The sequence below is a fragment of the Methylobacterium sp. 285MFTsu5.1 genome (assembly GCF_000383455.1).
GTDB lineage: Bacteria > Pseudomonadota > Alphaproteobacteria > Rhizobiales > Beijerinckiaceae > Methylobacterium.
In genome coordinates this window covers 1-192442 of record NZ_KB911280.1, presented here as the reverse complement: position 1 = coordinate 192442, position 192442 = coordinate 1, and the positions used below count along the sequence as shown (strand labels likewise).

Genomic DNA, 192442 nt, shown 5'->3' with positions numbered 1-192442 from the left:
GTGTCGAGGGCGGTCCTGACGATGGTCGTGGCGTCGAGGCCCGCCTCGGCGTACATCTTCTCCGGGCTGTCGTGGTCCTGGTAGGCGTCCGGCAGCGTCATCGTCCGCACCCGCACCCCGCCCGCGTCCAGAGCGCCCCGCTCCGCCAGCAGGTGCAGCACCATCGCGCCGAACCCGCCCCGCGAGCCCTCCTCGATCGTGATCAGAACCTCGTGGTCGCGCGCGAGCTCCAGGATCAGCGCCTCGTCCAGCGGCTTGGCGAACCGCGCGTCCGCCACCGTCACCGCCACGCCCTGCTCGGCCAGCGTGTCGGCCGCCTTCAAGGCCTCCGACAGGCGCGTGCCGAGCGACAGCAGCGCCACCCGCGCCTCCGCGTCGCGCCGCACCACCCGGCCCTTGCCGATCGCCAGCGCCTCGCCCCGCTCCGGAAGCTCGACGCCCACACCCTCGCCGCGCGGGTAGCGCAGCGCGATCGGGCCCGTGTCGTGCGCGTGGGCGGTCGCCACCATGTGCACCAGCTCGGCCTCGTCGGAGGCCGCCATCACGGTCATGTTCGGCAGGCAGCACAGGTAGGCCAGGTCGAACGCGCCCGCGTGCGTCGCCCCGTCGGCGCCGACCAGCCCCGCCCGGTCCAGGCAGAACCGCACGGGCAGGTTCTGCAGCGCCACGTCGTGCACCACCTGGTCGTAGGCCCGCTGCAGGAACGTCGAGTAGATCGCCACGAACGGCCGGTAGCCCTCGGTCGCCAGACCGCCCGCGAACGTCACCGCGTGCTGCTCGGCGATGCCGACGTCGAAGGTCTTGTCCGGGTGCGCCTTGCCGAACAGGTCGATGCCGGTGCCCCCCGGCATCGCGGCGGTGATCGCCACGACCTTGTCGTCGGCGTCGGCCGCCTTGATCAGGCTCTCGCCGAACACCCGCGTGTAGGCCGGCGCGTTCGGCTTGGCCTTGGCCTGCACGCCTGAGACCACGTCGAACTTGACCACGCCGTGGTAGCGGTCGGCCGAGGCCTCGGCCGGGGCGTAGCCCTTGCCCTTCTGGGTGACGACGTGGAGCAGGATCGGGCCGTGCTCGGCGTCGCGGACGTTCTTGAGCACCGGCAGCAGGTGGTCGAGGTTGTGCCCGTCGACCGGGCCGACGTAGTGGAAGCCCATCTCCTCGAACATGGTGCCGCCGCCGACCACGAGCGAGCGGGCGTATTCCTCGGCCGCGGCGGCGCGCTGGTAGAGCGCCTTGGGCAGGAGCTTGCCGAGCTGCTTGGCGGTCTCGCGCAGGGACTGGTAGGCGCCGCCCGAGGCGAGGCGGGCGAGGTAGGCCGACATGGCGCCGACGGGGGGCGCGATCGACATGTCGTTGTCGTTGAGGATGACGATCAGGCGCGAGTGCAGGGCGCCGGCGTTGTTGAGGGCCTCGTAGGCCATGCCGGCCGACATCGAGCCGTCGCCGATGACCGCGATGGCGTTGCGGCGCTTGAGCGGGCGGTTCTTCGACTTGGCGGCGGCGTTGTCGAGGTCGCGGGCGACCGCCATGCCCAGCGCGGCCGAGATCGAGGTCGAGGAGTGGGCGGCGCCGAAGGGGTCGTAGACGCTCTCGCTCCGCTTGGTGAAGCCCGACAGGCCGCCGCCCTGGCGCAGCGTCCGGATGCGGTCGCGGCGCTCGGTGAGGATCTTGTGGGGGTAGCACTGGTGTCCGACGTCCCAGACGATGCGGTCGTCGGGGGTGTCGAACACGTGGTGCAGCGCCACGGTCAGCTCGACCACGCCGAGCCCCGAGCCAAGATGGCCGCCGGTGATCGAGACCGCGTCGATCATCTCGGCGCGCACCGCGTCGGCCACCGCCTGCAGCTCCGACTCCGGAAGACGCCGCAGCGCCGAAGGAGACGGAACGCGGTCGAGAAGTGCACTCTGCTCGGGGGTAATCGCCACGGCATCAACCTCTAACGGATGGGATCGGTTCGACCGCCGAGCCTCAGGACATGTCGAGCGGGGCGACGCCCTCGGGCCGCCCGTCGGAGCCCAGCGTGATCCGCTGGATCCGCGCCTCGGCCCGCTTCAGCAGCGCCTCGCAATGCTTCTTCAGCACCTCGCCGCGCTCGTAGATCGCCACCGACTCGTCGAGCGGCACGTCGCCGCGCTCGAGCCGGCGGACGATTTCCTCGAGCTGTTCCAGCGCCTTCTCGAAGGGCAGGTCGCCGGCGGCGGGGGCCACCTCGGGTCTGCTCGCACTCATCCCAGATACTTCCTTTGGGGGTGTTTGTACGGCGCGATCCCCGGTCGCCACAACCCTGGGGGCCAGTCCGCCGGCCGGGTCCGCACCGTTTTGGACGGCCGCGGCGGCGTTTGCGCCACACTTCGCACCGGCGTTCGGTTCACGCCAGCGCGAGGGTGAACGGCGTGCCCTCGAAGGCGTCGGCGCCGCGCCCGATGCGGGCGATCGCCGCGACCATGCGGCCGTCGCGGTCGAGCATCCGGTCGGCGATCGCCACGAACAGGGCGTTGGGCGTCGCCGAGGGCGAGGCGGACCGCAGGGCGTCGGCGATCGCCGCCTCGTCGCGCTCGGGCGCCAGCGCGCAGGCCGCGATGTAGGCGGCGGCCGTCGAGCGGCTGATCCCGGCGTAGCAGTGGATCACCAGCGGCTTCTCCCGCGGCCAGGTCCGGACGAAGTCGAGAAGCCGGGCCACGTGTTCTTCAGCCGGCAAAACGTGCCCGTCCCGGGCCGCCGCGATGTCGCTGACCCAGATGATGGCGTGGTTCGCGGCGTCGATCACGGCGGGCCGCTCCAGCGGCGTGCCGACATTGATCAGCGTGAGCACGTGGCTCGCGCCCGTGGCGGCGACGGTCTCGGGCAGGCGTGAGAGCGGACAGACGTGGAGGGTCGGCATGGTGGGGCGCCAGTGACCTGCGATCGTGACGGATCGAGGGCGAAGATCCGTCAGGGCCGGGACAGGGCGGTGAAGCGCGCGAGGAATCGCGCCTCGGCCTCGGCGGTCGGCCACGGCCCGGCCAGGGCCGACACCGACTCGGGCAGGTCGACCGAGGGGCCGAAATAGCGCTCGGCCTCCTCCGGCGCGAAGCCGGCCAGGCGCACCGCCTCGGCGTGGGCGGCGATCCGGTCGGCCCGCTTCACGAGCTGGGCGAGGGCGGGCGAGGGGGCGGCCAGCTCGAAGCGGCGGCGCACCGCCGCGAGCAGGCGCAGCTCGACGCCGCGATAGGCGTCGCCGATGGCGGCCTTGAGCGGCGAGATGATGTCCCCGACCACGTATTCCGGCGCGTCGTGCAGGAGCAGCTCGAGCCCGTCCCGGTCAGTGCAGCCGGGGGCGAGGTGGCGGCCCACCGCCTCGACCAGCAGGCTGTGCTGGGCCACCGAGAAGACGTGCGGCCCGCGGGTCTGGCCGTTCCAGCGCGCGACCCGGGCGAGGCCGTGGGCGATGTCGGCGATCTCGATGTCCCCGGGCGCCGGGTCGAGGAGGTCGAGGCGGCGGCCAGAGAGCATGCGCTGCCACGCGCGCGGCGGCGTGCTCACCGGGACCCGCCGAGCGCAGCGCAGGGCCCGTGCCGGTGGCAGCCGACGAGGTGATCGTTGACCATGCCCACCGCCTGCATGAACGCGTGCACGATGGTCGGCCCGCAGAAGGAGAAGCCCTCGGCCTTCAGGGCCTTCCCGATCGCCCGGGAGACCGGCGTCTCGGTGGCGATCTCCGCGCGGGTCCGCGCCGTGCCCTGGACCGGCCGGCCGTCGACGAAGTCCCACAGGAAGTGCGCGAAGCCGGGGCCGCGCTCCTCGATCCGCAGCCACGCCCGGGCGCCCGCGACGGTGCCCTGGATCTTGGCGCGGTTGCGGATGATGCGGGTGTCGGCCATCAGCCGCGCGACGTCCGCCTCGGTGAAGCGGGCGATCCGCTCGGGATCGAAATCCGCGAAGGCGTCGCGGAACCCGTCCCGGCGGCGCAGGATGGTGATCCACGACAGCCCGGCCTGGAAGCCGTCGAGGATCAGCTTCTCGTAGAGAGCGCGGCCGTCATGCTCGGGCACGCCCCACTCGGTGTCGTGATAGGCGACGTAGAGCGGGTCGAGCCCAGCCCACCAGCAGCGTGGGCAGCCGTCGGGATGGTCGATGAGGCCGGTCTCGGACATACGGCGATGGTAACGAGAACAGGAGCGGAACGCCACCGCCGCGGCGGGGACCGCACGGCCACCTCGACGGCCGCCCCGACGGTCCCTTCCGCCGGTGCAAGACGAGCCGCGGTCACGCGGCCCGATCCCGCGCGTCGCGATCCTACCCGGCCGCGCTCGCCGCCGCGTCCGGCATGGCGAAGGTCGCGCAGGCGGGGCGCGCCAGCGTCACGGGCTGGTCGCCCGCGCGCGGGGTCTCGCCGGAGGCGAGCGCGTCGCCCAGTCGGTCGAGGCGGACCGTGGCGAGGCCGCGATTCCCCGCGGCGCTGCCCGTGGTGCCGAGCACCTTGCCGCCCGCGGTGATCTCGGTGCCGGGCGGGGGCGCGGCGTCCGCGTAGGCGGCCGCCAGGATGCGGGTCCGGGCCGTGCCGCGGTGCTGCATCCGCGAGACCACCTCCTGGCCGACGTAGCAGCCCTTGCGGAAGTCGACGCCGCCGAGCTGATCCATCAGCGCCTCGTGCGGGAATGCGTCGCCGAAGGCGAAGTCGCGTCCGCCCTCGGGCACGCCGAGGGCGATCCGGTGCGCGTGGTACTCGGCCTCGGCGGCGTCCGCCGAGAAGGCGCCCGCTTCGGCGTAGAGACGGGCGCCGAGATCGGCCGCGCGGGAATCGGCCAGCGCCTCCGCGGCGGGCGGGGCCGCGCCGGCCCAGGCCGCCGCGACCGCGACGGTCGGGTCGGCCGCGATGGTCGCCTGCGCGCGCAGGCGATAGAGCGTCAGGCGCTTGGCGAGGTCCGCGGCCCTTTCGACCAGCACGTCGAACCGGAAGCCGTCGGGGATCCGCGAGACCAGGAAATCGAAGAGGATCTTGCCCTGCGGCGTGAGCAGGGCGCCGAGGCGCGCCTCGCCGGGCTGGAGCGTCTCGACGTTGCAGGTCAGGACGCCCTGGAGCAGCGTCGTGGCGTCCGGTCCGGTGACGGTGACCAGGGCGCGGTCCGGCAGCAGGGCGACGGGCATGGGCGGCGATTCCTCGGGGCGCGAACGGTCCGGCTGGCCGGACCGCGGACCCGGGACGTAGTCGCTGACCGCCCGCGCCTCAACCGTCCGCGCTCACCTGCTCAATGCTGGAGCGTCGTGGTGAACGCGCCCCCGCGGATGCGCTCCGGGAATCCCTCCGCGTAACGGGCCGTGGCTTCTTCGCCGTACGTCGTCACGAGTTCCTGAAAAGCCGCGAACAGGGCGGCCTGGGCCATGCAGTCACCGTCGAGACCATCGAGGCAGCCTTCCGCGAACGCTTCCGAGACGTAACTCAGCGCGACGCGTTTCTCCTCGACATCGACCTCGATGGGGGCGGTGTGAGAGCTGTGCTGCATGGCCGGATACTTCCATTGCGCCGGACACGGGGCCCGGCGGACGCAATGGATGATAAGCAGGTCCCGGCGGCTCGGCCAGCCGAGAATTTCGGATCGGTTAACGCGAGCGCTCAAATCCGATGTTTCGCCGGCATCGCCGGTATGTGTGCTGTACCTGCATCACCCCCCGAAACGCCCGGCCAGTGCGTGCGACAGCCGGTCGCCCTCCGCGACGTACCGGGCGGCCGCCTCGTGGGCCGCGGGCGTGCAGACCCGGTAGGTCAGCGCGTAGCCGCGATAGCCGCGGTTGTAGGCGCCGGCCAGCCGGTCGCGGCGGGCCGGGGTCACGCCCTCGGAGTCGATCAGCGCCTTCATGCGGGCCGGCCAGTCGGCCGCGTCCGGGGCCGCGCAGAGGTTCCGCAGGAACGCCAGGGCCCCGATGATCTCGGACATGCGCAGCAGGTCGCGGTCGTAGGGCGCGGGCACGTCCGCGGGGGCGGGCGCCTCCTTGGACGGCTCCTTCGCGGCTTCCTTGGCGGGCGCGCCGCTCCGGCCGGAGCGCTGCTGCGCCAGCGCCGGCGCGGAGACCGGGCCTGCCAGGAGCGCTAGCAGGCACAGGAGGGTCGCGGGGCGCCTCACGCCGTCGGCTCCCCGCCCGGCATTCCCGCGCGGTTCGCGTGCCGATCCGCGCTCCCGTCCGTGGTTCCATCCATGCCCTGGGCCGCCACCCGCGCGAAGGCCTCGCGCAGGGTGTCGACCAGGCCGGGGGTGGTCGGAAGGGTCGCGACCTCCGCGAGCGTCGCCCAGCGGGTGCCCAGGGCTTCGGGCCCGGCCACGGGCTCGCCGCCGCACCACAGGGCGGCGTGCGGGTGGACGACGTAGTGGTGGCGGGCCCGGCCGGCCTCGTCCCGGACGATGATCTCCGTGGGCGAGAGCACGCCGACCACCTCGGCGGGCAGGCCGACCTCCTCGGACAGTTCGCGCAGGGCCGCCTCGGCCAGGGACTCGCCCGCCTCCACGAGGCCGCCCGGCAGGGTCCAGACGCCGCGCATCGGCTCGTTGGCCCGCGCCGCCAGCAGGACCCGCTCGCCGCGGATCACCGCGATCGACGCGCCCACGAAGGGCCGGGCCGGGAACAGTCGGCTGTCGGAATCCGGTGCGCCCGCGGTCACGGCTTGCCCTCGTCCGGTGCCACGACGGCCACCCGGCCGTCGGCGAGGCCGACGAGCAGCCGCGCCGCCGCGCCCTCGCCGAGGACGACGATGCCGGTCTCCGCGGGGGCCGGCAGCGGCATGCGCGCCCGCTCGCGCAGGCCGCCCTTGGCCGCCACGAAGGCGATCTCCGGCCGGCCCGCCACCGGCAGGACGAGCTCGGGGCTGCCGCCGGCCGGAACGGTCACGGCGAGATCCGAATCGCCGTCGCCGGCCGCGTAGCCCGCGGCCTCGCCGGCGGGCTCGATCGCGTCGGGACGCAGCGTCCAGAGCTGGAGCCGGCCCTTGGCGCTGACCGTCGCGGCCTGGGTGGCGCCCGATCCGGAGAAATCCGCGATGCCGGCGATCTTGAGGGGTGGGCCCGGCTGGGCGGGCGTGCGGGCGGCGACGGCCCAGGCCGCGCCCGGATCGCCGGCGGGCCGGTCGATCAGCACGAGGCCACCGGCATCCGCGCCGGACAGCGTCGCCGCCAGCAGCGCCGGGCGGTCCCCGAGGCGCAGCAGGCGCGGCCGCAGCGGCGCGAACACGGCCTCGCCCCCCGCCGGCACTGTCACGGTGGCCACGGGGACGGGCTTCGGATCGGTGCTCACCGCCATCGGCTGGCGCTCGCGGATCGTCAGCACCGCGGCGGCCGCGCCGCCGTCGGGGGCGCGGGTGCGCCCGGTGAGATAGGCGCTCAGGGGGCCCGAGAGGGCCCGGCGCGAGCCCGGCAGAGCCCCGCGCGGCGTCTCGGCGGCGGTCAGCCCCTCGACCGCGTCCCGACCGATCGGCCGCACGGTGACGCCGCCCTCCGCGAGGGCGAGCACGGCGCCGCCGTCGTCGCCCCAGACCACGGCGATCGGCGCGCTCTCCTCGTCGCCGGTCTGCTGGCCACCGCCCTGCGCGCCGGCTTTTGCCCCTGCCATGCCGCCGGTGATCGGCAGGAGCCCGGAGGTCGCCACCGAGACCGCGGCCTCGCTGCGCGAGCCGCGCAGCGCCCGCACCTTGAAGGGCAGGTCGAGGATCCGGATTCCGGGCTCGGCCCGCGCCCCCGCGACGGGCGCGAAGCACGCGAGGAGGCCCAGGACGAGCGAGACCCGCCCGCGGCGCGCCGCCGGGTGCCGGCGCGGTAACGCCGCGCGCGCGGAAGCGCCCCAGGAAGCGACCGATCTGGTCAAACGTGCTGGCCGCCGTTGATGTGGAGCTCGGCGCCGTTCACGTAGGAGGAGGCCTCGGTGCACAGGAAGTAGATCGCCTTGGCGACCTCGTCCGGCGTGCCGAGCCGGCGCTGCGGGATCTGCTCGACGAGCTTCTCGGTGCCGGGCGACAGGATCGACGTGTCGATCTCGCCCGGCGAGATCGCGTTCACCCGCACGCCGAGCGGCCCGAAATCGGCGGCCATCTCGCGGGTCAGGCCCGCCAGCGCCGCCTTGGAGGTGCCGTACGCCGCCCCCGCGAAGGGGTGGACGCGCGAGCCGGCGATCGACGTCACGTTGACGACCGAGCCCTTGGCCCGGGCCAGTTCCTCGCGCAGGCCCCGGGCCAGCAGGATCGTGGCGAAGAGGTTGACCTGGAAGACCCGCTGCCACGTGTCGAACTCGGTGGCCAGCGCGCCGAGGCGCTCGCCCTCCGGCCCCTTCGGCGAGATCCCGGCATTGTTGACCAGCGCGTGCAGCACCCCGCCCTCTGCGGCGAGCCGGCCCCGCACCTCCTCGACGGCGCGGACCGTGTCCTGCGCGTCGGCGAGGTCGACCTGCAGGTGGTCCTCGGGGCCCATCTCCCAGGGGCAGTTCTCCGGGAAGGCGTGGCGCGAGCAGGTGATCACGCGCCAGCCCGCGGCCGAGAAGCGCTTGACGGTGGCGTGGCCGATGCCCCGGCTCGCGCCCGTGAGCAGCATGATGCGCCGGCGTTCGTTGACGGGGAGGGCCAAAGCCGTAAGCCTCGCTGGCGTTCAGGGATCGCCGCCCGGTCGGGCGCGGTGCGTGCCGGTGAGCCCCAATGGTCTAGGCGCACGGGCACCGGAAATCCAGAGCGGGCCGCGCGTCGGCGCCGGAGCACGGAGGGGAAACGCATGGCCAGCGGGCAGACCAGCGCGGAGCGCATGCCGGAGATCCCGGCCGGCGGCCTGTCCCCGGCGCAGGAAGAGGCGGCGGCCGCGTTCCGGGCCGAGCGCGGCGTCCCGGTCTTCGGGCCGTTCGTGCCGCTCCTGCGCAGCCCCGAGCTGATGCTGTGCGCGAGCCGGATGGGCCAGTACCTGCGCTACGGCAGCGTCCTGCCGCTGCGGATCAGCGAGTTCGCGATCCTGGTGGTCGCGCGGGAATGGAGCCAGCCGGTCGAGTGGGCGATCCACCACCCGATCGCCCTCGAGGCCGGGGTCGCCCCCGAGACCGCGCGGGCGCTGGCCGCGGGGCGCCGCCCCGACACGATGAGCGCCGACGAGGCCCTCGCCTACGCGTTCTCGACCGAGCTGATGCGCAACCGCGCGGTGAGCGACGCGACCTACGCGGCCCTGGTCGCGCGCTTCGGCGAGCAGGGGGCGATCGATCTGACCGGCATCAACGGCTACTACGCGCTGCTCGCCATGACGATGAACGTCGCCCGCACGGCCCTGCCGGAGGGCGGCCCCGCGGCCCCGCCGCTGCCGCCGCTGGTCGGGTAGGGCGCGCCGCCGCGGCCGCGGCGCGGGCCGGGGTCGATCCCGCGCGGCTTGTGGCGCCGGCCGCTTCGGTCTAACCGTCCTCCCCCGTGCGGGTGCCCGACGTGCCGCCCGCCCGTTCCCGAAAACCCGGCCGGACGAGAGCCATGGTCGCCCATACCCGCGCCGATTCGGCGCCCAAGCCCACCGACCCGGCGCTCGCCGGCGCCCGGATCCTCGTGGTCGAGGCGCGCTACTACGACGCGATCGCCGACGAACTCCTGGCCGGCGCCCTGGCGGCGATCGCGGCCGCCGACGCGCAGGCCACCGTGGTCACCGTGCCGGGGGCCCTGGAGATCCCCGCCGCCGTGGCGATCCTGCTCGACACGGGCGCCTACGACGCCGTGGTGGCGCTCGGCTGCGTGATCCGCGGCGAGACCGGCCACTACGACATCGTCGCCGGCGAGAGCGCCCGGGCGCTCATGGACCTGTCGGTGCAGCGCCGCGTGCCGCTGGGCAACGGCATCCTCACGGTCGAGACCGAGGCGCAGGCGCTCGCCCGCGCCCGGGTCGCCGAGATGAACAAGGGCGGCGGCGCCGCCGAGGCGGCGCTCGGCGTGCTCGCCCTGAAGCGTGCGGCCGAAGGCGCGCGCCCGCGATGACGGATACACCCATGACCGGGACCCCCGAGACCCAGCCGGAGACCGGCGCGGAGAATGGCACCGTCACCGCCGGCGCCCCCGCCAAGATCAGCCTGCGCAGCGGCGCCCGCCTCGCGGTGGTGCAGGCGCTCTACGAGATGGACGTCTCCGGCAAGGGCGTGCTCGACGCCCTCGCCGAGTTCGAGGCCTTCTGGATCGGCCAGGAGGTCGACGGGATCGCCCATCCCCCGGCCGAGACCGCGTTCTTCCGCGACCTGCTGCGCGGCACGGTCGAGGAGCAGCGCGCCATCGACCCCAAGCTCGACCAGGCCCTCGCGCAGGGCTGGCCGCTGCGGCGCATCGAGATCGTGCTCCGGGCGATCCTGCGGGCGGGCGCCTACGAGCTGATGTTCCGCCGCGACGTGCCGGCGGCCGCGGCGATCTCGGAATACGTCGACGTCGCCCACAGCTTCTACACGGCCGACGAGCCGGGCCTCGTCAACGCCGTCCTCGACCGGGTCGCCCGGGAGGTCCGGCCGGGCGAGGTCGGGGCCCCGAAGGCCTCCGGCAAGCCGGGCTCGTCCAAGCCGCTCCCCGGCAAAGCTGCGGCTGGGAAACCGTCGGCCGGGAAGGCCTGAGTCTTGGTCGGGCCGGCCCGCGCCTCCGAGGAGGGGCTGATCGCCCGCTACTTCGCCCCGCTCGCGGGGCCGGGCGCCGACGGGCTCCGGGACGACGCCGCCGCGCTGACACCGGCGCCGGGCCACGACCTCGTCCTCACCGCCGACGCCGTGGTGGCGGGCGTCCACTACTTCGCGGAGGATCCGCCGGCCTCGATCGCCCGCAAGGCGCTCGGCGTGAACCTCTCCGACATCGCCGCCAAGGGCGCGGTCCCGCGCGGCTTCCTGCTGACCCTGGCGCTGCCCGACGATTGGACGGAGACCTGGCTCGCCGGATTCGCGCAGGGGCTCGGCGCGGCGGCCGAGGCGGCCGGCTGCCCGCTGCTGGGCGGCGACACGGTGCGCTCCGGCGGCCCCGCGCTGATCTCGGTGAGCGTGTTCGGCGAGCTGCCGACCGGCGCCATCGTGCGGCGCGCCACCGCGCGGGTCGGCGACCGGATCTGCGTCACCGGCACGATCGGCGACGCCGCCCTCGGCCTGCGGATGCGCCTGGAGGGCGACGCCCCCTGGGCGGCCGGCCTCGATCCGGCGCTGCGGGCCGAACTCGCCGACCGCTACCTGCACCCGCGCCCGCGGCTCGCCGCCGCGCCGGCCATCCGCCGCCACGCCTCGGCGGCCATGGACGTGTCCGACGGCCTCGCGGGCGATCTCGCCAAGATGCTGGGCGCGGGCCGCACCGCCCGGGTGGCGACGGCGGACGTGCCGCTCTCGGAGGCGGCCCGGTGCGCCTGCGCGGCGGACCCCGCCCTGATCGAGGCGGTCCTGACCGGCGGCGACGATTACGAGATCCTCTGCACCGTCGCGCCGGAGCGCCTGGCGGATTTCCGGGCTGAGGCCGCGGCGGCCGGGATCGCCGTCGCCGCCATCGGCACCGTCACCTCAGGCGACGGCCCGCCGCGCTTCGAAATGCGCGATGGCGCCGAGCGCGTGTTCGCGGCCGGAGCCTTCAGCCACTTCTGACGCCCAGATCGCGTCCGGTCCCGAGATCATCGGGCCGGCGGAATCCCCGGCCGGGTGGCCGATCTGGCGCCGGACCTCGCCGATCATCGCGGCGGCGACCACCGGGATCCAGCGGCCGGCCGGGTCCCCGCCCGCGCCCGGCGCCCGGGACAGGGCGCGCTGCAGCACGCAGAGCAGGTCGTCCTGGATCGTGACCGGCTGCGCCGCGACCCGCTCTGCGATCAGGAAGCCGACCGCGCCGCTCAACACCTCGATGGTCGCCGCCAACCTGGCGGCCTGGTCGCTGCTCATGGCGAGTCCCTCGTCCGAATACAACCAAAAATAGAATATCGGTTGGTTAAGGCGACGTTAACGGCCGCTCGAGCCGCTCGCGTTCGTGATGTTCCGGTTCGGGGGACGGGCATCTCCGCTCGCGGGAGCCGCGCTCGGCCCCCTATCCCGCACGGAAGAGGGGGCTCGCGCCCATGGAACCGTGTGCAGCGGCCGGCGGGAAACCAGATCTGCAACATAATGCAGCATTGCGGGTTCGAGGGCTTTTTAGCCCCCGGGTCGTGAGGCCCGATTACCGGCGTCGCCCGCCGACGCGGCGTTTGCGCTCCCCGGCGAAGTTTGGCAATCAAGGCATTGTTCTGGGAAGGAAAGCCCCGAATCCGAGCGCCGCGTCCCATGGCCGTCGTCCGGCGGCCAAGCTCGACAATCACAAGCCAACGCCAGGCACGATAATAACAAGGACGGTCGAATGATTCCCTTGATCCTGATCATCGCGGGCGGGCTCTGCGCCGTCGCCTACGGCATCGTCACGATCCTCGACGTGATGCGGCGCGACGCCGGCACGCAGCGCATGCAGGAGATCGCCGCCGCCATCGCCGAGGGCGCGCAGGCCTATCTCCGGCGGCAATACACGACGATCGGCCTCGTCGGCGTCGTCCTGTTCGTCCTTCTCGCCGTCTTCCTCGGGATCAAGGTCGCGGTCGGCTTCCTGATCGGCGCCGTTCTGTCGGGCGCGGCCGGCTTCATCGGCATGAACGTCTCGGTCCGGGCCAACGTCCGCACGGCCCAGGCCGCCTCGACCTCGCTGGGCGGCGGCCTCGACGTCGCCTTCAAGTCGGGGGCGGTGACCGGCATGCTGGTGGCGGGCCTCGCGCTGCTGGGCGTGGCCCTCTACTACCTGTTCCTCACCCGCGCCGCCCATCTCGAGCCGTCGAGCCGCGAGGTGATCGACGCCCTCGTGGCGCTCGGCTTCGGCGCCTCGCTGATCTCGATCTTCGCCCGCCTCGGCGGCGGCATCTTCACCAAGGGCGCCGATGTCGGCGGCGACCTCGTCGGCAAGGTCGAGGCCGGCATCCCGGAGGACGATCCGCGCAACCCCGCCACCATCGCCGACAATGTCGGCGACAATGTCGGCGACTGCGCCGGCATGGCGGCCGACCTGTTCGAGACCTACGCGGTCACGGTCGTCGCCACGATGGTGCTGGCCGCGATCTTCTTCTCCGGCGCGGGCGGGAGCAACCGCGACGTCCTCGAGCCGATGATGCTGTACCCGCTCGCCATCGGGTCGGCCTGCATCCTCACCTCCATCGCCGGCACCTACGCGGTGCGGCTCGGCGCGAACCAGTCGATCATGGGGGCGCTCTACAAGGGGCTGATCGCCGCCGGCGTGCTCTCCATCGCGGCGATCGCGGCGGTCAACATGACCCTGCTAGGCGGCTTCTCGACGAGCTTCACCACCTCGACCGGCCTGACCTTCACGTCGGCCGCGCTGTTCGGCTGCGCGGTGATCGGGCTCGCCATCACGGCGCTGATCGTCGTGATCACCGAGTACTACACGGGCACCAACTTCCGCCCGGTGAAGTCGATCGCCGACGCGTCGGTGACCGGCCACGGCACCAACGTGATCCAGGGGCTGGCGATCTCGCTCGAATCGACCGCGCTGCCGGCCATCGTGATCGTGGCAGGCATCATCAGCACCTACGCGCTCGCCGGCCTGTTCGGCATCGCCATCGCGGTCACCGCCATGCTGGCGCTCGCGGGCTTCATCGTGGCGCTGGACGCCTTCGGGCCGGTCACCGACAATGCCGGCGGCATCGCCGAGATGGCGGGCCTGCCCTCGGAGGTGCGCAAGTCGACCGACGCCCTCGACGCGGTCGGCAACACCACCAAGGCGGTGACGAAGGGCTACGCGATCGGCTCGGCGGGTCTCGGCGCGCTGGTGCTGTTTGCCGCCTACACGTCGGACCTGAACTACTTCATCGCCCATGCGAGCCCGACGCAGTACCGCTTCTTCCAGGGCGTCAGCGTCGATTTCTCGCTCTCCAACCCCTACGTCGTGGTCGGGCTGCTGCTCGGCGGCCTGATCCCGTTCCTGTTCGCCGGCATCGCCATGACGGCGGTCGGGCGCGCGGCGGGCGCGGTGGTCGAGGAGGTCCGGCGCCAGTTCCGGGCCAAGCCCGGCATCATGCAGGGCACGGACCGGCCGGATTACGGGCGGGCGGTGGACATGCTCACCCGCGCGGCGATCAAGGAGATGATCATCCCGTCGCTGCTGCCGGTCCTGTCGCCGATAGTGCTGTTCTTCGTGATCCAGTTCATCGCCGGGAAGAGCCAGGCCTTCGCCACCGTGGGCGCGAGCCTGCTCGGCGTGATCCTCACCGGCCTCTACGTGGCGATCTCGATGACCTCGGGCGGCGGTGCCTGGGACAACGCCAAGAAGTACATCGAGGACGGCCACCACGGCGGCAAGGGCTCCGACGCCCACAAGGCGGCGGTGACCGGTGACACGGTCGGCGACCCCTACAAGGACACCGCCGGTCCGGCGGTGAACCCGGCGATCAAGATCACCAACATCATCGCCCTGCTGCTGCTCGCCGTGCTGGCGCACAGCTGAGTGATAGCGGAACCTGTGTTGCGATTTCCAACACCAAAGTTCCGCATCGTGGCAACCTAGAGTAAAGGAGGGCTGCCAGCGTTTTGGCGGCCCTTTTCTTTTACTGGGTACGGTGAGGCTGCCTCACTCCGCTGGGTTGGGGTCATCAGTCGCCCTTGCGTGCGTAACGGCCCTCCTTTTGGACCTCGAAATACCGGTTCCAAAAGACGCGGACGTCCATCTTCTTCTTCAGCGTGGCGGGGGTGAGGGGCTCCTTGTGCAGGGCTGCGCCGCGGATCGTCACGTCCCTCAATTCGGGTAGGATCTCGGACGGTGTCAGAGGTCCCCGCTCCGCAAGGATGTCGGCGATCTCCCGCATCACGCGGTCCCAAAACTCCTCGGCGCGGAACCGGTCGAGCTGGTTTTCCACCTTGGCGAGGCGGGCCTGGACGCGCGCGGCCTCGACCTCGGCGGCCTCGGCACGGGCGATGAGCGCGGCGTTCTCGGTCTGGAGCGTCTCCACCATCCCGACCAGATGCTCGTTGTCCTGCTTGTCGTCCGCTGCGAGGTTCGCGGCGGCCTCGCGCTCGTGGACGAATGCTTGGGCCGCCTCGCGCTTGGCCTGTTTCCAGAGGTTCATGGCCATGACCTGGCCGGCCTCCTTCATGGCCTTGGACATGTCGGTGGGTTCGAGCTTGGGATTGTAGCCGCGTTTCTTCCGCCAGGCGCGGAGGTGCTTGCAGATCTCGCGGGGAGAGCCGCCGGTGGGTATGGCCTCGCGTACCTTGCGCAGGCTCGGCCGCTCGCCCTTCGCGAGCATGGCATCGGCGACGAAGAAGACGGTGATCTCGGATGGCATGGGCAATTCCCCAGGATGCCCGAGCATGCCTGCACGAGGTTAAGCGGACGCTCAGCCACAGTGCCCTGGACGCGAATTTGCCGGTCCACCGGAGGGTATCGGGTATCGCTACCCGGTACCCACTCCGCGAGAAATCGTGAACTTGACCCCTGGTCGGCGGTACCCGGCCCCTTCAACGGACACCGCTTCTTAGTTTGGGAACAACTCGATCACCGGCTCGCCGTCAGGCTGGATGTATCCGGCGGGGGGCGGAGCCGCACAGGTGCCTTGGGCACGCTTGTCAGGCTCATTTCTAAGCGCCGAGGTCCACCGGGCCACTCCCGAAATGGACGTTTGTGTTTGCTATCGCAGACAGCTTATTCGTTGGCCCAGAACTCGAACCCAATCCGATAGGTCGACATGAGGTAGCCGCTCACCGCTCCCAGGATCGGAAGGTGGCTCGGATCGGCTTTCGACCTCCGGTATCCGGGCTGGACGACCACGACCTTGAAGCGGGTGGCGAAGTCGCGCCGGTTCGTGAGCCAGTCATCGACCAGCGTCCGGTTGCCCACCTCGAAGCGGCTGTCTCCGCCGCTTGCGCGGCGGTTTTCCTCTTGGCGCCGCATCTGATGCAGGAACCTGCTGCGAGGGTCGGCCCAGCGGACCGACTTCATTGCCTGGCCGCAGACCGGGTAGAGGTCGTCGACCCGGGCGCCTGCCGCTGGCTTCATGGAATACTTGCAGTGGTACAGCTCGACGTCGAGCGTCCGGCCCTGACGCCTTATCGCGACAACGTCGGCGACCTCGCCCGACCCGTCCCCGTCGAAGATCAGGTCGTATTCCACTGGGCTCGCCTTGAGGCGCTCAATCACGGCGTACTGGATGCTCTCGGGGTCTCGTTCCGGGCCCTGAGACTCCTTCTTGAGGTTCACTGTCCCCCAATCGTGTCCCTTCATCAGTTCCAGGTCGAAGTACGGGACGTCGTCCCCAGGGGACTCGGTCAGGTCCGCTCCCATGAGCGCAGCCCCGTCCGTGAACCTGATGGTCAGCGGATCCTCGCGGAACAGGTCGGTGACCGACCTCTCCTTCTCGCCGCGGCGGACCCGGACCGGCTTGCCGACCTGTCCGAAGACAGCCGTCCCCTCGCGTATGTCCGCGGTGAACCGGGCCTCGTGCCCCTCCGTCGCAATCCGGAAGGCAATCGGTCCGGTCGGCTCATGGGCGGTCAGCTCGATGTCGCAGTCCGCAAGCGGGACGGCATGGCCGTCGAACAATAGCTCGACCCGCTCCTCGTCACCCTGAAGGACGCTTTCCGGCCACTCCACCGAGATCGGTATCTTGCCCTCCGGGCGAACCTGTTGCCGCTTCGGCCTCAGGACGTTCCGAAGCACCATCTCGGTGGTGATGTTCTCGTCGACGATCTTGGGCCCGACCTGCCGGCACCAGTCCACCCATTCGCCGGGATGGACGGTGGCGTCCTGCGACCAGACCTTCCCCTTCGTCGAGCAGCCGACACTTCGCTTGGCGGGTTCGAGGAGGTCGTCATCCTCGTCGGGAAACATGGGCTCGTCCACGAAGCCGGTGCCGAAGAGGTTGGTCTTCACCCTCGTCCGGTTGTCCGTCATCCTCTCAAGCTGTTCCGTGATGTCGATGCCGGCGGAGAGCTGGAAACGAACGGGCTTCGCGTCCGTCTCCTTCACCCCGAGGTTCGTGAGCATGATCCGCCGGAAACCATGCAGGACCCGGAAGATGTCCTCGCCGCCGAGGGGGATCACGTCGTCACCCGCCAGGATCTTGGCAATCTGAAGCTGGATGCCATCGACGGTCGAGCTGTGGACGTAAAGAAGGCCCCTGTCGTCGTCCCAGTGGGCCATGACGAGGTTGTAGACGACGTTCGCGGGGTTGATGACCCGCGCCCATCGCAGCTTGTCCTCGTGCCGCGTCACCATCATCACGAGCGACAGCTCGGGCTGGACCACGGGATCCTCGACGACGAGGACCCTCCCGCGCTCCAGCTTGGTCAGGGCGTGGGGCTGCCACCTGTCGCACTTCGTCCTGAAGACGTACGTGCTCAGCCTCGGCGCAATCGCCTCCTCGGGAATGTGGTCGAACCTGTTGTCCAGGCCGACGTAGAACGCCTCCCGTCGCCTCTGGCGCTCCGTCTTGATGGCACTGCGGAGCTGCAGAAGGTGGTTCCAGTCGGCATCCTCGCGGTAGAGGGAGTTGAGCCACTCCCTGGGATCCTTCAGGGAGACGGCGGCTATCACGGTCGCCTCGCCAAGGCCCTTCTGGCTTCGCGTGAACCTACCGATGAACTGGAGGGTGATCGTCTCGCTCGCCTGCCGGTCGTGGAGGCCGGCGATCTTCAGGAGGGGCAGGTCGAAGCCCTCGCCGAGCATGTCGACGCAGACGATGATCCTGATCTTCTTGTCCCGCAGCTCGTCGATGATCGACGCGCGCTCCTTCGGGCGCATCTTGCTGTGCACGAGGGCCGCCGGATAGTCGGGAAGGTGCTTCCTGTAGAGGTCTAGGAGGGCCTCGGCCCGCGCGATGGTGTCCGTGCGGGCCATGGCGAGATGCAGGAAGCCGTTCTCCTCGTCCCGTTCCAACGCCTTGCCGAGTTGCTTGACGATGGCGAGGTCGGCTCGATCCTGCCGGGTCTCGAACACCGGCTCGTAGTTCACCTTCGTGAACAGCCTGTCCTCCTGTGCGCGCCGGAGGGGGTAGGCGAAGATGAATTTGCCGTCGACCCGGCGATTGTCGTTCCGGTACGGGGTGGCCGTGAACTGGAGGATGCTGCGCTTCTTCTGGGTGAAGCGTCCCTTCAGGGCCTTCCAGGTGTCCGCCCCGATGTGGTGAGCCTCGTCGACGAACAGGTGGGTGACGAGCTCGGCGACCCTGGCCTGTATCTCGGCGCCCATCCGCGTCATGGACGCCATGGTCGTGACGACCACCTGGGCCCGGAGGAACAGGTCCTCGGCCTCGGCGATGCTCGCCGGGGCCTTCTTCATCACGGCGACCATCGGGTAGGCGGCGTCTTCGCTCAGACAGCCGGTCAGCTTGAGCACGCCGAAGCTCGCGAACTTCCCCGCGACCTGCGTTCGCAGGGCATCGGTCGGGACCACCACGAGCAGCCGCTCGATGGGCTCCGAGACGAGCACCGCCAGCATGGTCTCCGTCTTCCCGCTGCCGGTCGGCATGACCAGCGTCGCAGGCTCGTTCGAGACGATCCAGTGCGCCTTCACTGCGTGGATTGCGCCGATCTGGGGCGGCCTGAAGCCGGGCGAGACCAGCTCGTCCTCTTCGTACTTCTCCGGCACGAGCCGCAACGCGTCGCTCCACGTCGCCCGGATGCCACGGTGGATGTCTGCGCATGCCGCCGCGGTGACTTTTGCGGGAGCTTGCGGCCGGGAGCCGTGCCACCTCGCCCCGTCGCGCTTCAGAGCGCCCTCGATATCACCGTAGGCGGCGATCCCGCCGACGACGATTGCTCTGGCGCAGTCCTTGGGTTTCTGCAGCGACCGTGGGAGCAGGGCGATCTTCTCGCCATTCCCGGGGTCGCCGACGTAGATGCGTCGCTCTCGTACCCGCCGCTCGATGAAGCGTATCGAACGGTCCGTGGTGGGGACGGCCAGCTGTGAGACCAGGTTGCCGGCGACCCGGCCGCGCCAGTTGTACTCCGCGGGAAGGCGCGCCGTGACTTCGTGCGCGAACAGGTCGAGCATCCGATACCGCCTCCTAGGCGGCTAGGGATCCAAGGTACTTCGAGCGGCCGAATCCCGCACGACGATCCCGGGGGTCAGCATGGAGGCTGAGGCCAGCTCGCTCAAGGGGTTAGTACGTTCCGTACACGATCCGTTCGGCCCTCTGCCGTTCTGACAGCTTGATTGCAGGCAGCTCCCTCCACGGATGTCATTAGGCGGTGGACGGGAGGGTACCGGTCTTCATCACAGATTGCCTTGAGCCTTCGCCCAGGCGATCACAATTCGATCTCAAGGAAGTCTTCAACAATGAAACGCATGGCGCCGCACCCGTCCGATTAATCCCGGAGTGCCCCGCCGTGTGCCGAGCCTCCGCGCATGGAGGCTCCCATGTCACCCCCTCGCACCCTGTTTGTCGCGGACACGCATTGGTCCCATAGGGCGACCTTGGTAGGAGGTGGTCTAGGCCTGAACCGGCCGTTCGCCACCATCGAGGAGCACGACGAGGCTCTGATCGCCCGCTGGAACGCGGCCGTGCGTCCGCAGGATACGGTCTGGCACCTCGGGGACGTCTTCTACCGCTGCCCTGAGGCCCGTGCCCGGGAGATCTTCTCGCGCCTGAACGGCAGACGCTTCCTCGTCAGGGGCAACCACGACCGTATTGGGCAACGGATGCCGTGGGACGGTCCCGTCGTCGACGTCGCCCGGGTGCACGTCACTTGCGATGACGGCACCACGGCCATCGTTTTCGCCAGCCACTACGCGCATCGCGTGTGGCCGGGCATGCACCGCGGCGTCATCCATCTCTACGGGCACTCCCACGGCACGCTGCCCGGCACCGCGATGAGCACCGACGTGGGTGTGGACTGCTTCGACTTCCGGCCCGTCACCCTCGACGAGATCCGCGTGCGCCTGGCCGAGAACGCCTTGGCCGAGGGAGGCGAGCCGTGACCGCCAGTCAGCGCCTCTGGGTTTTTTCGGACCTCCATCAGGAATGGGGAGAGAACGCGTGGGATCCTGCCGCCAACGCTCCGGCCGACGGTTTCGACTTGGCCGTGGTCGCCGGCGACGTACACATGCCCCTGACCAGGGCCCTGGAATGGCTGGGCGAACGCCTGCCTGGTGTCTCGGTCGTCTACGTCCCGGGTAACCACGATGTCTGGTGGGACCGGGGCGAGGACCGCTACACGATCTACGACCAGATCGAGCGTGGACGGGAGCGCGCGGCCGCGCTCGGCATCCGCCTGCTGCTCGACGATGCGGTCGTGATGGGCGGCACGAGATTCCTCGGCGGCACCTTATGGACGGACTTCCGGCTCGGCTCCTACGGGCTCACGCACGCCTTCCGGACCGCCCAGGGGCGCAACGGCATGTTGGACTACCGGCGCATCAGGACGGGGCCCCGTTCCCGGAACAGGATCGAGCCGGGCCAGGTGCTGGCGATGCACCGGGCGACGCAAGCCTTCATCGAGGCCGAGCTAGCCCTACCCCATGATGGCCCGACGGTCGTCGTGACCCATCACGCACCGCATCCGGCCAGCCTGTCGGATCCGCATGCCGATCTGTCTTGGTGCTACGCCTCGGATCTAACGGACCTGATCCAGGAGCGCGGGCCGGACTTGTGGATCCACGGGCACGTGCATCACGCGGTGGATTATCGGGTGGGGCGTACGCGGGTCGTCTGCAACCCGCGGGGTCATGCCGACGAGCGGACGGGTTTCGATCCCGGGATGGTCTGCACGCTGGGATGAGCCATCGTGTTCGAATAGAGCCACGGGTGTCGGAAGCTACATCCGCTCCTTGATGCCGGCCCTCACGAGCCACCAGTTCACCGGGTAGCTGGTGAGGAAGCCCGCCACCATGGCGGTCTGCATGGCGAACCAGAACTCGACTGAGTTGACCGGTGCCTGCCGCCCCGCCACGTGCGGGAACAAGTAGAACTGGGCGAGCGCCATGAAGCCGTACATGCCGACCTGCCACGAGATCAGCGACAGGGTGTCGGCCTTGATGGCCGCGACCAGTCCCTTGCCGGGCGAGAGACCGCGCATCGGCACGATGGCGTAATACTGGAACACGATCCCGAGGGCGTAGGCGAAGACGAAGTCCAGCACCCAGACCGCGTACATCTTCTCGTCGAACAGGGAGTGCCAGCCGAACCAGACCGCCACGGCCGGCACCAGGAAGGCCAGCCACTCGGCCGCGACGTCGCCCAGCATGCAGCCGCTGCCGCAATGGAGCGCCCCCGTCCCGACCATCACGGGGAACGGTGTCCGCGTCATGTTCGGGGGCTTTTCGCCCCGCTCCATGGCGTGGTGGTGCGCCTCCATCGTGGCGAGCCGCCCGTAGCGGAAGTAGGCCCAGACCACGGCGAGCGTGCCGAACAGGGCGCAGACCGGCCAGACGACGTTCATCACCGCCATGTGCTGCGGGTGCCGGATCACCTGCACCGACAGCAGGAGCGAGCAGGCGGCCCCCAGCAGGAGGGACGCGACGGAGAGGGCATGGAGCCAGCCCGGGGCGGCGAAGGCGGCGCTCAATGGTGCATCCCCAGCATCCAGAGGGCCATGGCGACCATCATCACGTTCTCGGTCAGCGAGACGAAGCCGAGCGGCACCTTGCTCGACCCGCCGACGCAGGCGCACTTGATGTCCCGCTTGTCGACGTAGACCGCCTTGAACACCGACACCGCCCCGACCGTGCCGATGAACAGCGCCACCGGGATCGAGATCCAGTTCAGGGCGCCGGCCACCATCAGGACGCCGGCGATGCCCTCCAGGAACGGGTAGGCGTAGGCGTAGCGGACCCAGCGACGGCCGAGCAGGTCGTAGCCCAGGAACATCGAGGAGAAGCTCTCGACGTCCTGCAGCTTCAGGAGGGCCAGCACGCACATGCTGAAGGCGATGAACCACTCGGCGGCGCGCATCGTGAACGGCGTGCCGGAGACGGCGTAGCTCGCCGCCAGCGCCATCAGCGCCGTCATCGAGAACACCGCGATGACGGGCACGTAGGTCGTGGCGTTCGGATCGTTGGCGGCCTTGCCGAAGTGGCGCTGGAGGTCGTCGAAGCCGCCGACGCGCTCGCCGTTGATGAAGGTCTGCGGCGTCGACTTGACCTGGTGCTCGGCCTTGAACCGGTCGGTCTCCGCCCGGTCGGTCAGGAGGTGGTCCTCGACCTCGAAGCCCTTGCGTTCGAGGAGGTCCTTGGCCTTCAGGCCGTAGGGGCAGGTGTGCTCGGGGGTGACCATCCGATAGAGGACGGCCTTGCGAGCCGGTGACGACATGGATTGCTCCTTCGATGCAAGTTTGGGGGGCGGCGTCGCTACTCGGCGGCGACCCGGTGATGTGTCGGCTCCTCGACGGCCGTCGCCTGGGATTGGTTGCCCGGCGGTAGCGTCCAGCCCTTCACGAGCGCGTAGACGGCGGGGATCACGATGAGGGTGAGCACCGTCGAGGAGACCATTCCGCCGATCATCGGCACGGCGATGCGCTGCATCACTTCCGAGCCCGATCCAGTGCTCCACAGGATCGGGACGAGTCCGGCCATGATGGCGACGACCGTCATCATCTTGGGCCGTACCCGCTCGACCGCACCGACCATGATGGCGCCGCGCATGTCCGCCCGCGTCGGGGGGCGCTCCTCGCGTCTGCACCTGGCCAGCACCTCGTCCCAGGCGTGGTCGAGGTAGACCAGCATGATCACCCCCGTCTCCGCGGCGACGCCGGCGAGCGCGATGAAGCCCACCGCGACGGCCACCGACATGTTGAAGCCCATCCACCACAGCAGCCACACCCCGCCGACCAGGGCGAAGGGCAGCGACAGCATCACGATGAGCGTCTCGGTCAGCCGCCGGAAGTTCAGGAAGAGGAGCAGGAAGACGACGAGCAGCGTGAGCGGCACCACGATCCGAAGCCGCGCCTCGGCCCGCTCCAGGTACTCGTACTGCCCGCTCCACTGGAGCGTCGTGCCCTGGGGCAGCGTCACCTCGTCGGCCACGGCTTGGCGCGCCTCGGCCACGTAGCCGCCGAGGTCGCGTCCGGCGATGTCGACGAAGATGTAGACCGCGAGCTGCCCGTTCTCGGTGCGGATCGAGGTCGGCCCCCGCGTCATCTCCACCTTGGCCACCTCGCGCAGGGGCACCGTGCCGCCGACCGGCAGGGGCACCTGCACCTCGTCGGCGATGGCGCGCGGGTCCGAGCGGAAGGCGCGGGGGTAGCGCACGTTCACGGTATAGCGCTCGCGACCCTCGACCGTGTTCGTCACGGCCTGCCCGCCGAGCGCCGTCGCGATGACGTCCTGCACGTCACCGACCATCAGCCCGTAACGGCCCAGCGCCTCGCGGTCCGGCGTGATGTCGAGGAAGTAGCCGCCGATGACCCGCTCGGCGTAGGCGCTCGACGTGCCGGGCACGTTCCGGACCACCGCCTCGACCTGCCGGGCGACGCCCTCCATCTGCTTCAGGTCGGTGCCCAGCACCTTGATGCCGACCGGCGTCCGGATGCCGGTCGAGAGCATGTCGATGCGCGCGCGGATCGGCTGCGTCCAGGCGTTCGACACGCCCGGGAACTGCAGGGCCGTGTCCATCTCCGCCTTGAGGCTCGCCAGCGTCACGCCCGGCCGCCACTCCGCCTTCGGCTTCAGCGTAATGACCGTCTCGAACATCTCCATCGGCGCCGGGTCGGTCGCCGTGTTGGCGCGCCCGGCCTTGCCGTAGACCGAGGCCACCTCGGGGAAGGACTTGATGATGCGGTCCTGGGTGGCCAGGAGCTCGGCCGCCTTGGTCACCGAGATCCCCGGCAGGGTCGTCGGCATGTACAGCAGGCTGCCCTCGTCGAGGTCGGGCATGAACTCGGAGCCGAGTTGCCGGGCCGGCCATGCGGTCGCCGCCAGCACGCCCGCGGCGAGCAGGATGGTGAGCACCCGCGCCCGCAGAACGCCGGCGATGAGCGGCCGGTACAGCCAGATGAGCAGGCGGTTGAGCGGGTTGCGGTGCTCGGGGACGATCCGCCCGCGTACGAACAGCACCATCAGCGCCGGGACCAGGGTCACCGACAGCAGCGCCGCGGCCGCCATGGCGAAGGTCTTCGTGTAGGCGAGCGGCCCGAACAGCCTGCCTTCCTGGCTCTCCAGGGTGAAGATCGGCAGGAAGCTCACGGTGATCACGAGGAGCGAGAAGAACAGCGACGGCCCGACCTCGCTCGCTGCCTCGACCAGGATCTCGACCCGGGGCTTGCCCGGCGGCGCCCGCTCCAGGTGCTTGTGGGCGTTCTCGATCATCACGATGGCGGCGTCGATCATGGCGCCGACCGCGATGGCGATGCCGCCGAGGCTCATGATGTTGGCGCCGATTCCGAGCGCCTTCATGCCGGCAAGCGCCATCAGGATACCGACCGGCAGCATCAGGATGGCCACCAGCGCGCTGCGGACGTGCAGGAGGAACACCATGCAGACCAGGGAGACGACGATGCTCTCCTCGACCAACGTGTGTCGCAGGGTGTCGATGGCCGCGTCGATGAGTTGGGAGCGGTCGTAGACCGGCAGGATCTCGGTGCCGGCCGGCAGGCTCTTGGCCACCTCGGCGAGCTTCGCCTTGACCCCCTCGATGACGCTGAGGGCGTTCGCGCCGAAGCGCTGCAGGACGATGCCGCCCGCGACTTCGCCCTCGCCGTTCATCTCGGTGATGCCGCGCCGCTCGTCCGGCCCGAGCTCGACGCGGGCCACGTCCCGAACCCGCAGCGGCGTGCCGCCGGAGGTCTTGAGCACGATGTTCTCGATGTCGGAGACGCCCTTCAGGTAGCCCCGGCCGCGCACCATGAACTCGAACTCGGACAGCTCGACCGTGCGGCCGCCGACGTCGGCATTGCTCGACCGGATCGCGTCCCGGAGCTTGGTGAGGCTGATGCCCTGGGCGCGCAGGCGGTTCGGGTCGACCACCACGTTGTACTGCTTCACGAAGCCGCCGACGCCCGCGACCTCGGCCACGCCCTCGGCGCGCGAGGCGCCGAAGCGGATGACCCAGTCCTGGATCGAGCGCAGCTCGGCGAGCGTCCGCTCCTTGGCCACGACAACGTATTGGTAGACCCAGCCTACGCCGGTGGCGTCGGGTCCGAGCGTCGGCGTCACGCCCGCCGGAAGCTTGCTGCCGGCCGCGTTGAGGTACTCCAGCACCCGCGAGCGGCCCCAGTACGGGTCGGTGCCGTCCTCGAAGATGACGTAGACGAAGGACACGCCGAAGAACGAGAAGCCGCGGACCACCTTCGCCCGCGGCACCGTCAGCATGGCGGTGGTCAGCGGATAGGTGACCTGGTCCTCGACCACCTGGGGCGCCTGCCCCGGGTACTCGGTGTAGACGATGGCCTGCACGTCCGAGAGGTCGGGGATGGCGTCGAGCGGTAGCGTCCGCAGCGCCAGCACGCCGGCGGCGACGGCGAACACGGTCCCGACCAGCACGAGGACGAGGTTGCGGGCGGACCAGCCGATGAGGCGCGCGATCACGGCGTGCCTCCCGCGCTCAAAGCCTGCCGGTCGTCCTTCGGGGCCGCCAGGGCCTGCAGCGCCGCCTTCAGGTTGCTCTCGGCGTCGATCAGGAAGTTCGCCGCCGTCACCACCCGGTCGCCGACCGCGACGCCGTCGCGGATCTCGGTGTAGCCCTCGCCGCGGACGCCGACCTTCACCGCCCTCGGCTCGAAACGGCCCTCGCCGCGGTCGAGGAGCACGACCTGGCGCTCCCCGGTGTCGATGACGGCGTCGTCCGGCACGGCCACCACAGGCTTGGCGTCGCCGGTGGCGATCTCGACGTCGGCGTACATGTCGGGCAGCAGCGAGCCGTCCGGGTTCGGCAGCTCGATGCGCACCCGCGTTGCCCGGGTGTCGGCGTTCACCTGCGGGTAGATCACCGCGACCTTGCCGGAAAAGGACTTCCCCGGGGCCGAGCGAAGGCGGACGGTCACGGGCTGGCCCACGCGCACCGCGGCAAGGTCGCGCTCGGGCACGTCGGCCAGCACCCACATCGTCGAGATGTCGCCGATCCGAAACAGGGTGTCGCCGGCGGCGGCCTTCATGCCCTCGATGGCGGTCCGCTGCAGGACGAGGCCGTCCCGGGGCGAGGACCACGTGACGGCCATCGGCACCGTCCGGGTGCGCACCATCTCGTCGATGACGGCTTCGGAGACGTTCAGGTTCTGGAGCCTTCTACGCGCCCCGTCGAAGCCGGGGTTCGCGATCAACTGGGCCGCGGCCGCGTTGATCTCGGGCGAGTAGACGTGGACCAGGGCCTGGCCCTTCCGGACGCGGTCGCCGGTGGTGACGTTCTCGACGTGGTCGACGTAGGCGTCGGACCGGGTCGCTATGACGGTCACGCGCCGCTCGTCGAGGGCGACCGTGCCGGGCACGCGCACCGGCTGCGCCACGACCCGCCGGTCCACGACCTCGGTCCGCACGCCGGTCCGCTGGACCTTGCCGGGCGAGACGGTCACGACGTTTCCGCCCTCGTCCTCGCCCGCGTAGACGGGGATGTAGTCCATCCCCATCGAGTCCTTCTTCGGCACCGGCGAGGTGTCGGGCAGGCCCATGGGGTTGCGGTAGTACAGGACGCGCCGGTTGCCCGGGCCGGGTCCGGCCGACCCTGCCGCCATGCCGCCTTCGCCGCCCTTGCCCATGCCGCCCTTGCCCATGTCGTGGCCGGCCATACCGTGGCCGCCCATGTCTTGAGCCGCCATGCCGGCGGGCCTGGCCGTGTCCTCGGCGTCCTCCACGTCGAAGCGCACGTCCTCGCTGGTGTGGACTGCCCGGAACTCCCGACCGTCCCCCGTCACCATCGGCGCGAGCGAGTAGACCGGCTTCCCGTCCGGGTCCCGGTAGTAGACGACCGGGCCGGACGGGGCGGCGGGCCGGGCCGCCGCCGGCACCGGCGCCGACGGCACCAGGCGAGCGAGGCCGTCCCTCGCCCTGTCCACGAGCGCGATCGGCAGGCTCTCCGCCATTCGACCCGCGAGGTCGGACACGGCGGGACCGTCGTGCCCGGTCCAATACCCGGCGGACCCCGCCGCGAGCGCGGCGAGGACCCCGGCGAGCCATGCGGACCGGTTCATTTCCCGGCCTGGATGATCAGCTTGTCCTCGACCGTGCCGGTCTCGCCCTGGACCTTCGCGGCCAGCGACAGGCGCCAGCGGCCCTGCATTCCGAGATGGGCCTTGAAGCGGTAGATGCCGGGCTCGGTCGAGGGCACCTGCTCGACCTTGGTGGCCATCTCCTCCATGGCGTCGGGGGCCATGTCGAGCCGCTTGGCGAAGACCACGGCGTCGGTCACCGGCTTGCCGCTGCGCTTGTCCACCAGCCGGACGGCGAGGACGGCGTCGCCGACCTTGGCCTCCGGCTGGACAAGTTGGAACTGGTAGTCCTTGGTGTCCGCGAATGCGGACGCGGTGAGGGCCGGCACCGACAGCACGGCACCGAGCAGCGCCGCCGTGAGCGGGCGCGCGAGGGTGTTCTTGATCACGGGTGTCATCTCCTGAACGCGATGGGTGCCGGCGCGCAGGCGCGCGGCATCGTGCCGGCGCTCACGCCGGCGGCATCGGGTTCAGGCTCGGGGAGGCTCGGGTAGCGGCGTCCCGTGCACGCTCGCGAACGGGGATGGCGCGGGCCAGGCCACGTCCGCCCGCCTCCCGACGGGCGCCGGGAGGACGACCGCCGTGGGCAGGAGCGAGGTGACGGAGGCGAGGCACAGCGCCATCAGCGGGCAGCCCTTGGCGCAATCCGGCCTGGCGGCCTTCTCGTGCGGACAGCAGGGCATGTCGTCCATGGCCATATCCGCCATGTCGACGTGACCGGAGCCGTCGTCGGCCATGCCCATATCGGGCATGGCGTGGCCGTGATGGTCGTGGACGGCGGCCGGCATCGCGGCGTGCATGCCCGCGGTGGCCGCAGGAGCGGTCACCGGCGTCAGGGCGAGACTGAGGACCGCCAGGAGCGGCAACAGTCGCCGGAGGGCGAGCCAGAACGTCACGAATGAAGGATGCCAAATTCCGGGCCGGCGCGATAGTCCAGCCGATGGTCTCGGTAACGGCGAACGCGCCGGTTGGTTGCGCTTGGCTCAGGCTGGCTCGGCCGGATAGCCGGCCTCTGCGATGGCCCGGGCGATCCGGTCGGCAGGTCCCGTGGTTCCCGACACGGTGACCAGCTTCGCCCCGAGGTCGACCTCGACGCCTGCGTTCGGCTCGACGGCCTGCACGGCGCCAGTCACGGACTTGGCGCAGCCGCCGCATCCCATCTTCTCGACCTTCAAACGGATCATGACGCACTCCTTCGGATGACGTCCGGATGAGATGGGGCTTCCCACCGTGGGAAGGTCAAGGGCGTCGTCTGGCTCGGTTCGAGCGCCCCGATGCGGAAACCGGCCCGGGTGGGCGCCGGACATCCCGACTTGGTCGCGCATCCGCGGCCCATCCATGCCTAGGCCAGCCTCAGCCGCAGCAGCCGCAGCGCGTTCCCGGTCACCAGCACGGTGGCGCCCGTGTCGGCCAGGATGGCCGGCCAAAGGCCGGTGACGCCGGCGATGGTGGTGACGAGGAACACCACCTTGAGGCCGAGCGCGATGGCGATGTTCGCCCGGATGTTGGCCAGCGTCCGGTGCGAGAGCTCGACCATGCGCGCCACGTCGGCGACACGCCCGTGCAGGACCGCCGCGTCGGCCGTCTCCAGCGCCACGTCGGTGCCGCCGCCCATCGCGATGCCGACATCGGCGGCCGCGAGCGCGGGCGCATCGTTGATGCCGTCGCCGACCTTCGCCACGACCGCACCGCCGGCCTGGAGCCCGCGCACGATCCCCTGCTTGTCCTCCGGCAGGAGTTCCGCCCGCGTCTCGATGCCGAGGGCGTCGGCCACGGCCCGGGCCGTGCGCGCGTTGTCGCCGGTCAGCATGAGGCTCCCGATGCCCTCCGCTGCGAGGCGGTTGATGCCCGCCTTCGCATCGGCCCGAGGTTCGTCCCGCATCGCGATCAGCCCGGCCACCGACCCGTTCGCGAGGAGCACGGACACCGTCTTGCCTTCGCCTTGGAGGGCGGAGACCTGCGCCGCCTCCCCGGGCGCGAACGGCGCGCGGGCGGCCACCTCGCGCGGGGAGCCGAGGAACAGGTCGATGCCCCCGACCTTGCCGGCGACGCCCTTTCCGCCGAGGGCCTGCGCCCCGAAGGCCGGGGGGACCGGCGCCCCGACCTCGGCGGCCTTGGCCAGGACGGCCTTGGCCAGCGGATGGGAGGAGCCGCCCTCCAGCGCCGCGGCGAGCGACAGCACGTCCCGCTCGGACCGTCCGAAGGCCACGACGTCGGTCACGGCCGGCTTGCCCTCGGTCAGGGTGCCGGTCTTGTCGAACGCGACCGTCGTCACGGCGGCGAGGCGCTCCAGGACGGCGCCGCCCTTGATGAGGAGACCGCGCCGCGCACCGGCCGAGAGCCCGGCGGCGATGGCGGCCGGCGTCGAGATCACCAGCGCGCAGGGGCAGCCGATCAGCAGGATGGCCAAGCCCTTGTAGACCCACTCGCCCCAGGGCGCCCCGGCCAGGAGCGGGGGCGCCACGGCCACGAGGGCCGCCACCGCGACGACGGCCGGCGTGTAGACCTTGGCGAACCGGTCGATCAGCCGCTCGGTCGGTGCCTTCGCCTCCTGCGCCTCCTCGACGAGCCGGACGACCCGGGCGATGGTGTTGTCGCGCGCGGCCGCTGTCACCCGCACCCGGACGACGCCGTCCCCGTTCATCGTGCCTGCGAAGACCGCGTCGCCCGCCACCTTGGGCCTGGGCACGCTCTCACCGGTCACGGGCGCCTCGTCGACCGCGGTCTCGCCATCGAGGACCGTCCCGTCCGCCGGGACCCGGTCGCCGGGGCGAACCAGCACGGTCGCCCCGACGCGGAGGCTCGCCGCCGGAACCCGCTCGGTCGCGCCATCCCGCTCCAGTAGGGCGGTGTCCGGCACGAGGCCGGTGAGCCCGCGGATGCCGGCCCGGGCACGGCCTGCGGCCACGCCCTCCAGGACCTCGCCGACCAGGAACAGGAAGACGACGGTGGCCGCTTCCTCGGTCGCCCCGATGGCGGTGGCGCCGACTGCGGCTATCGTCATCAGCGTCTCGATGGAGAACGGCGTGCCGTAACGGGCCGCCGACAGGGCCCTCCGCGCGACCGGCACCAGCCCGACCGCCATGGCGGCGAGGAAGGGCCAGCGCCCGGTCGCGGGCGCGACCTGGCCGACGACGTAGGCCAGCACCAGGGCCGCGCCGCAGGCGAATGCCAGCAGCGCCTTCGGCGCCCGCCACCAGGGGAGATCCGCGGCCTGTTCCCAAGGTGTGGCCGCGTCCGGGTCCTCCGCGCCGTAGCCGAGACCGCGCACCGTCGCGGCGATGGCCCCGGCGCTCGTCCCCGGTCCGTGCCGGACCGTGAGGGTCTCCGTCGCCACCGACACGTCCACCGACTCGATGCCGGGGAGCCGCCGGACCGCCGTCTCGACCTTGGCCGCGCAGGAGGCGCAGTCCATGCCCGTGACCCGCAGGCGCGTCGGGGTCGCGTCGATCCGGTCCAGGGTCGCGGCGTCGCTCATGAGGGGTGCCTTCCGTATCGCCTGGGGGACCCTACTTCCTCTAGCGACTGGAGGAGCAAGCGGCATGAGGCCCATCGCCATCGGGGAGCTGTCGCGCCGCACGGCGGTGAAGGTCCCGACCATCCGGTTCTACGAGGGGCGGGGGCTGCTCCCGAGGCCGGAGCGCACGGACGGCAACCGACGCAGCTACGGCGAGGCCGACGTGCGCCGCCTGCGGTTCATCCGGCACGCCCGGGAGCTCGGCTTCGAGATCGAGGACATCCAGGCCCTGCTGGACCTCGCAGGGCAGCCCGACCGCCCCTGCGGCGAGGCCGACGCCATCGCCCGCAAGCACCTCGCCGACATCGACGACCGGATCGCCCGGCTCACCGGGCTCCGGCAGGAGGTCCAGGCCATGGTCGAGCAGTGTTCCGGCGGGCACGTGCGGGAATGCCGGATCATCGAGGTCCTGGCCGACCACGGCGAGTGCCTCAGCGAGCGGCACTGAATGGCGGGGTGCGGCATTTCAACCTTCAACGCCGCCTTGCTCCTCCAGCGACTAGAGGAGTTACGGCCCCCGCATGCATCGAGGCCCGGCAGGGTCGGGGGCGAGAGGGTCGACGATGACGGGACACCACGACCACGACGGTCATGACCATGATCAAGGCGGGCACGAGCACCACGACCACGGTCACGGCGGCCTCGGCCATGTCCATGCGCCCGCGAACTTCGGCAAGGCCTTCGCCATCGGCATCGGCCTCAACCTCGCCTTCGTCGCGGTCGAGGCGATCTACGGCGTCCTCGGAAACTCCGTGGCCCTCCTCGCGGACGCCGGCCACAACCTCTCCGACGTGCTCGGCCTGGTCGTGGCCTGGGTCGCCTCGGTCCTGGCGAAGCGGTCCCCGAGCGCGCGCTACACCTACGGGATGAAGGGGTCCTCGATCCTGGCATCCCTGTTCAATGCCGTGTTCCTCCTCGTCGCGGTCGGCGCCATCGGATGGGAGGCCATCCAGCGGTTCGGCGAGCCCGCCCCGGTCGCCGGCAAGACCGTGATGGTCGTCGCCGCCGTCGGCATCCTCGTCAACGGGATCACCGCCTGGCTGTTCGCCTCCGGCGCCAAGGGCGACATCAACATCCGCGGCGCCTTCCTGCACATGGCGGCGGACGCGGCCGTTTCCGCGGGCGTGGTCCTCGCCGGCCTCGTGATCCTCTACACCGGGTGGACCTGGCTCGATCCGGTCGTGAGCCTCGGTATCGTCGCCGTCATCGTCTGGAGCACGTGGGGCCTGCTTCGCGACAGCCTCGCGATGTCGCTGGCGGCGGTTCCTCCGGGCATCGACCCGGCCGCGGTCCGCGGTCACCTGCAGAGCCTGCCTGGCGTCGCCGCCATCCACGACCTGCACATCTGGTCGATGAGCACCACGGACGTCGCCCTGACGGCCCACCTCGTCATGCCGGGCGGGGCGCCGGGGGACGCGTTCCTCATGGAAGCGGCCCACGCGATGGATGGGCGATTCGGGATCGGCCACACCACCCTGCAAGTCGAGACGAGCGCGGACAACGCCTGCTCGCTCGTGCCCGATCACGTGGTCTGAGGTCGGGATGCAAGCCTGGGCCTACACCCTGATCCCCGTGGCGGCGGCCATCCTCGGCGCCGCCGTCGCCGTCAACCTGCGGCCGGGACCCGTCCTGGTCAGCGCCGTCCAGCACTTCGCCGCCGGCGTGGTCTTCGCCGCCGCGGCCGGCGAGATCCTGCCCGACCTCAAGCACACGGGCTCGGTCTGGGCCATCGTCCTCGGGGGCGGGGTCGGGATCGCGGCGATGCTCGGCGTCCGGACGCTGGAACGGCGCCTGGAAGGCCCCGTCGGGCTGATGGCCGTCACCGGCATCGACATCCTCGTGGACGGCCTCGTCCTCGGCATCGCCTTCGCGGCCGGCGCCAAGGCCGGCATCCTCCTGACGGTGGCCCTCACCATCGAGGTGCTGTTCCTCGGCCTGACCGTCGCCAACGAGCTCGGCGAAGGCGGCGGATCGCGCTGGAAGGTCGTCGGCGCGACCGCCGGGCTGGTCCTGTTGCTCCCCGTCGGAGCCTTGCTCGGCGGCCCCGTCGCCGCGATGCCGGTCGCGGTCCAGGGCGGCTTCCTGGCTTTCGGCCTGATCGCGCTTCTCTACCTCGTCACCGAGGAGCTACTCGTCGAGGCGCACGAGACCGAGGATCGACCATGGGTCACCGCGATGTTCTTCACGGGCTTCCTCTTGCTGCTGCTGCTTGAGGAGATGGTCGGATAGGCGGGGGGCCGCACGCCCCGATCCACGGTCACCCCATCGACGTCCGCATAGACGGACCGTTCGGACCCGCGACGTCAATCGTCGAAGTCGTGGTGATGATGATGACGCCGCTCGCCGTAAAACGACCTGTCCTCGTAGCGGCGCGGATGATGATGCTCGACGACGACGTCGTCATGGTCCCCGTGCCGGTAGACCTCGACGTGGTCGTGCGGGCGCCGATAGCCGTAGCCCCCGTCGTAGTATTGGGCGGAGGCCGCGGCCGGGGCGAGGATGGCTGCGGCCGCCGCCAGGGCGATCATGCGTCGTCTCATTGCCGGTCTCCCAGTCCTTGGATCGGGACAAGCTGCCGAGGCGGCGTTGAACAGGGACTGAAGACGATGTTCAGCACCCCGGTGGCTTGTGGCCGACCGCTTGAATCGCGCATAAGGACTTCGATGAAGCCGGCGGGACGCCAGAAGGCCTTCGGGGCATGGACGGGGTGGTGGGCGACCGCCGCCCACGCGCTCGCGTTCGTCCTCGCGCTGGCGGTGGCCCTCCCGACGGCGGGCCTCGCCGAGGACCTGGCGTATCACCAGGGCCACCTCGACCATGGCCGGACGGAACTGGTCATGGCGTCCGACCTGATGCCCGCTTCTGCCCGGAAGGCCGACCCCGGCACTGCCTGCCACGTCCATTGCGGTTGCCATGTGGCCATGCCGCTCGACGGAACGGGCGCGGCGGCGCCCGCCACGCTGTCTCGGCCGTGCTACGCGCCGGTCGACGCGACCCTGTCCTCGATCTTCCCCGACCGCCTGCCGAGGCCCCCCCGCGCCTGAGGTGACGCCGCGAAGGCGCGCGTCCTGAAACCCGGGCCGAAAACGCCCCGGGACCGCTTCCTCACGTCATCGCAACGGGACCGACCTGGATGCCGATACGGCACCGGCGTCCCGATGGGCAGGCACCATGCGCATCCTCCTCACCGCGGCCCTGGTGGCCGTTGGCGTCCTCGTGGGCGCCGCCGTTCCCGCCGTGTCCGGCTTCGTTCGCGGCCTTCTCGCCTCGGCCGGGGTTCCACCATCGACGTTCACCTTCGCCGCCGGGCCGGGCGCCGACACCCAAGCGACGGCGCCCGACCGCCAGGGTGGCCATGCCGAGGGTGATGGCCACGACCACGGCCAGGCGGCCGCCCCGAAGGCCGAAGGCCACGCCGACGGCGAGCACGGGCATTCCGAGGCCGAGGGCGAGGACGGCCACGTCAAGATGACGGCCGAGCAGGTCGAAAGCCAGGACATCGGGGTCGCCAAGGCGGCGGGCGGCACGCTCTCCCGGCACATCCTGGTGCCCGGCACGGTCACGCCCGACACCGACCGCATCGCCCGCGTCCCGGCCCGCGTGGTCGGAACGGTGTCCGAGATGCGCAAGCGTCTCGGCGACGACGTCAGGAAGGGCGAGGTCGTCGCCGTGCTCGACAGCCGGGAGGTTGCCGACGCCAAGAGCGATTACCTCACCGCCATGGTCCAGTCCGAGCTGCAGAAGATCAACTTCGACCGCCAGCAGAGGCTGCTGGCGTCCGCGGCGGCGTCCCAGGCCGCGTTCGACAACGCCAAGGCCGTGTTCCAGGAGAACCAGCTCCGGGTCGACCTCGCCCGCCAGAAGCTCTCGGCGCTTGGCCTGAACGCCTCCGAGGTGGCGGCCGCGCAGAAGCGCGACGAAGCGACGCCCAACACCTCGACCCTGCGCCAGTATGAACTGCGCGCGCCCATCGCCGGCCGCATAGTCGAGCGCAAGGTCGACGTCGGCACCGCGGTCGGCAAGGAGGGCGACCCCGCCGATGTCTACACCGTCGCGGACCTGTCCACGGTGTGGATCGAGCTCGCGGTGCCGACCACGGAACTCGCCGAGGTCCGGGAAGGCGCGCGGGTCGCCGTCAAGGGCGGCGGCCGCAGCGCGGAGGGCAAGGTGGTGTTCGTCAGCCCGTTCCTGAATGCCGAGACCCGCTCCGCTCGGGTGGTGGTCTCCCTGCCCAACAAGGACCTGGCCTGGCGCCCCGGCACCTATGTCACCGCCGAGGTCGAGACCGCCACGGACGCAGTGCCGGTGCGGGTGGGCAAGACGGCGCTCCAGACCATCGAGGGCAAGCGCGTCGTCTTCGTGCGCACGGACGAGGGCTTCGAGAAGCGCGAGGTCGAGCTCGGGCGCTCCGACGACGACGGCTTCGAGGTCGTCTCCGGGCTGAAGCCCGGCGAGGAGATCGCCGTCGCCAACACCTTCCTCCTCAAGGCCGAGCTCGGAAAGAGCGAAGCCGACCACGACCATTGAGGGGGCCGGACATGATCTCGAAGATCCTCGACTTCTCCGTCCACCAGCGCTGGCTGGTGCTGCTGCTGTCGCTGTTCGCCGCCGGCTTCGGCGGCTACGCGGTGACCAGGCTGCCCATCGACGCGGTCCCGGACATCACCAACAACCAGGTGCAGATCAACACGACCGCGCCCTCCCTGTCGCCGGTCGACATCGAGAAGCAGGTCACCTACCCGGTCGAGACCGCGCTCGCCGGTATCAAGGGGCTCGAATACACCCGCTCGCTCTCGCGCAACGGCTTCTCGCAGGTCACCGCGGTCTTCGCGGAGAAGCTCGACATCTACTTCGCCCGCCAGCAGGTCGCCGAGCGCCTGTCCCAGGTGAAGCGGGACCTGCCGCCCGGCGCCGAGCCCGCCATGGGCCCGATCTCGACGGGCCTGGGCGAGATCTACATGTGGTCGATCCACTACGCGAAGCCCGGCGAGCGGAGGACCGTGAAGGCGGGCACGCCGGGCTGGCAGCCGGACGGCAGCTACCTGACGCCCGAAGGCCAGCGACTGGCGACGGACCTAGAGCAGACCGCGTACCTACGCACGGTCCAGGACTGGATCATCCGGCCCCAGGTCAAGACCGTGCCCGGAGTGGCCGGCGTCGACGGCATCGGCGGCTTCGAGAAGCAGTACCACGTCCAGCCGGACCCCAATAAGCTCGCCTCCCTCGACCTGTCCTTCACGGACGTCGCGCGCGCCCTGGAGAGCAACAACGCCAACCAGGGCGCCCGCTACCTGGAGGACAACGGCGAGGGCTACGTCGTGCGCGCCGCCGGCCGCCTGGAGGACATGGACGACATCGGCAACGTGGTCGTCGCGACCCGGGGCGGCGTGCCGGTGCGGGTCAAGGACATCGCCGAGGTCCGCATCGGGCGCGACCTGCGCACCGGCTCCGGGAGCGAGGACGGCCAGGAGGTCGTGATCGGCACCGCCCTGATGCTGATCGGCGAGAACAGCCGCACGGTGGCCGCCGCCGTCGATGCCCGCATGGAGCAGATCCGCAGGAGCCTGCCGCCGGGCGTCGAGGTCCAGACCGTCCTCGACCGCACCCGCCTCGTCGAGGCGACCGTGAGGACGGTGGCCAAGAACCTGTCCGAGGGGGCGGCGCTGGTCATCGTCATCCTGTTCCTGCTGCTCGGCAACATCCGGGCGGCGGTCATCACGGCGCTCGTCATCCCGGTGGCGATGCTGATAACCATGAGCGGAATGGTCGAGGCGAGGATCTCGGCGAACCTGATGAGCCTTGGGGCGCTCGATTTCGGGCTCATCGTCGACGGGGCGGTGATCATCACCGAGAACGCGCTCCGCCACCTCGCCGAGCGGCAGCACGCCGTCGGGCGCGCCCTCGACACCGATGAGCGCCTGGAGACCGTGCGGGCGTCGGCCGAGGAGATGATCAAGCCGTCCCTCTACGGGCAGGCGATCATCATCCTGGTCTACGTCCCGCTCCTGACCTTCACGGGCGTCGAGGGCAAGATGTTCGAGCCGATGGCGCTCACGGTGATCATCGCCCTGGTCTCGGCCTTTGTCCTGTCGCTGACCTTCGTGCCGGCGCTCATCGCCATCGTCATCACCGGCAAGGTCACCGAGACGGACAACCTCATCATCCGGGCGCTGAAGGCCGCCTACCGGCCGGTGCTCGGGGCGGCGGTGCGCGGCCCCTTCGCCTTCATCGGCGCGGCGCTGCTGCTGCTCGTCGGGGCGGGTCTTCTGTTCACCCGGCTCGGGACCGAGTTCATCCCGCAACTCGACGAGAAGAGCATCGCGCTGAACGCGACACGCATCCCGTCGACCTCGCTGACACAGTCGCAGGCGATGCAGTTGAACGTCGAGAAGGCGGTCTCTAAGTTCCCGGAGGTCGCCTACGTGTTCTCGAAGACCGGCACGGCCGAGGTCGCCTCCGACCCGATGCCTCCGAATTCCTCCGACACATTCGTGATGCTCAAGCCGCAGGAGGAATGGCCCGACCCGAGCCTGTCCAAGGCCGAACTGCAGGAGCGGATCGAGAAGGCGGTCGGGGCGCTCGCGGGCAACGTCTACGAGTTCTCGCAGCCCATCCAGCTGCGCTTCAACGAGCTCCTGGCCGGCACCCGGGGTGACCTCGCCGTGAAGGTGTTCGGAGAGGAGTTCGAGCCGATGCTTAAGGCGGCCAACCAGGTCGCGGCGGTCCTCAAGGGCATCGACGGCGCCGAGGACGTGAAGGTCGAGCAGACGGCGGGCCTGCCGTTCCTGGAGATCAGGATCAACAAGGCCGAGGCCGGCCGCTACGGCCTGAGCACCGGGGCGATCCAGGAGGTCATTGGCGCAGCCATCGGCGGCAAGGAGGCCGGCGTCGTGTTCGAGGGCGACCGGCGCTTCCCCATCGTCGTGCGCCTGAACGACAAGGTGCGCGAGGACCGCGAGGCCCTGGAGAACATCCCGGTGCCGCTGCCGCCAGGCCCGAACGGCAAGGCGAGCTCGGTCCTGCTCAAGCAGGTGGCGGGCTTCTCGGTCACGGAGGGCCCGAACCAGATCTCCCGCGAGAACGGCAAGCGCCGGGTCGTCGTCACCGCCAACGTCCGCGGGCGGGACATCGGCTCGCTCGTGGCGGAGGCTCAGGCGAAGGTCGGGAGCCAGGTGCGGTTGCCGCCGGGCTACTTCGTGACCTGGGGTGGCCAGTTCGAGAACCTCGCCTCGGCCAAGCGACGGCTGATGGTCGTGGTGCCGGTCTGCTTCTTCCTGATCTTCCTGCTGCTGTACTCGGCGTTGGGCTCGCCGCGGGACGCGGCTCTGGTGTTCAGCGCCGTGCCGCTGGCCCTGACCGGCGGCATCGCGGCGCTGTGGCTTCGCGGGATGCCGGTGTCGGTGCCGGCCGCGGTAGGGTTCATCGCGCTATCCGGCGTGGCGGTCCTCAACGGGCTGGTGATGCTGACCTTCATCAAGCAGCTCGTGGCGGAAGGCCGGCCGAAGCGGGAGGCGATCCTGGAGGGGGCCATGACCCGGCTCCGGCCAGTGGCGATGACGGCCCTGGTCGCCTCGCTCGGCTTCGTGCCGATGGCCATCGCCACCGAGACCGGGGCCGAGATCCAGCGCCCGCTCGCCACCGTAGTCATCGGCGGCCTGATCAGCGCGACGCTCCTGACGCTGGTCGTGCTGCCGGCGCTCTACGCCCGCTTTGGCAGGATCGCTCCCGCGAAGGCCGCGCCGCTAGCGCGGGAATCGGAGCGTCGCCACCTCAAGGCGGCGGAGTAACCCGATGCGGACCGCCCCATGGTGCGCGGCGGTGACGGCCGTCATGGCATCGGCCTGCGCGGCCATCGCCGGAGAGGCGCCGTTCGGTCTCGCCTGGGGTCCGGTCGCGACGGTGCCGCGGCCGCTCAAGGTGGACCGTGAGGCGAACCTGACCGCGTTGTACTACCCGCGGGGCTGGCGACCGGCCGTAGGCTCGGAGACCGCCGAGGTCGTGCTGGTGGTCTGTCGGGAGGAGGGCCTGCAGCAGGTCGTCTGGGTCGGCCTGCCCCTGGCCGGCGAGGCGTTCGCGCGGGCGCGCCAAGCCATCCACGACGAGGGCGTCCGCCGCTACGGCGAGCCCGACCCGGGGCCGTCGCCCGATTCCGAGGTCTGGCCGGGAGGCGGGGCGTTCCTCGCCATCCGTGAGGTCGGCGACGGTCGGCGCGAGCTCGTCATGACAACGTCCGGCCCCGGTTACGCCACCTGTTCGACGGCCCACCGTGCCGCGACCGGACACCCGGCCGGCGCGCACGTCGCCGACCTCATCGGACACGACGACCCCTGAGCCTGTGTCGGGCGGCAACGAGGAACGGGAGCGACATGGGACACGGACATTCGCACGGGGGTGGCATTCCCCCGGGCTTCGCGGCGGGCCGGAACAAGGGGCGCCAGGCAAGGGCGCTCGCCCTGACCTTGGCCTGCATGGCGGCCGGGGTGGTGGGCGGCCTGTTCACCGGCAGCCTCGCGCCGCGGCCCGACGCCGCGCGCATGGTCACGGACGACAGTGGCCTGGTCCTGTCGCTCCCCGCCATCCGGCACGTCACCGCCCGGGTCGAGGACGAAGCGCTCGCGTCCGGGGCTCCCCGGCTCGCGATCTAGGAGGCGTCGATGGCCGGCAAAAAGGTCGCGCGGGAGCAACTCGACTGGGGCCCGTGCTCGCGACGGCGGCGGCGCGTCCGTCCGGAGATCCGCAAGGCTGCGGCCCGGTCGCTCGCCGGGGCGATGGCGCTGGTGCTGGTCGCGCTGGTGTTGATCATAGCGGCGGCGCGTTACGCGTAGGCCGTCGGACCCATCGCGAATGCGCATTCAGGCACGCCCGCAGCCGGACCCCTTTCTTCCTTTCCCCGCGGGCGGGCGAAATCCTGTGGGCAAGTCCGGGGCCGTTACGCTGATCGACCTGCACCGCCAGAGCCCGGCGATGAGGCCGAGGTTGGCCAGCGCCAGGACCGTAAGCGACCACCACAGCACGTCCGGGCCGGCGTGGGTGATCACGAACGCGCCGGCTGGCGGCGCAAGCGCCTGCGCGACCAACCCCGGCCTCGCCAGTCGGCCGACGACCAGCGGGTAGCGCACGGGACCGAACAGGGCCAGGGGCACCGTGCCCCGTGCAATCGAATAGATGCCGTTGCCGCCGCCGTAGAGCACCAGCCAGACCCCGACGCCGGGCAGGCCCAGGGCGAGTAGCACCAGGCCGAGGGCGACCAGCGCCAGGGCCGCGGTTAGGGTCCAGAGCGGGTGGTGGCGGCCCTTGAACGACATCTCCACGATGCGGGCGCCGACCTGCGCCGGGCCGATCAGCGCCCCGTAGGACACCGCCGACGCCAGCGCGACGCCCCGCGCCTGCAGGAGCGTCAGCAGGTGGACCGACACCAACGACATGATCGCGCCGCCGAGGATCAGCACCCCCGCGAACAGGAGGAACGCGCGCCGCTCCGCGCCGGATAGCGGTCCAGTGTCGGCCTGGCGATGCCCCGTGCCAGCCGGCAGCGCCTGGGCCTTCGGGATGAGCAGGAGCACAAGCGGCAGGGTGACCGTGAGGTGCAGGCCTGCGTAGGCTAGGCAGGCCCCCCGCCAGCCGACCTGCGCGACCAGGAACGCGGAGAGTGGCCAGCACACGGTGCTGGCGAACCCGCCCCACAGGGTCAGCGTCGTGATCGCCGGCCGCGCCTCCGCGCCGTAGAGCCGGCCGAGTGTCGCGAAGGCCGGGTCATACAGCCCGCAGCCCATGCCAAGGCCGAGGAGCAGCCAGCCGGCGAGGTAGACCGGCAGAACGGGCGCGAGGGCCAGCGTGGTGAGCCCGACCGTCAGCAGAAGCGCGGCCAGCGCCAGGACGGGGCGACCGCCGTGGCGATGGATCGCCGCCCCGACGTGCGGCGAGGCGAACGCGGCGACCAGCAGGCCGAGCGATAGCCCACCGACCACCCAGGCCAGGGACCAGCCGGTGCCGTCCGCCACCGGCCCGGCGAGCACCGCCGGCAGGTAGAACGAGGACCCCCAGGCGAGGATCTCGATCACCCCCAGGGCGGAGATCACCGGCCAGCGTCGACCCTCGCTCACGCCGCCTGCCCGCAGCAGGACGCCGTCCGAGGATCGGGGGCCGGCTCGCCGCAACAGCCATCTTCCCTGCGCGACGTCGAGCACACGCCCGTTTCCGGGAGGGTCAACTGCACGGCATCGGCGGCGGCCAAATCGCCGTCCAGCGCGGCCACGATCGAACGCACCTGCTCGTAGCCCGTCATCATCAGAAACGTCGGCGCACGGCCGTAGCTCTTGATGCCGGCCGTGTAGAACCCCGGCTCGGGGTGCGCGAGCTCGCGATGGCCGTGCGGATAGACCGTGCCGCATGAATGCAGGTTCGGATCGATCAGCGGCGCGAGCGCGCGGGCGCCCTCAAGCCAAGGATCAAAGTCGAGGCGGAGGTCCCGGGTGAGCGCCAGATCGGGCCGTTGGCCGGTCGCGGCCACAAGGTTGTCGACCGGGCCGAGCACGCGTGGCCCGCAGCACGTCTCGCCTTCGACCAAAAGCCTCCCCCCTTCGGGCTTGACCCCCGTCACCGCGAACCCCTTGGTCAGTCGGACGCGGCCGCCCTCGACGAGGGCGCGCAGGTTGCTGCCGAGCGCGCCACGCGCGGCGAGCTTGTCGTTCGCGCCGCCGCCGTAGAGCCGCGTCAGATCCGAGCCGCGTGTCGCCCACAGGATTACGGTGCCCTCGGCATCCTCGGCCAGCCGGGCGAGGTCCAGCAGCACGTTGGCCGCCGAATGCCCCCCTCCGACGACGAGCGTCGTCTTGCCGGCATAGACGCCCCGTTCCCGTTCCAGGACATCCGGGACGCGGTAGGTGATCCGATCCGCCAAGTCGGCTTCGCCCGCGGCGGGAAGGCCGTTGGCCCCGGCAGGGTTCGGGCTCGCCCAAGTCCCGGAGGCGTCGATCACCGCGCGGGCGAGGTCGCGCCTCGCTCGGCCTTGCCCATCCGTAGCCGCGAGCACGAAGGGCCGCGTCTCGCGGCCCCGGGAGATCACCTTATCGATGCCGTGGCGGCCGATGGCGTGGACGCGGACGCCGGTCTCGACGATGGCGGCCATCTCCGGTGCGGCGGCGAGGGGTGCGAGATAGGCCTCCACCAACTCATGCCCGGTCGGATAGCCATCCGCGGGCGGCTCCGACCACCCTGTCGCCAGCAGGATCCGCCGCGCCGCCGGGTCGATGTTGAACTCCCACGGCGAGAACAGCCGGACGTGGCCCCAGTCGCGTACGTTCGCGGCGACGGCCGCCCCCGCCTCGTAGACCTTCACGGGCAGACCGCGTTCCAGGCAGTGCGCCGCGGCCGTCAGGCCCACGGGGCCAGCGCCGATCACCGCGACCGGCAGACGGGACAAGCTCTCGATCATCGCTTCCTCCATTATTTCCAGAATTATCGAATTAACGGACCGAAAAAATTCAGGCGGCCGTGCTCGTGCCGACACAGCCCGCGTCCGCGCAGCACTCGTTCACGAGGAAGCCGACGAGATCGTTCATCGCGGGATAGACCGCCCGGCAGATGAGGGAGGTGGCGTGACGCTCCTGCGTTACCAAGCCGGTGAGGATCAGGCGGTGAAGGTGGTGGGACAGCGTCGAGGCCGCGATGCCCAGCCGGTCCTGAACCTGGCCCACCGGCAGGCCCGCATGACCCGCCCGGACCAGGGTCCGGTAGATGGCGAGGCGGGTCGGGTTGCCGAGGGCCTCAAGCTGCTTGGCTGCTTGTTCGAGGTTCATGGAAATAAGCTGGCCGATGACCTACGACCGGTCAAGACATTATTTCGACGATTGCCGAATTAGCGACGTATCGGGAGCCCATTACCGCGTGCCGAGCAGTGGCAGCCACGCCGCCAGCGCCAGCAGCGTGACCAGCAGCACGGGCGTGGTGATGACCAGGCCGACCTTCATGTACTGGCCCCAGGTAATCCTCTGGCCCTTGCTGTCGAGGACGTGCAGCCAGAGCAGGGTGGCGAGGCTGCCGATGGGCGTGAACTTCGGGCCGAGGTCGCAGCCGATGACGTTGGCGTAGACCATCAACTCGCGGGTCAGCGGAGAGAGGTCAGGGGCTTGCTGGATCGAGAGCGCCCCGATCAGCACGCTCGGCATGTTGTTCATCACCGACGACAGGATGGCCGCCGCAAAGCCGGTGCCGACCGTGGCGACCCATGGGCCATGACCGGCGAGCCAGACCAGGCCCTTGGCCAGCTCGTCGGTCAGGCCGGCGTTCCGCAGGCCGTAGACCACGAGGTACATGCCGAGGCTGAACAGGACGATCTGCCAGGGCGCTCCGGTCAGCACCTTGCGGATCGGGATGGTCCCGCCCCGGTTCGCGAGGAGCAGCAGCACCGCGGCGCCCGCACAGGTCACGGCCGACACCGGCACCCCGAACGGCGCGGTGACGAAGTACGCCAGCAGCAGGATGCCGAGCAGCGGGAACGCCGCACGGAACACGAGCGGGTCGCGGATCGCCTCGGCCGGGCGCTCCAGGGCGTCCACGGGATAGGTCGCCGGCACGTCGCGCCGGAAGTAGGCCCACAGCACCAGCAGCGTCGCCGCCAGGGAGACGAGGTTCACCGGCACCATCACGGCGGCGTACCGGCCGAAGGTCACGTCGAAGAAGTTGGCCGAGACGATGTTGACGAGGTTCGAGATCACCAGCGGCAAGGAGGTCGAATCCGCCACGAACCCGCAGGCGACGATGAACGCGAGCGCCGCCGCCGGCTTGAAGTCGAGCCTGAGCAGGATCGCGAGGACGATGGGCGTGAGCAGCAGCGCGGCGCCGTCGTTGGCGAACACCGCCGCGATGGCCGCGCCGAGGAGCACGACCAGGGGAAACAGGCGACGACCCTTGCCCCCGCCCCATCGGGCGATGTGGAGCGCGGCCCAGTGGAAGAAGCCGGCCTCGTCGAGCAGAAGCGAGATGATGATGAGCGCCACGAAGGTGAAGGTGGCGTCCCAGACGATGTGCCAGACCACCGGGATGTCGCCGGGATGGATCACCCCGGTGGCCAGAGCGACGCCCGCGCCGGCGAGCGCGCTCCACCCGATCCCGAGGCCCTTGGGCTGCCAGATGACGAAGACGAGGGTGACGAGGAATATGGCGAGCGCGAGCATCCGGGCGTTTTCTTCTTATCGTTCCATGGGATGCTTCAGGCGGTGGCGACGCGGCGGCCCTGCTCGTCCACGACCCGCTCGCCGTCTTCCTTGACGAACTCGCCCTGCTGCTCGGGCAACAGGTCCAGGACCGCCTCGGATGGCCGGCACAGGCGCACGCCCTTCGGGCTGACCACGAGCGGACGGTTGAGCAGCACAGGATGCGCCTCGACCGCGTCGAGGAGTTGCCCGTCGGTCAGCGCCGGGTCCCCGAGGCCGAGCTCGGCGAAGGGCGTGCCCTTCTCGCGTAGGGCGTCACGCACCGACAGGCCGGCGCGGTCGAGCATGCGTCTGATGAGCGCCCGGTTCGGAGGCGTCTTGAGGTACTCCACCACGTGCGGCTCGATGCCGGCGTTGCGGATCATCGCCAGGGCGTTGCGGGACGTGCCGCAATCCGGGTTGTGGTAGATCACGACGTCGAACGGCTCAGGCATGGGCGGTCTCTCCGATGGTGCAGTCGCAGGCGGCAAGAGCGGCCACGGCGGGGGCGCAGACCTCCGGATGGCCCTGGCAGCAGTCGCGCATCAGGAACTGGACGAGGTCCGACAGCGCCGGGTAGGCGGCGCTGTAGATGATCGAGCGGCCCTCGCGGCGGGACGTGACCAGCCCGGCATGGCTCAGTTCCTTGAGGTGATGGGACACGGTGGCCGCGGACACGCCGACCGCGTCGGCCAGGACGCCGGAGGCCAGCCCCCCGGGCCCGGCGGTCACCAGCGCCCGCACCAGACGGAGGCGGTGCTCCTGCCCGAGGGCGAGGAAGGCGGCGAGGGCTTGCGTCTCGTCCATCATCTCTACAATTATCAAATCACCTTTTGAACGTACAGGAATGCAGATCCTTGGACAAGCCCGCACAGCCCTTCACCGACGGCCTGCCGAACCTGAGCGAGGGGCACTTCGAGATCCCGACCGGTGCCAGCCTGCAGGTGGTTGCGCCGTTCACCCACGCCCCACGCTTCCTGATCCTGTACGGATCGCTCCGGGAGCGCTCGTTCAGCCGCTTCCTCGCTTACGAGGCCGCGCGCTTGCTTGAGGCGATGGGCGGCGAGGTGCGGATCTACGACGCGCACGGCCTGCCGCTGCCCGACGACAGCACCGCCGATCACCCGAAGGTCCAGGAACTCCGGGACCTCTCGATCTGGTCGGAGGGGCACGTCTGGGTCAGCCCCGAGCGCCACGGCGCCATGACCGGGGTGATGAAGAGCCAGATCGACTGGCTGCCCCTGTCGGAGGGGTCGGTGCGCCCGACGCAAGGCAGGACCCTGGCCGTGATGCAGGTTTCGGGCGGCTCGCAGTCGTTCAACGCCGTGAACGGCCTGCGCATCCTCGGGCGCTGGATGCGGATGATCACCATCCCGAACCAGTCCTCGGTGCCGATGGCCTACAAGGAGTTCGACGAGGCCGGCCGGATGAAGCCCGGCCCACTCTACGACCGGGTCGTCGACGTCTGCGAGGAGCTGATGAAGTTCACGCTCCTGACCCGGGAGCGATCCGACTACCTCGTGGACCGCTACTCGGAGCGCAAGGAGCGCGACCCGGACCGGCTCAAGGCCGTGGCCGCCGATATCGGGTTCGTGAAACGATAGCCACGCTCGCCCTCCCCATACGGAGGAACCCGCCGAGCACGGCGTCGCCCATCGCGGTGAGTTACGCCCCCTCCCGGCCTTGCCGCTCCCGCTGGTCTCGCCCAGGGGGCTCACGGCCCGTCCGCCGTAATCGGGGTCTGCCCTCGGGCGGATGCAGGTTACGCGACCGACGGCCTGGCCGGCGGCGGAACAAAAGGAGGCCAGGGGGCTTGAGTCTCGAACTTGGCCGCCGCGTTCGAGGGGGCTGCCGTGACCGTGAAGTCAGGGACCAACAAGCCGAAGCCGCCAGCGAGGAGGGCGGCGCCGGGCACGCGTGCCTTGGTTCCCGCGAAAGCCACGGCGCCGAAGCCCAAGAAGGCGAAGGTGCGGATCTTCGTGTCGTACTGCCACGCGAACGAGATCCAGCAGGCGAAGCTTCAGATCCACCTCGCCCAGTTGAAGCGCGACGAGGTCGAGACCTGGTTCGACGGCGACATGGAAGCCGGGGACAGGCTGAACACCGAGATCTCGCGCAAGCTGCGCGAGGCGGACATCTTCGTCGCGCTAATGAGCCCGGAGTACATCGCCAGCCACTGGTGCCAGTTGGAGTACAGGCGGGCCATGGGCCGTCGGGCCAGGGGCTCCATGCGGATCGTGGTGGTCGTGGTCCGGCCCTGCGCCTGGAAGGATACCGGGGCATCCGACCTGAAGGTTCTTCCGCGCGACGGGAGGACCGTGAGCGACTGGCGGTCGATGGACCATGCCTTCGCGAACGTGGCCGAGGGCATCAAGGGCGCCGTCAAGGCCGTGCGGGTCGCGCTTCCCCCGGCGGTCCCGGCCCGGCCCGCCAAGGCGATGCGGTCCGCCGCGGCGCCCGTAGCCAAGAAGCGGCCTGTTTCCGCCAAGGGCGGCCGGAGCGCCTCGACGAAGGTAAGCCCCGGCGCGGGGGCGGCCAAGGGCAAGCGCCCGGCGCGGAGCCGCGCGACCGGTTAGAAACGGATCGAGGAGCCGGCCTGAACGGCCGGATGGGGCATGCCGAAGAACATCGTCGTCTTCTCGGACGGCACCGGCCAGGACGGCGGGGTGAGGCCCGAGCAACGGGTCAGCAACGTCTACAAGATGTACCGGGTCTGCCGCACCGGGCCGGACAGCTCCATCGACCCGGCGGAGCAGGTCGCGTTCTACGACCCCGGCCTCGGAACCGACATCGGCGCGACCGCGCTCACCGCCCCCGTGCGCTTCGTCCAGAAGCTGCTGGCCTCGGTCACCGGCCGCGGCATCACGACGAACATCGTCGACTGCTACGAGTTCATCATCAACCACTACCGGCAGGGCGACCGCATCTTCCTCATCGGGTTCAGCCGCGGTGCCTACACCGCACGTTGCGTGGCGAACCTCCTCATGCTGTGCGGCATCCCTACGCGCGGGGCGGGTGGGCCTCTGCCCCGCTTCCGCAAGGCCGCCCGCGACATCGCCCAGGAAGCGGTCGACACCGTCCTGGAGCACGGGGCGGGCCACCCGCGCGAGAAGTACGAGGCGGAGCGCGACGAGCAGGCCCGCCGGTTCCGGGAGTGTTACGACTCCGCCCACGAGACCGGCGAACCCGGTCGGTCGAACGCCGCGCCGTACTTCATCGGCGTGTTCGACACCGTGGCGGCCCTCGGGGCCACGGGGGCCCGGCGTTTGCTGATACAGGCGGGCCTTGGCGTCGGTGCGGCCCTCGGCCTGGCGCTGGTCGGGATGCTGCCTGCCGCCGCCCTCGCCGGTCTCCTGCACGCCTATCCTGGACTGCAATTCTGGGCCGCCTTCAGGTGGATCCTTCTCCTCGCGGTCATCGCGGGAGGCGCCTGGCTATGGTTGCGGGAGCGTGGCTCGCGCAGGAAGGTGATACGCGACTTCCCCAACCCGGGGGACGTCAGCAAGCACATGGCGGATTGGAAGGGGGAGAACTTCGACCGCCTGCTCAGCCGCTTCGTCCGCTATGCCCGCTCGGCCAATGCCATCGACGAGACCCGCAAGGACTTCGACCGCGTCGCCTGGGGCGGCATTCAGGACGGGGCGCATGACCATGCCGAGGGTCCCACACGACTCGTCCAGCTCTGGTTTGCGGGCAACCATTCCGACATCGGGGGCAGCTACCCCGAGGCAGAGTCTCGGCTGTCCGACATCTCGCTGAAGTGGATGGTCGAGGAGGCCACCCGCATCCCGGACGGCCTCAGGGTCGACGGGCTGAAGGCGCCGGGCGACGCGACGGGGAACCCGAAGCTTCACCTTTTTCCGGCCGCGGACGGCGTGCAGCACTGCGAGATCGCCGGCATGCACGACACCATCGAGCGCTCCGTCCCGAGGTTCCTGCACCGGTTCTCCGCGTCATGGAACTGGGCCGTGCAGGTGCGGAAGGTCGCCCATGACGCGCCGGTCCACCCAACCGTTGCGGAGAGGTTCGAACTGACGTCGGTCCCGCAATGCGCCGGGTCCGGCCCCTACCTTCCGGCGGCGCTGGCGAACCACGACCGGTTCAAGGGCCGCTACCTGGCAGCGGGGGGGTCGCAGGCTCCCGGGGCGGCCGCATCGGCATGATGGCAGGGTACCTTGCCGCCCCGGGCGCCCTCATGGACGAAAGGCGTCGGCTGCCTCGGGCTCCGTCTCGCGCCTGAGCGCGCGGAACTGGTCCCTGTACGCCGGTCGATCGTCTGTCTCATTCCTTTCGCGGGCCTATCGTGACCCGCCGCACCTCGCCCTTCTCGTCGCCTCGCAGGAACAAGCGGAAGCGCTCGTTGACCAGCCTCGCGCAGGTCCCGACATTCTCCTCGATGCGCCTGTTCGACATCCCCCGCCGTTTCTTAGTGCGCGCGCCGGACTTATCCCGCGGCTCCTCCTTGAACATCAGGTGGTAGAAAGCGGTCCAGAACACCGCGGCGTCGTCGAACCCGATCTTGTTCATGGGTGCGAGCACCGACAGGCATCCGCTTTGCTCCATCAGGGTCTCCGCGAAGTCGCCGCGGGCGGCGAGGCAGGACGACAGGAACAGACGACGGCCATCCAGGTGAGGTTTGAGGAGCGCCACGAGCTTGGCGTTCAGGATCCTGCCAGTGGTGAGGGCCAAGCCCTCCATCCGGTCCTTGTCGTCGATGCTTCCGTGGCAGGACAGGTGCAGGTAGCGATGTGACGAGTCGCCGAACTCGCTTGCCACGGCCATGAGCTCGGGGACGCTCTTGATGTAGACGTACGCGCTCCGCTTGCCGGACAGTTGCAGCGTCTTGCTGATGATCTCGCCCTCCCGCAGGGTTTGTTCCTCCAGGAATCCGAGACTTTCGACGATGCAGACTGTCGGGTTCTTCGACACGGAGGCTACCTTTCGGGCGAAGGCGTTGCCGGACGACGCGCGGTCATCCGACGGTTCATGAGGAAGCCATTCGCCAGCAAGTATTTGGACGCCACGGATCCAGATACCAGTGTACGAGCATCCAGGCCTGACCGGCCCAACAGGAGCCCTCTGGAGCGTGATGGTGGGCAGCCTCATCTGATCCCCGCATGCTCCGTCATATCGCGTTAACCCTGAGGGCGGGTTGTCCCCCGCTCCCGTTCCAAGACCGCTTGCGATCAGGGATCTACACCCGCAATTAGGAAGGCATGTTCGCGACGTTCAAACGCTTGGCGAACCGGACGGCGATCCCCGTGCCGGCCTGCGCCGATTCCTCCCGCGGATAGCCGCGCGCCTGATTTCGCGCGTCCCGGGAGCCCGTTTAACGGAAGCCTCCCGATGACCAGACACCTCCGAAAACACGCTGCCGCGCCTGCGGCGGGGCTTTCTCCGTCCGCCTGTCGTCACTGGCGCCAAGTGCGCCGACCCGACCCCGACACCCGTGAGGGCTGACCCGGCGCCGAAGGACGCGCCCGGCTGCCCCGCGTGCGGAGGCAGCGATGATCCAAGACCTGAAGAGACGCTCCGCCAAGGCGGCGGAGCAGTACCACGCCATCCTCGACGAGGAGGAAGCCCGGCAGGCCGCCTCATCGGCCCGGCAGGCAGATCCTGCGGCCAGGCCCTACTCCCTCGTGATTTTGGGCCAGCTCCTCTTGGACGCGTCCCTGACACCAGTCGAGCGGAAGCGGCTGGCCAAGGCGCCCGGCCTCTCCGTCCTGATCGAGTCCCCGACCGCCGAATGGGTAAGGCCCCTCCATCGGGCCATCGGGCACGTCGGTCCTTGGGTGCATCACGAGATGCGCGACGGCACGCCCCGCAACCGTCGCAAGCCCGATGACGGGGCGGACGAGATCGCGGAGACCATGGCTCGTGGCGGCCGGCTCTGCATCGTCTGCCACGCGCCGTCCACGCACCTACATCGGTCGTTTCTCGGCGCCGTCGACATGCATGTCCGTGTCAGGCCACCTACTGTCGAGCTGGTGACGGAGGCCATCAGGCAGGTGACCGGCAAGCGGCCCAGGACAGGCCCAGGTACGGTCGCCGGCCTCGATTTCACCGACCTCGTGGCGGCGATCAGGGGCAACTCCGCGGCCCGTTGCGTCGCGCGGATAGAGGCGGCCGTGCGGTTGCGGTTCGGTGGTCCCCAACGGCTCAGGGACGTGCCGACCGTGCAGAACGCCATTGGCTACGGGCAGGCAGGTGAATGGGCTGCCCAACTCGTTGCGGACCTGAAGGACGGGTCGGATGCCGCTTGGCGGGACGCTGAGAAGTCCGCCGTTCTTTACGGTCCGCCGGGCACGGGCAAGACGAGCCTAGCCTACATAGTAGCCAAGTCGGCCAACCTGCACTTGGTCGAGACGTCGGTCGCAGCTTGGTTCGAGGGATCCTCCTATCTCGAACGGGTCCTCGGCAGGCTGCAGGAAGCGTTCAGGGAGGCGCGGGCGAAGGCGCCGTGCGTGCTCTTCCTTGACGAGTGCGAGGCCTTCCCGTCCCGCGACCTCACCGACGACAGGAACGCGTCGTACTACGGACCCCTGCAGGCGGCGTACCTGAAGGAGCTGGAGGAGACGGCGGCCGAAGGATCCCGCGTCGTTCTCATCGCCGCCACGAACCACGTCTCGAAGGTGGATCCGGCCGTTCTCCGGCCCGGTCGCCTCGGTCGCTCGATCTACGTGGGTCCGCCCGACAGGGCGGCGCTTGCCGACATCATCCGGCAGCACCTGGGCGACGACCTGCCCGACGCCGACCTGGGCGGCGTGGCGGCGCTCGGCATCGGCGGCACGGGCGCCGAGGTCGTGGCGTGGGTGCGGGGCGCCCGGCGACGCGCCCGCGTCAACGCCCGCGCCATGGAACTCGACGACCTCGTGCGCGAGGTCGCCCCGCCAGACGGGCGTTCCGACGCCGCGCGATGGCGATGCGCGTGCCACGAAGCCGGTCACGCTACGGTGGCGCACCAAGGCGGCGAGATCGTGCAGCGCGTCAGCATCGTCCCGCGGGGACGTGCCGGTGGTCATACGCTCTCAATCGCCGGCGACGAGGGCCCGACAATGACACCGTCAATCCTTGAGACGGTGGTCGCCGCGACCCTAGGCGGTCGCGCCGCGGAGGAGGCGATGGGCCTGGGCCTGTCGACGGGGGCGCATGACGACCTGCGGGTCGCGACGGGCCTCGCGGCCGCGGCCAGGGTCTCGTTCGGGATGTCGGGCAGCCTCGTGCACCGCGCGCCGTCCGACAAGGCGGCAGCACTCTGTGAGACCGACCCCGTCCTCCGGGACGAGGTCGGTGCCGACCTTGCCAGGGCCTACTCGGTCGCCCTGGCCACGGTGACGAGACACAGGCGCTTCGTCGAGTCACTCGCGAAGCTCCTGCTGGAGGTCAGGGTCGTCGAACGCGGTGATTTCCTCGCCCTGGCGGAGTCGCACGACCGGGCCCTCGCCGACGGAGGGCAGAACAATGGATGAGCGCGTGCTCTGTCTGCTCCAGACCTTCGCCGAGATCGAGCGCGAGCTCGGCGCGGATGTGTTCGACGGCGTGATCGAGCGGGCCAGGCTGGCCGTGGCGGCGGAGGTAATGGTCGAGGCGGAAAGAAGGGCCATCCGCTCCAGGCGCGGGTTGCCGCCCGGCGGATGCGAGGTCATCGCGTTCCCGGACCGGGGATGCCCGGTGGACGGGGACGGCTGACGGATGCGTCCGGCGATCCGTGACCAAATCCCTGGCCTCGCTGCATTGCCTGTGGACAATGCCGGCGGCCAGGAATTTGTAAACCCGGCTTCAGGTGGTGCCGGGGCACTGTGTGTTCACACCACCACGGCAGGCCACAGGCCAGCATCGAGCCGCCAACCAGGGAGGCGAGCCATGTCCGACACGACCGTTCGCCTATTTGCGGCCTGCCACTCGGCGATGGTGGGATCCTCCGAACGCAAATGACCAGCCGCGCCCTCCGGCGCCCCGAAGCCTCGCGCTTGCCCGAAGGCCCGTTCCGCACGGGCCGCGGCGTCCTGCACTTGCCCGGGAGGTCCCTCGTGTTCAGCAGACAAGACATACTCGCCGACCTGTGTGCCGGCCGTCCCACCCTGTTCTCGGCCCCGTTCGTCCTGCCGCCCAAAGGCTGACAGGCTAGTCCTCGCCAAAGGGGGACACGGGGGAACTCGCGCAAGCGGCCCCCGATCTGGTCGGCGTCGATTTCGCCAGGACCGGCGCCGCGAGGATCCCGAGATCCCGCAAGGTCGGGCCTTCCGCCGGGGACGTCATCGATCACGTGCGGCGTCGTCGCCACGGGTTCGAGAGCGAGAGCGAGCGCACCGTCATCACGGTGCTCTCCTCATTCTCGACGGTCCGCGCGATCTACGAGCAGGTGAAGATGACATACGTGCGCGACGGTGCGCGGTGCGTCTACTTCATGGACCTCGTGGTCGAGCACCGCTGCGGCCATCGCAAGGCCTACGCGGTCAAGGCGAATGCGCGGGGTGCCCTCAGGGACGACACCGCCGCCATCCTGAAGCTGATTAGCGACCAGGACACGGCCGGTTTCGCCCAGGACTACCGACTGGTGACCTTCGAGGGGCTCGACCCCGAGACGGTGACCAACGCCAGCCTGATCGCCCGCTGCGGTGCCGAGGAGGACCGCGAGGCGTGGGAAGCGGTCCGTACAGTTCTCCCAAGCCTCCCCCCGAGCGTGACCGCCAGGGAGATCGGGCTGGCCTCGGGATACGATGTCAGGGGGATGAGGGCCGCTTTCGCCCTCATCCCGGCGGGCCTCCTCAGGAACCCGCCAGGCAAGCGTCTTCAACTGGACACGCCCTTAACTAACTTCGCGTGCCCTAGAAACGCTAACCACGCCTTTTAACACGTCCTGCAACTGAAGCCGGAAGTATGTCGTCGATAGACATGCTTCCGGCACATTAAGAAGGGCTGCCCAAGCCATGGCGAACAAGCGTTTGTACTTGACGATCAACGACCGTGTCCGCCGCAAGGGCGAGTGCTTCCGCCCGAGCGAACGCTTGGGCAATGCCTGGGTGTTGTTTCCCGTCCTCGACGGCGTGGCGATGGATGGCGACAACTGGCACCTCACCGACAAGCGCCAGCAGGAGTTGCGCGACGCGGGGCTCATCACCGTGGACGAGGACTGGTTCTCGAAGGCGGGACGGCTCCTTTCGGTACGCGACGACGATTCCGACCTCACCGGCCTGACGGACAAGGAGCTCCGGGACATCGCCTGGAAGGTTGAGTGGTGCACGCGCTTCAACCGTGCCCGTGCCGGCTTGGACGGGCACGACGTAAGGCCCCCTCGCACGCCGAAGGGCTTCGACGACTTCATCGAGCGCGAGCGGGAGAGCATCCACGGGTGGTATCGGCGTACCTTCAAGGAAAGCCGCCCCCTGGGAAGGCTCATCAACAACACGCAGAAGGATTACGACTACCCGGGTGCAACCACCCTTCGCGAATGGCTCGACGATTACGAGGCGGCCGAGCACAAGCAACGCGCCTTCGTCCCGAACTACGGCAATTGCGGAAGGCGGAACCAGCTCGACGAGCGGGTCCTGGCCATCATTGAGCGGCATGTAGCCGAGTACGGTAGCCGCGGCTTGCCGGCAAAGGTCGACATCTTCGATGACATCGACGGGGAGATCGAGACCCTGAACCGACGACTGCCGAAGGAAGGGAAGCTGTCGGTCAGCGAACGGTCGGTCCGCAGGCGCATCAACCTGCTGCCCCCGATGATGGTCGATGCCGGTCGCCTGGGTCCGGAGGAGGCAGGCCGGAAGTACACCCCGGTTGGCGAGGGACTGAAGACCTACGAGGGCCTTGAGACGATCGAGCGGATGGGCCGCGTCGAGATGGACGACTGGGAGATGGACCTGTTCGCCATCCTCGACGAGCCGGACGTCCGCAAGACGCTCGATGCGAATGCCCGGAAGGCCGCGAAGAAGCTCAGGGTGACGACGCGGTGCACCATCACAGCCGGCATCGACGTCGTGACGCGATGCATCGTCGCCCTGAACGTGTCGGCCAATCCGCCGTCGACCATGGGCTCAAGGCGCGCCCTCGACACCATGTTCGTCGACAAGACTGCATGGGCCAAGCGCTCCATGGCGACATCCTCCTGGGACATGTGCGCCAAGCCGCGCGAGGTCGCCACGGATGGCGGACCCGCGTTCACGGGAGATTTCCGCGAGAGCGTCGGGCGCCTCGGCATCACCCATCGCTTCCCCGGAGGCCAGCCCGGCAGGCGCGGTCACATCGAATCGTTCTTCCGGACCTTTAAGCGGTTCTGCCGCATGTTCACGGGCCAATCGTTCGCCAACGTCGTGAAGCGGGGCGACTACGACGCGGAAAACTTGGCCAGCGTCTGGGCACATGAGATCGAGTTGCTCATCGTCCGCTTCATCGCCGACGACTACCATCGCTCGCCCCACAGCGGGCTCGGGGGAATGACGCCGTACGATGCCTGGTTCAGGTCACGGAACGGGCTCCTGAAGTCTCCCGACGATGTCCAGAGGGCCATCGCCTTCGGCGTGAGGCGGAGGAACCTTCGCATCCGCGCGCCTGGCATCAGGTTCATGCACGTGGACTACAAGCACCCGAAGATGGGGATCCTGCATGGGCTCGTCGGGCGCCGCGAACTGACCGGCGTGATCAACCCGAACGACCTCGGCACGATCCTGGTCCTGGTGCCGGAGGAGGCGAAGCGGGTCCTCAGCGGCGAGGGCGACTACATGGTGTTCAAGGCCCCGAAGTTCAGCGGCGTGCCGCTGGACAGGGTCGAGCATTACAACGCGGAGATCCTCGCCTTCGCGGCCGAGCAAAAGGCCCAGAACCGATCCGTCAAGCTTGAGGCGCGCCGCTACCTCAAGGGCAAGGCCAAGCAGGCCCGCGAGGACGCAGGCGTGCCGTCCGACGTCATGACCAACGAGCAGTACCTGGAGTTCATCGACAGGCTGGAACGCGCCGGTGATCGCGGGACGATGCCAAGGCCGAAGCCGGAAGGGGCGCCGATGACCGACGAAGGCGAGCCGGACACCCTGGGCACGTCCATCGCCAGGCCACCGGGTGCCGGCCGCCTTTCCCAGCCTGGGCAGGCTCCCCTGCGTCGGTCCATCAACCGGCATCGTGGCGAGGAACGCGAATGAGCGCTGATCACGCTGGCCACGCCGACGATGGCCTGGACGACGAGGCGTATTTCCGGGATTTCCGGGCTGCGATGCCTGGCGACAGCCAACGCGTCATCGGCGGCTTGGAACGCGTCAAGTCGGTCTACGTCGACTGTCCGCGGGACGAGGCATTGTTGACGGCCTTCAACCGGTTCCTCGAACAGTTCCTGGCGACGCGGTCCGGCCGACGTGACGAGGCGGACATCTTCTTCCTGCCTGGGGCGAGCGGTGCGGGGAAGTCCCTCGCGGTGGAGCGTTTGCTCCGGGAGCATCCCGCGCTGCAGCCGAAGCTGACGTCCTACGGCCTCGAACGTCGCTGCGTCTCGATCAAGCTCAGGGGCTACACCCACCCGCGCCTTGTCGGCCTCCAGATCATACGGGCGGCGGGCTACGGGATGGGCACGCAAACCGCTCGCGGCGAGGTCTGGGACGGGATGGCAGACCATCTCCGCGCGCAGCGCGTGTCATTGGTGCACGTCGACGAGGCGCAGCACCTCCTGAAGGCGAATGCGTCCCTCCAGGCGCGGGAAGAGTTGGCGGAAGCCATCAAGGGCGTTTCCATCGACCGACGTTGGCCGGTGGCGTTCCTGTTCTCAGGTCTGCCACGGATCACGAACCTGGCGGGCGGCGACGAACAGGTCGAGCGGCGGGGGAACTTCGTTCGCTTTGACGACGTCCGGATGCCCGATGAACGCGACCTCGTGGTGAAGATCATCGAAAGGTTGGCGGAGCCCGTCGGCCTCGACGTGGAGCACCTGGTCGAGGAAGCCTCCGACTTGCCCTGGCGGTTGGCACATGCGGCCAACCGCCGATACGCGCGGATCTGCCAGGGAGTCGTAGCCGCCATCCAGGAGGCGCTTCACTGGAAGAACGCCAGGCTCACCGTCGGTCACTTCGCGGACGCATACGAGCGCAGGTCGCTCGCCTATGGGCGCGATGAGAAGAACCCCTTTGTCGAGCAGCATTGGAAGGAGCTTCGACCTGGTGCCTTCCTGGAATTCGACGAACCAAAGGCTGATCCCCAATGACGATGCATGTCATGCCCTTGCCGGGGCGGGACCGGTTCCTGGAGCGTGGTCACCCCTTGCAGCCCCGCGAGCCCGCGACGGGCTACGCTTCCCGCCTTGCAGCGTTGAACGGCGTCCCCCTGATGTCCTTGCTGACCGACATGCGTATCAGCCATTGGGACCTTTGGAAGGGTAATGAGGCCGAACTAACCAGTCTGGCCGCACTTCGAGGCCTGCGGGAAGACGCAGTGCGCGACCTCGTCCGTTACACGCCGCGCGCAGGCCTTCCGAAGAAGCTCTATGCGGTGGCGGGCCACCGGCTTCTGCCACGGTCGGTCATCACGACGTCAAGCCGCGTTTGCCCCCATTGCATCGCGGAGGATCTCGACGAGTTCACTGGTCCGACGTTTGCGAGGCCGTGGCAGCGGCTGGAATGGATGCTGGACCACGTTCGGTCCTGTGGTCGCCACGGAACACTGTTGATCGGTCTGATTGGAAGCAAGCAGAGCCATCGCCGTTTCGATTTCTCGCAGGCGGTCGCACAGCAGGTTCTGCCTAAGCTTGACAGCCTGCGAGCTTCGGCCGTGCAGGCCCTGGGTGCCGGATACGGTGCTTGGATCGTTGGACGGATCGACGGGGCGCACCCGCTGGGGAACTGGCTCGACGAGGCCCCCCTGCACGCAGCCGTGGCCTTCTGCGAGGCGTTGGGCTTCTCGGCCATGCACGATCCAAGAGCCCGCCCCATGAAGACGCGGTTCGAAGACTTGGCTAGGGCTGCCGAGGAAGGCTTCCGTGTCGCTTCACAGGGGCCTGAGGCCGTGGAGGCGCTCCTCGACCGTATCGTCGGCACGCACTTCCGCCATACCCGTGGCTCCGCCGGGCACGGAAGGGTCTACGGGCAGGTGCACGTTGCACTGCGCCGGGTCATGGACGACCCTGGTTTCGATACGTTCCGCCATGTGCTGCGAGAACATGCGTTCAGGAGCTTGCCTATATCCCCCGGGACATCCTTCCTCGGAGTGCCCCTTGAGGAGCGGCGCGTGCACAGCCAAAGAAGCGCCGCCACGTCCATGTCTATGACGGACGTTCGGCTCCGGCGTCTCGTTGGGGCCAGCGAGAGCGCGGCCGTTGCGGCCCGTGACGAGGCACCCCTTAGGATCCCGGTCACGGAGTTCGACAGGCTCGTCGCGGGCATGCGGGAGTACATCAACGCAAAGGAAATCTCGGCGCAGACCGGACTGGACATTCGTCAGATCAGACGTTTGGCGGAGCGCGGATTGCTGAAGGAGTTGCCAGACACCTCGCGGCGCGCGGGCGCGAGATACCGGTTTCGTCGCGTCGATGTCGACAGCTTCCTGAAGCGCATGTTCAGGCATGCGGTTCCAGTGGACGGCCCTTCCGGGCGTAGGATGAAGGTCGAGACCGTTGCCAGCCATTACCGGGTGGCTGCGGTGGACATTATTCAGCTCATCCACGATGGCCAGTGCAAGTGGGTCGGGAGCACTGGCAAGGAAAACCTTTGGAGGAATCTCCTCGTGGATGCGGATGAGGTCTACGCGGGCCTTGATCGGACATCGAACGAAAACCTCGCCGACGCGGATGTCCTGGCCATGCTTCCGTTTTTGCGCAGGCCGGATCTAGCCGCACTCGCGAGGGCGGGCCTGCTCGAATGGATCGATGGCTATAGTCCACCTGGCCCGCGCCCGCGAAGGGGTATCAAGAGGACGAGCGTCGAGGCTTTCGCAGCAGCTTATGTCACCCTTGGTGAGATCGCGGCCGCGATGGGGTTCAGCGTCTATTACGTCACCTGCCTCCTGCGGAAGGCGGGTGTGAAGCAGGTTCCTTTATGTGATCCGGTCAAGCTTTATAGGCGCGCGGACGTCACCTCCTATCTGAAGCCTGTCACGGCTGGGCAGACAGATTGCTAGGCCAAGCCACCGCGCCTAGCTTTTAATGCATTCCGGGCGCAGGGCGGTGCATGTCTCGCCCGCTCGTGGCGGACGGGTCGAACGTGACTTGCTGGACGCCCAGCGCTATCGCGATGTGACAGAACTTCACCGCGTCGTAGCGGGTGTCGAAATCCGCCGCGTCCCATGTATGGGAGGTGACTGGCCCGTCCCCCGCTATCTCGGTCCGGAGCACCTCCAACTCGTGGATGATGTCGGCGGGATCGACCTTCAGGGTCCTCTGCTGCTCGGCGTAGTCCGCCACCAGTTTCTGGTGGATGGGAACCTCGTGCTCGTCGAACCGGAACCAGCGCAAGGCGGTCTCCGGCGCTGGGGGCTGGACGTTGTCGCGCTGGGCGCAGATCGACATCAGGCCGACGACGCTCTCGATGGCGCCCGCCCGAGAGGAAGATGGAACAGGCGTTCCGATCACCGTCGGGATGCCTTCGGGGAGGTCCTTGAATACCAAGTCGGCGTGCCAGCCGCCGTCCTGCTGGTAGACGTGGACGCCGGAAGCCTTCTTGAGCTGCCAGTAGGCCTCGGACGAGGCGGCGGTGTTGCTGACCACCTCGACCGTCGAGCCGGTCACGTCGACGAGCTGTCCCTTCAACTGGCGTAGCAACGCGGCAGCCCGTAGCCGGTTCTGGGGATTTCCGTGCTTGTACGCCATGGCAGGGCCTCGACCTTTGGCCGCCGGGTGCTGGCCGTCGGGGAGAGTGTCCGACCGATCCTGGAAAGCATCAACCGCGACGGGCAGGACACGTGAGGTTGCCTCCGCCCTTGAACATGATGCGGATCATTGGTGTCTGAGCGAGGTAACTTTGGTGTCGGGAAGCCTTAGACCGCAGGGTGAGCAATGCGGATCTCAGCGTCCGCTATCACTGAGTTCCGCGAAGACCGGATCGGCCGACGGGGCCGGGCTCTCCGCGAGCCCGGCCCTTCCCGTTTCGCCGTGTGCGCCCCCGCACGCGACGGCCAGTCCCGCGGCGCAGCACCTTGGCATCGCGGCGCCGCAGCGCCACCTCGGCGCCGGATTAAAACCCGGACGCGGCCCCCGCCGCACCAGCACGAGGTAACCCATGCCGTCCCTGCTCGACCCGATCCGCATCGGCGCCATCGAGGCGAAGAACCGGATCTTCATGGCGCCGCTGACCCGCGGCCGCGGCACCCGCGAGCACGTTCCGACCCCGATCATGGCCGAGTACTACGCCCAGCGCGCCGGCGCCGGCCTGATCCTCACCGAAGCCACCGGTATCAGCCAGGAGGGGCTCGGCTGGCCCTACGCGCCCGGCATCTGGTCCGACGCCCAGGTCGACGCGTGGCGGCCGATCGTGAAGGCCGTGCACGACAAGGGCGGCAAGATCGTCTGTCAGATCTGGCACATGGGCCGGATGGTCCATTCGGACTTCCTCGGCGGCGCCAAGCCGGTCTCGTCCTCGGCCACGACGGCGCCCGACCAGGCCCACACCTATTCCGGCAAGAAGCCCTACAGCGAGGCCCGCGCCCTGGAGGTGTCCGAGATCCCGCGCCTGCTCGGCGATTACGAGCGGGCCACCGCCAACGCCCTGGCTGCCGGGTTCGACGGGGTGCAGATCCACGCCGCGAACGGCTACCTGATCGACGAGTTCCTCCGCGACGGCACCAACCACCGCACCGACCAGTACGGCGGGTCCGTCGAGAACCGCGTGCGGCTCCTGCGCGAGGTGACCGAGGCGGTGGCGAAGGTCGCCGGGCCGGAGCGCACCGGCGTGCGCCTCTCGCCGAACGGCGCGATCCAGGGCTGCAACGACTCGAACCCGGAGCCGCTGTTCGTCGCCGCCGCCCAGGCGCTCGCCGATGCCGGGATCGCCTTCCTGGAGATGCGCGAGCCGGGGCCGAACGGCACCTTCGGCAAAGCCGACCACCCGCCGATCGCCCCGGCGATGCGGCGCGTGTTCCGCAACCCGATGATCCTGAACGCCGACTACGACGGGGTCAGCGGCCAGAAGGCGCTGGATGCCGGCGAGGCCGACGCCATCGCGTTCGGCCGGACCTTCATCGCCAACCCGGACCTCGCCGAGCGGATCGCCAGGAAGGCGCCGCTCGCCAAGGACGACGCCGCGACGTGGTACAGCCAGGGCCCCGAGGGCTACGTCGACTACCCGACCCTGACCGAGTCCCGCGCCGCCTGACGCGCCGCCGTCGCGCGCCCTGCCGCGACCCGGAGGGCTGCGGCAGGAAACCGCGGCAATTCCTTGGCAGCGGGCCGTCGCGCGCCTATGTGAGGGCAGGACCATGGATGTGCCTGCACCTCACGCGCTCGCGGAAGCCGGACCGACCGACGGGCGCTGGCGCGCCGCCGACCGGATCGCCGAACTGCGCGACCTCGCGATCCTCGATTCCGAGCCCGAGCCGCTCTACGACGACCTCGTGCGGGTCGCCGCTTACGTCTGCCGGGCGCCGGTCGCGCTCGTCAGCCTCGTCGATGCCGAGCGGCAGTGGTTCAAGTCGGAGGTGGGCCTCGGCAAGCGCGAGCTGCCGATCAATTGCTCGGTCTGTGCCCACACGATTGAGGCCGGCGACCTTCTCGTCATCCCGGACCTGACCACGGACCCCCGGACCACCGAGAATCCCCTCGTGACCGGCGCACCGGCCTTCCGGTTCTACGCGGGTGCGGTGATCCGCGGCAGCCATGGCATCCCGCTCGGCGCGCTGTGCGTGCTGGACCGCGTCCCGCGGCCGGAGGGGCTCGATTCGGAGCAGACCGCGACCCTGCTGGCGCTGGCGCGCCAGATCTCCAGCCTGCTGGAGCACCGCAGGACGCTGGCGCAGGTCGCCGCCCGCGAGGCGGAGATCGCCGCGAGCGAGCGCCGCTTCCGCGTGATGACCTCGGCGATGCCCCAGATGGTCTGGACCACGCGGCCGGACGGGTTCCACGACTACTACAACGACCGCTGGTACGAGTTCACCGGCGTCCCCTACGGCTCCACCGACGGCGAGGGCTGGAACGGTGTGTTCCATGCCGAGGACCAGGACAGGGCCTGGGCGCGGTGGCGCCACTGCCTCGCGACCGGCGAGCCCTACGAGATCGAGTATCGCCTGCGCCACCACAGCGGCGACTACCGCTGGACCCTGGGGCGGGCCATGCCGATCCGGGACGCCGAGGGGCGGATCGAGCGGTGGTTCGGGACCTGCACCGACATCGACGACCTGAAGCGCGCCGAGGCCGAGGCCCGCAAGCTCGCGGCGATTGTCGAGACGTCCAAGGACTTCATCGGACTCAGCACCCTTGAGGGCGCGATCACCCATCTCAACGAGGCGGCGCTGGCCCTGGTCGGCCTGCCCGACCTCGCGGCCGCCCGCGCCAAGAAAGTGCCCGATTTCTTCACCGACGAGAGTCGCCGGATCCTGGCCCAGACGGTGATGCCGGCGGTGCGCCGCGACGGGTTCTGGGAGGGTGAACTCGCCTTCCGGCACTTCGTCACCGGCGAGCCCCTGGCGGTGCTCTACAACATCTTCCCCGTGCGCGACCCGACCGGGGCCGAGATCGGCTACGCCACGGTCACCCGCGACCTGCGCGAGGCGAAGCGCGCCGAGGAGGCCCGCGATCTGCTGATCCGCGAGCTGTCGCACCGGATCAAGAACATCTTCGCGGTGGTGGGCGGCCTCGCCGCCCTGACCGCGCGGACCGACCCCGCGGCCAAGCCCTTCGTGGCCGCGTTCCGCGAGCGGCTCGGCGCCCTGGCCCGGGCCCATGAATACGTCCGCCCGCACTCCCCCGACAGCGCCCCGCCGGTCGCTGGCCAGACGGTGCTCGGGCTGATGCGCCTGATCATGGCCGCCTACGAGGAGAACGGACGCGCCCGCGTGGTGATCTCGGGGGACGATGCCGAGATCGGCGAGCGCACCGCCACGGCCCTCGCGCTGATCATGCACGAGCAGGCGACGAACGCGGTCAAGTACGGCGGCCTGTCGACGCGGGAGGGCGGCGTCTCGCTGAGCGGGACCCGCGAGGCGGGCCGCTACACCCTGACCTGGCGCGAGGAGGGCGGCCCGCAGATCGCCGGCGCGCCGTCCCGGAAGGGATTCGGCACGGTGCTGGCCGAGCGCAGCGTCGCCGGCCAGCTCGACGGCGCGCTGGAGCACGACTGGGCGCCGGGCGGTCTCCTGATGCGGCTCAGCGTCCCGCTCGAGAACCTGCGGACCTGACGTGGCTCGGATGCCGGCCCGGATGCCGGCCGCGCCCGGGCCGGGTCTCGTCGTCCTCGACTTCGACGGCACGCTGGCCGACAGTTTCGGGTGGTTCTGCTCGGTGCTGAACGGCGTCGCCGACCGCTACCGCTTCCGCCGGGTCGAGGCCCACGAGGTGGAGGAGCTCCGGCTCCAGGGCGCCCGGGCGATCGTCGCCCATCTCGGCATCCCGCGCTGGAAGCTGCCGCTCATCGCCCGCCACATGCACGCGCTGGCCGCCCGCGACGCCGCGCAGATTGCCCTGTTTCCCGGCGTCCCGGCGATGCTGGCCGCGATTGCGGCGGCGGGCGTGCCGCTGGCGATCCTGTCGTCGAATCGCGCCGACACGGTGCGGCGGGTGCTCGGACCGGACAATGCCGCCCGCATCGGCAGATACGCCTGCGGGGCGTCGATCTTCGGGAAGGCGCGCCGGCTGCGGGCGTTGCTCGCGCGGACCGGGGTGCCGCCGCACCGGGCCCTCTGTGTCGGCGACGAGATCCGGGACCTCGAGGCGGCGCGGGCGCTGGGCTGCCCGTTCGGCGCCGTGGCCTGGGGCTACACCGACCCGCGGGCCCTCGCGTCCCATGGCCCCGAGCACCTCTTCCCGGAGCCCGGGGCGATCGCCCGCCTCGTGGCGGGCGAGGCCGGTCACATGCCGCGATTCGCGCCCGGCACGACGCTGGTGCCGCTGCCGCTGCCGAACGGCTCGTAGCGGGTCAGGCCGCGGAACAGCTGGCTGAGGAAGGCGCGGTCGGCGCCGCTCGTCGGCGTGGTGCGCTCGATGAAGTCGAAGATCCGGCCGTCCTGCAGGCCGTAGAGCGCCACGCGCTCGACCTTGAAGGCGGGGGTGAAGTACACGGCCGTGACCTTCTGGTCCTCGACCTGCTCGCCCAGGAACATGATTGTCCGGCGGGTGTTCTGCGAGATGTAGTACCAGGACTTGTTGCCGACCGTGGACACGGTCGAGGGCGTGCCCAGGATCTGCAGCACCTGCTCGGGGCCCATGCCGGGCTTGATCGTGGCGAGCGCCGCCTGATCGACCTGGTAGCCGTGGCGCAGCTCCTCGCCGATGCAGCCCGACAGACCGGTTGCCGCGAGGCCGAGCAGGGCGAGGCGCGCGAAGGACTGGACGAAACGGCGCCGCATCGGGCCCCCAGAGAGCGTGTTGACGGACGGGGCGCGACCGTCGCCGCCGGCACGGGGCTCCGACGGCGCTTGCGCCCTGGGCGTGGGTTGCCGTACCGCGGGGTTATGGCTTTGACAAGGCAAGCTTGGCCACAGAGGGCCGGGGTTCGACACCGATGATCGCCGGGCTGTTCCGCCGCGCGGGCGCGCGCCGCCGCGCCGTCGAGGGGCTGCACGTCGCCCTGAGCGAGGCCGCGCGCCGGCCAGGCCTCTACACGGATCTCGGCGTGCCCGACACCGTGGAGGGCCGGTTCGAATCCCTGTGCCTGCACGCGATCCTGGTCCTGCGCCGGCTGAACCGGCTGCCGCCGCCGGCCGCCGAGGTGGCGCAGGATCTGGTGAATTCCGTCTTCACCCAGCTCGACGCCTCCCTGCGCGAACTCGGCGTCGGCGACATGGGCGTGTCCAAGCGGATGAAGAAGCTCGGCGCCGCCTTCTACGGCCGGGCCGAGGGCTACGACGCGGCCCTGGAGGCCGGCGACGCCGCGGCCCTGGCGGCCGCCCTCGTCCGCAACGTGCTTGGCGGCGAGGGGGACGGGCGCGGTCTCGCCGCCTACGTGCGGGCGGCCGACGCCGCCCTCGCCGGGGCCGATCTCGACGGGCTGCTCGCGGCCGGGCCGCCCTTCCCGGAGCCCGACGGCTTCGCGCCGGTACCGGCCGGCCCTGACCACGGAGGACGCGCATGAGCCGCGATGCCAGCAGCCGCGATGCCGGCCAGGACGCTTTCCCGCTCGCGCGCTGGGTCAATGTCGAACGCCTGCCCCAGGGGCGCGGCGCCGTCACCGTGGAGGCGAGCCCGGCCGAGTGCGCGGCGCTGGCCGCCGATTTCGGCATCCCGGGGATCCGCGACCTCGTCGGGCGCTTCGCCATCGAGGGGGCGACCAGCCGCCTCACCGTGACCGGCACCGTGGAGGCCCTGGTGACCCAGGTCTGCACCGTCAGCCTCGAACCCTTCGAGGCGCCGGTCCGGGAGCCGGTCGAGGTGGTGTTCACCGACACCGACCGGCTCGCCGGCACCGATGCCGAGGACGCCGACATCCCCGACCCCCTGGTCGGCGGCCGCATCGATTTCGGCGCGCTCACCGCCGAGTTCCTGGCGCTGGGCCTCGACCCGTACCCGCGCAAGCCCGGCATCGCCTTCGAGCCGGTCGTGGCGGGCGACGAGGCCGGACCCCTCGACGGTCTGCGCAAGCTCCGCGACCGCGACGGCTGAGGCCGCCGCGTCCGGCCGGAACCGCCGGCCGCCCGATTTCATTTGCCCGCCGGGCCGGTATCGCTATGGTCCGCCGCGCCCGGCGGGCCCCGTCCCGCCGCCGTCCGACCCCTTTCCCGCCGAGACCCGCGACCCGCTACCGACATGTCCCAACGCGTGTGCATCTCGCTCGACGCCATGGGTGGCGACCACGGGCCCACCACGGTCGTGCCCGGCGCGGCGCTGGCCCGGGAGCGCCATCCCGGCACCACCTTCCTGATGTTCGGCGACGAGGCGGTGATCGCGCCGCTGGTCGCCAAGGAGCCCCGGCTCAAGGACTGCGTGGAGATCCGCCACACCAGCGTGGCCGTGGCCATGGACGACAAGCCGAGCCAGGCGGTGCGCCAGGGCCGGGGCAAGTCGTCCATGTGGCAGGCGATCCAGGCGGTCCGCGACGGGCAGGCCGATGCCTGCGTGTCGGCCGGCAACACCGGCGCGCTGATGGCGATGTCGAAGATCTGCCTGAAGACCATGTCGGGCATCGAGCGCCCGGCCATCGCCTGCCTGTGGCCGACCGTGCGCGGCGAGAGCGTCGTGCTCGACGTCGGCGCCACGATCGGCACGGATGCCGAGCACCTCGTCGAGATGGCCGTGATGGGCTCGGCCATGGCGCGCATCGTGTTCGACCTCGAGCGCCCCACCGTCGGCCTGCTCAACGTCGGCACCGAGGAGATGAAGGGCAACGAGGCGGTCAAGGAGGCTGCCCGGATCCTGCGCGAGATGGAGAGCCCCGGCCTGACCTATCACGGCTTCGTCGAGGGCACGGATCTCGGGCGCGGCACGGTCGACGTGGTGGTGACCGAGGGGTTCACCGGCAACATCGCCCTCAAGACCGCCGAGGGCACCGCCAAGCAGATCGGCACCTATCTCCGCTCCGCCATGACCCGGACGCTGGCCGCCAAGATCGGCGCCCTGTTCGCGCGGCAGGCCTTCAAGGCCCTCAAGGACAAGATGAACCCGAGCCGGGCCAACGGCGGGGTGTTCCTCGGCCTCGAGGGCATCGTCATCAAGAGCCACGGCTCGGAGAACGCGCAGGGCTTCGCCGCGGCGATCGATCTGGCGCACGACATGGCGCGCCACGACATGATCCGCACGATCCGCGAGATGCTCGACCAGACGGCGGCGCTGGCGCCGGCCTGACGCCGGCACCGGGCCTCCGTCGACGGACGGGATGGAAATCGGACGCCCGCGGCTTCACAACCGGCGATTGTGAAGCTGGATCGTCCGGGAAGGACAATGATGGCAACCCTCCGCACTGACCCCGAGCAGCACCGGCGCGTCCCCCCTCTGCGCTCGGTGGTGGTCGGGACCGGCTCGAGCCTGCCCGCGCGGGTGGTGACGAACGCCGACCTCGCCGAGCGGGTGGACACGTCCGACGAGTGGATCGTCCAGCGGACCGGGATCCGCCAGCGCCACCTCGCGGGACCCGACGAGACCACCTCGGTCCTCGGTACGCGCGCCGCCAGGGCGGCCCTCGACGATGCCGGGCTGAGCGCGGACGACATCGACCTCGTCATCTGCGCCACCTCGACGCCGGATCACACCTTCCCGGCGACCGCGACCCAGATCCAGGCGGCACTGGGCATCCATCAGGGCGCGGCCTTCGACCTGCAGGCGGTGTGCGCCGGCTTCGTCTTCGCGGTCTCGACCGCCGACAAGTTCCTGACCACGGGGGCCGCCCGCCGGGCCCTCGTGATCGGCGCCGAGACCTTCTCGCGGATCGTCGACTGGGAGGACCGCACCACCTGCGTGCTGTTCGGCGACGGGGCCGGCGCCGTCGTGCTGGAGGCGCAGGAGGGGGCCGGGGACCGCGGCGTCCTCAGCGCGAGCCTGCGGTCGGACGGACGCCACCGGGAGAAGCTCTACGTCGACGGCGGCCCCGGCTCCACCGGCACAACCGGCCACCTGCGCATGGAGGGCCGCGACGTGTTCCGATTCGCCGTCGGGCAGGTCACCGACGTGATCGTGGAAGCCTTCGCGCAGGCGGGCATCACCGCGGAGGAACTCGATTGGTTCGTGCCGCATCAGGCCAACCGCCGGATCATCGAGGCCTCGGCCGACAAGCTCGGTGTCGCTCGGGACAAGATCGTCCTGACGGTGGACCGCCACGGCAACACCTCGGCGGCCTCGATACCCCTGGCCCTCGACGTGGCGCGGCGGGACGGCCGCATCCGGGCGGGCGACCTCGTGATGATCGAGGCGATCGGCGGCGGGTTCAGCTGGGGCGCCGCGCTGATCCGCTGGTAGCGTTTCGGGCGGCGCGCCCGAAACGATTCGCTGTCCCGGCGCGGTTGACCGGGGGCGGAGCGCCGATTAGCGTGCCGGATCATAGGGATACGCCTTCAGCGTTCGGCGCGGCCAAGGGTGCCGCGCCGTGCGTCATGGGGCGAGCGACGCGGGCGAGGGGACACGGCATGGCAGGCAAGACGGTGACGCGCGCCGACTTGAGCGAGGCCGTCTACCACCAGGTGGGCCTGTCGCGGACCGAGTCGGCCGCCCTCGTCGAGACCGTGCTGTCCGAGATCTGCAGCTGCCTCGCGAGCGGCGAGACGGTGAAGCTGTCCTCGTTCGGCTCCTTCGTGGTCCGCAGCAAGGGCAAGCGCGTCGGCCGCAATCCCAAGACCGGGGTCGAGGTCGCGATCGAGCCGCGGCAGGTGATGGTGTTCAAGCCCTCCAACGTGCTCAAGGCCAAGATCAACGGCCTGAACGGCGCGGGCGACCACGACGACGAGTGAGCGCGCCGCGAATGCGGCCGCGTCGGCGAGCGCTTCGGGCAGGGTCTTCAGGCTTGAGTGCGGCCCCGCGAGCCGGCAAGATCGGGCCGCTTCGCCCACTCCGTAAGACGCCCATGCCGCCAGCCCTCGCCGCCTCGACCGACGAACCGCCGACCGGGATCGGCGAGAAGAGCGCCCACGCTTTCCGGACGATCAGCGAGGTGGCCGAGGAACTCGACGTGCCCCAGCACGTCCTGCGATTCTGGGAAACCCGCTTCGGCCAGATCCGCCCCGTGAAGCGGGCGGGGGGGCGCCGCTACTACCGGCCCCAGGACGTCGAGCTCGTCGCCGGCATCCGCCACCTCCTGCACGTGCAGCGCTACACCATCGCGGGGGCGCAGCGGGTCCTCAAGGAGAACGGCGTCCGCTTCGTGCAGGCCGTCGGCCGCGGCGAGGCCGTGGCGGCCGAGCCGCTGCTTCAGGAGGTCGAGACCGAGGCGGGAGCCCGGAGCGGGACCGGGGGCGCGACATTCGGCGCGTCGGACCGGGCGGCCCTGGCCGGGGCCCTGGACGAGCTGCGCGCCTGCCGCGCCCTGCTCGACGGGCTGCGCGACCTGCCCGACATGGAGGCCTGAGCGGGCCTGCCGGGCTCGACGACCCCGGCACCGCGCGCGGCGGGCGAACTTTCCGGCAACACGTCGCGTTGTCGCCCGCATGGCCGCGCCCAAACCCAAGTTGACGCCCAGCCAGGAACTGATGGCCCGCATCATGCGGATCGTCCGCTCCTGCCCGGAGGCGGCGTCCGAAGTCCTGGAGCTGATGTTCCTCGTCAGCCAGATCGAGGCGGCCACCGGGGTCGACCGGGACTATCGCGACGCCAAGCGGGTGATCAGCCGCCTGCGCAACCCGCTCTGGGAGATGGGTCCCACCGACCGGGAGAAACTCCTGGCGGCCGCTGAGACGATTCGCCGGGTCTGCCGGCTGGCCGAGGACGAGATTCCCCCCGTGCCGGTGGCCGATGCCGGGGAGCGGGCGCGGGTCGAGGGGCGGCTCGCCGCCGCCCTGGCCGGCGAGTTCGACGCGGCGCAGATCGCCCGCATCACCGGGATCGTCGCGGCGGCCCTCCAGAATTAACCCGCCGCCCGAGCCCTCGACGCCCGTGCGCGGCGTCCCCACATGGTCTCCACCGATGAACGGGACATCCGGACGCGTGTCCGGGGAGAGGTCCCGGGTCGGCACTGGAGAGACGCTGCCATGATTGCCCTACGTCCGCTCGCCGCGCTGCTCGCAGGGAGCATGGCACTGGCCGGGCCCGCCCTGGCCCAGACGCCGTCCAGCCGAACCAAGACGGTGGCGCCCGGCAAGACGGTCCGCATCGAGATCGCGCCGAACCTCAAGAAGGACTGTTCTCCTGGGCCGATGCCCGAGTTCAAGGTCTCGGGCCCGCCGAAGAACGGGTCGGTGATCACCAAGGTCGGCAAGCTGAAGACGCCGGCGAGCTACCGCTGCCCCAACAAGGAAGCGGCCGTCCAGGCGCTGTTCTATCAGCCCAACAACGGATTCACCGGTACCGACGAAGTGACGTTCGAGGTCAAGAGCTCCGACGGCCAAGTCCAGACGCAGACCGTCAAGATCACTGTCGGGGGGGCGGGGACCAAATCAGGAGACGACGGCAAGAAAGAGGGCACGGATTTGTGAGCAGGCTCCGGCCGAAACGGTATCTGGCTAGTCCTGCCGCTCGGTCAGCCGTCCGGGGGCGTCACGGAGTCTCGTCCGTGACGCCTTCAGCGCTCCGGAGTGTTGCATGCAATCGACATGCCGGGCGCCATGCTCGCCGCACTGCGACAAAAGCGGGCCTGTCGGTTGCATCCGAGCCGAGACAGGATGAAGCTGTCACGGTCTGAGAGGGTTATCGAATGCCGATGCATGCGACGAACGACCTTTTCCAGAGCTTCGCCCGAGGGTACGAGGCCCGCCGCGACACGGAGATGACGCTCTCCGAGTACCTGGAGGCCTGTCGCGACGAGCCCCTGATGTACGCCTCGGCCGCCGAGCGCATCCTCGCGGCGATCGGCGAGCCAGAATTCGTGGACACCGCCAGGGATTCGCGCCTCGGCCGGATCTTCATGAACCGGACGATCCGGACCTACCCGGCCTTCCGCGAATTCTACGGCATGGAGGAGACGATCGAGCGGATCGTCTCGTTCTTCCGCCACGCCGCGCAGGGGCTGGAGGAGCGCAAGCAGATCCTCTACCTGCTCGGGCCGGTGGGCGGCGGTAAGTCGTCGCTGGCCGAGCGGCTGAAGCTCCTGATGGAGGTTCACCCCGTCTACGTACTCAAGGCTGGGGACGAAGTGTCGCCGGTCTTCGAGAGCCCGCTGGGCCTGTTCGACCCCGAGACCATGGGCGAGGAGATCCAGCGCCGCTACGGCATCCCGCGCCGGCGGCTGACCGGCCTGATGAGCCCCTGGGCGCTGAAGCGCCTCGACGAGTTCAACGGCGACATCTCGCGCTTCAAGGTGATCAAGGTCCGGCCGTCGCGCCTGCGCCAGATCGCCATCGCCAAGACCGAGCCGGGTGACGAGAACAACCAAGACATCTCCTCGCTCGTCGGCAAGGTCGACATCCGCCGCCTGGAGACCCTGTCGCAGGCCGATCCCGACGCCTACTCGTACTCGGGCGGCCTGAACCGGGCGAACCAGGGCATCCTCGAGTTCGTCGAGATGTTCAAGGCGCCGATCAAGATGCTGCACCCGCTGCTCACCGCGACGCAGGAGGGTAACTACGTCGGCACCGAGAATATCGGCGCGATCCCGTTCACCGGCGTGATCCTGGCGCACTCGAACGAGGCCGAGTGGCAGACCTTCAAGACCAACAAGAACAACGAGGCCTTCATCGACCGGATCTACGTGATCAAGGTCCCGTACTGCCTGCGCGTCACCGAGGAGCAGCGGATCTACGAGAAGCTGATCTCCGGCTCGGAGCTGTCGGACGCGGCCTGCGCCCCCGGCACGCTGGAGATGCTGGCGCGGTTCTCGGTGCTGTCGCGGCTCCGCGAGCACGCCAATTCCAACGTCTTCTCCAAGATGCGGGTCTACGACGGCGAGTCCCTGCGCGAGGTCGATCCCCGCGCCCGCTCGATGCAGGAGTACAAGGACACGGCCGGCGTCGACGAGGGCATGGACGGGATCTCGACCCGTTTCGCCTTCAAGGTGCTGGCCGCGACCTTCAACCACGACACCACCGAGGTCTCGGCCGACCCGGTGCACCTGATGTACGTGCTGGAGCAGTCGCTGCGCCGCGAGCAGCTCCCGCCCGAGACCGAGAAGAAGTACCTGGAATTCATCAAGACCGAACTGGCCCCGCGCTACGCGGAGTTCATCGGCCACGAGATCCAGAAGGCCTACCTCGAATCGTACCACGATTACGGGCAGAACCTGTTCGACCGGTACATCGACTACGCCGACGCCTGGATCGAGGACCAGGACTTCAAGGACGCCGAGACCGGCCAGCTCATGAACCGGGAGCTCCTGAACCAGGAGCTGACCAAGATCGAGAAGCCCGCCGGGATCGCCAACCCGAAGGACTTCCGCAACGAGGTGGTGAAGTTCGCTCTGCGCTCCCGGGCGCAGCACGGTGGCCGGAATCCCAGCTGGACCAGCTACGAGAAGCTGCGCGAGGTGATCGAGCGGCGGATGTTCTCCCAGGTGGAGGAGCTGCTGCCGGTGATCTCCTTCGGCTCGAAGAAGGACGGCGAGACCGAGAAGAAGCACGGCGAGTTCGTCGAGCGCATGGTGGCGCGCGGCTACACCGAGCGGCAGGTCCGCCGCCTGGTGGAGTGGTACATGCGGGTGAAGCAGGCCGGCTGAGGGACGACGGGGCCCGGGCCCGTCCGATGGATCGGCCGGGCCCCGTACCGACCCTCCGCCGCCACAGTTTCGGACGACCGGCCGGCGAAGATCGCGGCCCTGCTGCCAAAGAGGGATCCTTCCCTCCGGTGACAGCATGGTACGACAAGGGTCCGGACCCGGCCGGAGCACGCGGACGAGGGTTTTCGCAGCGGATGCACATCGTCGACCGACGTTTGAACCCGGGCGGCAAGAGCCTCCCGAACCGCCAGCGCTTCCTGCGGCGCGTGAAGGACGTGGCCCAGCGCGCGGTGCGGGAATCCGCCCGCGAGAAGGACATCAAGGATCTCGGCAAGGACGGCCGCGTCACCGTGCCGGCGGACGGCGTCCGGGAGCCCCGCTTCTCGCGCCAGCCCGGCACCGGCCTGCAGGATCACATCCTGCCCGGCAACAAGACCTACGTGGAGGGCGACACGATCGAGCGCCCGCCGGGCAGCGGCGGCGGTCGCGGCTCCGGCGAGGGCGGGGAGGGCGGCGAGAACAGCGAGGACGCGTTCCGCTTCGTGCTCACCCGCGAGGAGTTCCTGGAACTCTTCCTCGAGGATCTGGAACTGCCGGACCTCGCCAAGCGTCGCCTCGCCATCGTCGAGACCGAGGGACTGCGCCGGGCGGGCTACACGGTCACCGGCTCGCCCGCGAACCTCGCGCTCACCCGAACCCTGCGCAACTCGATGTCGCGGCGGATCGCCCTCAAGCGCCCGAAGCCCGACGAGGTCGCGGCTCTGGAGGCCCGGCTCGACGCCCTCGCCGAGGGGCACCCGGAGCGGCCGGACTTGGAGCAGGCGCTGTTCCGGCTGCGCGAGCGCGCGAAGCGCATCCCCTACGTCGACCCGATCGACCTGCGCTTCCGCCGGTTCGAGCCCTATCCGCGGCCGATCGCGCAGGCGGTGATGTTCTGCCTGATGGACGTGTCCGGCTCGATGACCGAGCACATGAAGGACCTCGCCAAGCGATTCTACATCCTGCTGCACATCTTCCTGACGCGCCGCTACCGGCACGTCGAGATCGTGTTCATCCGCCACACCGACCGGGCGACCGAGGTGGACGAGGAGACCTTCTTCGGCTCCCGCGAGACCGGCGGCACCCTGGTCTCGTCGGCGCTCGTGGAGATGAAGCGCGTCATCGCCGAGCGCTACGACCCGAACGACTGGAACATCTACGCGGCCCAGGCCTCGGACGGCGACAACGTCTCCTCCGACGGGCCGACCTCCACGGAGCTGCTGCGGTCGCACATCCTGCCGGCCTGCCAGCACTTCGCCTATCTGGAGGTGGGCGACGAGAACGGTCCCCGCGCCGGCTTCGTCGAGCACCGCACCACCCTGTGGCGGACCTACGAGGCCATCGCCAAGGCCGGCGGCCCGATCGCCATGCGCAAGGTCAACCACCGCCGGGAGATCTACCCGGTCTTCCGCGAGCTGTTCGGCCGCAAGGAAGGCCGCGCCGAGGCGGAGGCGTGATGGCGGCGCGCGCATCAACCGATCGGGAGGCCGCATGACGCTCGTCAAGGCACGCACGCCCCAGATCATCGCGGGCAACCAGAAGCCGCTGTTCACCGGCAACGACTGGGATTTCGACACGATCCGGCGGATCCACGACGCCTGCGAGGCGGTGGCCGGGCCGCAGCTCGGACTGTCGTGGTACCCGAACCAGATCGAGATCATCACGGCCGAGCAGATGCTCGACGCCTACGCGTCGATCGGCATGCCGCTGTTCTACAAGCACTGGTCGTTCGGCAAGCACTTCGCCCAGCACGAGGCCGGCTACCGCCGCGGCCTGATGGGGCTCGCCTACGAGATCGTCATCAACTCGGACCCGTGCATCTCCTACGTCATGGAGGAGAACACGGCGACGATGCAGACTCTGGTCATCGCGCACGCCGCCTTCGGCCACAACCACTTCTTCAAGAACAATTACCTGTTCCGGCAGTGGACCGACGCCGAGGGCATCCTCGACTACCTCGACTTCGCCAAGGGCTTCATCGCCCGCTGCGAGGAGCGCTACGGCCACCAGGCGGTGGAGCAGGTGCTCGACGCCGCCCACGCGCTGATGAGCCAGGGCGTCCACCGCTACCCGCGCAAGAAGCGGCCGGACCTCGCCTCCGAGCAGCGGCGCGAGCGCGAGCGGATCGAGCACGGCGAGCAGATCTACAACGATCTCTGGCGCACCCTGCCGCAAAAGATCGGCACGGCGCGTCCGGACGCGGCCGCCGAGCGGCGCAAGGCGCTGCTCGAACTGCCGCAGGAGAACATCCTGTATTTCCTGGAGAAGGCCGCGCCCCGCCTGCGCCCCTGGCAGCGCGAGATCCTGCGCATCGTCCGCCTGGTGGCCCAGTACTTCTATCCGCAGCGCCAGACCAAGGTGATGAACGAGGGCTGCGCCACCTACTGCCACTACCGGATCATGAACGCCCTGTCGGAATCCGGGCAGATCACCGAGGCGGCCTATCTCGAGTTCCTGCAGTCGCACACCAACGTCATCCGGCAGCCGAACTACGACGACCGCTCCTACGGCGGCCACAATCCCTACGCGATCGGTTTCGCGATGATGCAGGACATCGCCCGCATCGCCGAGCAGCCGACCGAGGAGGACCGGGCGTGGTTCCCCGACATCGCGGGGGTCGGCGACGCCATGGCGGTCCTGCGCGATTGCTGGGAGAATTACCGGGACGAGAGCTTCATCCAGCAGTTCCTGTCGCCCAAGCTGATGCGCGATCTGCGCCTGTTCCACGTGGTCGACGATCCGGAGGAGCCGGAGCTGCGGGTGGAGGCGATCCACGACGAGCGCGGCTACCGCAAGCTGCGCCGCTCCTTCGCGCGGCAGTACGACGTGGCGTGGCTCGACCCCGACATCGAGGTGGTGGACGTGGATCTGGAGGGCGACCGGCGCCTGATCCTGCACCACAAGGCGATCAACAAGATCACCCTGCAGAAGGACGACGCCAAGCGCGTGCTGCAGCACCTCGCCGACCTCTGGGGCTACGACGTGGTGCTCAAGGAGGTCGAGCCGGCCACCGGTGCGGTGCTCGGCGAGATCACCGCCAGCGCGCGGCCGGTCTTCTTCTGAGCGGGACGGCGGGAGGGCACCTCCCGCCCGATTCCCCGTCCTGATGTGGCGTCCGGCCGAAATCCTCGATGGCGGCAGCCCTCTGTCATCACGAGCGCAGCGAAGTGACCCAGGGTCGCGCGACATCGGTGAATGTAGCGCCGACTGGATCGCTTCGCGCCGCTCGCCAAGACGGCACCGGCCGATCGACCGGGACCTTCCGATGAGGACGGCAGTTCCGAAAGCCTCGTGATTGCCTCGGCAGTACCGCCGTGCTGCATGGAGCGATGACCGCCACGATCCTCACCCTCGCCGAGACCGGCGACTTCCTCGACCGCGAATTCCCGCAGATGCAGGCGGGCGGGCGCGCCTACCACCTCGAGGCCGTGGGACCGCTCTCGGCGCGGATGCGGCTCGAAGCCCACGAGCGCTTCCTGCGTCCCGGCGCGACCGTGTCGGGGCCGGCCATGATGGCGCTCGCCGACTACGCCCTCTACGCGGCGATCCTGGCCAATATCGGTCCGGTGGCGCTCGCGGTGACGACGAGCCTCACCTTCAACTTCCTGCGCAAGCCCGCCACCGGGGATCTCGTGGCCGAATGCCGGCTGCTCAAGCTCGGCCGGCGCCTCGCCGTCGGCGAGGTGTCGATCACCGCCGCGGGCAACCCCGACCTCGTCTGCCACGCCACCGGCACCTACTCGATCCCGCCGCGCTGACGCGCCGTCTTCGCGAGCGCAGCGAAGCAACCCAGGGCAGCGCGCGATTGCCAGACGGGGCGTGTCGCTGGGTTGCTTCGCCGCGCTCGCAAGGACGGGAGGCTTGCTCAGCCGACACGCGCCTCGGCGAGCCGGGCGGCGTAGCGGGCGATCAGGTCGACCTCCAGGTTGAGCCGGTCCCCCTGCCGCCGCTCGCCCCAGGTGGTGACCTGGAGCGTGTGCGGGATCAGCAGCACCGAGAACAGGTCGTCCGCGACCGCATTCACGGTGAGCGAGGTGCCGTCGAGGCAGACCGAGCCCTTCTCGGCGATGAACTTCTTCACGGCGGCCGGGGCCCGCAGGGTGAAGCGCTCGCTGGCGCCCCAGGCATCGGCCGTCACGCTCACGCGCTCCACGATCTCGGCGAGGCCGTCGACGTGGCCGGTGACGAGATGGCCGCCGAGCTCGTCGCCGATCTTCAGGGAGCGTTCGAGGTTGATCCGCGTGCCCGCCGCCCAGGTGCCAACGGTGGTGCGCGCCAGCGTCTCGGCGGCGGCGTCGACCGCGAAGACGCAACCGCCCGCGGCGGGCTCCACCGACACGGCGGTGAGGCACGGTCCGGCGCAGGCGATCGAGGCGCCGAGCGCGATCGTCGCCGGATCGTAGGCGGCGCGGATCGCGATCCGGCGCAGGTCACCGTCGCCCGAGACCGAGACGACCGTGCCGATGGCGCTGACCAAGCCCGTGAACATCGCTTACGTCCTGTTGCGTTCGTAGGTCACGGCCGTGTCGGGCCCGAGCTGCAGCCGCTCGGCCTCCCGGAACCGCTCGCCCGCCAGGGCTTCCGCCAGGGCCGGGCCCAGGGCCGGCAGGCCGCCCGCTGCGCCCAGCTCCGCCGGCCCGGTGACCAGCGTGCAGGCATCGATCAGATCGGCCCGGGCCAGCGCCTCCGCAAGGCGGGGGCCGCCCTCGCTGCACAGGCGGGTCAGGCCGCGCTCGCCGAGACGCGCCAGGGCCGCCGGAAGGTCGATCCCGCCGGCCGCGTCCGCCGCTACGGTGGCGACCTCGACGCCGAGGGCCTCCAGGGCCCGCCGCGCGTGGGCCGGGGCCGAGCGGGTCGTGAGCACCAAAGTCGGTGTGTCGCGGGCGGTGCGGGCGAGGACGCTCGCCGGGGAGAGCCGCAGATGCGTGTCGAGCACGACCCGCAGGGGCGAGCGCGTGCCGAGGCCCGGCAGCCGCACGGTCAGCGACGGGTCGTCGGCCCGGGCGGTGCCGATGCCGATCAGGATCGCGTCGGCGTGGGCCCGCCACAGGTGGACCGCCCCGTCCGCCACCGGCCCGGTGATCCGCAGGCGCTCCGGCCCGGCGGAAGCGCAGAAGCCGTCGCGGGTGCGGGCGAGCTTGAGGTGCAGGGCCGGGCGGCCGCGGGTCACCCGGGTGACGTGGCCGACATGGTCGCGCGCCGCCTCCTCCCGCATCAGCCCGGTCTCGACCGCGACGCCGCCCCGCCGCAGGAGATCGTGGCCGCGCCCGGCCACCCGCGGGTCGGGATCCTCCAGGGCGCTGACCACCCGGGCTATCCCGGCGGCCAGGATGGCGTCGGTGCAGGGCGGCGTGCGGCCGTGATGGGAGCAGGGCTCCAGGGTGACGTAGAGGGTCGCGCCGCGGGCGGCCTCGCCGGCGGCGGCGAGCGCCACGGGCTCCCCGTGCGGGCGCCCGCCCGGCGCCGTGGCCGCCGTCCCGAGGATGCGGCCGGTTTCGGGCTCGACCACGACGGCGCCGACCGACGGGTTCGGCCAGGTGGTGCCGAGCCCGCGTCGGCCCAGCGCCAGGGCGAGGCGCATGAAGTTCGGGTCGCCGCTCATGGACGCCCGGCGCGGCGCCGCCCCGACTCCTCGGGCTCCGGGTCGCCCTCCGGACCCGGCGCGGCCGCCGGTACCGGCGTGCCGTCGCTCAGCGTGCCGAGCAGCTCCTCGAAGTCCCGGGCCTCGCGGAAGTTCTTGTAGACGGAGGCGAAGCGCACGTAGGCGACGTCGTCGAGGCCCTTCAGCCCCGCCATTACCAGCTCGCCGATCGCCTCGGAGGTCACCTCGGGCTCGCCGGCGCTCTCGAGCTGCCGGGTGATGCCGCTGACCAGCCGCTCGATCCGCTCCGGATCGACGGCGCGCTTGCGCAGCGCCACGTCGATGGAGCGCTGGAGCTTGTCGCGGTCGAACGGCACGCGCTTGCCCGAGCGCTTGAGCACCACGACCTCGCGGAGCTGCACGCGCTCGAAGGTGGTGAAGCGGCCGGCGCAGTCCGGGCAGACCCGGCGGCGCCGGATCGCGGCGCCGTCCTCGGAGGGCCGCGAGTCCTTCACCTGGGTCTCGGAGCCGCCGCAGTAGGGACAGCGCATGGATCTCGCTACTCGGGCATGGAAACGGCCGCGGACCGGTCGGATCCGCGGCCGTTTCCTAATCCACCGCGGGCCGGCCCGGAAGACCGGCCCCGGCTCAAGCGGCCCTCTTGCCTCAGCCGTAGATCGGGAACCGGTCCGTCAGCGCGTGGACGCGGGTCTTGACGTCGGCCTCGACCGCGCTGTCGCCGGCCTCCCCCTTGGCGGCGAGCCCGTCCAGCACCTCGACGATGAAGCCGCCGATCTGCTTGAACTCGGCGACGCCGAAGCCGCGCGAGGTGCCGGCCGGGGTGCCGAGCCGGATTCCCGAGGTGATGGTCGGCTTCTGCGTGTCGAAGGGAACGCCGTTCTTGTTGCAGGTGATGTGGGCCCGCGACAGGGCCGCCTCGGCGGCCTTGCCGGTGAGGCCCTTCCGCTGGAGGTCGACCAGCATCAGGTGGTTGTCGGTGCCGCCCGAGGTGATGTCGTAGCCGCCCGAGATCAGCGTGTCGGCGAGCGCCCGGGCGTTCTCCACCACCTGGCGGGCGTAGATCTTGAACTCGGGCTTCAGCGCCTCGCCGAAGGCCACCGCCTTGCCGGCGATGACGTGCATCAGCGGGCCGCCCTGGAGACCGGGGAAGATCGCCGAGTTGAACTTCTTGGCGAGCGCCTCGTCGTTCGTCAGGATCATGCCGCCGCGCGGGCCGCGGAGGGTCTTGTGGGTCGTCGTGGTGGCGACGTGGGCGTGCGGGAACGGCGACGGGTGGACGCCGGCCGCCACGAGGCCCGCGAAGTGGGCCATGTCGACCATGAAGTAGGCGCCGACCGAGTCGGCGATCTCGCGGAACTTGGCGAAGTCCCAGTGGCGCGGGTAGCCCGAGCCGCCGGCGATGATCACCTTCGGCTTGTGCTCCTGGGCGAGCTGGGCGACCTGCTCCATGTCGATCCGCTGGTCCTCGCGGCGCACCGTGTAGGAGACCGGCTTGAACCACTTGCCCGAGACGTTCGGCGGGGCGCCGTGCGTCAGGTGGCCACCGGCGGCGAGGTCGAGGCCCAGGAAGGTGTCGCCGGGCTGCATCAGCGCCAGGAACACGCCCTGATTGGCCTGCGAGCCGGAATTCGGCTGCACGTTGGCGAAGCCGCAATCGAACAGGCGCTTGGCGCGCTCGATGGCGAGATCCTCGGCGATGTCCACGAACTGGCAGCCGCCGTAGTAGCGCCGGCCCGGATAGCCCTCGGCGTACTTGTTGGTGAGCACCGAGCCCTGAGCCTCCAGCACGGCGCGGGAGACGATGTTCTCCGAGGCGATCAGCTCGATCTCGTGCTGCTGGCGGCCGAGCTCCTTGGCCACCGCCTCGGCGATCTCGGGGTCGGCTTCCGTCAGCGGGGCGGCGAAGAAGCTGTTGGAGAAGTGCTTGTCGGCGGCGGTACCGGCGCTCATGGTCTGCCTCTGTTCTGGTAGGGGCGATGCCCGGCCTTTCGTCGGCGTGCACGGGCGGGCGTTGAAGGTGGGATTCCTACACGCGCCGAGGGCTCAGGCCAAGCACAGGCATTTTGCTCGCGCGCCAAGAATAATTTGTCGCAGCCTGCCGCGGCGACCTCGGGAGTGCTGCCGGCATATTTTCCTTCTCTGCCACCAACTGCTCGATAAAAGGAAAAAAGTCATGGAATAAATCATGAACGTTTCGAGGATCAGAGACGCGATGCGGTACTGTGATCTGCCGGATGCCCTAGATTATTCCATCACTGAGCTTCGGCTCGGCCTAGCCTTCATCGCGCGACGGCAGGACCAACGCTGCCCCGGTTCGAGCGATCTGGGATATCAAGACCGGCAAGGCGCAGTAGACGCCGGCTCGCGCGCGCGAACTGCGCAGAGATGTCGGCGTGGATGACAGTTTTCCCGTCATAGAGGTTCACTTGAGACGAGGAAACTCGGTCAAGGGACTGTCAATATCCGCGATCCTACTCGGAGAGAGGTTGCCATGAGCATGGAAGCCTACGCGCTCTGCGCGGGCGCGATGCCTGGCGTGGCGGAATGGCAGGCGGCCATCCACGAAAACGGGTTCGATCTGAAACTCGACGCCGCGCGCATACCGCCGGCCACGCAAGGGCATCTGCCCGCGACCTGGCGGCGCCGCGAGGCCGGCTTCGAGTGCCAGATCATTCCGCTGTCGGATCTGACGGACACCTATACCGACATCGACTTCGGCGGGCCGTGGACGTGCGTCTATGCCTTCTACTTCGCCACGCTCCCGGCTTGCGTCGGGGCGTGGATGGCTGTCGCGGCCTGCGCGGCCCAGTCGGACGGTATCGTCTTCGATCCGCAAGAGGGGCAGCTGCTCACCGCCGAGGGCGCGATCCGCTACGCGCGCGACACGGTGGCGCGCATCGTCAGTCTGGAGGCGCAGTTCGACGCCTCGACGGGCGGCTGAGGCCGGACGGCGTGTCGCGCCGTCAGGCCCGCGGGGCGAGGTTCGTCTCGATCAGGACCGTCTCGGCCTCGAACGCGGCCGCGTGCCACGCCCCGGCCGGGAAGTGGAACACGCTGCCGGCCGAGAACGGCTCGCGGCCCCGCTCGGTCTCCAGGATCCCCGAGCCCGAGAGCACCTGCACGAACTGCTCGTGATCGTGGCTGTGCGCCGGCGCCGAGACGCCGGCCGGGACGACCACGCGCACGAGGCTGGCGCCCGAGCCCGGGATCGTGCGCTTGGCGACGCCGTTCCCGCCGAGGCTCTCGGCGCGGTCGTCCCAGGCGGTCAGGTAATCGCTCATCGACGGGTCTCCTCGCCGGCAGGGTGCCGCTCCGATCGGTCGGGTCAACGCTCGACCGGACCCTGTCCCTGCGTCAACCGGTCCCGCCGGGCTGGCGGCCGCGCCGGCCCTTGCCGGCGGCGGGGTCGGCCGGCGCCGGATCCGGTCGGGCCGGGTTGGTCGACGGCGCCGGAGGCACGGCGCTCGCGGACGGCGTGCCGGAGGTGGGCCAGAAGGTCTCGAACAGCTCCCGCATCGCCCGGATGTTGTTGCCCTGAACCTCAGCCCCGGTGCGCAGCATCTGCTGGAACATGTCGGAGCCGGCCTCGCCCGCGCTCGCCTGCGGATTGGCGGCGGGCCTGACGGTGGGCTTGGCGGTAGGCTTCGGCGGCGGAGCCGGCGGCTCGACCGCCGGCATCATCGCCCTGGCCATCTCGGCCCAGGCCGGGCCGAACGGGAACGGCACGGGCGGCGGCGGCGCGCTCGGTCGCGCCGGCTCGGCCTGCGGCTGGTTCAGCATGACGTGGACGATGCTCGCCACCACGGCGCCCGCCATCATCGGCAGCATCTGGCGCAGGACCTGCGCGCCGACGCCGCTCGTCGCCGAGGCCTGCCGCAGCACCGCCTGCATCAGCTGCGCCGAGCCGAACATCTGGCCGAGGGCCTCGAACCCCTGCGCCGGCGCCGGCTTGGCGGCCTCCAGACCGAACATCCGCGCGAAGCCGGTCGGGTCCAGGCCGACGCTGCGCTGGAGGCCGAGCGTCAGGGCCGGCATCAGCGCCTCGAAGGCGCGGGCCGTCTGCTCGGTCGTCAGGCCGAACGGCTGGCCCATGGCCTGAAGCCCGGCCTCGCCCTGGGCCTGGAACATCTCGAGCGGGTTGAACATGACGCCTCGATCCTGTCCCGGCCGGGACCGCCCGGGACAGGGCATCGTGACCCTTTGCGCGGGGAAATACCAGTTCCCACCCGCGGAACTTGTGCCTCCGCGCCGCCGTCTCAGCTCAGCGGCTCGGGATGAGCGTGCCCCGGCGGCAGCGGCGCCGCCCGGTGGGGCGCCTCGGCGGCGACGTCCGGCTCCGGCCGGCGCGGGCCGACCCCCTCCAGCCGGTCGACCGTGCGGCGGGCGAGCAGGATGCCGAGCGCGCCGAAGACCAGGGAGCCGACCCCCATCCCGGCCACCACGCCGCGGGGGCCGTAGAGCGACGCCCCGAGCATGGCCGGCGGGATCGTCCCGAGCGTCGCCCGGCCCCAGTTCAGCAGCGTCGAGCGCAGCGGGAAGCCGAGATTGTTGAAGGCGGCGTTGCCGAGGAACAGGAGCCCGTTGAAGAACCAGATCGCGCCGCCGACGAGGCAGAAGAAGCCGAACAGCTCGGCCGCGACCCCCTGCAGGCCGAACAGGCCGGCGAGCCATCCCCGAGCCAGCGCCAGGAGGAGCCAGACCGCGGCGCAGTAGGCCAGAGTCACCCGGATCGCCGCGCCGAGCACGCCGCGCATCCGTTCGAACAGGCCCGCGCCCCAGTTCTGCGCCAGGATCGGGCCGATCGCCCCCGACAGCGCGAACAGGCCGCCGAAGGCCACCGGCGTCAGCCGGTCGATCACCGACGCGGCCGCGACCGCGTCCGCTCCGTAGCCGGCGAACAGACGCGCCAGGAAGGCGCTCGCCACCGAGGGGGCGAGGTTCGTCAGCACGGCCGGGCCCGCGACACCTGCCAGGGCTGCCGCGTCGGCCGGCAGATCGGACAGGCGCGGCCGGCCCAGGAGGCCGTGCCGGGCGACGCCGCGGACGCCCACCGCCACGAAGGTCGCGCGCGCCGCGCAGACCGTGATCGCCGCGCCCGTGACGCCGAGGCCGGCCCCGAAGATCAGCAGCGGATCGAGGAGCGCGGTGATCACGGCGCCGGCCAGGGTGACCGACATCGCCTGCCGCGCCTCGCCGACCGCGCGCAGCAGCCCGGTGAACAGCATGCCGGCGGCGAGCAGAAGGTTCGACGGCAGGGTGATGTAGAGGAACAGGACGGCCACCCGCAGCGCCTCGCCCTGCGCGCCGATCAGGGCCAGGAGCGGGCCGGCCAGCAGCGCGATCAGCCCCGCGATGAGGGCGGCCACGAGGCTGCCGAGGACCAGCGCCGAGGTCGCGAGGCGCCGCGCCGCCGCGCGGTCGCGCGCGCCGACGGCCTTCCCGACCAGGGCGCCGGCGGCGATCATCAGGCCGATATTCACCGCCGTGGCGAAGAACTGGACGATGCCGGCGAAGCCGACCGCCGCCGTGAGGTTCGGGTCGCCCAGCGTCGAGACGTAGAGCAGCGACAGGAGATCGACGACGAAGATCGCCATCAGGCCCACCGAGCCGGTGGCCGCCATCACCACGACGTGGCGGAGGATCGAGCCGGTGACGAAGCGGCCCGCCTCCGCCGGGGGCGGCCCGTCGGACATGTCAGACATCCCGCCCGTCACGCATCCCGGGCGCTGCCTTCCGCCTCGAGCTCGGCCTCCGGATCGGGATCCTCGGCGGCTTCCGTCTCCTGCGGGGCCAGGGCGGGCTTCTCCAGGAGCCGCTCGGCGGCCTCGCGCCGGTCGCTGCCCACGAGGTCGCGGGTCTCGGTGCTGAGCGCCCGGGCCGGCCGGACCGGGGCGGTCAGCGGCTCGGGCTTCAGCCCGGCCGCGGCGCCGCGCATCCAGCTGGACCCGTCCGGCAGGGCGCCCGCCTGCTGCAGGACCAGCCGCGCGATGTCCCGCTTGCGCACGTCGTCGGTCCGGGCCGTGGCGGCCTCCGGCGACAGGCCGAGCCCCTCCAGAGCCGCCCGCCCGAAGGCGAGGGCGGATTCGGCGGTCTCGCGGATCTGGTAGTCGACGTCCCGGTTCATCAGCTCCACCGCGTGCAGGCGGTCGTAGGCCCGCACGAAGGTCCGCACGCTCGAGAATTCCTCGTGGACGATGTCGACGATCTTGAGGGCGCCCTCCCGGTCGTCGACGCAGATGCAGACCAGCTCGACCCGGCCGATCCCGGCGGCGCGGAGCACGTCGAGGCGCGTGCCGTCGCCGTAGTAGATGCGGAAGCCGAAGCGCGAGGCCGCGCGCAACTGCTCCACGTCCTTGTCGATCACCGTGACCGGGATGCCCTCGGCCATCAGCACGTGCGTCAGCACCTGCCCGAACCGGCCGAAGCCGATCACCAGCACCCGCGCGTCGCCGCTCTCGGACAGCTCGGTGGAGGGCTCCTCCAGCGCGAAGGTGCTGCGCGCGTTGCGCCGCTCGATCAGCTTGTCGAGACCCTTGGCGGCGATGGGGCCGATCAGCATGGTCAGCGCGGCGAGCGCCACCGCGAAGCGCGTCGCCGTGACGCCGGTGAGGCCGAGATCCTGGGCCTGCGGCAGCAGCACGAAGGCGAACTCGCCCGCGGGCGCCAGGACCGCGGCCCCCCGCAGGGCCCCGAGGGTATCCGAGCCGAACAGCCGGAACAGGCCGGCCACGATGGCGACCTTGACCAGGATCGCCGCCAGGGTCGCGCCGAACAGGGCCGGCCAGACCTCGCGCACGAGGGTACCGTCGATCGACATGCCGACGCTCATGAAGAACAGGCCGAGCAGCATGCCGCGGAACGGCTCGATGTCGGCCTCCAGCTGGTGGCGGAAGTTCGACTCGGCGAGCAGGATGCCGGCGAGGAACGCGCCCATCGCCATCGACAGGCCGACCTGCTCCATGAGCAGCGCGGTGCCGAGCACCACCAGGAGCGCCGCGGCGGTCATCACCTCCCGGGCGCCGCTCGCCGCGAGCAGCCGGAAGAACGGGTTCAGGCCGTAGCGGCCGACCAGCACCACCGCGAGGATCGCCGCGAGCGCCTTGCCGGTGGAGACCGCGGCCTCCCCGAGCCAGGAGACGTCGGTCGCCTCGCCGGCCGAGGCCAGCAGCGGCATCAGCGCCAGGATGCCGACCACCGACAGGTCCTGGAACAGCAGGACCGCGAAGGCGCGCGCGCCGTAGGCGCTGCCGAGATCGCCCCGCTCCTCCAGGAGCTGCAGGGCCACCGCGGTGGCCGAGAGGGCGAGCGCGAGGCCGATCACCGCGGCGGCGCCGAAGCTGAGGCCCGCCACGAGGCCGGCGCCGCCGAGCACGAGCGCGCAGACGACGAGTTGCGCGGCGCCGAGGCCGAAGATGTCGCGGCGCATCGAGACGAGCTGCGACAGGTGAAGCTCCAGCCCGACGATGAAGAGCAGGAGCACCACGCCGATCTCGGCGACGCTCGCGGCCGTGTCGGGCTCGGCGATCAGCGACAGGCCGGAGGGCCCGATCAGCACGCCGGCCACGAGGTAGCCGAGCACGGCGCTCTGCCCGATCAGCCGGAAGATCGGCACGCCGATCACGGCCGCCGTGAGGAAGGTCAGGACCGGCGGCAGGAAGCTCGCATGTTCGACGGGGCTCGCCATGGTGATCGTCCCGGCGGTTCTGCTGGATCGGCGCAGGTGGAGCCCCCGCTTAGCGCGCACGGGGCCGGGATGCGAGCCGTAAGCGGGTGCCGTTCGGCACCGACGGGCCCGCGCGGGGCGGTTCGGCCCCGGCTCGGCCCGAGAGGCGCGCTCAGCCCAGAGACGCGCTCAGCCCAGAGACGCGCTCAGCCCAAGAGGCGGGGGCGCGCCCGGTGCGATCCGTCGATGAACTCGAAGCCACCGGCGGCGCTCAGCATGTGCAGGCGCGTACCCGGCCAGGCCGCGCCCGGGCACAGGCGCGTCTCGACCTGCTGCGCGTAGGCCTCCTCGTCGAGGCGGAGGATCCGGGCGAGGCCGAGCGCCGCGCCGTAACCCTGGCGGCAATCCTGGACGGGCCGGATCAGGCCGCCGTCGCGCGCCACGATCGGGCCCGCGGCCCGGGCGGAGCCGATATCGATCAGCACCGGGTTGTGCCGGTGCGGCGTCCAGGGCCCGCGGAAATGCGGCGCGTGCCAGAGATGGAGCGTGTCGGAGTAGCTGCCGCCGCCGGCCCGGACCGTGGCGAACATCCACCAGTGGCCCCCGTGCTGCAGCAGGGTCGCGTCCCCGGCCACGACCCCGTCGAGGAGCACCGCCTCGTGGACCCAACCGCGCGGGAAGTCGGTGGCCCGGTAGAGGTCGATCGTCCCGGAGGCGTGGGATTCCGGGATCATCCAGACCTGCCCGTCCGCCTCGAACACGAACGGATAGGAGAGGTGGGTCTCGAGCTCGAGCACCGGCTCCGGGCGGCCGCGGGGGCCGTTCGCCCCGAAATCCACCGCGGCGATCACGCCCTTGCCGCGGCGGTAGTCGAACTCCTCCACGAACAGGGTCACGGCGCCGTCCCGAGCGATCGCGAAGGGGTCGGCGTAGAAGCGGCGCCCGTCGTCGGGAAGGACCTGCCAGCCACCCTCGGGATGCCGGCGCAGGTCGATCAGGTCGGGGCCGACGATCCGCCGCCAGCCCACCCGCCAGTGCGGGCCGTGGAAGCAGAGGGCGTAGAGCCGGCGGGCGATCTGCCGGGCGAGCCCCCCGGCGGCCCGGCGGCGGGCGCCCAGGCCGCCGAGGTCGTAGGCGGTCGCGGGCTGGAGGGGCGCCCCGGCTCCGTCGGGGAGCGCCGTCGAGGCGGCGCCGTCGAGGGCGGCGAGGATCAGCGTGATGGTCCGCGCGAGGTAACCCTCGAAGGCCGTGAGCATCACCGTGTGCGATTCCGTGCCGAGGCGGCCGATCGCCACCGGCGCACCGTCCGGACCGCGCAGGGCCGCCACCGGCGCCCCGTGGGCGAACAGGGCGGCGAGGAGGCCGGCCTCGCCCGGCATCCCGTCGTAATCGAGCCGCCAGGCCGGCGCCGGGCCCGGATCCGCGGGGCTGTCCGAGAGGTCGAGGACGAGGTCGGCGGCGCTCCCGCCGGGCTCCGCGCCGTCGGGGCTCGCCTCGTAGGGGGCGAGGGCCACCGGCTCCGCCGCGGTCGCCAGGCCCGGCCGCGGCAGGCCGTGGATGGCGGCCTCCAGGCGGAACAGGAGCTCCGCGTTCGGCGGCAGGCCCTCCGCGTGCTCGACCCAGGCGACGCGGATCCGATGGTCGGGCCGCTGCCCGAGCTGGTCGAGGAGCCGGATGTGCCAGCCGCGCAGGGACCGGCGGTCGAGCCGCACGACGATGGTCCGGGTGCGGGCGCGCGTCCCGGAGGGCGACGGCTCCGTCCGGGCGGGAGCCCGGCTACCGGTCGCCGACGGCCGGTCCGTGCCTCCGATCACCCGCTCCATCAGCCGGTCGGCCCCGCGCCCCGCGTGCCGGATTTCGTATCGACGCTCACGGCGGCCAGACCCAAGATGCGCCCGGCCTCGACCCTCGATACGGTCGAGCCAGGCTCGAATGCTGTTACGCCGCGCCACGATCAAGCACGGCCGCGTGGCTGTCTACAGGTTCAAGCTTAACGTGCGGGACGATTTCTGGACGATGAACCGGAAAAATCGAAACGCCGTCCTTCAAATAAACGCGTGTTGGCGGGTCGTGATACAATGTCGCGAGGCGGTGGCGGTTCGCCGAGGGGAACTCCACCTCCAGCTGGACCGTTCGCCAGTCAAGGACGTGGTGCGGAGACAGGACATGACGCGCAAGACGCTGACGATGCCCCTCGCGGCGATGCTCCTCGCCGCCATTCCGGGAACGGCCTTCGCCTGGGGCGGTGGCGGCGGTGGCGGCGGCGACAGCGGGAGCGGCCTCTCCCCCTACGCGGCGCTGAGCGGCAACGACCGCTCGGCCGGGGTCAACAACGGCAATTATCGCGACCCGGCCCTCGACCCCTACATCCGGACCTACGATCCGGAGGCCGCGGCCCGCTACGCGGCGCCGCCGGCCGCGCAGCCGCGCCTGCGCGTGCGGCCGTACTACGGCTACCCTTACTGAGGCGATCCGCGGAGGCCGTCGCGCGACGGCCTCGTCGTTCAGGAGCGTCCGAGGCCGCTCGCGGCCCGGACGCGCTTGAGCGTCCACGGTCCGCCCGAGAGCTTGCAGCCGGTGCCGCGGACGAAGCGGCTGCGGGTCGGCGCGATCACCGATGCCAGGAAGTTGCGGCAGATCAGCTCGTCCGAGACGTACGGGAGCCCGGTCGGATTGACCGACCCGTGGAGCCCGGTCTCCGGGTTGTCCCACTTGACCGGCCGCCCGTTGCCCTGCGGATCCAGGGCGACGCTCAGGGCGGCCCGCGCCCGGCGCCAATCCTCCTCGGCGAGGTCGTCCCCGAAGCTCACAGGCCGCTTCTCGATGCTGCCGGTGACGGTCGGCTCCTCGACGACGCGCGGCGGCGCCGCCGGCGGATCGCCCCGGAAGACCAGCAGGGGCTGGCTGCAGCCGCACAGGGCCATCGCCATCGCCATCGACACCACCGACACGGACGCGCAGATGCGCGACCGCCGGCTTGGCCCTTTACACGCGCATCCCCGCATTACACCTGACTCACGACGGGCTATTCGCTCGACCGAACATGCCGATGTCGGTGCCCCCTCAGGCCCTGGACGCGGCTGGCAGGAGTCTTGGCGTGGATCAGTTAAGGACCGATGACCCGAAGAGCGCGGACTTCACGCTGAGCGAGGACCCCGTCGGGCTGTTCGCGGCCTGGATGAAGGAGGCCGAGGCCTCCGAGCCCGAGGACGCGAACGCGATGGCGCTCGCCACCGCCGGATCGGACGGGCTGCCGGACGTGCGAATGGTCCTGCTGAAGGACTTCGACGCCCGAGGCTTCGTCTTCTACACCAACACGCAGTCCACCAAGGGGGAGGAGCTGGCGCAGAACCCCCAGGCGGCCCTGGTGCTGCACTGGAAGAGCCTGCGCCGGCAGGTGCGGGCCCGCGGGCCGATCACGCCGGTCACGGCCGCGGAGGCCGACGCGTATTTCCAGAGCCGCCGCCGCGAGAGCCGGCTCGGGGCGATCGCCAGCCAGCAATCCCGCCCGCTGGCCGACCGCGCCACGCTGATGAACGCGGTGGCGGAGCTGTCCGAGCGGTACGGCGACGGGCCGATCCCCCGGCCGGAGCACTGGACCGGATTCCGGATCGCGCCGGTGAGCGTCGAGTTCTGGCAGAACGGCGATTTCCGCCTGCACGACCGGGTCCGCTTCACCCGGACGGGCGCGGGCTGGAGCCGGGCGCGGCTCTATCCCTGACATCAAGCCGAAACGCAGAGAGCCCCGGCAGGGCCGGGGCTCTCGCGTCGCGTGACGGGTGGCGCTGAGGCTCAGGCCTCCTCGCCGTCCTTCTTCTCGTCCTCGGCGGACTCCTCGGCCTTCTCCTCGGCGGCCTCGGCCGACTGCGCCTCGGCGATGGCGGCCTCCTCGGCCTCCACCTCGGCACCCAGCACGGTCGGCGGCACGATGTTGGCCACCGGGTCGGTCTGCTCGCCGGTGTAGGTGCCGGCCGGGATCTTGATGTCGGAGACGTGGATGACGTCGCCGATCGCGCGGCCGGTCAGGTCGACCTCGATCGCGTCCGGGATCTGGTCGGGGGCGACGTCGAGGCTCAGCGTGTGGGCCACGATGTTGAGGGTGCCGCCGAGCTTCTTGATGCCGGGGGCCGCGTCCTCGTTGACGAAGTGCACCGGCACCTCGACCGTGACGGTCTGGCCCGAGACGACGCGCAGGAAGTCGACGTGCAGCGGCACGCCGGTCACCGGGTCCAGCTGGAAGTCGCGCGGGATCGCGCGGACCTTCTTGCCGCCGGCGTTGATCTCGAACAGCGTGGTCTTGAAGCCGCCGGCGTAGATCAGGGTGCGGGTGCGGATGAGGTCGACCGCGATGGATTGCGGCGGCTGGCCACCCCCGTAGATGACGGCGGGAACTTGGCCCTGGCGACGAACGGCCCGGGCGGCCCCCTTGCCGACCCGGTCGCGTGCCACGGCCTCAAGCGTCTTCACAGCGCTCATGGCGTGATCCTTTACGATTGCTGGAGCCGGAAAACGAAAAGGCCGCCCCTGGCGGACGGCCACATCCTTCCCGGCGCGCCCCTGCCTCCAAGGGTGTCTCGGGGGCGCGCCGTGCGCATACACGGGCGGGGGCGGATTGGCAATGCGGCGGCGCCGCCGACCCGCGGCGGCCCGGCCGTCCGGCATCGATCACAGGCCCGCCAGCGCCCGCCGCGCCCGGCGCTTCTGCAGCCACAGGGTCAGGCCGAGCGCGGTCCCGATCACCAGCGCCGAGACGGCCGTGGTGACCGTGCCGAGGGCGTAGATCTCCGGCGTCGTCACCGTCGTGGTCAGGCCCTGCAGCTCCAGCGGCAGGGTGTTGCGGCCGCCGATCGCCTGGCTGGTGCGGGCAAGCTCGTCGAACGACAGGGTGAAGCCGAACAGCGCGACGCCGACGAGCGCGGGCGCGAGGATCGGCACCACCACGTGGCGGAGCGTCTGCGGGCCGCTGGCGCCCAGGTCGCGGGCGGCCTCCTCGTAGGCCGGGTCGAACCGGTTGAACACCGCGAACATGATCAGCAGGCCGAAGGGCAGGGTCCAGGTGAGATGCGCGCCCAGCGCCGAGCTGTAGAGGCCCATCAGCGTGCCGTGATCCTGCAGGAAACCCCAGCCGGTGGCGGCGGCGAACGCCTTCACGGCGTCGTCGAGGAGCCGGAATTCCAGGCCGATGCCCAGCGAGACCACGATCGAAGGCACGATCAGGCTCGAGACCGCCAGGGCGAAGACGAGGCCGGCCCCGCGAAACCCCTTCCGGAAGGCGAGGCCCGCGTAGAATGCGATTCCCACGGTGAGCGCCATGACCACGAGACCGAGGGCCAGCGAGCGCCGCAGCGCCGCCCAGATGTCGATCACGCCGACGCCTTCCCACAGCTTGGCGAACCAGTGGGTCGAGACGCCGTTCATCGGGAAGGTCAGGCCGCCGGACGGGCCCTGGAAGCTCAGCGCCAGGATCGTCAGCGTCGGCCCGTAGAGGAACAGGACGTAGAGAGCGAAGACCGCCGCCAGCAGGTAGAAGGCGCGGCCGCGGGGCTGGTCCATCGCTACAATTCCCGCCGGAGGTCGATCATCCGGGTGAGCCCGAGGATCATCAGCAGCACGGCGGCGAGCAGCACCACGGCGTTGGCGGCGGCGGCCGGGAACTGCAGGTAGGACATCTGCACCTGGATCACCTTGCCGACGCTGGCGATCTGCTGGCCGCCCATCACGCCCACGGTGACGAAGTCGCCCATCACCAGGGTCGTCACGAAGATCGTCCCGATGGCGATGCCGGGCTTGGCGAGCGGCAGGATCACGTTCCAGAGGATCTGCGCGCCCGACGCGCCGCCGTCGCGCGCCGCCTCGATCAGCCGCCGGTCGATGCGCGCGAGGCTGTTGAAGATCGGCACGATCATGAACACCGTGTCGAGGTGCACGAAGGCCAGGACCACCGCGAAGTCGGAGTAGAGCAGGCCCTCGATTGGCTCGCGGATCAGCCCGAGGGTGCGCAGCGTGTCGTTGACGAGGCCGTTGCGGCCGAGCAGCGGGATCCACGAGATCATGCGGATCACGTTCGAGGTCCAGAACGGGATCGTGCAGAGCAGGAACAGGCCCATCCGCACCGTGCCGGAGCGGATGTGGAAGGCCAGGAAGTACGCGATGGCGAAGCCCAGCGGCAGCGTGATCGCCAGCGTCAGCGCGACGAACTTCACCGTCGACAGGTAGGTGCGCACGGTCGTGCAGAGGTCGGCCGACAGGCAGCCGTCGAACACGTCGGCGTAGTTCTGCAGGGTGAGCGCCGGGATGATCTCGTACTCGTTGTACTCCCAGAGCGAGACGATCCCGGTGAGCACCAGCGGCACCACCAGGAAGACGAGGAAGACGAGGGCCAGTGGCGCGGCCTGGAGATAGGCGAGGGCGCGGCCGCGCGGGCGCGCCGCGACGGTGGGCGCTGCGGTGTTCGCAGCGGCCGCGGCGGGCAGGGCGAGATCGCTCATCGGGCTCGCCCCACGCGTGCTGATGCGTCCCATCTCCTCAGTGGGGTGCGATGCGCACGCATCGGTTCCCGCAAGGCGCGACGCGCCCCCTCTCCCGTGCGGGAGAGGGGACCCGCGTTCCATCCAGCCGCCGCGTGGCCGCGCAGGATGGGACTCTTCGGTCGCTTGCAGCGGGCGCCCACCGCCCTCACGCCGCGATGAACTCGTTCCACTTGCGCACCATGTAGGTGTTCTCGTCCATCACGGCGTTCCAGCAGGCGACCGCGCCCATCCGCGCGTCGAAGGAGCCGCCGTCGCGGGTGGCGCCGCCCTTCTCGATCAGGGTGCCGTCGGGGCCGAGGATGTCCTTCTCGGCGGGCCTCCCCTCCATCCAGAAGGCCCACTCGTAGGGCTGCATGTTCGCCTGGGCGGTCTCCAGCACGGCGGAGTAGTAGCCTTGCCGGTTGAGGTACGCCCCGGCCCAGCCGGACAGGAACCAGTTGATGAAGTCGTAGGCCGCGTCGAGCTTCCGGCCGCTCAGCGTCTTGGGGATGCCGAAGCCCGAGGCCCAGGCCCGGTAGCCCTCCTTCAGCGGCTGGTAGGTGCAGGGCACGCCCTGCGCCCGCACCTTGGTGACGGCGGGCGACCACATCGACTGGATCACCGTCTCGCCCGAGGCCATCAGGTTCACGGATTCGTTGAAGTCCTGCCAGAAGGCGCGGAACTGGCCGGCGCGCTTGGCCTCGATCAGCACCTTGATGGTGCGGTCGATCTCGGGCTTCGTCATGTTGCCCTTGTCGCCGTAGGTGTAGTCGCCGGTCGCCTCCACCACCATGGCGGCGTCCATGATGCCGATCGACGGGATGTTGAGGATCGAGGCCTTGCCCTTGAAGGCCGGGTTCAGGAGCTCCTTCCAGCTCGTGACGGGCATCTTGATCAGGTCCGGCCGGATGCCCAGCGTGTCGGCGTTGTAGACGGTGGGGATCAGCGAGATCCACTGAGTCTGTTCGCCGGCAAATTTTTTGGAGTCGATGCCCTCCAGGTAGAAGACCTTCTTGGGCGCCGTGCCCTGGTCGCCGATCTTCTTGCCCGCGACCTCGCCCTTGGTGAAGACCGAAGAGATCTTGTCGGCGAGCTTGATCCGCTTGGCGTCCATGCCCTGCAGGTTGCCAGAGGGCAGGATCTTCTTGAGGCTGAAATACTCGGTGTCGATCAGGTCGAAGGAGTTCGGCTGGGTGACCGCCCGCTTGGTCACCTCGTCGGTCACCACCGGAATGTATTCGAGGGTGATGCCCAGATCCTCCTTCACCTTCTTGGCGATGTCGGCGGACTGGTTCACGGCGGTGCCGAGATAGCGAAGGGTCACGGGCTCGGCGGCGTGCACCGCCGGGAAGCCGGTCACCGGCGTCGCGGCGAGCGCGGCGGCCCCCTTCAGGAGCGTGCGCCGGCTCGGCTTCTGGGGCAGGTCCATGGTGGTCTCCGTTAGGCGTCGAGGCGGTGGGCGGCTGAAGCGTCCCAGCCGACCGGGATCATGTCGCCGGGGCGGAGCGGGCGGGCCGCGAACTCCGCGTCGCTGAGGATCGCCGTGAGGGCGGCGGGGCTCTCGGGCGCGCGCTCCAGCCCCTCGGCGTCGAGGCCGACATGGACGCTGGTGCCCTGGTACTCGACGGCCACCACCCGGGCCGGCCGCGCGGCGGGGCCGGCCTCGGCGCCGAGCCGCATCCGGTCCGCCCGAACGGCGACGAGCCCCTCCGGCAGCCGGATCACGTTGTGGCCGCCGATGAACCGGGCCACAAAGGCGGTGACCGGGCGCTCGAACACGGTGCGCGGGTCGGCAGCCTGCTCGATCCGGCCGGCATTCATCACCACCACGAGGTCGGAGAGCGCCATCGCCTCCTCCTGGCTGTGGGTGACGTGGATGAAGGTGAGCCCGAGCTCGGTCTGGATCCGCTTCAGCTCGACCCGCATCCGCACCCGCAGGAACGGGTCGAGGGCGGAGAGCGGCTCGTCGAGGAGCAGCACCTTCGGGCCGGTGACGAGGGCGCGGGCGAGGGCCACGCGCTGCTGCTGGCCGCCCGAGAGCTGGGCCGGCAGGCGCCCGGCGAGGTGGCCCATCTGCACGAGGTCGAGCATGGCCATCGCCTTGGTCCGGCGCTCCGCCTTGCCGATCCCGCGCATCTTGAGGCTGAAGGCGACGTTGTCGCGCGCGTCGAGATGCGGGAACAGCGCGTAGCTCTGGAACATCATGGCGGTGCCGCGCTCGGCCGGGGCGGCGTCGCCCACCGCCTTCGGGCCGATCACCACGTCGCCCGCGCTGGCGCGCTCGTGCCCGCCGATCATCCGGAGCGTCGTGGTCTTGCCGCAGCCGGAGGGGCCGAGCAGGCAGCAATAGGCGCCGGACGGCACCTTCAGGTCGATGCGGTCGACCGCAATGGCCGCGCCGTAGCGCTTGGTCAGGCCGATCAGCTCGACGTCCATGCGGTTCTCCCCCGGGAGCTGCAGGCAAGCGGCGGGCCAGCGCGGCCGTCAGGCGTCCCGCCGCTCGGCCGGATCGACGGCCCGGTCGAGCACCCGCCCGCGCCCCGGCTCGGACAGGACCCGGCCGTCCTCGGCGATGACCTGCCCGCCCGCGATGGTCATGACCGGCCAGCCGGTGACGTCGAAGCCTTCCCAGGGCGTGTAGTCGGAGCCGTGGTGCAGGTTCGCTTGGCGGATGGTCTCGCGCCGGTTCGGGTCCCACAGGGTCAGGTCGGCGTCGAAGCCCGGGGCGATCGAGCCTTTGCGCGGGTAGAGCCCGTAGAGCTTCGCGTGGTTCGTGGCGGTGAGCGCGACGAACTGGTTGAGGCTGATCCGCCCCTTCGAGACCCCCTCCGAGAAGAACACCGGCAGCCGCGTCTCGATGCCGGGAATGCCGTTCGGGATCCAGCGGAAGGAGGTCTTCCCCCGCGGGTTCAGCTTGCCCTGCGGGTCGTCGTAGCGGAACGGGCAATGGTCGGACGAGACCACGTCGAAGATCCCGCGGCGGATCCCCGACCACACCGCCTCCTGGCTCTCGACGTCCCGCGTCGGCGGCGAGCAGACGTACTTCGCCCCCGCCATGAGATCCTCCTGGCCGAGACCCTTCATGTCCTCGGCCGTGAGGGTGAGGTATTGCGGGCAGGTCTCGGCCCGGATCTTCAGGCCGCGCGCCTGCGCCCAGGCGATCTGCTCGGTGGCCTCGCGGCCCGAGACGTGGACGATGACGATCGGCAGGTCGATCAGCTCGGCGTGGCTGATCGCCCGGTGGGCCGCCTCCCGCTCGACGATCTCCGGGCGCGACAGGGCGTGGCCGTAGGGCCGGGTCTCGCCCGCGCGCTCCAGCCGCTCGCTCAGGTAGCGGATCGCGTCGTAGCCCTCGGCGTGGACCATGACCCGGGCGCCCTGCCGCCGCGCGACGTGGAACACGTCGAGGAGCTGGCGGTCGTTCAGCACGAGGTCGTCGTAGGTCATGAAGACCTTGAACGAGGTGTAGCCGTCGGCGACCAGGGCCGGCAGCTCCTGGCCGAGCACCGCCTCGGTCGGGTCCGAGATGATCATGTGGATCGCCACGTCGACGTGGCACTGGCCCTCGGCGCTGGCCCGGTAGGCGTCGACGGCGCCGCGCAGCGAGGCACCCCGGGGCTGGAGCGCGAAGGGCATCACGCAGGTGGTGCCGCCGGCCGCCGCCGCCCGGGTGGCGCTGGCGAAATCGTCGGCCATGACGATGCCGGGGCCAGAATCCTGGGCGATGTGGACGTGGCTGTCGATGCCGCCCGGCAGGACCAGCAGGCCGGAGGCGTCGATCACCCGGGCGGCGTCGGCGATACCCTCGGCCACCGCGACGATCCGCCCGCCGCGCACGCCGATATCGGCCCGGACCGTGTCGCTCGCCGTGACCACCGTGCCGCCCCGGATGGCAAGGTCGAATTCAGGCATGCCGCTCACTCCTCCGCGCCAGCGGGCGCGCCGGGCCGATGCACGGTCCGCGCCGATTCGGGCGGACGCGGTCGGCACCGCAGGAGGTCACAGGCGGCCGTTCGGGTCCAGCGGGCAGCGCCATACGCGGAACCACGGTTCCGGCCGAGATCTTCGGCCGTCGTCGCTCTCCCGTCATCACGAGCGCAGCGACGTGACCCAGGGGCGCGCGACGCCGGAAAGCGGAGCGCTACCCTGGATTGCTTCGCTCCGCTCGCAAGGACAGGTGTCTCGCGGGGTGCCTCGGGCGGACCGGCGCGGACGCCCCGTCCGCGGGTCCGGCACGCAGGCGCGATGGCGCCGCTGCGTGGAACTGCCGCCAGACGCGGCGCATGTGCCGGGCGGAGCCGAAGCCGGCGCGCTCGGCGACCTGCTCCAGGCCGAGGTCGCTCTGCGCGATCAGCTCCCGGGCTAGCGCGACGCGGGACCGGTTGACCGCGTCCGTCACGGTCATGCCGGCGTGGAGCCGGAACAGCCGCGCGAGGTTGCGCGGGCTCGCGCCCGCGACCTGGCCGAGCAGCGCCGGCGACCAGTCCCGGGCCGGGTCGGCGGCGATCGCGTCCTGGGCCCGGTGGACCGCCGGGTGCAGATGGCTGCGCCCCTCGAGCCAGGGCGAGAGCTGGGGATCGTCGGGCCCGCGCCGCATGTACACGACGAGCGTCCGCGCGACGGCGACCGCCGTCGCCGGGCCCGCCCACTCCGCCACGAGGTGCAGCATCAGGTCGATGCCGGCCGTGACGCCGGCGCTGCTGAACCGGTCGCGGTCCTGCACGAACAGGCGGTTGTCCACGACTCGGGCCTCGGGGGCCGCCGCCCTCAGCCGGTCGCAGCTGGCATGGTGGGTGGTGCAGGCGTAGCCGTCGAGGAGCCCGGCCCGCGCCGCGAGCAGCGCGCCCTCGCAGACGGTCGCCACGGTGTGGCCCGGCCGGATGACGCCGCGCAGCCACGCGACGATCTCGGCCTCCGCGTCGGCGTCGGCCGCCGGGTCCGGCGCGTCGCCGAGCACCTGCGTCGCGGAGCCCGGCAGGAGCACGACCGTCCCGTCCGCCACCGTCTCCGGCAGCGGTCCGGCACCGCCCAGGTCGAGCCCGATCGAGCAGCGGGTGAGCGCCCGCGGTGCCGCGTACGCCACCGCGAAGCCGATCCGGTCCTGGACGGTGCCGGCGATCCGCAGCACCTCCAGCGGGCCGGCGAGGTCGAGCAGCAGCGCGCGCGGCGGCAGGACCACGAGGACCGGGATGTGCCGCGCCGCCCCGCTCACGCGGCGACCGGCAGGTCCGGGCCGGCCAGCGCCTGGTCCACGGTGGCGATCCGGGCGAACCGGTCGGTCAGCACCAGCTCGGTGCGGGCCTTGATCTCGTCCGCGCCGAAGCGGCGGCCGTCCGGGTGGGTCATGGCGAAGGTCAGGGTGGCCTCGGTCACGTAGTCGACCTGCCAGCCGCTGTCGGAGGCGTGGCGGGCCGTGGTCTCGCAGCACTGCTCGGTCCGGATGCCCGACACGATCAGCCGGCGGATGCCGTGCTGCGTCAGCCAGCCCGACAGGCCGCTATCGACCAGGGCGCTGTGCCGGCGCTTGTGGAAGGTGGCCGTCGGCGCGATCACGACCGGCGCGAGGGTACGGACGTGGCCGGAGGCGATGGCGAACGGGCCGCTCTCGGCCACGTGGAACACCTGCAGGACCGGGATCCGCCGCGCGGCGGCGCCGTCGATGAGCGCCTGCAGGCGCGCGGTGAAGGGCGGGACATCGGCGTCGTTCCAGAAGGGCCTGTGCCGGAAGGATTCCTGGACATCGATGACCAGCAGCGCAACATCGGACATTTCGTGTCTCCCGCTCAGTGAAGCGAGCCGCAGCATTCACCGGTGGGACGCAGCGGGAAAGAAACCGCACCGCCAACCAGCGGACATATCCGGCCATTCTCAGGCGAACAGGAGCCGCGCGTGAGCGACCATCCCAAGACGATCTTCGTGCTGACCGGGGCCGGCGTCTCGGCCGAGAGCGGGCTCGGCACGTTCCGCGACCGCGGCGGGATCTGGGCGCGGTTCGACCCGATGAAGCTCGCCACACCGGAGGCCTACGCGGCCGATCCCGACACGGTGCTCGACTTCTACGACCATCGCCGCCGCGGCGTGGTCGCGGCCGAGCCGAACGCCGCGCACTTCGCTCTGGCGCGGGCCGAGGCGCGGATCGCCGACCGGGGCGGGCGGCTGTTCCTGTGCACCCAGAACGTCGACGACCTGCACGAGCGGGCCGGCTCGCGGGCGGTCACCCACATGCACGGCGAGCTGCTCAAGGCGCGCTGCTGCGCCTGCGGCGCGGTCACCCCGTGGCGCGCCGATCTGAGCCGGGCGGACAGCTGCCCCACCTGCAGCACTCCGGGCCGGATGCGGCCGGACGTGGTCTGGTTCGGCGAGATGCCGATGCACCGCGACGCGATCGAGGCGGCGCTCTCCGAGGCCGACCTGTTCGTGGCCGTGGGCACGTCGGGGGCCGTCTACCCGGCGGCCGGCTACGTGCGGCAGGCCCAGGCCCTCGGCATCCCGACCTGCGAGGTCAACCTGGAGCCGTCCGACAACGCCGACGCCTTCGACGCGACCCGCTACGGGCCGGCGAGCGTCGCGCTGCCGTGCTACCTCGACGAACTCGGCCTCTAGCGGGGCGACCGGCCGACGGCGGGGATTCGGGACCGGCCGCAGACGGGGCCCACCACGCGGCGTTCGCCGTCGGGCTCGCCAACCTGTTGTGCGAACGGGGTTTCTCGGCCCGTGATCTGCCGGACCGGGCCAGGATCAAAATCTTAAATGACGCGAATCACATCGGCGCGAGCTGTCAAGAACTGGTCGGGCAGTTGCCCACGGGTTACAACAGTCAAGCTCGGGATCGGCGTCGCGGCCTACCCGAGCGTTCGTTGAAGCCACAAGGGGAAGCAACTACCCATGCAGCACTTCACCGTAACCGACCGCGAGCGTGACACCGTCCTGGCGGCACTGCGCTATTACCAGTTCTACCGGATGCAGGGTCATCCGTTCGACCCCCGTCAGGATCACCTGATCGACACCATCGCCGGCCGGGCCGGCGAGGCGTTGGACCTCGCAGAGATCGACGATCTCTGCGCCGGCCTGAACGGCAACCCGCACGCCCTCGCCGCCGCGGCGGCCTGAGGCAGCTTCCGGGGCGGCCGAGGCCGCCCTCGACGACCCCGCGGCCGGCCCAGGGACGGGGCCGGAGGACGGGCAACCTCCGAGATGAGCGGGCCACCGCCGCCGGAGCGAACCTTCCTCACCGGGGCCGGGCTTCGCGCCCGAACCACACCCTGCCGACGCGCATCCGGGCCTGCCCCGCGGCGCGTCGGTCCGACGGGTGGGTCCGCGCGGCGGGCCCCCCGAAAGGCCGGTTTCGCGCGACGCCGAAACGTGGCCTAACGGATGCGCGACGGCCGCAGGGCCGCGCCTTCCGGTAGCGCCGAGGTCGATGATGCGGACGGGTTCGCGACGGATCCGCCGCGGCGTCCTGCGGGGCGCCGTCCTGCTGCTCCTCGGGCTCGCGCCCGCCACACCCGAGCCCGTTCAGGCCGCGCCCGAGAGCGTCGCCACCGCGCTGGTCGTCTCCGTGGACGTGTCGCAATCCGTCGACGAGGCGCGCTTCCGGCTGCAGATGGAGGGCATCGCCGAGGCCCTGGAGGACCCGTCGGTCCTCGGCGCGATCACCGGCAACCCGGGCGGGATCCTGTTCGCGATGGTGACCTGGGCCGACCGGGCGACCCTCGCGGTCGGCTGGCGGCGGATCGCCGGCCAGGCCGACGCCGCGGCGGCCGCGGCCCTGGTGCGGGCGACGCCGCGCCAGGCGGGCGAGTTCACCTGCCTCGGCCAGATGTTCCGCACCGTGACCGCCGCCGTGCTCCCGGCGCTCCCGGTCCCGGCCGAGCGCGTGGTGGTCGACGTCTCCGGCGACGGGATCGACAACTGCACCGACGCCGCCAGTCTCGCGGAGGCGCACCGGTCACTGCTCGACACCGGCGCGACGATCAACGGCCTGCCGATCCTGGTGCCGGGCGAGAACGACGTGGTCGGGGCCGGGGCCTACCGGGCGCCCGGCTACGGCCTGCTCCCGACGCCGCTGCCGCAGGAGCGCACGGGCCTGGAGCAGTGGTACCGCGCGCACGTCATCGGAGGCCCGGGCGCCTTCCTGCTGGCGGCTGCCGGCTACAGCGATTTCTCCAGGGCGCTGCGGCGGAAATTCGTGATCGAGATCAGCGCGCTGGGGCGGTGACGGGGCTCTCCCCGGACGTACGTCACGCGGATCGAATTGCGCTCGCGGCCGGCCCTGAGCCAACCGTGACGGGCCGGCTCGGACCTGACGGAGGCTGGGGTATTACGCGCTCCGTCATCATGAGCGAAGCGACGCAGGGCAGCGCGACCTCGGAAGGCTTGGCGTGACCCTGGGTTGCTTCGCTCCCCTCGCAAAGCCGGTGGGGCAGAAACGGATAACCGGGAAGCGTTTCAGCCCCTCAGGGTGCCTTCTTCAGCTGCTGCTCAGCGCGGGTGAGCGCCGCCTCGCACGCCTGCGCGTCGCCCTTCTGATCCGCCGTGCGCGCCTCTTCCAGGGCGACCTTCGCCTGCTGGGCGGCGTCCGCGCCCTGGCCGGCCTGGGCCGACTTCTCCGGCGGCGCCTGCGGCGACTCGTTTGCCCGCTGGCCCTCCGTCCCGGTGACACCCTCGCCGCCGCGCTTGGCGGCGTTACCCTGGCCGCTGGTCGAGGCGGAGATCGACTGGGTCAGCTCGGACTGGACCCGCTTGGAGACGCCCTCGATCCGGTCGCCGCAGGGCGAGGCGAGGGCGGGGGCCGCCGTCAGGATCAGGGTCAGGCAGGCCGTCAGGGCGGGACGCATCATCGGGTCGAGTACTTTCCAAGAGAATGGGGCCGCGGGTTTCCCCACGGCCCCAACGCCTCGCGACGGGTGACGGTTCAGGCGCTCAGCTGATCGCGGATCGGCAATTGCCGGACCCGCCGGCCGGTGGCCGCGAAGATCGCGTTGGCGATGGCCGGCGCCACCGGCGGCACGCCGGGCTCGCCGACGCCGCCGAGCGGACCGTCCCAGCGGCCGGTCGGCACCAAGTGCACGCGGACCGCCTTCGGGGCGGCGTCGATCCGGAGGACCTCGTAGCCGTCGAAGTTGTTCTGGACCGCCCGGCCCTGCTTGAAGGTGATCTCGGAGGTGAGGGCGAGCCCCATCCCCATGACCACGGCGCCCTCCATCTGCGAGCGGATGCGCTCCGGGTTCACCTGCGGGCCGCAATCGACCGCGATGTCGATCGCCTTCACCTGGACCTGGCCCTTGTCGTCGACCTCCACCTCGGCCGCCACCGCCGTGTAGGTGACGAAGCTGTAGTGGCCGGCGATGCCGAGGCCGGTGCCCTTCGGCATCTGGCGACCCCAGCCCGCGCCCTTGGCGGCCGCCTCGATCACGCCGCGCAGGCGGCCGGTCTCGATCGGGTAGCGCTTCGGGTCCTCGCCGTAGTTCCAGACGTCGCCGATCTCGGTCGGGCTGATCTTGCGATCCGGTCCGATGAGCGCGAGCAGGTACTCCTTCGGCTCGCGGCCGGCGGCGTGCGCCAGCTCTGACACGAAGGACTGGATCGCGAAGGCGTGCGGGATGTTCGACACCGAGCGGAACCAGCCGATGCGGGCATGCGCGGCGGCCTCGGGGTTCTCCAGCCGCATGTTCGGGATGTCGAGCGGCGTGTTGACCAACCCCATCCCGAGCTCGAACGGCAGCTCGTGCTTCGGGTCGGGCGCGAAGATCGAGCCGATCGTCGGCGCCACCGAGCGGTGCAGCCACGCCACCGGCATGCCCTTGTCGTCGAGGCCGGCCTCCAGCCGCTCCACCGAGATCGTGTGGTAGAAGCCGTGGTGGAGGTCGTCCTCACGGGTCCAGGCGAGCTTCACCGGCGCGCCGTCGACGGCCTGCGAGCAGAGCGCCGCCTCGACCACGTAATCGGGCTTCGACTTGCGCCCGAACCCGCCGCCGAGCAGCGTGACGTTCACCTTGACCTTGTCGTCGGGCAGCTTGAGCGCCTTCATCAGGCGGTCGTTGGCGGCCTGCGGACCCTGGACGCAGGCCCAGGCCTCGCAGAACCCATCCTTCACCCGGGCTACCGCCGCCGGGGGCTCCATGGGGGCCTGGGCGAGGTGCGGCACGAAGTACTCGGCCTGGACCTTGGTCTTGGCCTTGGCCATGGCGCCGTCGACGTCGCCCTGCGTGCGCACGACCTTGCCGGGCTTGCGCGCGGCGGCCTCCAGCTCCTTGCGGAACGCGTCGGTATCGTAGCCGGCGTTCGGGCCGTCGTCCCAGGTGATCTTGAGCGCGTCCCGGGCCTTCAGGGCTGCCCAGGTGTTCTTGGCCACCACGGCGACGCCGCCGAGCGGCATGAACTCCGAGGGGATCGGGGTGGCGTCGATCTTGAAGATCTTCACGACGCCCGGGACCTTCTTGGCCTCGCTGTCGTCGAAGGACTTCACCGTGCCGCCGTAGACGGCCGGGCGAGCGACGACCGCGTACAGCATCCCGTCGAGCTTGGTGTCGAGGCCGTAGACCGCCTTGCCGGTGGTGATGTCGAAATTGTCGATCAGACCGATCTTGCCGGTGCCGATGTAGCGGAAGTCCTTGGGATCCTTCAGCTTGACGTCGGTGGGCACCGGCAGCTCGGCGGCGGCCTTGGCGACCGCGCCGTAGCCGAGGGTGCGGCCCGACTTGGCGTGGGTCAGCGTGTGGTTGACGGCCGTCACCTCGGAGGCCGGCACGCCCCACTGCTTGGCCGCCGCCTGGATCAGCATCAGCCGCGCGGCGGCGCCGGCGTGGCGGAAGTGCTGGAAGAAGTGGCGGGTCGAGCGCGAGCCGTCCGTGTCCTGGTTGCCGAAGCGGGTCTCGTCGCCCCAGGCCTGGACGACCTTCACCTTCGCCCAGTCGGCCTCCAGCTCGTCGGCGACCGTGAAGGCCACAGAGGTGCGGATGCCCTGGCCCATGTCGGAGCGGTGATTGGTCACCGTGACGGTGCCGTCCGGCGCGATGGCGACGAAGACCTTCGGGTCGTCGCGCCAGCCGTGCGGCATGCCGTCGGCGCCGAACTTCTGCTCCTTCTGCTCCTTGGTCTGGGTCTCGTCGGCCCGGGCCGGGCGCAGCGAGAGGGCCAGAACCAGGGCGCCGGCGCCGCCGAGGATGCCGCGGCGGCTGACGTTGTCGAGGGCCGGCGTGGTGCCGGCGGCGCGCTCAGCGGTGAGCTTGGCGTCGTGGATCACAGGCGCTCTCCCTTGCTGGCGGGCGCCGTCTGGCCGGCGGCCTGATGGATCGCGGCGCGGATGCGCGGGTAGGTGCCGCAGCGGCAGATGTTGCCGCTCATCGTGGTGTCGATGTCGTCGTCGGTGGGCTTCGGCGTGTCCTTGAGGAGGGCGGCCGCCTGCATGATCTGGCCGCACTGGCAGAAGCCGCACTGGGCGACGTTCTGGTCGCGCCACGCCACCTGCACGGGATGGTTGCCGTCCGGCGACAGACCCTCGATGGTCACGACCTCCTGGCCGGCGGCCGCCGAGACCGGCGTGATGCAGGCGCGGGTCGCCGCGCCGCCGAGATGGATGGTGCAGGCCCCGCAGAGCGACACGCCGCAGCCGAACTTGGTGCCGGTGAGCCCGAGCTCGTCCCGCAGGTACCACAGCAGCGGCATGTCGGGGTCGCCGTCGAAGCTGCGCGCAGCCCCGTTCACGGTGAGTTTGATCATCGTTGCGTCCTGTCTGGCGGCGCCGGAGCGGCGATCAGTCGGGTCCGAGCCGGGCCGGGGGCCTCGGCCGGCTTAGCCGGCTCACGTTCCCCGGTGCGGACAGGCCGCGGGGCGAACGCTCAAGCTCAGAATAATAAATATTCTAAGGCACGCGGCGGGGTGGGCGCAACGCGGGGACGCGGCCGGTCATCCCCGAGCCTCTGCGCCCGAGGCATGCCGCGTGCGGCGGCGCACATGGGTGACCATCGACACGGGGACGCGGGCGGGTCGATTCGGTCAGGCGGTCCGGTTCGCCGCGCGCCGTGGCCGCGGGCGGAGCGACGCACATCGCTCCGCTTGGCGCCCCAGCGCTGCACCTCGGGTTGGGACGCTTCGCTGCGCGCGATGACAGGCGCCCGCTGTCGAGCTCCGTCGGGCCGGCAGCTCAGCCCTCGAAAGTCGTGTCGGCGCCGACCAGAAGATCGCGGCCGTTCTTCGGGATAGGGAAGCCGTACCCGTCACCGGGCTTCTCCCATATCAGGACGCCGGCCTTATTGGCCGCGCTGACGTACAGATCGAGACCGATCTTCTGCATCGCCAGATGGAGCGCCTGCAGCGCGTCCGCGCCGGCTCCGAAACTTGTCTCGCGGCTGCTCGGGCCAACCGATCGTGTAGCGACAGATCCAGTTCCCGTCCGCGTATTCCGGCGCGCGGAGCCGGACCGGGACAGGGACATCGCCGTCCGGAGCCCGGATCATCAGGACGCGCGCGCCGATGACCATGGCGGCGCGGCCCTCAGACCGTCACCTGCGTCCCGACCTCCACCACGCGCCCGGTCGGGATCTGGAAGAAGTCCGTCGCGTCGTTGGCGTTCTTGGCGAGGGTGATGAAGATCCGGTCCTGCCAGAGCGGCATGCCCGAATGCGCCGCCGGCCGGATCGAGCGGCGCGACAGGAAGAACGACGTCGCCATGATGTCGAACTTGAAGCCCTGGCGGCGCAGCAGCACCAGCGTCTTCGGGATGTTCGGCGTCTCCATGTAGCCGAACTTCATCACGACCTTGTAGAAATGCGGGCCCACCGGCTCGATCCGCACCTTGTCGGCCTCGTTCGAGCGCGGCGTGTCCACCGTCTCGACGGTGAGGATCACGTTCTTCTCGTGTAGCACCTTGTTGTGCTTGAGGTTGTGCAGGAGCGCCGCCGGGGCGATCTCGGGATCGCTCGTCAGGAACACCGCAGTGCCGCGCACGTGGTGGGGCGGGCTCTTCTCCAGCATGCCGACCAGCTCGACCAGCGGCACGTCGGTCTTGCGGGTCTTGTTGAACAGGATCGTCACCCCGCGCACCCAGGTCCACATCAGGATGATGAGGCCGCCCGCGAGCAGCAGGGGTACGTAGCCGCCCTCCACGACCTTGATCAGGTTGGAGAGCAGGAACAGGAACTCGAGGACGATGAAGGGCAGCATCACGGCCGCAGCCGCCACGGGCGACCACTTCCACATGCGCCACATCACTAGGAAGGTCAGCGAGGCGGTGAGCAGCATCGTGCCGGTCACCGCGATGCCGTAGGCCGAGGCGAGCGACGACGAGGTCTTGAACAGCACGGCGAGCAGCACCACGCCGAACATCAGGAGGGCGTTGATCTGCGGCAGGTAGATCTGGCCGGCATGCGACTCGGAGGTGTGGCGGATCTCCAGCCGCGGCAGCAGGCCGAGCTGGATCGCCTGCCGGGACAGCGAGAAGGCGCCGGTGATCACCGCCTGGCTCGCCACCACGGTGGCGATCGTGGCGAGCACCACCATCGGCAGCAGTCCCCAGGCGGGCACGAGCTGGAAGAACGGATCGGCCGTGTCTGGCTTCTCCAGCACCAGGGCCGCCTGCCCGAGATAGTTGAGGGCGAGCGCCGGGAAGACGAGGCAGATCCAGGCCACCTGGATCGGCTTGCGGCCGAAATGGCCGAGATCGGCGAACAGGGCCTCGGCCCCGGTCACCGCCAGGAACACCGCCCCCAGGGCGATCAGCGCGCCGCTGCCGTGGCCGAGCAGGTAGTGCACGGCGTGCCAGGGATTGAGCGCGCGGAACACCTCCGGGTGCAGGGTGATGTGCGGCAGCGCCGCGAGCGCCATGGCGAGGAACCACACGACGGTCACCGGCCCGAAGAAGGCCGCCACCTTCCCGGTCCCGCGGTTCTGCACGAGGAACAGCGCGACGATGATCACCACGGTGATCGGCAGGACGTACTCGTCGAGGGCGGGCGTGACGAGCTTCAGGCCCTCCACCGCCGAGAGGACCGAGATCGCCGGCGTGATCACCGCGTCGCCGTAGAACAGCGAGGCGCCGAGGAGCCCCAGCATGAACACGATGCGCGAGCCGCCGAGCGCCTTCCGGGCCAGCGCCATCAGCGAGAGGATGCCGCCCTCGCCGTTGTTGTCCATGCGCAGCAGGATCGCGACGTACTTGACCGTCACGATCATGAAGAGGGCCCAGAGGATCAGCGACACGGTGCCGATCACCTCCTCGGGCAGCAGGATGCCGTCGGTCCGGGCCGGGACCAGGGCCTCGCGGAACGCGTAGAGCGGGCTGGTGCCGATATCGCCGTAGACGACGCCGACGGAGCCGACCAGCAGCGTCCAGAACCCGGCATGGCCGTGCTGGGTCTCGGTCTTCTCGGGGGCGTCGAGGCTGCCGGCGGTGGCCGGCCCGTGCGTCGGCGCCGGGGCGCCGGTCTCGTCGGCGGCCTGGGCGGCCGCGCGCGCGGCGTCGGGGGCTGCGGGCGCGGGCTGGGGGGCTGCGCCGGGTGCGAAGGTTTGGCTCATGCGGATGTCGGAAGCTCGGGCGTGGCCGGCGCTTCGCGGTTCGGCTCAGGGGCCAGTCGGGGCCGGGCAGAAAACGCGAAGACTCCGCCGAACCGTGCGGGCCGGCCACCGGGCCGACCGCTCGCGGGATCGTGCGGCCTTGCTATCATGCCCTCGTGCGCCCGGAAACCGTGTGCACCCGCGAAGAACGCGGAGCTGGGTCTCGGCACGGCGGGCCACGCCGCCAACGTTAACCGGACACGCGGCGCCCCGGAGCGACGGCGGGAGGCGACGCGGTCTCCGTCTCGCGGGACCTGCGCGTCGGCCCGCCCGTCACTCGGCGGCGGTGCGGTTCCCGCCCTGGCCGAATCGGCGCTCGATGTAGTCGATCACGATCGTCTCGAAGTCCTTGGCCAGCGTCGGGCCGCGGAGCGTCATCGCCTTCTTGCCGTCGATGAAGACCGGCGCGGTCGGGGTCTCGCCGGTGCCGGGCAGCGAGATGCCGATATCGGCGTGCTTCGATTCGCCCGGGCCGTTCACGATGCAGCCCATCACGGCCACGTTCAGCCCCTCGACGCCCGGATAGGTCTTCTTCCACTCCGGCATGGAGGTGACGATCCAGTTCTGGATGTCGCGGGCGAGTTCCTGGAACGTGGTCGAGGTCGTGCGGCCGCAACCCGGGCAGGCCGCCACCATCGGCACGAAGGTGCGGAACCCCATGGTCTGCAGGAGTTCCTGGCTGGCCTTGACCTCGACGGTCCGGTCGCCGCCGGGCTCGGGGGTCAGCGAGTACCGGATCGTGTCGCCGATCCCCTCCTGGAGCAGCACGCCGATGGCGGCCGAGGCGGCCACGAGACCCTTCGAGCCCATGCCGGCCTCGGTGAGGCCGAGATGGATGGCGTAGTCCGAGCGGCGCGCCACCTCGCGGTAGACGGCGATCAGGTCCTGCACCGCCGAGACCTTGGCCGAGAGGATGATCTTGTTCTGCGGCAGGCCGAGCTCCACGGCGCGGTCGGCCGAGCTGATCGCCGAGCGGACCATCGCCTCGCGCATCACCGCCCGGGCGTCGATCGGCCGCGGCGCCTTGGCGTTCTCGTCCATCAGGTGAGTGAGCAGCTCGCCGTCCAGCGAGCCCCAGTTGGCGCCGATCCGCACGGTCTTGTTGTGCTTGATCGCCTGCTCGATGATCGCCGAGAACTGCGTGTCCTTCTTGTCCTTGAAGCCGACGTTGCCGGGGTTGATCCGGTACTTGGCCAGCGCCTCCGCGCAGGCCGGATGGTCGGCGAGCAGCTTGTGGCCGATGTAGTGAAAGTCGCCCACCAGCGGCACGTGGACGCCGATCCGGTCGAGGCGCTCGCGGATCTTCGGCACCGCGGCCGCCGCCTCGTCGCGGTCGACCGTGATGCGCACGAGCTCCGAGCCGACCCGGGCGAGCTGGGCGACCTGCGCCACGGTGGCGTCGATGTCGGCCGTGTCGGTGTTGGTCATCGACTGGACGACGATCGGGGCGCCGCCGCCGACGGTGACCGCGCCCTCGCCCTCACCGACCGTGACGCCGACGGTGCGGTGGCGCGGGGCGGGGCCGGCGATCTCCGGTCCGCCGCCGGCCAGCGGGTTGTCGGCGGGGTTCTCGGAACGGGTGGCTTCCATGACTTCCATCGTGGACTTTCGCGGGCGCGCCTCGCGGGTGCCGGAGCCGTGACGGCTGCCGGGCCGGTCCCGGGGACACGCCTCGCCGGAACTTCGGGGCTGCCGCGGGTTAGCTGCGGACGACCCGGCGCCGCGTCAACCCGGCGCCGCGCGGGGCAGCATCGCGCAGGACAGCATCGCGGCTGTCATGTCGTATCCGGGCGCGGATGTCGAGTTTCCTGCACGTCCCGGAGGCACCCGCCGCCGTCGCCGGCCGGTTTTCGTCGGACTCTGTTGCCGATTCGCTCAGGCCGGGACAGGTGCCGGCGCGGGGCGGGCACCCCGCCGCGATCCCGCCGCACGGTTGATGCTGCATCGCAGCATCCCATCTGTGTGGTGGATCAGGAGGCCGACATGAGCGAGCAATTCGGTGGCGCCGAGCCGCACAACCCCGCCACCGCCGTTCCCGAATCGCCCGTCACCGACGCGATCGAGGCGCAGCCGGCGCAGGCGCCGGGCCCCGCGCTCGCCGGGCCCAAGTTCGAGAAGCCGGTGGCGCTCGCTCTCCAGGGCGGCGGCGCGCACGGCGCCTTCACCTGGGGCGTGCTCGACGCGCTCATCGAGGACGGCCGCCTCGGCTTCGAGGCGGTGACGGGGGCGAGCGCCGGGGCGATGAACGCCGTCGTTCTGGTGGATGGCTGGCTGAAGGGCGGCCCGGACGGGGCCCGCGAGGGTCTGGAGCGGTTCTGGCGCGAGGTCAGCCTCGACGGCGACCTGGGGCCGGCCCAGCGCAACCTCGTGAGCGGCCTGTTCAGCCTGTGGAAAGGCAACCCGGTGGCCGAGTTCTGGGCCAAGATGCTGGCGCCGAGCCCCTACGTGTCGAACCCGCTCAACATCAATCCGCTGCGCAAGGCGCTCGCCGAGCAGGTCGATTTCGACCGCCTCCGCGAGGCCGACACGGCGGGCCTGTTCGTCTCGGCGACCAACGTCTGGACCGGCAAGCTCGCGGTGTTCGAGCGCGAGCGCCTGACCGTCGACCACCTGATGGCCTCGGCCTGCCTACCCACGGTCTTCCAGGCGGTGGAGATCGACGGCGTGCCCTACTGGGACGGCGGCTACCTCGGCAACCCGCCGCTCTACCCCCTGCACCGCGGCGCCCAGACCCGCGACATCCTGCTCGTGCAGATCAACCCCGTGGAGCGGCGCGAGACCCCGCGCACGGAGGCCGAGATCCGCGACCGGCTCAACGAGATCACGTTCAACGCGAATCTGATGCGCGAATTGCGGGCGATCGACTTCCTGGACGGGCTGATCGAGGAGGGCACCCTCGGCCAGGGCCAGTACCGCCGGGTCCTCGTGCACCGGATCGACGGCACCGACGCCCTCGAAGACTATAACGCCGCCTCCAAGCTCGACGCGCGCTGGACCGTGTTCAAGCGCCTGCGCGACAAGGGCCGCGCCGCCGCGCAGGCCTGGCTCGCCGAGAACTACGAGCGGATCGGCCGGGATTGCACGGTCGACCTTCAGCAGACGTATCAGTGATGGGCCCTTCGGGCCGTGTACGAATAATTGATATCAAGACAATTTTCTGTCGAGATCTGTCAAATATTGTCGGATCTGGCAGATTATCGGCCTGATGTTCGGTGGAATGAAGGGAGTTTGCGTATATGTATTTTGGTCTGACTTCGAGTTAATAAAAATTTTTCTTCATAAGCGACGATGAAGCGTCTACGGGCAGAGCGCGGTTGATGAGGCGGCGACTCACTCACCGCGGGGAGAGCCCGAGACATGTCATTTCGTATGTCTGACTACAGGATCAGCATCAAGATCGCTCTTGTCATGGGCGCGATGCTCATCGTTACATTGGTCGTGGCCGGCATAACCTTGCGGAACATCGGTGACATCCGGGAAGCTCAGGACCGGATCGAGCATACGCAGGCGGTGCTGGAACAGGTCGAGCGGATGAGCCTCGCGATGGTGAATCGGGAGACCGGCCTGCGCGGCTACCTGATCGCCGCGGAGCCGCGCTTCCTCGAGCCCGAGACGGCCGGACGTGAGGCCTTCGCGGCGGCCTGGTCGGAGATGCGGCGGCTGGTGGCGGACAACCCCGCGCAGCAGGCACGCTTGACGGACCTGAAGTCGCTGGCTGATCGCTGGGGCAGCGCGTTCGCGGATCGCGAGATCGCCCTGATGCGCGATGCCGCGACGCGGGAAGAGGCGCGCCGGATCATGATCTCGGGCGTCGGCAAGGCGATCATGGACGAGATCCGCGCCAAGACGGCCGAGATCGCCGACACGGAGCGCGCGCTGATGAACGGCCGGGCTCAGGCCGCGGCGACGGCCATCGCGGCGACGCGTTCAGCGAGCCTGATCGGCCTCGGCCTGATGGCCGGCATCGGGCTGATCGGTCTGGCGCTCCTGCAGATCGGCATCGCCAAGCCGGTCCGCGCCATCACGGCCGCGATGACCCGGATGGCGGCGAACGATCTCCGGACCGAAGTGCCCGGAGTCGGCCGCGGTGACGAGATCGGCGCCATGGCCGATGCGGTCCGAGTCTTCCGCGACGGCCTCGTCCGAGCCGCGACCCTCGAAGCCGAGGCTGCGCAGGCCCGTGCCGCCCTCGATGCGCAACGCAAGGCCGCGATGGTCGAGATGGCCGACGGCTTCCAGGCGGCGGTCGGCGGTGTGGTGCGGGCCGTCTCGTCGGCGGCGAGCGAACTCGAATCCACGGCCGCGCGCATGAGCTTCGCTGCGGCCGAGACGGCCGACCAGTCGACGACGGTCGCGGCGGCGGCCGAGCAGGCGGCCACGAATGTCAGCACGGTGGCTGCCGCCGCCGAGGAACTCGGCACGACCATTCACGAGATCGGCCGTCAGGTGCAGACGGCGGCCGACTTCGCCGACACGGCCGTCGCGGAGGCCGGACGATCCGCGGACCTGATGCGCAGCCTGCGGGAGAGCGCGACGCGGATCGGCGACGTGGTCGGCCTCATCTCGGGCATCGCCGGCCAGACCAACCTGCTGGCCCTCAACGCCACGATCGAGGCGGCCCGCGCCGGCGCGGCGGGTCGCGGCTTCGCGGTGGTCGCGAGCGAGGTCAAGGAACTGGCCGAGCAGACCGCCAAGGCGACCGAGGAGGTCGCCCGACAGGTCGGCGAGATCCAGTCCTGGACCGGGGACGCCTCCGACGCGATCACGCGGGTCGTCAGCCGCATCAACGAGATCAGTGCAGTGTCGAGCGGGATTGCCGCGGCGGTCGAGGAGCAGGGTTCGGCGACCCAGGAGATCGTCCGGAACGTCGGGCAGGCGGCACTCGGGACCGGAGCCGTCACCAACAACATCACGGCCGTGGCCCGCTCGGCGGAGGGGGCTGGGAGCGCCGCCGCACAGGTGCTCGAGGCGGCGTCCGGGCTGCTGGGGCAGGCTCAACAGCTCGACGTGGAAGTGGGCCGCTTCCTCGACACGGTCCGGACCGGTTGAGGCCGCCCGCCGGCCTTCCGATCCGCGGCGGTCGAGCCTGCGTCGAAACGACCGTCGCGGCGCATGAAACCGTGGCGGGTCGGGCGCGTTGCCGCGCGGAAAATCGCGCGCTCAGTGGCGCGACGAGGTCGCGAAGAGGTCACCGCCATGACGCTGCTGCGCCGCGAGGCCCTGATCCTGATCGGTGCCGGTCTCGCCGGCGGCGCCCGCGCCGCGGAGCAGCCCGCCGGCACCGCGCGGGCCACGGATTTCGCCTTCGAGACCCCGGAGGCCGCGCCGATGCCGCTCTCCGCCTACGCGGGGAAGCCGATTCTCGTGGTCAACACCGCGACAGCTTGCGGCTATGCCGGGCAGCTCACCGGGCTGCAGACGATCTGGACGCGGTTCGGCGATCGCGGGCTCATCGTGCTGGGCGTCCCGTCGCCGGATTTCGGCAACCAGGAACCCCTGGACGGCCAGGCCATCGCGGAGGCGGCGCGGAGGAATCACGGCGTCACCTTCCCGCTCACGGCCAAGACCCGGGTGAAGATGCCGGGCGCCCACCCGTTCTACCGCTGGGCGGCGGCCGAGCGCCCCGCCGAGACGCCGCGCTGGAACTTCCACAAGTACCTGATCGCCCGCGACGGCAGCCTCGCGGCGGCCTTCGCCACGCAGGTCGAGCCGACCGATCCGCGGGTGATCTCGGGGATCGCCGCCACCCTCGACCAGGCCTGACCGCGACGCCGGGCCGGCAGGCGGGATTAAACGTGCGGCCCCCGCGTTCACACATCATGGCATCGGACAAGAACAAGCGCGCGGACCTCCTCGACCTGCTGGTGCCCCTGCGGCGCTACGCGCGGTCGCTCACCCGCGACACGCTGCGGGCCGACGACCTCGTGCACGACACGCTGGTGCGGGCCCTGGAGATGCAGGGCTCGCTGCGGCCGAACACCAATCTGCGCACCTGGATGATGACGGTGCTGCACAACGCCTTCATCGACGAGCAGCGCCGCCGGCAGGTCGAGGCGCGGCACGCCGACACACTGGTCCGGATGACCGAGGACATGGCGCCGCCGGCCCAGGAGGGTCAGGTGCGCCTCGCCCAGATCCGGCAGGCCTTCCTCAAGCTGCCGGAGGAGCAGCGCGCGGCGCTCCACCTCGTCACCCTGGAAGGCATGGCCTACGCCGACGCGGCGGCCGTCCTCGGCATCCCGATCGGCACGCTGATGTCCCGTCTCGGCCGCGGCCGGGCGGCTCTGCGGGCCTTCGAGGAGGGGACGCGGACCGACCGCAGCTCCGACGAGGCGGAGCCCGCCAAGACACCCGAGACGCGGCGCGGACCGCCCTCCACCCTCCGGCTCGTCGTGTCCGACGAGCCGCGGGAAAGGTCCGCCTGGCCTCTGCGACGCGCCGTCGGAGAGAGCTGAGCGCGGAGCTGATGAAGGACCGGCACCCGCGGGCGCCGGTGCCGACTGACGATTGCGACCGGCGGATCGCCTCCGGGCACGCTGGATTCGAGGACTTCACGATGATCGATCCGATCACAGACGACGATCTCATCGCCTTCGTCGACGGCCAGATCGACCCGATGCGCCGTCTCGACGTCGAGGCGCACCTCGCGGCCAATCCCGAGGCCGCGGCCCGGGTGATGGCCGAGATGCACGATCGCGACGCCCTCAGGGCCTGCTTCGAGCGCGTTCCGGGGCCCGGGCCGGACCGGAACATGGTCCTGGCGCGCCGCTTCGACCGGAACCTGCGCTGGCGCCGCGTCGCCTCGCGCCTGAAGCGGGCCGCCGCGATCGCGGTGCTCGTGGGCGCGGGCTGGCTGGCCCACGACGAGATCGGCCGCTTCGGCGTTCCCGACACCCTGGCGGCGACCCCGGATCCGGCCCTGATCGCCGACGCGCGGCAGGCCCGGGTCGTGGCGCAGCTGCGCAAGAGCATCGGTGGCCAGGCCGACGATCCGGTCTACGACCGGGCGCGGCTCCGCTCGGCGACCGGCATCGACCTGCCGGCCCTGCCGGACGGCTGGCGGGTGCGCGACATCCAGGTCTTCCCCGCCCGGCACGGCACCGGGATCGAGGTCGCCTTGGAGACCGAGCGCTTCGGCGAGGCGTCGCTGTTCGCCACCCGCGGCATCCGCGGCGGACCGACGACGCTCATCACCGGCTCGGACGACGGCGACGTCGTCTCGTGGAACGCGGGCGACACCGCCTACGCCCTGAGCGGCCCGCGCAGCGACGCGGACCTGCGTCAGGCGGCGAGCCTCCTCGGCGCCGGTCCGGCGACCCGCTGAGCGCCGCGCCGGACTCCCGCCCGGGGCCTCGACAGAGCGCCCCGGCGGGTGCCAAAGATCGGCCATGCAGGCCGCGGATCCAGCACGGGACCCAGCACGGGACGATGACGGGCTCGCAGCCCTGTTCGAGGCGGCGCGCGCGGTGCGCGCGCACGCGCACGCGCCCTATTCCCGCTTCCCCGTCGGGGCCGCGCTGCGCGACGAGCGCGGCGCGATCCACGCCGGGTGCAACGTCGAGAACGCCGCATACCCGGTCGGGACCTGCGCGGAGGCCGGGGCGATCGCCGCCATGGTGGCGGCCGGCGGCCGGCGCATCGCGGCGATCCTGGTCTGCGGCGACGGCAACGGCCTGGTGACGCCCTGCGGCGCCTGCCGCCAGCGCATCCGCGAGTTCGCCCGGCCGGACACCCCGATCCACGCCGCCGGTCCGGGCGGGGTCGCCCGCACCTTCACGCTGGCGGAGCTGCTGCCGGAATCCTTCGGCCCGGAGACGCTCGGTGAGTGAGGCGGCCGCCCGCGACGCCCTGCGCGCCGCCGGCTTCGCGGGTCCCTACGCCTGCGCGGTGGTGACCGGCACCGGCCTCGGCGGGATCGCGGCGGCCCTCACGGACGCGCGCGCCGTCGACTACGCGGCGATCCCCGGATTTCCGGGGCCCGGTGTCAGCGGCCACGGCGGCCGGCTGCATCGCGGCCGCCTCGCCGGGCGGCCGGTCCTGATCTTCGAGGGGCGGGCCCACGCCTACGAGCGCGGTGACCCGGCGGCGATGCGGGTGCCGCTCGCTTGCGCCCGGCACCTCGGCGCCCGCCGCCTGCTCCTCACCAACGCCTCCGGATCGCTGCGGCCCGCGACCGGGCCCGGCTGCCTCGTGCTGCTCGCCGACCACATCAACCTCTCCGGCCTGAGCCCGCTGATCGGCGAGGCCAGCGACGCCCGGTTCGTGCCGATGACCGAGGCCTACGACCCGGACCTGCGGGCGCGGCTCCGCGCGGCGGCCGGGGCCTGCGGCGTGCCCCTGGGGGAGGGAGTCTACGCGTGGTTCTCGGGCCCGAGCTTCGAGACGCCCGCGGAGGTGCGGATGGCCGGCATCCTGGGCGCCGACCTCGTGGGCATGTCCACCGTGCCGGAGGTGATCCTCGCCCGGTTCCTCGACCTGCCGGTGGCGGCGGTCTCGGTGGTGACGAACCTCGCGGCCGGCATTGCCGGCGGCGCGCCGCACCACGCGGAGACGAAGGAAGTCGCGGCCCGGGCCGCGGAGGATCTCGGCCGCTTGGTCCGGGCGTTCGTGGCCGGCCTGCCCGACGGAGAGACAGCCGATGACTGACCCCGAAGCCGGCGCGGTCGCACGCCGGGCCCTGCCGCTCCTCGACCTCACCGATCTCGGCGAGACCTGCACCGAGACCCGGATCGACGTCCTCTGCCGGGACGCGAAGCGCGGCGGCGTCGCGGCGATCTGCGTCTGGCCGCGCTTCGTCGCGCAGGGCGCGCGGGCGCTCGCGGGCACCGCGATCCGGATCGCCACGGTGATCAACTTCCCCGCGGGCGGCGAGGACTGCGCCCGCGCCACCGACGACACCGCCGAGGCGCTGCGCGACGGCGCCGACGAGATCGACCTCGTCCTGCCCTACGGCGCGCTGCTGCGGGGCGAGGCGGCGGTGGCCCGCGACATGGTCGAGGCCGTGCGCGACACCTGCGGATCCGCGACCCTGAAGGTGATCCTGGAGACGGGTGCGCTCGCCGAGCCGGAGCGGATCCGGGAGGCCAGCCGGATCGCCCTGGAGGCGGGCGCCGACTTCCTGAAGACCTCCACGGGCAAGAGCCCGGTCTCGGCGACCCCGGAAGCCGCCGAGGCGATGCTGGCCGAGATCCGCGCCGGCGGCCGCCCCGCGGGCCTGAAGGTCTCCGGCGGCCTGCGCAGCGTCGCCGACGCCGCCACCTACCTCGACCTCGCCGACCGGCTGATGGGTCCCGGCTGGGTGAGCCCGAGAACCTTCCGGCTCGGGGCGAGCAGCCTGTTCGAGACCCTGATGCGGGCGCGGACGCTGTGAGCGTGCGGCTGCCTCAGGAGACGATCCGGGCCAAGCGCGACGGCCAGCCCCTCGATCCGGACGAGATCGGGGCCTTCATCCGCGGCCTCACCGACGGCACGGTCGGGGAGGGGCAGGCGGCGGCCTTCGCCATGGCGGTGTTCTTCCGCGGCCTGTCGCTGCCGGAGCGGGTGGCGCTCACCCGCGCAATGGCGGAATCGGGCCGGATCCTCGCCTGGGACCTGCCCGGGCCCGTCCTCGACAAGCACTCCACCGGCGGCATCGGCGACGCGGTGAGCCTGCCGCTCGCCCCGATGGTCGCGGCCTGCGGCGGCTACGTTCCGATGATCTCGGGGCGCGGCCTCGGCCATACCGGCGGGACGCTGGACAAGCTCGGCAGCATCCCGGGCTACGACGCCACGCCCGGGCTCGACGCGTTCCGCCGGGTCGTCGCGGAGGTCGGCTGCGCCATCATCGGCCAGACCGCCGAACTCGCGCCCGCGGACCGGCGCCTCTACGCGATCCGCGACGTCACCGGCACGGTCGAGTCCCGCGACCTGATCACCGCCTCGATCCTGTCGAAGAAGCTCGCCGCCGGGCTCGACGGGCTCGTGATGGACGTGAAGCAGGGCTCCGGCGCCTTCATGGCGGGCGTGCCTGAGGCGCGGGCGCTGGCCCAGAGCATCGTCACGGTTGCGGAGGGGGCCGGCCTGCACACCGCCGCGCTGATCACCGACATGGACGCGCCGCTCGCCAGCGCGGCCGGCAACGCCGTCGAGGTCGCCTACGCGCTCGACTACCTGACGGGCGCGCGCCGCGAGCCGCGCTTCCACGCGGTCACGGTGGCGCTGGGCGCCGAGATGCTGGTCGTCGGCGGCCTGGCGCCGGACCGCGATAGCGCCGCGGAGCGGCTGGAGCAGGCCCTCGCCTCGGGCCGGGCGGCCGAGGGCTTCGGCCGCATGATCGCGGCGCTCGGCGGACCGGGCGATCTCCTGGAGCGGCCGGAGGCGCATCTGCCCGCCGCGCCGGTGCGCCGGGCGGTCCGTCAGGACGGGACCGTCGCGGGGATCGCGACGCGGGCGCTGGGCCTGGCGGTGATCGGGCTCGGCGGCGGCCGCACCCGGCCGGAGGATCCGGTCGACCCGCGGGTCGGCTTCACGGATCTCGCCGGTCCCGGATCGTCCGGCGGGCTGCTCGGGATCGTCCACGCGGCCGACGAGGCCGCCGCGGACCGGGCGGAGGCCGCGCTGCGGGCGGCCTACCGAATGGGCAACGCGCCGCCGGAGCGCCCGCCCGTCCTCGAGCGGGTGGGCGCCGGCTAGCGGGCGCGCCCGGCCATCACGGAGCCGTGGCCGGGCGCGGCGGGCTCGGAGCCCTTACCAGCGGCCGTAGCCGTGGCGATGGCCCCAGCCGCCGTGGTGATGGTGACGCGGGCCGAAGCCGCGGTGCCCCCAGCCGTGATGGTGGCCCCGGCCCCAGCCGTGGTGGTGATGGCGCGGGCCGTAGCCGCGGTGACCCCAGCCGCCGTGGCGGTGCCCGTAGCCGTAGCCGTACTGGACGGTCTGGACGTCGCCGGCTTCCGCCTGCAGGCCGGCATCGCGGCCGAGGGGCGCGGCCATGGCCGGCGCCGCGAAGGCGAGTCCGCCGAAGGCCAGGGCGGCGGCCAAACGGGTCCGTGCGGTCTTGGTGAACATCGGCGTTCTCCTGATCCACGCCGGTCGCCCTGTGGCGTCCGGCCGTGTCCCAGGTGTGCGCCTTTCCAGTTGACGCAAACGTGACCTGTTCGCTCAGGCGGTGTTCAGGTCAGGGTCGGCGGTAGACCCAGACCCGCGCCGGCGGCAGGTTCAGCCAGACCCGGTTGGAGCGGTCGGCGGTGTAGCTGCCGGCCTCGCAGCGGGCCGGGATCGGCGGAACGACCGCGTAGGTGAACTGCACGAAGGGCGCGCCCGGCCGCATCAGGTCGTGGGCGGTGTTGAGCAGGTCGAGCCGCTGCTCCAGCGGCTTGGTGAACAGCGGCAGGCTCGAGATCGTCGCGGCGGCGGGCTCCGTCAGCACGTCCTGGAGGCTCGCGCGCATGTTGTAGGCGTCGCCCTGGATGACCCGCACGCCCGGGAAGCGATGGGTCAGGAGGCGGCAGAAATCGGGGTTGAACTCCACGAGGATCAGCCGCTCCGGCGCGACGCCGCGCCGGATCAGCGCCTCGGTCACAGGACCGGTGCCGGGGCCCAGCTCGACCACGGGCCCTTCGAGGCGCGGGTCGACGTAGGCGGCCATGGTCCGGGCGAGCATCTTGCCCGAGGGCGTCACGGCCCCCGTGACCAGGGGGCGCTCAAGCCAGGACCGCAGGAATCGGGCCTCGTCCTCGAGGGGGTCGCGCCGCGGCCCGAAAATCGCGCTCCTGCCCGCAGGAGCCTTCGCGTTGGGACGGCGGAGCGGCGGCAAGTCCTGGATTCCTTGATGCCGGATGAGAATGAATGGCTAGGGACGGCGCTGTCTTACAGTCAAGCCGGCGCCGCGCCTAGGGGATGCAAGCCACGCCGGCCGCTTGCATAACGGGTCTTCCCGGGATTCGGATCCGGCCTCACGGCCGGACCGCGCCCCCGAAGAAGTCCCGCACCTTCGAGAAGAAGCCCGCGGACTCCGGATGGTTCTCCGGGGAGGCCGACTGGTCGAACTCCTGGAGCAGCTCGCGCTGGCGCTTGGTCAGGTTCTGCGGGGTCTCGACGAAGACCTGGATGTAGAGGTCGCCGACCTCCCGCGAGCGCAGCACCGGCATGCCCTTGCCCTTGATGCGGAACTGCTTGGCGGTCTGCGTCCCCGCCGGGATGCGCACCTGCGTCTGCGAGCCGTCGATCACCGGCACGGTGATCTCGCCCGAGAGCGCGGCCGTGACCATCGAGATCGGCACCCGGCAGAACAGGTCAGCGCCGTCGCGCTGGAAGAACTCGTGCTGCTTGATCGACAGGAAGACGTAGAGGTCGCCCGCCGGCCCGCCGCGCAGCCCGCTCTCGCCCTCGCCGGCGAGCCGGATCCGAAGCCCGTCATCGACGCCCGCCGGCACGTTGATCGAGAGGGTGCGCTCGCGGTTGACGCGCCCGGCGCCCTGGCAGGCGGTGCAGGGGTCGTCGACGATCTCGCCGCGGCCGTGGCAGTTGGGGCAGGTCCGCTCGATGGCGAAGAAGCCCTGCGCCGCCCGGACCCGTCCGTAGCCCGCGCAGGTCGGGCAAGTCCGCGGCTTCGAGCCGGGCTTCGCGCCGGACCCGTCGCAGACCTCGCAGGTGATCGAGGTCGGGATCTTGATGGTCTCGGCCTTGCCGGTGAAGGCCTCCTCCAGAGTGATCTCGAGGTTGTAGCGCAGGTCGGCCCCGCGCTCGCGGCCCGGCGTGCCGCCGCGTCCGCGGCCACCGCCGGCGGCCCCGCGGCCGTCGCCGAAGAAATTGTCGAAGATGTCCGACATGAAGTCGCCGAACTCGTTGCCGAATCCGGGACCGCCGGCCCCGCCCTGGCTGAAGGCCGCGTGGCCGAACCGGTCGTAGGCGGCGCGCTTCTGGCCGTCGGAGAGGCACTGATAGGCCTCGTTGATTTCCTTGAACTTGATCTCGGCGTCCTTGTCGCCGGGATTCCGGTCGGGATGATAGGTCATCGCGAGCTTGCGGAAGGCGACCTTCATCTCGCCTTCCGTGGCGGTCTTGGTGACCCCCAGGATCTCGTAGTAGTCCCGCTTCGACATCCCGCCCTCAGGTGCCTTCCCGTCCCGTCCCGTACCCCGGGCCGCGACGCTTCTCTACCACCGCGCCGCCGTTCCGGGAGGCCGCGACGAGCCCGGAAACCGGAGGCGCCGACGACGCGGATCCGCGATCGGCCGGCGGCTCCCGGTTCCGGGCCCCGCAGGCCCGGCATGACGGAGCTTCTGAATACGCTTCTCACGCAAAGGCGGGGCCGGATCGCTCCGGCCCCGCGCGGTCGTATCAGATCCGCGCCTCAGGCGCGCTTCTTCTGGTCCTTCTCGTCGACCTCCTGGAAGTCGGCGTCGATGACGTCGTCCTTCTTCTCGGAGGCCGCCGCCTCGGCACCCGCATCCGGGCCGGCCGCCTGGTTGGCGGCGTACATGGCCTCGCCGAGCTTCATCGAGGCCTGCATCAGTTCCGTGGTCCGGGCCTTGATGGTCTCGACGTCGTCGCCCTCCAGCGCGGTCTTGAGCGCGGTCATCGCGGTCTCGATCGCGCCCTTGTCGGCGGCCGGGACCTTGTCGCCGTACTCGGTCACCGACTTCTCGGTGGCGTGGATCAGGCTCTCGCCCTGGTTCTTCACCTCGACGAGCTCGCGCCGCTTCTTGTCGGCCTCGGCGTTCGCCTCGGCGTCCTTCACCATCCGGTCGATGTCGGCGTCCGACAGGCCACCCGAGGCCTGGATGCGGATCTGGTGCTCCTTGTTGGTCGCCTTGTCCTTGGCCGTCACGTTAACGATGCCGTTGGCGTCGATGTCGAAGGTCACCTCGATCTGCGGCATGCCGCGGGGCGCCGGCGGGATGCCGACGAGGTCGAACTGGCCGAGCAGCTTGTTGTCGGCCGCCATCTCGCGCTCGCCCTGGAAGACCCGGATCGTGACCGCGTTCTGGTTGTCTTCCGCCGTCGAGAAGGTTTGGGACTTCTTGGTCGGGATCGTGGTGTTGCGGTCGATGAGCCGGGTGAACACGCCGCCCAGCGTCTCGATGCCCAGCGACAGCGGGGTCACGTCCAGCAGCAGCACGTCCTTGACGTCGCCCTGGAGCACGCCGGCCTGCACGGCGGCGCCGATGGCCACGACCTCGTCGGGGTTCACGCCCTTGTGGGGCTCCTTGCCGAAGAAGGACTTCACCACCTCCTGGATCTTCGGCATGCGGATCATGCCGCCGACCAGCACCACCTCGTCGATCTCGGAGGCCGACACGCCGGCATCCTTGAGCGCCTTGCGGCAGGGCTCGATCGTGCGCTGCACCAGATCGTCGACGAGCGACTCGAACTTCGCGCGGCTGAGCTTCAGCGCGAGGTGCTTCGGGCCGGTGTTGTCGGCGGTGATGTAGGGCAGGTTGATCTCGGTCTGGGTGGCCGAGGACAGCTCGATCTTCGCCTTCTCGGCGGCCTCCTTGAGGCGCTGGAGGGCGAGCTTGTCCTTGGTCAGGTCGATGCCCTGTTCCTTCTTGAACTCGGCCGTCAGGTACTCGACGATCCGGTTGTCGAAGTCTTCGCCGCCCAGGAAGGTGTCGCCGTTCGTCGACTTCACCTCGAAGACGCCGTCGCCGATCTCCAGGATGGAGACGTCGAAGGTGCCGCCGCCGAGGTCGTAGACCGCGATCGTGCCGGACTTCTTCTTGTCGAGGCCGTAGGCGAGCGCCGCCGCGGTCGGCTCGTTGATGATGCGCAACACCTCGAGGCCCGCGATCTTGCCGGCGTCCTTGGTGGCCTGACGCTGGGCGTCGTTGAAGTAGGCCGGGACCGTGATGACCGCTTGCGTGACCGGCTGGCCGAGATGCGACTCGGCAGTCTCCTTCATCTTCTGCAGGGTGAAGGCGGAGATCTGCGAGGGCGAGTACTTCTTGCCGTCCGCCTCGACCCAGGCGTCGCCGTTGTCGCCGCGGGCGATCTTGTAGGGCACGAGGCCCTTGTCCTTCTGGGTCATCGGGTCGTCGTAGGTCCGGCCGATGAGCCGCTTGATGGCGAAGAACGTGCGCTCGGGGTTCGTGACCGCCTGGCGCTTGGCCGGCTGGCCGACGAGCCGCTCGCCGTCGTCCGTGAAGGCGACGATGGACGGCGTGGTGCGCGCGCCTTCCGAATTCTCGATGACCTTGGGCTGCGTGCCTTCCATCACGGCCACGCAGGAATTGGTGGTGCCGAGGTCGATGCCGATAACTTTACCCATGGTGGGATCCCTCTTTGTGTCGCGTTCAAGCAGACCGCCGAGCCCCGAAGCAGCTCGGCCCATGGCGGTGTCGGGGGTGATGTGAGTATGGGACCCGGGCCGGATCAAGGGCCGTGAACGGCTGAAACCCAGCGCGCAATCCCGCGTCGAGGGCGATATAAGAAGCCCGTTCCGGGCCCGCAAGGCGAAGCCTGCGCGGCGGGATCGGCCCCGCGGATCCGCGCCATCCCCTTGGCATTCCGGCAGGATCTCGCCGCACCGCCGGCGCCGGCCCGGTGGCGTGGCTGCATTTTGTTGCTCCGCTGCCACGTCGGCGCCATCGACGGCGTGTTAACGTTTCGACAAGGGGTTGCGCGTGGCCCCGCCACTTCGTGTCCCCGTCGTAGAGTCCGATGCGCCCGACCCGCAGCCTCCTGCTCCCGATCCTGGCGGTCGCCGTCGCGGCGCCCGGGATGCTCGCCGCGCCCCCCGCGCGGGCCCAGAACTTCTTCGAGCGCCTGTTCGGCATCAAGCCGGAACGGCCGCCGGTGCCGCCGCGCGGCCTGCCGGAGCCGGCGCCCGTCCCGGGGGCCCCGGGCGAGCCGGGCCCGCCCGCGGCGGCTCCCGAGGCGCCCCGGCCTGCCCCAGTCCCGGCCCGCCCGGTCGTGCTGAAGACGCCCTCTGAGGACGGCGTGATCGGCCAGGAGCTGCAGCTCAACGGCCTCTCCGGATCCCTGAAGCTGGAGCGTTCCGGCACCGCCGTCACGGCGCGGATCAAGCTGCCGGGGACCAAGATCTCGCAGCCGGCGGATTCGTGCACGGTGCCGCTCGCGGGCGGCAATCCGGTGGCGCTCACCGCCGAGGGCAAGCCCGAGGGCGTGCCCCGCTTCGAGGCCGCCGGGGCCGAGTGCCCGCTGCGCTTCGACGTGACCGACGGCGGCGTCCTGGTCTCGAGCCTGGGTTCGGGCCCGGTCTGCACCTTCTCGGCGGCGGATTGCGCGACCACGCCGGTCGGCCTCTGGGGGCCGGGCGCCGCCACCCTGATCCCGCGGGCCGGCGAGTTCGACACCGCCCGCGGCGTGGCCGACAAGGCCGTCCGGGACAATTACAAGCTGATGACCCAGCGGGCCCGGCGCGAGGATGTCCGGCCGATCGTCAGCGAACAGGCGGCGTTCTCGTCGGACCGGGAGCAGCTCTGCCGCACCTACGCGCGCGAGGGCACGCACGGGTTCTGCCATCTGCGGGTGACGGAGAACCGCGCCCTGGCCCTGGCCACCCGGCTCGGCGCCAACACGGCGACGCCTACCGCCTCCGTGGCGCCCCGCCGGCCGCGGCCCAAGCCCGCGGTCGAGGGCATGAACCCGGACGCGGTCGGCGGCGGCGACGCCGTTCCGGAGTAAGGCCGCCCGGTGACGGCCAGCGGCCCGGCGCAACCGTCGTTGCGAGCGGAGCGAAGCAATCCAGGAACGCTACGCCGGCCAGCATCGCGCTGCCCTGGACTGCTTCGCTGCGCTCGCGAAGACGCCGTGCCGCCCTGGCGAGCGCGCCCGGCTCAGGCCCGGCCGGCGGTCATCGACAGCATCGCCGGGTCGATGCCGTTCGCCCGCAGGGCGAGGTCGTACTTGGCGTCGAGGTCGGCGTTGAAGATCAGGGCCGGGTCGGCCGGGCAGTTGAGCCAGCCGTTGGCCATGATCTCGCTCTCCAGCTGCCCCGCCTGCCAGCCGGCGTAGCCGAGCGCCAGCACGGCGCTGGCCGGGCCCTCGCCGCTGGCGATGGCGCGGAGGATCTCCACGGTCGCGGTCAGGCAGATGCCGTCGTCGATGATCAGCGTCGACTGCTGGATGTGGAAATCGTCGCTGTGGAGCACGAAGCCGCGCCGTCCCTCGACCGGGCCGCCCATCAGGACCGGCATGTGGCCGACCCGCTCGCGCAGGCGGATCGCGTCCGCCTCGGGCGCGACGTCGAGCTGGACCAGGAGGTCCGGCATGCTGATGTCGGTCGCCGCCTTGTTGACGATGATGCCCATGGCCCCGTCGGCGGAATGGGCGCAGATGTAGATCACCGAGCGGGCGAAGCGCTCGTCGGCCATGCCGGGCATGGCGACGAGGAACTGCCCGTCGAGGAATTGCGGGCCCGACAGCTCCGTCCGGAGCGGCGCCGCCTTCCCGGCCTGGGACGACGCTGCCGACATGGGATCGGGCCTGCGGTGCGGAGGGTGCGCCATGCGTCCATGCTACGCCGCGCCCCTCCGTTGTCCAGCGGGCAAAAGGGACGCAGCAAGCCTCCCCCAAGCTTGTGCGGGTCTCAATCCCTGTCCCACAATACCCGGGTCGGTCCGCGTCGCGGCCGGCGCGGTCACCGTTGAGGCTCGCTGGTCATGGCGGATGTCGCACCCGCTCCCACCTTCGACATCGAGGAGCAGCGGGCGCGGATCGAGCGGTCCCAGGAGGAGACCCGCAAGTTCGTCGCTGAGCAGCACAAGCTGATCGCCGAGCAGGCGAAGCTGCTGGCCGAGCAGGCCAAGCTCGGCCGTGACCGGGCCCTGGCGCCCTGGCAGGTGGCCCTCTCGGGCATGGCGGCGGGAGCGGCCTTCTTCGGGGCCGGGGCGGCCTTCATCAAGCTGATCGGCCCGTGAGGGCGGTGCAAGCCGGAGCTGGCCGCATCCTCGACAGGCACCCCCTGCCACGCTAGGTCAGGCGCGCTGCTCACGCGCGCCATCCCAGCGCGCGACAACGAGGGACCCGCGATGATCCAGGTCGGCGACCACCTGCCCCAGGCCACCTTCCGGGTGATCGGCCCCGAGGGCCCGATCGCGCGCACCACCGACGACGTGTTCAAGGGCCGGCGCGTGGTCCTGATCGGCGTGCCGGGGGCGTTCACCCCCAGCTGCCACCGCAACCACCTGCCGGGCTTCGTCACCCACCGGGACGAGATCCTCGGGCGCGGTATCGACGCCATCGCGGTGACGAGCGTCAACGACGTGTTCGTGCTCGACGCGTGGTCGAAGGCGAGCGGCGCCGAGGGGCTGGAATTCCTCGCCGACGGCAACGCCGATTTCGCCAAGGCCCTCGGCCTGGAGATGGACGGCACCGGCTTCGGCCTCGGGATGCGCTCGAAGCGCTACTCGATGCTGGTCGAGGACGGCGTCGTCCGGATCCTCAACGTCGAGGAGACGCCCTCGAAGGCCGAGGCGTCCGGCGCCGAAGCACTGCTGAAGGTCCTCTGAGGACGCCGCCGGCCGCAGATCGGCCCTCTTAAGGCCACGTTCCGTCCGCTTGTGTCGCCGGGCTCTGCCCGGAGACCGGCCCGAGGACCGCATGGCCTTCCTGAACGACCTGCCCATCGCCGACCTGATCGCGAATTACGGATACATCGCGATCTTCGTGATCATCACCCTCGAGAGCGCCGGCGTGCCCTGCCCCGGCGAGACGGTGCTGATCTCGGCCGCCGTCTACGCCGGCAGCACCGGGAACCTGAACATCGGCCTGGTCATCGCCGCGGCGGCGACGGCGGCGATCCTGGGCGACAATGTCGGCTACTGGGCGGGGCGGCGCTGGGGCATGCCGCTGCTGCTCCGCTACGGCCATCTCATCGCCCTCGACCACGGGCGGCTCAAGCTCGGCCAGTACCTGTTCCGCCAGCACGGCGGGAAGATCGTGTTCTTCGGCCGCTTCACCGCGATGCTGCGCGCCTACGCGGCCCTGCTCGCCGGGGTCAACCGCCTGGACGCGCGCCGCTTCTTCGCCTTCAACGCCCTCGGCGGCATCGTCTGGGCCGGCAGCATGGGCATCGGCTCGTACTATTGCGGGCGCCAGATCGAGCACATCGTCGGCCCGGTGGGCCTGACCCTGCTCGCCCTGGTGGTGTTCGGCGGCCTGGCCCTGTGGCTGTTCGTGCGCCGCCACGAGGCGCGCCTGCTCAACGAGGCGGAGATCGCCATCCCCGGCCCGCTCGCCTGACGGGCATCACGTCTCCGCGAGGTCGAACGCCTCGATCGCCTCGAGGGCGTCGTGGTGCAGGAGGAGGACGCCGGTGGCCGTGGCGAGCCGGCGCGCCGCCGGCGTGAAGCCGGCGTTCGACACCACGGCGGCCCGGTCCCCGTCCCAGTAGCGCAGGGCCGCGGCGGCTTCCTGCACGGCGGCGTTGCCCACGGGCTTGCTCAGCCGCTTGCACTGCACGACGAGGCGCAGCCCGTCCCGCACCGCCACGATATCGGCGCCCTGGTCGCCGCTCGCCGGCGTCCGGTGCGCCCGCCAGCCCGCCCGGACCAGGCGCTCGGCGCAGTAGCGCTCGTAGTCCAGCCCGTCCCCGGGCGCCTCGTCCTCCTCCGGGAGCGCGACGGCGGCGGCCTCGGCCTCGACGATCGCCAGCATCCGCGCGTGCTCCGCCTCGGCGAGGTCGGCGAAGCGCGGGCCGAGCTGCGGCAGGACGGTCCGCTCGAGGAAATAATCGCGCTCGCGCAGCCAGCCGTCCTCGATCCGGTTGCCGTAGGGGTCGGTGTAGCTCTCCTGCCGCCGCCGCAGCGCCAGCGTCTCGGCATGGGCGCGGGCGATCCGGCGCACCCGGGCCCGGAACCGGCGCGGGCGCCCGAGATGCCGCAGCAGGACGAGCGCGAGGGCGAGTCCCGTCGCGGCGAGCGCCGGCCGGCCGTACCAGAGCCCGAAGGGAAGGCCGATCACGGCCGTCCAGAACAGGCGGGCGACGAGGCTGGGCTTGCCGGGCATCGGGTCTCGGGGGCGCTGACGGGCCCCCGACCCTCGCAAGCGCGGCTTGCCCGATGCCTAACCCGCCTGCGAAAGCTGTGGACGCGGGCGCGGATGAGAGCGCCGCGCCGTCAGCCCTTCCGGCGCTGGTGGCCGAGGCCCATGCTCTTGGCGAGGCTGGACCGCGCCGCGGCGTAGTTCGGCGCCACCATCGGGTAGTCGGGCGGCAGGCCCCACTTTCCCCGATACTCCTCGGGCGTCAGGTTGTAGTGCGTCCGCAGGTGGCGCTTCAGCGACTTGAACTTCTTGCCGTCCTCCAGGCAGACGATGAAGTCGGGCTGGACCGAGCGCCGGACCGGCACGGCCGGCCGCAGCTGCTCCGCCGGCGGGGCGGACGGCTCGCCGAGCCCGTGCAGCGTCGCGTGGATGGCCGCGATCAGCCCCGGCAGTTCCGGCGCGGGGACCGGATTGTTGCTCACGAAGGCCGACACGATGTCGACGGACAGCGTGAGATAGTCCGGTTGCCCTTCACCCGTGGCGTCCATCCCGTAACCTCCAATCGATCCCAGCCGGCCACCGACGCCGGCCGGGATCTGTCTCTGCTCGACCCGATACAGGGTAGTTAATGGGCAGTTACTATGGTGGTGTGAATTCAATAGCAAGTCCAATCCACACATGCCCACAAGTGCCGTCTTAGAGTGGATAAATGGCGCCCGATATTGAACAAAAGGAGGTCTGGAGACCGCGCTCGCGTCGACCAAGCGATTTCCGGCCGGCGCGTGCCGACCGGGCGTTGCAGGCGCGCCGGATCGCGCCATCTGGGAGGGCGGCGGGCGCCCCGGCGCCTCGTCCGTTCGGACGTGAGCGAGAGGCCAGATGCGTGCCGCCAGGAATGGCCTGCGGGACCGCGTCCCGTGACGATGTCGTGAGCCGCCGGTCGTGAGCACCTACCGGTTCGACAAACTGCTGGCGCCCCGCTCGATCGCCCTGGTCGGGGCGGTGGGGCGCGAGGGCTCGCTGGGGCGCAGCGTGCTCGACAGCCTGCGCGCCGCGGGCTTTCCCGGCGCGATCATGCCGGTCCAGCCCGATCAGGCCGCCGTCGAGGGGCTGGCCTGCGTGCCGCGGGTCGCGGATCTGCCCGCCGCCCCCGACCTCGTCCTGATCGCGGTGCCGCCGCCGAGCGTGCCCGAGGTCGTCGCGCAGGCCGCCGCGATCGGCGCCGGGGCGGCCGTGATCCTCACGGCGCGGCTCGGATCCGGGCCGGAGGATCCCGGTCCGGTCGCCCACGGGATCGCCCGCGCCCACGGCCTGCGCCTGCTCGGGCCCGACAGCGCCGGCTTGGCGGTTCCGGGCGCCAGGCTCAACGCCAGCCTGTTCGCCCAAGCGCCCGAGGCCGGCGACCTCGCCCTCGTCTCGCAATCCGGCACGGTCGCGGCCGCCATCGTCGCCTGGGGCGCCCGCCACGGCACGGGCTTCTCGGCGGTGCTGTCGCTCGGCAGCGTCCTCGACATCGGCGTGGCCGACTGCCTCGACCACTTCGCCGCCGATTTCCGCACCCGCGCGATCCTGCTCTGCCTCGACCGGGTCGCGGATGCCCGCCGGTTCATGTCGGCCGCCCGCGCCGCGGCCCGGGCCAAGCCCGTCGTGGTCCTGCGGGCCGGCCGGCACCGGCCCGACACCCGCGCCGCCGTCACCCATACCGGCGCCCTGGCCCGCCCGGACGCGGTCTACGCCGCGGCCTTCCGGCGGGCCGGCCTGCTGGCCGTGCCGGACCTCGACGCGATGTTCTCCGCCGTGGAGACCCTGGGGCGGCAGCGGCCGTTCCCCGGTCACCGGCTGGCGATCGTGTCCAACGGCCGCGGCATCGGCCTCCTCGCGGCGGACCGGCTGATCGAGCGGGCCGGGACCCTGGCGGCGCCCGCCGAGGCGGAGGGCCGCGCGCCGGGAAACCCCCTCGACCTCGGCGTCGACGCCGCCGGTCCGGCCTTCGCGTCCGCGCTGACGCCGCTGCTGACGGATCGGACGAGCGACGCCGTGCTGGCGATCCACGTGCCGACGATCCGCTCGGAGGCCGGCGCGGTGGCCGAGGCCGTCGCCGCGACGGTCAAGGCCGCCCGCGCCGGCCAGACCCGCAAGAAGCCGGTCTTCGCGGTCACGCTGGGCGACGCGGAGGCGGCGCGCGAGACCTTCGCGCAGGCCGGGATCCCGCATTTCACCACCGATTCCGAGGCGATCGAGGGCTTCCTGCACCTCGTGCGCTACCGCGAGGCCCAGGACGACCTGATGCGCACGCCGGACTCGCTGCCGCGGGACTTCTCCCCCGACACGGCGCGGGCCCGCTCGATCGTCGCCGGCGCCCTGCGCCAGGGCGCCGCGTGGCTCGACCCGGTGGCGGTGAACGGCCTCCTGCAGGCCTACGGGATCCCGACCGTCCCGATCACGCTCGCCCCCGACACGGACGCGGCCGCGGCGGCCGCGTGGCCGATCATCGCGGCGGGCGGGACGGTGGCGCTGAAGGTCGTCTCGCCGGACATCGTGCACAAATCCGACATCGGCGGCGTCCACCTCGACCTGACCAGCGAGGCCGACGTCGCGGAGGCCGCCCGCAGCATCCTGGCCCGCGCGCGCCGGGAGCGGCCCGACGCCCGGGTCACCGGCTTCGCCGTGCAGCCGATGGTCCGCCGCGGCCAGCGCCGGGAGCTGATCGCCGGGCTCGCGGAGGACGCGGTGTTCGGCCCGGTGGTGGTGTTCGGCCGGGGCGGGACCGCCGTGGAGGTGATCGACGACCGCGCCCTCGGCCTGCCGCCGCTCGACCTGACCCTGGCGCGCGATCTCATTGCCCGCACCCGGGTCGCGCGCCGCCTGGAGGCCTACCGCGACGTGCCGGCGGCCGATCTCGGGGCGATCGCGCTGACGCTGGTGAAGCTGTCCCAGCTCGCCGCCGACCTGCCGCAGGTGCGCGAGCTCGACATCAACCCGCTCCTGGCCGACGAGACCGGCGTGCTGGCCCTCGACGCCCGGGTCCGGATCGGGCGCGCCGAGCGTGGCGACTACGGCAGCGCCCACGGCCGCGGCCACCCGCGCTTCGCGATCCGGCCCTATCCGGCCGAGTGGATCCGCACGCTCAACCTCAAGGACCGGACCGTGCGGGTGCGGCCCGTGCGCCCGGAGGACGAGGGCCTCTTCCTGGCCTTCTTCAAGGGTCTTGATCCGGAGGACCTGCGGCTGCGGTTCTTCGGGCCGGTGCGCGAGTTCAGCCACGCCTTCCTGGCCCGCCTGACGCAGCTCGACTACGCCCGCGCCATCGCGTTCGTGGCCACGGAGATCGGGCCGGGCGGCGGCGAGCGCATGCTCGGTGCGGTCCGGCTCCACGCCGACGCCAACCACGAGAGCGGCGAGTACGCGATCGCGGTGGGCCGCGACGCCCGCGGGACGGGCCTCGCCTTCGCGCTGATGCGCCTGATGATCGACTGGGCGCGCTCCGAGGGGATCGGCCGGGTCGAGGGCACGGTGCTGGCCGAGAACCGACCGATGCTGGCGGTGTGCCGCCGCCTCGGGTTCACGCAGGGGCGCGACCCGGACGATCCGGGCCTCGTGAAGGTGCACCTCGATCTCGCAACCGGCTAGCGGCGCGGCGAGGCCCGACCCGGCGCCGGCCGCGCCGGTGCCGGGGCGCGCGGCTCAGTGGCCGCTGTCGGTCGCGTTGCGGGTGGTCTCGTAGAGGAACCACGTCCGCTCCTCGGACTGGTCGATCCACTCCTCGAGCTGCGAGGTGGTCGCCACGTCGCCGGCCTCGTCGGTGACCCCGTGGAGCGTCCGCATGTTGGCGGTGAGGGCCTTGTTGTCGTCGCGCAGCTCCTTGAGCATGTCGAGGGGCGAGACGTACTCGGCATCGTTGTCGGCCACGCGGGTCAGGCTCTTGGCCTGGCCGAGCGAGCGCAGGACCGTGCCGCCGATCTTGCGGGCGCGCTCGTTCACCGCGTCGATGATCTCGAAGATCTGGGCCGACTGCTCGTCCAGCAGCAGGTGGTAGTCGCGGAAATGGGGCCCGCTCATGTGCCAGTGGAAGTTCTTGGTCTTGATGTAGAGGGCGAACAGGTCCGAGCTCAGGACGGTCAGGCCCTCGGCGATCGTCCGGACGTCGCTCGGATCGAGGTCGGTCGGGGTGTTGAGGCGCGCACTCTCGATGCGGCTGCTCGGCTTGGCCTTGGCCATGGTCGTCTCCAATGCGATTCGCTGGCTCGGCGCGCCGCTCCGTCACTCCGCGGAGGGGCGGACGCGCTTTCTGCAGGCCAATGGCCGGCCCGCCGGGATGTTCCGGCGTGCCGAGAATCGCATGGCTGGGTTGGCTTTAGCGGATAGGTTCGACGGATTCCAAACTGCGGTGCTCGGTGGCGGGCCGCTCCGGCGACGGCTTCGCCGGTGCGGGCCTGACCGGCGGAGGTCCGACCGTCGCGGGCTTGGCCGCGGCAGCCCGCGCGGGAGCCGGCTTCGCGTCGTGGGCCGCACCGGGCCGGGGCGGGACCGGCGCGGGGGCGGGGGCCGGCTTCGCGGCGTCCGCGCCCGCCGCGGGCGGGATCGCGCCGGTGGCGGCGGGCTCGGGCGCCGGCGTGTCGAGGTTGTAGATGTCGTCGCGGAAATGCGCCTTCCCGTCCGGCGTGGCGAAGCCGGTGAGGTACACGAAGGTGACCGGGATCGGCTTGGTGAGCTTGATGTCGCGGCGCTCGCCGTCGGCGATGCCGGTCTCGATCTCGATCGGCCCCCAGTTCGTGCCGGGCCCGTTGGGGCCGTCCGTACCCTGCAGCAGCCAGCCGACCAGCTCCTTCACCTGTCCGACCCGGACGCAGCCGTGGCTGTGGAAGCGCACGCTCGCGGCGAAGAGCGACTTCGCCGGCGTATCGTGCATGTAGACGGCAAAGCGGTTCGGCATGTCGATCCGCACCTGGCCCAGCGAATTGTCGAGGCCGGAATCCTGGCGCAGCGTGTAGTTGACGGCCTTCTGGCCCGCCCAGTCGATCCGGGTCGGGTCGACCTCGCCCGCCGGGCCCAGGATCCGGATGCGGTTCTTGGCGAGGTAGCCCGGGTTCTTGCGCATCGCCGGGATGATCTCGTTCTTCACCACCGAGGCGGGGACGGTCCAGGTCGGGTTGAAGTTGATGTCGGTGATCCGCGTCTCGACGGACGGCGTCGCCTTGTCGGGGGAGCCGACCACCGCGACGTAGCGGCGCGTCACGGCGCCGTTCTCCACCGCCTCCACGGCGGCGGACGGGATGTTGACCACCACGTAGCGCTCGCCGAACGGGAATTTCGAGCCCATCAGCCGGGCCGCGGAGGCGGCGAGCTGACGCTGGCGCACCGCGGCCGGCACGTTGAGCGCGTTGATCGTGAGCCGGCCAAGGATACCGCTGTCGGGCAGGCCGTGACGGGCCTGGAACGCCGCGATCGCCGCCACCAGGGGCGGGTCGAGGCGGTCGTTCGGGGGGGCATCCGCCGGCAGGTCGCCGGTCAGCGTCAGGTGGTGGCGCAAGGCGGGGATCGCCGGGTGGCGCTCGCCGGGCTTGAGGCGCGCGAGATCGTCTGGCAGCCGCTCCCAGCCCCCGGCCTCCGCGAAGGCCGCGTAGCGCTCGGCCGCCCGGAGCGTGTCGAGGAACGTCCGCGGCGTCAGCGTCGGGTTCGGGTCGGCGGAGACCTTGGCGTAGACCAGCGGCGCCGGCTCGCGGGACCTCTTCGCCGCTTCCTGAGGCTTGGCCGGCTGGGACTTGGTCTCGGCCGATCGGGCGTCGGACGCCTTGCTCTCCGACGCCTTGCTGTCCTGGGCCTTCGCGTCCTGTGCCTTCGCGTCCTGCGCCCTGGCATCCTGCGCCTTGCCCTGCGCCGGGACTGACTCCGGCGCGGCCTCGGTCGCCCGGGGCTCGGCCGGCCTGGTCTCGGCCGGCCTGGTGTCGGCCCGCTTGGCCTCCGCCGGCTTGCCGGCCGCGCCCTTCGCCTCACCCTTCGCCTCCGGTGCGCGGGGCTCCTGGCTCCTCGCGGTCTCGCCCGCGGCGGGCGGCACCGCGACCGGCGCGGCGAGCGGCGGCACCGGCGCGGGGCCGCCCTGCGCCGCGCCGGTCCCCTGCGCCAGGGCGACGCCGGGCGCTCCGAGCAGGGCCAGCAGGGACAGGCCCGCACCCAGCGCGGCGTGCGGGCGGGCGTGACGGCGGGGCTGGACCGGGACCATACGCAACACTCCCGACGCGCTCAGGCGGCGCGACCGGGCCGGATGATGGGCCGGCGTGGTTACCAATCTCCTCCGACCCTGAAAGCTGGCAGGATCGGGATTCACGATCCCGCAATTGACTCATCCGCGCGTGACGGCGCGGATGTCGGTCGGCGTGAACGTCGCGCTCATACATTCATGCGTTGCTGGCTCCGGCGCCCACGTCTTTGCGCGCGGAGCGAAGCGATCCAGACGGCGCGACGCCGCCCGTCGTCGCGCTGCCCCGGGTCACTTCGCTCCGCCCGCGATGACGGAGTAGGACACCTTCATCGAAGCGTTCCGTCGGACACCGCGTGGCCGGGCCGCCACGGCTGCCCAGGCCCGGACAGGAGATCGGTCCCCAGCATGCCGGATTCCGGTGATCCGATCCCGAGGACGATGCCCTACCTGCCGCAGCTCGACGGGGTGCGGGCGCTCGCCATCCTGATCGTGTTCGCGGCCCATTGCGGCTACGGCCACGTGGTGCCGGGCGGCTTCGGCGTGACCGTCTTCTTCTTCCTCAGCGGCTACCTGATCACCACGCTCCTGCGGATCGAGCGGGCGCGGACCGGAACGGTGTCGCTTCCCGCCTTCTACCTCCGGCGGAGCCTGCGCATCCTGCCGCCCATGTACCTGACCCTGCTCGCCTCCGGCGCGCTCTACGCGGCGGGGTGGCTCGACTGGATGCCGGTCGCGCCGGCGGCGGTCCTCGGGCAGGCGACCTTCCTGACGAACTATCCCGGCCTGTTCGGCACCGAGGCGGTGCTGCCGGTGCCGCTCTGGAGCCTCGCCATCGAGGAGCACTTCTACCTCGTCTTCCCGCTGGTCTTCCTGCTCTGGCTCGGGCGCCTGCGGCCGCGCCGCGCGGCCCTGGCCTGCCTGGGGCTCTGCGCGGCCGTGCTGGCGATCCGGTGTGTCAACGTCTGGCGGCTGCCGGATTACAGCCTGAACTACAGCTGGACCCACACCCGGATCGACGCGATCCTGTTCGGGTGCTGCCTCGGGCTGTGGAACAACCCGGTGATCCCGGCCGACCGCGCGTGGCGCCCCGCGCCCTGGCACGTCGCGGCGAGCCTCGCGGTGATCCTCGGGACCCTGGCGGTCCGCGATCCCGCCTTCCGGGAGAGTCTGCGCTACACGCTCCAGAGCGCCGCCCTGTTCGTGCCCTTCGCGTACCTGCTGCACGGCGAGGGACCTCTGGTGCGGCTGCTGGCCAGCCGGCCGATGCGCCGGCTCGGTCTCTGGTCCTACAGCTTCTACCTCGCGCACATGACCGTGGTGGCCCTGGTGCTGCACCTGCGGCCCGGGCTGCACGGCGTCGGCCTGATGCTGGCGGCCTTCCCGGTGACCCTGCTGTGGTGCTGGGGGATTTACGGCCTCGTCGAGCGCCCCTGCGCGCGCCTCCGCCGCCGGCTCCTGGCGGACCGGCCGCCGGAGCCGAGCCTGGCCGAGGACGGCCGCCGGGCCGGCGTCACGCCCGCCTGAGCTTCTCGCGGGCGGCCCTGTGATCGGGCGCGGCCTCGAAGGCCGCCTTCATCGCGTGCCACAGGGGCTTGCGCCGGAACTGCGCGTCGAGCGGCAGCGCCCGCTGCGGCAGGCCGTCGGGCCGCTTGCGGTAGGGGTGGTCGTTCAGCCACGTGTCCGGGTCGTAGATGTCCCAGGTCAGGACGTCGAGGCAGGCGGGCTCGTCCAGCACCACGTCGAGGTAGCGGCGGGCGTAATCGGCCACCATCCGGTCGCGGGGCGCCACGTCGGACGGGAAGGCGCGGTCGTCGATGTCGAGCTCGGTGATCTCGATGCCGAGGCCCATCTGGCCGATCTCCCGCAGGAAGCGCCGCAGCTGGCCCTGGTCGATCGGGATCGTGCTGGTGAGGTGCGATTGCAGCCCGAAGCGCCGGATCGGCACGCCCCGGGACCGCATCGCCTCCAGGCGGCGCAGGACCTTGGTGCGCTTGGCCTCCATCCAGGGCGCGCCCTGCTCCACCGCGTCCTCGTTCCACGTGCCGGCCGCCGCGGGGTCGGTCTCGTGCAGGATCCGGAAGGCGAGGTCGACGTAGCCGGGCCCGATCGCGGCGAGCCAGGGCGAGTCGCGCAGGCCGCCGCCGCGGTCTGGGTCGGACTCGTTGCCGAGGATCTCGTTGACCACGTCCCAGGCGACGATCTGGCCGCGGTAATGGCCCGCCACCGTCTCGATCCAGCGCCGCATGAAGTCCTCGGCCTGGACGGCGCTCGCCCGGCCGAGCAGCGGTCCGACCCAGGGCGGCAGCGCCGCGTGCCAGACGAGCGTGTGGCCGCGCATGCGCTGGCCGTTTCCCCTCGCGAAGCGCAGGATGGCGTCGCCGCGGGCGAAGTCGGTCTTGCCCGGCGCCGGCAGGACCTCCTCCATCTTCATCTCGGTGCCGCAGACGAGGATGCCGCATTCCCGCGCCACCGCCTGCCGGTAGGCGGGCGTCGCGTCGAAGCGGTGGAACGGCACCTCGCAGCCGTATGTCAGGCCCTTGGCGGCCGCGGCGGCCTGGAGGCTGTCGGCTGACCAGGACGGCCGGCCGAGGGGACCGAACCCCGCCGGGCCGGCCGCGCGCGCCGCGCCGGCGAGGCCGAGGGCGGCCGCGCCGGCGAGGATCGACCGGCGGTGCGGGAGAGGGGGCATCCGGGTGCTTCGTTCCGTGACGTGCCCGCCACCCTAGCAGAAGCCGCCGCGGCGGCGATCCGCTGGTTCTGCCGGGGCGGCGCGGGACTGCGGCGCGAACTCGCCTTCCGCCCGAGGCGCCCCATCTGATGGGCGCCCGTCAGCCGAGGATCCGTCATGAGCCAGCACCCCGCGATCAGCCCCGGTCGCAGCGCGGTCGTCACCGGGGCTGCGAGCGGCATCGGGCTCGCCGCCGCGCAGGCCTTCGCCCGGGCCGGCATGAACGTCTGGCTCGCCGACCTGCCGGGGCCGGCCCTGGACGCGGCCCGGGCCGCCGTCGCCGAACTCGCCGCCGTCGAGGTGCGCGCCGTGCCCACCGACGTGTCGGACCGGGGCGCCGTCGAGGCCCTGGCGACCGCCGTCTCCAAGGGCGGGCCGCCCGCCCTGGTGATGCTGAATGCCGGGATCGAGGCCGGCGGAAAACTGTTCTCCGACGCCGACACCTGGACGCGGATCCTGGGCACCAATCTCGGCGGCGTGGTCAACGGCATCCACGCCTTCGCGCCCGGCATGATCGAGGGCGGCAAGCCCGGGGCGATCATCGTCACGGGTTCGAAGCAGGGCATCACCACCCCGCCGGGCAACGCGCCCTACAACGTCTCGAAGGCGGGCGTGAAGGCGGTCACCGAGGCGCTCGCCCACGAGCTGCGCAACCGGGAGGGCTGCCACACCACGGCCCACCTGCTGATCCCGGGCTTCGTCTACACGGGCCTCACGAAGGCCCGCGGCGTCGCGGAGAAGCCCGCCGGGGCCTGGACGCCCGACGAGACCGTGGCCTTCCTGCTGGACCGGCTCGCCGCCGGCGATTTCTACATCCTCTGCCCGGACAACGAGACCACCCGCGCCCAGGACGCGAAGCGGATCGCCTGGGCGTCCGGCGACATCGTCGAGAACCGGCCCGCCCTCTCGCGCTGGCATCCGGACTACGCCGAGGCGTTCAAGCGGTACATGGCGGGGTGACCCGCGCGGCCTCGCGCTGCCCTGGGTCACTTCGCTCCGCTCGTGATGACGGAGTGTGTGAAGGCGGCCTGGGGGGCCGCGATGAGCCAGACAACGCCGTCTTTGCGAGCGCAGCGAAGCAATCCAGGGATCCGCGACGCCGGACCCGTTCACGCGAGATCGGGATACAGGTCGTTCCAGTCCGGATTCATCGCCTCGATCAGGGCGAGCTTCTTCTTCCGTGAGCCCGCCTTGATCTGCTTCTCGCGGGTGATGGCCTCATTCATCGTGGGATAGCGCTCGTACCAGACGAGGCGTTGGCAAGCGTAGCGGCTCGTGAAACCGGGAAGCAGCCCCTCCCGGTGCTCGTGGACCCGCCGTGCGAGGTCCGAGGTCACGCCGGTGTAGAGCGTGCCGTTGCGGCGGCTCGCCATAATGTAGACGGCCGGCTCGCGCATCGTGCTGTCCTTCGGCGCCGCCGCGCTGCCCTGGGTTGCTTCGCTGCGCTCGCAAGGACGGAGCGTGGCAGCGTGGACTTGCCCGGATCTGTCCCGGCCGCCCCCTGAACCGGACAGCGCTGGCCTGCGCCCCTCGTCTGGCGAAGCCCTTGCACACGGGCTAGGTCAGTGCGACGCAGCCGCCGCACGAGACCAGCGCACGACACCCGGGAGCCGCACTTGGCCACGATCATCCCCGTCGCTTCCTTCGACTGCGTCGTGTTCGGCGCTACCGGCGATCTGACCGCGCGCAAGCTCCTGCCGGCCCTGTTCTACCGATTCCGCGACGGCCAGATCCCCGAGACCAGCCGGATCATCGGCGCCTCGCGCTCGGAACTGTCCCTCGACGCCTTCCGCGAGCACGCCCGCGACGCGCTCAAGCGCTTCGTGCCGGCGGCCGACCTGTCCGACGACATGCTCCACCGCTTCCTCGACCACGTCGACTACGTCGCGGTGGACGGGGCCGGCGACAGCGGCTGGACCGACCTCGTCGCCAAGCTCGACGAGCGGCCCGACCAGGTCCGGCCCTACTACCTCGCCACCTCGCCCGACCTCTACGGCTCGATCTGCCGCAACCTCGCCGCCCACGGGCTCGTCGGCGAGAAGTCCCGCGTCGTGCTGGAGAAGCCGATCGGCAAGGACCTGAAATCGGCCCGGGCGATCAACGACGCGGTCGGCGAGGTCTTCCCCGAATCGCAGATCTTCCGGATCGACCACTATCTCGGCAAGGAGACGGTCCAGAACCTGCTCTCGCTCCGCTTCGCCAACACGATCTTCGAGCGGCTCTGGACCTCCGACGTGATCGACCACGTCCAGATCACGGTCGCCGAGACGGTGGGGGTCGAGGGCCGGGCCGGCTACTACGACACGTCGGGCGCGATGCGCGACATGCTGCAGAACCACATCCTGCAGCTCCTCTGCCTCACCGCCATGGAGAGCCCGCTCAATCTCGAGGCGAACTCCGTCCGCGACGAGAAGCTCAAGGTGCTGCGCGCCCTGAAGCCGATCACCAGCCAGGACATCCCGCTGGTGACGGTGCGCGGCCAGTACGTGGCGGGCGCCGTCGACGGCAAACCGGTCGAGGGCTACCTCGCCGAGCTCGGCCACGAGAGCCGGACCGAGACCTTCGTGGCCATGAAGGTCGAGATCCAGTCCGGGCGGTGGGCCGGGGTGCCGTTCTACCTGCGCACCGGCAAGCGCCTGCCCCAGAAGCTCTCCGAGATCGTGGTGCAGTTCCGCGCCTCGCCGTTCTCGATCTTCCCCGAGGAGGCCTTCGGCCGCGAGCCCAACCGCCTCGTGATCCGCCTGCAGCCGCAGGAGGGCATGAAGCTCGAGGTGATGACCAAGGATCCGGGGCCCGGCGGCCTGCGGCTGCGCCCGACCGACCTCGACATCTCCTTCGAGGAGACCTTCAAGCAGCGCTACCCCGACGCCTACGAGCGCCTGCTGATGGACGTGGTCCGCGGCAACGCGACGCTGTTCATGCGCCGCGACGAGGTCGAGGCGGCCTGGGCCTGGGCGGACGGCGTGCTCAAGGCCTGGGCCGACCGGCCCGAGGCGCCGCGGCCCTACCCGGCCGGGAGCTGGGGCCCGACCGCCGCCATCGCGCTGATCGAGCGCGACGGCCGGACGTGGCACGAGGAGCTGCGGTAAGGACGTTCGGCGGCCCACGGCCAAGCTGCCTTGATACCGTCAAGCCGGATGTGAAATCTGTCGGCGCTGCCGGCGACCGCCCCGCCAGAGGGTGGAGACGGCGCAGCACGAGGGATCATCACATGCTGGACCATCATCGGGACGCGGCCGTCCAGGCCGAGCGTCGCCTGGAGCGTTCGGTCGCCGCCGCCCTGCGCGTCATCGCGGCCGCCCACGACGAGCGGCAGGCCCCGCCGGTCAGCGCGGCCCGCCGCCGCCTGAGCGAGGTCTACGGCGCCACCCGCCTGGCCCGGCGCCTGGAGCAGGAGCGCCGGACCGCCTGAGACACGCCGTCTTCGCGAGCGCGGCGACGCGATGACGGAGCCTAGACGGCGGCGTCCCAGGTCTCGCTGAGGGGGACGGTTCCGCGGACCAGCCGGGCGCGCAGCACGACGTCGCCCGGCGGCACCGGCTCCGGCGGGCGCCACTCGACGTAGATCCGCCAGCCTCCGGTCTGCGGCACGAAGTTGGCCACCGGATCGTGCAGCGTGCCGGCGCTGGCCGAGACCTCCGCGGCGACCGCGTCGTCGGGACCCTTCGGCAGGCCCGGACCCTCGAAGTCGATGACGCAGAGCCGCCGCCGCGGGTCGGGCGGGTTCGACGGGCGCAGGCGCTCCGCCGAGCCGAGCCGCGTCGACGTCACCCGGGCGAGGGCGGTCTCCGGGATCGCCGGCACGGGCTCGGCCCCCACCGTGGTCAGCCCGTAGCTGACGTGCAGCGGCGCGCCGGGCTGCGCCGGGGCCGCCGGCACGAAGGCCGCCACGATGTTGTCCATGTACTCCTCGCCCGACGGGATCTCGAAGAGCTGCACGGCGCCGTCCGCGAAGGCGCCCCCGGCGGAATCCGGCGCCACCCACAGGCCCGGCCGCGCCTCGTGGCGCGCCTCCACGTCGAGGTAGGCCGCGAAGCTCCGCTCCCGCTGCAGCAGCCCGAAGCCGGCGAGCGGCCGGGCCGCGAAGGCGGAGATCTGCGGCTGCGCCCGCCCGTTGACCAGGGGGCGCCAGATCCGGTCGATCCGCGCCGGGTCGGCCCCGGCCGCGACGCAGAGCCCGTCGGAATCGTGCACCTGCGGCCGGAAATCGTCGAACGGCTTGGCGCCCCGGGCCCCGGGCCCATTCTGGCCGTACAGGAACATGCTGGTGAGCGGCGCCAGCCCGAGCTTCGGGAGCGCCCGGCGCGGGTGGAGCGCTGCCGTGACGGCGATCCGGGCCGGGTCGCCGGGCGCGATCTCGAACCGGTAGGCGCCGGCCACGCTCGGGCTGTCGAGGAGGGAGAGCACCGTGAGGGTGCGCGCCTCCGGCTCCGGCTCGCAGATCCAGTGGGCCACGAAGTCGGGAAATTCCTCACCCTCCGGCGCGCCGGTGCCGATGGCGAGGCCCCGGGCCGAGAGCCCGTATTCCTGGTTGGCCGCGCGCAGGCGGAAGTAGGAGGCGCCCAGGAAGACGAGGAACTCCTCCTGGAAACCCTTCGGCCGCCAGGCGGGCGTGTCCGGGAAGGCGTAGTGCAGGCGGAAGCCCGCGAAGCCGAGATCCGCCGGGAAGCCCTGGCCGGCGAGCCGCGTGCCCAGGTCGAACAGCCCCGTGTCGTAGGGGATCGGCCGCGCGGGCCCCCGGAGCGGCTGGAGGTGCAGCGCCACGCGCCGGCGCTGCAGGAAGCCGCGGTGGAACAGCTGGGCGCTGAAATGCGCGCCGAGCCGCAGGCCCGCGTCCGGCCGGAAGGTGATCGCCCGGTAGCCGTCGTAGTCGAGGGCGGCGAGCGCCGGCGGCAGGTCCTCGGGCGGCGGGGCGTAGGGCGCTGCGGCGCGCCGCGCCGCCTCGGCCGAGAGGGTCTCGAAGGTCATCGCGTCGCCCTGCGGCGGAAGCGCCGGCCCGGCCCACGTTCTGGACCCATTCAGATCCGTCGCGCTAGGTAGAACCGTGCCGGCAGCCGCGGCCAGGACTGTTCGAAGAACGCGGCGCCGGGAGGGGGGATTGATCCGTTCGGCTTCCGGCGGCCTGGGCTGCCGGGTCGGCTCCGTATCCTCACCCCGCACATCGGTATCCACGGTCATCGGTTCCCGGCCCCGCACGGCCGGGCGGCCGGCAGCCTTCCACGGTCGAGTTCCTCGCGCCATGTCGTCACGCGTCACCTCCTCCGCCGAGCGGTCGCACCGGAACGCGGCTCCCGCCATACCCGATCCGTCGGAGAACGCAGCCTGCCGCGAGGTCTGGACCGACGCGCCGCGCGGCGCCCTGCGCGCCCGCCGCCTCGCCCTGGCCGTCCCGAGCCTCGCCACCGCCGGCGGCCTCGTCTGGCTCGCCGCGCTCGCCTACCCGGCGGGTGTCAGCCCGCTGGCCTGGGCGGTCCTGGTGCTGTTCGGCCTCGTGATGGGCTGGCAGGCCTTCGTCGCCTGCCAGTACGTCTACGGGTTCGTCGCGGCCCTCCTGGGCGACCGGGCGAAGTCCGCGCTGGAGCGCCGCTCCGAGCAGGCGGGCGCCGTGCCGGCCGGGGCCGGACGCACCGCCGCCGTGGTGGCGATCCACGCCGAGGACGCGGTCGCGGTCTTCGCCCGCCTGCGGGTGATGGCCCGGTCGCTCGCCCGCGCCGAGGCGCGGGGCATCGACATCTTCGTCCTCTCCGACACACGGGACGGCGCGATCGCCGCCGTGGAGGAGCACGAGTACGCCCGCATCCAGGCCTGGGCGGCCTCCGACCCGGCGCTGCCGCGGATCCGCTACCGGCGCCGGACGGAGAATGTCGGCCGCAAGGCCGGCAATATCGGCGAGTTCTGCCGCACCTACGGCGGCGAGTACGCCTTCATGATCGTGCTGGACGCCGACAGCCTGATGACCGGCGCGGCCATGGGCCGGCTCGTCGGGCTGATGCAGGCGAGCCCGCGCACCGGCCTGATCCAGACCGTCTCGTACGCGGCCGGCCGGGACACGCTCTTCGCGCGCATCCAGCAATTCGCCGTCCGGCTCTACGCGCCGCTGGCCCTGCGCTGCCTGGAGACCTGGCAGGGCCCGGAGGGCAGCTACTGGGGCCACAACGCGATCCTGCGGGTCGAGGCCTTCGCGGAGAACGCGCAGCTCCCGAAGCTCCCGGGCCGGGAGCCGCTCGGCGGCGAGATCCTGTGCCACGACATCGTCGAGGGCGCGCTGATGGTGCGCGCCGGCTGGGAGGTGCGGCTGCTGCCCGAGATGGGCGGCACCTGGGAGGAGATGCCCACCAACCTCGTCGACCTGCTCGGCCGCGAGCGCCGCTGGTGCCAGGGCAACCTCCAGCACCTGCGGGTGCTGCCCTGGGCGGGCCTTCACGGCGCGAGCCGCTGGCACCTCCTCGTCGGCATCCTCTCGTACGGGGTGCTGCCGCTCTGGATCGCCTTCCTGGGCCTCGCCGCGTGGCAGGCCGCCCGGACCGGCGATCTCGGCCTCCTGGCCTACGGTCTGACCGGGCAGGGCGCCGCCGCCCACGCGCTCGCCGCCCTCAGCGTCGCCGTGCTGGCCCTGCCGAAGCTCCTGAGCCTCGGCCACGTCCTCGCCTCCGCGGAGCGCCGGGCGGCCTTCGGCGGCGCGCGGGCGCTGCTCGCGAGCGCCGCCCTGGAGCAGGCGGTGTGGGTGATCCTGTGGCCGGTCCTGACCCTGTTCACCGCCGGCGCCGTGGTCTCGACCTTCTTCGGCCGGGTGGTCCGCTGGGAGACGCAGGACCGGGACGACCGGCAGGTCTCCTGGGCGGAGGCGTTCCGGCTCCAGGCCGACGCCGTGGTGGTCGGCGCGCTGATGGTGCTCGCCCTGGTCCTCGTCGGGAACCCGTGGCTCGCCCTCTGGCTGGCGCCGATCGCCCTGGCGCTGCTCACGAGCCCGGCCCAGAGCGTCTGGACCAGCCGGGCCGATCTCGGCCGCGCCGCCCGGGCGCGGGGCCTGTTCCTGAACGCCGACGACACCGCGCAGGCGCCGGAGCTCGCCGAACTCGCCCAGCTGCGCGGCCTGCCCGCCGCGCCGGCCCCCCTCCGCCCGGCCGCGCGCGAGCCGGCGATCTGGCTCGCCGCCGACGAGGCCTGACGGGGAGCGCGAACGCGCGGATCCGCGCCCGTCATCCTGGCTCTTACGGCCAAGCTGCCACAGTGTTGCCATCGAGTCACGGGCAGGCGGAACCGCCCCGGCCGGGCGGTTTCAGGCTTGGATTTGAGGCGCGAGCGTTTACCCCTTGGCGAGGATCGGCACGGCATCGTGCCGCGGTCTTCGCCGCGTTCCCGCCATAGTCCGCGCCTGCCCCGAGAGGCTTTGATGCGTCGTTTTCTCCCCGCCCTGATCGGGCTTCTCGGCGCGGCCGCCTGCGCCGCGCCGGCACTGGCCTACGAGATCGACCCGCTGACCCGCCAGCCGCTGAACGACGCGCTCACCGTGCGCGTCCGCCCGCAGGCCGTCGAGACCGTCGCGGTGCCGGTGGCCAACGCCTCCCTGAACCCCGCCGACCCGCTGAACGCCGACGCGGCGGTCCCGCAGATGTCGGCGATCCCGCGCGAGACGGTGGCCTATAACGGCCCCTACGGCGCCGGCACGATCGTCGTCTCCACCGCCGAGCGGCGGCTCTACTACGTGCTCGGCGGCGGCCAGGCCCTGCGCTACGGCGTCGGCGTCGGCCGGCCGGGCTTCACCTGGGGCGGTGTGCAGACCATCACGATGAAGCGCGAGTGGCCGGATTGGCGCCCGCCGTCGACCATGCTGAAGCGCCGGCCCGACCTGCCGCGCTACATGAAGGGCGGCCTCGAGAACCCGCTCGGCGCCCGCGCCATGTATCTCGGCGGCTCGATCTACCGCATTCACGGCTCCAACGAGCCGGAGACGATCGGCACGGCCGTCTCGTCGGGCTGCATCCGCATGACCAACGACGACGTGACGGACCTCTACACCCGCGCCAAGGTCGGCACGAAGGTCATCGTCCAGCGCTGATTCCTTTTCGGAGCTTCGACGAGGGGGCCGGCCGCGAGGTCGGCCCTGTTCGCGTTTCGTAGGGTTTCCGGTTGATGGCTTCGGCGCGGCCGTCTTTGCGAGCGGAGCGAAGCAATCCAGCGGCGCCACGCCTGCAGAGGTCGCGCTGCCCTGGGTCACTTCGCTTCGCTCGTGATGACGGGATAGGCACATCAACCGAAGCGTTCAAACGGAAACCGGATCAGGGCAGGGTCACCAGCGCGTCCGGACGCTTCACCTCGATCTCGACGAACGCGATCGGGTGGTCGGACCCGTTCATCACGTCGTGCCGAATGCCCGCCGGGCGCATGTAGGATTGCCCGGCCGCGAGGGCCGTCTCGCTGACCGCCGCGCCGTCGTGGACGCGCAGGATCCCGTCCACCAGCATCACCACGAAGTAGGGCCAGCCGTGCTCGTGCCAGCCGGTCACGCCGCCGGGCGGGAAGTCCCAGCGGGTGATGCGCACGGCGGCGTCGTCCTGCTGGATCGTGGGCGTCGCGGGGATGGTGCAGGCGAAGGCCATGGCGGCTCCGAAGGTGGTGGGCTGACGGGTGCGCGATGCAAGCCGCCGGCCCACTCAGCGGCTCGACGCCGTCATCGCGAGCGCAGCGAAGCGACCCAGGGGTGCGCGACGCCGAAAATCGTGGCGCCACTCTGGATTGCTTCGCTCCGCTCGCAAAGACGAGGCTCGGGGCCGGGGTAAGCGGGAGCAGCTGCCCTCAGTGGCAGCCGCACGAGCCCGACCCGCAGCCCCCGCCCTGCTTCACCGGGGCGGTGCGCGCGGTCTCGCGGTCCAGGCCGCGCTCGGCGAGCTCGCCGAGATAGGTGTTCCAGCGCGTCTCGTACTCGCGGCCCAGGGTGTGGAGGTAGCCCCAGCCGTAGATGCCGGTGTCGTGCATGTCGTCGAAGCCGAGCTTCACCGCGTAGTTGCCGACCGGCTCCACCGCCAGGATCGCCACGGCGCGCTTGCCGCCGATCACCTTCCGCTCCTGCGGCGAGTGGCCCTGCACCTCGGCCGAGGGGCTCGACACGCGCAGGTACTCGGCCGGCAGGGCGTAGCGCGCACCGTCCTCGAAGGCGACGCTGAGCACCCGCCGGTCGGCCGACAGGCGGATCTCGGTCGGCCACAGATCCTCGGTCACGGGTCACACTCCTCACGCAATCTGGGGCTGCGGCGCGGGATCGGCTTGCCCGCGACCGCCGGTGGCATCATATGCCGGACGATGCTCGATGACAGCTCCCTGACGCCGCAGACGTCCGCTCTCGGCGCGACCGCCGGGCCGGCGCCGCTGATCGACCCGTTCCAGCGGGCGATCTCGTACCTGCGCATCTCGGTGACGGATCGCTGCGACCTGCGCTGCGCCTACTGCATGTCCGAGCACATGGAGTTCCTGCCCAAGCGCGACCTGCTGACCCTGGAGGAGCTGGACCGGCTCTGCGGCGTGTTCATCGCCCGCGGCGTGCGCAAGCTCCGGATCACGGGCGGCGAGCCGCTCGTGCGCCGGGACATCATGCACCTGTTCCGCCGGCTCTCGCGCCACCTCGATTCGGGGGCGCTGGAGGAGCTGACGCTCACCACCAACGGCACGCAGCTCACGCGCTACGCCGACGAGCTGGCGAGCCTCGGCGTGCGCCGGATCAACGTCTCCCTCGACACCCTCGACCCGGACAAGTTCCGGGCGATCACCCGCCGCGGCGACCTCAAGGTGGTGCTCGACGGCATCGCGGCGGCGCGGGCCGCCGGGATGAAGGTGAAGATCAACGCGGTGGCGCTGCGCGACGTCAACGCCGACGAGATCCCCGGCATGATCGCCTGGGCCCACGGCCTCGGCATGGACATGACGCTGATCGAGGTCATGCCGCTCGGCGAGATCGAGGCCGACCGGACCGACCAGTTCCTGCCCCTGTCGGTGGCCCGGCAGCGCCTGGAGACCCGCTACACCCTCACGCCGCTGCCCGACCGCACCGGCGGCCCGGCGCGCTACGTGCGGGTCGAGGAAACCGGCGGGAAGCTCGGCTTCATCACGCCGCTGACCCACAATTTCTGCGAGAGCTGCAACCGGGTTCGCCTGACCTGCACGGGCCAGCTCTACATGTGCCTCGGCCAGGAGGATTCGGCCGACCTGCGCGCGGTCCTGCGCGCCTCCCAGGACGACGCGGTGCTGGCCGCGGCGGTGGTAGAGGCGATCACCCGCAAGCCCAAGGGCCACGACTTCGTCATCGAGCGCCAGCGCCCGGCCGCCGTGCCGCGGCACATGAGCGTGACGGGGGGCTGACCGCCTCCGTCCTAGCGAGCGCAGCGAAGCAACCCAGGGCAACGGGCCCTTCCCGACCGTAGCGCATCCCTGGATTGCTTCGCTCCGCTCGCAAGGACGGACGCGCTCACATCTCCTCGTCGGCGTAGCGGGCCGGCTGCCGCCCGCGCTGGCCGGATCCCCGCCGCGGCGCGCCCGCGCTGATGCCCGCCACCAGGTCGGCGATGTGGCGCAGCGTCTCCACGGAGAGCGCCTTCTCGCCCTCGCCGCGGCCCTGCGGGATCAGCGCCTTGGCGAAGCCGAGCTTCTGCGCCTCCTTCAGCCGGGAGCCGGCCTGCGCTACGGGCCGGATCGCCCCCGACAGGCCGATCTCGCCGAAATAGACCGTCTCGGGCGGCAGCACGGCCCCCGACAGCGACGAGACCAGCGCTGCCGCCACCGCCAGATCCGCTGCCGGCTCGGTGATGCGCAAGCCTCCGGCAACATTCAAATAGACGTCGTGGCTGCCGAGCCGGATGCCGCCGTGGGCTTCCAGCACGGCGAGCACCATCGACAGCCGGTTCGGGTCCCAGCCGACCACGGCGCGCCGGGGCATGCCGAGCGACGAGGGCGCCACCAGCGCCTGGATCTCCACCAGCAGCGGCCGCGTGCCCTCCATGCCGGCGAAGACCGCGGTGCCCGCCGCCTGGTGGTCGCGGCCGGCCAGGAACAGCGCCGACGGGTTCGGCACCTCGCTGAGGCCGGCGTCGGTCATCTCGAACACGCCGATCTCGTCGGTCGGCCCGAACCGATTCTTCACGGCGCGCAGGATGCGGAAATGGTGGCCCTGGTCGCCCTCGAAGGAGGCGACCGCGTCGACCATGTGCTCCACCACCCGCGGGCCGGCGATCTGCCCGTCCTTGGTGACGTGGCCGACCAGGATCACCGCCGTGCCGGTGGTCTTGGCGAAGCGAATCAGCGCCTGGGCCGAGGAGCGGACCTGCGTGACCGTGCCGGGGGCCGATTCCACCGTCTCGGTCCACATGGTCTGGATCGAGTCGATGATCGCCAGCGCGGGCGGGCGCCCCTGGCTCAGGGTCTCGACGATGTCCTCGACGTTGGTCTCGGCGGCGAGCTGGACCGGGCGCGCGCTCAGGCCCAGTCGCTCGGCCCGCAGGCGCACCTGCCCGACCGCCTCCTCGCCCGAGATGTAGGCGACCCGCTCGCCCGTGCCCGCCATGGCGGCCGAGGCCTGCATCAGCAGGGTCGACTTGCCGATGCCGGGATCGCCGCCGAGCAGGATCACCGAGCCGCGCACGAAGCCGCCGCCGGTCACCCGGTCGAGCTCGCCGATCCCCGAGGGGATGCGCGGCGCCTCCTTGGCCTCGCCGGTCAGGCCCTCGAGGGGGAAGACCCGGCCGCGGTTGCGCGACGGCCGGGTCGCCGCCGGCCCGGACTGGCCGGGGGCCGAGGGCGCCTCCTCGACGATCGTGTTCCAGCCGTTGCAGGCCTCGCAGCGCCCGCGCCAGCGGTTGTAGACCGCCCCGCAGGACTGGCAGACGAAGGTCTGGTGGATCTTGGCCATACGGGTCCGGGCGCCGGCGGTCCGGCGTGTCAGGGTGGAGTCGCGTCAGCCTACATAAGTTCGAACATACCGAGAACCCAGCCCGGTCAGGATCTCGTAGCCGATCGTGCCGGCGGCGCGGCCGACCGCGTCGATGTCGAGGCTGTCGCCGATCAGCACCGCCTCCGCCCCGCGCCGGGCCGCGGGCGCCGCCGTGACGTCGAGGATGATCAGGTCCATGGAGACGAGGCCCAGGATCGGGCACGGCACGCCGCCGACCAGCGCCTGGCCTCGCTCGCTGATCGCCCGGGGGAGGCCGTCGGCGTAACCGAGCGAGAGGGTCGCCAGCCGGCTCGGCGCGGCGGCGGTCCAGCGGCCGTTGTAGCCCGCGGTGGCGCCGGCCGCGACGCCGCGCACCTGCACGATCGCCGCCTCCAGCCGCACCACCGGGCGCATCGGGTTCGCGGCGCCCGGCGTCGGGTTGCCGCCGAACAGGGCGTAGCCCGGCCGCAGCAGGTCGTGCCGGGCCCCGTCGAGGAAGATGCCCGACGAGTTCGCCAGCGAGGCCCGGAGCCCGGGATAGGCCGCCCGGACCCGCGCGAAATCGGCGATCTGACGGGCGTTGACCGGGTCCTCCGGCTTCTCGGCGCTGACGAAGTGGCTGAGCAGCAGGTCGATCCCGGCGGCCGCGATCCGCGCGTCCCCGGCGAGGTCCAGCGCCTCGGGCACCGACAGGCCGAGCCGGTTCATGCCGGTATCGACGTGCAGCGCCGCGGGCGGGCGGTTCCCCGGGAACGCCGCCCAGTCCGACAGCTCCTCGACGCTGCCGAGCACCGGGCGCAGACCGTGGGCCGCGAAGGCCGCCGCGGCGCCCGGGGGCAGACCGTTCAGGACGTAGATCGCGGCGTCCGGCAGGGCGGCCCGGGCGGCGACGCCCTCGGACAGGTGCGCGACGAAGAAGGTCCGGCAGCCGGCGGCCCACAGGGCCGGCCCGACGCGGCCGACGCCGCAGCCGTAGGCATCGGCCTTCACCACGGCGGCGCAGTCGACGCCCGCGCCGCGGGCCGCCAGGAACCGCCAGTTGGCCGCGATCGCCCCGAGGTCGATCGTCAGCCGGGCGCCGTGGGCGCCGATCTCCGTCACAGGTCCGGCCTCGGACACGCGGAACGCCTCCATCCATTCGCCACCGGGAGTCCGGACGCGCGGACCGGACCCCGGGCGCGACCCATAGCACCGGGACGGTGCCCGGGTGGAGCCGAGCATTCCGCGCGGCGGGTCGCGCCACGGTGATCGGCGCGTCCGATGCACGGTCTGATGCATGGACGGCACAGGCGCGCGATCAGGCGGGCGCGCCAGGGTGACGGCCGAGGTCGGGCTTGGTATAAATCCGCCGCGGTCCGGGGGAGCCGCACGGCCGACGCGCCATCCCCGCGGGTACCAAAAAGCTCAACGATGCCGTTTACCGTCCTGGATCTCGCCGTGCTCGGCATCGTCGCGGTCTCCGCGCTGCTCGCGGCCGTGCGTGGTGTGACCCGCGAGGTCCTGGCGATCGTCGCCTGGGTGGCGGCTGCCGCCGTCGCGTGGACGCTCCACCCCATGCTGCTGCCCACCGTGAAGCAGCACGTGAACAGCGACACCGTGGCGCTGGTGGCGTCGATCGCGGCGATCTTCCTCGGCACCCTGATCATCGTGTCCATCATCACGGTGAAGATCTCCGACGTCGTGCTCGACTCGCGGATCGGCGCGGTCGACCGCTCCCTCGGCTTCCTGTTCGGCGCGGCCCGCGGCTTCCTGATCTGCGTGATCGGCTGGGTGTTCCTGTCCTGGCTGGTGCAGGGCAAGGTGCCGGACTGGGCCGCCCAGGCCCGCACGCGCCCGATGCTGGAGAAGTCCGGAGACGCCCTGGTGGCGCAGCTGCCCGAGAATCCGGAAGGCTTCCTCAAGCAGTTCAAGAAGCCGAAGACCGGCGCGCCGCCGAGCGACTCCGCCGACGCACCGGCCGAGACCGACGCCGCGCCGCAGCGCCGGACCGAGACCGCGCCGACCCCGACGCGACGCTGATCTGCGGTATTCGCCGTAGGTCTCATCGCGCGGAACGCCTAGATAGCGGTTCCGGTGGTGTACGGATTGCTTCCGCGACGACCGGCGCGCCGGCCCGTCGCCGCCGGGATCTGTGAGTGATCGACAGCCCCATGTCACACGCCGCCGCCACCACCGACACCTTCGATCTCGACCTCGACGGCGACACGCTGCGCGAGGAGTGCGGGGTCTTCGGGATCTTCGGCCATCCGGACGCCTCCGCGATCGTCGCGCTGGGCCTGCACGCTCTGCAGCACCGGGGCCAGGAGGCGGCCGGCATCGTCTCCTTCGACGGCTCCGTCTTCCACTCCGAGCGCCGCCCCGGCCTCGTCGGCGATTCCTTCTCCGACGGCGACACGATCGCCCGCCTCAAGGGCCGCGCCGCCATCGGGCACGTGCGCTACTCGACCACCGGCGGCACGATCCTGCGCAACGTCCAGCCGCTCTTCGCGGAGCTCGCCAGCGGCGGCCTCGCGGTCGCCCACAACGGCAACCTCACCAACGCCCTGTCGATCCGCCGCGACCTCGTGCGCGACGGCGCGATCACGCAGTCGACCTCCGACACCGAGGTGATCCTGCACCTCGCGGCCCGCTCGCGGAAGCCGCGGATCATCGAGCGCTTCATCGACGCCCTGCAGGCGATCCAGGGCGCCTACGCGATCGTGGCGCTGACCAACAAGAAGCTGATCGGCGCCCGCGACCCGCTGGGCATCCGCCCGCTGGTGCTGGGCGAGCTCGACGGCCGCTACATGCTGGCCTCCGAGACCTGCGCGCTCGACATCATCGGCGCCCGCTTCGTGCGCGACATCGAGAACGGCGAGATCGTGGTGATCTCCGAGGAGGGGATCGAGTCGATCCGCTTCGCCGACGCCGTGCCGATGCGGCCCTGCATCTTCGAGTACATCTACTTCGCCCGGCCGGACTCGGTGGTGAACGGCAAGAGCGTCTACGCGGTGCGCAAGGCGATCGGCCGGGAGCTGGCCCGCGAGGCCGCGGCGCCCGCCGACATCGTCGTGCCGGTGCCGGATTCCGGCGTGCCGGCGGCGCTCGGCTTCTCGCAGGAGACCGGGATCCCGTTCGAGATGGGCATCATCCGCAACCACTATGTCGGCCGGACCTTCATCCAGCCGACCCAGTCGGTGCGCGAGCTCGGCGTCCGGATGAAGCACTCGGCCAACCGCGCGGCGATCGAGGGCAAAAGCATCGTCCTCGTGGACGACAGCCTCGTGCGCGGCACGACCTCGGTGAAGATCGTCCGGATGATGCGCGAGGCCGGCGCCGCGGAGGTCCATTTCCGGATCGCCTCTCCGCCGATCACCTACCCGGACTTCTACGGGATCGACACGCCCGAGCGGGAGAAGCTGCTCGCCGCGACCCACGATCTCGAGGCCATGCGCAAGTATATCGGCGCCGATTCGCTGGCCTTCCTGTCGATTCCCGGCCTCTACCGGGCGATGGGCGAGGAGGCGCGCAACGCGGCCTGCCCGCAATACACCGACCACTGCTTCACGGGCGACTACCCGACCGGCCTGACCGACCTGTCCATCGCCGGCCCGAAGCGCTTCGCCATGCTGGCCGAGGCCGACTGAGCCTCTCCGGAAGGGCGCGACCGGCAAAGCAGAGACACGGCTTCGGCACAGCCGTCTTTGCGAGCGGAGCGAAGCAATCCAGGGTAGCGCAACATCGGTGAGCATGGCGCCGCCTGGATTGCTTCGCTGCGCTCGCAAAGACGCGGGTCGGGGCCATCGACCGAAAGTGGTCGAAAGGGCCCGGTTACTGGCCATTTGAAACCGGACTCCTCGACCCTTGGCGCGGGAATGCGCTACGTGCTCCCCATGGCTGACTCCCAAAGACCCCTGGAAGGCCGCGTCGCGGTCGTCACCGGCGCGTCCCGCGGCATCGGGCGCGCCGCCGCCCTGGCGCTGGCCGGGGCCGGCGCGCACGTCATCGCGGTGGCCCGGACCGTGGGCGCCCTCGAGGAGCTCGACGACGCCGTCCGGGCGGCCGGCTCCAGCGCCACCCTGGTGCCGTTCGACCTCGCCGACTACGACGCGATCGACCGCCTGGGCGCGGCGATCAACGAGCGCTGGAAGCGCCTCGACATCCTGGTCGCCAATGCCGGCATCCTCGGCGCGCTCATGCCGATCGGCCACATCACCCCGAAGATCTGGGGGCAGGTGATGGACGTGAACGTCACCGCCAACTGGCGCCTGATCCGCTCCCTCGACCCGCTGCTGCGCATGTCGGACGCCGGCCGGGCGATCTTCGTCTCGTCGGGGGCCGCCTCGAAGTGCCGGCCCTACTGGGGGCCCTACTCGGTCTCGAAGGCGGCGCTGGAGGCCCTGGTGCGGACCTACGCGGCCGAGAACGAGAGCGCGGCGATCCGGGCCATGCTGCTCAATCCCGGCCCCCTGCGGACCGGCATGCGCCGCTCGGCCATGCCCGGCGAGGACCCCGAGACCCTCCGGACGCCCGAGGAGCTCGCGCCCCATTTCGTGCGGCTCGCGTCCCCGGACTGGACCGAGACCGGCAAGCTCTACGATTTCCCCACCGACCGGGTGCTGAGTTTCCGCGCACCCGAGTGAGCCCCTGCGCTGTTATTCGAACGCACATCCCACCGCCTGCCTCATCCTGAGGTGCCGGAGCGAAGCGGAGGCCTCGAGAGAACGGCCCGGAGGTCGCGCGATCCCTGCGCCCTCCTTCGCGGTCCGCTCGCGCGGGCATCTCGGGATGAGGGGTTGTATAGGACGGGCCTGATCTTCCTCTCTGAGTTCATCACGATGATCGACGTCCGCTGCATCTGCGCGATCGGCCTGCGAGGCCAGCTCGGCCTCAACGGCCACCTGCCCTGGGAGGGCAACACCGACCCGCTCTTCGTGGAGGACGTCACGCGCTTCTTCGCCCTCACCATGGGCCACGTGCTGATCGCCGGGCCGAAGACCGTGGCCTCGGTGCCCGAATTCGCCTTCAAGGACCGCACGATCGACGTGATCCGCAGCCACGAGGATCCGGAGGCGGTGCTCAAGCGCTATCCCGGGCGGCGGATCTTCGTCGGCGGCGGGATCGCGGTGTGGAACGTCTACGCGCGGTACATCCAGAACTGGGACATCACGCGCCTGCCCTACGACGGCGAGGCCGACCGCTGGTTCGACCCCGCTTGGCTGGTCGGCGGGCCGCTGCGGACGCCCTGAGCGGCACCTTCGTCCCCGCCGGCGCGTTGGCGCGCACGCGTCGCGTTTTCCGGAGACCACGATGAGCACCCCGAGCTACCGCTTCGGCATCGAGGAGGAGTACTTCCTGGCCGATGCCGAGACCCGGGGGACGCCGCGGGGCGACCTCGCCGCCTTCCACGCGCGGGTCAAGGCGGAGCTCCCCGAGACGGGCCGCGAGCTGGTCGCCGCGCAGGTCGAGGTCTGCACGCCGCCGCTCACTGACGCGGCGGCCGCCCGGGAGAATCTCGGCGGCCAGCGGCGGCAGCTCGCCGGGATCGCGGCCGAGAACGGCCTGCGGCTGCTGGCCTGCGGCACGCACCCCCTGGCGCGCTGGTCGCGCCAGACCGCCACCGACGGCGCGCGCTACAAGGGCATCCTGTCGGATGTCGGCATCGCGGCGCGGCGGGCCCTGATCTGCGGCATGCACGTCCACGTCGAGGTTCCGGACCCCGACGCCCGGGTCGACCTGATGAACCGGCTGCTGCCGTTCCAGCCGCTGCTGCTCGCGCTGTCGGCCTCCTCGCCGTTCTGGCAGGGCGAGGCGACGGGCCTGCGGGCCTACCGGCTCAGCGTCTTCGGGGAATTGCCGCGCACCGGCCTGCCGGAACTGTTCACTGACTCGGACGCCCACGCGCGGTTCGTCGCCATCATGACCCGGTCGGGCGCCATCGCGGACGCGAGCTTCCTGTGGTGGTCGCTGCGGCCCTCCATCAAGTTCCCGACCCTGGAGCTGCGCATCGTCGACGCCTGCACGCGCCTCGACGATTCGCTCTGCGTCGCCGCGCTGTTCCGCTGCCTCGTGCGCCTGTGCGCGCGCCGGCCGGACCTCCATGCCGGGCTCGACGGCGTCTCGCGGGCGCTGGCCTCGGAGAATCTCTGGCGCGCCCAGCACAGCGGCGTCGCCGCGTCCCTGATCGACGAGGCGCGCGGCGAGGCCGTGCCGTTCGCCGAGGCGCTGGAGGCGGTGCTCACGCTGGTGGCCGAGGACGCGGACGCTCTCGGCTGCGCGGCGGACGTGGCCCGCGCGCGGGCGATCGTGGCCGAGGGGACCAGCGCGGACGGGCAGATCGCGGCCTACGAGGCCGCGCTCGCCGCGGATCAGGACGAGCGCGCCGCGCTGGCGGCCGCGGTGGACTGGATCGCCGACGCGGCGCGCTGAGCACTGCCGCATCCGCGCCGTCATCACGAGCGGAGCGACGTGACCCGGGGTGCCGCGACCTCGACCAGCGCGGCGCGACACTGGGTTGCTTCGCTCCGCTCGCAAGGACGACAGGAGCTCGGATCAGCCCTTGTCGAACGGGTTCTGCGAGGTGCGCAGGGACAGGCGGATCGGCGTGCCCGGCAGGTCGAACGCCTCGCGCAGGCCGTTCACGAGGTAGCGCGTGTAGGATTTCGGCAGGGCGTTGAGCTGGTTGCCGAACAGCGCGAAGTGCGGTGGCCGGCTCTTCACCTGGGTAGCGTAGCGGATCTTGATCCGCCGGCCCGACACCGCCGGCGGCGGGTTGCGGGAGGTGGCCTCGTTCAGCCAGTCATTGATGCGCGAGGTCGAGACGCGCCGGTCCCAGACCTCGGCGGCCTGCACCACCGCCTGCATCAGCTTGTCGACGCCGTCGCCGGCGAGACCCGAGAGCGGCACGACACCGACGCCGCGCACCTGCGGCAGCAGCCGGGTGCAATCCTCGCGGAGCTGCTTGAGCAGGCCCGGCTGGTCGGCGACCAGATCCCACTTGTTGAGGCCGATCACCAGGGCGCGGCCCTCGCTCTCGACGAGGTCGACGATGGTGAGGTCCTGCTTCTCGAACGGGATCGTCGCGTCGAGGAGCACCACCACCACCTCGGCGAAGCGCACCGCGCGCAGGCCGTCCGAGACCGCGAGCTTCTCCAGCTTGTCGTCGATCCGGGCGCGGCGGCGCATCCCGGCGGTGTCGTGCAGCTTGATCCGCCGCCCGCGCCACTCCCAGTCCAGGGAGATCGAGTCGCGGGTGATGCCGGCCTCGGGGCCGACGAGCAGCCGGTCCTCACCGAGCATGTTGTTGATCAGGGTCGACTTGCCGGCATTCGGGCGGCCCACGATCGCGACCTTCAGGGCGCGGCCGCCGGGGGCGTCGTCGTCGGCCTCCTCGTCCTCGTCGCGCTGGGGCAGGGCGCCCTTGAGCGCCTCGTGCAGCTCGCCCAGGCCCTCGCCGTGCTCGGCGGAGAACGGGATCGGGTCGCCGAGCCCGAGGGTGAAGGCCTCGTAGGCGCCGGCGAGGCCGGCGCCGCCCTCGGCCTTGTTGGCGATCAGGATCACCGGGCAGCCGGCGCGGCGCACCAGCTCGGCGAAGGGCTGGTCGGCCGGAAGCACGCCGGCGCGGGCGTCGATCACGAACAGGACCACGTCGGCGGCGAGGATCGCCGCCTCGGTCTGCATCCGCATCCGGCCCGTGAGGGTCTTCTCGTCGGCCTCTTCCAGGCCGGCGGTGTCGATCACCCGGAACTGGAGGCCGCCGAACGCGACGTCGCCCTCGCGCCGGTCGCGGGTCACGCCCGGGCGGTCGTCGACCAGCGCGAGCTTCTTGCCCACGAGGCGGTTGAACAGGGTCGACTTGCCGACGTTCGGCCTCCCGACGATCGCGACGGTCGGCATATCCATGGTGGTTCTCGAGACAGTCCGGACGATGAAATCAGCGCGTGATCGGCGGCGGCGGCGCGGCGGGCTCGGGCTTGGCCGCGGTCACCGTCACGGGGCCGCCCGCGACGATCGCCGCGTAGACCTCGATCCGCTCGCGCAGGTTCCGCGGCGTGTCGGGATCGGCCACGATCTGGTCGAACCAGCGGCTGGCGTCCTCGTAATCGCCCTTCTTCAGGGCGGCGAGGCCCAGCATCTCGCGGGCCGTGTGGCGGAACGGCGTCCCGGCGGCGAGGCCCTGGAGGTTGGCGAGCGCCGGATCCGGGTTCGCTCCGTCGAGGCGCAGCAGCGCGGCGCGCAGGCGCGCGAGGTCGCGCAGGCCGTCGCCGAGGCCGGTATCGTCGGCGAGCTTGTCGAACTCCGCGGCCCCGGCCGCCGGGTCGCGCTTGCCGGTCTCGGCCGCCGCCCGGAACCGGGCGAGCAGGCGGTAGCCCGCCGGGCCCTGCGCCTCGAGGGCGTCGAAGGCCTTGTCGGCCTCCGCGACCTTGCCGTCCTTGGCGAGGCGGTTGGCGTCGTCGAACTGCACCGAGGCCACCTCGGCCGCCGCGCGCTGCTGGGCCTGCCAGTAGCGCCAGCCCGCGACGCCCGCCACCAGCAGCACGGCGAGCGCGATGATCACGCCGCTGTAGCGCTTCCAGATCTGGAGGATCCGGTCGCGGCGGTAATCCTCGTCGACTTCGCGGAGGAACTCGTTGTTCTCGGCCATTCTATCCCGGCCCGCATGATCTCAGCGGGCCACCTCGTCGCGTTCGGGCCCCGCGCCTAACACACGGGCGCCGGGTTGGCGACAGGCCATGTCTCGGGGCCGCCTCGGGTGTCGTCTCGGGGGCCGGCTCAGGCCGGGGTACCCGGCCAGACCGGCACGCCGATCACCGGGTAGTGCAGGTAGCGGGCGAAGACGAACCATGCGGCCGTGCCGATCACCAGGGCCAGGACGTCGTTGCGCCAGCCCAGCGGGGCCGCCGCCGGACCGCCGTGCTGGGCCGCGACCGCCCCCGGGGCGAGGCCCCGGCGCTTGGCGCTGATCCGGGCGGTCACCGCCCAGGCAAGGAAGCCGCCGAACAGCAGCATCGAGCCGAGATCGCCGTTGGCGAGGAGGTGCGCCGTCGCCCAGATCTTCACGGCGAGCAGCATCGGGTGCTTGGCCTTGGCGCGGATATGGCCCGGCAGGTAGGCGGCCGCGAGGCACACGAAGGCGGCCCAGACCAGCGTCAGGGCGAGGTGGCGCGTCCAGACGGGCGGGTCCCAGACCGGGATATAGCCGGCGAGCCGGTAATCGTGGAAGCCGATCCCGATCAGCACGAGCCCGAGCAGCGACAGGGCGGTGTAGCCGAGCTTGTAGCGGCCCTCGCCGATCCGGCCGACGATCGCGGCGCGGCGGGTGCGGGCCATCGAGAAGGCGTGCGTGCCGAGGAACAGCACCAGCCCGAGGATCAGGAGAACCATGGATGACTTTCGGTCGGGCCGCGCGCGTCCGGTCGGCGGCAAGCACTCTGTAATGGTTCTCAAGCGAATCTCCGCCTGTTTGTCCAGGCGCGGCCGGGACGCAGCCGGGTGGCGATCATGGGTTGGGCGAACGGGATCGCCGGACGGACGCGCGCCGCGCGCCCAACCGGCTCCGGGACGGCGGCGCGCCGGATCCTGCCGACGCTTTCCCTGGCGCTCCCCCTGGCGCTATCCCTGGCGCTCCTCCCGCGCGTTGCCGCGGCCGCGCCCGAGCCGCCGCTCTCGGCGCTGACGCTGGTCGGGCCGCCCGCGCTCGTCTTCAAGGCGGGGCGCGACGCCTGCGACGGCGCCGACGTGCCCGACGCGCCGGCGCGCGCCTTCCGGGACGCGTCGGGCGCGGTGGCGCTCTACGGGATGCATTACCGCAACCGGGCGCTGCGCGGTCCCGACCTCGAGCATCTCAAGATCGACTGCGCGGTGGTGCTCGATTCGGGCGAGAAGCCCGATCCGGCCACCTACGACGACCGCTCCTGGATCACCGCCACCTGGACCGAGGACGGGAGCCGCGTGGCCGCGCTCCTCCACCACGAGTACCAGGCCAACGAGCATCCCGGCCGCTGCCCGGCGGCCAGCTACATGGCCTGCTGGTACAACACGATCACGGCCGCAGCCTCGACGGATGGCGGCCGCAGCTTCAAGCGCCAGAGCCCGCCTGTCGTGGTCGCCGGGGCGCCGTTCCGGCAGGAGGTCGACCAGGGCCGCCACCGCGGCTTCTTCAACCCGTCGAACATCGTCGCGGACGGGACGTGGCGGTACTTCCTCGCCTCGACCACCGGCTGGACCCGGCCCGGCAGCGATCAGGAGGCCGGGGTCTGCCTGTTCCGCAGCGACGACCCGGCCGACCCGGCCCGCTGGCGGGCCTGGACCGGCACCGGCTTCACCGCCGCCTTCCCGGACCCCTACCGCGCCGCCCGCCCGAACACGGCGACCTGCCGGCCGGTCGGGCCGTTCCCGGGCCCGGTCGGCGCCGTCGTCCGGCACCGCGGCACGGGCGCCTGGATCGCCGTGTTCATGGCCAAGGCGGGGGAGGGCTTTCCCCGGTCGGGCTTCTACTGGACCACCTCCCGCGACCTGATCGCCTGGGACAGCCCGCGCCTGCTGCTCGAGGGCGCGACCCTCTACGACGACCCGTGCGCGGCGACGGCGCCGCTCCTCGCCTACCCTTCGCTGCTCGACCCGGACGCGCGCGGCCGCAACTTCGACGACGTCGGCGACCGGGCGCTGCTGACCTACGCGAGCCTGCGCACGGAGGGCTGCACGATCACCTCCGACCGCGACCTGCTGCGCCGCCCGGTGGCGATCCGCGTCTGGCCCTGATCCCGCTCGACCGGCGCGGCCCCACCGCGCGACACCGTCCCGAGCCTCGGGCGCATCCCGTCATACCGGACGCGGCTCTACGGAGCGGGCCGGCCGAGCGCCACCGTGTAGGACGGGCCGGCCGCGACGGAGCGCCCCGGAAGGCCGATCCGCTGGCAGAGCACGGTGCCGAGGGTGACGCTCAGCATCAGCACGGTCGCGGAGAGCAGGAGCGTGGTCGCCCGGGCATAGGCGCGACCGGCATGGATCAGCAGGCAGCCGAACGCGAAGATCGCGACGGCCTGGAACAGGTGCTGCACGGGCGACGTCCTCTCTGGCGGCGGACGCGCGGTCCGGGCCGGCCGGGATCGAGTGCCATCGTCTCCGAGCGGCGTGAAAACGCGGTTAACGTCGGGTATAGCTGGCTCCGCAGTCGCCCGCTCGGAGAGGAATCCGCATGTCGCGTTCGAGGGTTCCGGAGGCGCAGAGCCGCCCCGACGGGACGGGGGTGATCCCGTCCCACGACACGGCGATCCTGGGATCGGGCGCCGTCGGCGCGGGGGCGATCGGGGCGTCGGCCCTGGGCGCGCTGGCCCTCGGGGCCGCGGCCCTCGGCGTCGTGGCGGTCGGCGCCTTCGCGATCGGCCGCCTCTCGGTGGGCCGCGCCCGGATCGGCACCCTGGAGGTCGGTTCGCTGGAGATCGACACGCTCACGGTGCGGTCGGTGCGGATGCCGGACCGCGACTGAGCCGCGGCGCCGGGGACCGGCGCCGGGAGGAATGCGAGGAGAGGAGCGATGACCGATCGGAAACCGCCCTTCCGGCCCGCGGACGCGGTCGACGCCCTCGGCGAGGTCGAGGGCGATTTCGTGCTGCCACTCTGCCTGCCCGGATCCAACCTGCTGATCGGCGAGGACCTCGCCATGCTGGTCCTCGACACGATCCACGGGCAGCGGGTCGGGCTGCCGCTGAGCCAGCAGGGCGCGGCCGACCTCCACGCGGTCCTGGGCGAGGCCCTGCGGCTGCTGCAGGCGCGGGACCGCGGCCCTATCCAGTAGGGCGCGCGCCGGCGAAAGGCTTCGTTGAGGCGGCCGGGATAGACAGGTCCCGGTTCCTCTCCGTGGCGGCCGATGCGCGCTCCGTTGCTTCTCCTGCTGCTGACCTGCGCCGCCCCCGCGCAGGCCCGGCCCGCCACCTTCCTGGCGGTGCACGCCGTCGGCATGGCAGCCCTGCCGCCGGTCCCGCCCGCGCCTGCGGCCGTGCCCGCACCCGCGCCCGCACCGGTCGCCGCCGACGCCCGCGCCCGCTACCTGCCGCTCATCGCCCGCGAGGCCGCCGGCACCGGCCTGCCCCTCGCGGTGGCCGACGCCGTCGCGCGGATCGAGAGCGGCTACGATCCCACCGTCGTCGGCAGCGTGGGCGAGGTCGGTCTGATGCAGGTCCGCCCGACCACCGCGGCGATGCTCGGCTTCCGCGGCACCGTCGCCGAACTGGCGTCGCCGGAGATCAACGTCCGCTACGGCGTCCGCTACCTCGCCGAGGCGTGGCGCCGGGCCGACGGCGACCTCTGCCGCGCCCTGATGAAGTACCGGGCCGGCCACGGTTCGGAGGCGATGTCGCCGCTGTCGCAGCTCTACTGCGCCCGCGCCCAGGCGATCCTCGGCAACCCGGAGGCGCGCGTCGTCCGGGCGAGCGCCCGCGCGGCCGCGCCGGACCGTCTCGCCGCGCGGCCGGCGGGCCCCGTCCACCGGACCCGCGTCGCCGCCGTCCCGGCGAAGCCGATGTCGTTCTGGGAGGCGCACCGGGCGCGCATCGCCCGGCTCAACGCCGCCGTGGTGTCGCGCTGGCGGGCCCGCGGCTGGTCGGCCGCGCCCGACGGGCCCTCCGGCGAGCCGGCCGGCGGCTAGCGCCCCTCACGCCTCGGCTTCGGCCTCCGGCCCGTCCGAGCGCGCGCCGCGGGCGACCTCGCGCATCGCCGCGTCGGGAAGCGGCCGCTGGAGCCGGAGCGCCTCCGCGGTCGGCGCCTCCAGCCACGTCGCCCATTCCTCCGGCTTCGTGAGCAGGACCGGCATGGCCTTGGGATGGACCGGCCCGACGACGCCGTTCGCCTCGGTGGTCAGGAAGGCGAAGAGCCGGTGCTCCGCGGCGACCCGGTCGGGGTTCTCGCGCTTCGTGCCGCGCACGCCGGTCCAGGGCCGCCAGATCCCCGCGAAGGCGAAGAGCGGCCGGTCCTCGTCCAGGGCGAACCAGACCGGCGTCTTGCGCGGCTTGGTGTCGGCGTACTCGCTGAAGGCGGTGACCGGCACGAGGCAGCGGTGGGCGACGCCGAGCCAGGGCCGCCAGTGCGGGCTCGCGGCGTTGCGCACGTTGGTGATCGGGTGCTCGCCGAACGCCTTCGGGCCGGGCATGCCCCAGCGCATCATCGCGAGGTCGCGGCCGGTCGCGCCGTTCAGGACCACAGGCGCCAGCTGGTCGGGAAAGATAGCCGGCAACAGCGGGAGGTTTCCGGTGCGATCCTCCGCGATCTCGAAGGCCCGGCGCAAGTCCGCCGGGCCGGTTCGCAGGCTGTAGAGATTGCACATGGACACCCCGCGTGGTCGGTGAGCGCGTTGCCGGCTCTACACGCTTTCGGGACGCCGCGCCCAGCCCGGCGGAGAGGGGCGTCCCGGCCGATCGCCGACCGGGACGCCGCCGCCTCAGTTCAGGTGGAACACCACCTTCACGCAGCCGTCCTTCTTGTCGCGGAAGGTCTTGTAGAGGTCCGGGCCCTCCGCGAGATCCTGCGAGCGGTGGGTGATCAAGGAGGTCATGTCGATCTTGCCCTCTTGGATCAGCTTGGTCAGCGGCTCGAGGTAGCGCTTCACGTGCGTCTGGCCGCTCTTGAGGGTCAGGCCCTTCTGGACGATCGCCCCCATGTTGACCGGAATCGGGCCGCCGTAGACGCCCGGCACCGAGACGATCCCGCAGGGGCGGACCGCGTTGATGGCCTCGGCCAGCGCGTAGGGGCGCTCGGTGGCGGTGAGCTTCTCCTGCACCGTCGACAGCATGCCGGTGAGGCCGCCGTGGCCGGCGCTCGCCTCCATGCCGACGCAGTCGATCACGCCGTCGGCGCCCTGGCCCTTGGTGATCTCCTTGATCCGCTCGAACACGTCCTCGTTCATGAAGTCGATGACGTCGGTGGCACCGGCCTTCTTGGCCAGGGCGATCCGCTCGGGCACGGTCTCGATGGCGATGATCCGCTCGGCCCCCATGATCTTCGCGGACTGGATCGCGAAGATGCCGACCGGGCCGGTGCCCCAGACCGCGATCGTCTCGCCGCCCCGGATCTCGCAGTGCTCGGCGCCCTGCCAGCCGGTGGGCAGGATGTCGGTGAGGAACAGGACGGATTCGTCGTCCATGCCGTCCGGCACCTTCATGGGGGCGACGTCCGCCATGGGCACGCGCACGTACTCGGCCTGGCCACCCGCGTAGCCGCCGGTGAGGTGCGAGTAGCCGAACAGGCCGGCCGTCGTGTAGCCGAACTGCGCGGCCGCCATCTCGGCGTTGCGGTTCGACCGCTCGCAGACCGAGAAGTTGCCGAGCTTACACTGCCGGCATGCACCGCAATTGATGTTGAAGGGCACCACGATCCGGTCGCCCTTCTTGAACTTGGTGAAGCCCTGTCCGACCTCGACGACTTCGCCCATGAATTCGTGGCCGAGGACGTCGCCGCTCTTCATGGTCGGCATCAGGCCGTCCATCAGGTGCAGGTCCGAGCCGCAGATCGCGCAGCTCGTCACCTTGATGATGACGTCGCGGGAATCCTCGATGACCGGATCCGGGACCGTGTCGCAGCGGATGTCGTTGCGGCCGTGCCAGCACAATGCCTTCATGGCGTCGTCTCTCCGGAAGCTCTCGGGATTGCGGCCGTCTCGGCCGCTCTCCCGTAAAGCCCGCCTCGGCACGGCCAAGTTCCGGCGTCGCCGTCCGGGCGACCGCGGCGAAGGGGTTTACGAATGTTTCACGTGAAACAGCCCCGTTCACCGTCGCTTTACGACTCGCGCCGGCCCGGTCCGGATCAGGCGATCCCGTCGATGCCGATGCCGAGCTGCTCGGGCCCCCGGAGCGACGCGCCCGGCCGGTAGGGCGGCGGATCGACCGCGAGCCGCGGGGCGACGAGGCGGCGGCTCAGCGCCACCAGGGCGATCTCGGCCTCGAGCCGCGCCAGGGGCGCGCCGACGCAGTAGTGCAGGCCCCCGCCGAAGCCGAAATGCTCGATGTCGCCCCGGTCGGGATCGAAGCGGTCTGGCTCCGCGAACCGGTCGGGATCCCGGTTCGCGGCGGCGAACATCAGGATGACGGGTGCCCCCTTGGGGATCATCTCGCCGGCCACCGCGATCGCGCCGAGGGCCTTGCGGGTCCGGAAGTGCACCGGCGGCTCGTAGCGCAGGACCTCCTCGATCAGCCGCGGCGCGCGCTCCGGATCGGCCCGGAGCCGCTCCAGCTCCTCGGGGTGCCGGAGCAGGGTCAGCATGGCGTTGGTGATGAGGTTCACGGTGGTCTCGTGACCGGCGACCAGCAGCAGGACCGCCGTCGACAGGAGGTCGAAGTCGCTCATCTGCTTCCGGCCGTCCGGACCGGGGGCGGCGAGGCCGCTCAGCATGTCGTCGGCCGGGCGCCGCCGTTTCTCGCGGATGAGGTCGCGCATGTAGGCGGCGATCTCGTCGAAGGCGCCGACGATCTGGCGCCGGGTCGCGTCGTCGTGGCGCGCGTCCGGCTCGACGGCCGTGGCGAGCTGCGTCGCCCAGGCCTGGAACCGCGGCTCGTCCTCGCGTGGCACGCCGAGCAGCTCGCAGATCACCGTCACCGGCAGCGGGTAGGAGAGGTCGCTCACGAGACAGACCTCCCGCCGGTCCCGGCAGGCGTCGATCAGGCCGTCCACCTCCCGGGCGATCCGCGGCCGCAGCGCCTGAACCCGCGCGATCGAGAATTCCCGCATCACCAGGCTGCGCAGCCGGTCGTGGTCCGGGGGATCGCGGAAGATGAACGGGCGGTGCGTGGCGCTGATGCGGTTCTTGATCGGGTTGAGGATCAGGTCCTTGAGCGGATTGCCAGTGCGGGGCCGCCGAGGCGGTGGCAGATCCTCGGAGCTGAGCCGCGGGTCGAACAGCAGGCTGCGGATCGCCGCGTGCGTGGAGACGACGTAGCTGCCGTCGCGCTGGCGGGAGACCGGCTGCTGCCGCAACCGTCGATAGAGCGGGTACGGGTCGGCCCGGTTGGCCGGATCCATCACGGCGGCGAACAGCGCGTCGTCAGACATGGACGGCCTCGGTGGAAGGCGGCGCCGGGGCGGCGCGGCGCGGCGTCGGGAAGCCCGGGGCCGCCATCTCGACGCGCGGCCGGTCGGTGGCGTCGGTGATCGGCGGGAACGGGTCGCCGGCCGTGATCGCCTCCGCGTAGGCCGGCAGCCAGCGCGCCTGATCGAACGAGACGGCCGCGATGCTGCGCCCGGCGCGTCCGTAGACGGCGAGGAAGCGGCGGGACGCCCGCGACCCCTGCACCACCGCGACGGAATCGGCGCCGTCGGGGAGGCCGACCAGCTTTATGTTGATCCCGAACTGGCTCGACCAGAAGGCCGGCAGGTGGCCGTAGGGGCGCTGCTCGCCGGGGCCGGCCAGCATGTTGCGCGCGGCGTGGGCGGCCTGCTCGACGGCGTTGCCCCAGTGCTCCACGGCGATCAGCCGATTGCCGTAGAGCGGGATCGGCCACCGAGCGACGTCGCCCGCGGCGTAGATGTCCGGGCAGGGCACCCCGTCGGCGTCGAGGACCCGGCAGGCGGCGTCGCAGGTCACGCCGCCGGCATCGGCGCGCAGGCCCGCGCCCCGCAGCCAGCCCGTCGCCCGGGTCGCCCCAAGGGCGGCGATGACGAGGTTGGTCTCGACGGTGCTGCCGTCCGCCAGCCGGGCCCGGGCGACGTGCCCCGCCGCGTCGCCCTCGAACGCCCGCACCATCGTGCCGGGGTGGAACGTGGCGCCGGATTCGCGCAAACGCTCGGCGATCACGCCGCCGACGAAGGTCCCGAGACCCCGGGCCAGGGGCGCGGCGTTCGGGTCGATCAGGGTCACGGGCAGGCCGAGGTCGCGCAGGCAGGAGGCCGCCTCGCAACCGATCAGGCCGCCGCCGACGATGAGCACCTGCCGCGGGCGCGCCAGCAGGGCGTCCCGCAGGGCGGCCGCGTCGTCGCGCCCGCGCAGGGTGAAGATGCCGGCGAGCCCGCCGCCGGTCTCGGCCGGCCAGGGCCGGGCCTCGGCGCCGGTGGCGATGAGCAGGGCCTCGTAGGCCAGCGCCGACCCGTCGGCGAGCCGGAGCGTGCGGGCTGCCCGGTCGAGGGCGACGGCCGGGCTCCCGAGACGCCAGCGGGCGCGCAGATCCGCCAGTTCCGGCAGCCGGGTCGCGTCGGCGGCGAGTTCCCCGGCGAGCACGTGCTTCGACAGGGGCGGCCGGTCGTAGGGCCGGTACGGCTCGGCGCCGACCAGCGTGAGCGGGCCGTCGTACCCGCCCCGCCGCAGCGTCTCGGCGCCGCGCAGGCCGGCGAGGGAGGCGCCGACCACGACGATGCCGGCGGGTTCGGGGGTCACGGCGCGTCTCCGTCGTCCGGGCCGGCCTGGAGGCTGATGGCGCGGACCGGGCAGGCCTGCACGGCCCGCTCGATGGCGCCGCGGCGATCGGCCGGCGGCGCGGGATCGTAGAACAGGATCTCGTGGCCGCGGATCGCGAAGGCGTCCGGCGCGGCGTAGCAGCACTGGGCGTAGCCCTGGCAGCGGTTGAGATCCACGACGACCCGGAGCGCCGCGGTGTCGGAGGCCGGCATCACGCCGACCTCGCCAGCCGGCGCGCGGTCCCGGCATCGGTCCCGGCGCGCGCGAGATCGTCCAGAGCCGTCAGGATCGACGCCATGGCGTCCCGGGCCGCGAAGGCGTCCCGCAGCGCCCCGGCGCGCGCCCGGAAGTCGGGCTCGCCGAGCACCCGCGCCACCGCGGCGCCGACCGCCTCCGGGGCCGGCGCGTTGGTCCCGAGGTTGATCCCGACGCCGGACCAGCCGATGCGCGCGTTCACCTCCGCCTTGTCCTCGGTCAGGCCGGCCGACACGATCGGCACGCCGGCGGCGAGCGCCTGCGAGACGCTGCCGTAGCCGCCGTTGGTCACCAGCACGCTCACCCGCGGCAGCAATTCGCGGAACGGCAGGAAGCACGACACCCGGGCGTTGGCCGGGACCGGAACCTTCAGCGCGTCCACCGGGCGGCCGCCGGTGGTGGCCAGGACCAGCAGATCGTCCCGGTCGGCCAGGGCGGTCAGTGTCGGCTCGACCAGCTCGCCGAAATCCGCGTTGGCCAGTGTGCCCTGGGTGACCAGCACGACGGGCCGGCCCGCCGCGTTCGCCGCCTCCAGATCGGGCCACCAGTCCGGGAGCGGCGCGGGCGGCGTCGGCGGATCGAGCAGGCCGATGAAGCGCAGGCCGGGCGGCAGGGTGCCGTACTCGTACTCGAAGCCCGGCACGGTCGGCTGCAGGAACAGGTCCGGCAGGACCACGATCGAGTGGGGCAGGGACGCCGGCAGGGGCGGCAGGCCGAGCGCGGCGAGCTTCGCGTCCGTGTAGGCCCGCACCGGGTTGACGAAGGCCGCGTCCATGCCGGCCTTCAGGGTCGCGTAGCGGACGAGATCGTCCCGGTCGCGGGCCGGCGGCAGGCCGAGGCCCACGGGCGCGTGGTCGGGCCGGTCGAGGAACAGGATGCTGACGTTGACGGTCACGATCGGCGGCCGCGGCGCGCTGTCGAGCAGCAGCGGCAGCGCGCCCAGGAACATGCTGCCGGCCAGGATCACGTCGGGCGCCTCGGCCGCGATCAGCGCCCGCAGGGCGGCGGCCTGGACCGGCATCGGATCCACGAACCGCCGCTCGAACTCGCGGCGGTAGCGCTCCGGGCCGGCCGGCAGCTCGGTCTCGCGGTACTCGGCCGCGTGGTTGTCCGCGTAGGGCGTGAAGCGCAGGCCCGCCGCCTCGACCTTCGGCCGGAAGGCCGGGTCGGTGAGCACGAGGACGTCGTCCCCCCGGGCCGCCACCGTCCGACCGATGGCGAGGAGCGGGTTCACGTGGCCGGTGAGCGGCGTCGCGGCGATCAGGATCTTCATCACGGCCTCCTCGAGCGCCCCCGGTCGGGCCGGCGTCGCTCCTGCTCGGGTGCCGGCGCCTTCACGCGCGGGTGCCCCGTGGCCCCCGGCGCGCCGGACTCACAGGGGAAATCGCGGCCGGTCCAGCGCAGTTACACAACCCCAAGGTGCTTGGTGCGGCGCCGCACCATGGCATCCGGTTGAAGTCCGACGCAATATCGGAGTGTCACAGGCCACAGCGATCGTGCGGCCTGCCGGATTTCGGCGCCTCCACCGTTCGGATGACGCGTCACGGACGCCCGACCGCGACGGCCGGCGGCGCCGTCAGTCGACCACGACGACCCGGTTCGGCAGCTCGTCGGGATCGCCCGGGCCCGCGGGGAGATGCTCCGCCAGGCAGGCCCCGACGCGCGCGACCGCCGCCGTCAGGCCGTCCTCGATCGCGCCGCGCCCGAGCGCCGGTATGAGCTCGGCGAGGATCCCGTCCCAGGCGGAGGGCGGGATCTCCCGCAGGACGCCGAGATCGGTGACGATCTCGGCGTGCCGCTCGGCGAGCGACAGGTAGAGCAGGATGCCGGTGCGCCGGCGCGTCAGGCTCAGGCCGCGCGACCAGAAGGCCCGCCGGGCCGCCTCCCGGGCGCGGGCGCGGCGCAGACGGCGCGGCACCAGGGCCATGCGCAGCCGCTCGTTCTGGCTCGCCGCGAGGATCGCCGTCACGAGGGCTGCCTGCGCCAGCAGGATCGACGCGGCGCTCCAGGCCGTCAGGGCGATCAGCGGCCAGGGCAGGACCAGCGCCGCGACGAGGGCGGTGAGCAGCACGATCGAGCGGTAGGCGCCGGCGCGTCGGCTCACCATCACGACGATCTCGCCGGAGGTCCCGGCCTCCGCGCGCCCGACCGCCTGGGCGAGCCGCTCCCGCGCTTCCGGAGTCAGGACAGCCGCGCGTCTACCAGTCACCGGAGGCCCCTCCGCCGCCCGACGAGCCGCCGCCGCCGGAAAATCCACCGTCGAAACCGCCCGAGGAGCCGCCCGACCCGCCGTCCGAGAAGCCGCCGCCCCACCCGCCCGAGCCGGGGCCCGGCAGGATGACGAGGCCGCCGGGTCCCGACCGGCCGCCCCGGCTCATGCGCCACGCGACGAACACCACGATCAGGAGCAGGACGACGAAGACCGCCACCTGGGCGGGATCGACCTCGTCGGACCGCACCTGCGGCTTGCGCTGCCAGTCCTGCGCGTCGCCGGCCAGGATCGACAGGATGCCGTCGACGCCGGCGTCGAGGCCGCCGAAATAGTCGCCGGTCTTGAAGCGCGGCGTGATGGCGCCGGCGATGATCACCTTGGACAGGGCGTCGGTCAGCGCCCCCTCCAGGCCGTAGCCGACCTCGATCCGGACCTTCCGCTCGCTCGGGGCCACCAGCAGCAGGACGCCGTTGTTGGTCTTGGCCTGCCCGAGTTTCCAGTCCCGGAACAGGCGGTTGGCGTAGTCCTCGACGGTCGTGCCCTGCAGGTTCGGCACCGTGGCGACGACCACTTGGTCCGAGGTCTTGTCCTCGTGCGCCTTCAGCTTGGCCTCGAGGGTGCCGCGCTGCTCCGGCGTCAGGATGCCGGCCGCGTCGACGACGCGGCCGGTCAGCGCCGGGAAGGTCAGCTCGGCCGCCAGCGCCCCGAGCGCGAAGACCGTCAGGCAGGCCGCCAGGACGGCGAGCGACAGGGCGAGCCGCACCCGGTCGGGCAGGATCCCGCCCCGGGTCCGGGTCATGGTCGGTCCTACGCGCCGCCCCACGCGCCGCATCCTAGAACTTCACGTTCGGCGGCCGGTCGGCGTTCGGCGTCGCCGTGAAGGTCTCCATCGGCTTGGCGTCGGGGTACAGCACGGCCGCGATCCAGCGGCCCGGGATCGTGCGCACCTCGGTGTTGTAGGCCTGCACGGCCGTGATGTAGTCGCGCCGCGCCACCGCGATGCGGTTCTCGGTGCCCTCCAGCTGGGATTGCAGGGCGAGGAAGTTCTGGTTCGACTTGAGGTCGGGATACCGCTCCACCGTCACCAGCAGGCGTCCGAGCGCGCCCGAGAGCTGGTTCTGGGCGTCCTGGTACTCCTTGAACTTCTGCGGATCGCTGACCGTGGAGGCGTCGACCTTCACGCTGGACGCCTTGGCGCGCGCCTCGGTGACGCCGATCAGCACGTCCTTCTCCTGCTGCGCGTAGCCCTTCACGGTCTCGACGAGGTTGGGGATCAGGTCGGCCCGCCGCTGGTACTGGTTCTGCACCTCGCTCCACGCGGATTTGGCCTGCTCCTGCAGCGTCGGCACCCGGTTGACCGCCCCGCAGCCGGAGAGACCCGCGGCCACCAGGATCACCGAGAGCACGCCGAGGAGGCGCGCCGCGGGCGATGTCCGGCGCACCGCGCCGGCCGTCAGCGTCGTTCCCATATCGTCCCCCATCTGCCGGCCGAGACTCGGCCGCTTGATCACGAGCCCGAGAGATAAGGGCCGGAACCGCCAAGGTAAGGCCCTCGCCCGACGGGTCTTGAAGGTTTGTGGCGCGGCCCGCTAAGGGCGTCGGCAACGGACCGGGCCGGCGCACGTTCGGACCCTCGAGCCGATGGTCCGGCCGAGGACCGATCGGCGCGGCGCCGCGGAGGCCGGGAATGGATGCAGCACTCGCCGACGATGTCAGGGCCGCCAGCGCCGACGCGCGGCGCCACGCCCGGGCGTACCGGGCGCCGTCCGGCAAGGACGCGCTGCCCTGGTCGGTCATCGCGACGTTCGACGCCCGGGTCCGGGGCCACCTCGCCCGCGATCCGCGGATCGAGGACGAGCGCGACCGCGTCCTGATCGCCGCCGTGAAGCTCGCAGAGACGCCGGTCGAGGAGGGGGACGAGAGCGTCGCCGCGGCGCGCGCCCACCTCGTCGACGCGATCGACTACCTGGAGCAGGCTGTGCTGCGCTTCGGCCTCGTCAACCGGGAGGGGGCCAAGGCCGGTCTCGGCACCTACGGCCAGCCGGTCGGATCCCGCGACTGACGGCGCGCCCGGACCGAGCCGCCGGATGTCCGCCGACCTGCCCGCGGCCGCGACCCTGAGCCGCCTCGACCTGAAGACGCTCCGGCTGTTCGCGGCCATCTGCGCGGAGGGGACCCTGAACGGCGCGGCCCGCCGGGCGGCGATCGCGCCCTCGGCGGTGAGCAAGCGCCTCGCCGAGCTGGAGCACGCGCTGGGCTGCACGCTGCTCACCCGCGAGCCGCGCGGCATGCGGCTCACCCCGGCGGGCGAGACCCTGCTGCACCACACCCGGCGGATGCTGGCGAGCGCCGAGCAGATCGCCCTGGAACTCGCCGAGCACGCCCGGGGCGTGCGCGGCTTCGTGCGGGTGCTCGCCAACCTCTCGGCCATCGTGGAGTTCCTGCCCGAGGACCTGCAGGCGTTCCTGGCGGCGCAGGACGGGATCCGGGTCGACCTGGAGGAGCGGCCGAGCGGAGGCGTCGTCGCCGGCGTCGAGGAGGGCTTCGCCGATCTCGGCCTCTGCGCGGGCAACACCGACACCCGCAGCCTCACCGCCTACCCGTACCGGAGCGACCGCCTCGTCCTGGTGATGCCGGCCGGACATCCCCTGAGCGGCCGCGGCGCCGTCGCGCTGGCCGACACCCTCGACTACGACCATGTCGGGCTGCACGCGGAGAGCTCGATCTACGCCGCCCTGCGCGACGAGGCCCGGCGCCTCGGCCGGCCCCTGCGGTTGCGCATGCACGTCCCGAGCTTCGACGCGATCTGCCGCATGGCGCAGGTCGGGCTCGGCCTCGGGACCGTGCCGGAGCGCGTCTACGCCCTGCTCGGCCCCCCGATGCGGCTCGGCGCGGTGCCGCTCACCGATCCCTGGGCCGTGCGCACGCTGCGCCTCGTCGTCCGCCCGGGCGCCCTGTCGCCCGCGGCCGCCCTCCTGCTGGAGCATCTCCGGGAGGCCGGGCGCTGAGCCCGCGTTCTCCGTCGGCGAACGCAGGGTGGTGCATGGCGTTTGGACTTGGCTACCGGAAGAGCCCTATCTCCGGGGCAACAAACGATGGAGGAAAGCCGTGTCCGGTCCGCTCAGCGGTATCCGCGTTCTCGAGCTCGGTCAGCTGATCGCCGCGCCCTTCGCGACGCGGCTGATGGCCGAGTTCGGCGCCGAGGTCATCAAGGTCGAGCCCCCGGGTGAGGGCGATCCCCTCCGGAAGTGGCGCAAGATGCACGAGGGCACCTCGCTCTGGTGGTACCTGCAGTCGCGCAACAAGAAGTCGATCGCCGTCAATCTGAAGTCGCCCGAGGGGCTCGACATCGTCAAGCAGCTCGCCGCGAGCGCCGACGTGGTGGTCGAGAACTTCCGTCCCGGCGGCCTGGAGAAGCTCGGCCTCGGCTGGGACGTGCTCTCCGCCCTCAACCCGAAGCTCGTGATGGTCCGGATCTCGGGCTACGGCCAGACCGGCCCCTACCGCGACCGGCCCGGCTTCGGCGCCATCGGCGAGTCGATGGGCGGCATCCGCTTCACCACCGGCAGCCCGGAGGCCCCGCCGGCCCGGGTCGGCGTCAGCATCGGCGACACCCTTGCCTCGCTCCACGGCGTCATCGGCGCGCTGATGGCCCTGCTGCGGGTCAAGACCGGGCAGGGCGCGGGCCAGGTCATCGACGTCTCGCTCGTCGAGAGCGTGTTCAACGTCATGGAGAGCCTCGTCCCGGAATACGACCTGCTGGGCGAGGTCCGCACCCGCACCGGCGGCGCCCTGCCGGGCATCACCCCGTCGAACACCTACCCGACGCGGGACGGCGGCTACGTGGTCATCGCCGGCAACAGCGACCCGATCTTCCGCCGCCTGATGACGGCGATCGGCCGGCCCGACCTCGCGGACGACCCGGCGCTGCGCAACAACGAGGGACGCTCCAGGCAATCCGCCATGCTGGACGGCACCATCGCCGACTGGTCGAAGACGCAGACGGTCGAGGAGGCGCTCGCCGCCCTCGACGCCGCCGACGTGCCGGCCGGCCGCATCTACTCGGTGGCCGACATCGTGGCCGACCCGCATTATCAGGCGCGCGACATGATCCTGCAGGCGGAGCTGCCCGGCGGGACCGCGGTGAAGATGCCCGGCATCGTCCCGAAGCTCTCCGACACGCCCGGCGAGGTCCGCTGGCAGGGGCCGGCCCTCGGCGCCCACACCGATTCCGTGCTCGCCGAGCTCGGTCTCGACCCGGCGCGCATCGCCGCGCTGCGCGAGAAGGGAGCCGTGGCATGAGCGGCGACGCGCTGATCGTCCAGGAGGTCGCGACCCGCGACGGCTTCCAGATCGAGCCGGTCTTCGTGCCGACGGCGGAGAAGATCCGCCTGATCGACGCCCTGGCGGCGGCCGGCTTCAGCCGGATCGAGGTCTCGTCCTTCGTCTCGCCGAAGGCGGTGCCGGCGCTCGCCGACGCGGCCGAGGTCTTCTCCGGGATCCGGCGCCGGTCCGGGACCGTCTACGTCGCCCTGGTGCCGAACCCGAAGGGCGCCGAGCGGGCGCTCGCCGCCAGGGTCGACGAGATCAACCTCGTCGCCTCGGTGAGTGAGACCCACAACCGCGCCAACATGGGCATGAGCCCGGCCGACTCGATCGCCGGCTTCGCGCGGATCATGGATTCGGTGCGCGGCGCCCCACTCAGCACCAACGCCACGGTGGCGACCGCCTTCGGCTGCCCGTTCGAGGGCGACCAGCCGGCCGACAGGGTCGTCGCGCAGGTGGAGCGCTACCTGTCGCTGGGCGTCGACGGGGTGACGCTGGCCGACACGACCGGCATGGCCAATCCCCGGCAGGTGAGCCGCCTCGTCGCGCGGGTCCTGCCCCTGGTCGGTCCCGGGCGCCTGACGCTCCACTTCCACAACACGCGCGGCCTCGGCCTCGCCAACGTGCTGGCGGCCTACGACGCGGGCGCCCGGCGCTTCGATGCGGCGCTCGGCGGCCTGGGCGGCTGCCCGTTCGCGCCCGGTGCCACCGGCAACATCTGCACCGAGGATCTCGTCAGCATGGCCCACGAGATGGGCCTGCCGACAGGCCTCGACCTCCCGGCGCTGATCGGCCTGTCGCGGGACCTGCCGCGCCTCGTCGGCCACGACGTGCCCGGCCAAGTCGCCAAGGCTGGACGGCCCTGCGACCTGCATCCGGCCCCCGCCCGGGCGGCCTGAGCCGGAGACGGGGAGGGGCGGGCTCACAATGGCCGGCCCCACGCGTTGGACGCGACGCGCTCCCTCTCCCGTTCGGGAGAGGGTCGGGGTGAGGGATGAGAACTCTCCGGATGCGGCACACCGTCGACGCGCCGGCAGGACGCTTCTCATCCAGACAGACCTGATCCCTCACCCTGTCCCTCTCCCGCACGGGAGAGGGTACCCGCGCCTCGTCCGGCGAAGGCGGCGTCGCCGTCGTGTGCCGTGAGCTGCGCCCGAACCTGACTTCGCGGGAAGCCGCCCGCCCGAAGGCGGCACCGCCCACGACACGTCCCTCAAGAACACACCACGGAGGAAACCATGACTGCAGCCCTGTCCGGGTCGCCGGCCGCCGCCGAGGCCGGCGCGGTGACGGAGACCGGCGTCGTCCACAAGGTCGCGTGGCGGCTCATGCCGCTGATCATGATCTGCTACATGTTCGCGTTCTTCGACCGCATCAACATCAGCTTCGCCAAGTTCCAGCTCCAGAGCGACCTCGGCTTCAGCAACGTCGCCTACGGGCTCGGCGCGAGCATGTTCGTCGTCGGTTACGTGATCTTCGAGGTGCCCTCGAACCTGTTCCTCTACCGGGTCGGGGCGCGGCGCTGGATCGCCCGGATCATGATCTCCTGGGGCATCGCCACCGCGCTGATGATCTTCATCCGCAGCGAGTGGCACTTCTACGCCCTGCGCTTCCTGATCGGCGCCATGGAGGCGGGCTTCGCGCCGGGCATCCTCTATTACCTGACCATCTGGTTCCCGGCCTCGCATCGCGGCCGCATCACCTCGTTCATGTTCGTGGCCTCGGCCTTCTCGGGGATCTTCGGGGCGCCGGTGGCGGGCCTGATCCTCGGCGGCCTCAACGGCGTCGGCGGCCTCGCCGGCTGGCAATGGCTGTTCCTGGCCGGCGGCCTGCCCTGCCTCGTGCTCGGAATGCTCGTGCTGACGCGCCTCGATGACCGGATCGCCGATGCCCGCTGGCTGTCCGAGCCCGAGAAGGCGCTCCTGTCGAGCCGGATCGCACACCACAACCGGGACATCGGCGACCACTCGCTGATCGGGGCGATCAAGCAGCCCGGCTTCCTGATGATCGCGCTGATCTACTTCCTGCTCCAGATCGGCTCGTACGGTCTGAACTTCTGGGGGCCGGACCTGATCAAGACCGCGAGCGGCGGCCAGGCGGCCTCGGTGGGCTTCCTGACGGCGATCCCCTACATCTGCGGGGCGATCAGCATGGTGGTGATCGGGCGCCTGTCCGACGCCTCGGGCGAGCGGCCGAAATTCGTCGCGGGCCTCGCCATCGCGGCGGCGCTCGGCTTCTTCGGCGCCGGCCTGTTCGACAAGCACATCGTGCCGCTGATGTTCGCCCTGGCGCTGCTGGGGGCCGGCATCGTCGCCTCGATCCCGACCTTCTGGACCCTGCCGGCCAAGCTCGTCACCGGCGTCGGCGCGGCGGGCGGGATCGCGCTGATCAACACGCTCGGGCAGTTCGGTGGCATCGTCAGCCCCGTGATGGTCGGCTGGGTGAAGGATCTCACCGGCTCGACGACGCCCGCCCTTTACGGGATCGGGGTGCTCTGCCTCGTCGCCGCCGGGCTCGCGCTCTTCGCCATGCCGGCGAGCCTGCGCCGGAGCGACCGCGCGGCGTGAGACGGCCCGCCGCCCCGGCGCGGCCGGGGCGGCGGGCCGCGGCTGGCCCCGGAGCGGGGCGAGACGGGCGTGGCCGCACGCTGCGCGGGCGGGATCGGTCAGGCGCGCGACCGCCGCGACCGAGCGGTCCCGGATCGGCGCCGGGGGCCCCCGAGGTTGCGCGCCGCCAGGATCGGCCGATGCCGACATCCGGTTCAGTCGCCGATCTCAGCGGCCGAAATCAGTGAACGTATCAGTAACCATGGCGGGAATGCCGCCGGTTGCGCGGTGGAGCAAAAAACCTCGCGCTGCCGGACAAACCGCCGGCCGCTCATATTGTATATTATCTGCAACCTCAAGAAACGGAGTGAAATCAACTTGAGGTAGAAATCCCTCGGCTGGCCCGTCGTCTCGGTTTCGTCCCGCAAAGCCCGCGCGAGCGGGCCCACCGGAGACGGGGCACGAGGATCGGGACGCCCTCCAACAGCGATGTCTCAGATGGACCACCTCACCGACCACCGTTCAACCTTCATGCTGGAGAAGGTCGGCGCGATCGTCGCGGCCTACGTCTCGCGCAACGCGATCGAGGTCACGGCACTGCCGGCGCTGATCGACCAAGTGCACACGGCGATCGCGGTGCTCCGCTGCGCGCCGTCGGAGTTCGGCGGGGTCGGGCTGAGCCAGTCGCAGGTCGATGCCTCGATCCAGCAGGACGGCCTGATCAGCTTCATCGACGGCCGGTCCTACCAGACTCTGAAGCGCCACCTCACCGCGCACGGCCTCACCCCCGAGCGGTACCGGGCGAAGTACGGCCTGCCGGCCGACTACCCGATGGTGGCCCCGGGCTACGCCGCGCGGCGCTCGGAGATCGCCCGGGCGATCCAGCTCGGCCACAAGGCGGCCTGAGCGATGGCGCCCGACGCTTCCGCGGATCCGGCCCGGGACCGCGCGCCGGTACCGGGGGCGGCGCGCACGAGCGACGCCCTGAGCCGCATCGCCGGCATCCTCGACGTGCCGGTGGCGAGCTTCTACCCGGATGCCGACCGGCCCGACGCGGCCATGACCCAGGCGGCCGACCTCGTCTCGGCCTTCGTGGCGATCGACAGTCCGGCGGCGCGCCGGACCTGCCTGGCCTTCGTGCGGGCGATGGCGAGTTCCTGAAGCGCCGTGGCGCGCTGCGGGAGGCCGGAGACCGGGTCACTTCGTCGGGGGGCGGAGCGCGGTCTCCGGCCCGTCCGGCCGGACCCGCGTCAGAACACGTGGCGCAGGAGGTAGAAGAGAGCGGCCGCGAGGGTGATCGCCGCCGGCAGGGTCAGGATCCAGGCGAGCGCCATGTTGCGCACCGTGGACATCTGGAGGCCCGAGCCGTTGGCCGCCATCGTGCCGGCGACGCCCGACGACAGGATGTGGGTGGTCGAGACCGGCAGGCCGTAGAGCTCGGCCAGCCCGATCGTGCCGGCGGCGACGATCTCGGCCGACGCGCCCTGCGCGTAGGTCAGGTGGGTCTTGCCGATCTTCTCGCCCACCGTGACGACGATGCGCTTCCATCCGACCATGGTGCCGAGACCCAGCGCCAGGGCGACGCAGACCTTGACCCAGCCCGGGATGTAGCGCGTGCCGTCGTTGAGCAGGCCCGCGTAGCGCTTCAGGTCGGCCTTGTCGGCTTCCGAGAAGTCCGCCCCGGCGCCCGGCAGGACGCGCACCGCGTCGGCGGCGAGGTACATGTCGCTGCGCAGGTTCTGGGTCTGGGCGGCCGGCACCGTGCGGATCGCGCCGTAATTCTTCACGCTGGCGGCGATGTCGTTCGAGAGCGCCGCCAGCGCCGCGTAGACGGGCGGCGTGTTCAGCGCCTTGGTCTTGAGCGCCTCCGTCACGGTCCGGCGCGCGGCCGCGGCGTCCGGCACCGCGGCGCCGGGGGCGCGGGCGGAGAACACCGCGCTCGCCGCCGTCGAGGCCTGCACGAAGGCGGGCGTCGTGTCGTCCGCCATGGTGCGGTTGAGCGCGTAGGCGGTGGGGGCGGCGCCGATCAGGATCAGCATGATCAGGCCCATGCCCTTCTGCCCGTCATTGCCGCCGTGGAAGAACGAGACCAGCGTGCAGGTGAGGATCAGCAGGCCGCGGATCCACGGGGGCGGCGGCGCCTCGCCCGCGGGCGCCTCGTAGAGGTCCCTGCGGCGGACCGTGACCTTCAGGGCGAGCAGCAGCAGCGCCGCGAGCACGAAGCCGCAGACCGGCGAGAACAGCAGCGCCTTGAACACGTTGAGCGCCTGGGTCCAGTCGACGCCCGCGGTGCCGTCGCCGCCGTTCATCAGCTGGTTGGCGAGGCCGACGCCGAGCACCGAGCCGATCAGCGCGTGGGACGACGAGTTCGGCAGCCCGAACGCCCAGGTCCCGAGGTTCCAGATGATGGCCGCCAGCAGCAGCGCGAAGATCATCGCGTAGCCCGCGTGCGAGCCGACGTTGAGGATCAGCTCGACCGGCAGCAGCGTGACGATCGCGTAGGCCACGGCGCCCGAGGACAGCATCACGCCGAGGAAGTTGAACACGCCCGACCAGATCACCGCGACGAGCGGCGGCATCGAGTGCGTGTAGATCACCGTGGCGACCGCGTTGGCGGTGTCGTGGAAGCCGTTCACGAACTCGAAGGCGAGGGCGATCAGCAGGGCGAGGCCGAGCAGCGCGAAGGCGCCGTAGGCCAGGGGCGCTTCCCCGACCGCGTTCATGTCCGCGATGAGGCTCAGCACCGCGTAGCCCAGGCCCGCCACGAGGACGAGCAGGAACGCCACCACCCCGCCGAGATGCATCCCGTGGTCGAGGCGCGGGCCGCCCGCCTTCCGGCCTCCCGCCGCCCCCGACGGCATCACGGCGGTATCGGACATGAACCCTCGCGCGGAATCTTTCGTGGTGAGCGGGGATTAAAACCGCGCGGTGACGGTTGGGTGACGGCCCGCGACGCCGCGCGTCGGCGAGCGTGTCCGAGAGCGTGTCCGAGAGCGTCGGGCGGCGCTGTCACACGCCTGACGCGGTCCGGCCGCTAGCGGACCGGACCGCTCGCCCGATCGCACGAGGGATCCGCATGATTGACGCCACGGTGCCGGCCCTGTCCCTCGGCGCGCTCCTGGCCGTCGTCCAGATCGGCAGCATCGCCGTCGCGGCCCGGCGCCTCGGCCGGGACCACGGCCCGTCGCGGTTCCCGGACGGCGCGCCCGTCTCCCTGGTCCGCCCCCTGCGCGGGGTCGAGGCCTACAGCGAGGAGATGCTCCTCCGCAGCGTCCGTCTCGACTACCCGTCCTACGAGCTGATCTTCTGCGTGGCCGACCCGGCCGACCCGATCGTCCCGATGGTGGAGCGCCTGATCGAGGCCCACCCGCACGTGCCCGCCCGCCTGATCCTCGGCGACGAGCGCGTCAGCGCGAACCCGAAGCTCAACAACTGCCTGCGCGGCTGGCGCGCCGCCGCCCACGACTGGGTGGTGCTCGCCGATTCCAACGTCGCCATGCCGCCGGACTACCTCCAGCGGCTGCAGGCGGCGTGGCGCGCCGATACCGGGCTCGTCTGCTCCACCCCGGCCGGCGCCCGCCCGGGCAGCTTCATGGCGGAGGTGGAGTGCGCCTTCCTGAACACCCTGCAGGCGCGCTGGCAATACGCCGCCGAGGCCTTCGGGCTGGGCTTCGCGCAGGGCAAGAGCATGCTCTGGCACAAGCCCTTCCTGGAGGCGCAGGGCGGCCTCCAGGCGCTCGCGGCCGAGATCGCCGAGGACGCGGCCGCCACCAAGCTCGTGCGTGCCGCCGGCAAGCGGGTCCACCTCGTGGCGAGCCCGTTCGAGCAGCCGCTCGGCCCGCGCGGCTTCCGGGAGGTCTGGTCGCGGCAGCTGCGCTGGGCGCGCCTGCGCCGCGTGACCTTCCCGCTGTTCTTCGCCCCCGAGATCGGCAGCGGCGTCCTGCTGCCGGCGCTCCTCGTCGCCCTCTGGGCCGGAAGCCTCGCGGGCCTCGCGGGCGCTGCCGGCCTCGCCGCCCTGTGCTATGCCGCCGAGCACCGGCTCGCGGCCCGCGCGGGCTGGCACCGCTCGCCCCGCACGCTGGCGGCCTTCCTGGCGCGCGACGCCCTGATCCCGGCGATCTGGGTCGGCGCCTGGATGCGGAGCGCCATCGTGTGGCGGGGCAATGCCATGGACGTGCGCCCCCGGCGGGCCGCCGACGCGCGCACCTACGCGCCGACGGCCTGACCGCCCGGCGATCGGAGACCCTACGTGTCGCGCCGCTACGCCCTCTACTGGCTGCCCGCCCCGGATTCGCGCCTCGAAGCCTTCGGCCGGGCGATCCTCGGCACCGACAACGTCGCCGGGCTGCCGGTGCCGCACCCGGAGGGGCTCGGTGATCTCGCTGCGGTCACGGCGGGCGCGCGGGTCTACGGGTTCCACGCCACCCTCAAGGCGCCGCTGCGCCTCGCCCCCGGCACCGGGGAGGCCGACCTCGTGGCCGCCGCCCGCGCCCTCGCGGCCGCGCACCCGCCAGTGGCGGTGGGGCCGCTCCGGGTCGCCGCCCTCGGGCCGTTCCTCGCCCTGGTGCCGGAGACACCCCCGCCGGAACTCGGGCTCCTCGCCGCCGAGTGCGTCGCCGCCCTCGACCCGTTCCGGGCGCCGCTCACGGAGGCCGAGCGCGCCAAGCGCCGGCCGGAGCGCCTCGACCCGCGCGGCCGCGCGCTCCTCGAGCGCTGGGGCTATCCCTACGTGTTCGAGGCCTTCCGCTTCCACATGACCCTGACCGACGCCCTGCCGGAGGCGGAGCGCGACCTCTGGCACCGGCGCCTGTCCGAGGCCTACGCCGCCGCGGGACCGGAGCCCCTGCGGATCGACGCCATCAGCCTCCTGACCCAGGACGGGTCGGGGCCGTTCCGGCTCCTGGCGCGCCTGCCCTTCGGAGAGGCCCGTGGTTGACCGCCCCCTCGGCCTCGAACCCGCGCTCGATCCGAGCGCCCGGGTCGTCGACAGCCGCCTCGGCCGCTACACCGAGGTCGGCGCCCGCACCCGCCTCACCGAGACGACCCTCGACGACTATTCCTACATCGGTGAGGACGGCGAGGTGATCTACACCGCGATCGGCAAGTTCTGCTCGATCGCCGCCAGCGTGCGGATCAATCCCGGCAACCACCCGATGGAGCGGGCGTCGCAGGCGCACTTCACCTACCGGGCGCGCGCCTACTGGCCGGAGGAAGCGGACGAGCCCGCCTACTTCGACCGGCGCCGGGCGAGCCCGGTGGCGATCGGCCACGATGTCTGGATCGGCCACGGCGCGGTCGTCCTGCCCGGGCGCACGATCGGCACCGGCGCGGTGGTGGGGGCGGGCGCCATCGTCACCCGCGACGTCGAGCCCTACACGATCGTCGTCGGCAATCCCGCCCGGCCGGTCCGGCGCCGCTTCCCCGAGGCCGTCGCGGACCGTCTGACCCGCTTGGCGTGGTGGGACTGGGACCACGAGCGCCTGCGCCGGGCGCTGCCGGATTTCCGCGGGCTGCCCATCGAAGCATTCCTGGAGCGCCACGAAGATTAAGTCGGCTATCGAAAAGCCGAGATGCTGCGCCGGCAAATATAATCGTTCCGAATACGTCATCCAATCGTCGTCAAACCGGCGTCTACGTGCGGCCGTTCCCCGGCGGATGGTGGCATGCTGGTTATCGAGGATCTCACGCGCCAGTACGGCGACCGACGCGCCGTCGACGGCGTGTCGCTCCGGATCGAGCCCGGCAGCTTCGTCGGGGTGATCGGCCGGTCCGGTGCCGGCAAGTCCACGCTGCTGCGCCTCATCAACCGGCTGGCGGATCCGAGTTCGGGACGCATCCTCCACGACGGCCGCGAGGTCACCACCCTGCGCGGCCGCCCGCTGCGCGAGTGGCGCACCCGCTGCGCCATGATCTTCCAGCAATTCAACCTCGTCGGCCGGCTCGACGTCATGACCAACGTGCTGATGGGGCGCCTCAGCCACGTGCCGACCCACCGCGCCCTGCTCCGGCAATGGTCCGCCGAGGACCGCGCCATGGCCCTCGCCGCCCTGGAGAGCTTCGACATGGGCGAGTTCGCCGGCCAGCGGGCCGACGGCCTGTCGGGCGGCCAGCAGCAGCGCGTCGCCATCGCCCGCGCCCTCGTGCAGGAACCCGAGATCCTGCTCGCCGACGAGCCGGTCGCCTCGCTCGACCCGCGCAACACGCGGCTCGTGATGGACGCGCTCGCCGACGTGAACCGGCGCTACGGCATCACGGTGCTGTGCAACCTGCACTCCCTCGACCTCGCCCGCGCCTACTGCGACCGCCTCGTCGGCCTCGCGGCCGGGCGGGTCGTGTTCGAGGGCGGCCCCTTCGACCTCACCGAGGACGTGGCGCGCCGGCTCTACGGCCTGGAGGCCGGCGAGGTGCTGGACGATTCCGCGCAGCGCGAGGCGGAGCAGCGGGCCGCGATGCCGGGCCGGCCCGGTCTCGTGCCGGTCCGCCCGGTCCGCGAGGCCGCCCTCGGCGCCTGATCCGGGCCCCGGGCCCCAACGAACACCGCCAGAGCGCACCGCCAAAGTGCACCGTCTTGGAAACGCCCGACCGGCCTCCGGCCGGCCGAACCTCGCCGACGCCACGAAGGACGACCCGATGATCACCCGACGCACCCTCGCCGCCGCCGCCGCGGCCCTCGCCCTCCTCGGCCTGCCGGCCGCCGCCCAGGACTGGAAGGCCCAGTATCCGGAGCTGACGCTGGGCGTGATCCCGGCCGAGAACGCCTCGGGCACCGCCGACCGCTGGGCGCCGCTCACCGCCTACCTGACCAAGACGCTCGGCGTGCCGGTCAAGCTGCGGGTGGCGAGCGACTACGCCGCCGTGATCGAGGGCCAGCGCGCCGGCAACATCCAGATCGCGTGGTACGGGCCGGCCTCGTTCGCGCGGGCCGTGATGACCGGCGTCAAGATCGAGCCGATCGTCAACCAGAAGCACGAGACCGGCGCCTCGGGCTACTATTCGGTGGTCTACGTGCTGGCCTCCAGCCCCTACAAGACCGTCGAGGATCTCAAGGGCAAGAACCTCGCGCTGGTCGATCCGAACTCCACCTCCGGCAACCAGGCGCCGCGCTTCTTCCTGAAGCGGGCCGGCTACGACGTCGAGAAGTTCTTCGGCAAGACCTTCTACGCGGGCAGCCACGAGAACGCCGTCCTGGCGCTCACCCAGGGCACGGCCGACGCCGCCGCCAACCTGTGGAACTCCGAGACCGACACGATGGTCACCCGCATGGCCGCCAAGGGCATGCTCAAGAAGCCCGACGGCACGCCGATGCAGCAGTCGGACTTCCGGGTCGTGTTCAAGTCCGACTTCCTGCCGGAGGGGCCCTTCGCCGTGCTGGCGAGCCTGCCGGACGACCTGAAGGCCAAGATCCGCGACGCCTTCGTGGCCCTGCCGAAGGCCGACAAGGCCGCGTTCGACCGGCTCTCCGACGGCAAGGACCAGGATCTCACGCCGGTGACCCTCAAGGATTACCAGCCGATCATCGACATGCTGCGGTTCAACGACGAGCAGCGCCGGAAGTCCTGATCCGGAGCCGCCCGCCTTGCGCGGCCTGACACCCCTGTCGCCGGAGCGGGCAGCCGCCCTCTCCGGCCTCTACGCAGCGGCGACCGGCGAGGCCCGCCGCCGCACGCTGGCGGGCTTCGCCCTGGTGGCGGCGCTCGCCGTGGTCGCGGGCCTGATCGCCGAGGTGCGGCCGCTGGTCTTCGCCGAGAACATCGGCAAGTTCACCGCCTACATCCAGCAGATCCTGCCGCCGATCAGCCTCGAGCACCCGCTGGAGGACGTCCGCGCCTGGTACTGGGGCCTGCCCAAATGGCTGGGCCTGCTGGGCGAGACCCTGCTCATGGCCTATCTCGGGACGCTGCTCGGGGGGCTGGCGGGCTTCGCCCTCAGCTTCGTGGCCGCCGCCAACCTCGTGCGGTCGCGCGTGCTGCGCGTCGGCGCCAAGCGCCTCTTGGAACTGTGCCGCACCGTCCCCGAGGTCGTGTTCGCGCTGATCTTCGTCATCGCCTTCGGCCTCGGCCCGATGGTGGGCGTGCTCGCCATCGCGATCCACACCACGGGCGCGCTGGGCAAGCTGTTCTCCGAGGTGGTCGAGAACATCGACATGCGGCCCGTCGAGGGCCTGTCGGCCTCGGGCGCGACCTGGGTCCAGACGGTGCGCTTCGCGGTCCTGCCGCAGGTGCTGTCGAACTTCGCCTCCTACGCGCTGCTGCGCTTCGAGATCAACGTGCGCGGCGCCGGGGTGATGGGCTTCGTCGGCGCCGGCGGCATCGGCCAGGAATTCCTCGTGGCGATCCGCAATTTCTACTACGCGGACGTGAGCGCGATCCTCGTGCTGATCATCCTGACCGTCTTCTGCATCGACCTCGTCACCGAGCGGGTCCGCCACCGCCTGATCGGCGCGGAGCACGCCCGATGAGCGCGCGTCCCGAGACCCTGCGGGCGGCGGCCCGGGCCGACCTCGGCCGCCTGCGCGCGCGCTACCCCGCGCAGTTCCGCACCGACTGGCCGGGGCGGGCGCGGCTCGCCGCCCTGCTCGTCGTCCTGGTGGGCCTTGCGGCGCTCGGCTACTGGCGCCTCGACTTCTCGGTGGCGCGGATCCTCCACGGGCTCGGGCGGCTCGGCACCTTCGCGGTGCTGATGCTGCCGCCATCGCCGGAGGGCCAGTTCTGGACCTTCCTGCACGCGCTGGGCGAGACCCTCGGCATCGCCTTCCTGGGCACGCTGACGGCGGCGATCCTCGCCTTCCCGGTGGCGTTCCTGGCGGCGCGGAACGTCGTGCCCAACCCGTTTGCGCGGTTCGCGGTCCGCCGCGGCCTCGACGTGATGCGCTCGGTCGACGTGCTGATCTGGGCGCTGATCTGGATCAACGTCGTCGGCCTGGGCCCGTTCGCCGGGGCGCTCGCGATCGCGTGCTCGGATTTCGGCGCGCTCGGCAAGCTGTTCTCGGAGGCGATCGAGACCTGCGACAAGCGGGCCGGCGAGGGCGTCGTCGCCTCGGGCGGCTCGGCGCTCCACCGCATCCGCTTCGGGCTGATCCCTGGGGTGCTGCCGGTGCTGGCGAGCCAGGTCCTCTACTTCTTCGAGTCGAACACCCGCTCGGCGACGATCATCGGCATCGTCGGCGCGGGCGGCATCGGCCAGTACCTCACCGAGCTGATCCGCGTGCTGGAGCTGCAGCAGGTCGCCTTCCTGGTGCTGATGATCCTCGTGACCGTGGCGGCGATCGACTGGGTCTCGACCCGCCTGCGCCGGGCGATCATCGGGCCGGCGGCGCGCTGAGGGAGGCCTCGGCTTTCCGGCATCACGCGCGGAGCGCAATGATCCAGGGTCGCGCTGCCCCGGGTCGCTTCGCTCCGCTCGCGAGGACGGAGTGCCGAGGCCGTCGCGCGGACATCGCGCGGAGGTCGCGCGGAGGTCGCGCGGAGGTCGCATCACCCGCCGATCACCAGCTCCACGCGGTCGGCGGCGAACAGGGTGCGGTTCGCCTGGATCGGCACGCCGGCGGGATCGATGTTGACGCTCGACACCACCAGCACGACCCGCCCCGGCGCGATGTCGAGGCGCTGCGCCTCCGCGGGATCCGCGGGGCGGGCCCGGATCCGCGTCGAGAGCCGGGTGTAGTCGTGGACGCCGCAGGTCGCGAAGGCCCGGGTGATCGAGCCGCGCGCCGCGTAGGTCTCGGCGAAACCCGCGAAGCGCGGCAGCGGCAGCCAGGTCAGCGCCGTCGAGAGCGGGGCGCCGTCCGCCCGGTGGACCGTCAGCAGCTCCAGGATCGGCGCGCCGGGGGCGAGGGCCAGGGACGCCGCCTGCTCGGTCCCGGCCGGGACCGTGGTCGCCGCGACGAGGTCGCCCCAGGCTTCGCGCCCGGCCCCGGCGACGATCTCGGAGAAGCGCGTCCGCGGCCCGATCGGGTAGGCGAGCGGCGCCTCCTCCACGAAGGTGCCCCGGCCCTGGCTGGCGCGCACGAGCCCGCCCTCGGCCAGCGCCGCGAGGGCGCGCCGCACCGTGTGCCGGTTCACCGCGAATCGCGTCGCCAGCGCGGCCTCGGCGGGGAGCTGCTGTCCCGGCGCGTAGCGTCCCGCCGCGATCTCGGCCGTCAGCGCGTCGGCGATCTGCCGCCACGCCGTCAGCCCCTCGCCCCGGACGAGGCCGGCCGCCTGCTCCTGCGCATCCATCCTGTCATCCAAACTTCATTTGTGCGGCGCACGCCAGTTGTCTATACACCTAGACAACTGAGCGACGAAGGGATTCGCGATGACGACGACCCCGAGACATCCGGAATCCGAGGGCGACACCGCGGCGCGCCAAGCGGTCATGGCCCTCTGTGCCGAGGCGAGCCGCGCGGATCTCGAGGCGGCCCTCGAGGCGGCCGTGTCGGGCCTCGAAGCGCCCGCGGCCGCGGACCTGCGTCCGCCCGAGACCGGTCTCGTGATGGCGTCGGGCCGGATCGGCGGCGACGGTCGCCCGTTCAATCTCGGCGAGGTCAGCGTGACCCGGGCCGCCATCCGCCTCGCGGACGGTCCGGCGGGCTTCGCCTACCATCTCGGCCGCGACCGCGCGAAGGCGCGGCTCGCCGCGATCCTCGACGCCCTCTGGCAGGATCCGGTCCGGCGCGCCCGGGTCGAGGCCGCCCTGGAGCCCGCCGCCCGGCGGCTCGCGGCCTCCCGGGATCGGGCCGCCCGACGCACGGCCGCCACCCGGGTCGACTTCCTGACCCTCGCCCGCGGAGAGGATTGAGCATGCTCGCCCCCGGCTTCGCCGACCCGGTCCACGACGCGCAGGACACGTTCCGCGCCGTGATGGACGCCCTCGCCCGCCCCGGACGCGTCCGGCTCCTCGCGCCGGGTCTCGCGCCGCCCGCGCCCCTGACGCCGGAACTGGCCGCCGTCGCGCTGACGCTCACCGACGCCGACACGCCGGTCTGGCTCGATCCGGCCCTCGCCGCGGCGCCGGAGGTCGCGGAATACCTGCGCTTCCACACCGGCGCGCCGCTCACCGGCGACCCGGCCGCGGCGGCCTTCGCGCTGGTCAGCGACCCGGCGCGCTGCCCGCCGCTGGCGGAGTTCGCCGCCGGGACGCCGGCCTATCCCGACACCGCCACGACGCTGGTGCTCGCCCTCGACGCGCTCGCGGAGGGGGAGGGGCTGCGCCTGTCCGGCCCCGGCATCCGGGGCACCGCCGGGATCGCGCCGGCGCCCCTGCCGGACGGCTTCGCGGCGCAGCTCGCGGAGAACCGCGCAGGCTTCCCCCTGGGCGTCGACCTGATCCTGACGGCGCCCGGCCGCGTGGCCGGTCTGCCGCGCTCCACGACGGTCACGGAGGCCTGATCCATGTACGTGGCCGTGAAGGGCGGCGAGGCCGCCATCGACAACGCCCACCGGCTCCTCGCCGAGGCCCGCCGGGGCGACCCGGCCGTGCCGGAGCTCTCCGTGGCGCAGATTCGGGAGCAGATGGCGCTGCTCGTCGACCGCGTCATGACCGAGGGCTCGCTCTACGATCCGGACCTCGCGGCGCTGGCGCTCAAGCAGGCGCGCGGCGACGTGGTCGAGGCGGTGTTCCTGGTCCGCGCCTACCGGACCACGCTGCCGCGGTTCGGCGCCTCCGCGCCGGTCGACACCGGCGCCATGGCGGTCGAGCGCCGGATCTCCGCGACGTTCAAGGACCTGCCCGGCGGGCAGGTGCTCGGGCCGACCTTCGACTACACCCACCGGCTGGTCGACTTCGCGCTCGCCGCCGAAGCCGGGATCGAGCCCGCCGCCGAGGCCGCGCCGCGCGCCGATGCCGGCACCTGTCCGCGGGTCACCGACCTGCTGGCCCGGGACGGCCTGATCGAGCCCTCGCCCCCCGACGACGGCGCGCCCGCGGGCGACCTCACCCGCGAGCCGGTGGACTACCCTGCCGACCGGGCGCTCCGCCTCCAGGCGCTCGCCCGGGGCGACGAGGGCTTCGTGCTCGGCCTCGCCTACTCGACGCAGCGCGGCTACGGCCGCACCCACCCGTTCGTCGGCGAGATCCGGGTCGGGGAGGTCGCGGTCGAGTTCGTGCCCGAGGAGCTGGGCTTCGCGGTGCCGCTCGGCCGCATCCGGCTCACCGAGTGCCAGATGGTCAACCAGTTCAAGGGCTCCGGGGCGGCCCCGCCGCAATTCACCCGCGGCTACGGGCTGAGCTTCGGGCAGAGCGAGCGCAAGGCCATGGCGATGGCCCTGGTCGACCGGGCGCTCCGCGCGGAGGAGCTGGGCGAGCCGGTGGCGAGCCCGGCCCAGGACCAGGAATTCGTGCTGGCCCACTGCGACAGTCTCCAGGCGACCGGCTTCGTCGAGCACCTGAAGCTGCCCCACTACGTCGACTTCCAGGCCGAGCTGGAACTGGTTCGCCGGCTACGTACCGAGTTCGAGCGCGGGTCCGACACCGTCGAGATGCAGGAGGCCGCCGAATGAGCGCCGCGATCGCGCACCGCCCGGAGAGCGAACCGGGCTACAACTTCGCCTATCTCGACGAGGGCACGAAGCGGATGATCCGCCGGGCCATCCTCAAGGCCATCGCGGTGCCGGGCTACCAGGTGCCCTTCGCCTCCCGCGAGATGCCGATGCCCTACGGCTGGGGCACCGGCGGCGTGCAGGTGACGGCCGCGATCCTCGGGCGGTCGGACGTGCTGAAGGTCATCGACCAGGGGGCCGACGACACCACCAACGCGGTCTCGATCCGCCGCTTCTTCGCCAAGACCTCCGGGGTGGCCACCACCACCCGCACCGCGGAGGCGACGGTGATCCAGACCCGCCACCGCATCCCCGAGACGCCGCTCACCGAGGGGCAGACCCTCGTCTACCAGGTGCCGATCCCCGAGCCCCTGCGCTTCCTCGAGCCCCGCGAGACCGAGACCCGACAGCTCCACGCGCTGGCCGAGTACGGCGCCATGCACGTGAAGCTCTACGAGGACATCAGCCGCCACGGCCACATCGCCACCACCTACGCGTACCCGGTGGAGGTGGCGGGCCGGTACGTGATGGACCCGTCGCCGACGCCGAAATTCGACAACCCCAAGATGGACGACTGCCCGGCGCTCCAGCTCTTCGGCGCGGGCCGCGAGCGGCGGATCTACGCGGTGCCGCCCTACACGCGGGTGCGGAGCCTCGACTTCGAGGACCACCCGTTCCGGATCCAGGCGTTCGAGCATCCCTGCGCGCTGTGCGGTGCCGAGGGCGTCTATCTCGACGAGGTGCTGCTCGACGATGCGGGCCGGCGGATGTTCGTCTGCTCGGACACCGACCATTGCGAGGGGCGCCGCGCGGACGGCCATGTCGGCACGGGGGACGCGGCATGAGACGCGGCATGAGCGACCTCACGGTCCGCCGGGCCGGAAAGCCCGACCTGCCCGCGATCCTCGACCTCTACGCCGAGCTGAACGGCGGGCGGGTGGCGACCCTGGCACAGGCCGGGGCGCTGCTCGACCGGCTCGCGGCCTATCCCGATTACGGACTCTACGTGGCCGAACGCGACGGCGCTGTCGTCGGCACCTTCTGCCTCGTCATCCTCGACAACATCGCCCACTGGGGCACGCCCTCGGCGCTCGTCGAGAGTGTCGTGGTCGCGTCCCGGCACCGCGGCGGCGGTCTCGGCCGGGCGATGATGCACGAGGCGGCCCGGCTCGCCGAGGCGCGGGGCTGCTACAAGCTCGCCCTGTCGTCGAACGTCGACGCCAAGCCGGCCCACGTCTTCTACGAGAGCCTCGGCTTCGAGCGCTACGGCTACAGCTTCCGCCTCGATCCCCCCTTCCTGCCCGACGCCGCGGAGGCGACCCGATGAGCGAATCCCTGCTTCAGGTCCGCGGCCTGACCAAGCGCTACGGCGCCCGGCTCGCCTGCGCCGACGTGTCGTTCGACCTCGTCCCCGGCGAGGTGCTGGCGATCGTGGGCGAATCCGGTTCCGGCAAGTCGACGCTCCTCTCCCTCATCGCCACCGAGCTGGCGCCCGATTCCGGGACGGTCGCCTACCGGATGCGCGACGGCGCGCTGCGCGACCTCGCCACCCTGAGCGAGGCCGGGCGCCGGGCGCTGATGCGCACCGAGTGGGGCTTCGTCCGCCAGGACGCGGCCCAGGGCCTGCGCATGGCGGTCTCGGCCGGCGGCAATGTCGGCGAGCGGCTGATGGGGCTCGGCGACCGCCATTACGGGCGGATCCGCGCCCAGGCCCTCGACTGGCTCGGCCGCGTCGAGATCGCCGCCGACCGGATCGACGACCCGCCGACGCGCTTCTCCGGCGGCATGCGCCAGCGCCTGCAGATCGCCCGGAACCTCGTCACCGGCCCCCGCCTGGTGCTGATGGACGAGCCGACCTCCGGCCTCGACGTCTCGGTCCAGGCCCGGCTCCTCGACCTGATCCGCCGGCTCTCGGCCGAGCTGGGGCTCGCGGTGATCATCGTCACCCACGACCTCGCGGTGGCGCGGCTCCTCTCGCACCGGATCATGGTCATGCGCGCCGGCCGGGTGATCGAGACCGGCCTCACCGACCGGGTGCTCGACGATCCCGAGCACGCCTACACCCAGCTCCTCGTTGCCTCGGTGCTCGCCGCATGACCGCGCTCCTGACCTTCGAGACCGTCGCCAAGAGCTTCACCCTGCACCTGCGCGGCGGCGTCGTGCTGCCGGTGGTGGGCGATGTCAGCCTGTCCGTGGAGCCCGGCGAGTGCGTGGTGCTCGGCGGCCCGTCCGGAGCGGGGAAATCCTCGCTGCTGAAGATGGCCTACGGCAACTACCGCTGCGACGGCGGCGCGATCCTGGTCCGCGACGGCGCGACGGTCGTGGACGTCGTCCGGGCCGATCCGCGGGCGGTCCTGGCGCTGCGGGCGCGGGTGATCGCCTACGTGTCGCAGTTCCTCCGGGTGATCCCGCGGGTCCCGGCCCTCGACGTCGTCGAGGCCGCCGGCCGCGAGGGCGGATTGTCCGAAGCGGCGGCACGCGCGCGGGCCGAGACCCTGCTGGCCCGGCTCAACCTGCCGGAGCGGCTCTGGGGCCTGCCGCCCGCGACCTTCTCGGGCGGCGAGCAGCAGCGGGTGAACATCGCCCGGGGCCTGATCGCCGACCGGCCGCTCCTGCTCCTCGACGAGCCGACCGCCTCCCTGGACGCGGAGAACCGCGCCGTGGTGGCCGAGCTCGTCCGCGAGAAGCTCAGGGCCGGGGCCGGCGTGCTCGGCATCTTCCACGACAGCGAGATGCGCGACGCTGTGGCGACCCGGGTGGTCGATGTCACCCGCTTCGCGCCGCAAGCCCGGGCAGCCTGAGGATCCTCACGATGGACGATTTCATCCTCGAGAACGCGACCCTGGTCCTGCCGGACCGGGTGCAGCGCGGCTGGCTCGCGGTGTCGGACGGGGCGATCGCCGAGATCGGCGAGGGGCGCCCGCCCGCACGCGGCCTCGATCTCGGCGGCGACCACCTGATCCCCGGCCTGATCGAGCTGCACACCGACCACCTGGAGAGCCATTTCGCGCCGCGCCCGAAGGTGCGCTGGCATCCTCTCGGCGCCGTCCTGGCGTACGACGCGCAGATCACCGCCTCGGGAATCACCACGGTGTTCGATTCGCTCCGTGCCGGCAGCGATCCGGACGGCAGCGGCCTCGGCTCCGAGCTGGAGCAGCTCGCCGGCGCCATCGCCACCGCGCGCGCCGCCGACCTGTTCCGGGCCGAGCACTTCACGCACCTGCGCTGCGAATTGCCCTCCCTGGACGTGCTCGACACGGTGGCGACCTTCACGGCCCGCTACCCGGTGGGGCTGATCTCGCTGATGGACCACACGCCCGGCCAGCGGCAGTTCCGCGACATGGAGAAGTACTACACCTACGCCACCCGCGGCGGCCGGCCGATGGACGAGATCCGCGCCAACACCGAGCGCAAGGTCCGCGACGGGCGGGCGCTCAACGCGAAGAACCGGCCGGCCCTCGTCCAGTTCGCCCGCGAGATGGGCATCCCGCTGGCGAGCCACGACGACACCACCCTGGCCGACGTCGACCTCGCGGTCGGCGAGGGCGTGCGGCTGGCCGAGTTCCCTACCACACTGGAGGCGGCCGAAGCCGCGCACCGGCAGGGCCTCACCGTGATGATGGGCGCGCCGAACCTGATCCGCGGCGGCTCGCATTCCGGCAACGTCGCGGCCCTGGCGCTGGCCGAGGCCGGGCACCTCGACATCCTGTCGTCGGACTACGTGCCGGCGAGCCTGCTGATGGCGGCCTTCCTGCTGCCCGAGCAGGCGCCCGGGATCACGCTGCCCGCGGCGCTCGCCACCGTCACGTCGAACCCCGCCCGCGCCACCGGCCTGACCGATCGCGGCGCCCTGGCGCCCGGGCTGCGGGCCGACCTCGTGCGCGTGCAGCGGGCCGAGGGCGTGCCGGTCGTCCGCCAGGTCTGGCGCGCCGGCCGGCGGGTCGCCTGATGGCGGGCTGCCTCGTCCTCGTGGTCGGCCCGAGCGGGGCCGGCAAGGACACGCTGCTCCGGCTCGCCCGGGCGGCGCTCGCCGACGACCCGCGCTACGTCTTCCCGCGCCGCCTCGTCACCCGCCCGCCCTCGGCCGACGAGGACAACGACGAGATCGACGAGGCCGCCTTCGCCGAGGGCTGCGCGGCCGGGCGCTTCACCCTGAGCTGGCGCGCCCACGGCCTCGGCTACGCGCTCCCGGAGACGGTCGGCCGGCGCGTCGCCGACGGGCACGTGGTGGTCTGCAACGTCTCGCGCCGCGTCGTCGCGCGGGCGCGGGCGGCCTGCCCGCGGGTGAGCGTCGTCGAGATCACGGCGCCGGCCGAGATCCTGGCGCGGCGCATCGCCGCCCGCGGCCGGGCGCAGGACGGCGACTTGGCCGCGCGTCTCGCCCGGGAGGGCGGCGTCACCGCGGACCTGACGATCCTCAATACCGGCTCTGCGGAGGCTGCGGCCGGACGGCTGGTGGCGCACCTGCGCGCCTGCTGACGCGGCGCGGCTCTCGGCGGCTCGGGCCGCGGTTCGCGGGGCGCGCGTGACCCACGAAAAAGGGCGGGCGCCGATGCCGGCACCCGCCCTTCCTGGGATCCGCCGGGGAGACCCCGGCGTCGTCCGACTCAGATGCCGCCGAACTTGTAGTTGAAGCCGGCGCGGACGATGCTGCCCTCGGTGCGGAAGCGCGAGATATACGCGCCGTTGCCCACGCCCGGGACCGCGCCGACGAGAACGTTCTGGCTGCCGAGGTCGTAGTGCAGGTACTCGGCCTTCACCGTGATGGCGTCGTACTTGATGCCGATGTAGCGGCCGAGCGCGAAGGTGTTCAGGAAGCTGTCGGTCGGCAGGGCGAACTCGATGCCGCCGCCGTAGGCGAAGCCGGTCTTGAAGTCGTCGTAGCGGCCGGCGAACTGGAGGCGGCCACCCGGGGTGTAGAAGTTGGCGTCGTGGAACACGTTCCCGTAGGCGAGGCCGCCCATCCCGTAGACCAGGACGCGGTCGAAGGCGTAGCCGACGCGGCCGGTGAGGGTGCCAAGCCAGTCGAGGCTCTGGCGGAACTGGCTGATGTTCGGCGGGCCGCCGGCGACGTTGCCGGTGCCGAGCACGACCCGGTTCTTGGTGATGTCCGTCCAGTCGATGCTGTTGGCGATACCGACGACGATGCCGGCGCCCGGCGTGAACTGGTAGTTGTAGCCGGCGGTGCCGCCGATGTTGGCGAAGCCGTCCTGCGAGGTCGAGGTCGCGAACGGGCGACGGCCGAGGGCGACGTTGGTGGCGTTGCCGGGCTGGACGCCGACGGTCGTGATGCGCTCGCGGTCGGTGAAGGTGTAGGCGGACTCGAGACCGGCGTAGAAGCCCGTCCAGGTGAAGACCGGCACCGGCGTGAAGACCGGCGGCGGCGCGGCGCGGCGCGGCAGGTCGGCGGCGGAGGCGGCCGTCGTGACCAGGGCCGTCGCGGCGGTGGCGAGGAGGAGCTTCTTCATCATGGCGGGGGTCCGAGGTGACGCGTTGTTGTCGCCACTTAAGCTCGGCCGCACGGATCCCGCTATGCCCGCGAAGCCACACTGTGGCGCGAAAGCGGCGCGGATACTGCCTGTGATTGATCTTTCTCCGTTCAAGACTCGCATCCGCAGCTTGACAGCGCGGTCGGTCGGCGGGCCCCCGCGCGTCGCGGAGCTTGATCCCTGGCGGCCGACCCTCTAAGCGGACCGCGTTTTTCGCCCCTGTCGGAACTTCGGGGCGGCGGACCAGGATTCGGGGCCCTTGCGTGGTCCCCGCCGCAGGAATGGGAATCATGGGCAAGGAAAAGTTCTCCCGCACCAAGCCGCACTGCAACATTGGCACGATCGGCCACGTCGATCACGGCAAGACGTCTCTGACGGCGGCGATCACGAAGGTCCTGGCCGAGACGGGCGGGGCGACGTTCACGGCCTACGACCAGATCGACAAGGCGCCTGAGGAGAAGGCGCGCGGGATCACGATCTCGACGGCGCACGTGGAGTACGAGACGCAGAACCGTCACTACGCGCACGTGGATTGCCCCGGCCACGCCGACTACGTGAAGAACATGATCACGGGCGCGGCGCAGATGGACGGCGCGATCCTGGTGGTGTCGGCGGCCGACGGCCCGATGCCGCAGACCCGCGAGCACATCCTGCTGGCCCGCCAGGTCGGCGTCCCGGCGCTGGTGGTGTTCCTCAACAAGGTCGACATGGTCGACGACGAGGAGCTCCTGGAGCTGGTCGAGCTGGAGGTGCGCGAGCTGCTGTCGAAGTACGACTTCCCGGGCGACGACATCCCGATCACCAAGGGCTCGGCGCTGATGGCGCTCGAGGACAAGGAGCCGAAGATCGGCAAGGAGGCGGTCCTGGCGCTGATGGCGACCGTGGACAGCTACATCCCGCAGCCGGAGCGTCCGATCGACATGCCGTTCCTGATGCCGATCGAGGACGTGTTCTCGATCTCGGGCCGCGGCACGGTGGTGACGGGTCGCGTCGAGCGCGGCATCGTGAAGGTGGGCGAGGAAGTCGAGATCGTCGGCATCCGGGCGACCACCAAGACGACGGTGACGGGCGTGGAGATGTTCCGCAAGCTGCTCGACCAGGGGCAGGCGGGCGACAACGTCGGCGTGCTGCTGCGCGGCACGAAGCGCGAGGACGTGGAGCGCGGCCAGGTCGTGTGCAAGCCGGGTTCGGTGAAGCCGCACTCGAAGTTCAAGGCCGAGGCGTACATCCTGACCAAGGAGGAGGGCGGCCGCCACACGCCGTTCTTCACCAACTACCGGCCGCAGTTCTACTTCCGGACCACGGACGTGACCGGGATCTGCACGCTGCCGGAGGGCACCGAGATGGTGATGCCGGGCGACAACGTGACCATGGACGTGGCGCTGATCGTGCCGGTGGCCATGGAGGAGAAGCTGCGCTTCGCCATCCGCGAGGGCGGCCGCACCGTCGGCGCCGGCGTCGTCGCCGCCATCAACGACTGA

Annotated in this window: 187 protein-coding genes and 1 pseudogene; 100 read left to right on the top strand and 88 right to left on the bottom strand. The window is 71.5% G+C overall.

What is annotated here, in order from left to right:
• The 11 genes from dxs to H288_RS0117765 form a co-directional block, all read right to left on the bottom strand.
• Positions 1 to 1925 (bottom strand): 1-deoxy-D-xylulose-5-phosphate synthase (dxs, locus tag H288_RS0117815; protein ID WP_043712776.1); only part of this gene is annotated, 1925 nt, incomplete at its 3' end.
• A gap of 43 nt (positions 1926 to 1968) precedes the next feature.
• Positions 1969 to 2229 (bottom strand): exodeoxyribonuclease VII small subunit, encoded by a 261-nt coding sequence (locus H288_RS0117810; RefSeq protein ID WP_012320922.1) that lies wholly within the window; start codon positions 2227 to 2229, stop codon positions 1969 to 1971.
• A gap of 139 nt (positions 2230 to 2368) precedes the next feature.
• The gene (locus H288_RS0117805; protein WP_020093937.1) at positions 2369 to 2881 is read right to left on the bottom strand and encodes a protein-tyrosine phosphatase family protein; all 513 of its coding nucleotides are present in this window, start codon (positions 2879 to 2881) and stop codon (positions 2369 to 2371) included.
• A 50-nt stretch (positions 2882 to 2931) separates the two neighbouring features.
• Positions 2932 to 3492 (bottom strand): hydrolase, encoded by a 561-nt coding sequence (locus H288_RS0117800; protein ID WP_020093936.1) that lies wholly within the window; start codon positions 3490 to 3492, stop codon positions 2932 to 2934.
• A 26-nt stretch (positions 3493 to 3518) separates the two neighbouring features.
• A complete protein-coding gene (locus H288_RS0117795; RefSeq protein ID WP_020093935.1) occupies positions 3519 to 4133 on the bottom strand; it encodes a DNA-3-methyladenine glycosylase I in 615 nt (204 codons plus the stop codon).
• Between the two features lie 142 nt (positions 4134 to 4275).
• Complete coding sequence (locus tag H288_RS0117790; protein ID WP_020093934.1) at positions 4276 to 5127, bottom strand: folate-binding protein YgfZ; 852 nt, start codon at positions 5125 to 5127, stop codon at positions 4276 to 4278.
• Positions 5128 to 5228: 101 nt separating this feature from the next.
• Positions 5229 to 5483: a hypothetical protein gene (locus H288_RS0117785; RefSeq protein ID WP_012320917.1), complete on the bottom strand. Its 255-nt coding sequence runs from the start codon at positions 5481 to 5483 to the stop codon at positions 5229 to 5231.
• Positions 5484 to 5642: 159 nt separating this feature from the next.
• Complete coding sequence (locus H288_RS0117780; RefSeq protein ID WP_020093933.1) at positions 5643 to 6101, bottom strand: TIGR02301 family protein; 459 nt, start codon at positions 6099 to 6101, stop codon at positions 5643 to 5645.
• Complete coding sequence (locus H288_RS0117775; protein WP_020093932.1) at positions 6098 to 6634, bottom strand: NUDIX hydrolase; 537 nt, start codon at positions 6632 to 6634, stop codon at positions 6098 to 6100. Before H288_RS0117775 ends, H288_RS0117780 begins: the two co-directional genes overlap by 4 nt.
• Positions 6631 to 7830, bottom strand: coding sequence for a hypothetical protein (locus H288_RS0117770; protein ID WP_020093931.1), 1200 nt, complete (start codon positions 7828 to 7830; stop codon positions 6631 to 6633). The genes H288_RS0117775 and H288_RS0117770 overlap by 4 nt, the downstream gene beginning before the upstream one ends.
• Positions 7827 to 8549: an SDR family oxidoreductase gene (locus H288_RS0117765; RefSeq protein ID WP_041372745.1), complete on the bottom strand. Its 723-nt coding sequence runs from the start codon at positions 8547 to 8549 to the stop codon at positions 7827 to 7829. The genes H288_RS0117770 and H288_RS0117765 overlap by 4 nt, the downstream gene beginning before the upstream one ends.
• Positions 8550 to 8723: 174 nt before the next feature.
• Between H288_RS0117765 and H288_RS0117760 the strand changes: the two genes are divergently transcribed.
• The 4 genes from H288_RS0117760 to thiL all read left to right on the top strand — a co-directional run bounded on the left by H288_RS0117760 (position 8724) and on the right by thiL (position 11565).
• Complete coding sequence (locus tag H288_RS0117760) at positions 8724 to 9311, top strand: hypothetical protein (RefSeq protein ID WP_020093930.1); 588 nt, start codon at positions 8724 to 8726, stop codon at positions 9309 to 9311.
• Between the two features lie 143 nt (positions 9312 to 9454).
• Positions 9455 to 9949 (top strand): 6,7-dimethyl-8-ribityllumazine synthase, encoded by a 495-nt coding sequence (ribH, locus tag H288_RS0117755; RefSeq protein ID WP_020093929.1) that lies wholly within the window; start codon positions 9455 to 9457, stop codon positions 9947 to 9949.
• An 11-nt stretch (positions 9950 to 9960) separates the two neighbouring features.
• Entirely contained in the window at positions 9961 to 10566 is a 606-nt protein-coding gene (nusB, locus tag H288_RS32470) for a transcription antitermination factor NusB (RefSeq protein WP_020093928.1), read from the top strand.
• Between the two features lie 3 nt (positions 10567 to 10569).
• Positions 10570 to 11565 carry a thiamine-phosphate kinase gene (gene thiL / locus H288_RS0117745; RefSeq protein WP_020093927.1) on the top strand — a complete coding sequence of 332 codons (996 nt, stop codon included), beginning with the start codon at positions 10570 to 10572 and terminating at the stop codon, positions 11563 to 11565.
• Here thiL and H288_RS0117740 read toward each other — a convergent pair.
• Entirely contained in the window at positions 11485 to 11856 is a 372-nt protein-coding gene (locus H288_RS0117740) for a hypothetical protein (RefSeq protein ID WP_026605043.1), read from the bottom strand. The two genes, thiL and H288_RS0117740, sit on opposite strands and share 81 nt — an antisense overlap.
• A 448-nt stretch (positions 11857 to 12304) precedes the next feature.
• On the opposite strand from H288_RS0117740, the gene H288_RS0117735 reads away from it, so the two are divergent.
• A complete protein-coding gene (locus H288_RS0117735; RefSeq protein ID WP_020093925.1) occupies positions 12305 to 14449 on the top strand; it encodes a sodium-translocating pyrophosphatase in 2145 nt (714 codons plus the stop codon).
• Between the two features lie 145 nt (positions 14450 to 14594).
• On the opposite strand, the gene H288_RS34005 is transcribed toward H288_RS0117735, so the two are convergent.
• Together H288_RS34005 and H288_RS32465 are read right to left on the bottom strand one after the other, a co-directional pair.
• Positions 14595 to 15287 (bottom strand): DNA-binding protein, encoded by a 693-nt coding sequence (locus H288_RS34005; protein ID WP_020093924.1) that lies wholly within the window; start codon positions 15285 to 15287, stop codon positions 14595 to 14597.
• 356 nt (positions 15288 to 15643) lie between these two features.
• Entirely contained in the window at positions 15644 to 18991 is a 3348-nt protein-coding gene (locus H288_RS32465; RefSeq protein ID WP_020093923.1) for a DEAD/DEAH box helicase family protein, read from the bottom strand.
• Positions 18992 to 19357: 366 nt separating this feature from the next.
• Here H288_RS32465 and H288_RS0117720 point away from each other — a divergent pair, with 366 nt between their 5' ends.
• Positions 19358 to 19918: a metallophosphoesterase gene (locus tag H288_RS0117720; RefSeq protein WP_244540074.1), complete on the top strand. Its 561-nt coding sequence runs from the start codon at positions 19358 to 19360 to the stop codon at positions 19916 to 19918.
• The gene (locus H288_RS0117715) at positions 19915 to 20718 is read left to right on the top strand and encodes a metallophosphoesterase (RefSeq protein ID WP_020093921.1); all 804 of its coding nucleotides are present in this window, start codon (positions 19915 to 19917) and stop codon (positions 20716 to 20718) included. The genes H288_RS0117720 and H288_RS0117715 overlap by 4 nt, the downstream gene beginning before the upstream one ends.
• Before the next feature lie 36 nt (positions 20719 to 20754).
• Here the strand turns inward: H288_RS0117715 and H288_RS0117710 are convergent, their stop codons facing one another.
• The 8 genes from H288_RS0117710 to H288_RS0117675 form a co-directional block, all read right to left on the bottom strand.
• The gene (locus H288_RS0117710; protein WP_020093920.1) at positions 20755 to 21504 is read right to left on the bottom strand and encodes a DUF4396 domain-containing protein; all 750 of its coding nucleotides are present in this window, start codon (positions 21502 to 21504) and stop codon (positions 20755 to 20757) included.
• Positions 21501 to 22247, bottom strand: a complete 747-nt coding sequence (locus H288_RS0117705) for a glutaredoxin (RefSeq protein ID WP_020093919.1) — start codon at positions 22245 to 22247, stop codon at positions 21501 to 21503. Before H288_RS0117705 ends, H288_RS0117710 begins: the two co-directional genes overlap by 4 nt.
• 38 nt (positions 22248 to 22285) lie before the next feature.
• Positions 22286 to 25459 (bottom strand): CusA/CzcA family heavy metal efflux RND transporter, encoded by a 3174-nt coding sequence (locus tag H288_RS0117700; protein ID WP_020093918.1) that lies wholly within the window; start codon positions 25457 to 25459, stop codon positions 22286 to 22288.
• The gene (locus tag H288_RS0117695; protein WP_020093917.1) at positions 25456 to 27054 is read right to left on the bottom strand and encodes an efflux RND transporter periplasmic adaptor subunit; all 1599 of its coding nucleotides are present in this window, start codon (positions 27052 to 27054) and stop codon (positions 25456 to 25458) included. Before H288_RS0117695 ends, H288_RS0117700 begins: the two co-directional genes overlap by 4 nt.
• A complete protein-coding gene (locus tag H288_RS0117690) occupies positions 27051 to 27461 on the bottom strand; it encodes a FixH family protein (protein ID WP_020093916.1) in 411 nt (136 codons plus the stop codon). Before H288_RS0117690 ends, H288_RS0117695 begins: the two co-directional genes overlap by 4 nt.
• 81 nt (positions 27462 to 27542) lie before the next feature.
• Positions 27543 to 27968, bottom strand: a complete 426-nt coding sequence (locus H288_RS0117685; protein ID WP_020093915.1) for a hypothetical protein — start codon at positions 27966 to 27968, stop codon at positions 27543 to 27545.
• A gap of 87 nt (positions 27969 to 28055) precedes the next feature.
• Positions 28056 to 28256 (bottom strand): heavy-metal-associated domain-containing protein, encoded by a 201-nt coding sequence (locus H288_RS0117680; RefSeq protein WP_020093914.1) that lies wholly within the window; start codon positions 28254 to 28256, stop codon positions 28056 to 28058.
• Between the two features lie 158 nt (positions 28257 to 28414).
• Positions 28415 to 30550 (bottom strand): heavy metal translocating P-type ATPase, encoded by a 2136-nt coding sequence (locus H288_RS0117675; RefSeq protein ID WP_020093913.1) that lies wholly within the window; start codon positions 30548 to 30550, stop codon positions 28415 to 28417.
• 64 nt (positions 30551 to 30614) lie between these two features.
• Between H288_RS0117675 and H288_RS0117670 the strand changes: the two genes are divergently transcribed.
• From H288_RS0117670 to H288_RS0117660, 3 genes are all read left to right on the top strand, one after another.
• Positions 30615 to 31037 carry a helix-turn-helix domain-containing protein gene (locus H288_RS0117670; protein ID WP_020093912.1) on the top strand — a complete coding sequence of 141 codons (423 nt, stop codon included), beginning with the start codon at positions 30615 to 30617 and terminating at the stop codon, positions 31035 to 31037.
• A gap of 115 nt (positions 31038 to 31152) precedes the next feature.
• On the top strand, positions 31153 to 32124 hold the full coding sequence (locus H288_RS0117665) for a cation diffusion facilitator family transporter (protein WP_020093911.1): 972 nt from the start codon (positions 31153 to 31155) through the stop codon (positions 32122 to 32124).
• Positions 32125 to 32131: 7 nt separating this feature from the next.
• Positions 32132 to 32818 (top strand): transporter, encoded by a 687-nt coding sequence (locus tag H288_RS0117660; RefSeq protein WP_020093910.1) that lies wholly within the window; start codon positions 32132 to 32134, stop codon positions 32816 to 32818.
• A gap of 74 nt (positions 32819 to 32892) precedes the next feature.
• Here H288_RS0117660 and H288_RS0117655 read toward each other — a convergent pair whose 3' ends face one another.
• Positions 32893 to 33117: a hypothetical protein gene (locus H288_RS0117655; protein WP_020093909.1), complete on the bottom strand. Its 225-nt coding sequence runs from the start codon at positions 33115 to 33117 to the stop codon at positions 32893 to 32895.
• A gap of 135 nt (positions 33118 to 33252) precedes the next feature.
• Between H288_RS0117655 and H288_RS0117650 the strand changes: the two genes are divergently transcribed.
• The 6 genes and pseudogenes from H288_RS0117650 to H288_RS35125 all read left to right on the top strand — a co-directional run bounded on the left by H288_RS0117650 (position 33253) and on the right by H288_RS35125 (position 39414).
• Positions 33253 to 33633, top strand: a complete 381-nt coding sequence (locus H288_RS0117650; RefSeq protein WP_020093908.1) for a hypothetical protein — start codon at positions 33253 to 33255, stop codon at positions 33631 to 33633.
• A gap of 127 nt (positions 33634 to 33760) precedes the next feature.
• Entirely contained in the window at positions 33761 to 35116 is a 1356-nt protein-coding gene (locus H288_RS0117645) for an efflux RND transporter periplasmic adaptor subunit (RefSeq protein WP_020093907.1), read from the top strand.
• A gap of 11 nt (positions 35117 to 35127) precedes the next feature.
• Positions 35128 to 38376, top strand: coding sequence for a CusA/CzcA family heavy metal efflux RND transporter (locus tag H288_RS0117640; protein ID WP_020093906.1), 3249 nt, complete (start codon positions 35128 to 35130; stop codon positions 38374 to 38376).
• Between the two features lie 43 nt (positions 38377 to 38419).
• On the top strand, positions 38420 to 38920 hold the full coding sequence (locus H288_RS0117635) for a threonyl-trna synthetase (protein WP_245274517.1): 501 nt from the start codon (positions 38420 to 38422) through the stop codon (positions 38918 to 38920).
• 35 nt (positions 38921 to 38955) lie between these two features.
• Positions 38956 to 39168, top strand: a pseudogene (locus tag H288_RS0117630) (cation transporter); the annotation flags it as partial.
• Between the two features lie 75 nt (positions 39169 to 39243).
• Entirely contained in the window at positions 39244 to 39414 is a 171-nt protein-coding gene (locus tag H288_RS35125) for a hypothetical protein (RefSeq protein WP_020093903.1), read from the top strand.
• A gap of 27 nt (positions 39415 to 39441) precedes the next feature.
• Here H288_RS35125 and H288_RS32460 read toward each other — a convergent pair whose 3' ends face one another.
• The 6 genes from H288_RS32460 to H288_RS0117595 form a co-directional block, all read right to left on the bottom strand.
• Positions 39442 to 40692 (bottom strand): MFS transporter, encoded by a 1251-nt coding sequence (locus H288_RS32460; RefSeq protein ID WP_081636490.1) that lies wholly within the window; start codon positions 40690 to 40692, stop codon positions 39442 to 39444.
• Positions 40689 to 42023 (bottom strand): NAD(P)-binding protein, encoded by a 1335-nt coding sequence (locus H288_RS0117615; protein WP_043712766.1) that lies wholly within the window; start codon positions 42021 to 42023, stop codon positions 40689 to 40691. Before H288_RS0117615 ends, H288_RS32460 begins: the two co-directional genes overlap by 4 nt.
• A gap of 49 nt (positions 42024 to 42072) precedes the next feature.
• The gene (locus tag H288_RS0117610) at positions 42073 to 42387 is read right to left on the bottom strand and encodes a metalloregulator ArsR/SmtB family transcription factor (RefSeq protein WP_020093900.1); all 315 of its coding nucleotides are present in this window, start codon (positions 42385 to 42387) and stop codon (positions 42073 to 42075) included.
• An 81-nt stretch (positions 42388 to 42468) separates the two neighbouring features.
• A complete protein-coding gene (locus H288_RS0117605; RefSeq protein ID WP_020093899.1) occupies positions 42469 to 43764 on the bottom strand; it encodes an arsenic transporter in 1296 nt (431 codons plus the stop codon).
• A 35-nt stretch (positions 43765 to 43799) separates the two neighbouring features.
• Positions 43800 to 44237: an arsenate reductase (glutaredoxin) gene (arsC, locus tag H288_RS0117600; RefSeq protein WP_020093898.1), complete on the bottom strand. Its 438-nt coding sequence runs from the start codon at positions 44235 to 44237 to the stop codon at positions 43800 to 43802.
• Positions 44230 to 44589 carry a metalloregulator ArsR/SmtB family transcription factor gene (locus H288_RS0117595; RefSeq protein ID WP_026605040.1) on the bottom strand — a complete coding sequence of 120 codons (360 nt, stop codon included), beginning with the start codon at positions 44587 to 44589 and terminating at the stop codon, positions 44230 to 44232. Before H288_RS0117595 ends, arsC begins: the two co-directional genes overlap by 8 nt.
• Positions 44590 to 44639: 50 nt before the next feature.
• Between H288_RS0117595 and arsH the strand changes: the two genes are divergently transcribed.
• The 3 genes from arsH to H288_RS0117580 all read left to right on the top strand — a co-directional run bounded on the left by arsH (position 44640) and on the right by H288_RS0117580 (position 47945).
• The gene (gene arsH, locus H288_RS0117590; protein ID WP_020093896.1) at positions 44640 to 45386 is read left to right on the top strand and encodes an arsenical resistance protein ArsH; all 747 of its coding nucleotides are present in this window, start codon (positions 44640 to 44642) and stop codon (positions 45384 to 45386) included.
• Positions 45387 to 45704: 318 nt separating this feature from the next.
• Positions 45705 to 46358: a toll/interleukin-1 receptor domain-containing protein gene (locus H288_RS32455; protein WP_020093895.1), complete on the top strand. Its 654-nt coding sequence runs from the start codon at positions 45705 to 45707 to the stop codon at positions 46356 to 46358.
• A 39-nt stretch (positions 46359 to 46397) separates the two neighbouring features.
• Positions 46398 to 47945 carry a DUF2235 domain-containing protein gene (locus H288_RS0117580; protein ID WP_020093894.1) on the top strand — a complete coding sequence of 516 codons (1548 nt, stop codon included), beginning with the start codon at positions 46398 to 46400 and terminating at the stop codon, positions 47943 to 47945.
• Between the two features lie 118 nt (positions 47946 to 48063).
• Here the strand turns inward: H288_RS0117580 and H288_RS0117575 are convergent, their stop codons facing one another.
• The gene (locus H288_RS0117575; protein WP_020093893.1) at positions 48064 to 48711 is read right to left on the bottom strand and encodes a CHAT domain-containing protein; all 648 of its coding nucleotides are present in this window, start codon (positions 48709 to 48711) and stop codon (positions 48064 to 48066) included.
• A 578-nt stretch (positions 48712 to 49289) separates the two neighbouring features.
• Here H288_RS0117575 and H288_RS0117570 point away from each other — a divergent pair.
• The 6 genes from H288_RS0117570 (at position 49290) to H288_RS0117540 (ending at position 57876) form a co-directional block, all read left to right on the top strand.
• Entirely contained in the window at positions 49290 to 51251 is a 1962-nt protein-coding gene (locus H288_RS0117570) for an AAA family ATPase (RefSeq protein ID WP_020093892.1), read from the top strand.
• The gene (locus H288_RS0117565; RefSeq protein ID WP_020093891.1) at positions 51244 to 51471 is read left to right on the top strand and encodes a hypothetical protein; all 228 of its coding nucleotides are present in this window, start codon (positions 51244 to 51246) and stop codon (positions 51469 to 51471) included. Before H288_RS0117570 ends, H288_RS0117565 begins: the two co-directional genes overlap by 8 nt.
• A 577-nt stretch (positions 51472 to 52048) precedes the next feature.
• Positions 52049 to 52636, top strand: coding sequence for a hypothetical protein (locus tag H288_RS0117555; protein WP_020093889.1), 588 nt, complete (start codon positions 52049 to 52051; stop codon positions 52634 to 52636).
• Positions 52637 to 52712: 76 nt separating this feature from the next.
• Positions 52713 to 54920: a DDE-type integrase/transposase/recombinase gene (locus tag H288_RS0117550; RefSeq protein WP_020093888.1), complete on the top strand. Its 2208-nt coding sequence runs from the start codon at positions 52713 to 52715 to the stop codon at positions 54918 to 54920.
• On the top strand, positions 54917 to 55969 hold the full coding sequence (locus tag H288_RS0117545; RefSeq protein WP_020093887.1) for an ATP-binding protein: 1053 nt from the start codon (positions 54917 to 54919) through the stop codon (positions 55967 to 55969). The genes H288_RS0117550 and H288_RS0117545 overlap by 4 nt, the downstream gene beginning before the upstream one ends.
• Positions 55966 to 57876, top strand: coding sequence for a TniQ family protein (locus H288_RS0117540; RefSeq protein WP_020093886.1), 1911 nt, complete (start codon positions 55966 to 55968; stop codon positions 57874 to 57876). The genes H288_RS0117545 and H288_RS0117540 overlap by 4 nt, the downstream gene beginning before the upstream one ends.
• A gap of 22 nt (positions 57877 to 57898) precedes the next feature.
• On the opposite strand, the gene H288_RS0117535 is transcribed toward H288_RS0117540, so the two are convergent.
• Entirely contained in the window at positions 57899 to 58564 is a 666-nt protein-coding gene (locus tag H288_RS0117535; protein ID WP_158684216.1) for a hypothetical protein, read from the bottom strand.
• A 409-nt stretch (positions 58565 to 58973) separates the two neighbouring features.
• Between H288_RS0117535 and H288_RS0117530 the strand changes: the two genes are divergently transcribed.
• The 3 genes from H288_RS0117530 to H288_RS0117520 all read left to right on the top strand — a co-directional run bounded on the left by H288_RS0117530 (position 58974) and on the right by H288_RS0117520 (position 62815).
• Positions 58974 to 60065, top strand: coding sequence for an alkene reductase (locus H288_RS0117530; protein ID WP_020093884.1), 1092 nt, complete (start codon positions 58974 to 58976; stop codon positions 60063 to 60065).
• A gap of 103 nt (positions 60066 to 60168) precedes the next feature.
• Positions 60169 to 62082, top strand: coding sequence for a PAS domain S-box protein (locus tag H288_RS0117525; RefSeq protein WP_020093883.1), 1914 nt, complete (start codon positions 60169 to 60171; stop codon positions 62080 to 62082).
• Positions 62083 to 62104: 22 nt separating this feature from the next.
• The gene (locus tag H288_RS0117520) at positions 62105 to 62815 is read left to right on the top strand and encodes an HAD hydrolase-like protein (protein ID WP_181049199.1); all 711 of its coding nucleotides are present in this window, start codon (positions 62105 to 62107) and stop codon (positions 62813 to 62815) included.
• Here the strand turns inward: H288_RS0117520 and bamE are convergent.
• Complete coding sequence (bamE, locus tag H288_RS0117515; RefSeq protein WP_020093881.1) at positions 62752 to 63249, bottom strand: outer membrane protein assembly factor BamE; 498 nt, start codon at positions 63247 to 63249, stop codon at positions 62752 to 62754. The genes H288_RS0117520 and bamE overlap by 64 nt on opposite strands.
• 155 nt (positions 63250 to 63404) lie before the next feature.
• On the opposite strand from bamE, the gene H288_RS0117510 reads away from it, so the two are divergent.
• The 12 genes from H288_RS0117510 to H288_RS0117455 all read left to right on the top strand — a co-directional run bounded on the left by H288_RS0117510 (position 63405) and on the right by H288_RS0117455 (position 74920).
• A complete protein-coding gene (locus H288_RS0117510) occupies positions 63405 to 63974 on the top strand; it encodes a ubiquinol-cytochrome C chaperone family protein (RefSeq protein ID WP_020093880.1) in 570 nt (189 codons plus the stop codon).
• Entirely contained in the window at positions 63971 to 64501 is a 531-nt protein-coding gene (locus H288_RS0117505) for a DUF177 domain-containing protein (RefSeq protein WP_020093879.1), read from the top strand. The genes H288_RS0117510 and H288_RS0117505 overlap by 4 nt, the downstream gene beginning before the upstream one ends.
• Positions 64502 to 64645: 144 nt before the next feature.
• On the top strand, positions 64646 to 65680 hold the full coding sequence (plsX, locus tag H288_RS0117500) for a phosphate acyltransferase PlsX (protein WP_026605038.1): 1035 nt from the start codon (positions 64646 to 64648) through the stop codon (positions 65678 to 65680).
• A gap of 99 nt (positions 65681 to 65779) precedes the next feature.
• Positions 65780 to 66787 (top strand): beta-ketoacyl-ACP synthase III, encoded by a 1008-nt coding sequence (locus H288_RS0117495; protein ID WP_051123757.1) that lies wholly within the window; start codon positions 65780 to 65782, stop codon positions 66785 to 66787.
• 167 nt (positions 66788 to 66954) lie between these two features.
• A complete protein-coding gene (locus tag H288_RS0117490) occupies positions 66955 to 67275 on the top strand; it encodes an integration host factor subunit alpha (protein WP_020093876.1) in 321 nt (106 codons plus the stop codon).
• A 113-nt stretch (positions 67276 to 67388) separates the two neighbouring features.
• Positions 67389 to 67889: a MerR family transcriptional regulator gene (locus H288_RS0117485; RefSeq protein WP_020093875.1), complete on the top strand. Its 501-nt coding sequence runs from the start codon at positions 67389 to 67391 to the stop codon at positions 67887 to 67889.
• A 79-nt stretch (positions 67890 to 67968) separates the two neighbouring features.
• Positions 67969 to 68388, top strand: a complete 420-nt coding sequence (locus H288_RS0117480) for a hypothetical protein (protein WP_026605037.1) — start codon at positions 67969 to 67971, stop codon at positions 68386 to 68388.
• Positions 68389 to 68508: 120 nt separating this feature from the next.
• Entirely contained in the window at positions 68509 to 68952 is a 444-nt protein-coding gene (locus tag H288_RS0117475) for a hypothetical protein (protein WP_026605036.1), read from the top strand.
• 218 nt (positions 68953 to 69170) lie between these two features.
• Positions 69171 to 71123 (top strand): PrkA family serine protein kinase, encoded by a 1953-nt coding sequence (locus tag H288_RS0117470; RefSeq protein WP_020093872.1) that lies wholly within the window; start codon positions 69171 to 69173, stop codon positions 71121 to 71123.
• A gap of 194 nt (positions 71124 to 71317) precedes the next feature.
• On the top strand, positions 71318 to 72619 hold the full coding sequence (locus tag H288_RS0117465) for a YeaH/YhbH family protein (RefSeq protein WP_020093871.1): 1302 nt from the start codon (positions 71318 to 71320) through the stop codon (positions 72617 to 72619).
• A 34-nt stretch (positions 72620 to 72653) separates the two neighbouring features.
• The gene (locus H288_RS0117460) at positions 72654 to 74225 is read left to right on the top strand and encodes a SpoVR family protein (RefSeq protein ID WP_020093870.1); all 1572 of its coding nucleotides are present in this window, start codon (positions 72654 to 72656) and stop codon (positions 74223 to 74225) included.
• 266 nt (positions 74226 to 74491) lie between these two features.
• The gene (locus H288_RS0117455) at positions 74492 to 74920 is read left to right on the top strand and encodes a PaaI family thioesterase (RefSeq protein WP_020093869.1); all 429 of its coding nucleotides are present in this window, start codon (positions 74492 to 74494) and stop codon (positions 74918 to 74920) included.
• Positions 74921 to 75027: 107 nt separating this feature from the next.
• On the opposite strand, the gene H288_RS0117450 is transcribed toward H288_RS0117455, so the two are convergent.
• From H288_RS0117450 to glyA, 4 genes are all read right to left on the bottom strand, one after another.
• Positions 75028 to 75651: a riboflavin synthase gene (locus tag H288_RS0117450; protein WP_020093868.1), complete on the bottom strand. Its 624-nt coding sequence runs from the start codon at positions 75649 to 75651 to the stop codon at positions 75028 to 75030.
• Positions 75652 to 75654: 3 nt separating this feature from the next.
• Positions 75655 to 76764 (bottom strand): bifunctional diaminohydroxyphosphoribosylaminopyrimidine deaminase/5-amino-6-(5-phosphoribosylamino)uracil reductase RibD, encoded by a 1110-nt coding sequence (ribD, locus tag H288_RS0117445; protein ID WP_020093867.1) that lies wholly within the window; start codon positions 76762 to 76764, stop codon positions 75655 to 75657.
• Positions 76761 to 77294 (bottom strand): transcriptional regulator NrdR, encoded by a 534-nt coding sequence (gene nrdR / locus H288_RS0117440; protein ID WP_020093866.1) that lies wholly within the window; start codon positions 77292 to 77294, stop codon positions 76761 to 76763. Before nrdR ends, ribD begins: the two co-directional genes overlap by 4 nt.
• 115 nt (positions 77295 to 77409) lie before the next feature.
• The gene (glyA, locus tag H288_RS0117435; protein WP_012320887.1) at positions 77410 to 78714 is read right to left on the bottom strand and encodes a serine hydroxymethyltransferase; all 1305 of its coding nucleotides are present in this window, start codon (positions 78712 to 78714) and stop codon (positions 77410 to 77412) included.
• A 541-nt stretch (positions 78715 to 79255) separates the two neighbouring features.
• Between glyA and H288_RS0117430 the strand changes: the two genes are divergently transcribed.
• Entirely contained in the window at positions 79256 to 79705 is a 450-nt protein-coding gene (locus tag H288_RS0117430; protein WP_020093865.1) for a hypothetical protein, read from the top strand.
• Positions 79706 to 79727: 22 nt separating this feature from the next.
• On the opposite strand, the gene H288_RS0117425 is transcribed toward H288_RS0117430, so the two are convergent.
• The 5 genes from H288_RS0117425 to H288_RS0117405 all read right to left on the bottom strand — a co-directional run bounded on the left by H288_RS0117425 (position 79728) and on the right by H288_RS0117405 (position 86250).
• Positions 79728 to 80045 (bottom strand): cupin domain-containing protein, encoded by a 318-nt coding sequence (locus tag H288_RS0117425; protein WP_020093864.1) that lies wholly within the window; start codon positions 80043 to 80045, stop codon positions 79728 to 79730.
• A gap of 73 nt (positions 80046 to 80118) precedes the next feature.
• On the bottom strand, positions 80119 to 80910 hold the full coding sequence (locus tag H288_RS0117420) for a DUF937 domain-containing protein (RefSeq protein WP_020093863.1): 792 nt from the start codon (positions 80908 to 80910) through the stop codon (positions 80119 to 80121).
• 110 nt (positions 80911 to 81020) lie between these two features.
• On the bottom strand, positions 81021 to 82457 hold the full coding sequence (locus H288_RS32450; protein ID WP_020093862.1) for an MATE family efflux transporter: 1437 nt from the start codon (positions 82455 to 82457) through the stop codon (positions 81021 to 81023).
• Positions 82458 to 82474: 17 nt separating this feature from the next.
• The gene (locus H288_RS0117410; protein ID WP_020093861.1) at positions 82475 to 84448 is read right to left on the bottom strand and encodes a monovalent cation:proton antiporter-2 (CPA2) family protein; all 1974 of its coding nucleotides are present in this window, start codon (positions 84446 to 84448) and stop codon (positions 82475 to 82477) included.
• Between the two features lie 185 nt (positions 84449 to 84633).
• Complete coding sequence (locus tag H288_RS0117405; RefSeq protein ID WP_020093860.1) at positions 84634 to 86250, bottom strand: hypothetical protein; 1617 nt, start codon at positions 86248 to 86250, stop codon at positions 84634 to 84636.
• Positions 86251 to 86593: 343 nt separating this feature from the next.
• Here H288_RS0117405 and H288_RS0117400 point away from each other — a divergent pair, with 343 nt between their 5' ends.
• Positions 86594 to 86893 carry a hypothetical protein gene (locus H288_RS0117400; protein WP_020093859.1) on the top strand — a complete coding sequence of 100 codons (300 nt, stop codon included), beginning with the start codon at positions 86594 to 86596 and terminating at the stop codon, positions 86891 to 86893.
• A gap of 38 nt (positions 86894 to 86931) precedes the next feature.
• On the opposite strand, the gene H288_RS0117395 is transcribed toward H288_RS0117400, so the two are convergent.
• On the bottom strand, positions 86932 to 87432 hold the full coding sequence (locus H288_RS0117395; protein ID WP_026605034.1) for an RT0821/Lpp0805 family surface protein: 501 nt from the start codon (positions 87430 to 87432) through the stop codon (positions 86932 to 86934).
• A 92-nt stretch (positions 87433 to 87524) separates the two neighbouring features.
• Here H288_RS0117395 and pdxH point away from each other — a divergent pair, with 92 nt between their 5' ends.
• Complete coding sequence (gene pdxH / locus H288_RS0117390; protein WP_020093857.1) at positions 87525 to 88148, top strand: pyridoxamine 5'-phosphate oxidase; 624 nt, start codon at positions 87525 to 87527, stop codon at positions 88146 to 88148.
• A 71-nt stretch (positions 88149 to 88219) separates the two neighbouring features.
• On the opposite strand, the gene H288_RS0117385 is transcribed toward pdxH, so the two are convergent.
• From H288_RS0117385 to H288_RS0117350, 8 genes are all read right to left on the bottom strand, one after another.
• Entirely contained in the window at positions 88220 to 88903 is a 684-nt protein-coding gene (locus H288_RS0117385) for a 50S ribosomal protein L25/general stress protein Ctc (RefSeq protein WP_020093856.1), read from the bottom strand.
• 189 nt (positions 88904 to 89092) lie between these two features.
• The gene (locus H288_RS0117380) at positions 89093 to 89980 is read right to left on the bottom strand and encodes an ABC transporter permease (protein ID WP_020093855.1); all 888 of its coding nucleotides are present in this window, start codon (positions 89978 to 89980) and stop codon (positions 89093 to 89095) included.
• Between the two features lie 2 nt (positions 89981 to 89982).
• Positions 89983 to 90915, bottom strand: coding sequence for an ABC transporter permease (locus H288_RS0117375; protein WP_020093854.1), 933 nt, complete (start codon positions 90913 to 90915; stop codon positions 89983 to 89985).
• Between the two features lie 187 nt (positions 90916 to 91102).
• Positions 91103 to 92365 (bottom strand): extracellular solute-binding protein, encoded by a 1263-nt coding sequence (locus H288_RS0117370; protein ID WP_020093853.1) that lies wholly within the window; start codon positions 92363 to 92365, stop codon positions 91103 to 91105.
• An 11-nt stretch (positions 92366 to 92376) separates the two neighbouring features.
• Positions 92377 to 93372: an ABC transporter ATP-binding protein gene (locus H288_RS0117365; protein ID WP_020093852.1), complete on the bottom strand. Its 996-nt coding sequence runs from the start codon at positions 93370 to 93372 to the stop codon at positions 92377 to 92379.
• Between the two features lie 48 nt (positions 93373 to 93420).
• Positions 93421 to 94848, bottom strand: coding sequence for a dihydropyrimidinase (hydA, locus tag H288_RS0117360; RefSeq protein WP_020093851.1), 1428 nt, complete (start codon positions 94846 to 94848; stop codon positions 93421 to 93423).
• Between the two features lie 229 nt (positions 94849 to 95077).
• Positions 95078 to 96148 carry a helix-turn-helix domain-containing protein gene (locus tag H288_RS0117355; protein WP_020093850.1) on the bottom strand — a complete coding sequence of 357 codons (1071 nt, stop codon included), beginning with the start codon at positions 96146 to 96148 and terminating at the stop codon, positions 95078 to 95080.
• Positions 96145 to 96705: an isochorismatase family protein gene (locus H288_RS0117350; RefSeq protein ID WP_020093849.1), complete on the bottom strand. Its 561-nt coding sequence runs from the start codon at positions 96703 to 96705 to the stop codon at positions 96145 to 96147. The genes H288_RS0117355 and H288_RS0117350 overlap by 4 nt, the downstream gene beginning before the upstream one ends.
• A gap of 120 nt (positions 96706 to 96825) precedes the next feature.
• Here H288_RS0117350 and H288_RS0117345 point away from each other — a divergent pair, with 120 nt between their 5' ends.
• The 3 genes from H288_RS0117345 to H288_RS0117335 all read left to right on the top strand — a co-directional run bounded on the left by H288_RS0117345 (position 96826) and on the right by H288_RS0117335 (position 99154).
• Entirely contained in the window at positions 96826 to 97539 is a 714-nt protein-coding gene (locus H288_RS0117345) for an NAD-dependent deacylase (RefSeq protein ID WP_020093848.1), read from the top strand.
• A gap of 282 nt (positions 97540 to 97821) precedes the next feature.
• Positions 97822 to 98046, top strand: a complete 225-nt coding sequence (locus H288_RS0117340) for a hypothetical protein (protein ID WP_012320868.1) — start codon at positions 97822 to 97824, stop codon at positions 98044 to 98046.
• Between the two features lie 313 nt (positions 98047 to 98359).
• On the top strand, positions 98360 to 99154 hold the full coding sequence (locus H288_RS0117335; protein ID WP_042672366.1) for a DUF1194 domain-containing protein: 795 nt from the start codon (positions 98360 to 98362) through the stop codon (positions 99152 to 99154).
• A gap of 238 nt (positions 99155 to 99392) precedes the next feature.
• Here H288_RS0117335 and H288_RS0117330 read toward each other — a convergent pair whose 3' ends face one another.
• The 6 genes from H288_RS0117330 to ispG form a co-directional block, all read right to left on the bottom strand.
• Positions 99393 to 99776, bottom strand: a complete 384-nt coding sequence (locus H288_RS0117330; protein ID WP_020093846.1) for a hypothetical protein — start codon at positions 99774 to 99776, stop codon at positions 99393 to 99395.
• Between the two features lie 74 nt (positions 99777 to 99850).
• Positions 99851 to 102181 carry a xanthine dehydrogenase family protein molybdopterin-binding subunit gene (locus H288_RS0117325; RefSeq protein WP_020093845.1) on the bottom strand — a complete coding sequence of 777 codons (2331 nt, stop codon included), beginning with the start codon at positions 102179 to 102181 and terminating at the stop codon, positions 99851 to 99853.
• The gene (locus H288_RS0117320) at positions 102178 to 102657 is read right to left on the bottom strand and encodes a (2Fe-2S)-binding protein (protein ID WP_020093844.1); all 480 of its coding nucleotides are present in this window, start codon (positions 102655 to 102657) and stop codon (positions 102178 to 102180) included. The genes H288_RS0117325 and H288_RS0117320 overlap by 4 nt, the downstream gene beginning before the upstream one ends.
• A gap of 424 nt (positions 102658 to 103081) precedes the next feature.
• Positions 103082 to 103231 (bottom strand): hypothetical protein, encoded by a 150-nt coding sequence (locus H288_RS35120; RefSeq protein ID WP_020093843.1) that lies wholly within the window; start codon positions 103229 to 103231, stop codon positions 103082 to 103084.
• Between the two features lie 200 nt (positions 103232 to 103431).
• The gene (locus tag H288_RS0117310; protein ID WP_020093842.1) at positions 103432 to 105450 is read right to left on the bottom strand and encodes a potassium transporter Kup; all 2019 of its coding nucleotides are present in this window, start codon (positions 105448 to 105450) and stop codon (positions 103432 to 103434) included.
• A 312-nt stretch (positions 105451 to 105762) separates the two neighbouring features.
• A complete protein-coding gene (gene ispG / locus H288_RS0117305) occupies positions 105763 to 107088 on the bottom strand; it encodes a flavodoxin-dependent (E)-4-hydroxy-3-methylbut-2-enyl-diphosphate synthase (protein WP_026605032.1) in 1326 nt (441 codons plus the stop codon).
• Positions 107089 to 107472: 384 nt separating this feature from the next.
• Between ispG and H288_RS0117300 the strand changes: the two genes are divergently transcribed.
• The 9 genes from H288_RS0117300 to deoA all read left to right on the top strand — a co-directional run bounded on the left by H288_RS0117300 (position 107473) and on the right by deoA (position 116160).
• Positions 107473 to 108600 carry a patatin-like phospholipase family protein gene (locus H288_RS0117300; protein ID WP_026605031.1) on the top strand — a complete coding sequence of 376 codons (1128 nt, stop codon included), beginning with the start codon at positions 107473 to 107475 and terminating at the stop codon, positions 108598 to 108600.
• 297 nt (positions 108601 to 108897) lie between these two features.
• Positions 108898 to 110538 (top strand): CHASE3 domain-containing protein, encoded by a 1641-nt coding sequence (locus H288_RS0117295; protein WP_020093839.1) that lies wholly within the window; start codon positions 108898 to 108900, stop codon positions 110536 to 110538.
• Between the two features lie 147 nt (positions 110539 to 110685).
• Entirely contained in the window at positions 110686 to 111252 is a 567-nt protein-coding gene (locus H288_RS0117290) for a glutathione peroxidase (RefSeq protein ID WP_020093838.1), read from the top strand.
• 56 nt (positions 111253 to 111308) lie between these two features.
• A complete protein-coding gene (locus tag H288_RS0117285) occupies positions 111309 to 111944 on the top strand; it encodes a sigma-70 family RNA polymerase sigma factor (protein WP_020093837.1) in 636 nt (211 codons plus the stop codon).
• A 101-nt stretch (positions 111945 to 112045) separates the two neighbouring features.
• Entirely contained in the window at positions 112046 to 112813 is a 768-nt protein-coding gene (locus H288_RS0117280; RefSeq protein WP_026605029.1) for an anti-sigma factor, read from the top strand.
• 64 nt (positions 112814 to 112877) lie between these two features.
• Complete coding sequence (locus H288_RS0117275) at positions 112878 to 113318, top strand: cytidine deaminase (RefSeq protein WP_020093835.1); 441 nt, start codon at positions 112878 to 112880, stop codon at positions 113316 to 113318.
• The gene (locus tag H288_RS0117270; RefSeq protein WP_020093834.1) at positions 113311 to 114135 is read left to right on the top strand and encodes a purine-nucleoside phosphorylase; all 825 of its coding nucleotides are present in this window, start codon (positions 113311 to 113313) and stop codon (positions 114133 to 114135) included. The genes H288_RS0117275 and H288_RS0117270 overlap by 8 nt, the downstream gene beginning before the upstream one ends.
• Positions 114128 to 114859: a deoxyribose-phosphate aldolase gene (gene deoC, locus H288_RS0117265; protein WP_020093833.1), complete on the top strand. Its 732-nt coding sequence runs from the start codon at positions 114128 to 114130 to the stop codon at positions 114857 to 114859. Before H288_RS0117270 ends, deoC begins: the two co-directional genes overlap by 8 nt.
• A 2-nt stretch (positions 114860 to 114861) precedes the next feature.
• Positions 114862 to 116160, top strand: a complete 1299-nt coding sequence (gene deoA / locus H288_RS0117260; protein WP_026605027.1) for a thymidine phosphorylase — start codon at positions 114862 to 114864, stop codon at positions 116158 to 116160.
• 54 nt (positions 116161 to 116214) lie between these two features.
• On the opposite strand, the gene H288_RS0117255 is transcribed toward deoA, so the two are convergent.
• The 4 genes from H288_RS0117255 to dnaK form a co-directional block, all read right to left on the bottom strand.
• A complete protein-coding gene (locus H288_RS0117255) occupies positions 116215 to 116532 on the bottom strand; it encodes a hypothetical protein (RefSeq protein WP_020093831.1) in 318 nt (105 codons plus the stop codon).
• 109 nt (positions 116533 to 116641) lie between these two features.
• Positions 116642 to 117280 carry a phospholipid N-methyltransferase gene (locus H288_RS0117250; protein WP_020093830.1) on the bottom strand — a complete coding sequence of 213 codons (639 nt, stop codon included), beginning with the start codon at positions 117278 to 117280 and terminating at the stop codon, positions 116642 to 116644.
• Positions 117281 to 117419: 139 nt separating this feature from the next.
• Positions 117420 to 118568, bottom strand: a complete 1149-nt coding sequence (gene dnaJ, locus H288_RS0117245) for a molecular chaperone DnaJ (protein WP_020093829.1) — start codon at positions 118566 to 118568, stop codon at positions 117420 to 117422.
• A 251-nt stretch (positions 118569 to 118819) separates the two neighbouring features.
• Positions 118820 to 120736: a molecular chaperone DnaK gene (gene dnaK / locus H288_RS0117240; protein ID WP_020093828.1), complete on the bottom strand. Its 1917-nt coding sequence runs from the start codon at positions 120734 to 120736 to the stop codon at positions 118820 to 118822.
• A gap of 392 nt (positions 120737 to 121128) precedes the next feature.
• Here dnaK and H288_RS0117235 point away from each other — a divergent pair, with 392 nt between their 5' ends.
• Positions 121129 to 122115, top strand: a complete 987-nt coding sequence (locus tag H288_RS0117235; RefSeq protein ID WP_020093827.1) for a hypothetical protein — start codon at positions 121129 to 121131, stop codon at positions 122113 to 122115.
• Positions 122116 to 122267: 152 nt separating this feature from the next.
• Here the strand turns inward: H288_RS0117235 and H288_RS0117230 are convergent, their stop codons facing one another.
• Positions 122268 to 122906, bottom strand: coding sequence for a YqgE/AlgH family protein (locus H288_RS0117230; protein ID WP_020093826.1), 639 nt, complete (start codon positions 122904 to 122906; stop codon positions 122268 to 122270).
• 186 nt (positions 122907 to 123092) lie between these two features.
• Between H288_RS0117230 and H288_RS0117225 the strand changes: the two genes are divergently transcribed.
• The 3 genes from H288_RS0117225 (at position 123093) to H288_RS0117215 (ending at position 124674) form a co-directional block, all read left to right on the top strand.
• Positions 123093 to 123350 (top strand): hypothetical protein, encoded by a 258-nt coding sequence (locus H288_RS0117225; RefSeq protein ID WP_020093825.1) that lies wholly within the window; start codon positions 123093 to 123095, stop codon positions 123348 to 123350.
• A 111-nt stretch (positions 123351 to 123461) separates the two neighbouring features.
• Positions 123462 to 123941 (top strand): peroxiredoxin, encoded by a 480-nt coding sequence (locus H288_RS0117220; protein WP_020093824.1) that lies wholly within the window; start codon positions 123462 to 123464, stop codon positions 123939 to 123941.
• A 91-nt stretch (positions 123942 to 124032) separates the two neighbouring features.
• Positions 124033 to 124674, top strand: a complete 642-nt coding sequence (locus H288_RS0117215; RefSeq protein ID WP_020093823.1) for a DedA family protein — start codon at positions 124033 to 124035, stop codon at positions 124672 to 124674.
• Between the two features lie 6 nt (positions 124675 to 124680).
• On the opposite strand, the gene H288_RS0117210 is transcribed toward H288_RS0117215, so the two are convergent.
• On the bottom strand, positions 124681 to 125439 hold the full coding sequence (locus H288_RS0117210; RefSeq protein ID WP_020093822.1) for a restriction endonuclease: 759 nt from the start codon (positions 125437 to 125439) through the stop codon (positions 124681 to 124683).
• A 110-nt stretch (positions 125440 to 125549) separates the two neighbouring features.
• Positions 125550 to 125963: a MucR family transcriptional regulator gene (locus H288_RS0117205; RefSeq protein ID WP_020093821.1), complete on the bottom strand. Its 414-nt coding sequence runs from the start codon at positions 125961 to 125963 to the stop codon at positions 125550 to 125552.
• A gap of 394 nt (positions 125964 to 126357) precedes the next feature.
• Between H288_RS0117205 and H288_RS0117200 the strand changes: the two genes are divergently transcribed.
• Positions 126358 to 129045, top strand: coding sequence for a bifunctional acetate--CoA ligase family protein/GNAT family N-acetyltransferase (locus tag H288_RS0117200; protein WP_020093820.1), 2688 nt, complete (start codon positions 126358 to 126360; stop codon positions 129043 to 129045).
• Between the two features lie 54 nt (positions 129046 to 129099).
• Here H288_RS0117200 and H288_RS0117195 read toward each other — a convergent pair whose 3' ends face one another.
• Complete coding sequence (locus H288_RS0117195) at positions 129100 to 129633, bottom strand: DNA starvation/stationary phase protection protein (RefSeq protein ID WP_020093819.1); 534 nt, start codon at positions 129631 to 129633, stop codon at positions 129100 to 129102.
• 136 nt (positions 129634 to 129769) lie between these two features.
• Complete coding sequence (locus H288_RS0117190) at positions 129770 to 131635, bottom strand: L,D-transpeptidase family protein (RefSeq protein ID WP_020093818.1); 1866 nt, start codon at positions 131633 to 131635, stop codon at positions 129770 to 129772.
• A 384-nt stretch (positions 131636 to 132019) separates the two neighbouring features.
• Here H288_RS0117190 and H288_RS0117185 point away from each other — a divergent pair, with 384 nt between their 5' ends.
• The gene (locus H288_RS0117185) at positions 132020 to 133138 is read left to right on the top strand and encodes an acyltransferase (protein WP_020093817.1); all 1119 of its coding nucleotides are present in this window, start codon (positions 132020 to 132022) and stop codon (positions 133136 to 133138) included.
• Here H288_RS0117185 and H288_RS0117180 read toward each other — a convergent pair.
• On the bottom strand, positions 133125 to 134303 hold the full coding sequence (locus H288_RS0117180) for an endo-1,4-beta-xylanase (protein ID WP_020093816.1): 1179 nt from the start codon (positions 134301 to 134303) through the stop codon (positions 133125 to 133127). The genes H288_RS0117185 and H288_RS0117180 overlap by 14 nt on opposite strands.
• A 156-nt stretch (positions 134304 to 134459) precedes the next feature.
• On the opposite strand from H288_RS0117180, the gene H288_RS0117175 reads away from it, so the two are divergent.
• A complete protein-coding gene (locus H288_RS0117175; protein ID WP_020093815.1) occupies positions 134460 to 135302 on the top strand; it encodes an SDR family NAD(P)-dependent oxidoreductase in 843 nt (280 codons plus the stop codon).
• A 149-nt stretch (positions 135303 to 135451) separates the two neighbouring features.
• On the opposite strand, the gene H288_RS0117170 is transcribed toward H288_RS0117175, so the two are convergent.
• Positions 135452 to 135739, bottom strand: a complete 288-nt coding sequence (locus H288_RS0117170; RefSeq protein ID WP_020093814.1) for a GIY-YIG nuclease family protein — start codon at positions 135737 to 135739, stop codon at positions 135452 to 135454.
• A 219-nt stretch (positions 135740 to 135958) separates the two neighbouring features.
• Here H288_RS0117170 and zwf point away from each other — a divergent pair, with 219 nt between their 5' ends.
• Both zwf and H288_RS0117160 read left to right on the top strand, forming a co-directional pair.
• A complete protein-coding gene (gene zwf / locus H288_RS0117165) occupies positions 135959 to 137431 on the top strand; it encodes a glucose-6-phosphate dehydrogenase (protein ID WP_020093813.1) in 1473 nt (490 codons plus the stop codon).
• 122 nt (positions 137432 to 137553) lie between these two features.
• Entirely contained in the window at positions 137554 to 137754 is a 201-nt protein-coding gene (locus H288_RS0117160) for a hypothetical protein (protein WP_020093812.1), read from the top strand.
• 41 nt (positions 137755 to 137795) lie between these two features.
• Here H288_RS0117160 and H288_RS0117155 read toward each other — a convergent pair whose 3' ends face one another.
• Positions 137796 to 139310, bottom strand: coding sequence for a glucan biosynthesis protein (locus tag H288_RS0117155; protein WP_020093811.1), 1515 nt, complete (start codon positions 139308 to 139310; stop codon positions 137796 to 137798).
• A gap of 271 nt (positions 139311 to 139581) precedes the next feature.
• Between H288_RS0117155 and mdoH the strand changes: the two genes are divergently transcribed.
• Together mdoH and H288_RS0117145 are read left to right on the top strand one after the other, a co-directional pair.
• Positions 139582 to 141510 (top strand): glucans biosynthesis glucosyltransferase MdoH, encoded by a 1929-nt coding sequence (gene mdoH, locus H288_RS0117150; RefSeq protein ID WP_020093810.1) that lies wholly within the window; start codon positions 139582 to 139584, stop codon positions 141508 to 141510.
• A gap of 225 nt (positions 141511 to 141735) precedes the next feature.
• Complete coding sequence (locus H288_RS0117145; protein WP_020093809.1) at positions 141736 to 142401, top strand: L,D-transpeptidase; 666 nt, start codon at positions 141736 to 141738, stop codon at positions 142399 to 142401.
• Positions 142402 to 142621: 220 nt separating this feature from the next.
• On the opposite strand, the gene H288_RS0117140 is transcribed toward H288_RS0117145, so the two are convergent.
• The gene (locus tag H288_RS0117140) at positions 142622 to 142942 is read right to left on the bottom strand and encodes a cupin domain-containing protein (RefSeq protein WP_020093808.1); all 321 of its coding nucleotides are present in this window, start codon (positions 142940 to 142942) and stop codon (positions 142622 to 142624) included.
• Positions 142943 to 143138: 196 nt separating this feature from the next.
• Positions 143139 to 143561, bottom strand: a complete 423-nt coding sequence (locus H288_RS0117135) for a DUF971 domain-containing protein (RefSeq protein WP_020093807.1) — start codon at positions 143559 to 143561, stop codon at positions 143139 to 143141.
• A gap of 81 nt (positions 143562 to 143642) precedes the next feature.
• On the opposite strand from H288_RS0117135, the gene moaA reads away from it, so the two are divergent.
• Positions 143643 to 144695 (top strand): GTP 3',8-cyclase MoaA, encoded by a 1053-nt coding sequence (gene moaA / locus H288_RS0117130; RefSeq protein WP_020093806.1) that lies wholly within the window; start codon positions 143643 to 143645, stop codon positions 144693 to 144695.
• A gap of 106 nt (positions 144696 to 144801) precedes the next feature.
• Here moaA and radA read toward each other — a convergent pair whose 3' ends face one another.
• Both radA and alr read right to left on the bottom strand, forming a co-directional pair.
• The gene (radA, locus tag H288_RS0117125; RefSeq protein ID WP_020093805.1) at positions 144802 to 146238 is read right to left on the bottom strand and encodes a DNA repair protein RadA; all 1437 of its coding nucleotides are present in this window, start codon (positions 146236 to 146238) and stop codon (positions 144802 to 144804) included.
• A 45-nt stretch (positions 146239 to 146283) separates the two neighbouring features.
• Positions 146284 to 147393, bottom strand: coding sequence for an alanine racemase (gene alr / locus H288_RS0117120; RefSeq protein ID WP_020093804.1), 1110 nt, complete (start codon positions 147391 to 147393; stop codon positions 146284 to 146286).
• Between the two features lie 276 nt (positions 147394 to 147669).
• On the opposite strand from alr, the gene H288_RS0117115 reads away from it, so the two are divergent.
• The 5 genes from H288_RS0117115 (at position 147670) to H288_RS0117095 (ending at position 152667) form a co-directional block, all read left to right on the top strand.
• On the top strand, positions 147670 to 148278 hold the full coding sequence (locus H288_RS0117115) for a CvpA family protein (RefSeq protein ID WP_020093803.1): 609 nt from the start codon (positions 147670 to 147672) through the stop codon (positions 148276 to 148278).
• Between the two features lie 131 nt (positions 148279 to 148409).
• Entirely contained in the window at positions 148410 to 149885 is a 1476-nt protein-coding gene (gene purF / locus H288_RS0117110) for an amidophosphoribosyltransferase (RefSeq protein WP_026605025.1), read from the top strand.
• A gap of 246 nt (positions 149886 to 150131) precedes the next feature.
• Positions 150132 to 150881: an SDR family NAD(P)-dependent oxidoreductase gene (locus tag H288_RS0117105; protein WP_026605024.1), complete on the top strand. Its 750-nt coding sequence runs from the start codon at positions 150132 to 150134 to the stop codon at positions 150879 to 150881.
• A 195-nt stretch (positions 150882 to 151076) separates the two neighbouring features.
• Entirely contained in the window at positions 151077 to 151487 is a 411-nt protein-coding gene (locus H288_RS0117100) for a dihydrofolate reductase (RefSeq protein ID WP_012320823.1), read from the top strand.
• A 61-nt stretch (positions 151488 to 151548) separates the two neighbouring features.
• Complete coding sequence (locus H288_RS0117095) at positions 151549 to 152667, top strand: carboxylate-amine ligase (RefSeq protein WP_020093799.1); 1119 nt, start codon at positions 151549 to 151551, stop codon at positions 152665 to 152667.
• A 123-nt stretch (positions 152668 to 152790) separates the two neighbouring features.
• Here the strand turns inward: H288_RS0117095 and der are convergent, their stop codons facing one another.
• The 3 genes from der to H288_RS0117080 all read right to left on the bottom strand — a co-directional run bounded on the left by der (position 152791) and on the right by H288_RS0117080 (position 155622).
• Complete coding sequence (gene der / locus H288_RS0117090) at positions 152791 to 154140, bottom strand: ribosome biogenesis GTPase Der (RefSeq protein ID WP_020093798.1); 1350 nt, start codon at positions 154138 to 154140, stop codon at positions 152791 to 152793.
• Positions 154141 to 154171: 31 nt separating this feature from the next.
• Positions 154172 to 154882 (bottom strand): tetratricopeptide repeat protein, encoded by a 711-nt coding sequence (locus H288_RS0117085; protein ID WP_020093797.1) that lies wholly within the window; start codon positions 154880 to 154882, stop codon positions 154172 to 154174.
• Positions 154883 to 155010: 128 nt separating this feature from the next.
• Entirely contained in the window at positions 155011 to 155622 is a 612-nt protein-coding gene (locus H288_RS0117080; protein ID WP_020093796.1) for an NnrU family protein, read from the bottom strand.
• Positions 155623 to 155739: 117 nt separating this feature from the next.
• Between H288_RS0117080 and H288_RS0117075 the strand changes: the two genes are divergently transcribed.
• Entirely contained in the window at positions 155740 to 156999 is a 1260-nt protein-coding gene (locus H288_RS0117075; protein ID WP_020093795.1) for a hypothetical protein, read from the top strand.
• Positions 157000 to 157076: 77 nt separating this feature from the next.
• Here the strand turns inward: H288_RS0117075 and H288_RS0117070 are convergent, their stop codons facing one another.
• On the bottom strand, positions 157077 to 157298 hold the full coding sequence (locus tag H288_RS0117070) for a hypothetical protein (RefSeq protein ID WP_020093794.1): 222 nt from the start codon (positions 157296 to 157298) through the stop codon (positions 157077 to 157079).
• A gap of 137 nt (positions 157299 to 157435) precedes the next feature.
• Here H288_RS0117070 and H288_RS0117065 point away from each other — a divergent pair, with 137 nt between their 5' ends.
• From H288_RS0117065 to H288_RS0117055, 3 genes are all read left to right on the top strand, one after another.
• Entirely contained in the window at positions 157436 to 157726 is a 291-nt protein-coding gene (locus tag H288_RS0117065; protein ID WP_020093793.1) for a hypothetical protein, read from the top strand.
• Between the two features lie 48 nt (positions 157727 to 157774).
• The gene (locus H288_RS0117060) at positions 157775 to 158035 is read left to right on the top strand and encodes a hypothetical protein (protein WP_020093792.1); all 261 of its coding nucleotides are present in this window, start codon (positions 157775 to 157777) and stop codon (positions 158033 to 158035) included.
• A gap of 72 nt (positions 158036 to 158107) precedes the next feature.
• Entirely contained in the window at positions 158108 to 158884 is a 777-nt protein-coding gene (locus tag H288_RS0117055; protein ID WP_026605022.1) for a transglycosylase SLT domain-containing protein, read from the top strand.
• A gap of 6 nt (positions 158885 to 158890) precedes the next feature.
• On the opposite strand, the gene H288_RS0117050 is transcribed toward H288_RS0117055, so the two are convergent.
• The 9 genes from H288_RS0117050 to H288_RS0117010 all read right to left on the bottom strand — a co-directional run bounded on the left by H288_RS0117050 (position 158891) and on the right by H288_RS0117010 (position 167551).
• Positions 158891 to 159559: an SOS response-associated peptidase gene (locus tag H288_RS0117050; RefSeq protein ID WP_020093790.1), complete on the bottom strand. Its 669-nt coding sequence runs from the start codon at positions 159557 to 159559 to the stop codon at positions 158891 to 158893.
• A 114-nt stretch (positions 159560 to 159673) separates the two neighbouring features.
• Entirely contained in the window at positions 159674 to 160849 is a 1176-nt protein-coding gene (locus tag H288_RS0117045; RefSeq protein ID WP_020093789.1) for a zinc-dependent alcohol dehydrogenase, read from the bottom strand.
• Positions 160850 to 161034: 185 nt separating this feature from the next.
• Positions 161035 to 162276, bottom strand: a complete 1242-nt coding sequence (locus H288_RS0117040) for a cytochrome P450 (protein WP_020093788.1) — start codon at positions 162274 to 162276, stop codon at positions 161035 to 161037.
• A complete protein-coding gene (locus H288_RS0117035; RefSeq protein ID WP_020093787.1) occupies positions 162269 to 163594 on the bottom strand; it encodes an FAD-dependent oxidoreductase in 1326 nt (441 codons plus the stop codon). Before H288_RS0117035 ends, H288_RS0117040 begins: the two co-directional genes overlap by 8 nt.
• Positions 163591 to 163827 carry a ferredoxin gene (locus H288_RS0117030; RefSeq protein WP_020093786.1) on the bottom strand — a complete coding sequence of 79 codons (237 nt, stop codon included), beginning with the start codon at positions 163825 to 163827 and terminating at the stop codon, positions 163591 to 163593. Before H288_RS0117030 ends, H288_RS0117035 begins: the two co-directional genes overlap by 4 nt.
• The gene (locus H288_RS0117025) at positions 163827 to 165143 is read right to left on the bottom strand and encodes a nucleotide disphospho-sugar-binding domain-containing protein (protein WP_020093785.1); all 1317 of its coding nucleotides are present in this window, start codon (positions 165141 to 165143) and stop codon (positions 163827 to 163829) included. Before H288_RS0117025 ends, H288_RS0117030 begins: the two co-directional genes overlap by 1 nt.
• A gap of 303 nt (positions 165144 to 165446) precedes the next feature.
• A complete protein-coding gene (locus H288_RS0117020) occupies positions 165447 to 166079 on the bottom strand; it encodes a TPM domain-containing protein (RefSeq protein WP_026605021.1) in 633 nt (210 codons plus the stop codon).
• Positions 166069 to 166881, bottom strand: a complete 813-nt coding sequence (locus H288_RS0117015) for a TPM domain-containing protein (protein ID WP_020093783.1) — start codon at positions 166879 to 166881, stop codon at positions 166069 to 166071. Before H288_RS0117015 ends, H288_RS0117020 begins: the two co-directional genes overlap by 11 nt.
• Positions 166882 to 166915: 34 nt before the next feature.
• A complete protein-coding gene (locus H288_RS0117010; RefSeq protein WP_020093782.1) occupies positions 166916 to 167551 on the bottom strand; it encodes a LemA family protein in 636 nt (211 codons plus the stop codon).
• Positions 167552 to 167769: 218 nt separating this feature from the next.
• On the opposite strand from H288_RS0117010, the gene H288_RS0117005 reads away from it, so the two are divergent.
• From H288_RS0117005 to H288_RS0116970, 7 genes are all read left to right on the top strand, one after another.
• Entirely contained in the window at positions 167770 to 168144 is a 375-nt protein-coding gene (locus H288_RS0117005) for a hypothetical protein (RefSeq protein ID WP_020093781.1), read from the top strand.
• A 25-nt stretch (positions 168145 to 168169) separates the two neighbouring features.
• A complete protein-coding gene (locus H288_RS0117000; protein ID WP_020093780.1) occupies positions 168170 to 169090 on the top strand; it encodes a LysR substrate-binding domain-containing protein in 921 nt (306 codons plus the stop codon).
• Between the two features lie 100 nt (positions 169091 to 169190).
• Positions 169191 to 170384, top strand: coding sequence for a CaiB/BaiF CoA-transferase family protein (locus H288_RS0116995; protein WP_020093779.1), 1194 nt, complete (start codon positions 169191 to 169193; stop codon positions 170382 to 170384).
• Positions 170381 to 171307: a hydroxymethylglutaryl-CoA lyase gene (locus H288_RS0116990; protein WP_020093778.1), complete on the top strand. Its 927-nt coding sequence runs from the start codon at positions 170381 to 170383 to the stop codon at positions 171305 to 171307. Before H288_RS0116995 ends, H288_RS0116990 begins: the two co-directional genes overlap by 4 nt.
• 339 nt (positions 171308 to 171646) lie before the next feature.
• Positions 171647 to 172975 carry an MFS transporter gene (locus H288_RS0116985; protein WP_020093777.1) on the top strand — a complete coding sequence of 443 codons (1329 nt, stop codon included), beginning with the start codon at positions 171647 to 171649 and terminating at the stop codon, positions 172973 to 172975.
• Positions 172976 to 173452: 477 nt separating this feature from the next.
• Entirely contained in the window at positions 173453 to 173860 is a 408-nt protein-coding gene (locus tag H288_RS0116975; RefSeq protein WP_020093775.1) for a MucR family transcriptional regulator, read from the top strand.
• Positions 173861 to 173863: 3 nt separating this feature from the next.
• Positions 173864 to 174115 carry a hypothetical protein gene (locus tag H288_RS0116970; RefSeq protein WP_020093774.1) on the top strand — a complete coding sequence of 84 codons (252 nt, stop codon included), beginning with the start codon at positions 173864 to 173866 and terminating at the stop codon, positions 174113 to 174115.
• Between the two features lie 89 nt (positions 174116 to 174204).
• Here H288_RS0116970 and H288_RS0116965 read toward each other — a convergent pair whose 3' ends face one another.
• A complete protein-coding gene (locus H288_RS0116965; protein ID WP_020093773.1) occupies positions 174205 to 175833 on the bottom strand; it encodes an inorganic phosphate transporter in 1629 nt (542 codons plus the stop codon).
• A gap of 197 nt (positions 175834 to 176030) precedes the next feature.
• Here H288_RS0116965 and H288_RS0116960 point away from each other — a divergent pair, with 197 nt between their 5' ends.
• The 7 genes from H288_RS0116960 to phnE (H288_RS0116930) all read left to right on the top strand — a co-directional run bounded on the left by H288_RS0116960 (position 176031) and on the right by phnE (H288_RS0116930) (position 182275).
• The gene (locus H288_RS0116960; protein ID WP_020093772.1) at positions 176031 to 177179 is read left to right on the top strand and encodes a ceramide glucosyltransferase; all 1149 of its coding nucleotides are present in this window, start codon (positions 176031 to 176033) and stop codon (positions 177177 to 177179) included.
• A gap of 24 nt (positions 177180 to 177203) precedes the next feature.
• Positions 177204 to 177890 (top strand): DUF1045 domain-containing protein, encoded by a 687-nt coding sequence (locus H288_RS0116955; RefSeq protein WP_020093771.1) that lies wholly within the window; start codon positions 177204 to 177206, stop codon positions 177888 to 177890.
• The gene (locus H288_RS0116950) at positions 177883 to 178503 is read left to right on the top strand and encodes an acetyltransferase (protein ID WP_020093770.1); all 621 of its coding nucleotides are present in this window, start codon (positions 177883 to 177885) and stop codon (positions 178501 to 178503) included. Before H288_RS0116955 ends, H288_RS0116950 begins: the two co-directional genes overlap by 8 nt.
• Before the next feature lie 114 nt (positions 178504 to 178617).
• Complete coding sequence (gene phnC, locus H288_RS0116945) at positions 178618 to 179466, top strand: phosphonate ABC transporter ATP-binding protein (protein WP_020093769.1); 849 nt, start codon at positions 178618 to 178620, stop codon at positions 179464 to 179466.
• Between the two features lie 118 nt (positions 179467 to 179584).
• The gene (gene phnD, locus H288_RS0116940) at positions 179585 to 180514 is read left to right on the top strand and encodes a phosphonate ABC transporter substrate-binding protein (protein WP_026605019.1); all 930 of its coding nucleotides are present in this window, start codon (positions 179585 to 179587) and stop codon (positions 180512 to 180514) included.
• A gap of 16 nt (positions 180515 to 180530) precedes the next feature.
• Entirely contained in the window at positions 180531 to 181412 is an 882-nt protein-coding gene (gene phnE, locus H288_RS0116935) for a phosphonate ABC transporter, permease protein PhnE (protein ID WP_020093767.1), read from the top strand.
• Entirely contained in the window at positions 181409 to 182275 is an 867-nt protein-coding gene (gene phnE / locus H288_RS0116930) for a phosphonate ABC transporter, permease protein PhnE (RefSeq protein WP_020093766.1), read from the top strand. The genes phnE (H288_RS0116935) and phnE (H288_RS0116930) overlap by 4 nt, the downstream gene beginning before the upstream one ends.
• Positions 182276 to 182427: 152 nt before the next feature.
• Here phnE (H288_RS0116930) and phnF read toward each other — a convergent pair whose 3' ends face one another.
• Positions 182428 to 183171: a phosphonate metabolism transcriptional regulator PhnF gene (phnF, locus tag H288_RS0116925; RefSeq protein WP_020093765.1), complete on the bottom strand. Its 744-nt coding sequence runs from the start codon at positions 183169 to 183171 to the stop codon at positions 182428 to 182430.
• A gap of 79 nt (positions 183172 to 183250) precedes the next feature.
• Here phnF and phnG point away from each other — a divergent pair, with 79 nt between their 5' ends.
• Genes phnG through phnN form a run of 9 tightly spaced genes read left to right on the top strand, consistent with a single transcriptional unit; the run spans position 183251 to position 189951 of the window.
• Positions 183251 to 183733: a phosphonate C-P lyase system protein PhnG gene (phnG, locus tag H288_RS0116920; RefSeq protein ID WP_020093764.1), complete on the top strand. Its 483-nt coding sequence runs from the start codon at positions 183251 to 183253 to the stop codon at positions 183731 to 183733.
• Between the two features lie 2 nt (positions 183734 to 183735).
• On the top strand, positions 183736 to 184323 hold the full coding sequence (phnH, locus tag H288_RS0116915; protein WP_020093763.1) for a phosphonate C-P lyase system protein PhnH: 588 nt from the start codon (positions 183736 to 183738) through the stop codon (positions 184321 to 184323).
• Between the two features lie 3 nt (positions 184324 to 184326).
• On the top strand, positions 184327 to 185433 hold the full coding sequence (locus H288_RS0116910) for a carbon-phosphorus lyase complex subunit PhnI (protein ID WP_020093762.1): 1107 nt from the start codon (positions 184327 to 184329) through the stop codon (positions 185431 to 185433).
• The gene (locus tag H288_RS0116905) at positions 185430 to 186317 is read left to right on the top strand and encodes an alpha-D-ribose 1-methylphosphonate 5-phosphate C-P-lyase PhnJ (RefSeq protein ID WP_020093761.1); all 888 of its coding nucleotides are present in this window, start codon (positions 185430 to 185432) and stop codon (positions 186315 to 186317) included. The genes H288_RS0116910 and H288_RS0116905 overlap by 4 nt, the downstream gene beginning before the upstream one ends.
• 8 nt (positions 186318 to 186325) lie before the next feature.
• Complete coding sequence (locus H288_RS0116900) at positions 186326 to 186799, top strand: GNAT family N-acetyltransferase (protein ID WP_020093760.1); 474 nt, start codon at positions 186326 to 186328, stop codon at positions 186797 to 186799.
• Entirely contained in the window at positions 186796 to 187569 is a 774-nt protein-coding gene (gene phnK, locus H288_RS0116895) for a phosphonate C-P lyase system protein PhnK (RefSeq protein WP_020093759.1), read from the top strand. The genes H288_RS0116900 and phnK overlap by 4 nt, the downstream gene beginning before the upstream one ends.
• Positions 187566 to 188273: a phosphonate C-P lyase system protein PhnL gene (phnL, locus tag H288_RS0116890; RefSeq protein WP_020093758.1), complete on the top strand. Its 708-nt coding sequence runs from the start codon at positions 187566 to 187568 to the stop codon at positions 188271 to 188273. Before phnK ends, phnL begins: the two co-directional genes overlap by 4 nt.
• 11 nt (positions 188274 to 188284) lie before the next feature.
• Positions 188285 to 189421 (top strand): alpha-D-ribose 1-methylphosphonate 5-triphosphate diphosphatase, encoded by a 1137-nt coding sequence (locus tag H288_RS0116885; RefSeq protein WP_020093757.1) that lies wholly within the window; start codon positions 188285 to 188287, stop codon positions 189419 to 189421.
• On the top strand, positions 189421 to 189951 hold the full coding sequence (gene phnN / locus H288_RS0116880; RefSeq protein WP_020093756.1) for a phosphonate metabolism protein/1,5-bisphosphokinase (PRPP-forming) PhnN: 531 nt from the start codon (positions 189421 to 189423) through the stop codon (positions 189949 to 189951). Before H288_RS0116885 ends, phnN begins: the two co-directional genes overlap by 1 nt.
• A gap of 128 nt (positions 189952 to 190079) precedes the next feature.
• Here phnN and H288_RS0116875 read toward each other — a convergent pair whose 3' ends face one another.
• On the bottom strand, positions 190080 to 190943 hold the full coding sequence (locus H288_RS0116875; RefSeq protein WP_020093755.1) for a porin: 864 nt from the start codon (positions 190941 to 190943) through the stop codon (positions 190080 to 190082).
• 308 nt (positions 190944 to 191251) lie between these two features.
• Here H288_RS0116875 and tuf point away from each other — a divergent pair, with 308 nt between their 5' ends.
• Positions 191252 to 192442, top strand: coding sequence for an elongation factor Tu (tuf, locus tag H288_RS0116870; RefSeq protein ID WP_020093754.1), 1191 nt, complete (start codon positions 191252 to 191254; stop codon positions 192440 to 192442).

Coding starts and splice junctions, on each gene's coding strand:
- H288_RS0117810 (WP_012320922.1), bottom strand. CDS start 2,229: ATGAGTGCGAGCAGACCCGAGGTGGCCCCCGCCGCCGGCGACCTGCCC.
- H288_RS0117805 (WP_020093937.1), bottom strand. CDS start 2,881: ATGCCGACCCTCCACGTCTGTCCGCTCTCACGCCTGCCCGAGACCGTC.
- H288_RS0117800 (WP_020093936.1), bottom strand. CDS start 3,492: ATGCTCTCTGGCCGCCGCCTCGACCTCCTCGACCCGGCGCCCGGGGAC.
- H288_RS0117795 (WP_020093935.1), bottom strand. CDS start 4,133: ATGTCCGAGACCGGCCTCATCGACCATCCCGACGGCTGCCCACGCTGC.
- H288_RS0117790 (WP_020093934.1), bottom strand. CDS start 5,127: ATGCCCGTCGCCCTGCTGCCGGACCGCGCCCTGGTCACCGTCACCGGA.
- H288_RS0117785 (WP_012320917.1), bottom strand. CDS start 5,483: ATGCAGCACAGCTCTCACACCGCCCCCATCGAGGTCGATGTCGAGGAG.
- H288_RS0117765 (WP_041372745.1), bottom strand. CDS start 8,549: ATGCTGCTCACGGGCGCGAGCCGGGGCATCGGCCACGCCACCGTCAAG.
- H288_RS0117760 (WP_020093930.1), top strand. CDS start 8,724: ATGGCCAGCGGGCAGACCAGCGCGGAGCGCATGCCGGAGATCCCGGCC.
- ribH (WP_020093929.1), top strand. CDS start 9,455: ATGGTCGCCCATACCCGCGCCGATTCGGCGCCCAAGCCCACCGACCCG.
- nusB (WP_020093928.1), top strand. CDS start 9,961: ATGACCGGGACCCCCGAGACCCAGCCGGAGACCGGCGCGGAGAATGGC.
- H288_RS0117740 (WP_026605043.1), bottom strand. CDS start 11,856: ATGAGCAGCGACCAGGCCGCCAGGTTGGCGGCGACCATCGAGGTGTTG.
- H288_RS0117735 (WP_020093925.1), top strand. CDS start 12,305: ATGATTCCCTTGATCCTGATCATCGCGGGCGGGCTCTGCGCCGTCGCC.
- H288_RS34005 (WP_020093924.1), bottom strand. CDS start 15,287: ATGCCATCCGAGATCACCGTCTTCTTCGTCGCCGATGCCATGCTCGCG.
- H288_RS32465 (WP_020093923.1), bottom strand. CDS start 18,991: ATGCTCGACCTGTTCGCGCACGAAGTCACGGCGCGCCTTCCCGCGGAG.
- H288_RS0117720 (WP_244540074.1), top strand. CDS start 19,358: ATGTCACCCCCTCGCACCCTGTTTGTCGCGGACACGCATTGGTCCCAT.
- H288_RS0117705 (WP_020093919.1), bottom strand. CDS start 22,247: ATGTCGTCACCGGCTCGCAAGGCCGTCCTCTATCGGATGGTCACCCCC.
- H288_RS0117695 (WP_020093917.1), bottom strand. CDS start 27,054: ATGAACCGGTCCGCATGGCTCGCCGGGGTCCTCGCCGCGCTCGCGGCG.
- H288_RS0117680 (WP_020093914.1), bottom strand. CDS start 28,256: ATGATCCGTTTGAAGGTCGAGAAGATGGGATGCGGCGGCTGCGCCAAG.
- H288_RS0117675 (WP_020093913.1), bottom strand. CDS start 30,550: ATGAGCGACGCCGCGACCCTGGACCGGATCGACGCGACCCCGACGCGC.
- H288_RS0117670 (WP_020093912.1), top strand. CDS start 30,615: ATGAGGCCCATCGCCATCGGGGAGCTGTCGCGCCGCACGGCGGTGAAG.
- H288_RS0117665 (WP_020093911.1), top strand. CDS start 31,153: ATGACGGGACACCACGACCACGACGGTCATGACCATGATCAAGGCGGG.
- H288_RS0117660 (WP_020093910.1), top strand. CDS start 32,132: ATGCAAGCCTGGGCCTACACCCTGATCCCCGTGGCGGCGGCCATCCTC.
- H288_RS0117655 (WP_020093909.1), bottom strand. CDS start 33,117: ATGATCGCCCTGGCGGCGGCCGCAGCCATCCTCGCCCCGGCCGCGGCC.
- H288_RS0117650 (WP_020093908.1), top strand. CDS start 33,253: ATGAAGCCGGCGGGACGCCAGAAGGCCTTCGGGGCATGGACGGGGTGG.
- H288_RS0117645 (WP_020093907.1), top strand. CDS start 33,761: ATGCGCATCCTCCTCACCGCGGCCCTGGTGGCCGTTGGCGTCCTCGTG.
- H288_RS0117640 (WP_020093906.1), top strand. CDS start 35,128: ATGATCTCGAAGATCCTCGACTTCTCCGTCCACCAGCGCTGGCTGGTG.
- H288_RS0117635 (WP_245274517.1), top strand. CDS start 38,420: ATGGCATCGGCCTGCGCGGCCATCGCCGGAGAGGCGCCGTTCGGTCTC.
- H288_RS35125 (WP_020093903.1), top strand. CDS start 39,244: ATGGCCGGCAAAAAGGTCGCGCGGGAGCAACTCGACTGGGGCCCGTGC.
- H288_RS0117615 (WP_043712766.1), bottom strand. CDS start 42,023: ATGATCGAGAGCTTGTCCCGTCTGCCGGTCGCGGTGATCGGCGCTGGC.
- H288_RS0117610 (WP_020093900.1), bottom strand. CDS start 42,387: ATGAACCTCGAACAAGCAGCCAAGCAGCTTGAGGCCCTCGGCAACCCG.
- H288_RS0117605 (WP_020093899.1), bottom strand. CDS start 43,764: ATGCTCGCGCTCGCCATATTCCTCGTCACCCTCGTCTTCGTCATCTGG.
- arsC (WP_020093898.1), bottom strand. CDS start 44,237: ATGCCTGAGCCGTTCGACGTCGTGATCTACCACAACCCGGATTGCGGC.
- H288_RS0117595 (WP_026605040.1), bottom strand. CDS start 44,589: ATGGACGAGACGCAAGCCCTCGCCGCCTTCCTCGCCCTCGGGCAGGAG.
- H288_RS0117580 (WP_020093894.1), top strand. CDS start 46,398: ATGCCGAAGAACATCGTCGTCTTCTCGGACGGCACCGGCCAGGACGGC.
- H288_RS0117570 (WP_020093892.1), top strand. CDS start 49,290: ATGATCCAAGACCTGAAGAGACGCTCCGCCAAGGCGGCGGAGCAGTAC.
- H288_RS0117565 (WP_020093891.1), top strand. CDS start 51,244: ATGGATGAGCGCGTGCTCTGTCTGCTCCAGACCTTCGCCGAGATCGAG.
- H288_RS0117550 (WP_020093888.1), top strand. CDS start 52,713: ATGGCGAACAAGCGTTTGTACTTGACGATCAACGACCGTGTCCGCCGC.
- H288_RS0117545 (WP_020093887.1), top strand. CDS start 54,917: ATGAGCGCTGATCACGCTGGCCACGCCGACGATGGCCTGGACGACGAG.
- H288_RS0117540 (WP_020093886.1), top strand. CDS start 55,966: ATGACGATGCATGTCATGCCCTTGCCGGGGCGGGACCGGTTCCTGGAG.
- H288_RS0117535 (WP_158684216.1), bottom strand. CDS start 58,564: ATGGCGTACAAGCACGGAAATCCCCAGAACCGGCTACGGGCTGCCGCG.
- H288_RS0117530 (WP_020093884.1), top strand. CDS start 58,974: ATGCCGTCCCTGCTCGACCCGATCCGCATCGGCGCCATCGAGGCGAAG.
- H288_RS0117525 (WP_020093883.1), top strand. CDS start 60,169: ATGGATGTGCCTGCACCTCACGCGCTCGCGGAAGCCGGACCGACCGAC.
- H288_RS0117520 (WP_181049199.1), top strand. CDS start 62,105: ATGCCGGCCGCGCCCGGGCCGGGTCTCGTCGTCCTCGACTTCGACGGC.
- bamE (WP_020093881.1), bottom strand. CDS start 63,249: ATGCGGCGCCGTTTCGTCCAGTCCTTCGCGCGCCTCGCCCTGCTCGGC.
- H288_RS0117510 (WP_020093880.1), top strand. CDS start 63,405: ATGATCGCCGGGCTGTTCCGCCGCGCGGGCGCGCGCCGCCGCGCCGTC.
- H288_RS0117505 (WP_020093879.1), top strand. CDS start 63,971: ATGAGCCGCGATGCCAGCAGCCGCGATGCCGGCCAGGACGCTTTCCCG.
- plsX (WP_026605038.1), top strand. CDS start 64,646: ATGTCCCAACGCGTGTGCATCTCGCTCGACGCCATGGGTGGCGACCAC.
- H288_RS0117495 (WP_051123757.1), top strand. CDS start 65,780: ATGGCAACCCTCCGCACTGACCCCGAGCAGCACCGGCGCGTCCCCCCT.
- H288_RS0117490 (WP_020093876.1), top strand. CDS start 66,955: ATGGCAGGCAAGACGGTGACGCGCGCCGACTTGAGCGAGGCCGTCTAC.
- H288_RS0117485 (WP_020093875.1), top strand. CDS start 67,389: ATGCCGCCAGCCCTCGCCGCCTCGACCGACGAACCGCCGACCGGGATC.
- H288_RS0117480 (WP_026605037.1), top strand. CDS start 67,969: ATGGCCGCGCCCAAACCCAAGTTGACGCCCAGCCAGGAACTGATGGCC.
- H288_RS0117475 (WP_026605036.1), top strand. CDS start 68,509: ATGATTGCCCTACGTCCGCTCGCCGCGCTGCTCGCAGGGAGCATGGCA.
- H288_RS0117470 (WP_020093872.1), top strand. CDS start 69,171: ATGCCGATGCATGCGACGAACGACCTTTTCCAGAGCTTCGCCCGAGGG.
- H288_RS0117465 (WP_020093871.1), top strand. CDS start 71,318: ATGCACATCGTCGACCGACGTTTGAACCCGGGCGGCAAGAGCCTCCCG.
- H288_RS0117460 (WP_020093870.1), top strand. CDS start 72,654: ATGACGCTCGTCAAGGCACGCACGCCCCAGATCATCGCGGGCAACCAG.
- H288_RS0117455 (WP_020093869.1), top strand. CDS start 74,492: ATGACCGCCACGATCCTCACCCTCGCCGAGACCGGCGACTTCCTCGAC.
- H288_RS0117450 (WP_020093868.1), bottom strand. CDS start 75,651: ATGTTCACGGGCTTGGTCAGCGCCATCGGCACGGTCGTCTCGGTCTCG.
- ribD (WP_020093867.1), bottom strand. CDS start 76,764: ATGAGCGGCGACCCGAACTTCATGCGCCTCGCCCTGGCGCTGGGCCGA.
- nrdR (WP_020093866.1), bottom strand. CDS start 77,294: ATGCGCTGTCCCTACTGCGGCGGCTCCGAGACCCAGGTGAAGGACTCG.
- glyA (WP_012320887.1), bottom strand. CDS start 78,714: ATGAGCGCCGGTACCGCCGCCGACAAGCACTTCTCCAACAGCTTCTTC.
- H288_RS0117430 (WP_020093865.1), top strand. CDS start 79,256: ATGAGCATGGAAGCCTACGCGCTCTGCGCGGGCGCGATGCCTGGCGTG.
- H288_RS0117425 (WP_020093864.1), bottom strand. CDS start 80,045: ATGAGCGATTACCTGACCGCCTGGGACGACCGCGCCGAGAGCCTCGGC.
- H288_RS0117420 (WP_020093863.1), bottom strand. CDS start 80,910: ATGTTCAACCCGCTCGAGATGTTCCAGGCCCAGGGCGAGGCCGGGCTT.
- H288_RS32450 (WP_020093862.1), bottom strand. CDS start 82,457: ATGTCCGACGGGCCGCCCCCGGCGGAGGCGGGCCGCTTCGTCACCGGC.
- H288_RS0117410 (WP_020093861.1), bottom strand. CDS start 84,448: ATGGCGAGCCCCGTCGAACATGCGAGCTTCCTGCCGCCGGTCCTGACC.
- H288_RS0117405 (WP_020093860.1), bottom strand. CDS start 86,250: ATGGAGCGGGTGATCGGAGGCACGGACCGGCCGTCGGCGACCGGTAGC.
- H288_RS0117400 (WP_020093859.1), top strand. CDS start 86,594: ATGACGCGCAAGACGCTGACGATGCCCCTCGCGGCGATGCTCCTCGCC.
- H288_RS0117395 (WP_026605034.1), bottom strand. CDS start 87,432: ATGCGGGGATGCGCGTGTAAAGGGCCAAGCCGGCGGTCGCGCATCTGC.
- H288_RS0117385 (WP_020093856.1), bottom strand. CDS start 88,903: ATGAGCGCTGTGAAGACGCTTGAGGCCGTGGCACGCGACCGGGTCGGC.
- H288_RS0117380 (WP_020093855.1), bottom strand. CDS start 89,980: ATGGACCAGCCCCGCGGCCGCGCCTTCTACCTGCTGGCGGCGGTCTTC.
- H288_RS0117375 (WP_020093854.1), bottom strand. CDS start 90,915: ATGAGCGATCTCGCCCTGCCCGCCGCGGCCGCTGCGAACACCGCAGCG.
- H288_RS0117370 (WP_020093853.1), bottom strand. CDS start 92,365: ATGGACCTGCCCCAGAAGCCGAGCCGGCGCACGCTCCTGAAGGGGGCC.
- H288_RS0117365 (WP_020093852.1), bottom strand. CDS start 93,372: ATGGACGTCGAGCTGATCGGCCTGACCAAGCGCTACGGCGCGGCCATT.
- hydA (WP_020093851.1), bottom strand. CDS start 94,848: ATGCCTGAATTCGACCTTGCCATCCGGGGCGGCACGGTGGTCACGGCG.
- H288_RS0117350 (WP_020093849.1), bottom strand. CDS start 96,705: ATGTCCGATGTTGCGCTGCTGGTCATCGATGTCCAGGAATCCTTCCGG.
- H288_RS0117340 (WP_012320868.1), top strand. CDS start 97,822: ATGCAGCACTTCACCGTAACCGACCGCGAGCGTGACACCGTCCTGGCG.
- H288_RS0117335 (WP_042672366.1), top strand. CDS start 98,360: ATGCGGACGGGTTCGCGACGGATCCGCCGCGGCGTCCTGCGGGGCGCC.
- H288_RS0117330 (WP_020093846.1), bottom strand. CDS start 99,776: ATGATGCGTCCCGCCCTGACGGCCTGCCTGACCCTGATCCTGACGGCG.
- H288_RS0117320 (WP_020093844.1), bottom strand. CDS start 102,657: ATGATCAAACTCACCGTGAACGGGGCTGCGCGCAGCTTCGACGGCGAC.
- H288_RS35120 (WP_020093843.1), bottom strand. CDS start 103,231: ATGCAGAAGATCGGTCTCGATCTGTACGTCAGCGCGGCCAATAAGGCC.
- H288_RS0117310 (WP_020093842.1), bottom strand. CDS start 105,450: ATGAGCCAAACCTTCGCACCCGGCGCAGCCCCCCAGCCCGCGCCCGCA.
- ispG (WP_026605032.1), bottom strand. CDS start 107,088: ATGGAAGTCATGGAAGCCACCCGTTCCGAGAACCCCGCCGACAACCCG.
- H288_RS0117300 (WP_026605031.1), top strand. CDS start 107,473: ATGAGCGAGCAATTCGGTGGCGCCGAGCCGCACAACCCCGCCACCGCC.
- H288_RS0117295 (WP_020093839.1), top strand. CDS start 108,898: ATGGGCGCGATGCTCATCGTTACATTGGTCGTGGCCGGCATAACCTTG.
- H288_RS0117290 (WP_020093838.1), top strand. CDS start 110,686: ATGACGCTGCTGCGCCGCGAGGCCCTGATCCTGATCGGTGCCGGTCTC.
- H288_RS0117285 (WP_020093837.1), top strand. CDS start 111,309: ATGGCATCGGACAAGAACAAGCGCGCGGACCTCCTCGACCTGCTGGTG.
- H288_RS0117280 (WP_026605029.1), top strand. CDS start 112,046: ATGATCGATCCGATCACAGACGACGATCTCATCGCCTTCGTCGACGGC.
- H288_RS0117275 (WP_020093835.1), top strand. CDS start 112,878: ATGCAGGCCGCGGATCCAGCACGGGACCCAGCACGGGACGATGACGGG.
- deoC (WP_020093833.1), top strand. CDS start 114,128: ATGACTGACCCCGAAGCCGGCGCGGTCGCACGCCGGGCCCTGCCGCTC.
- H288_RS0117255 (WP_020093831.1), bottom strand. CDS start 116,532: ATGTTCACCAAGACCGCACGGACCCGTTTGGCCGCCGCCCTGGCCTTC.
- dnaJ (WP_020093829.1), bottom strand. CDS start 118,568: ATGTCGAAGCGGGACTACTACGAGATCCTGGGGGTCACCAAGACCGCC.
- dnaK (WP_020093828.1), bottom strand. CDS start 120,736: ATGGGTAAAGTTATCGGCATCGACCTCGGCACCACCAATTCCTGCGTG.
- H288_RS0117235 (WP_020093827.1), top strand. CDS start 121,129: ATGCGCCCGACCCGCAGCCTCCTGCTCCCGATCCTGGCGGTCGCCGTC.
- H288_RS0117230 (WP_020093826.1), bottom strand. CDS start 122,906: ATGTCGGCAGCGTCGTCCCAGGCCGGGAAGGCGGCGCCGCTCCGGACG.
- H288_RS0117225 (WP_020093825.1), top strand. CDS start 123,093: ATGGCGGATGTCGCACCCGCTCCCACCTTCGACATCGAGGAGCAGCGG.
- H288_RS0117220 (WP_020093824.1), top strand. CDS start 123,462: ATGATCCAGGTCGGCGACCACCTGCCCCAGGCCACCTTCCGGGTGATC.
- H288_RS0117215 (WP_020093823.1), top strand. CDS start 124,033: ATGGCCTTCCTGAACGACCTGCCCATCGCCGACCTGATCGCGAATTAC.
- H288_RS0117210 (WP_020093822.1), bottom strand. CDS start 125,439: ATGCCCGGCAAGCCCAGCCTCGTCGCCCGCCTGTTCTGGACGGCCGTG.
- H288_RS0117205 (WP_020093821.1), bottom strand. CDS start 125,963: ATGGACGCCACGGGTGAAGGGCAACCGGACTATCTCACGCTGTCCGTC.
- H288_RS0117195 (WP_020093819.1), bottom strand. CDS start 129,633: ATGGCCAAGGCCAAGCCGAGCAGCCGCATCGAGAGTGCGCGCCTCAAC.
- H288_RS0117190 (WP_020093818.1), bottom strand. CDS start 131,635: ATGGTCCCGGTCCAGCCCCGCCGTCACGCCCGCCCGCACGCCGCGCTG.
- H288_RS0117185 (WP_020093817.1), top strand. CDS start 132,020: ATGCCGGATTCCGGTGATCCGATCCCGAGGACGATGCCCTACCTGCCG.
- H288_RS0117180 (WP_020093816.1), bottom strand. CDS start 134,303: ATGCCCCCTCTCCCGCACCGCCGGTCGATCCTCGCCGGCGCGGCCGCC.
- H288_RS0117175 (WP_020093815.1), top strand. CDS start 134,460: ATGAGCCAGCACCCCGCGATCAGCCCCGGTCGCAGCGCGGTCGTCACC.
- H288_RS0117170 (WP_020093814.1), bottom strand. CDS start 135,739: ATGCGCGAGCCGGCCGTCTACATTATGGCGAGCCGCCGCAACGGCACG.
- H288_RS0117160 (WP_020093812.1), top strand. CDS start 137,554: ATGCTGGACCATCATCGGGACGCGGCCGTCCAGGCCGAGCGTCGCCTG.
- H288_RS0117155 (WP_020093811.1), bottom strand. CDS start 139,310: ATGACCTTCGAGACCCTCTCGGCCGAGGCGGCGCGGCGCGCCGCAGCG.
- mdoH (WP_020093810.1), top strand. CDS start 139,582: ATGTCGTCACGCGTCACCTCCTCCGCCGAGCGGTCGCACCGGAACGCG.
- H288_RS0117145 (WP_020093809.1), top strand. CDS start 141,736: ATGCGTCGTTTTCTCCCCGCCCTGATCGGGCTTCTCGGCGCGGCCGCC.
- H288_RS0117140 (WP_020093808.1), bottom strand. CDS start 142,942: ATGGCCTTCGCCTGCACCATCCCCGCGACGCCCACGATCCAGCAGGAC.
- moaA (WP_020093806.1), top strand. CDS start 143,643: ATGCTCGATGACAGCTCCCTGACGCCGCAGACGTCCGCTCTCGGCGCG.
- radA (WP_020093805.1), bottom strand. CDS start 146,238: ATGGCCAAGATCCACCAGACCTTCGTCTGCCAGTCCTGCGGGGCGGTC.
- alr (WP_020093804.1), bottom strand. CDS start 147,393: ATGGAGGCGTTCCGCGTGTCCGAGGCCGGACCTGTGACGGAGATCGGC.
- H288_RS0117115 (WP_020093803.1), top strand. CDS start 147,670: ATGCCGTTTACCGTCCTGGATCTCGCCGTGCTCGGCATCGTCGCGGTC.
- purF (WP_026605025.1), top strand. CDS start 148,410: ATGTCACACGCCGCCGCCACCACCGACACCTTCGATCTCGACCTCGAC.
- H288_RS0117105 (WP_026605024.1), top strand. CDS start 150,132: ATGGCTGACTCCCAAAGACCCCTGGAAGGCCGCGTCGCGGTCGTCACC.
- H288_RS0117100 (WP_012320823.1), top strand. CDS start 151,077: ATGATCGACGTCCGCTGCATCTGCGCGATCGGCCTGCGAGGCCAGCTC.
- H288_RS0117095 (WP_020093799.1), top strand. CDS start 151,549: ATGAGCACCCCGAGCTACCGCTTCGGCATCGAGGAGGAGTACTTCCTG.
- der (WP_020093798.1), bottom strand. CDS start 154,140: ATGGATATGCCGACCGTCGCGATCGTCGGGAGGCCGAACGTCGGCAAG.
- H288_RS0117085 (WP_020093797.1), bottom strand. CDS start 154,882: ATGGCCGAGAACAACGAGTTCCTCCGCGAAGTCGACGAGGATTACCGC.
- H288_RS0117080 (WP_020093796.1), bottom strand. CDS start 155,622: ATGGTTCTCCTGATCCTCGGGCTGGTGCTGTTCCTCGGCACGCACGCC.
- H288_RS0117075 (WP_020093795.1), top strand. CDS start 155,740: ATGGGTTGGGCGAACGGGATCGCCGGACGGACGCGCGCCGCGCGCCCA.
- H288_RS0117065 (WP_020093793.1), top strand. CDS start 157,436: ATGTCGCGTTCGAGGGTTCCGGAGGCGCAGAGCCGCCCCGACGGGACG.
- H288_RS0117060 (WP_020093792.1), top strand. CDS start 157,775: ATGACCGATCGGAAACCGCCCTTCCGGCCCGCGGACGCGGTCGACGCC.
- H288_RS0117055 (WP_026605022.1), top strand. CDS start 158,108: ATGCGCGCTCCGTTGCTTCTCCTGCTGCTGACCTGCGCCGCCCCCGCG.
- H288_RS0117050 (WP_020093790.1), bottom strand. CDS start 159,559: ATGTGCAATCTCTACAGCCTGCGAACCGGCCCGGCGGACTTGCGCCGG.
- H288_RS0117045 (WP_020093789.1), bottom strand. CDS start 160,849: ATGAAGGCATTGTGCTGGCACGGCCGCAACGACATCCGCTGCGACACG.
- H288_RS0117040 (WP_020093788.1), bottom strand. CDS start 162,276: ATGTCTGACGACGCGCTGTTCGCCGCCGTGATGGATCCGGCCAACCGG.
- H288_RS0117030 (WP_020093786.1), bottom strand. CDS start 163,827: ATGCCGGCCTCCGACACCGCGGCGCTCCGGGTCGTCGTGGATCTCAAC.
- H288_RS0117025 (WP_020093785.1), bottom strand. CDS start 165,143: ATGAAGATCCTGATCGCCGCGACGCCGCTCACCGGCCACGTGAACCCG.
- H288_RS0117015 (WP_020093783.1), bottom strand. CDS start 166,881: ATGACCCGGACCCGGGGCGGGATCCTGCCCGACCGGGTGCGGCTCGCC.
- H288_RS0117010 (WP_020093782.1), bottom strand. CDS start 167,551: ATGGGAACGACGCTGACGGCCGGCGCGGTGCGCCGGACATCGCCCGCG.
- H288_RS0117005 (WP_020093781.1), top strand. CDS start 167,770: ATGGATGCAGCACTCGCCGACGATGTCAGGGCCGCCAGCGCCGACGCG.
- H288_RS0117000 (WP_020093780.1), top strand. CDS start 168,170: ATGTCCGCCGACCTGCCCGCGGCCGCGACCCTGAGCCGCCTCGACCTG.
- H288_RS0116990 (WP_020093778.1), top strand. CDS start 170,381: ATGAGCGGCGACGCGCTGATCGTCCAGGAGGTCGCGACCCGCGACGGC.
- H288_RS0116985 (WP_020093777.1), top strand. CDS start 171,647: ATGACTGCAGCCCTGTCCGGGTCGCCGGCCGCCGCCGAGGCCGGCGCG.
- H288_RS0116975 (WP_020093775.1), top strand. CDS start 173,453: ATGGACCACCTCACCGACCACCGTTCAACCTTCATGCTGGAGAAGGTC.
- H288_RS0116970 (WP_020093774.1), top strand. CDS start 173,864: ATGGCGCCCGACGCTTCCGCGGATCCGGCCCGGGACCGCGCGCCGGTA.
- H288_RS0116965 (WP_020093773.1), bottom strand. CDS start 175,833: ATGTCCGATACCGCCGTGATGCCGTCGGGGGCGGCGGGAGGCCGGAAG.
- H288_RS0116960 (WP_020093772.1), top strand. CDS start 176,031: ATGATTGACGCCACGGTGCCGGCCCTGTCCCTCGGCGCGCTCCTGGCC.
- phnC (WP_020093769.1), top strand. CDS start 178,618: ATGCTGGTTATCGAGGATCTCACGCGCCAGTACGGCGACCGACGCGCC.
- phnD (WP_026605019.1), top strand. CDS start 179,585: ATGATCACCCGACGCACCCTCGCCGCCGCCGCCGCGGCCCTCGCCCTC.
- phnE (WP_020093766.1), top strand. CDS start 181,409: ATGAGCGCGCGTCCCGAGACCCTGCGGGCGGCGGCCCGGGCCGACCTC.
- phnF (WP_020093765.1), bottom strand. CDS start 183,171: ATGGATGCGCAGGAGCAGGCGGCCGGCCTCGTCCGGGGCGAGGGGCTG.
- phnG (WP_020093764.1), top strand. CDS start 183,251: ATGACGACGACCCCGAGACATCCGGAATCCGAGGGCGACACCGCGGCG.
- phnH (WP_020093763.1), top strand. CDS start 183,736: ATGCTCGCCCCCGGCTTCGCCGACCCGGTCCACGACGCGCAGGACACG.
- H288_RS0116910 (WP_020093762.1), top strand. CDS start 184,327: ATGTACGTGGCCGTGAAGGGCGGCGAGGCCGCCATCGACAACGCCCAC.
- H288_RS0116905 (WP_020093761.1), top strand. CDS start 185,430: ATGAGCGCCGCGATCGCGCACCGCCCGGAGAGCGAACCGGGCTACAAC.
- H288_RS0116900 (WP_020093760.1), top strand. CDS start 186,326: ATGAGCGACCTCACGGTCCGCCGGGCCGGAAAGCCCGACCTGCCCGCG.
- phnK (WP_020093759.1), top strand. CDS start 186,796: ATGAGCGAATCCCTGCTTCAGGTCCGCGGCCTGACCAAGCGCTACGGC.
- phnL (WP_020093758.1), top strand. CDS start 187,566: ATGACCGCGCTCCTGACCTTCGAGACCGTCGCCAAGAGCTTCACCCTG.
- H288_RS0116885 (WP_020093757.1), top strand. CDS start 188,285: ATGGACGATTTCATCCTCGAGAACGCGACCCTGGTCCTGCCGGACCGG.
- phnN (WP_020093756.1), top strand. CDS start 189,421: ATGGCGGGCTGCCTCGTCCTCGTGGTCGGCCCGAGCGGGGCCGGCAAG.
- H288_RS0116875 (WP_020093755.1), bottom strand. CDS start 190,943: ATGATGAAGAAGCTCCTCCTCGCCACCGCCGCGACGGCCCTGGTCACG.
- tuf (WP_020093754.1), top strand. CDS start 191,252: ATGGGCAAGGAAAAGTTCTCCCGCACCAAGCCGCACTGCAACATTGGC.